General features: G+C 63.5%; 218 protein-coding genes, 3 tRNA genes, 1 pseudogene and 1 riboswitch (1 of these 223 running past the window's edge). Of the genes and pseudogenes, 107 read left to right on the forward strand and 115 right to left on the reverse strand.

From position 1 onward, the window contains the following. Positions 1–188, forward strand: partial view of an Rne/Rng family ribonuclease gene (locus A6B35_RS20200; RefSeq protein ID WP_006200813.1) — the final stretch only. Its footprint begins 2,743 nt before the window's first position; 188 of the gene's 2,931 nt are visible here — the last part of the coding sequence; the start codon falls outside the window, past its left edge; its stop codon occupies positions 186–188. A gap of 91 nt (positions 189–279) precedes the next feature. Here A6B35_RS20200 and A6B35_RS20205 read toward each other — a convergent pair whose 3' ends face one another. After that, a complete protein-coding gene (locus tag A6B35_RS20205; protein ID WP_006200814.1) occupies positions 280–1,209 on the reverse strand; it encodes a glutaminase in 930 nt (309 codons plus the stop codon). 11 nt (positions 1,210–1,220) lie between these two features. Beyond that, positions 1,221–2,369: a pyridoxal phosphate-dependent aminotransferase gene (locus A6B35_RS20210; protein ID WP_040582310.1), complete on the reverse strand. Its 1,149-nt coding sequence runs from the start codon at positions 2,367–2,369 to the stop codon at positions 1,221–1,223. A 151-nt stretch (positions 2,370–2,520) separates the two neighbouring features. Between A6B35_RS20210 and A6B35_RS20215 the strand changes: the two genes are divergently transcribed. From A6B35_RS20215 to aat, 6 genes are all read left to right on the forward strand, one after another. Further along, the gene (locus A6B35_RS20215) at positions 2,521–3,912 is read left to right on the forward strand and encodes a M48 family metalloprotease (protein ID WP_081482088.1); all 1,392 of its coding nucleotides are present in this window, start codon (positions 2,521–2,523) and stop codon (positions 3,910–3,912) included. A gap of 58 nt (positions 3,913–3,970) precedes the next feature. Then, on the forward strand, positions 3,971–4,774 hold the full coding sequence (locus A6B35_RS20220; RefSeq protein ID WP_040582312.1) for a DsbA family protein: 804 nt from the start codon (positions 3,971–3,973) through the stop codon (positions 4,772–4,774). Between the two features lie 135 nt (positions 4,775–4,909). Further along, positions 4,910–5,344, forward strand: coding sequence for a type II 3-dehydroquinate dehydratase (gene aroQ, locus A6B35_RS20225; RefSeq protein ID WP_006200820.1), 435 nt, complete (start codon positions 4,910–4,912; stop codon positions 5,342–5,344). Positions 5,345–5,370: 26 nt separating this feature from the next. Continuing rightward, on the forward strand, positions 5,371–5,829 hold the full coding sequence (accB, locus tag A6B35_RS20230) for an acetyl-CoA carboxylase biotin carboxyl carrier protein (RefSeq protein ID WP_006200822.1): 459 nt from the start codon (positions 5,371–5,373) through the stop codon (positions 5,827–5,829). Between the two features lie 18 nt (positions 5,830–5,847). Continuing rightward, positions 5,848–7,206: an acetyl-CoA carboxylase biotin carboxylase subunit gene (gene accC / locus A6B35_RS20235; RefSeq protein WP_006200823.1), complete on the forward strand. Its 1,359-nt coding sequence runs from the start codon at positions 5,848–5,850 to the stop codon at positions 7,204–7,206. 14 nt (positions 7,207–7,220) lie between these two features. Continuing rightward, on the forward strand, positions 7,221–7,838 hold the full coding sequence (aat, locus tag A6B35_RS20240) for a leucyl/phenylalanyl-tRNA--protein transferase (RefSeq protein ID WP_006200824.1): 618 nt from the start codon (positions 7,221–7,223) through the stop codon (positions 7,836–7,838). A 12-nt stretch (positions 7,839–7,850) separates the two neighbouring features. On the opposite strand, the gene A6B35_RS20245 is transcribed toward aat, so the two are convergent. The 3 genes from A6B35_RS20245 to A6B35_RS20255 all read right to left on the reverse strand — a co-directional run bounded on the left by A6B35_RS20245 (position 7,851) and on the right by A6B35_RS20255 (position 9,402). Next, complete coding sequence (locus A6B35_RS20245) at positions 7,851–8,234, reverse strand: hypothetical protein (protein ID WP_040582314.1); 384 nt, start codon at positions 8,232–8,234, stop codon at positions 7,851–7,853. A gap of 93 nt (positions 8,235–8,327) precedes the next feature. After that, entirely contained in the window at positions 8,328–8,876 is a 549-nt protein-coding gene (locus tag A6B35_RS20250) for a DUF2155 domain-containing protein (RefSeq protein WP_006200826.1), read from the reverse strand. A 127-nt stretch (positions 8,877–9,003) separates the two neighbouring features. Further along, a complete protein-coding gene (locus A6B35_RS20255) occupies positions 9,004–9,402 on the reverse strand; it encodes an NADH:ubiquinone oxidoreductase subunit NDUFA12 (RefSeq protein WP_006200827.1) in 399 nt (132 codons plus the stop codon). Between the two features lie 237 nt (positions 9,403–9,639). Here A6B35_RS20255 and panB point away from each other — a divergent pair, with 237 nt between their 5' ends. Both panB and panC read left to right on the forward strand, forming a co-directional pair. Continuing rightward, the gene (panB, locus tag A6B35_RS20260) at positions 9,640–10,467 is read left to right on the forward strand and encodes a 3-methyl-2-oxobutanoate hydroxymethyltransferase (RefSeq protein ID WP_006200828.1); all 828 of its coding nucleotides are present in this window, start codon (positions 9,640–9,642) and stop codon (positions 10,465–10,467) included. Further along, on the forward strand, positions 10,464–11,315 hold the full coding sequence (panC, locus tag A6B35_RS20265) for a pantoate--beta-alanine ligase (protein ID WP_006200830.1): 852 nt from the start codon (positions 10,464–10,466) through the stop codon (positions 11,313–11,315). Before panB ends, panC begins: the two co-directional genes overlap by 4 nt. A gap of 92 nt (positions 11,316–11,407) precedes the next feature. Here the strand turns inward: panC and A6B35_RS20270 are convergent, their stop codons facing one another. Then, positions 11,408–11,896: a GNAT family N-acetyltransferase gene (locus A6B35_RS20270; protein WP_006200831.1), complete on the reverse strand. Its 489-nt coding sequence runs from the start codon at positions 11,894–11,896 to the stop codon at positions 11,408–11,410. A gap of 4 nt (positions 11,897–11,900) precedes the next feature. Continuing rightward, positions 11,901–13,400 carry an Asp-tRNA(Asn)/Glu-tRNA(Gln) amidotransferase subunit GatB gene (gene gatB, locus A6B35_RS20275; RefSeq protein ID WP_006200832.1) on the reverse strand — a complete coding sequence of 500 codons (1,500 nt, stop codon included), beginning with the start codon at positions 13,398–13,400 and terminating at the stop codon, positions 11,901–11,903. A 285-nt stretch (positions 13,401–13,685) separates the two neighbouring features. Here gatB and A6B35_RS20280 point away from each other — a divergent pair, with 285 nt between their 5' ends. Next, positions 13,686–13,943: a YjhX family toxin gene (locus tag A6B35_RS20280; protein ID WP_006200833.1), complete on the forward strand. Its 258-nt coding sequence runs from the start codon at positions 13,686–13,688 to the stop codon at positions 13,941–13,943. 48 nt (positions 13,944–13,991) lie between these two features. Here the strand turns inward: A6B35_RS20280 and A6B35_RS20285 are convergent, their stop codons facing one another. Both A6B35_RS20285 and A6B35_RS20290 read right to left on the reverse strand, forming a co-directional pair. After that, entirely contained in the window at positions 13,992–14,423 is a 432-nt protein-coding gene (locus A6B35_RS20285; protein WP_006200834.1) for a CBS domain-containing protein, read from the reverse strand. 101 nt (positions 14,424–14,524) lie between these two features. Continuing rightward, on the reverse strand, positions 14,525–15,259 hold the full coding sequence (locus A6B35_RS20290; RefSeq protein ID WP_006200835.1) for a rhomboid family intramembrane serine protease: 735 nt from the start codon (positions 15,257–15,259) through the stop codon (positions 14,525–14,527). 224 nt (positions 15,260–15,483) lie between these two features. Here A6B35_RS20290 and A6B35_RS20295 point away from each other — a divergent pair, with 224 nt between their 5' ends. The 6 genes from A6B35_RS20295 (at position 15,484) to A6B35_RS20320 (ending at position 22,174) form a co-directional block, all read left to right on the forward strand. Continuing rightward, complete coding sequence (locus A6B35_RS20295) at positions 15,484–16,524, forward strand: substrate-binding domain-containing protein (RefSeq protein WP_006200836.1); 1,041 nt, start codon at positions 15,484–15,486, stop codon at positions 16,522–16,524. A 113-nt stretch (positions 16,525–16,637) separates the two neighbouring features. Beyond that, a complete protein-coding gene (locus tag A6B35_RS20300) occupies positions 16,638–17,894 on the forward strand; it encodes an LVIVD repeat-containing protein (RefSeq protein WP_006200837.1) in 1,257 nt (418 codons plus the stop codon). Between the two features lie 109 nt (positions 17,895–18,003). Further along, entirely contained in the window at positions 18,004–19,536 is a 1,533-nt protein-coding gene (locus A6B35_RS20305; protein ID WP_006200838.1) for a sugar ABC transporter ATP-binding protein, read from the forward strand. Further along, complete coding sequence (locus A6B35_RS20310) at positions 19,529–20,542, forward strand: ABC transporter permease (protein ID WP_006200839.1); 1,014 nt, start codon at positions 19,529–19,531, stop codon at positions 20,540–20,542. Before A6B35_RS20305 ends, A6B35_RS20310 begins: the two co-directional genes overlap by 8 nt. Before the next feature lie 250 nt (positions 20,543–20,792). Further along, positions 20,793–21,875, forward strand: coding sequence for a WD40/YVTN/BNR-like repeat-containing protein (locus tag A6B35_RS20315; RefSeq protein WP_006200840.1), 1,083 nt, complete (start codon positions 20,793–20,795; stop codon positions 21,873–21,875). A gap of 5 nt (positions 21,876–21,880) precedes the next feature. Then, a complete protein-coding gene (locus A6B35_RS20320; protein WP_006200841.1) occupies positions 21,881–22,174 on the forward strand; it encodes a MoaD/ThiS family protein in 294 nt (97 codons plus the stop codon). A gap of 76 nt (positions 22,175–22,250) precedes the next feature. Here A6B35_RS20320 and A6B35_RS20325 read toward each other — a convergent pair whose 3' ends face one another. Continuing rightward, positions 22,251–23,282 carry a substrate-binding domain-containing protein gene (locus tag A6B35_RS20325; protein ID WP_425277647.1) on the reverse strand — a complete coding sequence of 344 codons (1,032 nt, stop codon included), beginning with the start codon at positions 23,280–23,282 and terminating at the stop codon, positions 22,251–22,253. 681 nt (positions 23,283–23,963) lie between these two features. On the opposite strand from A6B35_RS20325, the gene A6B35_RS20330 reads away from it, so the two are divergent. The 5 genes from A6B35_RS20330 (at position 23,964) to A6B35_RS20350 (ending at position 27,882) form a co-directional block, all read left to right on the forward strand. Then, positions 23,964–24,602, forward strand: a complete 639-nt coding sequence (locus A6B35_RS20330; protein WP_006200843.1) for a PAS domain-containing protein — start codon at positions 23,964–23,966, stop codon at positions 24,600–24,602. A 128-nt stretch (positions 24,603–24,730) separates the two neighbouring features. After that, entirely contained in the window at positions 24,731–25,348 is a 618-nt protein-coding gene (locus A6B35_RS20335; RefSeq protein ID WP_006200844.1) for a PilZ domain-containing protein, read from the forward strand. Positions 25,349–25,618: 270 nt separating this feature from the next. Further along, a complete protein-coding gene (locus A6B35_RS20340; protein ID WP_006200845.1) occupies positions 25,619–26,224 on the forward strand; it encodes a transglutaminase-like cysteine peptidase in 606 nt (201 codons plus the stop codon). A gap of 346 nt (positions 26,225–26,570) precedes the next feature. After that, the gene (locus tag A6B35_RS20345; RefSeq protein WP_040582287.1) at positions 26,571–27,320 is read left to right on the forward strand and encodes an NYN domain-containing protein; all 750 of its coding nucleotides are present in this window, start codon (positions 26,571–26,573) and stop codon (positions 27,318–27,320) included. A 7-nt stretch (positions 27,321–27,327) separates the two neighbouring features. After that, complete coding sequence (locus A6B35_RS20350; protein ID WP_006200848.1) at positions 27,328–27,882, forward strand: ankyrin repeat domain-containing protein; 555 nt, start codon at positions 27,328–27,330, stop codon at positions 27,880–27,882. A gap of 47 nt (positions 27,883–27,929) precedes the next feature. Here the strand turns inward: A6B35_RS20350 and A6B35_RS20355 are convergent, their stop codons facing one another. After that, the gene (locus A6B35_RS20355) at positions 27,930–28,457 is read right to left on the reverse strand and encodes a gamma carbonic anhydrase family protein (protein ID WP_006200849.1); all 528 of its coding nucleotides are present in this window, start codon (positions 28,455–28,457) and stop codon (positions 27,930–27,932) included. Between the two features lie 84 nt (positions 28,458–28,541). Further along, positions 28,542–28,880: a DUF6949 family protein gene (locus tag A6B35_RS20360; RefSeq protein ID WP_006200850.1), complete on the reverse strand. Its 339-nt coding sequence runs from the start codon at positions 28,878–28,880 to the stop codon at positions 28,542–28,544. A 128-nt stretch (positions 28,881–29,008) separates the two neighbouring features. Here A6B35_RS20360 and A6B35_RS20365 point away from each other — a divergent pair, with 128 nt between their 5' ends. Next, on the forward strand, positions 29,009–29,740 hold the full coding sequence (locus A6B35_RS20365) for a hypothetical protein (RefSeq protein WP_006200851.1): 732 nt from the start codon (positions 29,009–29,011) through the stop codon (positions 29,738–29,740). A gap of 80 nt (positions 29,741–29,820) precedes the next feature. On the opposite strand, the gene A6B35_RS20370 is transcribed toward A6B35_RS20365, so the two are convergent. The 3 genes from A6B35_RS20370 to A6B35_RS20380 all read right to left on the reverse strand — a co-directional run bounded on the left by A6B35_RS20370 (position 29,821) and on the right by A6B35_RS20380 (position 31,860). After that, complete coding sequence (locus tag A6B35_RS20370) at positions 29,821–30,024, reverse strand: DUF3126 family protein (protein ID WP_006200852.1); 204 nt, start codon at positions 30,022–30,024, stop codon at positions 29,821–29,823. Positions 30,025–30,175: 151 nt separating this feature from the next. Beyond that, positions 30,176–31,024, reverse strand: a complete 849-nt coding sequence (gene cysE, locus A6B35_RS20375) for a serine O-acetyltransferase (protein WP_006200853.1) — start codon at positions 31,022–31,024, stop codon at positions 30,176–30,178. Positions 31,025–31,239: 215 nt separating this feature from the next. Continuing rightward, positions 31,240–31,860, reverse strand: a complete 621-nt coding sequence (locus tag A6B35_RS20380; RefSeq protein WP_006200854.1) for a VOC family protein — start codon at positions 31,858–31,860, stop codon at positions 31,240–31,242. Positions 31,861–32,071: 211 nt separating this feature from the next. On the opposite strand from A6B35_RS20380, the gene A6B35_RS20385 reads away from it, so the two are divergent. Beyond that, a complete protein-coding gene (locus tag A6B35_RS20385; protein WP_006200855.1) occupies positions 32,072–32,680 on the forward strand; it encodes an HD domain-containing protein in 609 nt (202 codons plus the stop codon). Positions 32,681–32,686: 6 nt separating this feature from the next. On the opposite strand, the gene A6B35_RS20390 is transcribed toward A6B35_RS20385, so the two are convergent. From A6B35_RS20390 to A6B35_RS20405, 4 genes are all read right to left on the reverse strand, one after another. Next, positions 32,687–33,187 carry a GNAT family N-acetyltransferase gene (locus A6B35_RS20390; RefSeq protein WP_006200856.1) on the reverse strand — a complete coding sequence of 167 codons (501 nt, stop codon included), beginning with the start codon at positions 33,185–33,187 and terminating at the stop codon, positions 32,687–32,689. A gap of 61 nt (positions 33,188–33,248) precedes the next feature. Beyond that, positions 33,249–34,016 carry an alpha/beta fold hydrolase gene (locus A6B35_RS20395; protein WP_006200857.1) on the reverse strand — a complete coding sequence of 256 codons (768 nt, stop codon included), beginning with the start codon at positions 34,014–34,016 and terminating at the stop codon, positions 33,249–33,251. Positions 34,017–34,032: 16 nt separating this feature from the next. Continuing rightward, positions 34,033–34,596, reverse strand: a complete 564-nt coding sequence (locus A6B35_RS20400; protein WP_006200858.1) for a DUF192 domain-containing protein — start codon at positions 34,594–34,596, stop codon at positions 34,033–34,035. Between the two features lie 182 nt (positions 34,597–34,778). After that, the gene (locus A6B35_RS20405) at positions 34,779–35,375 is read right to left on the reverse strand and encodes a cold-shock protein (protein ID WP_006200859.1); all 597 of its coding nucleotides are present in this window, start codon (positions 35,373–35,375) and stop codon (positions 34,779–34,781) included. Between the two features lie 215 nt (positions 35,376–35,590). On the opposite strand from A6B35_RS20405, the gene gloA reads away from it, so the two are divergent. Further along, positions 35,591–36,031, forward strand: a complete 441-nt coding sequence (gloA, locus tag A6B35_RS20410; RefSeq protein ID WP_006200860.1) for a lactoylglutathione lyase — start codon at positions 35,591–35,593, stop codon at positions 36,029–36,031. Positions 36,032–36,189: 158 nt separating this feature from the next. Beyond that, positions 36,190–36,483, forward strand: a complete 294-nt coding sequence (locus A6B35_RS20415; RefSeq protein WP_006200861.1) for a DUF2218 domain-containing protein — start codon at positions 36,190–36,192, stop codon at positions 36,481–36,483. An 8-nt stretch (positions 36,484–36,491) separates the two neighbouring features. Here A6B35_RS20415 and A6B35_RS20420 read toward each other — a convergent pair whose 3' ends face one another. Continuing rightward, on the reverse strand, positions 36,492–37,055 hold the full coding sequence (locus tag A6B35_RS20420) for a DUF1697 domain-containing protein (protein WP_006200862.1): 564 nt from the start codon (positions 37,053–37,055) through the stop codon (positions 36,492–36,494). A gap of 10 nt (positions 37,056–37,065) precedes the next feature. Further along, positions 37,066–38,322: a threonine ammonia-lyase IlvA gene (gene ilvA / locus A6B35_RS20425; RefSeq protein WP_040582318.1), complete on the reverse strand. Its 1,257-nt coding sequence runs from the start codon at positions 38,320–38,322 to the stop codon at positions 37,066–37,068. A 121-nt stretch (positions 38,323–38,443) separates the two neighbouring features. Here ilvA and A6B35_RS20430 point away from each other — a divergent pair, with 121 nt between their 5' ends. The 3 genes from A6B35_RS20430 to A6B35_RS20440 all read left to right on the forward strand — a co-directional run bounded on the left by A6B35_RS20430 (position 38,444) and on the right by A6B35_RS20440 (position 42,299). Then, a complete protein-coding gene (locus A6B35_RS20430; RefSeq protein ID WP_040582300.1) occupies positions 38,444–39,847 on the forward strand; it encodes an aminopeptidase P family N-terminal domain-containing protein in 1,404 nt (467 codons plus the stop codon). A 90-nt stretch (positions 39,848–39,937) separates the two neighbouring features. After that, positions 39,938–41,011 carry an alpha/beta hydrolase gene (locus A6B35_RS20435; protein WP_040582320.1) on the forward strand — a complete coding sequence of 358 codons (1,074 nt, stop codon included), beginning with the start codon at positions 39,938–39,940 and terminating at the stop codon, positions 41,009–41,011. 121 nt (positions 41,012–41,132) lie between these two features. Beyond that, positions 41,133–42,299, forward strand: a complete 1,167-nt coding sequence (locus A6B35_RS20440) for an alpha/beta hydrolase (RefSeq protein WP_006200866.1) — start codon at positions 41,133–41,135, stop codon at positions 42,297–42,299. Between the two features lie 18 nt (positions 42,300–42,317). Here A6B35_RS20440 and ade read toward each other — a convergent pair whose 3' ends face one another. Further along, the gene (ade, locus tag A6B35_RS20445) at positions 42,318–44,129 is read right to left on the reverse strand and encodes an adenine deaminase (protein ID WP_006200867.1); all 1,812 of its coding nucleotides are present in this window, start codon (positions 44,127–44,129) and stop codon (positions 42,318–42,320) included. A gap of 164 nt (positions 44,130–44,293) precedes the next feature. Between ade and A6B35_RS20450 the strand changes: the two genes are divergently transcribed. The 4 genes from A6B35_RS20450 (at position 44,294) to A6B35_RS20465 (ending at position 46,882) form a co-directional block, all read left to right on the forward strand. Next, on the forward strand, positions 44,294–44,506 hold the full coding sequence (locus A6B35_RS20450; RefSeq protein WP_006200868.1) for a hypothetical protein: 213 nt from the start codon (positions 44,294–44,296) through the stop codon (positions 44,504–44,506). 81 nt (positions 44,507–44,587) lie between these two features. Beyond that, positions 44,588–45,439 (forward strand): alpha/beta fold hydrolase, encoded by an 852-nt coding sequence (locus tag A6B35_RS20455; protein ID WP_006200869.1) that lies wholly within the window; start codon positions 44,588–44,590, stop codon positions 45,437–45,439. 115 nt (positions 45,440–45,554) lie between these two features. After that, complete coding sequence (locus A6B35_RS20460) at positions 45,555–46,220, forward strand: outer membrane protein (RefSeq protein ID WP_040582303.1); 666 nt, start codon at positions 45,555–45,557, stop codon at positions 46,218–46,220. A gap of 383 nt (positions 46,221–46,603) precedes the next feature. Next, positions 46,604–46,882, forward strand: coding sequence for a hypothetical protein (locus A6B35_RS20465; RefSeq protein ID WP_006200871.1), 279 nt, complete (start codon positions 46,604–46,606; stop codon positions 46,880–46,882). Positions 46,883–47,003: 121 nt separating this feature from the next. On the opposite strand, the gene A6B35_RS20470 is transcribed toward A6B35_RS20465, so the two are convergent. The 3 genes from A6B35_RS20470 to A6B35_RS20480 all read right to left on the reverse strand — a co-directional run bounded on the left by A6B35_RS20470 (position 47,004) and on the right by A6B35_RS20480 (position 49,449). Then, a tRNA-Leu gene (locus A6B35_RS20470) sits at positions 47,004–47,089 on the reverse strand. Between the two features lie 1,049 nt (positions 47,090–48,138). Beyond that, the gene (locus A6B35_RS20475; protein WP_006200872.1) at positions 48,139–48,606 is read right to left on the reverse strand and encodes a hypothetical protein; all 468 of its coding nucleotides are present in this window, start codon (positions 48,604–48,606) and stop codon (positions 48,139–48,141) included. A 264-nt stretch (positions 48,607–48,870) separates the two neighbouring features. Beyond that, the gene (locus A6B35_RS20480) at positions 48,871–49,449 is read right to left on the reverse strand and encodes an NUDIX domain-containing protein (RefSeq protein ID WP_006200873.1); all 579 of its coding nucleotides are present in this window, start codon (positions 49,447–49,449) and stop codon (positions 48,871–48,873) included. 163 nt (positions 49,450–49,612) lie between these two features. Here A6B35_RS20480 and A6B35_RS20485 point away from each other — a divergent pair, with 163 nt between their 5' ends. The 3 genes from A6B35_RS20485 (at position 49,613) to A6B35_RS20495 (ending at position 51,446) form a co-directional block, all read left to right on the forward strand. Beyond that, positions 49,613–50,716: an NADH:flavin oxidoreductase/NADH oxidase gene (locus A6B35_RS20485; protein ID WP_006200874.1), complete on the forward strand. Its 1,104-nt coding sequence runs from the start codon at positions 49,613–49,615 to the stop codon at positions 50,714–50,716. Between the two features lie 180 nt (positions 50,717–50,896). Then, complete coding sequence (locus A6B35_RS20490; protein ID WP_040582322.1) at positions 50,897–51,175, forward strand: DUF982 domain-containing protein; 279 nt, start codon at positions 50,897–50,899, stop codon at positions 51,173–51,175. Positions 51,176–51,206: 31 nt separating this feature from the next. Continuing rightward, a complete protein-coding gene (locus A6B35_RS20495; RefSeq protein ID WP_006200877.1) occupies positions 51,207–51,446 on the forward strand; it encodes a DUF2188 domain-containing protein in 240 nt (79 codons plus the stop codon). A 74-nt stretch (positions 51,447–51,520) separates the two neighbouring features. Here A6B35_RS20495 and A6B35_RS20500 read toward each other — a convergent pair whose 3' ends face one another. Next, entirely contained in the window at positions 51,521–51,808 is a 288-nt protein-coding gene (locus A6B35_RS20500) for a hypothetical protein (RefSeq protein WP_006200878.1), read from the reverse strand. A 54-nt stretch (positions 51,809–51,862) separates the two neighbouring features. Next, positions 51,863–52,876, reverse strand: coding sequence for an alpha/beta fold hydrolase (locus tag A6B35_RS20505; protein WP_006200879.1), 1,014 nt, complete (start codon positions 52,874–52,876; stop codon positions 51,863–51,865). 153 nt (positions 52,877–53,029) lie between these two features. On the opposite strand from A6B35_RS20505, the gene A6B35_RS20510 reads away from it, so the two are divergent. The 5 genes from A6B35_RS20510 to A6B35_RS20530 all read left to right on the forward strand — a co-directional run bounded on the left by A6B35_RS20510 (position 53,030) and on the right by A6B35_RS20530 (position 56,480). Further along, positions 53,030–53,779 carry a competence/damage-inducible protein A gene (locus A6B35_RS20510; protein ID WP_006200880.1) on the forward strand — a complete coding sequence of 250 codons (750 nt, stop codon included), beginning with the start codon at positions 53,030–53,032 and terminating at the stop codon, positions 53,777–53,779. Positions 53,780–53,869: 90 nt separating this feature from the next. Beyond that, the gene (locus A6B35_RS20515) at positions 53,870–54,703 is read left to right on the forward strand and encodes a universal stress protein (protein WP_006200881.1); all 834 of its coding nucleotides are present in this window, start codon (positions 53,870–53,872) and stop codon (positions 54,701–54,703) included. Between the two features lie 145 nt (positions 54,704–54,848). After that, positions 54,849–55,349 carry a xanthine phosphoribosyltransferase gene (gpt, locus tag A6B35_RS20520; protein WP_006200882.1) on the forward strand — a complete coding sequence of 167 codons (501 nt, stop codon included), beginning with the start codon at positions 54,849–54,851 and terminating at the stop codon, positions 55,347–55,349. Positions 55,350–55,558: 209 nt separating this feature from the next. Further along, positions 55,559–56,047, forward strand: coding sequence for an NUDIX hydrolase (locus A6B35_RS20525; protein ID WP_006200883.1), 489 nt, complete (start codon positions 55,559–55,561; stop codon positions 56,045–56,047). Between the two features lie 121 nt (positions 56,048–56,168). Next, entirely contained in the window at positions 56,169–56,480 is a 312-nt protein-coding gene (locus A6B35_RS20530; RefSeq protein WP_006200884.1) for a PilZ domain-containing protein, read from the forward strand. Between the two features lie 54 nt (positions 56,481–56,534). Here A6B35_RS20530 and A6B35_RS20535 read toward each other — a convergent pair. The 3 genes and pseudogenes from A6B35_RS20535 to A6B35_RS20545 form a co-directional block, all read right to left on the reverse strand. Then, positions 56,535–58,340, reverse strand: a pseudogene (locus A6B35_RS20535) (ABC transporter ATP-binding protein). 421 nt (positions 58,341–58,761) lie between these two features. Then, complete coding sequence (locus A6B35_RS20540) at positions 58,762–60,438, reverse strand: NAD+ synthase (protein ID WP_006200885.1); 1,677 nt, start codon at positions 60,436–60,438, stop codon at positions 58,762–58,764. Between the two features lie 85 nt (positions 60,439–60,523). Continuing rightward, positions 60,524–61,237 carry a DNA-3-methyladenine glycosylase I gene (locus tag A6B35_RS20545; RefSeq protein ID WP_065518244.1) on the reverse strand — a complete coding sequence of 238 codons (714 nt, stop codon included), beginning with the start codon at positions 61,235–61,237 and terminating at the stop codon, positions 60,524–60,526. Positions 61,238–61,327: 90 nt separating this feature from the next. On the opposite strand from A6B35_RS20545, the gene A6B35_RS20550 reads away from it, so the two are divergent. Both A6B35_RS20550 and A6B35_RS20555 read left to right on the forward strand, forming a co-directional pair. Further along, on the forward strand, positions 61,328–61,888 hold the full coding sequence (locus A6B35_RS20550; RefSeq protein ID WP_006202021.1) for a DUF1003 domain-containing protein: 561 nt from the start codon (positions 61,328–61,330) through the stop codon (positions 61,886–61,888). Beyond that, entirely contained in the window at positions 61,888–62,484 is a 597-nt protein-coding gene (locus tag A6B35_RS20555) for a DedA family protein (protein ID WP_006202020.1), read from the forward strand. The genes A6B35_RS20550 and A6B35_RS20555 overlap by 1 nt, the downstream gene beginning before the upstream one ends. A 91-nt stretch (positions 62,485–62,575) precedes the next feature. On the opposite strand, the gene A6B35_RS20560 is transcribed toward A6B35_RS20555, so the two are convergent. Further along, positions 62,576–62,935: a diacylglycerol kinase gene (locus tag A6B35_RS20560; RefSeq protein WP_006202019.1), complete on the reverse strand. Its 360-nt coding sequence runs from the start codon at positions 62,933–62,935 to the stop codon at positions 62,576–62,578. A gap of 79 nt (positions 62,936–63,014) precedes the next feature. Continuing rightward, positions 63,015–63,434 (reverse strand): GFA family protein, encoded by a 420-nt coding sequence (locus tag A6B35_RS20565; protein WP_006202018.1) that lies wholly within the window; start codon positions 63,432–63,434, stop codon positions 63,015–63,017. Positions 63,435–63,777: 343 nt separating this feature from the next. Here A6B35_RS20565 and A6B35_RS20570 point away from each other — a divergent pair, with 343 nt between their 5' ends. From A6B35_RS20570 to A6B35_RS20580, 3 genes are all read left to right on the forward strand, one after another. Next, entirely contained in the window at positions 63,778–64,848 is a 1,071-nt protein-coding gene (locus A6B35_RS20570; protein ID WP_006202017.1) for a GGDEF domain-containing protein, read from the forward strand. Between the two features lie 124 nt (positions 64,849–64,972). Beyond that, positions 64,973–65,350 (forward strand): MbcA/ParS/Xre antitoxin family protein, encoded by a 378-nt coding sequence (locus A6B35_RS20575; protein ID WP_006202016.1) that lies wholly within the window; start codon positions 64,973–64,975, stop codon positions 65,348–65,350. Continuing rightward, entirely contained in the window at positions 65,310–66,080 is a 771-nt protein-coding gene (locus A6B35_RS20580) for an RES family NAD+ phosphorylase (RefSeq protein WP_040582713.1), read from the forward strand. Before A6B35_RS20575 ends, A6B35_RS20580 begins: the two co-directional genes overlap by 41 nt. Here A6B35_RS20580 and A6B35_RS20585 read toward each other — a convergent pair. From A6B35_RS20585 to A6B35_RS20600, 4 genes are all read right to left on the reverse strand, one after another. Next, a complete protein-coding gene (locus A6B35_RS20585) occupies positions 66,077–66,781 on the reverse strand; it encodes a hypothetical protein (protein ID WP_006202014.1) in 705 nt (234 codons plus the stop codon). The genes A6B35_RS20580 and A6B35_RS20585 overlap by 4 nt on opposite strands. Positions 66,782–66,976: 195 nt before the next feature. Beyond that, on the reverse strand, positions 66,977–68,350 hold the full coding sequence (locus A6B35_RS20590; RefSeq protein WP_065518317.1) for a class II 3-deoxy-7-phosphoheptulonate synthase: 1,374 nt from the start codon (positions 68,348–68,350) through the stop codon (positions 66,977–66,979). 148 nt (positions 68,351–68,498) lie between these two features. After that, positions 68,499–71,990, reverse strand: coding sequence for a transcription-repair coupling factor (gene mfd, locus A6B35_RS20595; protein ID WP_006201789.1), 3,492 nt, complete (start codon positions 71,988–71,990; stop codon positions 68,499–68,501). Positions 71,991–72,061: 71 nt separating this feature from the next. Beyond that, on the reverse strand, positions 72,062–72,349 hold the full coding sequence (locus A6B35_RS20600; RefSeq protein ID WP_040582654.1) for an FAD assembly factor SdhE: 288 nt from the start codon (positions 72,347–72,349) through the stop codon (positions 72,062–72,064). Between the two features lie 92 nt (positions 72,350–72,441). Here A6B35_RS20600 and recG point away from each other — a divergent pair, with 92 nt between their 5' ends. Continuing rightward, the gene (gene recG / locus A6B35_RS20605; protein ID WP_006201787.1) at positions 72,442–74,550 is read left to right on the forward strand and encodes an ATP-dependent DNA helicase RecG; all 2,109 of its coding nucleotides are present in this window, start codon (positions 72,442–72,444) and stop codon (positions 74,548–74,550) included. Here recG and A6B35_RS20610 read toward each other — a convergent pair. From A6B35_RS20610 to glmU, 3 genes are all read right to left on the reverse strand, one after another. Further along, positions 74,502–75,260: a DUF502 domain-containing protein gene (locus A6B35_RS20610; RefSeq protein WP_006201786.1), complete on the reverse strand. Its 759-nt coding sequence runs from the start codon at positions 75,258–75,260 to the stop codon at positions 74,502–74,504. The genes recG and A6B35_RS20610 overlap by 49 nt on opposite strands. 82 nt (positions 75,261–75,342) lie before the next feature. Beyond that, complete coding sequence (gene glmS, locus A6B35_RS20615; protein WP_006201785.1) at positions 75,343–77,166, reverse strand: glutamine--fructose-6-phosphate transaminase (isomerizing); 1,824 nt, start codon at positions 77,164–77,166, stop codon at positions 75,343–75,345. Between the two features lie 187 nt (positions 77,167–77,353). Continuing rightward, positions 77,354–78,712, reverse strand: a complete 1,359-nt coding sequence (gene glmU, locus A6B35_RS20620; RefSeq protein ID WP_006201784.1) for a bifunctional UDP-N-acetylglucosamine diphosphorylase/glucosamine-1-phosphate N-acetyltransferase GlmU — start codon at positions 78,710–78,712, stop codon at positions 77,354–77,356. 146 nt (positions 78,713–78,858) lie between these two features. On the opposite strand from glmU, the gene A6B35_RS35670 reads away from it, so the two are divergent. Next, positions 78,859–79,440, forward strand: a complete 582-nt coding sequence (locus A6B35_RS35670; RefSeq protein ID WP_139032200.1) for a hypothetical protein — start codon at positions 78,859–78,861, stop codon at positions 79,438–79,440. A 39-nt stretch (positions 79,441–79,479) separates the two neighbouring features. Here A6B35_RS35670 and A6B35_RS20625 read toward each other — a convergent pair whose 3' ends face one another. After that, positions 79,480–80,226, reverse strand: coding sequence for a cytochrome c biogenesis CcdA family protein (locus A6B35_RS20625; RefSeq protein WP_006201783.1), 747 nt, complete (start codon positions 80,224–80,226; stop codon positions 79,480–79,482). A gap of 184 nt (positions 80,227–80,410) precedes the next feature. Between A6B35_RS20625 and A6B35_RS20630 the strand changes: the two genes are divergently transcribed. The 8 genes from A6B35_RS20630 to rpmG all read left to right on the forward strand — a co-directional run bounded on the left by A6B35_RS20630 (position 80,411) and on the right by rpmG (position 89,539). Beyond that, on the forward strand, positions 80,411–80,788 hold the full coding sequence (locus A6B35_RS20630; RefSeq protein WP_040582653.1) for a COG4315 family predicted lipoprotein: 378 nt from the start codon (positions 80,411–80,413) through the stop codon (positions 80,786–80,788). Positions 80,789–81,155: 367 nt separating this feature from the next. Next, the gene (topA, locus tag A6B35_RS20635) at positions 81,156–83,762 is read left to right on the forward strand and encodes a type I DNA topoisomerase (RefSeq protein ID WP_006201781.1); all 2,607 of its coding nucleotides are present in this window, start codon (positions 81,156–81,158) and stop codon (positions 83,760–83,762) included. Positions 83,763–83,768: 6 nt separating this feature from the next. Then, entirely contained in the window at positions 83,769–86,075 is a 2,307-nt protein-coding gene (gene rnr, locus A6B35_RS20640) for a ribonuclease R (protein ID WP_006201780.1), read from the forward strand. Positions 86,076–86,092: 17 nt separating this feature from the next. Then, the gene (locus A6B35_RS20645; protein ID WP_404279385.1) at positions 86,093–86,527 is read left to right on the forward strand and encodes a DUF983 domain-containing protein; all 435 of its coding nucleotides are present in this window, start codon (positions 86,093–86,095) and stop codon (positions 86,525–86,527) included. A 168-nt stretch (positions 86,528–86,695) separates the two neighbouring features. Then, positions 86,696–87,436 carry an NUDIX hydrolase gene (locus tag A6B35_RS20650; protein ID WP_040582651.1) on the forward strand — a complete coding sequence of 247 codons (741 nt, stop codon included), beginning with the start codon at positions 86,696–86,698 and terminating at the stop codon, positions 87,434–87,436. Positions 87,437–87,452: 16 nt separating this feature from the next. After that, entirely contained in the window at positions 87,453–88,628 is a 1,176-nt protein-coding gene (locus A6B35_RS20655; protein WP_040582647.1) for an MFS transporter, read from the forward strand. A 98-nt stretch (positions 88,629–88,726) separates the two neighbouring features. Further along, positions 88,727–89,185 (forward strand): YqfO family protein, encoded by a 459-nt coding sequence (locus A6B35_RS20660; RefSeq protein WP_006201776.1) that lies wholly within the window; start codon positions 88,727–88,729, stop codon positions 89,183–89,185. Positions 89,186–89,371: 186 nt separating this feature from the next. Beyond that, on the forward strand, positions 89,372–89,539 hold the full coding sequence (rpmG, locus tag A6B35_RS20665; protein WP_006201775.1) for a 50S ribosomal protein L33: 168 nt from the start codon (positions 89,372–89,374) through the stop codon (positions 89,537–89,539). A gap of 521 nt (positions 89,540–90,060) precedes the next feature. On the opposite strand, the gene A6B35_RS20675 is transcribed toward rpmG, so the two are convergent. Then, positions 90,061–91,434, reverse strand: a complete 1,374-nt coding sequence (locus A6B35_RS20675; RefSeq protein ID WP_006201773.1) for a PleD family two-component system response regulator — start codon at positions 91,432–91,434, stop codon at positions 90,061–90,063. 27 nt (positions 91,435–91,461) lie between these two features. Further along, positions 91,462–91,833 carry a response regulator gene (locus tag A6B35_RS20680; protein WP_006201772.1) on the reverse strand — a complete coding sequence of 124 codons (372 nt, stop codon included), beginning with the start codon at positions 91,831–91,833 and terminating at the stop codon, positions 91,462–91,464. Between the two features lie 221 nt (positions 91,834–92,054). Here A6B35_RS20680 and A6B35_RS20685 point away from each other — a divergent pair, with 221 nt between their 5' ends. Together A6B35_RS20685 and A6B35_RS20690 are read left to right on the forward strand one after the other, a co-directional pair. Then, positions 92,055–92,354 (forward strand): DUF3572 domain-containing protein, encoded by a 300-nt coding sequence (locus A6B35_RS20685; RefSeq protein ID WP_040582650.1) that lies wholly within the window; start codon positions 92,055–92,057, stop codon positions 92,352–92,354. Further along, positions 92,351–93,004, forward strand: a complete 654-nt coding sequence (locus A6B35_RS20690; RefSeq protein WP_006201770.1) for a hypothetical protein — start codon at positions 92,351–92,353, stop codon at positions 93,002–93,004. Before A6B35_RS20685 ends, A6B35_RS20690 begins: the two co-directional genes overlap by 4 nt. Positions 93,005–93,015: 11 nt before the next feature. On the opposite strand, the gene A6B35_RS20695 is transcribed toward A6B35_RS20690, so the two are convergent. Together A6B35_RS20695 and A6B35_RS20700 are read right to left on the reverse strand one after the other, a co-directional pair. After that, positions 93,016–94,542, reverse strand: coding sequence for a hypothetical protein (locus tag A6B35_RS20695; RefSeq protein ID WP_006201769.1), 1,527 nt, complete (start codon positions 94,540–94,542; stop codon positions 93,016–93,018). 111 nt (positions 94,543–94,653) lie between these two features. Beyond that, positions 94,654–95,229 carry a GNAT family N-acetyltransferase gene (locus A6B35_RS20700; RefSeq protein ID WP_006201768.1) on the reverse strand — a complete coding sequence of 192 codons (576 nt, stop codon included), beginning with the start codon at positions 95,227–95,229 and terminating at the stop codon, positions 94,654–94,656. 65 nt (positions 95,230–95,294) lie between these two features. On the opposite strand from A6B35_RS20700, the gene A6B35_RS20705 reads away from it, so the two are divergent. After that, a complete protein-coding gene (locus A6B35_RS20705) occupies positions 95,295–96,623 on the forward strand; it encodes a DNA polymerase IV (RefSeq protein ID WP_006201767.1) in 1,329 nt (442 codons plus the stop codon). 8 nt (positions 96,624–96,631) lie between these two features. Here the strand turns inward: A6B35_RS20705 and A6B35_RS20710 are convergent, their stop codons facing one another. Then, positions 96,632–97,135, reverse strand: a complete 504-nt coding sequence (locus tag A6B35_RS20710) for a hypothetical protein (protein WP_006201766.1) — start codon at positions 97,133–97,135, stop codon at positions 96,632–96,634. Positions 97,136–97,337: 202 nt separating this feature from the next. Between A6B35_RS20710 and A6B35_RS20715 the strand changes: the two genes are divergently transcribed. Continuing rightward, positions 97,338–98,219 carry a DMT family transporter gene (locus A6B35_RS20715; RefSeq protein WP_006201765.1) on the forward strand — a complete coding sequence of 294 codons (882 nt, stop codon included), beginning with the start codon at positions 97,338–97,340 and terminating at the stop codon, positions 98,217–98,219. 9 nt (positions 98,220–98,228) lie between these two features. Here A6B35_RS20715 and A6B35_RS20720 read toward each other — a convergent pair whose 3' ends face one another. From A6B35_RS20720 to A6B35_RS20730, 3 genes are all read right to left on the reverse strand, one after another. Next, entirely contained in the window at positions 98,229–99,032 is an 804-nt protein-coding gene (locus A6B35_RS20720) for an ion channel (RefSeq protein ID WP_006201764.1), read from the reverse strand. Between the two features lie 37 nt (positions 99,033–99,069). Continuing rightward, positions 99,070–102,597 carry a DNA polymerase III subunit alpha gene (dnaE, locus tag A6B35_RS20725; protein WP_006201763.1) on the reverse strand — a complete coding sequence of 1,176 codons (3,528 nt, stop codon included), beginning with the start codon at positions 102,595–102,597 and terminating at the stop codon, positions 99,070–99,072. A gap of 100 nt (positions 102,598–102,697) precedes the next feature. Then, entirely contained in the window at positions 102,698–104,710 is a 2,013-nt protein-coding gene (locus A6B35_RS20730) for an acetyl-CoA carboxylase biotin carboxylase subunit (protein WP_006201762.1), read from the reverse strand. Between the two features lie 255 nt (positions 104,711–104,965). Between A6B35_RS20730 and A6B35_RS20735 the strand changes: the two genes are divergently transcribed. The 6 genes from A6B35_RS20735 (at position 104,966) to A6B35_RS20760 (ending at position 109,740) form a co-directional block, all read left to right on the forward strand. Then, positions 104,966–106,093, forward strand: coding sequence for an S-(hydroxymethyl)glutathione dehydrogenase/class III alcohol dehydrogenase (locus tag A6B35_RS20735; protein ID WP_065518245.1), 1,128 nt, complete (start codon positions 104,966–104,968; stop codon positions 106,091–106,093). Positions 106,094–106,155: 62 nt separating this feature from the next. After that, positions 106,156–106,725, forward strand: coding sequence for an S-(hydroxymethyl)glutathione synthase (gene gfa, locus A6B35_RS20740; RefSeq protein ID WP_006201602.1), 570 nt, complete (start codon positions 106,156–106,158; stop codon positions 106,723–106,725). 64 nt (positions 106,726–106,789) lie between these two features. Continuing rightward, positions 106,790–107,257: a YaiI/YqxD family protein gene (locus A6B35_RS20745; protein WP_006201603.1), complete on the forward strand. Its 468-nt coding sequence runs from the start codon at positions 106,790–106,792 to the stop codon at positions 107,255–107,257. A gap of 27 nt (positions 107,258–107,284) precedes the next feature. Then, entirely contained in the window at positions 107,285–107,962 is a 678-nt protein-coding gene (locus A6B35_RS20750; RefSeq protein ID WP_006201604.1) for a DUF1345 domain-containing protein, read from the forward strand. A 106-nt stretch (positions 107,963–108,068) separates the two neighbouring features. Beyond that, positions 108,069–108,947: a cytochrome b/b6 domain-containing protein gene (locus tag A6B35_RS20755; protein ID WP_006201605.1), complete on the forward strand. Its 879-nt coding sequence runs from the start codon at positions 108,069–108,071 to the stop codon at positions 108,945–108,947. 1 nt (position 108,948) lies between these two features. Further along, positions 108,949–109,740, forward strand: a complete 792-nt coding sequence (locus A6B35_RS20760; protein WP_006201606.1) for a molybdopterin-binding protein — start codon at positions 108,949–108,951, stop codon at positions 109,738–109,740. 34 nt (positions 109,741–109,774) lie between these two features. Here the strand turns inward: A6B35_RS20760 and A6B35_RS20765 are convergent, their stop codons facing one another. Further along, complete coding sequence (locus A6B35_RS20765) at positions 109,775–110,824, reverse strand: hypothetical protein (protein WP_050900731.1); 1,050 nt, start codon at positions 110,822–110,824, stop codon at positions 109,775–109,777. A 142-nt stretch (positions 110,825–110,966) separates the two neighbouring features. Beyond that, positions 110,967–111,053, forward strand: a riboswitch (glycine riboswitch). Between the two features lie 148 nt (positions 111,054–111,201). Between A6B35_RS20765 and gcvT the strand changes: the two genes are divergently transcribed. Genes gcvT through gcvP form a run of 3 tightly spaced genes read left to right on the forward strand, consistent with a single transcriptional unit; the run spans position 111,202 to position 115,504 of the window. Then, positions 111,202–112,302 carry a glycine cleavage system aminomethyltransferase GcvT gene (gcvT, locus tag A6B35_RS20770; RefSeq protein WP_006201608.1) on the forward strand — a complete coding sequence of 367 codons (1,101 nt, stop codon included), beginning with the start codon at positions 111,202–111,204 and terminating at the stop codon, positions 112,300–112,302. A 6-nt stretch (positions 112,303–112,308) separates the two neighbouring features. After that, positions 112,309–112,677, forward strand: a complete 369-nt coding sequence (gcvH, locus tag A6B35_RS20775) for a glycine cleavage system protein GcvH (protein WP_006201609.1) — start codon at positions 112,309–112,311, stop codon at positions 112,675–112,677. A gap of 16 nt (positions 112,678–112,693) precedes the next feature. Then, complete coding sequence (gene gcvP, locus A6B35_RS20780) at positions 112,694–115,504, forward strand: aminomethyl-transferring glycine dehydrogenase (RefSeq protein ID WP_081482115.1); 2,811 nt, start codon at positions 112,694–112,696, stop codon at positions 115,502–115,504. Positions 115,505–115,517: 13 nt separating this feature from the next. Here gcvP and A6B35_RS20785 read toward each other — a convergent pair whose 3' ends face one another. The 9 genes from A6B35_RS20785 to cpaB all read right to left on the reverse strand — a co-directional run bounded on the left by A6B35_RS20785 (position 115,518) and on the right by cpaB (position 124,745). Then, positions 115,518–116,687, reverse strand: a complete 1,170-nt coding sequence (locus A6B35_RS20785; protein ID WP_006201611.1) for a GGDEF domain-containing protein — start codon at positions 116,685–116,687, stop codon at positions 115,518–115,520. 170 nt (positions 116,688–116,857) lie between these two features. Further along, positions 116,858–117,328 carry a tetratricopeptide repeat protein gene (locus A6B35_RS20790; RefSeq protein WP_040582570.1) on the reverse strand — a complete coding sequence of 157 codons (471 nt, stop codon included), beginning with the start codon at positions 117,326–117,328 and terminating at the stop codon, positions 116,858–116,860. Between the two features lie 137 nt (positions 117,329–117,465). After that, entirely contained in the window at positions 117,466–118,431 is a 966-nt protein-coding gene (locus A6B35_RS20795) for a type II secretion system F family protein (protein WP_006201613.1), read from the reverse strand. Between the two features lies 1 nt (position 118,432). Continuing rightward, the gene (locus A6B35_RS20800) at positions 118,433–119,398 is read right to left on the reverse strand and encodes a type II secretion system F family protein (protein ID WP_006201614.1); all 966 of its coding nucleotides are present in this window, start codon (positions 119,396–119,398) and stop codon (positions 118,433–118,435) included. 3 nt (positions 119,399–119,401) lie between these two features. Continuing rightward, positions 119,402–120,823, reverse strand: coding sequence for a TadA family conjugal transfer-associated ATPase (locus A6B35_RS20805; RefSeq protein WP_006201615.1), 1,422 nt, complete (start codon positions 120,821–120,823; stop codon positions 119,402–119,404). After that, positions 120,820–122,034, reverse strand: coding sequence for a CpaE/TadZ family protein (locus A6B35_RS20810; protein ID WP_006201616.1), 1,215 nt, complete (start codon positions 122,032–122,034; stop codon positions 120,820–120,822). Before A6B35_RS20810 ends, A6B35_RS20805 begins: the two co-directional genes overlap by 4 nt. 34 nt (positions 122,035–122,068) lie before the next feature. Then, positions 122,069–122,338, reverse strand: coding sequence for a hypothetical protein (locus A6B35_RS20815; protein ID WP_006201617.1), 270 nt, complete (start codon positions 122,336–122,338; stop codon positions 122,069–122,071). A 4-nt stretch (positions 122,339–122,342) separates the two neighbouring features. Then, entirely contained in the window at positions 122,343–123,788 is a 1,446-nt protein-coding gene (locus tag A6B35_RS20820) for a type II and III secretion system protein family protein (RefSeq protein ID WP_006201618.1), read from the reverse strand. A gap of 27 nt (positions 123,789–123,815) precedes the next feature. After that, positions 123,816–124,745, reverse strand: coding sequence for a Flp pilus assembly protein CpaB (gene cpaB, locus A6B35_RS20825; protein WP_244425912.1), 930 nt, complete (start codon positions 124,743–124,745; stop codon positions 123,816–123,818). Between the two features lie 233 nt (positions 124,746–124,978). Here cpaB and parE point away from each other — a divergent pair, with 233 nt between their 5' ends. Both parE and A6B35_RS20835 read left to right on the forward strand, forming a co-directional pair. Beyond that, complete coding sequence (gene parE, locus A6B35_RS20830) at positions 124,979–127,033, forward strand: DNA topoisomerase IV subunit B (RefSeq protein ID WP_006201620.1); 2,055 nt, start codon at positions 124,979–124,981, stop codon at positions 127,031–127,033. Positions 127,034–127,073: 40 nt separating this feature from the next. Continuing rightward, a complete protein-coding gene (locus A6B35_RS20835; RefSeq protein WP_006201621.1) occupies positions 127,074–129,140 on the forward strand; it encodes an FUSC family protein in 2,067 nt (688 codons plus the stop codon). 8 nt (positions 129,141–129,148) lie between these two features. Here the strand turns inward: A6B35_RS20835 and A6B35_RS20840 are convergent, their stop codons facing one another. Continuing rightward, complete coding sequence (locus A6B35_RS20840) at positions 129,149–130,270, reverse strand: DUF2336 domain-containing protein (protein ID WP_006201622.1); 1,122 nt, start codon at positions 130,268–130,270, stop codon at positions 129,149–129,151. A gap of 150 nt (positions 130,271–130,420) precedes the next feature. Between A6B35_RS20840 and A6B35_RS20845 the strand changes: the two genes are divergently transcribed. Both A6B35_RS20845 and A6B35_RS20850 read left to right on the forward strand, forming a co-directional pair. Next, complete coding sequence (locus A6B35_RS20845) at positions 130,421–130,873, forward strand: MaoC family dehydratase (protein WP_006201623.1); 453 nt, start codon at positions 130,421–130,423, stop codon at positions 130,871–130,873. A gap of 3 nt (positions 130,874–130,876) precedes the next feature. Continuing rightward, entirely contained in the window at positions 130,877–131,758 is an 882-nt protein-coding gene (locus A6B35_RS20850) for an HpcH/HpaI aldolase/citrate lyase family protein (protein ID WP_006201624.1), read from the forward strand. Positions 131,759–131,770: 12 nt separating this feature from the next. On the opposite strand, the gene A6B35_RS20855 is transcribed toward A6B35_RS20850, so the two are convergent. The 3 genes from A6B35_RS20855 to A6B35_RS20865 are packed head-to-tail and all read right to left on the reverse strand — an operon-like array spanning position 131,771 to position 133,665. Continuing rightward, positions 131,771–132,445, reverse strand: coding sequence for a methyltransferase family protein (locus tag A6B35_RS20855; RefSeq protein ID WP_006201625.1), 675 nt, complete (start codon positions 132,443–132,445; stop codon positions 131,771–131,773). Between the two features lie 19 nt (positions 132,446–132,464). After that, entirely contained in the window at positions 132,465–133,073 is a 609-nt protein-coding gene (locus A6B35_RS20860) for a flavin reductase family protein (protein WP_006201626.1), read from the reverse strand. Positions 133,074–133,080: 7 nt separating this feature from the next. Next, entirely contained in the window at positions 133,081–133,665 is a 585-nt protein-coding gene (locus tag A6B35_RS20865) for a nitroreductase family protein (protein WP_006201627.1), read from the reverse strand. Here A6B35_RS20865 and A6B35_RS35675 point away from each other — a divergent pair. After that, complete coding sequence (locus A6B35_RS35675) at positions 133,649–133,828, forward strand: hypothetical protein (protein ID WP_139032197.1); 180 nt, start codon at positions 133,649–133,651, stop codon at positions 133,826–133,828. The genes A6B35_RS20865 and A6B35_RS35675 overlap by 17 nt on opposite strands. Further along, positions 133,821–134,786 carry a hypothetical protein gene (locus A6B35_RS20870; RefSeq protein WP_040582573.1) on the forward strand — a complete coding sequence of 322 codons (966 nt, stop codon included), beginning with the start codon at positions 133,821–133,823 and terminating at the stop codon, positions 134,784–134,786. The genes A6B35_RS35675 and A6B35_RS20870 overlap by 8 nt, the downstream gene beginning before the upstream one ends. Before the next feature lie 7 nt (positions 134,787–134,793). Here the strand turns inward: A6B35_RS20870 and A6B35_RS20875 are convergent, their stop codons facing one another. The 5 genes from A6B35_RS20875 to A6B35_RS36265 form a co-directional block, all read right to left on the reverse strand. After that, positions 134,794–135,732 (reverse strand): lysophospholipid acyltransferase family protein, encoded by a 939-nt coding sequence (locus A6B35_RS20875; protein WP_006201630.1) that lies wholly within the window; start codon positions 135,730–135,732, stop codon positions 134,794–134,796. Positions 135,733–135,809: 77 nt separating this feature from the next. Further along, positions 135,810–137,786 (reverse strand): threonine--tRNA ligase, encoded by a 1,977-nt coding sequence (gene thrS / locus A6B35_RS20880; RefSeq protein WP_006201631.1) that lies wholly within the window; start codon positions 137,784–137,786, stop codon positions 135,810–135,812. Between the two features lie 109 nt (positions 137,787–137,895). Continuing rightward, on the reverse strand, positions 137,896–138,714 hold the full coding sequence (gene blaOXA, locus A6B35_RS20885) for a class D beta-lactamase (protein ID WP_006201632.1): 819 nt from the start codon (positions 138,712–138,714) through the stop codon (positions 137,896–137,898). Positions 138,715–138,861: 147 nt separating this feature from the next. Then, positions 138,862–139,230, reverse strand: coding sequence for a membrane protein insertion efficiency factor YidD (gene yidD / locus A6B35_RS20890; RefSeq protein ID WP_006201633.1), 369 nt, complete (start codon positions 139,228–139,230; stop codon positions 138,862–138,864). Positions 139,231–139,347: 117 nt separating this feature from the next. Next, complete coding sequence (locus tag A6B35_RS36265) at positions 139,348–139,503, reverse strand: hypothetical protein (protein WP_100084769.1); 156 nt, start codon at positions 139,501–139,503, stop codon at positions 139,348–139,350. Positions 139,504–139,811: 308 nt separating this feature from the next. Between A6B35_RS36265 and A6B35_RS20900 the strand changes: the two genes are divergently transcribed. Beyond that, positions 139,812–140,723: a LysR substrate-binding domain-containing protein gene (locus A6B35_RS20900; protein WP_006201635.1), complete on the forward strand. Its 912-nt coding sequence runs from the start codon at positions 139,812–139,814 to the stop codon at positions 140,721–140,723. On the opposite strand, the gene A6B35_RS20905 is transcribed toward A6B35_RS20900, so the two are convergent. Beyond that, positions 140,720–141,166 (reverse strand): iron-sulfur cluster assembly scaffold protein, encoded by a 447-nt coding sequence (locus A6B35_RS20905; protein ID WP_006201636.1) that lies wholly within the window; start codon positions 141,164–141,166, stop codon positions 140,720–140,722. The two genes, A6B35_RS20900 and A6B35_RS20905, sit on opposite strands and share 4 nt — an antisense overlap. Positions 141,167–141,405: 239 nt before the next feature. On the opposite strand from A6B35_RS20905, the gene folE reads away from it, so the two are divergent. The 3 genes from folE to A6B35_RS20920 all read left to right on the forward strand — a co-directional run bounded on the left by folE (position 141,406) and on the right by A6B35_RS20920 (position 143,644). After that, positions 141,406–142,041, forward strand: coding sequence for a GTP cyclohydrolase I FolE (folE, locus tag A6B35_RS20910; protein ID WP_006201637.1), 636 nt, complete (start codon positions 141,406–141,408; stop codon positions 142,039–142,041). Positions 142,042–142,128: 87 nt separating this feature from the next. Next, the gene (hisI, locus tag A6B35_RS20915; RefSeq protein WP_006201638.1) at positions 142,129–142,587 is read left to right on the forward strand and encodes a phosphoribosyl-AMP cyclohydrolase; all 459 of its coding nucleotides are present in this window, start codon (positions 142,129–142,131) and stop codon (positions 142,585–142,587) included. An 85-nt stretch (positions 142,588–142,672) separates the two neighbouring features. Next, positions 142,673–143,644: a patatin family protein gene (locus A6B35_RS20920; protein ID WP_006201639.1), complete on the forward strand. Its 972-nt coding sequence runs from the start codon at positions 142,673–142,675 to the stop codon at positions 143,642–143,644. Positions 143,645–143,662: 18 nt separating this feature from the next. Here A6B35_RS20920 and recJ read toward each other — a convergent pair whose 3' ends face one another. The 5 genes from recJ to A6B35_RS20945 all read right to left on the reverse strand — a co-directional run bounded on the left by recJ (position 143,663) and on the right by A6B35_RS20945 (position 149,687). Then, positions 143,663–145,447, reverse strand: coding sequence for a single-stranded-DNA-specific exonuclease RecJ (gene recJ, locus A6B35_RS20925; RefSeq protein ID WP_006201640.1), 1,785 nt, complete (start codon positions 145,445–145,447; stop codon positions 143,663–143,665). Positions 145,448–145,513: 66 nt separating this feature from the next. Further along, positions 145,514–146,497, reverse strand: coding sequence for a class II fructose-bisphosphatase (gene glpX / locus A6B35_RS20930; RefSeq protein WP_006201641.1), 984 nt, complete (start codon positions 146,495–146,497; stop codon positions 145,514–145,516). Positions 146,498–146,641: 144 nt separating this feature from the next. Further along, positions 146,642–147,955, reverse strand: coding sequence for a homoserine dehydrogenase (locus A6B35_RS20935; protein ID WP_006201642.1), 1,314 nt, complete (start codon positions 147,953–147,955; stop codon positions 146,642–146,644). A gap of 46 nt (positions 147,956–148,001) precedes the next feature. Beyond that, positions 148,002–149,219: an LL-diaminopimelate aminotransferase gene (locus tag A6B35_RS20940; RefSeq protein ID WP_006201643.1), complete on the reverse strand. Its 1,218-nt coding sequence runs from the start codon at positions 149,217–149,219 to the stop codon at positions 148,002–148,004. Positions 149,220–149,279: 60 nt separating this feature from the next. Then, positions 149,280–149,687 (reverse strand): hypothetical protein, encoded by a 408-nt coding sequence (locus A6B35_RS20945; RefSeq protein WP_006201644.1) that lies wholly within the window; start codon positions 149,685–149,687, stop codon positions 149,280–149,282. Between the two features lie 97 nt (positions 149,688–149,784). Between A6B35_RS20945 and A6B35_RS20950 the strand changes: the two genes are divergently transcribed. The 3 genes from A6B35_RS20950 (at position 149,785) to A6B35_RS20960 (ending at position 153,337) form a co-directional block, all read left to right on the forward strand. After that, positions 149,785–151,620, forward strand: coding sequence for a PHA/PHB synthase family protein (locus A6B35_RS20950; RefSeq protein ID WP_006201645.1), 1,836 nt, complete (start codon positions 149,785–149,787; stop codon positions 151,618–151,620). Between the two features lie 325 nt (positions 151,621–151,945). Next, entirely contained in the window at positions 151,946–153,085 is a 1,140-nt protein-coding gene (locus tag A6B35_RS20955) for a YcbK family protein (protein WP_006201646.1), read from the forward strand. A 177-nt stretch (positions 153,086–153,262) separates the two neighbouring features. Continuing rightward, positions 153,263–153,337: transfer RNA gene (locus A6B35_RS20960), tRNA-Glu, on the forward strand. Between the two features lie 99 nt (positions 153,338–153,436). On the opposite strand, the gene A6B35_RS35680 is transcribed toward A6B35_RS20960, so the two are convergent. Further along, positions 153,437–153,595 carry a hypothetical protein gene (locus tag A6B35_RS35680; RefSeq protein ID WP_156788623.1) on the reverse strand — a complete coding sequence of 53 codons (159 nt, stop codon included), beginning with the start codon at positions 153,593–153,595 and terminating at the stop codon, positions 153,437–153,439. Positions 153,596–154,460: 865 nt separating this feature from the next. Between A6B35_RS35680 and A6B35_RS37200 the strand changes: the two genes are divergently transcribed. Next, a complete protein-coding gene (locus tag A6B35_RS37200) occupies positions 154,461–154,583 on the forward strand; it encodes a hypothetical protein (protein WP_006201647.1) in 123 nt (40 codons plus the stop codon). 30 nt (positions 154,584–154,613) lie between these two features. Here the strand turns inward: A6B35_RS37200 and A6B35_RS37205 are convergent, their stop codons facing one another. From A6B35_RS37205 to A6B35_RS20980, 4 genes are all read right to left on the reverse strand, one after another. Next, complete coding sequence (locus tag A6B35_RS37205; protein ID WP_006201648.1) at positions 154,614–154,745, reverse strand: hypothetical protein; 132 nt, start codon at positions 154,743–154,745, stop codon at positions 154,614–154,616. A 1,465-nt stretch (positions 154,746–156,210) separates the two neighbouring features. Continuing rightward, positions 156,211–156,456 carry a hypothetical protein gene (locus tag A6B35_RS20970; RefSeq protein ID WP_006201649.1) on the reverse strand — a complete coding sequence of 82 codons (246 nt, stop codon included), beginning with the start codon at positions 156,454–156,456 and terminating at the stop codon, positions 156,211–156,213. A gap of 630 nt (positions 156,457–157,086) precedes the next feature. After that, a complete protein-coding gene (locus A6B35_RS20975) occupies positions 157,087–158,334 on the reverse strand; it encodes an ATP-binding protein (protein WP_006201651.1) in 1,248 nt (415 codons plus the stop codon). Beyond that, positions 158,331–159,056 (reverse strand): response regulator, encoded by a 726-nt coding sequence (locus A6B35_RS20980; protein ID WP_006201652.1) that lies wholly within the window; start codon positions 159,054–159,056, stop codon positions 158,331–158,333. The genes A6B35_RS20975 and A6B35_RS20980 overlap by 4 nt, the downstream gene beginning before the upstream one ends. A 213-nt stretch (positions 159,057–159,269) precedes the next feature. On the opposite strand from A6B35_RS20980, the gene A6B35_RS20985 reads away from it, so the two are divergent. The 5 genes from A6B35_RS20985 to A6B35_RS21005 all read left to right on the forward strand — a co-directional run bounded on the left by A6B35_RS20985 (position 159,270) and on the right by A6B35_RS21005 (position 166,224). Then, positions 159,270–159,965, forward strand: coding sequence for a hypothetical protein (locus A6B35_RS20985; protein WP_006201653.1), 696 nt, complete (start codon positions 159,270–159,272; stop codon positions 159,963–159,965). Between the two features lie 109 nt (positions 159,966–160,074). Beyond that, positions 160,075–160,299: a hypothetical protein gene (locus A6B35_RS20990; RefSeq protein WP_006201654.1), complete on the forward strand. Its 225-nt coding sequence runs from the start codon at positions 160,075–160,077 to the stop codon at positions 160,297–160,299. Then, complete coding sequence (locus A6B35_RS20995) at positions 160,280–161,425, forward strand: efflux RND transporter periplasmic adaptor subunit (RefSeq protein ID WP_083209841.1); 1,146 nt, start codon at positions 160,280–160,282, stop codon at positions 161,423–161,425. The genes A6B35_RS20990 and A6B35_RS20995 overlap by 20 nt, the downstream gene beginning before the upstream one ends. Next, positions 161,422–164,544 (forward strand): efflux RND transporter permease subunit, encoded by a 3,123-nt coding sequence (locus A6B35_RS21000; protein WP_006201680.1) that lies wholly within the window; start codon positions 161,422–161,424, stop codon positions 164,542–164,544. The genes A6B35_RS20995 and A6B35_RS21000 overlap by 4 nt, the downstream gene beginning before the upstream one ends. Positions 164,545–164,673: 129 nt before the next feature. After that, positions 164,674–166,224 carry an efflux transporter outer membrane subunit gene (locus A6B35_RS21005; RefSeq protein ID WP_081482117.1) on the forward strand — a complete coding sequence of 517 codons (1,551 nt, stop codon included), beginning with the start codon at positions 164,674–164,676 and terminating at the stop codon, positions 166,222–166,224. Positions 166,225–166,294: 70 nt separating this feature from the next. Here A6B35_RS21005 and A6B35_RS21010 read toward each other — a convergent pair whose 3' ends face one another. From A6B35_RS21010 to A6B35_RS21025, 4 genes are all read right to left on the reverse strand, one after another. Further along, a complete protein-coding gene (locus tag A6B35_RS21010) occupies positions 166,295–166,498 on the reverse strand; it encodes a DUF6074 family protein (protein ID WP_006201678.1) in 204 nt (67 codons plus the stop codon). 213 nt (positions 166,499–166,711) lie between these two features. Continuing rightward, on the reverse strand, positions 166,712–167,008 hold the full coding sequence (locus A6B35_RS21015; protein ID WP_006201677.1) for a DUF982 domain-containing protein: 297 nt from the start codon (positions 167,006–167,008) through the stop codon (positions 166,712–166,714). Positions 167,009–167,141: 133 nt separating this feature from the next. Beyond that, positions 167,142–167,378, reverse strand: coding sequence for a hypothetical protein (locus A6B35_RS21020; RefSeq protein ID WP_006201676.1), 237 nt, complete (start codon positions 167,376–167,378; stop codon positions 167,142–167,144). Positions 167,379–167,494: 116 nt separating this feature from the next. Further along, positions 167,495–167,887 carry a hypothetical protein gene (locus A6B35_RS21025; RefSeq protein WP_006201675.1) on the reverse strand — a complete coding sequence of 131 codons (393 nt, stop codon included), beginning with the start codon at positions 167,885–167,887 and terminating at the stop codon, positions 167,495–167,497. Positions 167,888–168,108: 221 nt separating this feature from the next. On the opposite strand from A6B35_RS21025, the gene map reads away from it, so the two are divergent. The 9 genes from map to A6B35_RS21070 all read left to right on the forward strand — a co-directional run bounded on the left by map (position 168,109) and on the right by A6B35_RS21070 (position 175,980). Beyond that, entirely contained in the window at positions 168,109–168,936 is an 828-nt protein-coding gene (gene map, locus A6B35_RS21030; protein ID WP_006201674.1) for a type I methionyl aminopeptidase, read from the forward strand. Positions 168,937–169,011: 75 nt separating this feature from the next. Further along, complete coding sequence (locus tag A6B35_RS21035) at positions 169,012–169,782, forward strand: TIGR01458 family HAD-type hydrolase (protein ID WP_006201673.1); 771 nt, start codon at positions 169,012–169,014, stop codon at positions 169,780–169,782. A 124-nt stretch (positions 169,783–169,906) separates the two neighbouring features. After that, on the forward strand, positions 169,907–170,659 hold the full coding sequence (radC, locus tag A6B35_RS21040; RefSeq protein WP_065518248.1) for a RadC family protein: 753 nt from the start codon (positions 169,907–169,909) through the stop codon (positions 170,657–170,659). A gap of 143 nt (positions 170,660–170,802) precedes the next feature. Continuing rightward, positions 170,803–171,687, forward strand: coding sequence for a cytochrome c oxidase subunit II (coxB, locus tag A6B35_RS21045; protein ID WP_065518249.1), 885 nt, complete (start codon positions 170,803–170,805; stop codon positions 171,685–171,687). Between the two features lie 20 nt (positions 171,688–171,707). Then, the gene (ctaD, locus tag A6B35_RS21050; RefSeq protein WP_006203496.1) at positions 171,708–173,477 is read left to right on the forward strand and encodes a cytochrome c oxidase subunit I; all 1,770 of its coding nucleotides are present in this window, start codon (positions 171,708–171,710) and stop codon (positions 173,475–173,477) included. Next, complete coding sequence (locus A6B35_RS21055) at positions 173,474–174,178, forward strand: cytochrome c oxidase subunit 3 (RefSeq protein ID WP_006203495.1); 705 nt, start codon at positions 173,474–173,476, stop codon at positions 174,176–174,178. Before ctaD ends, A6B35_RS21055 begins: the two co-directional genes overlap by 4 nt. 12 nt (positions 174,179–174,190) lie before the next feature. Beyond that, the gene (locus tag A6B35_RS21060) at positions 174,191–174,913 is read left to right on the forward strand and encodes a heme-copper oxidase subunit III family protein (RefSeq protein ID WP_006203494.1); all 723 of its coding nucleotides are present in this window, start codon (positions 174,191–174,193) and stop codon (positions 174,911–174,913) included. Positions 174,914–174,922: 9 nt separating this feature from the next. Continuing rightward, complete coding sequence (locus A6B35_RS21065; protein WP_006203493.1) at positions 174,923–175,327, forward strand: cytochrome C oxidase subunit IV family protein; 405 nt, start codon at positions 174,923–174,925, stop codon at positions 175,325–175,327. A 179-nt stretch (positions 175,328–175,506) separates the two neighbouring features. Beyond that, positions 175,507–175,980 (forward strand): aminoacyl-tRNA deacylase, encoded by a 474-nt coding sequence (locus A6B35_RS21070; RefSeq protein WP_006203492.1) that lies wholly within the window; start codon positions 175,507–175,509, stop codon positions 175,978–175,980. A gap of 57 nt (positions 175,981–176,037) precedes the next feature. On the opposite strand, the gene A6B35_RS21075 is transcribed toward A6B35_RS21070, so the two are convergent. The 5 genes from A6B35_RS21075 to tig all read right to left on the reverse strand — a co-directional run bounded on the left by A6B35_RS21075 (position 176,038) and on the right by tig (position 180,900). Then, positions 176,038–176,856: a DUF2189 domain-containing protein gene (locus A6B35_RS21075; protein ID WP_006203491.1), complete on the reverse strand. Its 819-nt coding sequence runs from the start codon at positions 176,854–176,856 to the stop codon at positions 176,038–176,040. A 353-nt stretch (positions 176,857–177,209) separates the two neighbouring features. Continuing rightward, entirely contained in the window at positions 177,210–178,145 is a 936-nt protein-coding gene (locus tag A6B35_RS21080) for a heme o synthase (RefSeq protein WP_006203489.1), read from the reverse strand. A 21-nt stretch (positions 178,146–178,166) separates the two neighbouring features. Beyond that, positions 178,167–178,547, reverse strand: coding sequence for a c-type cytochrome (locus A6B35_RS21085; protein WP_006203488.1), 381 nt, complete (start codon positions 178,545–178,547; stop codon positions 178,167–178,169). Between the two features lie 181 nt (positions 178,548–178,728). After that, a complete protein-coding gene (locus tag A6B35_RS21090) occupies positions 178,729–179,247 on the reverse strand; it encodes a hypothetical protein (RefSeq protein WP_006203487.1) in 519 nt (172 codons plus the stop codon). A 174-nt stretch (positions 179,248–179,421) separates the two neighbouring features. Next, positions 179,422–180,900 carry a trigger factor gene (gene tig, locus A6B35_RS21095; RefSeq protein WP_006203486.1) on the reverse strand — a complete coding sequence of 493 codons (1,479 nt, stop codon included), beginning with the start codon at positions 180,898–180,900 and terminating at the stop codon, positions 179,422–179,424. A 332-nt stretch (positions 180,901–181,232) separates the two neighbouring features. Here tig and A6B35_RS21100 point away from each other — a divergent pair. Beyond that, positions 181,233–181,317: transfer RNA gene (locus A6B35_RS21100), tRNA-Leu, on the forward strand. 175 nt (positions 181,318–181,492) lie between these two features. Here A6B35_RS21100 and A6B35_RS21105 read toward each other — a convergent pair. Together A6B35_RS21105 and A6B35_RS21110 are read right to left on the reverse strand one after the other, a co-directional pair. Further along, positions 181,493–182,077: a GDYXXLXY domain-containing protein gene (locus A6B35_RS21105; protein ID WP_040583112.1), complete on the reverse strand. Its 585-nt coding sequence runs from the start codon at positions 182,075–182,077 to the stop codon at positions 181,493–181,495. Continuing rightward, positions 182,074–183,192, reverse strand: coding sequence for a DUF2157 domain-containing protein (locus A6B35_RS21110; protein WP_006203484.1), 1,119 nt, complete (start codon positions 183,190–183,192; stop codon positions 182,074–182,076). The genes A6B35_RS21105 and A6B35_RS21110 overlap by 4 nt, the downstream gene beginning before the upstream one ends. Before the next feature lie 235 nt (positions 183,193–183,427). Between A6B35_RS21110 and A6B35_RS21115 the strand changes: the two genes are divergently transcribed. The 4 genes from A6B35_RS21115 (at position 183,428) to A6B35_RS21130 (ending at position 186,065) form a co-directional block, all read left to right on the forward strand. Beyond that, the gene (locus A6B35_RS21115) at positions 183,428–183,568 is read left to right on the forward strand and encodes a DUF1127 domain-containing protein (protein ID WP_006203483.1); all 141 of its coding nucleotides are present in this window, start codon (positions 183,428–183,430) and stop codon (positions 183,566–183,568) included. 50 nt (positions 183,569–183,618) lie between these two features. After that, the gene (locus A6B35_RS21120) at positions 183,619–183,759 is read left to right on the forward strand and encodes a DUF1127 domain-containing protein (RefSeq protein ID WP_006203482.1); all 141 of its coding nucleotides are present in this window, start codon (positions 183,619–183,621) and stop codon (positions 183,757–183,759) included. Positions 183,760–184,174: 415 nt separating this feature from the next. After that, on the forward strand, positions 184,175–185,584 hold the full coding sequence (gene trmFO / locus A6B35_RS21125) for a methylenetetrahydrofolate--tRNA-(uracil(54)-C(5))-methyltransferase (FADH(2)-oxidizing) TrmFO (protein ID WP_006203481.1): 1,410 nt from the start codon (positions 184,175–184,177) through the stop codon (positions 185,582–185,584). A 4-nt stretch (positions 185,585–185,588) separates the two neighbouring features. Continuing rightward, on the forward strand, positions 185,589–186,065 hold the full coding sequence (locus A6B35_RS21130; protein WP_006203480.1) for a T6SS immunity protein Tdi1 domain-containing protein: 477 nt from the start codon (positions 185,589–185,591) through the stop codon (positions 186,063–186,065). A gap of 10 nt (positions 186,066–186,075) precedes the next feature. Here the strand turns inward: A6B35_RS21130 and A6B35_RS21135 are convergent, their stop codons facing one another. The 6 genes from A6B35_RS21135 to yajC form a co-directional block, all read right to left on the reverse strand. Then, a complete protein-coding gene (locus A6B35_RS21135; RefSeq protein ID WP_006203479.1) occupies positions 186,076–187,026 on the reverse strand; it encodes a sterol desaturase family protein in 951 nt (316 codons plus the stop codon). Beyond that, on the reverse strand, positions 187,026–187,460 hold the full coding sequence (locus A6B35_RS21140; RefSeq protein ID WP_006203478.1) for a hypothetical protein: 435 nt from the start codon (positions 187,458–187,460) through the stop codon (positions 187,026–187,028). The genes A6B35_RS21135 and A6B35_RS21140 overlap by 1 nt, the downstream gene beginning before the upstream one ends. 80 nt (positions 187,461–187,540) lie before the next feature. After that, positions 187,541–188,356, reverse strand: coding sequence for a phytoene/squalene synthase family protein (locus A6B35_RS21145; RefSeq protein ID WP_006203477.1), 816 nt, complete (start codon positions 188,354–188,356; stop codon positions 187,541–187,543). Positions 188,357–188,382: 26 nt separating this feature from the next. Further along, positions 188,383–188,772, reverse strand: a complete 390-nt coding sequence (locus A6B35_RS21150; protein WP_006203476.1) for an Mth938-like domain-containing protein — start codon at positions 188,770–188,772, stop codon at positions 188,383–188,385. Positions 188,773–188,783: 11 nt separating this feature from the next. Further along, the gene (gene secDF, locus A6B35_RS21155; protein ID WP_006203475.1) at positions 188,784–191,336 is read right to left on the reverse strand and encodes a protein translocase subunit SecDF; all 2,553 of its coding nucleotides are present in this window, start codon (positions 191,334–191,336) and stop codon (positions 188,784–188,786) included. Positions 191,337–191,387: 51 nt separating this feature from the next. Beyond that, complete coding sequence (gene yajC / locus A6B35_RS21160; RefSeq protein ID WP_040583126.1) at positions 191,388–191,726, reverse strand: preprotein translocase subunit YajC; 339 nt, start codon at positions 191,724–191,726, stop codon at positions 191,388–191,390. 275 nt (positions 191,727–192,001) lie between these two features. Here yajC and A6B35_RS21165 point away from each other — a divergent pair, with 275 nt between their 5' ends. Further along, the gene (locus tag A6B35_RS21165) at positions 192,002–192,877 is read left to right on the forward strand and encodes an ATP-binding protein (RefSeq protein ID WP_006203473.1); all 876 of its coding nucleotides are present in this window, start codon (positions 192,002–192,004) and stop codon (positions 192,875–192,877) included. Positions 192,878–193,011: 134 nt separating this feature from the next. After that, positions 193,012–193,842: an isocitrate lyase/PEP mutase family protein gene (locus A6B35_RS21170; RefSeq protein ID WP_006203472.1), complete on the forward strand. Its 831-nt coding sequence runs from the start codon at positions 193,012–193,014 to the stop codon at positions 193,840–193,842. Between the two features lie 144 nt (positions 193,843–193,986). Here A6B35_RS21170 and A6B35_RS21175 read toward each other — a convergent pair whose 3' ends face one another. The 13 genes from A6B35_RS21175 to A6B35_RS21235 form a co-directional block, all read right to left on the reverse strand. Further along, complete coding sequence (locus A6B35_RS21175) at positions 193,987–195,507, reverse strand: peptidoglycan DD-metalloendopeptidase family protein (RefSeq protein ID WP_006203471.1); 1,521 nt, start codon at positions 195,505–195,507, stop codon at positions 193,987–193,989. Positions 195,508–195,624: 117 nt separating this feature from the next. Beyond that, on the reverse strand, positions 195,625–196,278 hold the full coding sequence (locus tag A6B35_RS21180) for a protein-L-isoaspartate(D-aspartate) O-methyltransferase (protein ID WP_006203470.1): 654 nt from the start codon (positions 196,276–196,278) through the stop codon (positions 195,625–195,627). Next, the gene (gene surE / locus A6B35_RS21185; protein ID WP_006203469.1) at positions 196,275–197,033 is read right to left on the reverse strand and encodes a 5'/3'-nucleotidase SurE; all 759 of its coding nucleotides are present in this window, start codon (positions 197,031–197,033) and stop codon (positions 196,275–196,277) included. Before surE ends, A6B35_RS21180 begins: the two co-directional genes overlap by 4 nt. Further along, the gene (serS, locus tag A6B35_RS21190; RefSeq protein WP_006203468.1) at positions 197,033–198,337 is read right to left on the reverse strand and encodes a serine--tRNA ligase; all 1,305 of its coding nucleotides are present in this window, start codon (positions 198,335–198,337) and stop codon (positions 197,033–197,035) included. Before serS ends, surE begins: the two co-directional genes overlap by 1 nt. Before the next feature lie 98 nt (positions 198,338–198,435). Further along, a complete protein-coding gene (gene tatC / locus A6B35_RS21195; RefSeq protein ID WP_006203467.1) occupies positions 198,436–199,311 on the reverse strand; it encodes a twin-arginine translocase subunit TatC in 876 nt (291 codons plus the stop codon). Beyond that, positions 199,308–199,988, reverse strand: a complete 681-nt coding sequence (tatB, locus tag A6B35_RS21200; RefSeq protein WP_006203466.1) for a Sec-independent protein translocase protein TatB — start codon at positions 199,986–199,988, stop codon at positions 199,308–199,310. Before tatB ends, tatC begins: the two co-directional genes overlap by 4 nt. An 85-nt stretch (positions 199,989–200,073) precedes the next feature. Beyond that, positions 200,074–200,295, reverse strand: coding sequence for a twin-arginine translocase TatA/TatE family subunit (locus A6B35_RS21205; protein WP_006203465.1), 222 nt, complete (start codon positions 200,293–200,295; stop codon positions 200,074–200,076). Between the two features lie 179 nt (positions 200,296–200,474). Further along, complete coding sequence (gene scpB, locus A6B35_RS21210; RefSeq protein ID WP_006203463.1) at positions 200,475–201,230, reverse strand: SMC-Scp complex subunit ScpB; 756 nt, start codon at positions 201,228–201,230, stop codon at positions 200,475–200,477. Beyond that, the gene (locus tag A6B35_RS21215) at positions 201,227–202,027 is read right to left on the reverse strand and encodes a segregation and condensation protein A (RefSeq protein ID WP_050900753.1); all 801 of its coding nucleotides are present in this window, start codon (positions 202,025–202,027) and stop codon (positions 201,227–201,229) included. The genes scpB and A6B35_RS21215 overlap by 4 nt, the downstream gene beginning before the upstream one ends. A 63-nt stretch (positions 202,028–202,090) precedes the next feature. Beyond that, on the reverse strand, positions 202,091–203,110 hold the full coding sequence (gene nagZ / locus A6B35_RS21220; RefSeq protein ID WP_006203461.1) for a beta-N-acetylhexosaminidase: 1,020 nt from the start codon (positions 203,108–203,110) through the stop codon (positions 202,091–202,093). Positions 203,111–203,244: 134 nt separating this feature from the next. Then, positions 203,245–206,766, reverse strand: coding sequence for an SPOR domain-containing protein (locus tag A6B35_RS21225; RefSeq protein WP_006203460.1), 3,522 nt, complete (start codon positions 206,764–206,766; stop codon positions 203,245–203,247). 103 nt (positions 206,767–206,869) lie between these two features. Next, entirely contained in the window at positions 206,870–208,627 is a 1,758-nt protein-coding gene (gene argS, locus A6B35_RS21230) for an arginine--tRNA ligase (protein ID WP_006203459.1), read from the reverse strand. Positions 208,628–208,689: 62 nt separating this feature from the next. Beyond that, the gene (locus tag A6B35_RS21235) at positions 208,690–209,904 is read right to left on the reverse strand and encodes a deoxyguanosinetriphosphate triphosphohydrolase (RefSeq protein ID WP_006203458.1); all 1,215 of its coding nucleotides are present in this window, start codon (positions 209,902–209,904) and stop codon (positions 208,690–208,692) included. 76 nt (positions 209,905–209,980) lie between these two features. On the opposite strand from A6B35_RS21235, the gene erpA reads away from it, so the two are divergent. From erpA to A6B35_RS21255, 4 genes are all read left to right on the forward strand, one after another. Continuing rightward, positions 209,981–210,328: an iron-sulfur cluster insertion protein ErpA gene (erpA, locus tag A6B35_RS21240; protein WP_040583106.1), complete on the forward strand. Its 348-nt coding sequence runs from the start codon at positions 209,981–209,983 to the stop codon at positions 210,326–210,328. A gap of 11 nt (positions 210,329–210,339) precedes the next feature. Continuing rightward, the gene (locus A6B35_RS21245; RefSeq protein ID WP_006203456.1) at positions 210,340–210,729 is read left to right on the forward strand and encodes a VOC family protein; all 390 of its coding nucleotides are present in this window, start codon (positions 210,340–210,342) and stop codon (positions 210,727–210,729) included. A 7-nt stretch (positions 210,730–210,736) separates the two neighbouring features. Continuing rightward, positions 210,737–211,531 carry an exodeoxyribonuclease III gene (gene xth, locus A6B35_RS21250; protein ID WP_006203455.1) on the forward strand — a complete coding sequence of 265 codons (795 nt, stop codon included), beginning with the start codon at positions 210,737–210,739 and terminating at the stop codon, positions 211,529–211,531. A 97-nt stretch (positions 211,532–211,628) separates the two neighbouring features. Further along, positions 211,629–211,946, forward strand: a complete 318-nt coding sequence (locus A6B35_RS21255) for a hypothetical protein (protein ID WP_006203454.1) — start codon at positions 211,629–211,631, stop codon at positions 211,944–211,946. A 46-nt stretch (positions 211,947–211,992) separates the two neighbouring features. Here A6B35_RS21255 and A6B35_RS21260 read toward each other — a convergent pair whose 3' ends face one another. The 7 genes from A6B35_RS21260 to A6B35_RS21290 form a co-directional block, all read right to left on the reverse strand. Continuing rightward, complete coding sequence (locus A6B35_RS21260) at positions 211,993–212,817, reverse strand: tetratricopeptide repeat protein (RefSeq protein ID WP_040583104.1); 825 nt, start codon at positions 212,815–212,817, stop codon at positions 211,993–211,995. Next, positions 212,804–214,528 carry a dihydroxy-acid dehydratase gene (gene ilvD / locus A6B35_RS21265; protein ID WP_006203452.1) on the reverse strand — a complete coding sequence of 575 codons (1,725 nt, stop codon included), beginning with the start codon at positions 214,526–214,528 and terminating at the stop codon, positions 212,804–212,806. Before ilvD ends, A6B35_RS21260 begins: the two co-directional genes overlap by 14 nt. A 290-nt stretch (positions 214,529–214,818) precedes the next feature. Continuing rightward, positions 214,819–216,060, reverse strand: coding sequence for an OmpP1/FadL family transporter (locus A6B35_RS21270; protein ID WP_006203451.1), 1,242 nt, complete (start codon positions 216,058–216,060; stop codon positions 214,819–214,821). 361 nt (positions 216,061–216,421) lie between these two features. After that, positions 216,422–219,205: a valine--tRNA ligase gene (locus A6B35_RS21275; RefSeq protein WP_006203450.1), complete on the reverse strand. Its 2,784-nt coding sequence runs from the start codon at positions 219,203–219,205 to the stop codon at positions 216,422–216,424. A gap of 278 nt (positions 219,206–219,483) precedes the next feature. Continuing rightward, on the reverse strand, positions 219,484–220,332 hold the full coding sequence (locus tag A6B35_RS21280; protein ID WP_040583102.1) for a PopZ family protein: 849 nt from the start codon (positions 220,330–220,332) through the stop codon (positions 219,484–219,486). Positions 220,333–220,580: 248 nt separating this feature from the next. Further along, positions 220,581–221,966, reverse strand: a complete 1,386-nt coding sequence (locus A6B35_RS21285) for a TolC family outer membrane protein (RefSeq protein ID WP_006203448.1) — start codon at positions 221,964–221,966, stop codon at positions 220,581–220,583. A 183-nt stretch (positions 221,967–222,149) separates the two neighbouring features. Continuing rightward, positions 222,150–222,821 carry a protein-L-isoaspartate O-methyltransferase family protein gene (locus tag A6B35_RS21290; RefSeq protein ID WP_006203447.1) on the reverse strand — a complete coding sequence of 224 codons (672 nt, stop codon included), beginning with the start codon at positions 222,819–222,821 and terminating at the stop codon, positions 222,150–222,152. Between the last annotated feature and the right edge of the window lie 78 nt (positions 222,822–222,899).

Here is a 222,899-nt window from a genome sequence, read left to right on the forward strand (position 1 = left end):
CTGCGCCCGTGCCGGCCGCCCCGGCTGCCGAGGAGGAAGCGCCTGCCAGTGCACGCCCGACCCGCCGCAAGCCCGTCGCAATCGATGCTCCGGTCGTGCCCGTGGTCTCGTCGACCGTCGTCGAAGAGGCCAAGGTCGAGGAAAAGCCGAAGCGCGCCGGCTGGTGGCAGCGGAAAGGCTTTTTCTAAGCTTTTCAGCCGTTTGGGTTGATTTTCTGAACCAAGAAAACCCCGCGCCGTCGCCAGGACGGCGCGGGGTTTCTCCTATCTGGATGGTCTACTAAGGCGCGAAGATCGACCAGTTCATGATCTTCGCCAGCCTCTCCAGCGCGATCGAGCCCAGCTTGGAATTGCCATTGGCGTTGAGGCCCGGCGACCAGACGGCGAGCGAGGCGACGCCCGGCACGATCCCCAATATGCCGCCGCCCACGCCGCTCTTGCCCGGAATGCCGACACGGAAGGCAAAGTCTCCGGATCCGTCATAGTGGCCGCAGGTCAGCATCATCGCGCCGATGCGGCGCGCCCGCTCGGCCGACACCACCGAATGGCCGGTCGCCGGGTTCTTGCCGCCATTGGCGAGGAAGCGGCCCGCCATCGCCAGCTGCCGGCAGCTCATGGCGATGGCGCAATGGTGGAAATAGACGCCCAGCGCCAGTTCCGGCGCGTGGTGAAGATTACCGAAGGATTTCATGTAGTTGGCCAGAGCGAAGTTGCGAAAGCCGGTGGCGCGCTCGGAGGCCGCGACCTCGCGGTCGATGATGATGGTCTCATCATCGGCGAGGAACTGGATGAAGCGCAGGATCTCGCCGATCGCCTCGCGCGGCTGGTGGCCGGCGAGCAGGATGTCGGAGACGACGATGGCGCCGGCATTGATGAACGGATTGCGCGGAATCCCGTTCTCGTGCTCGAGCTGGACGATCGAGTTGAACGGATTGCCCGACGGCTCGCGCCCGACGCGCTGCCACAGCGCGTCACCGACATTGCCGAGCGCCAGCGTCAGCGTGAACACCTTGGAAATGCTCTGGATGGAAAATGGCTCATCGGCATCGCCCGCCACCAGCACGCGGCCATCATTGGTGACGGCCGCGATGCCGAACTTCTTCGGGTCGACCTTGCCGAGCTGCGGGATATAGCTGGCGACATCACCGCGATCCGTGCGCTCCGCCATCTCAGTGGCGACTTCCCCAAGCGCCTGTTCGAGTTCCGGCATGGATGTCCCCGCTATTTCAGCCAGCGCTCGATGCGCGCCATCGCCTCGACCATATCGTCATGGCTGCCGGCATAGGAAAAGCGCATGGTCCGGTGCCCGGCGAGCGGATCGAAGTCGCGGCCGGGCGTTGCCGCCACATGCGCCTCGGCCAGCATTTTGCGCGCAAAGGCCATGCTGTCATTGGTATGCCTGGTGACATCGCAGAACGCGTAGAAGGCGCCGTCCATGGGTGCCGCCAGCGGAAACCCGAGTTCCGGCAGGCGCTTCATAAGAAGCTCCCGGTTCCAGGCATAGCGCGCTTTCACCGCCTCCAGCTCCTGCGTCGCCTTGAATGCCTCGATGGCCGCGATCTGCGACAGTTCCGGCGGCGAGATGTAGAGGCTCTGGGCGATGCGTTCGACCGGCCGCACCAGCTCTTCCGGCAGCACCATCCAGCCGATGCGCCAGCCGGTCATGCAATAGTATTTCGAAAACGAGTTTATGACCGTCACGCCCGAGCCGTAGGCCAGCGCCGTCGTGTCGGGTGCCGCATAGGCCAGCCGGTGATAGATCTCGTCGGAAATCACAGCAATGCCAAGCTCTTCGGCCGTTCTCACCAGCGCCGCCAGCTCGTCGGCGGGAATGACCGCACCGGTCGGATTGGCCGGGCTGGCGAAGAGCACGCCCTTCAGCGGTTTTTCGGCATGCGCCGTCTTCAGGTGCTCGGCATGCAGATAGGCGTCGCTGCCGAGCTCGATCTCGACGATTTCGATGCCGAGCGCGGCCATGATGTTGCGGTAGGCCGGATAGCCGGGTGCGGCGATGGCGACGCGGTCGCCGGGATCGAACATCGCCAGAAAGGCGAGGTTGAAGGCGGCCGAGGATCCGGTGGTTACGGCGATGCGGCCGGGCGGGATATCGATCCCGTAGTGGTCGCCATAATGCCCGGCGATCGCCTTGCGCAGGTCGGCAAGGCCCAGCGCATCGGTGTAGCCGATGCGGCCGAGCTTCAGCGCGTTCGCCGCAGCTTCTCTGACCCCCACAGGCGCCGGGTCGGACGGCTGCCCGACCGCCATCGACACCACCGGCACGCCCGTTGCCTTCAGCCGGTTGGCCTCGGCCAGAATGTCCATGGCATGGAACGGCTCGACCTCGCCGCGGCGCGAAAGGGAAACGACCATCTTCAAATCCATCACACCGGGATCGATCCCGGCCAAAGCTGCAGGCCCTTTTGGCCGCACAAATGCCCGATTGATGTGGGGATCACAAGCGCAGGAAGTTTTCGGTGCCGACTTTTCATCCTTCGCCCGCTCGTCTACCAGTGGACCTGTCATGTTGAGCCGACCCAGATCGATGTTTTCCGCGCGCGGCTTCGCGACGCTTTTGCTTGCCGCCGCCGTCGCGGTCTCCGGCTCTGTCAGCGCCTTGGCGCAAAACGTGCCGGTGGTGCGCGACGCCGAGATCGAGGCGCTGGTGCGCGACTACGCGCGGCCTATCTTCAAGGCGGCGGGTCTCGCCAATGACGGCGTCAACATCGTTCTGGTCAACGATCAGAGTTTCAACGCCTTCGTCACCGGGCGCCGGCTGTTCATAAATACCGGCGCGCTGATGATGGCCGAAACGCCCAACGAGGTCATCGGCGTCATCGCCCATGAGGCCGGCCATATCGCCGGCGGCCACCAGCAGAAATTGCGCGAGCAGCTCGAGCGCGCCAAGACGATGGCGATCATCGCCACCCTGCTTGGCGCCGGCGCCATCGTTGCCGGCGCCACCACAAACAGCCGCGGCCTCGCCGGCGCCGGCATGGGTGTTGCCGCCGGCGGCGGCGAGATGGCGCAGCGCAGCATCCTTGCCTATCAGCGCACCGAAGAGACGACCGCCGACCGCTCGGCGATCACCTATCTCAACGCCACCGGCCAGTCCGGCATGGGCATGCTGAAGACCTTCGGCCGCTTCCAGAGTGCGCTGTCCCTGTCCGGCGCGCAGGTCGACCCCTACCGGATCAGCCATCCGATGCCGCGGGAGCGCATTGCCAATCTCGAAGTGCTGGTCAAGCAGAGCCCCTATGTCGACAAGGTCGATCCGCCGGCGCTGCAGCAGCGGCACGACATGATGCGCGTCAAGATCGCCGCCTATATGGGCGGTCAGGCCCCCGCGACGCGGCTGATGCGCAAGAATCCGGGCAGCCTTGCCTCGCGCTATGGCGAGGCGCAGCTGGCCTATCTCTACGGCAATCTGGGCGCGAGCCTCGCCAAGACCAACGCGCTGATCAAGGAACAGCCGAAAAACCCCTATTTCCAGGAACTGCGCGGCGACATCCTGATGAAGGCCAACAAGCCGAAGGATGCAGCGGACGCCTACGCCAAGGCGGTCAGCCTCGATCCGGCGCGGTCCGGGCTGCTGCCGGTCGCCTATGGCCAGGCGCTGATGGCGGTCGGCACACCCGAATCGCTGAAGAAAGCGGTGGTGCAGATCAACAATGGCCTCGGGCGCGACAAGGAAAACGCCGAAGGGTATCGCTATCTGGCCCAGGCCTATGGCGAGCTCGGCGAGATTCCGGCGGCCGAACTCGCGACCGCCGAAGGCCGTTTCTATTCCGGCGACTACAAGAATGCGAAAATCTTTGCCATGCGCGCGCAGCAGAAATTGAAGCGCGGCGAGCCGGGCTGGCTTCGCGCTCAGGATATCATAAACTACGCGCCATCAGGCAAAATCAAGAAATGAACCTTCCGGCGGCATACTGCGACAAAAGCGGACGGAACAGGCAAGAGGACAAGGGATGATGAACAAGGCAATTCTGCTCGGCACGACGGGAGTGGCGGCCGCTCTTGCCATGCTGGCTTTCGGCTTCGTCGCCGGCAGCCCGCAGGCGGCCAAGGCCGATACAGCGCAGGTCGTGCAGGTAGCGTCCTCGGACACCAAGATCGACCGGGCCGAGGTCGAGGGCATCATCCGCGACTATCTCTTGAAGAACCCTGAGGTTCTGCTCGAAGTGCAGGACGCGCTCGAAGCCAAGCAAAAGGAAGAACAGCGGATCGCCGCGCTCGGCGTCATCAAGAACGCCAAGGAAGAGATCTTCAACTCCGCCTTCGACGGCGTCGTCGGCAATCCGAACGGCAAGATCACGATCGTCGAGTTCTACGATTACAATTGCGGCTTCTGCAAACGCGCCATCGACGACATGCAGGCGCTGACGAAAGCCGAACCGGACCTGCGCTTCGTGCTCAAGGAATTCCCGATCCTGGGTCCGGATTCGCAGAAGGCGAGCGTCGTCTCGATGGCCTTCCACCTGATGAAGCCGGAGAAGTACGGCGAATTCCACAACGCCCTGCTCGGCGGCCCGGGTCGCGCCACCGAGGCCACGGCCATCAAGGTTGCCCTGTCGCTCGGCGCCGACGAAGCGGCGCTGCGCGAGAAGATGAAGGACCCAAGCATCCACGAGGCGATTTCCAAGACCTACGATCTCGCCACCAAGCTGGCGATCACCGGCACGCCTTCGTATGTGGTCGGCAACGAGGTTGTGTTCGGGGCACTCGGGCAGGACGTTCTGGCCGAAAAGATCGAGGCAGCCAAAGCCGCGCTCTGATCTAAGGCGGCAGGCGGTTTCCCGCCTGCTGTGGACAGCAAAAGAACGCACTTGCGCTCTTTTCGCAGGCGTCTATGCCCATTATAGAGGGCCCAGCGCGCCGGCTGGGGCCGGCGCCGGGAAAGGTCGGCATTCTTGAAAACGGTTTTCGTTCTGAACGGTCCCAATCTCAACGCGCTCGGCAAGCGCGAGCCGGGGATCTATGGCGGAAAGACGCTTGCCGCCATCGCCGACGACTGCAAGCAGGCCGGTGCAGCACTTGGTCTCGAAATCGATTTCCGTCAGTCGAACCATGAGGGCGACCTCGTCGACTGGATCCAGGAAGCCGGCGACAAGGCAGCCGGCATTGTCATCAATCCGGGCGCCTACAGCCACACCTCGATTGCCATCCACGATGCCATCCGTTCCGTCGCGCCGTTGCCGGTCGCCGAAGTGCATCTTTCCAACATCCACGCGCGGGAACCGTTCCGCCACGTCTCCATGGTCTCGCCGGTCGCCGTCGGCATGATCTGCGGATTCGGGCCGCTCGGCTACACGCTCGCGCTGCAGGCGCTGGCGGCACGCCTGTGACCGGCCAACAAACAGAAGGCTCGAAAATGTCGATAAAGAAGACCGGTGTTGACCAGCAGCTGATCCGCGACCTGGCGGGCATACTGAACGACACCAACCTCACCGAGATCGAGGTCGAGCTGGGCGATCTGAAGGTGCGCGTGTCGCGGCAGGCGCCCGCCGTGCATGCGATTGCCGCACCCCAGCCCAGCTATGTCTCCGCGGCAGCACAGCCGGCGGCCGCCGCAGCACCGGCCGCGGCCGACGTCTCCAAGAACGCGGTCCCATCGCCCATGGTCGGCACCGCCTATTTGGCGCCCTCGCCAGACGCCAAGCCGTTCATCGAGATCGGCCAGAAGGTCAAGGAAGGCCAGACGCTTTTGATCATCGAAGCGATGAAGACGATGAACCAGATCCCTTCGCCCCGCGCCGGCACGGTGACGGCCATCCTGTTCGAAGATTCCCAGCCGGTCGAATACGGCATGCCGCTCGTCGTGATCGAGTAGAGCCGGGAACAGCCAAAAATGTTCCAGAAGATCCTCATCGCCAATCGCGGCGAAATCGCCCTCCGGGTGCTGCGCGCCTGCAAGGAGCTCGGCATCCAGACGGTGGTGGTGCATTCGACCGCCGACGCCGACGCCATGCATGTCAGGCTCGCCGACGAGAGCGTCTGCATCGGCCCGCCGCCGTCGCGCGACAGCTATCTCAACATTCACCAGATCGTCGCCGCCTGCGAGATCACCGGCGCCGATGCGGTGCATCCGGGCTATGGCTTCCTGTCGGAAAACGCCAAGTTCGCCGACATCCTCGCCGCGCACAACATCACCTTCATCGGCCCGTCGGGCGATCATATCCGCATCATGGGCGACAAGATCGAAGCCAAGCGCACCGCCAAACGCCTGGGCATTCCGGTCGTGCCCGGCTCGGACGGCGCGGTCACAGAAGAGAAGGAAGCCAAGCGCATTGCCGCCGAGATCGGCTATCCCGTGATCATCAAGGCCTCGGCCGGCGGCGGCGGGCGCGGCATGAAGGTGGCGCGCACGGAGGAGGATCTCGAGGTTGCACTGCAGACGGCGCGCTCGGAAGCCGGTGCTGCCTTCGGCGACGACGCGGTCTACATCGAGAAATACCTGGAAAAGCCGCGCCATATCGAATTGCAGGTGTTCGGCGACGGCGCCGGCCGCGGCGTGCATTTCGGCGAGCGCGACTGTTCCTTGCAGCGCCGCCACCAGAAGGTCTGGGAAGAAGCCAATTCGCCGGCGCTCAATGCCGAAGAGCGCGCACGCATCGGCGGCATCTGCGCCAGCGCCGTCGCCGATCTCGGCTATTCCGGCGCCGGCACCATCGAATTCCTCTATGAGAACGGCGAATTCTACTTCATCGAGATGAACACCCGCCTGCAGGTCGAGCACCCGGTGACCGAGGCGATCACCGGCATCGACCTGGTGCATGAGCAGATCCGCGTCGCCTCCGGAGGCGGGCTTTCGGTGCGTCAGGAGGACATCAAGTTCAACGGCCACGCCATCGAATGCCGCATCAACGCCGAGGACCCGCGCACCTTCACCCCCTCGCCCGGCACGATCACTCATTTCCACACGCCGGGTGGCCTCGGCATCCGTGTCGATTCCGGAGTCTACTCCGGCTACAAGATCCCGCCCTATTACGACAGCCTGATCGGCAAGCTGATCGTGCACGGCCGCAACCGCGTCGAATGCATGATGCGGTTGCGCCGCGCGCTCGACGAATTCGTCGTCGACGGCATCAAGACGACGCTGCCGCTGTTCCGCGATCTGGTCGGCAATGCCGATATCGCCAATGGCGACTACGACATCCACTGGCTGGAGAAATACCTGGCCAAGGGTGATGAGGTCGCGAACTCGTAAGCTATAATGCCGGGATGACCCGCCCCTACGCGCCCGGCTACCGCATCCCGACCGACCTTCTGCTGAAGGCCTATGCGTCCGGCGTATTTCCGATGGCCGAAAGCGCCAGCGACCCCGAAGTGTTCTGGGTGCGACCGGAGACGCGCGGCATCATTCCGCTCGACGGCTTCCACACGCCGAAGAGCCTGAAGAAGACGATCCGCAAGCACCCGTTCGACATCCGCTTCGACTTCGATTTCGAGGCGACGATCGACGGCTGCGCCGAAAAGCGGGAGGAACGCCGCTCGACCTGGATCAACGCACCCATCCGTGAAGCCTATGTCGAGTTGCATCGGCTGGGCCATTGCCATTCGGTCGAGGCATGGCGCGAGGAGCGGCTGGTCGGCGGCCTCTACGGCGTCTCGCTGGGTCGCGTGTTCTTCGGCGAAAGCATGTTCGCCAGGGAGACGGACGCGTCCAAGACCTGTCTTTTCTTTCTCGTCGAGCGGTTGAAGGCGCGCGGCTTCGCGCTGCTCGACACGCAATTCACCACCGAACACCTCAAGCGCTTCGGCGCGGTCGACGTGCCGCGCGGCAAGTACGAAAAGATGCTGGCCGACGCGCTGAAGGGCGAGGCGATCTTTTTTCCGTAACGGGCTGTTTCGTCAGCCTTTCGCAGGTTCCATCGGAGTCTGCGAATGGAACATCATCTTCCAGCCGTTGGTGCGGTGGACGTAGCCGGTGCTGACCAGCGCGGCATAGGGCTCGCCGTTCTCCCGAGTCGCGTGGGCCTCATAGGTCAGCATGACGATGTCGCTGCCCGGCTCGACCATGCCCTTCACGTCGATGTCGAGATCGCGCCAGCGGTTTGGCTTGCTGGCGGTTTTGGCGAGATCGGCGTTGCTGATCGCCTGCGCCATCTCAGGAAAGGCCACGAGGCATTCGGCATCGGCATTGGCGGCATAGTAGTCCGCATCGCCGGTCCAAAACCCCTTTTCAAGGTCGAGCAATTCCTTCTTGCTGGCCGTCATCTGCTTGGTTGCTGACATCGCAAGATCCTCCATGCGCAATGTTTCGCGGTCGCTCTTTGCCAACGTATGGCAGGCCAAGCGGTTCCTCCCGGATCAATTGGTATTGGGGGATCAGTTGGTGCTGTCGGCGTCCGGCTCGGTCGTGGCTGGAGCGGCGGCGGCCTTGGGCTTGGACGTATCGACCTGTGGTGCACCGCTCTTGGCCGCGTCGGGTGGCGGTACGTCCGACTTCTGCTTGCAGGCCTTCAGCCAGACGTCATAGACGGCGTGCTCCACGGCGTTCAGGCCGGGGCTTTCGGCGAACATCCAGCCGGTGAAGATGCGGCGGATCTTGCGGTCGAGCGTGATCTCGTCGACCTCGACGAAGGAATCGGTCTTCGGCTCTTCGGTCTCCGGCCGCGAATAGCAAATGCGCGGCGTCACCTGCAGAGCGCCGAACTGCACCGTCTCGTCGATATAGACGTCGAAGGTGATGATGCGGCCGGTGATCTTGTCGATGCCGGCGAATTCGGCGACCGGATTGGTGATGCGCTCGGCCACGGCCGGCGCTGCAGGCGCTGCCGGCGCTGCCGGCGTCTGCGCCGAGGCAAACGTCGTCGTGCAGGCGACAAGGGCGGCTGCCGTCAGTCCGGCCATCGAAATTCGGCTGAAGATGCTCATGCAGGGATACCGGTGGTTGCGCCCGGGTGATTCTTTCAATCGCCAAGGCTAGTCGCCGTTTTCAGATCAGCAAGCAGCTAAACGTCAATTGTGGCGACAAAGGACCGATCGGCGCGGTGATGGCCGATTACGAACCGGGCGTCCAGGCGTCGTAGTCGCCGGTCACTTGCGGGCGATGCTGGTTGGTCAGCACCGAACCCTTCGGCCTGTAGGCCGCGGCACTGCCGGTGAGATTCGGCTGATGCGGCTTCTGCCACTCGCGCGGCCGGTACTCCTCGCTCGGCGGCGCGGTATCGACGCGGTGATGGATCCAGCCGTGCCAGCCCGGCGGGATGGCCGAAGCCTCAGAATAGTCGCGGTAAATGACCCAGCGGCGGGTGCGGCCTTCCGAATCGACACCGCCCTCGTAGTAGACGTTGCCGGCCTCGTCCTGCCCGACCTGCTTGCCGTGACGCCAGGTGTGGAAGCGGGTTCCCAGTGTCTGGCTGTTCCACCAGGTGAAAAACTGCAGAAGGAAAGTTTTCATCCAGATCCTCGCGGCGGCAGCGGCGGCGCCTGTTTCCTGCTTATGGCGTCAGGCCTTCGCGAAGGCAAGGGTTTTGCCGCGCGGGCGACGCAAATGGTCCGTGCGCTAAATCGATGCAGCAGCGCGGTTGGCGGAAGCCGGCTTGCCAAGCACTGCTTGTCTTTCTAAAGCTCGGCTCGCCCGGCAATGGGCGCCCGGCCCTGTGCCGGCTGAGGGAGGTGAGGATTGGCCCCAGAAATGTCCGCCGATGTCCGGATCGGCCCTGACGACGTTCGCCGCCGAAAGGGCGGCGTGCCGATCGTCTGCCTGACGGCCTATACCTACCCCGTCGCCCGCCTGCTCGACGACCATGTCGACCTGCTCCTGGTCGGCGACAGCGTCGCCATGGTGCTGCATGGCCACAAGACGACGCTCGGCGCCTCACTGGAAATGATGATCGCTCATGGACAAGCCGTGATGCGCGGCTCGGCCAAAGCCTGCGTGGTCGTCGACATGCCGGCCGGCAGCTATGAGACCTCCACCGCGCAGGCCTTGGCCTCGGCACGGCAGGTCGTCGACGAGACCGGCTGCCAGGCGGTCAAGCTGGAGGGTGGTGTCGACATCGCCGAACAGATCGCGGCAATTGTCGCGGCCGGCATTCCTGTCATGGGCCACATCGGCCTGCAGCCGCAATCGGTGGAAAAGGATGGCGGCTACAAGATCAAGGGTCGGACCGAGGAGAATGTGGCGGCCCTGTTTCGCGACGCCGAGGCGGTGGAAAAAGCCGGCGCGTTCTCTGTCGTCATAGAAGGCACGGTCGAGACCGTCGCCGCCGACCTCACGCGGCGCCTCGCCATTCCGACAATCGGCATCGGCGCCAGCGCCGACTGCGACGGCCAGATCCTGGTCATCGACGACATGGTCGGGATGACCGTCGACCGCGTGCCGAAATTCGTCAAGGAATATGCCGCACTGCGCGGCGTGATCTCCGATGCGGCGGCACGCTATGCCGCCGAGGTGCGCAGCCGCGCATTTCCCGGCCCCGACCACGTTTTTCCAGCTACGCCAAGCAGGGACAAGGCATGAGCCGACCAATCGTCGTGGACAGCGTCGCCGCCTTGCGCGCGCAAATCCGCGCCTGGCGGCAGGACGGCCTGCGCATCGCCATGGTTCCGACCATGGGCGCGCTGCATGACGGCCATATCTCGCTGGTCAGGATCGCGCTCGAAAAGGCCGATCGCTGCCTCGTCTCGATCTTCGTCAACCCGACCCAGTTCGCCCCCACCGAAGACCTCGACAAATACCCGCGCCAGTTGGCCCGCGATCTCGAGCGGCTGGCGGAAGCCGGTGCGCATCTGGCATTTACGCCGACTGTGTCCGAAATCTATCCGGCCGGCTTCGCCACAAAAATCTCGGTCGGCGGCCCTTCCTCCGGTCTCGAATCGGACTTCAGGCCGACCTTCTTCGACGGCGTCGCCACGGTCGTGGCCAAGCTCTTCCTGCAAGCCCTGCCCGACTATGCGATCTTCGGCGAAAAGGACTACCAGCAGCTTTGCGTGGTCAGGCAGCTTTGCCGCGACCTTGACCTGCCGGTCGAAATCATCGGCGCGCCGACGGTGCGCGACGCGCACGGTCTCGCCATGTCGTCGCGCAACGCCTATCTCGGCGAAGCCGAACTCAAGGTAGCGCGAAAACTCAACGCGATCCTGCGCCGGACAGCGAGTGCGCTGACGGGCAGCGCCGATGAAGCCGGCGCGACCGATGCGGCCGCCCGCGCCCTTGTCGAAGCGGGCTTCCAGCGGGTCGACTATGTCGCCGCGCGCGAAAGCCAGACGCTCGCTCCCTGGCGGCGCGGCCGCGATGGCCGCCTGCTCGCCGCCGCCTGGCTCGGCAAGACCAGGCTGATCGACAATGTGGAGATTCCCGCCGCGTAGTCCCGGAGCCGTCGCAACCAGCGCTTGCGGCCGTCCGTGCACCGTCGCGAAGCGCCTTGTTCCTCGCTCGGCACGTGCAGGCCGCAAGCGGCCTATCCGATCGTCTTCTCGAAGATCAATGCCGGCAAGCCCGACCGGCCGCCGCAATCGGCAGTCTTGCCGGTCGGCAAGAAACCATTCGAGCGGTAGAAGGCGATAGCCACCGTGTTAGCTTCCTCCACCTCGAGGCGCAGCGTATGCGCTTCGGGAAAGCTGGCCTCGACCTCTTCCAGCAATGCCCGGCCGATCCCCTGCCGCTGGCAGGATGGATGCACGTAGAGCTGGTTCAACAGGACAATCTTCGGGTCGGTGGTGGCCGCGGCAAAGGCCATGCCGCCGAGACGCTTGCCGTCATCGGCCAAAAGGAATTCGGAATTCGGCCGCGTCAGCCGCGCCTTCAGCGAAGCGATCGAATGCCAATCGTCGGTGATTTCGGCGACCCGCTCGACGCCATAGATGGCGTCGTAGGTCGCGTGCCAGGTTTCGACCAGCAACGCTCGCACCGCGGCAAGATCGCGCTCGCTGGCGGTGCGGACGAACATTGCCCTACTCGATGCCGAGTTTGGCCTTGACGAGGTCGTTGACTGCCTGCGGATTGGCCTTGCCGCCGGTCGCCTTCATCACCTGGCCGACGAACCAGCCGGCCATGGTCGGCTTGGCGCGCGCCTGCTCGACCTTGTCCGGATTGGCGGCGATGACGTCGTCGACCGCCTTCTCGATGGCGCCGGTGTCGGTGACCTGCTTCATGCCGCGGCTTTCGACCAGCTGACGCGGATCGCCGCCCTCGTTCCAGACGATCTCGAACAGGTCCTTGGCGATCTTGCCGGAGATGGTGCCTTCCTTGATGAGATCGATGACGGCGCCCAGCTGATCGGGAGAAACCGGAGCATTTTCAATATCTTTGCCGGCCCTGTTGAGGGCGCCGAGCAGGTCGTTGATGACCCAGTTGGCAGCGAGTTTGCCGTCGCGCCCCGAGGCCACCTGCTCGAAATAGTCGGCGATCGGCTTTTCCGACACCAGGATCGAGGCGTCATAGGTCGACAGGCCCAGTGAGGCGATCAGCCGCGCCTTCTTGTCGTCGGGCAGTTCCGGCAGGTCTTTCGCCAGGGCGTCGACATAGGCCTGGTCGAACTCCAGCGGCAGCAGGTCGGGATCCGGGAAATAGCGATAGTCATGCGCTTCTTCCTTGGAGCGCATCGAGCGCGTCTCGCCCTTGTTGGGGTCGAACAGCCGCGTTTCCTGGTCGATCTTGCCGCCATCCTCCAGAATGGCGATCTGCCGGCGCGCCTCGTAGTCGATGGCCTGGCCGATGAAGCGGATCGAGTTGACGTTCTTGATCTCGCAGCGCGTGCCGAATTCGCCGCCGGGCTTGCGCACCGAGACATTGACGTCGGCGCGCATCGAACCCTCGTCCATGTTGCCGTCGCAGGTGCCGAGATAGCGCACGATGGTGCGCAGCTTGGTGACATAGGCCTTGGCCTCGTCGGCCGAGCGCATGTCGGGCTTGGAGACGATCTCCATCAGCGCCACGCCCGACCGGTTGAGGTCGACATAGGACATGGTCGGATGCTGGTCGTGCATCGACTTGCCGGCGTCCTGCTCCAGATGCAGGCGCTCGATGCCGACCTCGATGTCCTCGAACTCGCCCTGCCGGTCCGGACCGACCGAGACGATCACCTTGCCCTCACCGACGATCGGCTGCTTGAACTGCGAGATCTGGTAGCCCTGCGGCAGGTCCGGATAGAAGTAATTCTTCCGGTCGAAGACCGATTTGTGATTGATCTCGGCCTTCAGCCCAAGCCCGGTACGGATCGCCTGCTTGACGCATTCCTCGTTGATGACCGGCAGCATGCCCGGCATCGCCGCATCGACCAGGCTGACATTGGCATTGGGCGCCGCGCCGAACGCCGTCGAGGCGCCGGAAAACAGCTTTGCCTCCGAGGTCACCTGCGCGTGGACCTCGAGGCCGATGATGATCTCCCAATCGCCGGTAGCGCCGGGGATCAGGCGTTTGGCGTCGGGCGTGCGGGTGTCGATGATGCTCATGGGGCCTGCGCTTCTAGCTTACGAAACTTGCGATTTTCGCGAATTTGGGTGTCAGCCTTCGCTAGTGCAAACCACCAAAAGAGACAAGCGCAAAGCCTGCAGGCTGGCCTTTTCGGCCGCTTTCGCCTATAGGCCACTCATCCCAATGGAGAGTGGATGTCCACTTACGCTCAGTCCCGGTAAGGCCCTGACCTCGTAGCGAGGCAGGGCGACAAAACCTGAAACCCCCGTGCCGCGACATGCTCGCGGCGGCGGCATTTTTCGTTTTCCCGGGAATTTCTCCAGATGGACATTTCGCGCATTGAACAGCGCATCCTGCACCTGCTTGCGCAGGGCGGGCGCATCGAAATCGAAAAGAACGAGAAGAAGCGGATCGCCTCCGTCAAATGCCTGACCCGCGACGGTTGGCATTATCCGGGCGTCGGTCTCGACCTGTTTCGAAAACTGAAACGGAAGAAGGCGGTTTCCTCGTCGGGCGGCGGTCCCTACCGCATCACTCGGCGTGGGCTCGAACTCGTCCGCGCCGAACTCGACAACAGATAGCATGGAGCTCCGCCGGTCGGCTTCCGGCCGGCGGTTTCCCATCACCGCTCAGGCGGTGGCGATATAGGCCCTGATTTCCTCGGCCTCGCGCTCAACATCCTCGATGCGCCGCTTGACCACGTCGCCGATCGACACGATGCCGTAGAGCAGGCCGTCTCTTTCCACCGGCAGATGACGGAAGCGGCCCTTGGTCATGATTTCCATAACCTCGTTGACGGTGTGGTTCTCGTTGCAGATCTTCACCTTGGGCGTCATCGCCGAGCGCACCGGGATTTCAAGTGCTGCCGCTCCTTCCCTGGCGATCACCCGTACGATGTCGCGTTCGGAAAGAATGCCGACGATCTTGTGGTCGCCATTGGTGATGACCAGCGCGCCAATCCTGTGTTCGGTCAGGATACGAATAGCTTCGCTCAGCTTTTCGTTCGGCCCGAGCGTCAACACGTCATGGCCTTTCTTCTCGAGAATTGCCTTAACAGTCATGGCGTCCTCCTCAGCTTTTGCTTGCCGGTTCCTGCCCTGACCGGCATTCACGTTCCGGTGAACATCGTGCGCCGTGATTGGTTGCATTTCAAGTGCGGCGGTCATTGCTCGTCTGTATGGACGTCCTGCTGGCGCCGATCGAAAAGGCGCACGCCGAAGAAGCCGGCGACAAAGCCGCCAATATGGGCTTCCCAGGCGATCTGGCTGTCAACGCCGGGTGCAAAGCCGATAAGGCCGGTGACGAGATTGATCACCATCCAGACGCCGAGAAAGGTCATGACGCCGCGCGAGCGCAGCACCTCCGCGATCGGCAGCGGCGCACCGGCAAAGGCGGCCTTGCCCGAAGTGCGGTCGATGCGGAACCCAAAGCGCGCCGCCGCCCCCATCATGCCTGAAATGGCGCCCGAAGCGCCGACCAGCGGCGCCTGGCCGAGCGGATGCACGGCCCAGAACAGCACCACCGCCGCCAGTCCGGTCGCGGCGAAGAACAGCGCGAACCAGAACGTGCCGAACCGGTTCGCCAGCGGCGAGCCGAAAGCCGCGAGCCACACCATGTTGATGGCCAGATGGGCGAAGCCGCCATGCAGGAAGGCATAGGTGAAGGGGCTGGTGAACGCGTAGACATCGAGATCGAACTGGCTCGGCACGAAGGCCGTCCGCACCAGCAGGGCAAAATCCTGGTCGTCGTTGAGCCCGTAGACGCGGATCAGGTGGACGGCGACGCAGATGCCGATCACCGCCAGCACCACCGGCGGCAGGTTGAACACCGGCTCGCGGCGCGGCTCCGACGTTTCATCCGTCGGTTCGGTCTCGGAGGGGCTTGCCGGTTCGCTCATTCGCATTGGTCCAGGGATTCGTCCCGCGAGCTTTAGAGCAAGGCTGCTTCGGTTGAAACAGCTCTGTTCCCGGGATGGCCCCCGCAAAGCCTCGCTTTCTCTTGCTAAGAAATCGAAAGGAAACGAAGCGGAAATGCTCCGGCCTTCGCGAAACTCGCAACCGGCGTTCTCGGAAGGGGCAGGCCCGCTTCCTACAATGCGGCCGATTTCAAAAGGGTCTCCACATGATCAAGCATATCCTCTCGCTGGCTCTCGCCGCCGGCGTCGCTACTCTCGCCACCGCCGCCTCGGCAGGAGGTATAGCGGGCGCGCCAGCCCCCTTCGACAAGGGTGGCGTCAAGATCGCCGTGATCAGCTTCCTCGGCTCCGGTGATTGGCTCCAGGCTTTCGAGGCCGGCGTGAAGCGCCAGGCCGATGCGCTCGGCATCGAGGCCAACATCTCGCAGGCGCGCAACGACATCAACACCGAAAGGCAACTGATCCAGCAGGCGATCAATCTCGGCGTGCAGGGCATCATCATCAACAACGGCCAGCCGGAAGCCATCAAGGATGTCGCCCAGGCGGCGCTTGACGCCGGCATTCCGGTCGTCGCATACGACACCAACCTCGACAATCCCAAGATCCTGCAGGTCGAGCAGTCCGACGCCGACATGGCGCGCCTCGTGCTTGACCAGGCGGTCAAGGAGCAGGGCGAGAAATTCGACGGCGGCATTGTCTATGTCGCCGGCTTCGCGCCGCTCGACCGCCGCTATGCCGTCTGGAAGGATCTCGGCAAGAAACATCCCGGCATCAAGGATATCGCCACCTGGGGCGTGGTCAACGACACGGTCGCCGCTTCGGTCGCCGACCAGACCAAGGCCGTGCTCACCGCCAACCCGACGCTTTCGGTGGTCTTTGCCCCATGGGACGAATTCGCCCGCGGCGTGAAGCTTGCCATCGACGAGCTTGGCGTCGCCGACAAGGTCAAGATCTACGGCGTCGACATCTCGACCTCGGACATCCAGGCCATCCTCGAGCCGAACAGCCCGTGGGTGGCGACAGCCGCGACCAACCCGGCCGTGGTTGGCGAAGCCTCTGTGCGCGCGCTGGCCCAGTTGATCGCCGGCCAGGATCCCGGCCATTCGGTGCTGATCCAGCCGACGCTGGTCACCAAGAAGGACCTCGTCGACAACAACATCAAGACGATCGAGGATCTGCAGGCGAAGTTCCCGGCCTTCAAGGACAGCAACGCGGCAAAGGCGCCCTGGATCCCGGCGACGAACTGAACAGCCAACCCCTCGCCGGCCGCCGCCATCCTGAATCGACCGAGGGTCGGCCTCTAAAAATTCCGTCGTCCGGTCGCCCCGGACGACGGAATGCAAGCGTTCGAAAGACAGTGATGAGTTCCCTCCCCGCTCCCGACTACGCCCGCAACATGCGCCTGATCGGTCATTCCGACCAGGGCGGACGGCCGGACGGACTGCAGGTGATGGTGCAGCGGGGTTTCGCCTATGTCGCGCATCCCTGGTCGCAAGGTTTTTCCGTCATCGATGTGCGCGATCCCAGGAACCCGGGCGCAACTGTGTTCGTGCCCGCACCGCCCAATACCTGGACGATCCACCTGCAGACGCACGAGGATCTGCTGCTGGTCGTCCACGCGCGCGATCTCTTCGCCGATGCCGCCTTCGCCTTCGACGAAAAGGTCTACTACACCCGGTCGATCGGCCAGACGCTCGGCACCACCTCCGGCGCCGGAGCGGCACGCAACTGGTCGGCCGGCATGGCCATCTACGATATCTCCAAACCGGCTGAACCCCGCCAGATCGGCTTCTTTCCGGTCGACGGCGTCGGCATCCATCGTATCTGGTATGTTGGCGGACGCTACGCCTATGTCTCCGCCCTGCTCGACGGCTACAGCGACTACATCTTCCTGACCGTCGACCTTCAGGATCCGACACGACCGGTCGAGGCCGGACGCTGGTGGATCCCGGGCATGCATCTGGCCGGCGGCGAGATGCCGGACTGGCCCGACGGTCGCCGCTACGCGCTGCATCACGCGCTGGTCGAAGGCGACACCGCCTATGCCTGCTGGCGCGATGGCGGGTTGACCGTGCTTGACGTCGCCGATCGCGCCGACCCGAAGCTGATCGCTCACAGGAACTGGTCGCCGCCCTATGGCGGCGGCACGCATTCGGCGCTGCCGCTGCCGAAGCGCGACCTGCTCATCGTCGCCGACGAGGCCGTGCTCGACCACGAGGAAGACGGGCGCAAACTGACCTGGATCTTCGATGTGCGCGATCCGGCGAACCCGGTTTCGATCTCCACATTGCCGACACCCGACGAGGCAGACTACACCGCCAAGGGCGGGCATTTCGGCCCGCACAATCTGCATGAGAACCGGCCCGGCAGCTTCGTGTCCGACACGCTGATCTTCGCGACCTACCAGAACGCCGGCGTGCGCGTGTTCGACATCTCCGATCCCTACCGGCCGAAGGAAACCGGCGCGCTGGTTCCGCCGGCGCCACGGCGCATGGTCGACAAGCGTCCGAACCGGCCGCGTGTGATCCAGTCGACCGACGTGTTCGTCGACGCAAGCGGCATCGTCTATTCGCCAGACTATAACGCCGGGTTGGCGATCATGGAGTATGGGGGATGACGGAAGCGATCCCGCCCCTTCCGCTTGCTTCGCCTTCCCGACAGGGGCAGAGGGAGGCAGGCAGAACCTCTTCCTCAACTTGCATCCAACCCAACTGAAGCCCAGCCCCTTGCCCCTTGCCATTTCCGCCATCGCCGTCTCTGTCACCGGCATCGAAAAATCCTTCGGGCCGACGCGTGCGCTCGCCGGCGCCGATCTTGCCGTGGCCGCCGGCGAGGTCGTGGCACTGATGGGCGCCAACGGCGCCGGCAAATCGACGCTCGTGAAAATCCTCTCGGGAACGCACGCGCCCGATGCCGGGACGATCACGCTGAACGGCAAGACCGGCACCCTCGCCTCACCGAGCGCCGCCAAGGCTGCCGGCATCGCGACCGTGCATCAGGCAACCGATCAGGCCGGCGCCGCCGGATTGACGGTCGCCGAGAATCTGCTGCTCGACGAACTTTGCCGCCCGAGCGGGCGCTTCCTCGTCTCGGCCAGGTCGATCCGCCGGCGGGCACGTGAGATCGCGGCGCTGATCGATCTCGATTTGCCGCTCGACCTCGACTTCGTCGATCTGCGCCCGGCGGAGCGGCAATTGATCGCCATCGCCCGTGCGGTCGCAGCGAAGGCTTCTGTCCTGATTCTCGACGAGCCGACATCGAGCCTTTCAACCACGGAAGCAGACCGGCTGTTCGCCATCATTCGGCGGTTGCGCGCCGCCGGCATGGCAATCCTCTACATCTCGCATCGGCTTGGCGACCTTGCCGCGATCGCCGATCGCGCCGTGGTGATGCGCGGCGGCCGTATCGTCGGTGCGTTTGCGAAGCCGATCGATTTCCCGGCCGCGGTCGCTGCGATGATCGGCCGGACGTTGGAAGCCGCGGCCCATGACGGCAAGATATCGACCGCGCCGATTGTCGCCTCCATCAGAGGCGCGAGACTGGTTCCCGGCGCGAAGCCCTTCGACCTCGAACTTCGCTCGGGCGAAGTGGTCGCGATCACCGGCACCCTCGGCTCGGGCAAGACCCGGCTGCTGCGCGCGCTTTTTGGCCTGGAAACGCTGGCCGAAGGCGACTTCGTGCTCGACGGACAGCCCTGGCTCTCGAGCGGGCCGGCGCGGTCGATCAAGAACGGCGTCTTCATGGTCGCCGAGGATCGCTGGCAATCCTCGCTGTTGCCGCCCGAAGTCCCCGGCGCTTCCATCGCCGGCACGATCGCTCTACCACATCTGAAGCGCTGGTTTCCGAGCGGCCTGCTCAGAGCGGCGCGTGAGCGCAAGGTCGGCTCCGAAGCAATCTCGCGGCTCGGCATCAAGGCGCGCGGACCGGACGACACACTCGACGAACTTTCCGGCGGCAACCAGCAAAAGGTCGTGCTTGCCCGCTGGCAGGCGGCTCCCTGCCGGCTGCTGCTGCTCGACGAACCGTTCCAGGGCGTCGATGTCGGCGCGCGCGCCGACCTGATCGCCGCCATCCGCGGCAGCCAGAGCGGTTCCGCCACGCTGATCGCAACCAGCGATACCGAGGAAGCGCTGGAGGTTGCCGACCGCATCCTCGTCATGCGCAATCATTCACTTTACGAGGCCGGAGACGGCCATGGCTCGCTCACCGACCAGGTCGACAAGGTCGAGAGCGAAAGGCCGGAGACCTTCGATGACTGATCTGACGACGGCGCAGGCCGCTCCACGCATATCGCTTTTTCGCGAAACGCGTCGATACGCCCTGTTCGTGCTGCTGGCACTGATGGTGGTCGGCTTCTGGTACGCGCAGCCGGCCTTCATCCGGTCGGCCAATCTGTTCTCGATCCTGCAAGCCGTTTCCGTGGTGGCGATCCTCGGCGTTGGCGTCTCGATCACCATGGCGGCCGACGGCTTCGATCTTTCGGTCGGCAGCGTCGCCGCCTCGTCGGTGATGGCAGCGAGCTATGCCATGGTCGTCTGGCAACTGGATGCACCCGAGACGATGGCGCTGGTGCTGCTGATGGGCGCCCTGATCGGTCTCGTCAACGGATTGCTGATCGTTCGCCTCGGTGTTCCCGACCTCCTTGCCACGCTGGCAACCATGTTCCTGCTTGCAGGCCTGCAACTCATCCCCACGGGCGGCCGCTCGATCACCGCCGGCATGGTGCTGCCCGACGGCTCGTCGGTCCCCGGCGCCTACGATCCGGCTTTCCTGATCCTTGGCCGCTCGCGGCTCTTCGACACCATCCCTCTATCCGTCGTGGTCATGGCGGCCGTTGCCCTTCTCGCCTGGTTCCTGATGGAACGCACCCGCTGGGGCCGCGTCTTCTATGCGATCGGCGGCAATGAGACGGCCGCGCATCTTTCAGGCGCGCCGACCAAGGCGTACCGGCTGTGGGCCTATGTCATCTCGGCCACGCTTGCGTCGCTGGGCGGCCTGATCGTCGCCTCGCGCGTCGGCCGCGGCGACGTCTCGGCCGGCAATTCGCTCTTGCTTGACGCGGTGGCGGCGTCGCTGATCGGCTACGCCGTGCTCGACAAGCGCCGCCCGCACGTGCTCGGCACGGTGGTCGGCGCGATCTTCGTCGGCGTGCTGCTCAACGGCCTCACCATGCTGAACGCGCCCTACTACACGCAGGACTTCGTCAAAGGCGTGGTGCTGGTTGGCGCGCTGGCGCTGACTTTCGGCCTTGGAAAGAAGCGGTAGCTCGGAACTGAACCCGCCGGCGACACCATCGCGGATTTCATTCGACGATTGCATCTGCCCCTCGGAACCCATGAACTCAGAGGTGATGGCGACAGCACAGATCGTGTTGTCCCCTGTGGCAGAGCCAGGGAGGCGGCATATCTTCTCATCCTGGCCTCGACGGGTTTAGACTTAAAAAAAATTCCTGACCCTGTCGGCCAGGCCCACGCTCGGCCGTCCTTGATGAAAGGCATGCAATCGGGAGGAGAAAATGCCGGAAAAAGTCCTGGTCCTCGTCGGCACGAAAAAAGGCGCCTTCATCGCCGAGAGCGATGGCAAGCGCGGGTCGTGGAAGCTGCGCGGTCCGTTCTGCGAGCACTGGCCGATGAACCATGTCGTAGGCGACGCCGCGACCGGCGCGATCTACGGCGCCGGCGGCAACGAATGGTTCGGTCCGGCGGTCTGGAAGTCGAACGACCTTGGCGAGACCTGGACGCATTCCAGCGACGGCTTGGCCTATGAGGCTGGCGAAGAACCGATCAAGGCGGTTTGGAGCCTCGCCAGGCGCAACGGCAGCCTCTATGCCGGCGTGCAGCCCGCCGGCCTGTTTCGCTCCGACGACGACGGCGCCACCTGGAGCCACATCGAGGGCTTGCAGAACCACCCCAGCCGCAAGGACTGGAACCCGGGCGGCGCCGGCCTCATCCTCCATTCCATCGTCACGCACCCCAGAGACGAGGAGCAGATCTGGGTGGGCATTTCGTCCGCAGGCGTGTTCTACACCTGGGACGGCGGCAAGACCTGGGAACCGCGTAACCGCGGCACCCGCGCAGACTTCCTGCCCGAAGGACAAAACTATCCGGAGTTCGGCCAGTGCGTGCACTGCCTGGTGATGGCGCCCGGCAGGCCCGATCGGCTCTACCAGCAGAACCATTGCGGCATGTACCGCTCCGACGACGGCGGCAAGAACTGGCAGAGCATCGAGAAGGGCCTTCCCTCGACCTTCGGTTTTCCTGCGGCCACGCATCCGCGCGACGCCGACACGCTTTTCCTCCTGCCGCTCAACGGCGACAGTGCCGGCCGCTACGTGCCGGACGCGAAGGCGGCTGTCTGGAAGACGAAGGATGCGGGCGCCACCTGGTTGGACGAGCGCAAGGGCCTGCCGCAGGAAGACTGCTATGCCGGCGTATTGCGGCAGGCCATGGCGACCGACAGCCTGGAGCCGGCCGGCGTCTATTTCGGCACCAGCGGCGGCTCGCTCTTCGCCAGTGCCAACGAAGGCGAAAACTGGTCGGAGATCGCTCGGCATCTGCCAACGATCCTGTCCGTCGAGGCAATGGTGGTGAGCGGGTAAGGCAAATGCCGAACGACACCGCCAGCAGCCTGTCCCTCGTTGTCGCCCGGCTCCCGGGCGTGCTCATCGACCTGTTTCCCGGCGCGCCGCGCCGGGTCGAACTGCCGGCCTCGACTGTGAAGGAAATGATCGACGGGCTGGACGCGCTCTGGCCCGGCATGCGCGACCGCATGTGCGACTCCCGCCCTGCGATCCGCCGCCATATGAACGTCTTCGTCGATGGCGAGAAGGCAACCCTGAAAACCAGGCTCGCGCCCGGCACCGAGGTTTTTATCCTGACGGCGATCAGCGGAGGCTAGGCCAGGGAAGAAAAGTAGCCCGAGCCTTCCGACGATATCCCCTCCCTCGCCGCAAGCGAGGGAGGGGAGAAAAAGGTCAGTTGGACGGGATCCAGCTTGCTGTCGCCGCATCGCTCTGGCCGAAAGCGGGAAGCTTGGCGTCGAGCTCCTCGATCGTCTTGATGCCGTTCTTGCGCAAGTCCTCCTGCGTCAGCAGGACCGGTTTGACGACGATATTGTGGCCCGGATCCTCTCCCGCGATCAGCTTGGCCGCCGCCCGGACCGAAACCGCGCCGACGACGGCCGGATTGGTGGCCGCGGTGGCGACCCATGGACTTCCCTCGGCGGTGATCTCGGTAATGTCGGCCGTCGACACATCGGCCGAATAGATCTTCACCTTGCCTGAGATACCGAGCTCGTCGGTGGCAAGCTTCACGCCGCGCGCGAACTCGTCATAGGGAGCAAAGACGACGCTGATGTCGGGATTGGCCTGGAACGCGGCCTTGGTCTGATCGGCCGTCGATATCGCCGTTGTGTCGTTGACCGTCCCCCAGCGTGCCTTCTCGACGATGCCGGGATTGGCCTTCCTGGTCTCGTCCCAGATTTCATCGCGGCGGTCGAGCGGCGCGAAGCCTGCGACGTAGACATAGCCTGCCTGGAACGACGTGCCGTTGTCCTTGATCGCCTGGCCGAGCGCTGCCTTGGCAAGCTCATGATCGGACTGCTCGACCTGCGGGATTTTCGGATTGTCGAGATTGACGTCGAAAGCGACGACCTTGATGCCGGCGTCGAGCGCCTTCTGCGCAACGTCCTTCAAGGCTTCAGGCTGGCCGTGATCGATGATGATCGCCTGGACGCCCAGATTGATCGCCTGTTCGATCTGGTCGCGCTGCGCGGCCGCATCCTGCCGGCCGGAAAAGATCTGGAGGTCGATGTCGAGCGCTTTCGCCTGTTTCGTCGCGCCGGCCTGATAGGCCTGAAAGAAATCGCCGGCGGAGATGAAGGTGACGAGCGCCACTTTCACGCCGCCCTTGTCGAAAGGCGCCGGAGCGCCGGCGATCCCGGCAGCGTGAACCGCCGCGACCGGAATTGCTGAGGCGAGCAGGCTGGCGGCGAATAGTCTGAGAATGGAAGTCTTCATACGGGTTCCCCAAGGAATTGCGTCCGCAAGGCACGTCTCCGGACCGCGGGATCGCCGCCGTCGCGCCTCGATGAGCGAATGCGCAAAGGTACAGCGGCGACAGAACCGCCCGGAACGCAGATTTTTCTCTTTCGAAGCGCTGGATTGGCAAATGTTGCTGTCGCCTGCCACCAACGCCCGGGGATTGGCGAGCTAGTGCATGTCGCCCAAAAGTGCGCAGCGGTTTTGGGATAACGACATGCAGCCTAACGCGCGTCGGATGAGGCCGTTCAGGCGCGACGCGCTTTTTGGCGCGATCGATCATCGGGACTGTTTCCCGCACCGCGGCCAGCGAAAAGTTCCCGACCGCGAATCGCTGTGGCGCGAATCAAAAAAGAAGCCGTTCAAGGTCCCCCCTTGAACGGCTGGTCGAGTCCCCTGCTCCCCTGAACTCTTGACTGAAGTGCTGCCGATCGTTGCGAAACGACCGTTTTTGGAGTGGTTTTGGTGTGCCATAGCCGCCGCCGGACAGCAACGTAAACCACTTGTTAACCTTAACGTCCCCGACCCGTGAACAAGTGTTAACGATGCTGGCACGCATCCTGCAACGCAACGCATGTAGTCATCGGAGGGCGCCCTGTCTGTTCGCCGATGGGACATGAAAAGACAGATTGCGCGGAAGAGCACAAAATGAACCAGAACGGATCGATCACGCTGTTCCATTATTGGAACCGGCTGCGTGATGGGCGCTCCGCCCCGAAGCGTTCGGAAGTGGAGCCCGCCGATATCAAATCGCTGCTTGCCGACACGTTCATCCTCGAAAGGGATACGCGCGGCGAAGCGGTGTTCCGACTTGCCGGCACCAGGCTTTGCGCCGGATATGGCCGCGAACTCAAGGGGTTCTCCTTCCCTTCCTTGTGGCGCGAGAAGGACCAGCGGCTCGTCGCGCGGCTGGTTCACGGCGTCTTCGACCAGAAGTCGGTGGTGCTCATCACCTATGAGGGTTTCAGCCGCAACGGCCGTTCCAACAAATTCGAACTGCTTGCCCTGCCGCTCGACGGCGGCGTCGAGAATCCGCGCTGCCTGGGCGTCATCAGCGCCGCCGAAAGGCCGTTCTGGCTAGGTGCCGATCCGATCACCGATGCGCTGATCGATTCGATCCGCGTCGTCGATCCGGACAAGGAGCCGATGTTCCTGAAGAACCGGCCGGCGATCAGCGTTCCCTCGCTTGTCCCCTCCGAATACGACCCGCCCGAAACGATTTCGACGCTCGGTCGCGCGCGCCGCATCCGCCATCTCGTGGTGTTCGACGGTGGGCGTGGGGAATAGTTCAAATCTGAAGCCTTATCTTAAGGCTGATGGCGGACTTTTCTTCTTTGTTAACCTGCATGGCTGTACTTTTCCGGGTGAAATTCCTCGCATCGACGCGCGGGAATGCCAACGGGGTGTAGGCAGTCATGAGGTCAGCGGCGGTCGACTACGCGCCGTCCCGCGCCGAAAGGCGTAACTTTCAGCGCGTCCGGGTCAAGATCTATGGGCGCTTCATGCTGGAAGATCGCACCGAGCACCCGTGCCAGGTGATCGACATGTCGCCTGGCAATGTCGCGTTGCGCACCGAGCGCATCGGCATGCCCGGCGAAAAAGTCATCGCCTATATCGACCACATCGGCCGCATCGAAGGCGTCGTCACCCGCACCTCGCAGGACGGCTTCGCCATGACCGTCATTGCCTCGGAGCGCAAGAAGGACAAGCTCGCCGCGCAGCTGACCTGGCTCGCCAACAAGCATGAGCTCGACCTGCCGGAAGACCGCCGCCACGAGCGCGTCGCGCCGCGCAATCCGATGAGCGTGCTCCAGCTTACCGACGGACGCCAGTACCAGTGCCGCATCATCGACCTGTCGCTGTCGGGCGCGGCGATCGAGATCGACGTCAAGCCGGCGATCGGCATCCAGGTCATGCTTGGCACGATGCGCGGCCAGGTGGTGCGTCACTTCGAGGACGGCGTCGCCGTCGAATTCGCCGTCATCCAGCGCCCGGAAACCCTGGACTCCGAATTCAACGCGCCGCGCTCCTGACGAGCGGCAATCCGCCAGACGATTGAACCGGCCCATTGCGGCCGGTTTTTTTGTTGTTCTCACCGACGCCCGCGACCAAAATGACCCACGCTGAGACACGGGTTGCACACCGGCAAAAACTGGCTCCGGACAAGGCCCAAGCAATTTTAGATCAAACTAATTCAAATTTTATGTTTATTCTATTGGCGTTTTACTCAATGTCTACTTCGGGTTTTTGCGTCAAATAAATCCACCTGTGACAAGGTCTCCTCAAACGGGGAGACTAAAACAATGAAGAAGACGAGGGGCGGGCTGTTGCTCATGGCAATGGCGATGCAGCTTTCTGCTTTGGCTACAGCCTATGCAGGGCCGGTTTTCATGCACACGGGCGGCCGCACCACCCAGCCGGTCGGCCACTACGAATTCTGCCAGAAGCTTCCAGGAGAATGCACCGAAAGGACGCCGAAGCAGGCACCGATCGAACTGACCCGCAAGCTCTGGGCGAAGATCGTCAGCATCAACAATTCGGTCAACACCAGGATCACGCCGCGCACCGACATGGAAATGTGGGGCAAGGAAGAGGTCTGGTCCTATCCCGACAGCGGTTTTGGCGACTGCGAGGACTATGCGCTGGAAAAGCGCCGCGAGCTGATGAACATCGGCGTTCCGGCCGGCGACCTCCTGATGACGGTGGCGCGCCAGCCGAACGGCGACGGCCATGCCGTGCTCACCGTGCGCACCAGCCTCGGCGAGTTCATCCTCGACAATCTGCAGCTCAAGGTGCTGGCCTGGACCGACACCGACTATACCTACCTGAAGCGCCAATCGACGGAGAATTCGGGCGTTTGGGTGACGATCAACGATGGCCGCGAGGACGCGGTCGCCAGCGTCCGCTGAGGACGCCAATGCATGTCGCCCAAAAGTGCGCAGCGGTTTTGGGATAACGACATGCACAAAGCAGAGGTTAAGCGCATCGCACGAATGCGACGCGCTTAGGGAGAAAACCCGGTCGAGTCCCCACCCTCCCCGTCCCCAACGACCGGGTTTTAGGAGCCGGCCCCGTCCCCGGGCCGGCTCCGCCATTTCTGGGGTAAGCTGTTGAAATTCTGACCGAAGATACGGTTTCAATAGCTCAGATTTCTGTTTGCGGCCCGCCTCTGCTACAACAGCAAGTCCCGGGGCCGGCTATGGTTTCTCCGGCTAGTTCGAAATCCGAGAGTGCGCCAGTCGCGGGAATTCCTGCATGCCGACCGAACCCCGATCACCGCGCTTGGCGGTCCTTATCGACGCTGATAACGCTTCCGCCAAGATTGTCGACGGCCTGTTCGACGAGATCGCCAAGATCGGCGAGGCCAGCGTCCGTCGCATCTATGGTGACTTCGCAAATGCCCGGTCGAAGGGATGGGCTGACGTTTTATCGAAGCACGCGATCATTCCTCAGCAGCAGTTTGCTTACACCACCGGGAAGAACGCTTCCGATATCACACTCGTGATCGACGCGATGGACCTGCTTCACAGTGGTCGCTTCGACGGCTTCTGTCTGGTCTCTTCCGACAGTGACTTCACCCGGCTTGCCGCACGCATACGCGAACAAGGTGTTGATGTGTTCGGGTTTGGGGAGCAGAAAACCCCGGAGAGTTTCCGGCAGGCATGTCGCCGTTTCGTCTATACCGAAAACCTTCTCCGCGGCACTGAGGATAGTCAGGATGCTGCGCCGGCCAGAAGGCCACTTGAGGTGCCGAGCGCCGCGACGCCCATACTGCGGAAGGTCATCGGCCAGATGGAAAGCGAAGATGGCTGGGTGCTTCTAGGCACCTTCGGCAAGCAGCTTTTAAACCTCTTCTCCGACTTCGACCCTCGCACCTACGGCTTCAGCAAACTTAGCGACCTGGTGAGGAATACAGCCGCATTCGAGATTGAAAATCCCAAAGGTGGGGCCATGCGAATACGGATCAAAGCTGCAGCGAAAAAAGGGAAAAGCAAATCCGAGTGACGCCGCCATGCTGGAAATCCCGGAAGACCGATGCGAGCGCCACAGGCTGTTCAAGGCCATCGACGATGCGTTCAAGGCCGGTGACTTCGACGCCCTTGGCAAAGCCCTCGGCGGCTCGCCGCGCTGGTACGACGAGCCGATGCCGTTCGAGCTCGGTCTCGGCCATCCGCTGGAATATGCGATCTACTGGAGTCCCATCGCCTTCATCTCGACCTTGCTAGATGCGGACTCGAATCCGAACTACGAGGACCATGGCGGATTTCCTTCGATCATTGCGGCGCTCTCCACCAAACGGACGGACAAGCTCGACATCATCCGCATCCTGATCGACCACGGCGCGGATCCTGATATGCGAGGCGTCAACGACTGGACACCGCTCCACTATGCGGTGGCCATTCGCGACGCCGAAGCGATCCGCCTGCTCCTGGCGGCGGGCGCCGACCCGTCGCTCAAAACCCGCATCGACGACTATACGACAGCCCTGGCGGAAGCCGATGCGGCCGGCTTCGAAGCCGGCGCTTCATTGCTGCGTGATGCGATGCGCAGGCGCGGTTCCGATTGATGCTCGATGGTGGTGCGCAACCATAGTGGAAGAGCCGAAGACCTACCTCAGGCCTTCTTCAGCCCTGCCTTGAACCGCTTGCCGTTGGCGACATAGTGTGCGGCCGAGCCGCGCAACCTGGCGATCGCTGCTTCGTCCAGTTCCCTCACCACCTTCGCGGGCGAGCCGACGATCAGCGAATTGTCGGGGAACTCCTTGCCTTCTGTCACCAGGGCGCCGGCGCCGACCAGCGAATTCCTGCCGATCCTCGCGCCATTGAGCACGATCGCACCCATGCCGATCAGGCTGTTGTCGCCGATCGTGCAGCCATGCAGCAGCGCGCGGTGGCCGATCGTGCAGCCCTCGCCGATGGTCAGCGGAAAGCCGGGATCGGTGTGCATGACCGTATGTTCCTGCACATTGGTCTCGGCGCCGATGACGATCGGCTCATTGTCGCCCCGGATGACGACACCGAACCAGAAGCCGGCATAGCGGCCGACCTTGATGTCGCCGATCAGCGTCGCGTCCGGCGCGATCCAGTTGCTGTCTGCGTCCTCGAAGCTGGGTGTTTTCCCGTCGATCGCATAGGCCGGCATCTCGTCTCCGAATCGTCTCGAGCCACGTAGTCGTTCGAGACTAGAGCAATTCCAGGAAAAGTGCCTAGCGGGCCAGCCATCCTATCAAAAGCTGAACTGCTCCAAGGGCGTGTTCGCCCACGACGCAGTTGCGATCAGAACAACGCCCAGCGCCAGCGCCCAGGCGACGGCCGTGCAGCCGCAGGAGATCAGCGCCAAGGTCGAGATGCGGCCTTGCCTGCGGGCATCCAGGGCATCGTTGACGAGCATGAACGGCCCGGCGCAAGCCGTCGCGGCCAGCGAGCGCACGATACGCGTCGGCGAGACATAGGGTTCGGCAAAGGCAAGCCGGCGACCCGACATCAGCTCCATCGCCGATCCGGCCAGGCCGCATGCGGTCAGGCCGACCGCAAAAGCAAACAGAACGAGCTCGACAGGGCCCATCTTTACCTCCCGTTTACCATGAAACCGCACAGTCGGTTTCGAAATGGGCGCTGCAAGAGCCATGCCGCGCCATGTGTGCCGCCCCAGGACACCTGCGGGAGTTGCGGGCGACGACATCGGGGATTGCGATGAAGCAGGCAGCGGCCGCGAACGGTCCGGAATTCGACATCGTCGATTCCACGCTGATGAAGCGGGTGTTCTATATCTTCGCGGCGCTGGCGCTGTTGTCGGTGCTGATCAGCCTGGGCGGCAAATGGCTTGGCCGCTCGATCGCCATGGCCGGCTACACCGACGACACGACGATCCATGAGGTGGTGATCGGCAACAATGTCATCGCCGTGCCGGCAAACATGATCCGGTTCGAGCAGGCGCGGCGCGACGGCATCGCCTCGCGGCTCGACCTCTATCTGCGTTATCCCGAGATGGACGGCTACAGCGCCGCCGCCCGCGACGACTTCAATCACACCGGATCGAGCAGGGACATCGTCTTCCTGTCGTTCGAGCAACAGATGATGTCGCGCGACATGAGCGGCCGCTTCACCCCGATCTACAGCGCCTTGATCGCCCAGCCGGGCACAGCGGGACCGGGCGGCACGACGCTTTATCGCTTCACCGAAAAATCAGGCTACCTCAACGAGCTGCTTGCGGTCGCCAAGCGCCCAGGCAAGGACCCGTTCGTCGCGCGTTGCCTGAGCGGACCGACTGCCGAGGAATCGCTGGCGCCCTGCGAGCGCGACATCCATGTCGGCGACGGCCTCAGCCTCACCTATCGATTTCCGCGGGAGTTTCTCGGCGACTGGCAGGCGCTTGATGCCGCGATTGCCGCCCAGACCGCGCATGCGCTGAAGACAGGGCGCTAAAGCCCTTCGTTGCCTGTTCATAAATGCAAACGGCTGGCCGGGCCGCATCGCTGCAGCACCGGCCAGCCGCGAATTCAGGCTCAAGCCAGATCGATGTCGAGGATCGCCATCGAGAAATTGTAGTCGCCGTCATCCTCGTCCTTGAAGACGATGCCGAGGAATTCGTCGCCGACATAGACCTCGGCCGAATCCTCCTTGCGCGGACGTGCCTTCACCTCGAGCTTGGGATTCTGGAAGACGCGCTTGAAATAGGCGTCCAGTTTTCTGATTTCGTCCGGCTTCAAAAGTCTTCTCCGAAATGTCGGGCTTGTTCGTTGGAACGCGCTTCTGACACGCAGACGATGGCGATGTAAAGGCAAGCCGTAGGGATATGACGCGGGAACTGAGCGGCCGAAGCAGGCACCCGGAATCCGGCTGCCCGCTCGGACGCGAAAATCAGATGTCGAAGCTGACGACGTGGTCCATCGTCTGCGACGGCAGAAGCTGGTCCATCTGCCGCGAAGGCTGGTCGCAACCCGTTTCTCCCACGACCCGCGCGGGCACGCCGGCAACCGTCTTGTTGTGCGGCACCGGCGACAGCACCACCGAGCCCGCCGCGATCTTCGAGCAATGGCCGACTTCGATGTTGCCGAGGATCTTGGCGCCGGCACCGATGAGCACGCCACGGCGGATCTTCGGGTGACGGTCGCCGCCGGCCTTGCCGGTGCCGCCGAGCGTCACGCCGTGCAGGATCGACACGTCGTCCTCGATCACCGCGGTCTCGCCGACGACGAGGCCGGTGGCATGATCGATGAAGATGCCCTTGCCGATGCGGGCGGCCGGATTGATGTCGGTCTGGAACACCGAGGACGAGCGGCTCTGCAGATAGAGCGCGAAATCCCTGCGGCCCTGGTTCCACAGCCAGTGCGCCAGCCTATGGGTCTGGATGGCATGAAAACCCTTGAAATAGAGCACCGGCATGATGAAGCGGTCGCAGGCCGGATCGCGATCATAATAGGCCTGGATGTCGACGCGCACCGTCGTCGGCCAGTCCTTGTCGTCGGCCAGCATCGACTTGAAGGTCTGGCGAATGAGGTCCGAGCCGACGTCCTGATGGTCGAGGCGCTCGGCCAACCGGTGGATGACCGCTTCCTCCAGGCTTTCCTGATTGAGGATGGTGGAATAGAGGAACGCCGCCAGCAGCGGATCGCGGTTGACCGCTTCCATCGCCTCATCGCGGATCGAGCGCCAGATCGGATCGACCGGCTGCACCACACTGGGACGGGCAATCGTAATGCTGTTCATCGACGGTCTCCGGCCTGCCGGCTATTCTCCGGCCGCACATATAAGCCAGATCGTAGCAGGATTGAACTCAATTTTCCTTAGTGCTCTGTCAAATGGATTTGGTTCATGGAAAATCAAGCAGCCATGGAAAACGAACCCTTGCGACCGACACACGCGCGTCGGAGCAGGTCCCTAGTGTCAATGCTGCCGCATGACGATGACGTCATGGCCGCGGCTCACGTCGGCAGCGGCGTCCCGGCCTGTTCGGCGACCATGTATTCGGCGTACCAGTCGGGCCAGTTCTCATCGCGTTGACCGCCTGTCCGCTTCTCGTGTTCGCCGTGTGCCGCTGCCGCACGCCGAAGCGCGGCCGCCAGATCGGCCGATGAGGTGACCGTGGTGTCGTGAGCGTCCACGCGCCCAGGCAATCGCTGGGTGACCTCCTGCAGCAGCCAGCCATTGCCGTCCGGATCGCTGAACGTGGCGAAGGAGGAGTAGCTGCGTCCCTCAGGATGCCTGCCGCTGATCGCCGGCTGCCCAGGACCTGCACGGTGGAACACCTCGCTTGCCTCGACCCCTCTTGCCACGAGTTCGGCGCGCGCAGCATCGATATCGGATACGATGAGATAGAGCACCTTTGCCGAGCCTGGCGCGGCTGTCGTGAGGCCGTTGCCGAAATGGATCGAGCACGGTGACCCCGGAGGCGTGAACTGCACCACCCGAAATACATCGCCGACGACAAAGTCGGCGTCGAGCCGCCAACGCAAGCCGCTGTAAAAACGCTTGGCACGATCGACATCCGAAACAGGGATGACGACGGCCTCGAGCTTCATGTCGAGCGTCCGGGTACTGGTCATGTCAAGCTCCTTGGTTCGAGTGCCTTGAGAGTGGCAACACATTCCTTAGGGCCCTGCCCGCGCAAGGCAGCTTCTCGCCGTGATGTGCTTTAGTCAATCGGATCATCGGGTAGTTCCAGGCGCGCCAGATGCCGGAGAAAACTCGGTCCATCCATAGCAATTGCCTTTGACTCCAGGACGCTGAGATCGATTAACTGGGTGGATGACGAAAATGGAAACCCAACCCTTGATCGACAAGCCGCTGAAAGGCGAGCTCTCAGCACTCTATCGGGCGGAAGGCCGTCACTACCACAACCTCGCCCATATCGAGGCGATGCTGGCGTTGGCCGGGGACTATCGCGCATCACTGAGCGACCCCGAAGCCGTCGAAACGGCGATCTGGTTCCACGACGCCATCTACGACAGCCGGGCCAAGGACAACGAGGCCAGGAGCGCAGCGCTTGCCCGAGAAAAACTCGCCGGTCGCACCGATCCGGAACGTCTTGGCCGCATAGCGGCGATGATCGTCGCCACCGCCACGCACGAACTGCCCAGCCTTCAAAGGCTTGGCGACGAGCACTTCATCGGCGACGCAGCGCTGTTCCTCGACATGGACCTTTCGATCCTCGGTGCCGCACCCGAGGTGTTCGACGCCTATGAACAGGCGGTCCGCCGCGAATATGGCTGGGTCGAGGAAGCGATGTGGCGGGCCGGTCGCGCTGCAGTCCTGAAGACGTTGCTCGCCCGCCCGCATATCTATCACACCGAGGAATTCCGGCAGCGGTGCGAACCGCAAGCCCGGCGCAACATGGCGCGATCGATCGCGGCGCTCGAACCCTAAGGATTCCTAATCCGGAAATGTCTCCATGCGCTGCAAAAAGGGCCTGAACCCTGCACGCGTGTAGACCGACTGCGCGCCGGGGTGGTCGAAGGTGTCGGTGTGCAGCCACAGCCTCCTGGGCCGATGCGACCAGACGGCGCGAAGCGATCGGTCAAGCAGGAACGGACCGAGCTTGCGGCCCTGAAATCTGGGGATGAGCCCGAAATGGGTCAGCTCGACGTCCGCCTGGCCGACGCTGTTGAATTCGCACAGACCGGCGGCCTCGCCATCGACACGCAGGACATGGATATGCGTCGATGCAAGCGCGAGTAGCCGCTCGAGCTCGCCTGAACCCATGCGCAGCCGCTGGTCCCACTGCACGGGCTCGCCGACTGCGCGGTAGAGGCGTTCATAGCCGGCGATATCGAGCGTTTCGTGCGCGACCATCGCACCCGGCGCGGGAGCCGCAAAGGCGTCGCCGGACGGCGGCGCGATCATCTCCATATAGGTGACGAGAAGGTCGACCATGGCAATTCTGGCCCGAGGCTGAAGGGTACGGCACCCGGATGACATCGGGGCCGCCGCTGCTTCAAAGGGGGTTTTCGGCGTAAAACTCCAGCACGCGCTGTTTGAAGCTCTTGTCGCCGACCGCCAGCATATGGTCGCGGCCCTCGATGTGAAAAGCCCTGGCGTTCGGCATCAGCGCCGCCAGTTCGTCCGGTGAACCGCCAATGTCGTCCTTCGTTCCAACGGCGACCAGGGTCGGCTGGGCAATGCGCGCCATGTCGTCCTCGCTGAGCAATTCGCGTGACGTGGCGATGCAGGCGGCCAGTGCCCGGCGGTCGCTGCGCGTCTGGTCGGCGAAGGCGCGGAACGAGCGGCCACGCGGATGGCTCGTGGCATCGGGATCGTCCGCAAGCAGCGCTGCGGCGATCGGATCCCAGTCGCCGACGCCGTCGACCATTCCGATGCCGAGCCCCCCGAACACCAGCGTCGCCACCTTGTCCGGATCGGACAATGCCAGGAATGCAGAGATACGCGCGCCCATCGAATAGCCCATGACATGCGCGCGCTCGATGCCGAGATGGTCGAGCAGCGCTGCCCCGTCCGAGGCCATTTTTGCGGGCGTATAATCAGCCTCGTTGTAGCTCTTCGACGACGAACCGTGGCCGCGATTGTCGAAAGCGATGGCGCGGTAGCCGGCATCGTTCAGCGTCTTGAACCAGCCGGGCGACACCCAGTTGACATAGTGGCTGGAGGCAAAGCCGTGGATCATCAGCACCGGATCGCCATGGCCCGACGCCGGCTGGCGATCGAGGAACGCAAGATCGAGGCCGTCATGGGAAAGAAACTGCATCGGCAATCCGAAATGCTCAGTTGGAATCGATGTTGGGCGCGTCGCCCTTGTCCGCCGGCGGCATCGCGGACCCGGGTTCGGTGCCGATTGCCGGATGGCGCAACAGGTCGCCATACGCGATGCCGTCTTTGGCGGCCGTGCCCGCCTTGAGTTCGAGCACGAAGCGCACCGGCAGGCCGGACGAGATGACCGCCTCGGATTCCGGTTCTCCTCGCTTGATCGAGCGGACCTTGCCGTCCTGGCCGACAAAGATCAGGTCGAGCGGCATCGGTGTGTTCTTCATCCAGAAGGTCAGCGGCCCGGAACTCTCGAACACGAACAGCATGCCGTGGTCGTCGGCCATGTCCTTGCGGAACATCAGGCCGGCCTCGCGCTCGTCGGACGAATCGGCGATTTCAATGGAAAAGGAGCGCTCGCCCGACTTCGTCTCCGCGACCAGCGGCGTCGGATCGACGGGCAGGATCATTGCCTGGCCGTCCGCCGCAGTCGGCTGCTGCGAATAGAAATAGGCACTCGCTGCCGCGGCGAAAGCCAAGGCGGCGCACATCGCGCCCGCTGTCAGCCAGTTCCTGGGAGCCATACATTTTCCTCGGCCGGAATTCGTCCCGGGCCATAATCCAGAACTTCGGTTCGGAAAAGGTGATGGTCAAGTAAAAGATAGACCCCCATCCCGATTCAACCGGGATGGATCAGGCTCCAAGGTGTGTTGAGATTCAGGTCAGGCCAAGCAGCCATTGCAGGCCGGCTGAATATCAACACGCCTCAGTGCGAGACCGGCAAAGTGCCCACATCCGGGTGGATTTCGGCGGCCATAAGGCCCTTGTCGCCGCGGCCGAAGCGGACCAGAACGACCTGACCGGGCCTGAGCTCGGTGATGCCGTAGCGGCGCAACGTCTCCATATGGACGAAAATGTCCTCGGTACCTTCGCCGCGGGTCAGGAAGCCGAATCCCTTGGTGCGGTTGAACCACTTCACCAGCGCCCGTTCGAGGCCGCTTTCGGGCGTCACTGTGATGTGGGTGCGCTGCTCCTGCATCTCCGCAGGATGGACCGCCGTGCTGGCATCCATGGACAGCACCCGGAAGGCCTGCAGGCCGCGCTCGCCCTGCTTGACGAGGCAGACGACGCGCGCGCCTTCCAGAGCGGTCTGGAACCCGTCCTTTCGAAGGCATGTCACATGGAGGAGGATGTCGCCGGATACACCATCGTCCGGAAGAATGAACCCGTAGCCCTTGGCCACGTCGAACCACTTGATGGCACCGGCGATTTCGACGAGATCGGCGGTGTCGCCACCGCTGTCTCGCGTCAAGGCGTCGTCAAGGCTTCCGTCCCGCCCCGTGAAAGAGGCCTTTTCCCCCATAAGAACGCCCCCTTTTTTCAAGAACACCACAACTGATTCTTGACATCAGATTAACACCGGGGATTCCGGTCTGTGCAAGGCCTGACGTGCCTTTTTTCACGGTTCAATACAGGAAAACCGGATTTGTCGTTTGCCGGCGGGTCCGGATGGGGCAATTGCCCTTTGGCCGGGTGGCCCCTATGTTGCGCCGCACCCCAACATATCGAGGAAATCACATGCGCTATCTGCACACCATGGTTCGCGTCGCCGATGTCGATGCATCGCTCGATTTCTACTGCAACAAGCTCGGCATGAAGGAAGTGCGCCGCCATGAAAATGAGCAGGGGCGTTTCACGCTGATCTTCCTTGCCGCGTCCGAGGACGAGCAGAGCGGCATCGCAGACAAGGCGCCGCTGCTCGAACTGACCTACAATTGGGACCCGGAAGAATACAAGGGCGGCCGCAATTTCGGCCACCTCGCCTATGAGGTCGACGACATCTATGCCACATGCCAGCATCTGATGGACAATGGCGTCACCATCAACCGGCCGCCGCGCGACGGCAACATGGCCTTCGTCAAGTCGCCGGACGGCATCTCGTTCGAACTGCTGCAGAAGGGCCCGGCCAAGCCCAAGGCCGAGCCCTGGGCTTCGATGCCGAACACCGGAAGCTGGTAACCGATCAAATTATCTTGAGCGGATGTCGCCAGGCGGAGACACCCGGCGGCCTTTGCCGTTTTGCATGACGGCACCTATGTACCCGGCTGTCGCGCCAGCTTCGCAAGGCTGGCGCGACATCAAGCAACGGGCGCCTGCCCTCCAGGAGAAGTCATTTCATGCCGACCAGCCGCGCCGATGTCGCCACCGAACATGCCAGCCGTTACCTGCAGCAGCTTTGCAAGCATTGGGCGCACAAATTCCCGGTCGAGTTCGACCCAACCCACGGCACCATCGACCTCTCCATGGGCCGCACCGTCATGGACGCCGATGCAACCGCCCTCCACATCGCGGTGACATCGGATGAGGCCGGTTCGCTCGAGCGCCTGGAAGCGGTCGTCGCCGACCACATCAAGCGCTTCGCCTTCCGCGAGGAACTGACCTTCGACTGGAAACTGGCTCCGGCGGCCTAGACTGGCGGTCAGCCGGTGCTGCCCGCCCCGCCGGCCAGTTCCAGCAGCGCCAGCACCGAGCGCCAGTTGCGCGCGGTGCCAGGCACTTTCAGCACACGTGGGATCAGTCCGGCAAACACCGATTTGCCGAGCCCGTCCGGTGCATGCAGGTAAAGCACGTCGCCCTTGATCTCGAAGCTTTCCGGGCCGGTGCATTTGTCGGCGAGCCGTGCGATCTCCTCGGCCGTCGGCTCGCGCTCCAGCACATAGGCATGGAGCTTGGTCAGGTCGCCGGCGACCTGCGGATAGGGATTTCCCTTCACCAGCCGCTCGAACCAGCCGAGATCGCGCACCATGATGCGCGAGTAGAAGCCCCATTTCTTCTCGAAACCTGCTTCCAGCTGTTTGGTCAGGCTGGCCGCGTCGCCCTTCTTCGCCCGGAAGACGGCGTTGCCGCTCTGCACATAGGTGGCGACACCGGAAAAGCCAAGTTCCTCGAAGAAGGCTCGCAACTCCGCCATCTTGACGATGCGGTTGCCGCCGACATTGATGCCGGAAAACAGCGCGACGAAAACCGTCCCTTTTTCGCTCATTCTGGCCCGCTCATATGATGAACCCGGCAAGCGTCTCGTTGTCGGTGATGTCCTGATACTGGACGCCCTCGGCGTCGAAATTGGCCTTCAGCAGATCGAAATTGCGCCGGTCCTTGGTTTCGATGCCGATCAGCACCGAACCGAAATTGCGTGCCGATTTCTTCAGATATTCGAAGCGGGCGATGTCGTCGTCAGGCCCAAGCATTTCGAGGAAGTCGCGCAGCGCGCCAGGCCGCTGCGGGAAGCGGATGATGAAGTATTTCTTCAGTCCCTCGAAGCGCAGCGCCCGCTCTTTGACGTCGGGCAGCCGCTCGAAATCGAAATTGCCGCCCGAAACCACCGCGACGATGGTCTTGCCCCTGATCTCCTTCCGCGAAAAATCCTTCAGCGCGTCGATCGCCAGCGCGCCGGCCGGCTCCAGCACCACGCCTTCGACATTGAGCATCTCGATCATGGTCGCGCAGAGCCGGTTTTCCGGGATCAGCCGCACGGCATCGGCGGCAAACTCCTTGAGATGACGCAGCGGTTCGCGGCCGATCTCGGCGACCGCGGCACCGTCGACGAAATTGTCGACCTTGGCGAGCTTGATCCGCTTTCCGGTGGACAGGCTCTCGCACAGGCTCGGCGCTCCGGCTGGCTCGCAGAACACGAAGCGCGTGTCGCGGTTCTGGTCGGCGAAGTAATGCGTGACGCCAGCGGCCAGGCCGCCGCCGCCGACCGGCAACATGATGATGTCGGGCATGCGCGCGCCGGGCATCTGGTCGGCAATCTCATAGGCGACGGTCGCCTGCCCCTCGATGATGTCCTTGTGATCGAAGGGCGGCACCATATGCGCGCCGGCACTTTCGGTGAATTCGAAGGCAGCGCGGTAGCAGTCGTCGAAGAAGTCGCCGACCAGCCTGATCTCGACGAAATCGCCGCCGAACAGCCGCGTCTTGTCGATCTTCTGCTGCGGTGTCGTCACCGGCATGAACACGACACCCTTCTTGCCGAAATGGCGGCAGACGAAAGCAAAGCCCTGCGCATGATTGCCGGCCGAGGCACAGACGAAAAGCTCGGCATCATTGCCGGCGGCGAGCGTCTTGCGGAAGAAGGTGAAGGCGCCGCGGATCTTGTAGGAGCGCACCGGGGTCAGGTCCTCGCGCTTCAAGAGCACCCGCGCCCCGGTCTTCTTCGACAGATAGTCGTTTTCCTGCAGCGGCGTTTCCGGAAAGATCTGGCGGATCGCAGTGGCGGCGGCGGCGACGCGGGAGGAGAAACTGTTCATGGCGCCGTCACCTCTGGATCGAATGGTTCGAACGCGAAGCCTATTGCACAAATCGCTGTTTGCGGCCACCGATGCCGTGCGGCCGCCTTGACGCGCCAGCAGAAATCCATTGGAGCCATCCATGTCCGTTTCGGCCGTCGCTTTGAAGACCATGTCATTGCCGGAATTCGGCGAGCCGACGCTGATGCCGCTCGTCCCACGAACCACCCACGAGGCACGCATCGAAGCACTGGCGGCGCGCGGCTCAAGGGCAGGCTTCGATGCCTTCGTCGTCTATGGCGACCGCGAGCATGCCGCCAATGTCGCCTATCTCTCAGGCTACGATCCCCGTTTCGAGGAGACGCTGCTGGTCATCCTTCCCGGCAGGGCGCCGAAGCTGCTGGTCGGCAATGAGGGCTGGGGCTACGCCGAGATCTGCGACGGGCCCTATGAACGTGTCCTCTACCAGACCTTCTCGCTGCCGGCGCAGCCGCGCGACCGCTCCGACGCGCTGCCCGACATCCTTGCCGGTTGCGGCCTGAAAGCCGGCCAGAAGATCGGCGCCATCGGCTGGAAACCATTCGGCGCCGGCGATGCCGGCTTCGGCGAGGCGACGCTCGATCTGCCCTCCTTCATCGCCGACACGCTGCGCGAGCTTGCCGGCGACAAGGGCGCCGTGTTGAACGCGGCGGATCTGCTGATGAACCCGGCGGACGGCCTGCGGGCGATCAACGAGGCCGACCAGCTGGCCGCCTTCGAATTCGCCGCGACCTTTTCCTCGCAAGGCCTGCGCAACGTCCTCAGGGGCATCGAACCCGGCATGAGCGAATTGCAGGCGGCGCGGCTGATGGGCATCAACGGCCTGCCCCTGTGCTGCCATCCGATGCTGTCAGCCGGCAAGCGGGCGCCCTATGGCCTGCCGAGCCCCCACCTCGACGTCATCAAGCGCGGCGACCCGATCACCATGGCCTATGGCATCCAGGGCTCGCTCAATGCCCGTGCCGGCTTTCTGGCCGAAAGCGCGGCCGATCTGCCTCATGCCATCCGCGACTATGTCGAAAGACTGGTCGCGCCGTATTTTTCCGCCGTCGTCGACTGGTACGAGACGGTCGGCATCGGCGTTCCCGGCGGCGCCTTGTGGAAGGCGGTGCATGACCGCATCGGCGATCCGTTCTTCGGCGTTACGCTCAATCCAGGTCATCTCGTCCATATCGACGAATGGATGCATTCGCCGGTGTTTTCGGGTTCCGAGGTCAAGCTGCAATCGGGCATGGCGCTGCAGGTCGACATCATCCCGGCAACCGGGACGGACTATTTCACCACCAACATCGAGGACGGCATCGCACTGGCCGACGAGGCGCTGCGTGAGGAGATCGCCGCGCGATACCCGGAAGCCTGGCGCCGCATCGAGGCGCGCCGCGCCTTCATGGTGGATGTGCTCGGCATCCGGCTGAAGCCCGAGATACTGCCCTTCTCCAACATTCCGGCGTTCCTGCCGCCGTATTGGCTTTCGCGCAACACTGCGATGGCCGTCGCCCGGCGCTGACAACATTTCGGCTGGACACGACTTACTTCTGCCGCACTTCGCCTGTCCGGGAGGTGTCGCGGAGGTTGGGCCGGAGTGGAATTTCAAAAAGTGCGTTTGAAGACGATTTGCATCTTTGCCCTTGCCTTGCTGATTGCTGGCTGTGGCGGCCGCAAGACCGAGGAAATTCTCGGCAGCGCCGTCGTGGCCACGCCGGTGACGGAAATCGCCGGCAACCACTCGATCTTCATCGCCACCACCCGCAAGAAGTCCGACGACCCCAACAAGGTGTTCGACGGCGAGCGTTCGGCGACGCTGAACTATGCCCGCGTCAACGTCACCGTTCCGGGAATCCACGAGACCGGCCAGATCGAGCGGCGCTCGCGCGGCAAGTCGAACGACCCGGCCAAATATTTCATGGCCTCCGAGGTTGTCGGCTACGACACCCAGCCGAAATTCTCCAGCGCGCTGAGCGCCGACATCGCAGCGCGCGGCGGCCGCGTCATGGTTTTCGTCCATGGCTACAACACCGGCTTCGACGACGCCGTCTACCGGCTGACCCAGATCGTCCACGATTCCGGCTATCCGGGCACGCCGGTGCTGTTTTCCTGGGCGTCGGGCGCCAAGACCACCGACTATGTCTACGACAAGGAAAGCGCCAGTGCGGCCCGCGACCAGCTGGAAGTGACGCTGCGGATGCTGGCGCAGACCGGCGCCCGGCGCATCGATATCGTCGCCCATTCGCTCGGAACCTGGGTCACCATGGAGACATTGCGGCAGCTCGCCATCACCGGCGATCGCGATCTCGGCGGCAAGCTGGGCGACGTGGTGCTGGCCTCGCCCGATATCGACGTCGATGTGTTCAAGAGCCAGATGCGCCGCTACGGCAAGCCGGACAAGCCGTTCATCCTGCTGCTCTCCGACGACGACCGGGCGCTGAGGCTGTCCGGCCTGATCGCCGGTGCGCGGCCGCGCGTCGGCGACTACAAGGACGCTGCCGATCTCGCCACCTACGGCGTGACGGTCGTCGATCTCTCCAGCGTCAAGGGATCGGACAGGTTCAACCACACCAAATTCGCCGACAATCCCGAACTGGTGAAGATGATCGGGCAGCGGCTGCGCGCCGATGACGGCTTCGCCAGCGACCAGGAAGTGACCGACCGCATCAACCTGCTCGGGCAATGAGGTGGCCCCCAGTCTTCGGCTGCCGCCCCTCAGCTCACTTTGAACTGGACCGGGCTGCCTTGTACCTTTATCGAATGAGCGCAGACGCCGTGAGCATGGCGTCACCAGCGGGAGCCTGCGTGTGACCGTGCGTTCGAAGAGCTTCCTATTCGTGGCATTCGCGCTCGCTCTTGCAGGCTGCGCTGGCCGCAACACGCATGATCTGCTCAACAAGACGACGGTTTCGGTACCCGCCTCCGACATTGCGGCCACCCATGAGATCTTTGTCGCGACGACCCGCCAGCAGGCGACCAAGGACCCGCGCCAGGTGTTCGGCGGCGATCGCTCGCTGACCACCGGCTACGCCCGTGTCGACGTGACGGTTCCCAAGGTGCATCAGGTCAGCGCCATCGAGCGCGCCAAGGGTTCGGCCGACAGCAACCCGGCCAAGCAATTCACCGCCACCGATGTCGTCCACTACGGGGACGCGTCGCAATTCGCCAAGGCGGTCGGCGCCAACATCGCCGTAAGTGGCGACCGCGCCCTCGTGTTCGTGCACGGCTTCAACAATGGTTTCGACGATGGCGTCTATCGGCTGACGCAGATCGCGCACGACACCAAATATCCGGGTACGCCGGTTCTTTTCTCATGGGCGTCGAGCGCCAAGACCACCGGTTACATCTACGACAAGGACAGTTCGACCGCCGCGCGCGACGACCTCGAGGCGACGCTGCGCATGCTTGCAAAGACGCGGGTCAAGAGCATCGACATCATCGCCCATTCGATGGGAACCTGGCTGACGATGGAGGCGCTGCGCCAGCTTGCCATCACCGGCGACCGCGACCTCGACGGCAAGCTCGGCTACGTCGTCCTGGCTTCGCCCGATATCGACGTCGACGTCTTCAAGAAGCAGATGATCCGCTACGGCAAGCCCGACAAGCCGTTCGCCATTTTGCTGTCGGGAGACGACCGCGCGTTGAAACTGTCTTCCATCATCTCGGGCGACAAGCCACGCGTCGGCGATTACGGCAATGCGGCCGACCTTGCCAGCTACGGCGTGGTCGTGGCGGATCTGACCAAAACCAAGGGCGGCGATCGCCTGAACCACGCCAAATTCGCCGACAACCCGATGCTGGTGCAACTGCTGGGCGACCGGCTGCGCACACCGGCCGCCTTGCGATCGAATGAACCCAATTCGGCAGAGTTCGACAATATCGGCCAAGGCATTGGCAAGGCTGTCGGCTCCATGGCCGAGATCGTCATCACCACGCCCTTCAAGGTGCTGACCATCGCCACCGGCGGACAGTAAAGGCGCGCCGCCTGGTTCTCAGATAAAAAGGTCGACCTTCTGGAAAGTCGTCACGTCGATCAGGCCGACATCGGAAATCCTGAGTTCGGGAATGACGACCAGCGCCAGCAGCGAGTGCTGCATATAGGCGTTGTTCAGCGAACAGCCCATCTTGCGCATCGCCTCGGTGAGCTTCTCCGCCTTGGCCGCGACGCTTTCCGCCCGCTCGTCCGACATCAGCCCGGCGATCGGCATTTCGACCAGCGCCAGTTCCTTGCCCTTGGAGAACAGCACCACGCCGCCGCCGACCTCGCCCAGCCGGTTGACGGCAAGTGCCATATCTTCCTTGTTGGTGCCGACGCAAATGATGTGGTGGGCATCGTGCGCCACGCTGGAGGCCATGGCGCAGTCGGCCATATAGCCGAAACCGGAGACGAAGGCGTTGGTGACGCCGCCCGTACCCCGGTGGCGCTCGACCAGCGCGATCTGGCAGACATCGTTGCGCCGGTCCATGGCGACCAGTCCGTCCTCGACCGGCAGATCGGCCTCCAGCGCCCGCGTCGGCGCCTGGTTCTCGATGACGCCGATGACCCGCACCCGCACCTCGTTGGCGCCCTTGGGAGCTGCGATGTCGAAATCCCGCGCCTTGAGCTTCTTGCCGAGCTTGACCGTGTTCTTCGCCGTCTTCGGATAGTCGTAGGCCGGGATATCGATATCGAGCTTGCCGCCCTTGGCCAGCCGAACGCCGCGGCCATAGACCTCGTCGATGGTCATCGCGGCAAGATCCGAGACGATCAGCAAATCGGCGAGCCGTCCCGGTGCGATCGAGCCGATCTCGCGCTCCAGTTTGAAATGCTGGGCTGTGTTGAGCGTCGCCATCTGGATTGCTGTCACCGGCTTCAACCCTTGCTGGATGGCGTGCCGCACCACGCGGTCCATATGGCCTTCCTGGACCAGCGTGCCGGAATGGCTGTCGTCGGTGCACAGGATGAAATTGCGCGGATCGATCCCGCTCTCGGTCACCGCCTTGATCTGCGAGGCGACGTCATACCAGGCCGAGCCCAGCCGCAGCATCGCCTTCATGCCCTGGCGCACGCGAGCGATGGCGTCCTCGGCGCGCGTGCCCTCATGGTCGTCCTCCGGGCCGCCGGCGACATAGCCATGGAACGGCAGGCCGAGGTCGCGCGAGGCATAGTGCCCACCGACCGTCTTGCCCGCCTTCACCGTCGCCGCGATCTCGCCCGACATGATGGGATCGTTGGCGGCGACGCCGGGAAAATTCATCACCTCGCCGAGCCCGATGATGTTTTCCCATGTCATGGCTTCAGCGACATCGGCGACCGTCAGTTCGGCGCCGGCATGCTCCAACCCCGGCGCCGAGGGCACGCAGGACGGCATCTGCACATGCACGTTGATCGGCATGGCGACGGCCTCGTCATGCATCAGACGGACGCCGGGAAGGCCGAGCACATTGGCGATCTCATGCGGATCGATGAACATCGAGGTGGTGCCGTGCGGGATCACGGCGCGGCAGAATTCGGTCACCGTCACCATGCCGCTCTCGACATGCATATGCGCGTCGCAAAGACCGGGCACCAGATAGCGCCCGCCGGCGTCGACCACCTTGGTGCCCTGCCCGATGGCGTGGCCGGCGTTCGGCCCGCAATAGGCGAAGCGGCCGCCGGCAATGGCGATATCTGTGCCGGCGATGATCTCGCCGGAATGGACATTCACCCAGCGCCCGTTGCGGATGACGAGATCGGCCGGCTTGCGCCCCATCGCGACATCGACCAGATGCGTCGCCATCTCGGTCCAGGGCTTTGGTTTCGTGGTGTTCGCGCTGCTCGCCATTGGGGACTCCTGTTTGCCCACTGTGCCAATCCAGCGGGGTTTTGACCAGTTGGCAAAGCCAGATTGTGCTTGATGCAGAACCGTTTCATGATCGGCTCCTCCGGCAAGCCGAAATGCTCTGAATTGGGCTCACCATCTGGCGACTGTCTCGATTGGCGTGGACCATGGCACAGACGATCCGATTTGCGGTTTGCGTGCTGTCGGCATGCCTGGCCGGCCTGGCCTTTTTCACCCTGCATTCGTTCTGGATGTGGCTGGCGCCGATCCTTATCTTCGTCGCCGGCTCCATGCTGGCCGAACATGCCTTCAACCGGCTCGCATCGCCTCTGGAGAAACAGCGCGACCTGGAGGATCGGACGCGCAACCCGCCGATATGAGCCGTCGCTCGTGGCCAGGGCCGTTGACTAATCTGACTAAAACGCAATGCTGACCGCGAACCGGAACCGTAAGAGGGAACCATGACCCGTTTCTGGAAAGCGTTCGCCGTCCTCCTCCTGCTCACAGCGTCAACCGCTTTTGCCCTTGCCGAGGAACGTTGGCAGACCTTGCCGGAGCCGGCGGCCATGCCCAAACCTGATCAGAGCGGGTATGCGCCGGTCAATGGCATCCAAATGTACTACGCCGTTTTCGGTGCGGGCGACCCGGTGCTGCTGATCCATGGCGGCCTCGGCCACGCCGACATCTGGGCCAGCCAGGTGGCGACACTTTCCAAAACCCACAAGGTGATCGTCGCCGACAGCCGTGGCCACGGCCGCTCGACCCGTACCGAACAGCCTTATGGCTATGATTTGATGGCGTCGGACTATCTGGCGCTGCTCGACTATCTGAAGATCGACAAGACCGCGCTTGTCGGCTGGAGCGATGGCGGCATTATCGGTATCGACATCGCGCTGCATCATCCGGAACGGCTGACGAGGCTGTTTGCGCAAGCCGCCAACGTCACCACCGATGGCGTCGATCCGGGCGTCATGACCAACAAGACCTTTGCCGCCTACATCGACCGCTCCGGCCGCGACTACAAGAAGATGTCCAAGACCCCGGACCAGTATGACGCCTTCGTGGCGCAGATCAGCCACATGTGGGAAACGGAACCGGCATGGACCAAGGAACAGCTCGGCAAGATAACCACGCCGACGGCGATCGTCGCCGGCGATCACGACGAGGCTATAAAGCGCGAACACACCGAATACATGGCCTCCGCCATTCCGGGCGCCAAGCTCATCATCCTGCCCAACGCCAGTCATTTCGCCATGCTGCAGGCGCCGGACGAATACAGCCAGGCGGCGCTGGATTTCATCGACGCCAAATAGGGCACGCTTGCGCCGACAGGCGGATTCGATTGTTGAGCAAGGGGATTCCGTTTTGCGGCGAATAGGGTTACCCTGCAACCTAGGGATTTTCTGAACCGCCATTTCGGAGAACTCGATGCGTCGTTTGACGCTTGCCAGTGCCGGCTTTCTTGCCCTCATGTGCGGGTCGGCTTTCGCCGCGGACCTGGGCGCCGAATTGCCGATGACAGCGCCAGGCTTCGACTGGACGGGCCACTATGCCGGTCTGCAGGCCGGCTATGGCTGGGGCAGCTCCGACATATCTGGAACGGAAGGCGAGCCATTTACCGCCTCGCCCGACCTCAGCGGCGGCTTCATTGGCGGCCATGTCGCCGGCCTCTGGCAGTTCGACCAGGCCGTGGTCGGCGCCGTGGCCGAACTCAACTACGCCTCCATTGACGGTTCGACTGAACTCGGCCCTGGAAACACATTCGGCACCGATATCAAGTGGCTCGGATCGGTGAACGCCAAGGCTGGCTACGCCATGGACCGCTTCCTGTTCTACGGTGTCGGCGGCATCGCCTTCGCCGGCATCGAAACGTCGCAGAACGCAGGCACGTCATTCGCCACGACGCGCACGAGTGTCGGCTGGACCGTTGGCGCCGGCGTCGACTACGCGCTGACCGACCAATTCGTCGTCGGCGCCCAGTATCGCTACTACGATTTCCGCTCCGAGCACTTTGACGCGCCGGACGCCTTTGTCGATCGCGACCAGAAGGTGAAACTGAACACGGTCGGCATCAACTTGAGCTACAAGTTCTGAGCATCCACCATCGCGAAAGGTCTGACCTTGTGTCAGCTCGTCCTCGTCGCAGGGCGCGGGTAACGGCCAATCTGATTGAGTGCTGCCTGAGCTGCGAAGGACAACAGCAGCGGCCCGACAGCCCGTTGGGGTGAGATGGACTGGCTGCCGGGCCTGACCGGCTTGGGGGGCAAGCCGGCTGGGCCAAGCCTAATATTAGCAACTGCGCAACAAAACCCCGACGTGGCGTTTTCCCCTTGTTATGCGCGACTAACCGCCAGGAATTGGTGCGGACGACGGGAATCGAACCGTACGATCAGAGATCGAGGGATCTTAAAGTCCTTTGAGGCTTTGCCCGTGGCTGGTAGATTGCCGGAGCGGCATGGAGAGGAAGGGGAAAGCTTATGATCAGTCGCAGCTTGTTCTGTCGCGCGGTCGCCATTTGCGGCATGCTCGCGATCTTTTCGGTGGCCGGCAACAGCCTGGACGGCTTTTTGGCGTTCCGCCTCGTCAGTCCGGCGGAAGCAAAGAAGGTCGTGATCCAGAGAACGACCATCTACATCACGACCCTGCCCAAAGGATGCGTGAAGACCACGTACAGCGGTGGCATCGTGGTCTGGAAATGCGGGACAAAGTATTACCAGCCCTATAAGAACCGCTACGTGCTGGTTTATATCAAGTAACGCGCTGCCCCTCGGGAGAGGCCGTGAAAAGCCTTTTTCGCCAAGCGGCCGGCGAGACCTGCGCGCCGGCTGCCGTTCGGCTGCATTGCTCATTGGTAGGAGCCGCGGCATCCGGGAATAGTGGTGCGGACGACGGGAATCGAACCCGTACGATCAGAGATCGAGGGATTTTAAGTCCCTTGCGTCTACCAATTCCGCCACGTCCGCAGGCCGCGATATCAAGCACTTAAGCGAACCACAGATCCAGCCAGGAGAGCCCAATTGGCACCCGAAGGCCGGATTACTATTCTGCGCCCGTTCTCATCGCAGCTTCGATCGCCGCCGCCGCGCCTTCGTCCAACTTCTTGAAAAGGTGGGCGTAGACCGACAGCGTGACCACGGGTGACGCATGCCCTAGCCGGCGGCTAATTGCAACCACGTCGAGGCGATCAGCGCGCAAGCATAGGTGTGTCTGGGGTCGCGGACCGGACCTTGGGAAACTCGACCACAGGCGCGCCCTCCTCCGCGGCGAAGACCGGAGGCGGCGGTATCGTAAGTTCCTTCGGCGCCTTCAGTTGACGGCAGAGAACTCGCCGCTGCGGACGTTCCAACCCATATCTTGCCCGCATCGTCGGCCACTCAACTTTCAAGTTGCCAGATTTTGTCGCCGTTCGATTCCCGCACGCTCAATACGGTGGATGACACCACCAGAAAGCCTCGGCTTCCTCTTTGGGCGTCATCGGACGGATCTCCCACGAATCCGTTCTCGCGATATAGCGTTTCCAAATGGGCCTGCCTTCAACGCTGACGCCTTCGTGCCAGTCGGTAAACCCCATCAGAGGCAATAGCACTTCTCGGATCGATCGAAGCCGCAGTGCTGCCGTTCGCATGGGAAGGTCTCCCTCCGCTGGTTGCAGTACTATACCGCCGTAGCGTTGCCGGCCGATTTCCAGCGGCCCGGCGGCCAGGGCGGGGGGCTCGGGGCTTGACCGCCGGGCCTAACAGGCAAACGGGGTAGTTGCCGGCTGGCAAATTATAGGCCGTTCATTGGAATATTCAATTTTGCTAAAATGCTTCGGAACTAGAATTAGGCGTCATGCCTTGCGTTCCGCGAGTATGTGCATGCGTGTGAAGTTCGTCTCGCCCTTGATGCCGACGCTCGTCGAGAAACCACCCGAGGGCGAAGGTTGGCTGAGGTCAAGTTCGACGGGTATCGCTCCCGCACCGTCAGGGCTTTTGCGTCATGTTGTCGGCCGCGATGAGCCGACGCAGCGGCTTCAACCGCGCCGCTTGGGGCGAGAGGCCCTTGGAGGGAAGGTGAGCGCACTGGTCTGCCAGTAAAACTTCCATTCGCCCGTCCGGAGCTTTGAATAGATTTTGCAGACGCGTCCCTTCCAATGAAAATCCAGGCCTGTCTCTTTGTTGCGCCAAAGGGTATCGATGTCGACCACCGCGAATGCTGCGTCCCCCGTTGGGGCCACTTCGATCTTGACCGTTTTCCGACGATTGTGGATCAAATCATGTGCAGCAAATAGGCCGTTATAGCCCCTGCGCCACTCTTCTACATCGAAACGCCCCACTACGAAGACCCAGTCAATTGGGTCATGCGCATCAGCGTTTGGGGCAAATGGCCAGGCCATGTCAGGGTGGATCATCGCCAAGAAGGGCTCGATGTTTTTTTCGTCCCAACCCTTGGTTTCCGCATCAACCAAATTTTGAATGATCTCCCGCACCTCGGCTGACATGTGGACGCCTGTTAGGAATTTCCAAGTTTGAGCTTATAGCGGTCCGTCCGAGTCAAGGACAAGGCCGGTACGTTCCCGGAGCATGCCTCGGCCGATGCTCGAAGCCGCACCAGTGCGACGCCTGCTTCGGTTTTGCAAAACTATTAATGCTAAGTGCGGCTGGTATGGTTGCGACAGGCTGTGCGGGAGCCTCGGCATCCGAGAACCGAGCTGCCTCAAGCGCTCGATGTCCCGCGCACGCGGGCGTTGAAACAGGCAGTCGTTTCAGGCCGGAATTGGGTGTAATTTCAGGTGCTGGATGAGGATGATCGTCTTGGCGTCGACGATGCGGCCGTCGGCAATTCCGGCCAGCGCCTCATCAAGGGTCATTTCCAGGACTTCGATGTCCTCGCCTTCCTCCGGTGCGCCGCCGCCGGCCGAAATGCGGTCGGCGGGCGTGTAGCGGGCGATGAAGAACCAGAGCCGTTCGGTCACGCTGCCGGGGCTCATATAGGGAGCAAACAGCCGCTCGACGTTTTTCAGACGATAGCCGAGTTCCTCCTCGGCTTCCTTGCGGATACAGGTTTCCGGGTCGTTTTCGTCGAGCAGGCCTGCGCAGGCCTCGATCAGCGGCTCGCGGTGGCCGGTGACATAGGCCGGATAACGGAACTGCCGCACAAGCAGCACCGTCGAGCGCTCGGGATCGAACGGCAGGATCACCGCGCCGTCGCCGCGATCGTAGGTCTGGCGGATCTGGGTCTCCCACTGCCCGTCACGGCGACGATAGTCGAGCACGGTCTTCTTCAGGACCGCCCAGTCATCGGAAAGCACTTCCTCCGAACGGATGCGAATGCGATCTTCCATAATGAACTCCGATGAACCCCTGCTCGCGTTCGAGGCGTAGCCGCGAACCGCTTTTCATGCAATCGGGCCAGCCATTGGTCCAGGGCGGTCATTCACTGCCCCGTGTCTGGCGCCGGCCGCATCGCCTGACTAAATAGCGGACTACGCCCTCCAGGAGCTTTCGATGACCACATCGCTTTTCCAGCCGATCACGCTTGGCGGCCTCAGCTTTCCGAACCGCATCGCGGTGGCGCCGATGTGCCAGTATTCCGCCGAGGACGGCTCGGCCAGCGACTGGCACCTCCACCACTGGATGAATCTGGCCATGTCCGGCGCTGGCATGGTCACCGTCGAGATGACTGACGTCGAACGGCGCGGCCGCATCACGCATGGCTGCCTCGGGCTTTATTCCGACGACAACGAGGCCGCGGCCAGGCGCACGCTCGATGCGGCCAGGCGCGTCGCCCCGCCCGGCACGAAATTCGGCAGCCAGCTCGCCCATGCCGGCCGCAAGGCCTCCAACAGGAGGCCGTGGGAAGGCGGCGGACCGCTCGCGGCCGACCAGGATCCCTGGCCGGTCGTCTCCGCCTCGGCTATCGCCTACGACACAGGCTGGCAGGTGCCTCAAGCCCTGGAGGACGGAGAGGTCCTGCAACTCATCGAGCGCTTCGCCGAGGCGGCAAGGCGGGCCGAACGGGCCGGCTTCGATTTCATCGAACTGCACGCCGCGCACGGCTATCTGATCTTCCAGTTCCTGTCGCCGCTGTCCAACCAGCGCACCGACCGTTGGGGCGGCTCGCTGGAAAACCGCATGCGCTTTGTCGTCGAGATCACCAAGGCGGTGCGGAAGGCCGTGCCCGGGCTGATGCTCGGCGCGCGGCTGTCGGTGAAGGAATGGGTCGATGGCGGCTTCGATGTCGAGGACGCGATCGAAGTGGCCAAGGCGCTGAAGGCTGAGGGCATCGCCTATCTCTGCTGTTCGAGCGGCGGCAATTCGCCATTGCAGCAGCTGCCGTCAGGCCCCGGCTATCAGGTGCATCTGGCGGAAGCCGTGCGCAAGGGAGCCGACATTCCGACGCGCGCCGTCGGCCTGATCGACGATCCGCAGCAGGCCGAGATGATCATCGCCGACGGCCGCGCCGATATGGTGGCGCTGGCCCGCGCCTTCTTGGCAGATCCGCGCTGGGGCTGGCGTGCGGCGGCCACCTTCGGCGAGGAAATCCACCCGGCGCCGCAGCTTGCCCGCTCGGTAACGACGATGCGGCACTGGATTAAGGCGGCGGGTTGATCGACTCCGTCGACAACAGGTTGATCGACTCCGTCGACAACGGGTTGATCGACTCCGTCGACAACGGGTTGATCGACTTCGTCGACAACTTTGATCGCGTCGGATTGCGGCTACTGAGACGTTTGGGCGCACGCTGGCAGACACGATTGCAACCAAATTGGCTGCTTTGCGTTGGCGGCCATGATGGACAGCAAACCTTTTGAAACGCCGGTGGTGGTCGAACTCGGCCATGTCGGCAAATATCGCCAGATCCGCAGCACGCGGGAAGCCGCGGAGTGCCTGATGACGGTGTGGCCGCTCAACCGCGGCCCACGGCATCGTGATGCGCTCGACACTTGCCTCAAAGTGCTGGAGGGATATCGCTCGACCGCCGATGCGCGGCGGGCATTGATCGAAGCCGCCAAGGAATCGGAAGTACTGGTTCCCGACGACAGGCTGCTCGACAGCAAGCTGCATTGAACTACGGGGGCATTTTCAACCGGAGGACTTCATGGCGAAGCTGACTTACAAGATCGTCGAGCATGATGGCGGCTGGGCCTACAAGGTCGGCTCGACCTTCTCGGAAACGTTCCCCAGCCATCAGGATGCGCTGCGCGCCGCCGAGATCGCTTCGGCCGAGCAGCAGATTGCCGGCACCACGGACGGCATCCAGTACGAGGACGCCGACGGCAATTGGCATGACGAACTGGCCGATGGCCGGGATCGGCCGCAAACCGAAGTTTCCGATTAGCCCGGTGTTGGTGACTGCGGCGGCTGCGGATGCCCCCCGAGAGCATCCTGCCAGCCACTCGCAAGAGCGGTTGATTACTTGCCGCAGTAATGATCGTTGACGTTCAGCCCGGCATTGGCGTCGGGTCCAGCCGTGTTGGAGGCGCAGGGGCCGACCGGACCGGAATTGCCCAGCGTGTTCAGGCCTGATGCATCGCCACCCGCCGCTATGCTGCCGGTGGTGTTTCGATCGACAGACCTCGTGTCCTCATTGCCGAATAGCCAATTGTGATGACTGCCGGACGTTGACTCGGCTGACTGGGCCAGTGCCGATGTGGCGAGGCCGATGGTCAAGGCCGAGGCAGCAAGAATTTTCATGATCATTGATGTTGACTCCGTGTCTCTGCCGCAAAGGTGCGGCGCGGGTACAACCGGTAGTCAGCCCAAAGGTTCAGTGAAATTGTTGTGAGCCTGTGTTGATGTTCGGCCCGTGAACGCCCGCTCGGCAATGCGCTTGATGAAAGCGATAACGCGTTCTGGCTCGACGAATTGCGGCATATGTCCAAGCCCGTCGACAGCCTCGAAATCGAGCCCTTTGATCCTGTCCGGCATCGGCTCGCCATGGACAGCGATGCCAATGACGCGGTCGGCCGTGCCGAACAGGATGCCGGCCGGCATGGCGATCTCGCCATAGCGCTGCTCGATGCGGCCGAGGTCCTGTTCCACCGCCACGACATCGGTCGAAGTCGCATGATAGTGGGTGGGCCGCAGTCCGAGCCAGCCGCCGCCCACGATCATGTAGTCGCCGGCAACTGGCTGCGGCGCGAAGATGAATTTCATCGTCGGCTCCGCGTATTTCAAGCTTACCGGTATCGCCACCGTATAGGCCATGATCCAGCGCAACAGGCGTGAAGGAACATAGAGCAGGTCAAATTTTTGGCGCGCCCTGGTTTCCGGATGCGTCAACGGCGCGAGCAAGGCGATGCCCGAAATCGTCTCGGGATGTTCCACCGCCAAGGTCAGCACGATAGCGCCGCCAAGCGAATGGCCGACGACCAAAGGACGTTCCAGCCCAAGCGCCTCGATGAAGCGCCGCACCAGTTGCGCCTGCTCCGGCAGCCGGCCAGTCGCTCCGCTGGCCCGTAGCGAATGGCCCGAGCCCGGGCGGTCGAGCGCGATCAGATGGTAGCCGGGGCCGAAACGGTCGAACAGCGTATGCCGGAAATGGTGAAGCTGCGCGCCAAGCCCATGCAGGAACACGATCGGCCTGCCCTCGCCGGTCTCGACGTAGTGGATGCGGTTGCCGTCGATTTCGATGAACTTGCCGTTCGCCGGCACCAGCCTTTCGGCCTTCGCGGCGATCCACCATGTCGCCAGAACCAGGCCGGCGACCACGATCACCACCAGCAGCAGCAGGCCGCCGAACAGCCACGACAAAACAGACAGAAGCATTTTTCACCCGAAGCGAACGCCCCGCACCATACCTGCCGCCGGTGCCACCGCAAGGCCATCGACGCGCGATCCGTGGCGCATTGCCGCCGGCCGCCCGCCGCGCTATCTCAGGCGACCCAGTCTTCCCAAGGCGACATCTTGCCGGAGCCTCTCATGCCTGAAATCGTCACCGCCGCCATGCTTGTCATCGGCGACGAGATCCTGTCCGGCCGCACCAAGGACAGGAACATCGGCCACCTCGCCGACATCATGACGGCGATCGGCATCGACCTGAAGGAAGTGCGCATCGTTCCCGACGAGGAGGACGAGATCGTCGCCGCGGTGAATGCCGTGCGTGCCCGCTACACCTACGTCTTCACCACCGGCGGCATCGGCCCGACGCATGACGACATAACGGCGGATTCGATCTCCAAGGCCTTCGGCGTGCCGTGCGAATACGACGCCAAGGCCTATGCCATGCTCGAAGCGAGCTACGCCGCGCGCGGCATCGAATACACCGAAGCACGCAAGCGCATGGCGCGCATGCCGCGCGGCGCCGACCATATCGACAATCCCGTCTCGATCGCGCCCGGCTTTCGCATCGGCAACGTCCATGTCATGGCCGGTGTGCCGTCGATCTTCCAGGCCATGCTCGACAATGTCGTGCCGACGCTGAAGGCGGGCACCAAAATGCTCTCGGCGACCGTGCATTGCCCGTTCGGCGAAGGCTTGGTCGGCGGGCCGCTGGGCGACATCCAGAAAGCCCATCCGGATACGATCATCGGCTCCTATCCGAAATATGGCGACGGCAAATTCTGGACCGAGCTCGTCGTCCGCGCCCGCAGCGAAGAAGCGTTGGAGGCGGCGCGCAAGGATGTCGAAGCCATGGTGGCCGGCACCGCCGCCAGCGCAACTGATCCGTGATCCCCGGGCCGTGAGCGGCCCGGAACCAAGCATGGCGTTCTGACGTTTCCCCGGGGCGCACCCAGCGCCAGCAGATTTTGAGGGATTCCCATGCGCTTCAGGACCATCGTCGCGATATTGCAGAACGAACAGGATGCCGAGCGCGTGCTCGACTGCGCCATCCCGCTCGCTGAGCGCTTCCAGAGCCACCTCGTCGGCATCCATGCCGAGGCGCTTCCCGTCCCCTACACCTCCGCGACGGGCTTTCCCGACACAGAGTTCCTGCAGGTCTCCGCCGAAATGAACAAGGAGCGGGCCGAGAAATTGCAGGCGCTCTTCCTCAAGCGCATCGAGGAGTCCGGCCTGTCATTCGAATGGCGCAGCCTCGAGAGTTTTTCCGGCGACAGCGCGTTGACCGGCATCTCCAACGTCCGCGCCGCCGATCTGGTCATAGCCGCGCAGCGCGACACCGGCGGCGACCCGAGCGCCGATGTCGACACGCTGGTCTACGACGCCGGGCGGCCAGTGCTCGTCGTGCCGCATGCCGGCCCTCTTGTCACCACCTTCAAGCACGTGCTGCTGGCCTGGAACGGCAGCAAGGAGGCAGCCCGCGCGGCCTTCGACGCCCTGCCCTTCATCATAGAGGCCGAGAAGACGGACATACTGGTCATCGATCCGCCGGAGACGCTGGACGAGAGCCCGGACGCCGCCGGCGCCGAAATCGCCGCCGCACTTTCCAGGCATGGCGCGACCGTCAGCGTCTCGGTGCAGCAGTCGGGCGGCATCTCTGTCGATGACCTCATCCAGATCAGGATCACTGAGACCGGCGCCGACCTTTTGGTGCTCGGCGCCTACAGCCACTCCTGGCTGCGCCAGCTTCTGTTCGGCGGCGTGACGCGCACGGTGCTGCGCTCAGTGCAGGTTGCGGCCTTCCTCTCAAGGTAATGCATGTCGCCCAAAAGTGTGCGAAGCGCTTCAAGTCCACAGGCATCGCTTGCCGCCACCTTGCCAAGACCAGCGCTTTCCGGCTAATTCCGCCCGCATTCCATCGTGACTGCGCGCGGCCAGCGCGCCTGCGGAGTGCGCGACCATGTCTCTTCCCGAAAAAGCCTTCCCGGTCTCCTGGGACCAGTTCCACCGCGACGCCCGCGCGCTTGCCTGGCGGCTTGCCGGCGCCAATAAGGGACAATGGAAGGCGATCGTCTGCATCACGCGCGGCGGTCTGGTTCCGGCCGCCATCATCTCGCGCGAACTCGGTATCCGGGTCATCGAGACAGTCTGCGTCGCCTCCTATCATGACTACACCTCGCAGGGGCAGTTGCAGGTGCTGAAGGAGATCACGCCGGCGCTGCTCGCCGACGACGGCGCCGGCGTGCTGATCATCGACGACCTCACTGACACCGGCAAGACGGCGGGCATCGTGCGCGCGATGATGCCGAAGGCGCATTTCGCCACAGTCTACGCCAAGCCGAAAGGCCGCCCGCTGGTCGACACCTTCGTCACCGAGGTCAGCCAGGACACCTGGATCTATTTTCCGTGGGACATGGGTTTTACCTATCAGAAGCCGATCGCCGACGACCACGCCGGCTGATTCGCCAGAAAGCCATTTTTCTGTCTAGCCTGCCTCGGCGAGCAGCCTTTGCTTCACAAGGAGGATTGCCGGGCACGATATTTCGTGGAATCGGCCCGCCTTGGTGGAATTTAACCAATCCGAGTGAAGTTTTTTACTTTTAATGCCCAAGATACGCCGTAAGATTCATCAGGCGGCATATGATTCTGGAGGCTGGGGCAGCTTCTCCGATGTTGACGAGGCCAACGACGCACAATCACCTGGTCGAAAGAGTCCGGCGACTCTTCGGCACCGTGCCGTGCCGCCTGCAGGTTGCCGCCCTGCCCTGGCGAGAGGCCGAGAATGGCGTCGAAATCATGCTGATCACCAGCCGCGACACCGGCCGCTGGGTGCTGCCCAAGGGCTGGCCAGAGGCCAGGGAGCCGCTTTGCGAGGCGGCGGCGCGTGAGGCCGGCGAGGAAGCCGGATTGCGCGGCACGGTCTCGCATTTCGAGGCCGGTCGCTATTTCTACGCCAAGGCGCTGGCTTCCGGCGAGGAAGTGCCGTGCGAGGTGCTGGTCTTTCCGCTGCAGGTCGACCGCGTCGCCGAGCGCTGGAAGGAAAAGCGCGCGCGGACCCGCAAATGGGTAAGCTCGGCAGAGGCCGTGCGCATGATCAACGAGCCGGACCTCTGCCAGATCATCGCCCATTTCTGCGCCGATCCGCACGGATACGCCTGATCTGGAGCTGACCGGCCGAGGGGCGCCAGCCCGGCCAGACGTCGCCGGGTGCCGGCGACGAATGCTTTGCTATTGCGGCTGTTGCGTCTAGAGTCGATTCGACTGCTCTGGCGTTTTACCGATGACGAACACTGCACGACCACTCGAAGAGAATTCCGGCGAGCACAAGCGCGAGCATCGCCAGCGTGTGCTCAAGGGCGGCACGATCATCACCGGCATCCAGAATTCCGAGGTCAGTTGCACCCTGCGCAATCAGCATGCTGGCGGCGCCGAGTTGAAGGTTGCTCCCGACTCGCGGGTTCCCGATAATTTCCTGCTCTATGTGCCGGTCGATGGAATTGCCTATCGCGCGGAAGTCCGCTGGCGCCGCACTGACCGCGTCGGCGTCCGCTTCACCGGCACCGCCCCGAAGCCGAAGCTGCATTACGGCTGACGCCATTCCATCGAACGCACCCGGACCATTTCGATCTGGGTGCTTTTTGCGCGATCAGACCACCAATCCCTTGGTCAGCTCGAGCGCCTGACGCTCGAACAGCCGGCGGTAGATGCCGCCGTTCAGCCGGATCAGCTCGTCATGCGAGCCCTCTTCGGTGATGCGGCCGCGATCGAACACCAGCAGCCTGTCCAGCGCCCGCACCGTCGACAGCCGGTGCGCGATGACCAGCGTCGTGCGGCCGACCATCAGCCGCTCCATCGCCTGCTGGATGAGCACCTCCGATTCCGAGTCGAGGCTCGACGTCGCCTCGTCGAGGATCAGGATGCGCGCATCGGCAAGGAACGCACGCGCGATCGCCACCCGCTGGCGCTCGCCGCCCGACAGCTTCACGCCGCGCTCGCCGACCAGCGTGCCGTAGCCCTTCGGCAAATTGGCGATGAAGTCGTGCGCGCTGGCCAGCTTCGCGGCATGCTCGATCTCCGCCTGGCTGGCGTTCGGGCGGGCATAGGCGATGTTTTCCGCCAGCGACCGGTGGAACAGGATCGGCTCCTGCTGGACGATGGCGATCTGCCCGCGCAGCGACGCCTGCGCAACCTCGGAAATATCCTAGCCGTCGATCAGGATCCTTCCGGCGCTGACGTCATAGAGGCGCTGGATCAGCTTGACGAAGGTCGTCTTGCCCGAGCCGGAATGGCCGACCAGGCCGACGCGTTCGCCGGGTGCGATTTCCACCGAGAAGTCGCGATAGAGCGGCAGCCGGTGGTTGCCATAGTGGAAGGTGACCTTGTCGAAGGTGATGCCGCCGTCGCCGATGTAGATTGGCCCGGCGCCGGGCCTGTCCTCGATGCCGAGCGGTTCGGACTGGAAGTCGACCAGTTCCTCCATGTCGTTGATCGAGCGCTGCAGATTGCGGATATGCGTGCCGATGTCGCGCAGATAACCCTGCAGCACGAAGAACGAGGTCAGCACGAAGGCGACATCGCCGGCGCTGGCCTCACCCCACGCCCACAGCATCAGCGCCAGCCCGATCACCGCCGTCCTGAGCAGCAGAAGCATCGTGCCTTGCGTCGTGCCGTTGACGGTGCCGCGCACCCAGGTGCGGCGCGTGCGCGCGCGCCACTTGGCGACCACCCTCGCCAGCCGCGTTTCCTCGCGCGCCTCGGCGCCAAATCCCTTGACCACGGCATTGCAGCTCACCGCGTCGGCCAGCGAGCCGCCGAGGCGCGTGTCCCATGTGTTGGCGAGCCTTGCCGCCGGCGCGACATAGCCGAGCGACAGCATCGCCGTGACCGCGATGAACAGCACCGATCCGGCGGCGACCACCGCGCCCATCAGCGGCCAGAACCAGCCGAGCAGCAGCGTCGAGCCGACGAGCATGACGACCGACGGCAGCAACGCAATCAGGATCGTGTCGTTGAGCAGGTCGAGCGCCCACATGCCGCGCGTGACCTTGCGCACCGTCGATCCGGCAAAGCTGTTGGCGTGCCAGTCGGTGGAAAAGCGCTGGACGCGGTGGAAGGCGTCGGCGGCGATATCCGCCATCATCTTCAGCGTCAGCTCGACGATGGCCATGAAGGCGGCGTTGCGCAGCACGACGCCGGCCAGCGCCAGCGCCACCAGCATCGAAAAGGCCGCGATCGCGGCATTCCAGGCGACCTCGTCCGCCGCGGCGCTGCTGGCAACCGCGTCGACCAGCCGTCCCGAATAGAGCGGCGTCAGCACGTCGGCCAGCGTCGACAAAAGGAAGGCGCCCATGATCAGCGAAAGCCGCCACGGCTGGCGCCGCCAATGGATGAGCGTGAAGCCGAGAACGCTGCGGAAGGCGTCGGCGCGCAGGTCGAGTCGAAAACGAGCCATGATGTCATCCGGGCGCAAACGAGCCCGGTCCCGGTAAGGTCAAAATTGAAAAAACCGCGCTGGCGCCATTGGCGCCCGGAAAATGCGGAGGTTCGGCTTATTTGGCGGCTCGCCCGTACAAGGGGCGGCGACCTGCAGCGGCAAATGCCTGTTCTCGGATCAGCTCTCGTCGCGAAGGCGAACCCTCGCGGCATGCTGACCAGGACCTAGGCTTCGCGGCCTCGCATAGCGATGTCAAATCGTGGCATTCGGTTCCTCCTGAAGGGGAAGCGCGGAGGAGTTCTTATAGAGATGCCGCAGCGCATCGCCAAGGCAGGCCGTGACCGAAAACGCAACTGGTCCAAGCAGTGCGACGATTTTGCAACAACCGGGCGGTTGCGCGCCGCTGCTGTTCGGGCTGCACCCAAGCCGGGACGGTGATCTATCCGCGATCCCTGAATCTGTTGGTGATCGGATAGCGGCGGTCGCGGCCAAAGTTCTTCCGGGTGATCTTCACGCCAGGTGCTGCCTGCCGGCGCTTGTACTCGGCAATGTAGAGCAGGTGCTCGATCCGCGTCACTGTCGCCCGGTCATGGCCGCGCGCGACGATCTCGTCGACGCCCATCTCGTGCTCGACCAGGCATTCCAGAATGTCGTCCAGCACCGGATAGGGCGGCAGCGAATCCTGGTCGGTCTGGTTCTCGCGCAGTTCCGCCGACGGCGCCTTGTCGATGATGTTCTTCGGGATCACCTCGCCGGAAGGTCCGAGCGCGCCCGGCGGCACATGGCTGTTGCGCCAGCGCGACAGCGCATAGACCTGCATCTTGTAGAGGTCCTTGATCGGATTGAAGCCGCCATTCATGTCGCCATAAAGCGTGGCGTAGCCGACCGACATCTCGCTTTTGTTGCCGGTCGTGACCACCATCGAGCCGAACTTGTTGGAGATCGCCATCAGGATCGTGCCGCGGGCGCGGCTCTGCAAATTCTCCTCGGTAATGCCTTCCTTGGTGCCTTCGAACATCTGCGTCAGCGCGTGCAGAAAACCTTCGACCGGCTCGAAGATCGGCACGATGTCATAGCGGCAGCCGAGCGCGCGGGCACAGTCCTCGGCGTCCTTCAGCGAATCCTTCGAGGTGTAGCGATAGGGCATCATCACCGCGCGCAGCCGTTCCTCGCCGAGCGCATCGACGGCAAGTGCCGCACAGATCGCCGAATCGATGCCGCCGGAAAGACCGAGCACGACGTTCTTGAAGCCGTTCTTGTTGACGTAGTCGCGCAGGCCGAGCATGCAGGCGCGGTAATCCGCTTCCTCCCGCTCGGGGATCTTCGACATCGGCCCTTCGGAGCAGATCCAGCCGTCCGAAGTCCTCTTCCAGGTGCTGACGTCGACCGCCTCCTCGAACTGGCTCATCTGGAAGGCAAGCCGCTTGTCCGCGCCGATGGCGAAGGATGCGCCGTCGAAGATCAGCTCGTCCTGGCCGCCAAGCTGGTTGGCATAGATCATAGGCAGGCCGCATTCGATGACCTGGCGTATGACGACCTGGTGCCGGACGTCCATCTTGGCGCGATAGTAGGGCGAGCCGTTCGGCACCAGCAGGATTTCCGCCCCGCTCTCAGCCAGCGTCTCGCAGACGGCGACCTCGCCCCAGATGTCCTCGCAAATCGGGATTCCGATGCGCACGCCGCGGAAATTCACCGGTCCCTGCAGTTCCGGACCAGCCTGGAAGACGCGCTTCTCGTCGAACTCGCCGTAGTTGGGCAAATCGAGCTTGTAGCGTTCGGCCAGGATCTTGCCGCCGTCGGCGACGATGACCGAATTGTGGGTGCCGCTCTTGCGCTTCAGCGGCGTGCCGATGATGACGCCCGGCCCGCCATCGGCGGTGTCCTTGGCGAACTCTTCCGCCGCCCGTTCGCAGGACCTCAGGAACGCCGGCTTCAGCACCAGATCCTCCGGCGGATAACCGGCGAGGAACAGCTCCGTGAAGAGCACGATGTCGGCGCCTTGGCGGGCGGCGTCCGCCCTCGCCTCGCGCGCCTTCGCAAGATTGCCAGCGACGTCGCCGACAGTCGGGTTGAGCTGGGCAACGGCGATGCGCAGTATATCGGGCTTCTTGGTCATGACTGTGGGTTTAGCGTGGCGGAATTCGCCCCGCAATGGCGTTTGCTTGTACCAATGTACTCGTGTGACGGGTATCGATCAGGAGCTACTCGCCCATATATTCGCGCAGTGCGTCCGGTGAATGGTTCTCGCCGATCGACATCGCCAAGATGCGCGAAATGTGCCGGCGCGGCAGGCCGGTTTGCGCGGCCCACGTATTGATCTGCGCCTGGATCTTGTCGAGGTCTCGCTTCGAGGTCGGGCTTTCGGCGATGTCGAGCCCGGCGTCGCGAAGTGCGGCCGCCATGTCGGCCGAGACGATGAAGGCATCCCATTCCAGCCAACGCAGGAAGTACTGGCCGGTATTGCCGCCGAGCCGGCTGCCATGCTTGCCGAGATAGGCCATCAGCCCGACCTGATCGTCGGCCGGCCAGGCGGCGAGGAACTTGCCGAAGCCGCCATGTTCCTTCGACACCCGCTCGACGAATGCGGCGTTGTCGCGCACGGATTTGATCTTCTGCGGATTGCGCACGATGCGTTTGTCGGACGCCAGCTCGTGCCAGAAATCGTCGGGCTGGAACAACAGCCGCTTCGGCTCGAAGCCGAGGAACGCTTCCTCGAAACCAGGCCATTTCTGCTCGATGACGCGCCAGACGAAGCCGGCGGCAAAGACGCGCTCGGCCATGGTCGACAGGATGCGATCGTCTGTGATCTTCGCCACGGCAGCATTGTCGGGCATGGGCCCAAGCAACGACGCCAAAGGTGCCTCGCCGCCTTTGCGTTTTACCGCACGGGCGCGGATTTTCTGGAAATCGGCCATTTGGTCCCTCACAGGTCGCGTCAATCTACCACTTCCCGTTCGAACCGGCAGCCTCTACGTCTATCGCACACGCTGACGGAGACGAAACACATGAACAAGACCGTCGAAGATCTGGCAAACCGCTGGCTGAAGCGAAGGCCGGATGCCTTGAGCAAACTTGAAAGCCGGGTCCTGCAAGCGACGCTCGAACGCACCACCATATCGAAGGACACAAACAAGGCCGTCGCCTTCCATCAGACGCTCGGCGATCGCGTCGCCGACACCATCGCCCGCATCGGCGGCTCGTGGTCCTTCATACTCAGCTTCATCGCCTTTCTGATCCTGTGGACCGCAGGCAATGTCTGGCTGCTGACGCGCGATGCCTTCGACCCCTACCCGTTCATCTTCCTCAACCTGGTGCTGTCCATGGTCGCGGCGCTGCAGGCGCCGGTCATCATGATGTCGCAGAACCGCCAGACCGAGCGCGACCGTATAGACGCCGCCCACGACTACGAGGTCAATCTCAAGGCCGAAATCGAGATCATGGCGCTGCACGAGAAATTGGACGAGCTGCGCCACAGCGAGATCATCGGCTTGCGCGACGAGATCCTGCGCCTGGCCGAACAGGTCAAACGGATCGACGAGAAACTGTCGGCGCGGCAAGCCTCCTGATGACAGAGGCGATTCATCATCTCATCGAGCAGTATGGGCTGATCGCGGTTTTCCTGGGCTGCGTCGCGGAAGGCGAAAGTGCCGCCATCCTCGGCGGCTTCTTCGCCCATCAGCACGTTTTTGTGTTGTGGCAGGCCTTCCTGGCGGCCGCCTTCGGCGCTTTCGTCGGCGACACCTTCTTCTTCATCCTCGGCCGCAGCTTTTCCGATCATCCCTATGTCCTCAAGCTGAAGGCGAGGCCGGGGTTCAGCCACGCCTTCCGTCTCGTCTCCTCGCACCCCAACATCTTCGTGCTGTCGAACCGCTACATCTACGGCATGCGCCTGGTCGGCGGCATCGCCGCCGGTTTCGCCAGCATCACTGCAACGCGTTTCGTCATCCTCAACGCCGTCTCGTCGCTGGTCTGGGCGGCATTGTTCGGCACTGTCGGCTATGTCTTCGGGCTTGGCGCCGAGCGCATCGTCGGCCAGGCACTGCATCGCCACGAGCGGTTGCTGATCGCGTTGGCTATCGGCCTTGCCGTGGCCGGTCTTGCCTGGTTCCTTGCCCACCATGTTGCAGGCAAGGAACGCGCCAAGGATGCCGGGGAAACGTGAACGTCAGTCGGGGTCCAGCGCGCAGTCGCCGCGGTCGAGGATCAGCGGAATGATCAGGTCCTCTTCATCGGCCAGATGCCTTGTGAGTATCCTAGATCGGTAGCCCCGTGATGCGCTCGATGATGGCGATGCCCCAGACGCCGGCGACGATCACCACCGAAATCAGCACCGCCAGCGAGCCGCAATCCTTGGCGAGCTGGATGTCGACGTTGAATTCGCGGCTGAAGGCGTCGCACGCCGCCTCGATGCCGGTGTTGAGCACTTCGACCATGATCAGCAGCAGCACAGCGCCGATCAGCAGCGCGTAGCCACGCCACGACGTCGACACGAACCAGCCGAGCGGCAAGGCAAGCACCAGCAGCATCAGCTCCTGCTGGAAGGCCTTCTCGCTGGCGGCCAGCTTTCGAAAGGCCCGCACTGAATTGTAGAAAGCATCGATCAGCCGCTGCATGCCCAACGTCCCTTTCCGAGTCACCGGCAGGGGATATCGCAACCGCTGGATCAAGGGAATAAGGCAGACCCCGCAAAAATCATTCGTCCGCGACCCTGAGCGTCGGCGTCGATTTCTCGAATTGCGGCAGTCCGTCGTCGATCGAGTAGTAGTCGCCCTTGTCGCCGACGAAGATGTGACTCTCACCTTGAAGCCCGGTCGGCGCATCGAACAATCCGGCCATGACCGAAACATAGGCATCCTGGTGAGGCTTCCAGAACAGCACCGAGCCGCAGGTCTTGCAGAAGCCGCGCCTGGCAAACGACGACGCTTCGTACCAGCTGATGTTCTCGGCACCCGCGATTGTGATGTTGTCATCGGGGACGTTGGTTGCGGCGTAGTAGTGGCCACTCTGCTTGCGGCACTGCGAACAATGGCAGTAGATCACGCCGCGCAAGGCCCCCCGCGTCCTGAAGCGCACCGCCCCGCACAGGCATGATCCGCTGTGATCGTCGCTCATCTCGGCCTCCGTTTGATTTCGCTGCCAGAGTCAGTTTCGCCGGCAGGATTCCAGTTTTGCGGCGGCCAGGCACAGACAAAAGCGACACCGCAAGGACGCGTTCTGAAATCCTCGCCGCCTGGCCACCAAAAGGCCCCTTGCATCCTGAGGTAGAAGAAAATGCGTTGCAATGCAGCGCATTAAGGAAACTTTAGCGCGCTCGCATCTATTGTTCCTGCAAGCGGAGGTCGTGATTTGGGGACGCATCTCTTCGCATGTCTGGAATTTCGGTCGCACTCCCCGCATCGGCGACGTCCGGCACTCGCAGGTCCGCGGTGGCTCTTAGGGGTAGAGTGAACAGAACATGCAGCCGGCAGCCGCCCCGACCGACAGGAACACCGACATTGCAAGCACCGTGGTGGCAACCATGCGCCAGCTTGGCGTGCTGGGCCTGCCGCGCAACTACGAGATCTTCTACGAGGCGCTGAGCGGCAGCAACCATGAACTCAGCCTCGCTGTGGTGTCGCTGAGCAACCGGCCGACGCAGGAAGATCTTGATCGCATCGGGCGCACCTTCTTTGCCCAGCATCACGGCCCAGGCATCGTCGAGCATGCCCGGGACGTCATCGCCAAGGAACTCGAGGACATCGCCTCGTTGCTCAGAAGCGAACGCACCCATATCGAAAAATACGGCAGGATCCTCGACGAGACATCGAGCGGACTGAGCAACCGCAGCCTGCTGTCGCAGGATCTGCTGCAGAAGATCGTCGGCGCCATGTCGGCCGCCACCAATTCGACGATCGACCATGGCAGGCAGGTAGCGAGCACACTCAGCGACAAGACCGCCGAACTCGAGAGCGTCAAGTCGAAGCTCGAGGAATACAAGCGCCTCGCCGACACCGATCCCCTGACCCATATCTGGAACCGCCGCGCCTTCGACAAGGAAATCACCAAGATCTACAACAGCAACAAGGGCATCCTGTTCAACGCCCTGATCCTTGCCGATATCGACCGCTTCAAGGACATCAACGACCGTTACGGCCACCCGGTCGGCGACAGGATCATCCAGATCATCGCCGAGATCCTCCAGACCAGCATCCGCGGCGACATGTTCGTTGCCCGCACCGGCGGCGAGGAATTCGCGCTGATCGTCGAAGGCGCCAGCGAGGACACCACCTACGAGATCGCCGAGCGCATCCGCATGCTGATCGAGCAGACGCCGTTCACCAGCAGCCAGACCGGCACCAATTATGGCACCGTGACGGTGTCGATGGGCATCTGCATGGCATCCGAGGCTGAAAGCCCCGAGGATCTCTATACCAAAGCCGACCGGGCGCTCTATCGCTCGAAAGTAGGCGGGCGCAACCGCGTGACCCGCCATTCGGCGATGGCCGGCCGCGCCGGCAAAAGCTGGCTGCTCTACAAGAAGGACTGAGCCGTCACGGGCGGCCCTCCTGCGATGGGCGAATGCCCGCCAGAGTTCAGAAAAAAGTGTTGCCGCCATCTTTCCATATGAATTTTCGTGACCTATATTTTCCATGGAAATGGAAGATAGGCCCATGACACAGCCTCAAATCGCTGCTGGCGCAGCCGAGAACGCGGTCCTGACCAAGGCGACGCTGCGCGCCGCTGAACTGCTCGACGTCACCGCCAGGATACTGGCATCGATCATCGGCGTCTCGGAAGCCACGGTTTCGCGCATGCGCAAACAGGAATTCCTGCTGGAGCGCGGCACCAAGCCATTCGAGCTTGCGGTGCTGTTCGTCCGATTGTTCCGTTCGCTCGACGCCATTGTCGGCGGTGACGAGACGATCGCCCGGGCATGGCTGAAGAATGCCAACACAGCCTTCGACGGCGCGCCGGTCGAGAAAATCCAGACAATATCAGGGCTCGTCGATGTCATCGCCTACCTGGACTCCCGCCGCGCTCTCGTCTGAGGCCGTTCCGCTCGACGGCAAGTACTGGCGCATGGTCGAGGCGCAGCATCGCGTCTCGACCTTGAAGGTCGTCGATACGCTCGACGAACAGGCCCTGCTCGAGGACCTGATCGAGGAGACCAAGCCGCAGATCCCCTTGGAATGCCGGCATCTTCACTATCTGCTGGCAACGCCTTTCCGCTATGGATCGATCTATCCGCACGGCTCACGCTTCCGCCGCGCCGGCAGGACCCTGGGCGTCTATTATGCCGCCGAGACGATGCTGACGGCGGTCGCCGAAATGGCCTTCTACCGTCTGCTGTTCTTCGCGGAATCCCCTGTTACGCCATGGCCGCGCGACGCCGCCGACTACACCGCCTTCGCCGCCGCCATCAAATGTGCCAACGCCATCGACCTGACACGATCGCCGCTCGATCGCGACCAGGCCGCATGGACGCATCCGACCGACTACAGCGCTTGCCAGTCCATTGCCGATGTCGCGCGCGCGGCCGGGCTGCAGGCGATCCGATATCGCTCGGCGCGCGACTCCAAAGGCGCCAACATCGCGCTTTTGACCTGCAAGGGTTTTGCCAAGCCAAAGCCGCTGGAGCCGCAGACCTGGCGCATCCGCCTCGGCGCCTTCGGCGTGCAGGCGATCTGCGAATTCCCGGAAAAGCGGATCGAGTTCTCCAGGACTGCTTTTTCCGACCCGAGGCTTGCCGGCCTGCGCTGGGAACGTGGAAGGCGCTAAGCCAGTATGTTGACGGCGCGTGCCGCCACCAGCGCGATGGTCAGCAGCGAGATCATCGCCTCCGCCATCATCAACAGCTTGGCGCGCTGGGACAGCGGCAAAGTGTCGGTCGGCGAGAACGCCGTCGCATTGGTGAATGCCAGGAACACATAGTCGACGAAGCCGGGCAGCCAGCCACGGATTTCACGATCGGGCAGCGTCATTTGTGGGAAGAGGAAGTCGGCCTGCGCGCGCTTGACCAGCCCGCAGGTCGGCGGCCCGCCCCGGTCGGTGCTCCAAAACCAAAGCGCAAAGACGATGACGTTGGTGACCCAGATGTTCAGTGCATCGACGAGAAGCGTCGTTCCGGGGCCGGCATGGCCTGCCAGCAGCGCGCGCACCAGGAAGGCCAGCGCACCGCAATTCATGATGCTGATGACGCCGGTCATCACCAGCGCCATCCGACGGATGAACACTCGAAACCGGCCGATCGTGTACCAGTGATCGTGCTCGACAGCTCTCTGTGTTGCCATTTGCGTCCAGGCTGTCGCGATCGAGAGAGGCATGAGGAGCGCTGCCTCGATCGCGGGAGCCAGCCACCGCGGCCCGAACGACAGATCGTTGATGACGAGAAGCTGCAGGCAAATGATGACGAGGACCGCGGCGCGCGCCGACCAGAAATCAAGCCCGCGGTGGTGGATGATGGCATGCTCGTGACGCATGGTGCTGGCGATCGCATCGAGAGGGCACTAAGTCGGCTGTGCGTTCCACCTCAATCTTGGTTTTGCGATGGTCGTGTGAGAACACATTTTCGTAAGCGCTGATGTGATCGCGGCCCGTCATGCGTCTCCGCGAAACGAAAAAAGCGCCGGATTTCTCCAGCGCTTTTGTTCAATCCATTCTGGCTGCAGATAGGCTCAGCCGTTGGCGGCCTGCTTGTGCTGGACCGGATGGCTCTTCTTCAAGAGGTCCGAGACCAGGAAGGCCAGCTCGATCGCCTGGTCGGCGTTGAGGCGCGGGTCGCAATGCGTGTGGTAGCGATCCTGCAATTCCTCGGCGGTGATGGCGCGGGCGCCACCGGTGCATTCGGTGACGTTCTTTCCGGTCATCTCGACATGGATGCCGCCCGGGTGCGTACCCTCGGCGCGGTGCACCTCGAAGAAGGTCTGCACTTCCTTGAGAATGCGGTCGAACGGTCGCGTCTTGTAGCCGGCGGCCTCGATCGTGTTGCCGTGCATCGGGTCGGACGACCACACCACGCTGCGGCCTTCCTTCTGCACCGCCCGTACCAGCTTCGGCAGGTGGTCGGCAACCTTGTCCGAGCCGAAGCGCGCGATCAGCGTCAGCCGGCCCGGCTCGTTCTCCGGATTGAGCAGGTCGATCAGTTCCAGCAATCCGTCCGGCGTCAACGACGGGCCGCATTTGAGGCCGAGCGGGTTCTTGATGCCGCGGCAGTACTCGACATGCGCATGGTCGGGCTGGCGGGTGCGGTCACCGATCCAGATCATGTGGCCCGACGTGGCGTACCAGTCGCCCGAGGTCGAATCGACGCGGGTCAGCGCCTCCTCATAGCCGAGCAGCAGCGCCTCGTGGCTGGTGTAGAAATCCGTCTCGCGCAGCGCGAAATTGGTTTCGGAGGTGATGCCGACCGCGCGCATGAAATCCATCGTCTCGGTGATGCGATTGGCGAGCGACTCGTACTTTTCGCCTTGCGGGCTGTCGGACACGAAGCCGAGCATCCAGCTATGCACGTTCTCCAGGCTGGCATAGCCGCCCTGCGCGAAGGCGCGCAAAAGGTTGAGCGTTGCCGCCGACTGGCGGTACGCCATCTCCTGGCGAGCGGGATCGGGAATGCGCGACTTGGCGTCGAACTCGATGCCGTTGATGATGTCGCCGCGGTAGCTCGGCAGCGTCACCTCGCCCTTGGTCTCGTTGTCGGACGAGCGCGGCTTGGCGAACTGGCCGGCGACGCGGCCGACCTTCACCACCGGCTGCGCGCCGGCGAAGGTCAGCACCACCGACATCTGCAGGAAGACGCGGAAAAAGTCGCGGATATTGTCCGCGCCATGCTCGGCAAAACTCTCGGCGCAGTCGCCGCCCTGGAGAAGGAATGCGTCACCGGCTGCGACAGCTGCAAGCTGCTTCTTCAGCTTGCGCGCCTCACCGGCAAAAACCAGCGGCGGAAAGGTGGCGAGCTGGGCTTCCGTGTTCTTCAGCGCGGCAAGGTCCGGATAAGCAGGAACCTGCTTGATCGGCTTTGCCCTCCACGAATTCGGCGACCATTTCGTCATCGTTGCACCCAAACGCTCTTTCCAGCGAGCATCCTCGCCCGCCATTCCGCCCCTATATGGGGTGGCGGCTCCATACACGAAGCCGATTTCCTATTCTAGACTGGAATTTCAGCGCTGGCGAATGCACCAGACGCCGCGAGCAGCCTCGCTACGCAGCCACCAGCCGTGCCAGCTGCGTCATCACCATTGCCGATCCGGCCAGCCGCTTTTCGGCACTCGGCCAGTCGCGGCTGAAGACGACGCTGTGGTCGGGCCGGATCTTGGCCAGCGAGCCCTGCTCGCCGATGAACTTGACCAGCCCGACCGGGTTGGGGAACTCGCGCTTGCGGAAGTGGATGACGACGCCCTTGGGGCCCGCATCGAGCTTCTCGACATTGGCCTTGCGGCAGAGCGCCTTGATGAAGACGATCTTCAGGAGATGCTTCACCTCTTCCGGCAGCGGTCCGAAGCGGTCGATCAGTTCGGCGCCGAATGCGTCGATCTCTTCGGTGTTTTCGAGGTCGCCGAGGCGGCGATAGAGCGCCAGCCTGAGCTGCAGGTCCGGCACATAGCCCTCCGGGATCATCACCGCCGTGCCGACGGCGATCTGCGGCGACCAGCCGCCATCCTGCACCTCGCCGGAGTCCTTCACCTCGGCCACCGCCTCTTCCAGCATCTGCTGGTAGAGCTCGAAGCCGACCTCCTTGATGTGACCGGACTGCTCTTCGCCGAGCAGATTGCCGGCGCCCCGGATGTCGAGATCGTGGCTGGCGAGCTGGAAGCCGGCGCCCAGCGTATCCAGCGACTGCAGCACCTTCAGCCGGCGCTCGGCGGTGTCGGTCAGCTTGCGGTTGGCCGGCAGCGTGAACAGCGCGTATGCGCGCACCTTGGAGCGGCCGACGCGGCCGCGCAGCTGGTAGAGCTGCGACAGGCCGAACATGTCGGCGCGATGGATGATCAGCGTGTTCGCGGTCGGGATGTCCAGACCGGACTCGACGATGGTGGTCGACAGGAGCACGTCGTACTGACCATCGTAGAAGGCATTCATGATGTCGTCGAGCTCACCGGGCGGCATCTGGCCATGGGCCACCGCCACTTTCAGCTCCGGCACGGATTCTTTGAGAAAATCATGGATTTCGGCGAGATCGCTGATGCGCGGCACGACATAGAAGGAGTGTCCGCCCCGGTAGCGCTCGCGCAGCAGAGTCTCGCGGATGACCAGCGAATCGAAAGGCGAGATGAAGGTGCGCACCGCCATGCGGTCGACCGGCGGCGTGGCGATCAGCGACAGTTCGCGCACGCCGGTCAAGGCTAGCTGCAAGGTGCGCGGGATCGGCGTCGCCGACAGCGTCAGGACGTGCACATCGGTCTTGAGATCCTTCAGCCGTTCCTTGTGCTTGACGCCGAAGTGCTGCTCCTCGTCGATGATCAAAAGGCCGAGATTCTTGAACGAGATCGCGGATCCGAGCAGCGCATGCGTGCCGACGACGATGTCGACCGTGCCTTCGGCAATGCCCTTCTTGGTTTCGGCCAGGTCCTTGGCACCGACCAGCCGCGAGGCCTGGGCGACGCGGATCGGCAGGCCGGAGAAACGCTGCGAAAAAGTCTTGAAATGCTGACGCGACAACAGCGTCGTCGGCACCACCACGGCGACCTGAAAACCCTCCATCGCCGCGATGAAGGCGGCGCGAAGCGCCACTTCCGTCTTGCCGAAGCCGACATCGCCGCAGATCAGCCGATCCATCGGTTTGCCGGCGCCGAGATCGTCCATGACGGAATCGATCGCCGTCTGCTGGTCGTCGGTCTCTTCGTAAGGAAAGCGCGCGGAGAACTCGCCATAGAGGCCATCCGCCGGCACCAGCGCCGGCGCCGAGCGCATCTGCCGCTCGGCGGCGATGCGGATCAACTGCCCGGCCATGTCGAGCAGCCGCCGCTTCAGCCGCGCCTTGCGCGACTGCCAGGCGCCGCCGCCAAGCTTGTCCAGCGTCGCTTCGGCCGAATCCGAGCCATAGCGCGACAGAAGCTCGATGTTCTCCACTGGCAGGAACAGCCGGTCGTCGCCGGCATAGTGGATTTCCAGGCAGTCATGCGGCGCGCCGACCGCCTCGATGGTGCGCAGGCCGATGAAGCGGCCAATGCCGTGATCGGTATGGACGACGATGTCGCCAGCCGACAAGGACGAAGCCTCGGCGATGAAGTCGGAAGCACGCTTCTTGCGCTTCGAGCGCCGGATGAGGCGATCGCCGAGAATGTCCTGCTCGGCTACGACGACCAGTTTTTCCGTCTCGAAGCCGGATTCCAGCGGCAGCACGGCAAGTGCCGCCTGGCCCGGCTCGAGCTTGTCCGCTTCGGCAAGCGTCGCCACCGGCACGAGATTGCCGAGATGATGTTCGGCCAGAATCTGGCCGAGCCGGTCGAGCGAGCCTTCGGTCCAGCCGGCTATGACGACGCGGCGGCGTGCGGCGCGCTCGTCGGCGATATGCTTCACGACAACGTCGAAGACGTTGATGTTGGGGTCGGCGCGTTCTTCGACGAAGGCGCGGCCATGGCGCGAGCCGGCGTGGAAGACCTTTTTCGCGCCTGCATCCGGCGCGTCGAAGGCGGTGAAGTCGATGGCTTCGCGCGGACCCAGCGACGCGACGAGGTTTTCCGGCGAAAGATAGAGCAGGTCCGGCGCCACCGGCTTGTAGGGCACGGCGTCCTTCAGCGCTCCATCGGCCTGTTTGCGGCGCGCCTCGTAATGGTCGAGGATCAGCGTATGCCGTTCGGCCAGCGCCTCATGCGCCAGATGGTCGAAGACGACGGGGATGTCCGGCAGATAGTCGAACACCGTCTCCAGCCGCTCATAGAACAACGGCAGCCAATGTTCCATGCCGGCGAAACGTCGCCCTTCGCTGACCGCCGCATAAAGCCCGTCATCGCGCTGCGGCGCGCCAAAGGCCTCGATATAGGCGCGGCGGAAACGGCTGATGGTCTCGGGCGTCAGCGCCACTTCGCTCATCGCCTGCAGCGCCATCGACTTGCGCTGGCCGGTGGTGCGCTGCGTGGCGGCGTCGAAGACCCTGATCGATTCCAGCGTATCGCCGAAGAAATCGAGCCGCAGCGCTTCCGTCCAACCGGGCGCGAAAAGGTCGAGAATGCCGCCGCGCACCGCGAACTCGCCGACGCCGCGCACCGTCGGCACCCGCTCGAAACCCGATGTCTCCAGTCGCGACACCAGCGCATTCATATCGATCTGGTTGCCGGGCTTGGCGTGAAAAGTCTGCGCCTCGACCAGATCGGCCGGCGGAATGCGCTGCAAGAGCGCATTGGCCGTGGTGAGGATGACAGCGCGGTGCGGTTTTCTGGCCAGCGCTATCATTGCCGTCAGCGCGTCGAGCCGCTTGGCGGCGGCATCGGAACCCGGCGAGACGCGGTCGTAAGGCAAACAATCCCAGGCCGGAAGTTCCAGCACCGGCAGGCCGGGCGCGGCAAAAGCCAGCGCCTCGATGATTGCCGGCAGGCGCTGGCCGTCGCGCGCCACGAACAGCACCGGTCTGTCGGGTGCGATTTCATGCGCCGTCTGCACCAGCGCGAAGGCCTCGTACCCGTCGGCGACGCCGTCGACGATGAATTGGCCGGCGCGGCCTTTCGGCAGGCCGATTGTGGGAATGAGGCTCATGAAATCACGGTCTTGTTTGTCGCAATTCCGGATGGAAAACCGCTTCGCACTTTTCCTGGAATTGCTTGTGTTCAGAATGTCATGGTCCGGCGCGACGCCAGGATCTTTTGCAGGACGGCGCAATCGATGTCAGGCGGAACCGCGCGCTCGCCGGTGATCAAAGGCAGGAATTCGGTATCGGGAATATCGAGGAGCCTCTCATATTGGTCGATCTCGTCGCCGGTCAAGGCGCCGATCTCGGCATCGGCGAAGCTGCCGAGGATGAGGTCCATTTCCCGCATGCCGCGATGCCAGGAGCGGAACAGAAGCTTGCGGCGGCGGGCATCGAGCCCCTCGCTTGATCGTTTCGTTCCGGTCATCGTGCCGCATCCCTGTCTGAAGCGGCGCATATAGCGTGGATAGAGGGCGGTGTCAGCCTTGCGCAATGACCGTCGCGACATAAGCTGACATCATGCGTCCTTCCCTCCTCGATCCGCTGTTCGTCCCGATCACCTCGCTTGCCGGCGTTGGGCCGAAAGTCGGCACACTGATCGAGAAGGTGGTCACTGCCGATCTCGGCGACCGCGCCGCCCGCGCCGGCGACCTCTTGTTCGTCTTGCCCCACACGGTGATCGACCGCCGCAACCGGCCGGGCATTGCGCTCGCACCGGAAGGCGCCATCGTCACGCTCGAAGTGCGCATCGACCGCCACCAGCCGCCGCCGCGCGGCAACAGGTCGGTGCCCTACCGGGTCTATGCCCATGACGAGACCGGCGAAATCGGCCTGACTTTCTTCCATGCCCATGCCGCCTATCTCGAAAAGGCCATGCCCGTGGGCGAGCATGTCGTCGTCTCTGGCCGCATGGAATGGTTCAACGGCCGCCCGACCATGGTCCACCCCGATCATATCGCGCTCGCCAGTGACCCCGAAGCCCTGCCCCTGGTCGAGCCGGTCTATCCGCTGACCGCCGGCCTGTCGGGAAAGGTGCTGCGCCGCGCGATCGGCCAGGCGCTCGGCCGGCTGCCGGACCTGCCGGAATGGCAGGACGACGCCTTCATGCGCCGCCAGACCTTTCCGACCTTCGGCGATGCGCTCACCCGCATCCACAACCCGGCCGACCCGATCGATGTCGCCATCGAGGGGGCGGCATGGCGGCGGCTTGCCTATGATGAACTGCTGGCCGGCCAGGTATCGCTGGCGCTGGTGCGGGCAAAGGTGCGCCGCCTGTCCGGCCGGCCGCTGATTGGCGACGGCCGCATCGTCGAAAAACTGCGTGCGGCCCTGCCCTATTCACTGACTGGCAGCCAGGAATTCGCGCTCGCCGAAATCAACGCCGATCTCGCCGACCCGGAACGCATGCTGCGCCTGCTGCAAGGCGATGTCGGCTCCGGCAAGACGGTGGTCGCGCTGCTCGCCATGGCGCGGGCCGTCGAGGCAGGCGGCCAGGCGGCGCTGATGGCGCCGACCGAAATTCTCGCGCGGCAGCACCTGGCGACGATCACGCCTCTGGCGGAAAAGGCCGGCTTGCGCATCGCCATTCTCACCGGCCGCGAAAAGGGCCGCGAGCGCACCGACACGCTCGCCGGTCTTGCAAACGGAGAAATCGACATCGTTGTCGGCACCCACGCGCTGTTCCAGGAAACAGTGACATTCCATGACCTCGTCTTCGCCGTGGTCGACGAGCAGCACCGCTTCGGCGTCCATCAGCGGCTTGCCATCACCGCCAAGGGCGATGCGCCCGACATGCTGGTGATGACGGCGACGCCGATCCCGCGCACTTTGGTGCTGACCGCCTTCGGCGACATGGATGTCTCGAAGCTGACCGAAAAGCCAGTCGGCCGCCAGCCGATCCGCACCGTCACCCTGCCGCTCGAGCGTCTGGACGAACTGGTCGGCCGCATGCTCGATGCCGTCGCCGACGGCCAGAAAATCTACTGGATCTGTCCGCTGGTCGAGGAATCCGAAGAGATCAAGCTGATGTCGGCCGAGGATCGTTTCGCTTCGCTGAAGCCGCTGTTCGGCGACCGGATCGGGCTGGTGCACGGACGTATGAAGGGCACAGAGAAGGACGAGGCGATGCGCGCCTTCAAGCAGGGCGAGACCCGCATCCTGATCGCCACCACGGTTATCGAGGTCGGCGTCGACGTCCCCGACGCGACCATCATGGTGATCGAACACGCCGAGCGCTTCGGCCTTGCGCAACTGCACCAGCTGCGCGGCCGGGTCGGGCGCGGCGACAAGCCGTCCTCCTGCGTGCTGCTCTACAAGGACCCGCTCGGCGAGACGGCAAAGCGCCGGCTGTCGGTGATGCGCGAGACCGAGGACGGGTTCCGCATCGCAGAGGAGGATCTGAAGCTGCGCGGCGAAGGCGAGTTGTTGGGCACCCGCCAGTCCGGCACGCCGGGCTTCCAGGTGGCGCGCATCGAGGCGCATGCCGATCTGCTCGAAGCCGCACGCGACGACGCAAGGCTGGTCCTGTCGCGCGATCCGGAATTGCAGTCCGAGCGCGGTTCGGCGCTTCGGCTATTGCTCTATCTGTTCGGCCGCGACGAGGCCGTGCGCTTGCTGCGCGCCGGCTGAGGCCCGGCGCCGAGCGGCGGATTGGCAAGCGGGCCATCGATCCGCTCGCCATTGACGGTCACGATCTTGGCCTTCACCTCAGGCGCCACCAGCCCGGCCGAGACGATCAGCTTGGCGCCGTCCTCGATCGTCATGTCGAGCAGCACAATGTCGGATTTCAGCACATACATCAGGAAGCCGGTGGTCGGGTTCGGCGTGCAGGGCATGAACACCGCGATCAGCGGATCGCCTTCCTGGTCGAGCTTCTGGTTGATCTCGGTTTCCTTCTCGCTGGCGACGAACACCAGCGACCAGACCCCCTTGCGCGGATATTCGACCAGCCCGACCTGGTGGAACATGTCGCCCTTGTTCGACAGCACCGTTTGGAAAATCTGCTTCAGCGAACCGTAGATGCCGCGCACCAGGGGCATGCGACCGAGCAAGCGCTCGCCGAAGTTGACGATGGCGCGGCCGACGATGTTGGCCGTCATGAAACCGATCAGCGTGATCAGGATCAAGGCAACGATCAGGCCAAAACCCGGAACCGGGACCGGCAGATAGGTGTCGGGGCTGTAGCGTGCCGGAATATAGGGTTTCACCCAGGAATCGACCCAGCCGATGAACGACCAGGCGATATAGGCGGTGATGGCCAGAGGTGCGCAGACGATGAAGCCGGTCAGGAAGTAATTCCGCAGCCGGGTCATGCCTGAGGTCTTGGGAGCGTCGGACATGGGTTCACCGCAGCGCGCTGATTGCAACGCGACATTAGTGAACCGCAAGGCGGTTTGGAATTGCGAAGTTTTTAAACGCTGCCTATTCCACCGTCACCGACTTTGCCAGGTTGCGCGGCTGGTCGACGTCCGTGCCCATGAACACGGCGGTGAAGTAGGCGAGCATCTGGATCGGCAGCGCGTAGATGATCGGCGAGATGATTTCCGGCACGTTGGGCAGGATGATCGTCTCCATCGTCTTGACGCTCGCCTGCGCCGCGCCCTTGCTGTCGGTGATCAGGATGATCTTGCCGCCGCGCGCCGCCACTTCCTGCATGTTCGACACGGTCTTTTCGAAGATGCGGTCATGCGGCGCGATGACGATCACCGGCATGTTCTCGTCGATCAGCGCGATCGGCCCATGCTTCAGCTCGCCGGCGGCATAGCCCTCGGCGTGGATATAGGAGATTTCCTTGAGCTTCAGCGCGCCTTCCATGGCCAGCGGAAAATTGGTGTCGCGGCCGAGATAGAGCACGTCCTTGTAGCGCGAGAGTTCGCGCGCGATTCGTTCGATCTGCCCGTCGAGCTTCAGCACCTGATTGGCGTAGCGCGGCGCTTCCGACAACTCGCGCACCAGCGTCTTTTCCTGCTCAGGCGAAATCGTTCCGCGCGCGACGCCGGCGCGCACCGCAAGCGAGGCCAGCACCGATAGCTGGCAAGTGAATGCCTTCGTCGAGGCGACGCCGATCTCCGGGCCGGCCAGCGTCGGCAGCACCACGTCGGACTCGCGCGCCATGGTCGATTCGCGCACATTGACGACAGCGCCGATCTTCATGCCGGCCTTGCGGCAGTAGCGCAGCGACGCCAGCGTGTCGGCGGTCTCGCCGGACTGCGAGATGAAGAAAGCAGCGTCGTTCGCCGACAGCGGCATTTCGCGGTAGCGGAATTCCGAGGCGACATCGATGTCGACCGGCAGCCGCGCATAGCGCTCGAACCAGTATTTGCTGATCAGCCCGGCGAGATAGGCGGTGCCGCAGGCCGAGATCGCCAGCCGGCCGATCTTGGCGAAATCGAAGGGCAGCTCGAGCGGCTTCGAGACGCCGGAGACGAAATCCACATAATGCGCCAGCGTGTGCGAGATCACTTCGGGCTGCTCATGGATTTCCTTTTCCATGAAGTGCCGGCGGTTGCCCTTGTCGACCATGAAGCTGGTCGACAGCGACTGCTGGCGCTTGCGGTCGACCTTGTTGCCGTCCATGTCGAAAATGGCGACATCGTTTCGGCGCACGACAGCCCAGTCGCCGTCTTCCAGATAGGTGATCGAATTGGTGAAGGGCGCCAGCGCGATGGCGTCGGAGCCCAAAAACATCTCGCCGTCGCCATGGCCGACGGCCAAGGGCGGACCGTTGCGGGCGCCGACGATGAGGTCCTCGTCACCCCTGAACATGATCGCCAGCGCGAAGGCGCCTTCCAGCCGCTTCAGCGCCTGGTGCGCGGCCTCGACCGGCTTCAGCCCCTTGGCCAGTTCGCGCGCCACCAGGTGCGCGACGACCTCGGTGTCGGTCTGCGACGAGAAAGAATAGCCGTCGCGGATCAGTTCGTCGCGCAATTCGGCGAAATTCTCGATGATGCCGTTGTGGACGATGGCGACGCCGTCGGAAAAATGCGGATGCGCGTTGGTTTCGTTCGGCACGCCATGCGTCGCCCAGCGCGTGTGGCCGATGCCGATCGTACCGTCGAGCGGCTCGTTCTTCAGCAGGCGTTCGAGATTGACCAGCTTGCCTTCGGCGCGCCTGCGGCCAAGCTCGCCATGTTCGATGGTGGCGACGCCGGCCGAATCATAGCCGCGGTACTCGAGCCGCTTCAGCGCATCGACGATGAGCGGCGCGACTTGGCTTTGGCCGACAATTCCGACGATACCGCACATGGCGCTTGCCCCCGATTCCTTGCAGAAACCCAGCGCTATCTAGGGATTGCCGGCCTGCCGTAAAAGTCACTTTGCGTTTCGCTCCGTGTCAGCGGAACGGTCCTGCTCGCAATGCACCATGCCAGACCGCTCTTGCAATCCGGTTACTGCAATCGTTCGGTTTTTCAGGCGTTTGGCCTGCCAATATTCACTTTTTCTTCGCCGCCGCCGCCGAAGCAAAACGATCGCGCAATTCCTTGCCCTTGCCTGGTATCGTTTTCTGGCGGGCGCGGCCGAAGGCCAGCGCGTCATCCGGCACGCTTTCGGTGATCACGCTGCCGGAGGCGATGTAGCCGCCCTTGCCGATCGTGACCGGCGCCACCAGCGAGGAGTTCGAGCCGATGAAGGCGCCCTCGCCTATGTCGGTGAAGAACTTGGAGTAGCCATCATAGTTGCAGGTGATGGTGCCGGCGCCGATATTGGCGCCTGCTCCAACCCTCGCATCGCCGATATAGGTCAGATGGTTGACCTTGGCGCCTTCCTCGATGACAGCCTGCTTGACCTCGCAGAAATTGCCGACCTTGGCCTTCTGCTTGAGATCGGCACCCGGCCGTAGCCGCGCGAACGGCCCGACATCGCAGTTCGAGGCGACGGTGGCGCCCTCGATATGGCTGAAGGCATGGATCTTGGCGCCGGTGGCGATCTTCACGCCCGGGCCGAACCAGACATTGGGTTCAACGACAGTGTCGGCGCCGATCTCGGTGTCGTGCGAGAAGAATACGGTGTCGGGTGCGATCAGCGTCACGCCGGAAAGCATGGCTTCGCGCCGCCGGCGCCGCTGCCAGATGCCCTCGGCTTCGGCAAGTTCGGCGCGGTTGTTGATGCCGAGCGCGTTCTCGAAACTGGCCTCGGTGGCGATCACTTCGAGCCCTTGGCCGCTGGCGATCTCGACGATATCGGTCAGGTAATACTCGCCCTTGGCGTTCTTGTTGCCGACCCGGTCGAGCAGCTTCAGCGCCTGGCTGCCGGCCACCGCCATCAGCCCGCCATTGCAGAAGGTGATCTTTTTCTCCTCGTCGGAGCAGTCCTTCTCCTCGCGGATTGCGACCAGTCTGCCGCCCTTTTCGATCAGACGGCCATAGCCGGTCGGGTTGGCCGTGCGGAAACCGATCACAACGACGCCAGCACCTTCGGCCAGTTTCAACCTTGCCACGGTGAGCGCGTCCGGATCAATCAACGGCGTGTCGCCGAACATGACGAGGACATCGTCGTAACCCCTTGATATCGCGTCGCGCGCAGCCAACACGGCATGCGCGGTGCCCAAGCGCTTTTCCTGCACAAAAGTCTCTGCCTTCAGCGCAAACTTGGTCGCCGCCTTGCGCATCTCGTCCGCGCCATGGCCGATCACCAGCGCCTGGTCGCCGGCGCCGGCAGCCTCGGCCGCCTTCACCACATGGGCAACCATCGGCAGGCCGGCGATCTGGTGCAGCACCTTCGGCAGCGCACTCTTCATGCGCGTGCCTTCGCCGGCAGCGAGGATGACGGACAGGCAGGATCTCTGGCTCATGGAAGGGCAACCGTATGAAAGGGATCAGGAATCGAAACTATCTAGCATTGGCGCCATGCTGCACCAATGCGGTTAAATTCCGGTGGCGTCACCGACGATCCGTCGATACTTTTCTGGAGGGTTCTCCCTCATCAAATGAGGACTAAATGGCCATTTTCGCATGTCTAGGTTGGGGCTCGCTTATTTGGAACCTGGATGGGCTGCCCATCCAACGGCACTGGTTTGAAGATGGACCATTGATCAGGGTCGAGTTTGTCCGCCAATCAAGAAATGGACGGGTTACGCTCGTATTGGACGAAAATGCGACACCAATTCGCTCCATGTGGGCGATCATGAATGCGTCTAGCCTAGTTGAGGCCAGAGAGTTTCTTCGCGTTCGAGAGGGCATTGGCGAGAAAAAAGCGCAAACCGATATAGCTGACTGGTCAACCGGAGATGCTGACCCCGCCGAAATTCTAGGCCTTTCAGATTGGGCCGCCAGTCATAAAATACAAAGCGTTGTGTGGACCAATCTTCCAGGCACCTTTGCAGTTAACGGCGGGATTTCAGTAGAAAACCAGGTTGTTGCTTATTTTAGGGGCCTAACGGGTCCAGCGCGCGAGGCGGCAGAAAAGTACATCCGCTATGCCCCACGGCAGACTGATACAGTCTATCGTCGACGGATCGAAGCCGAACTCGGCTGGACACCTATCGACTATCCAGGTCTTGAGATGGGTGAGAAGCAATAGCGAACCCCACAATCTTGTGAGTTGGCTAGCGAGCACGGCCTACCCCAATTGCCCCAGGGCCGGGAAGTTCTCCAGCAGCCAGTACGACGCGCTCTGCACGCCGCCGGTCAGGAAAAACACTCCCGCGACGACCAGCAGCGCCCCAATCGCCTTTTCGACGCGGCCGAGATGGACGCGGAATTTGCCGAGGAAGCGCATGAAGGCGCCGGAAAACAGGGCTGCGATCAGGAACGGGATGCCCAGTCCGAGCGAATAGGCAGCGAGCAGCAGCGCGCCCTCACCGACCGTCTCGCGGCCACCGGCCAGCGTCAGGATCGGTCCCAGCACCGGACCGATGCAGGGTGTCCAGCCGAAAGCGAAGGCCAATCCCATGACATAGGCGGCGATCAGGCTGGCCGGTTTGCCTTGCGACTGGAACCGCGCCTCGCGCGACAGAAGCGGGATGCGCAATATGCCGAGGAAATTCAGCCCCATCAGGATGATCAGCACGCCGGCCGCCATCGCCAGCTGCTCCTGCCAGACGCGCAGCCAATGACCGATGGTCGACGCGCCGGCGCCCAGCGCGACGAACACGGTGGAGAAGCCGAGCACGAAGGCGATCGAGGACGCAATCAGCGCGCCACGCGCGCCTGCCTTTGCCGTGGCGCCGGCATCGCCGCGAAAGTCGTCGACCGACACGCCGGCCATGTAGCAGAGATAGGGCGGCACCAGCGGCAGCACGCAAGGCGACAGGAACGAGATCGCCCCCGCCCCGACCGCGCTGACATAGCCGATGTCCAATGCCATTCCCAAGCTCCAACAATGCTGGCGCGCATATAGCGACGCACCGCCTTGTCCACCAATCACCATTTTGTGGCAAGCCGCCGGCCCTGGAGCGACAGACAAGGGAAGAAAAGAACGGCTGGACGCGTTGATGGAAAAAGAGGCCGCGATTTCCCGCGCGCTTCTCCGGATACCCAGGGAGATTTCCATGAAAACGATCACAGCCGGGTTGGCCGCGCTTTTGCTCAGCACCGCCGCATCCTTCGCTGCCGAGGCGTGGAAGGAAGCCGATGTCGGTGGCACCAAGATCTACACCGATGCCAACGGCATGACGCTTTATACCTACGACAAGGACGAGAAGGGCAAGACCAACTGCTACGACAAATGCGCCACCAACTGGCCGCCGCTGAAGGCCGAGGCCGACGCGAAAGCCGACGGTGAATGGACAGTCGTCGACCGCACCGACGGCACCAAGATGTGGGCCTATGAGGGCAAGCCGGTCTACACCTTCATCAAGGACAAGAAAGCCGGCGACATGACCGGTGACGGCGTCGGCGAAGTCTGGCACGTCGTCAAGGCCGACTGACGTTCCCAATGCAGCGTCCTGCCTGCTGGCGGACTGCGTGCTGCCGCTAGCGGGACGTCGACTGGTCGCCGGGCACCTCCATGCGCCTGGCGGCCGGTTTCATTATGCAGGCTATTGCGCCACCCGGCCGTTTTTGCATGGTCGCCGGCGACGTATCTCTGAGTCGTTTCGGGTCGCTCGAACCATGAACGGCCTTCCCCGAAATTCTGTGATGTTCCCCATACACTCTAAGAGTGTATTGCTGCGGACGTCCCCGCAATTTGGCCACTTCCCCTTGACCGATTGCAAAAGCGCGGCCATGTGAGCGACGAAAAGAACGCGTCGCGCAGCGGAATTCTTCTGCCGCCCACAGCTGATATGAGACCTCATGGACGTCGTCGTCGTCGAATCGCCGGCCAAGGCAAAGACAATCAACAAATACCTCGGCAAGAACTACAAGGTTCTGGCCTCGTTCGGCCATGTCCGCGATCTGCCGGCCAAGGATGGCTCTGTGCGCCCCGACGAGGACTTTGCGATGTCCTGGGCCGTCGACACCGCGTCCGGCAAGCGGCTGGCCGACATCGCCAAGGCGGTCAAGGACGCCGACGGCCTCATCCTCGCCACCGACCCGGACCGCGAGGGCGAAGCGATCTCCTGGCATGTGCTGGAAGTGCTGAAGCAGAAGCGCGCGCTGAAGGACAAGCCGGTCAGCCGCGTCGTCTTCAACGCCATCACCAAGTCCTCGGTGCTGGAAGCCATGGCCAATCCGCGCCAGATCGACGCGCCGCTGGTCGATGCCTATCTCGCCCGCCGGGCGCTGGACTATCTCGTCGGCTTCACGCTGTCGCCGGTGCTGTGGCGCAAGTTGCCCGGCGCCCGCTCGGCCGGCCGCGTCCAGTCGGTGGCGCTGCGCCTGGTCTGCGACCGCGAATCCGAGATCGAGCGCTTCATCCGCGAGGAATACTGGCAGATCGCCGCCATTCTCGGCACGCCGCGCAACGAGAATTTCGAAGCACGGCTGACCGCCTTCGAGCGCAAGAAGCTGCAAAAACTCGACATCGCCAACAAGGCGCAGGCCGACGACATCAAGGCGATGCTCGAAGGCGCCGCTTTCAAGGCGCTTTCGGTCGAAGCCAAGCCGACCAAGCGCAATCCCGGCCCGCCCTTCACCACCTCGACCCTGCAGCAGGCGGCCTCGTCGGGCCTCGGCTTTTCCGCCAGCCGCACCATGCAGGTGGCGCAGCGCCTCTATGAAGGCATGGACATCGGCGGCGAGACCGCCGGCCTGATCACCTATATGCGAACCGACGGCGTGCAGATGGCGCCGGAGGCGATCGACGCCGCGCGCGACGCGATCACCAAGGAGTTCGGTGCGAAATACCTGCCGGAAAAGCCGCGTTTCTACACGACCAAGGCCAAGAACGCCCAGGAAGCGCACGAGGCGATCCGCCCGACCGATTTCATGCGCACGCCGGCTTCGGTCAGGCAGTATCTCGATGCCGACCAGGCGCGGCTCTACGAGCTGATCTGGAAGCGCGCCATCTCCAGCCAGATGCAGCCGGCCGAGATCGAGCGCACCACGGTCGAGATCGAGGCGGTCAACGGCGCCCGCACCGCCGAGCTTCGCGCCGTCGGTTCGGTCGTTCGCTTCGACGGTTTCATCGCCGCCTACACCGACCAGAAGGACGAGGACGCGGAGGACGAGGAAAGCCGCCGCCTGCCCGAGATCCGCGCCGGCGAACAGCTTGCGCGCCAGGCGATCAACGCCACCCAGCATACCACCGAGCCGCCGCCGCGCTATTCCGAGGCCTCGCTGATCAAGAAGCTGGAAGAGCTCGGCATTGGCCGCCCGTCCACCTACACGGCGATCCTGAAGACACTCGAGGACCGCGACTATGTCGAGATCGACAAGCGCAAGCTGGTGCCGCAGGCCAAGGGCCGGCTGTTGTCGGCCTTCCTCGAAAGCTTCTTCGAGCGCTATGTCGAATATGATTTCACCGCCTCGCTGGAGGAAAAGCTCGACGAGATCTCCGACGGCAAGCTCGCCTGGAAGGACGTGCTGCGCGACTTCTGGAAGGATTTTTCCGGCGCCGTCGCCGACATCAAGGAACTGCGCGTCACCGACGTGCTCGATGCGCTGAACGAAGAGCTGGCGCCGCTGGTGTTCCCGGCGCGGGAAGACGGCTCGAACCCCCGCATCTGCCCGAAATGTGGCACCGGCAATCTGTCGCTCAAGCTCGGCAAATTCGGCGCCTTCGTCGGCTGCTCGAACTATCCGGAATGCTCGTTCACCCGCCAGCTCGGCGACGCCGCCAACCCCAATGGCGAGAACGGCAATGGCGACGACGGCACCAAGATGCTGGGCAAGGACCCCTACACAGCCGAGGAAATCACGCTGCGCAGCGGCCGCTTCGGCCCCTACATCCAGCGCGGCGACGGCAAGGAAGCCAAGCGCTCCAGCCTGCCCAAGGGCTGGACGGCCGAAACGATCGACCACGAGAAGGCGCTCGCCCTCTTGGCGCTGCCGCGCGACGTCGGCAAGCATCCGGAGAGCGGCAAGATGATTTCGGCCGGGCTGGGCCGCTACGGACCGTTCGTGCTGCATGACGGCACCTACGCCAACCTCGAAAGTATCGAGGACGTGTTCTCGATCGGCCTCAACCGCGCCGTGTCGGTGATCGCCGAGAAACAGCTGAAGGGCAAGAACGGCCGCAATGGCGGCACCCCCGCCGCGCTGAAGGAGCTTGGCGATCACCCCGATGGCGGCGGCAAGATCGTCGTGCGCGACGGCAAATACGGGCCCTACGTCAACTTCGGCAAGGTCAATGCGACGCTGCCCAAGGGCAAGGACCCTCAGGCGGTGACCATCGAGGATGCACTGGCCCTGATTGCCGAGAAGGAAGCCAAGGGCGGCGACGGCAAGAAGCCGTTCCGCAAGGCGGCGGGGGCGAAGCCCGCGGCCGCCAAAAAGCCGGCGGCGAAGAAAAAGGGATAGCAGGCCGTGGCGCGCAGGATCTCCGGACGAAGCCACGGCGATCCGCGCACCGCCGATACCCGCGCCAAGGTGAAGGACGACTACCGCCCCTCGCGCGACGAGATCCTGCGCTACATCGCCGAAAACCCGGACCGCGCGGGAAAACGCGACATCGCCAAGGCGTTCGCGCTGCGCGGCGAGGACCGCATCTGGCTGAAGGACATGCTGCGCGACCTGCAGGACGAAGGTATCCTGACCAAGGAGCGCAAGCGGCTCGCCCGCGTCGGCGCCCTGCCACATGTCGCGGTGCTCGACATCTTCGGCCGCGACGGCGACGGCGTGCTCCTGGCGCACCCGGCCGAGACCGTCGGCAGCGGCGAGCCGCCCGTCGTCTCGATCCGCGTGTCGCGCGGCGGCAACGGCCCGGCGCCCGGCATAGGCGACCGCGTGCTGGCCAAGACCTTCCCCACAGACGATGCGACAGGCCCTGCCTATACCGGCCGGGTGATGAAGATCTTCGAGAAGCGCACGGATGCCGTGCTCGGCGTCTTTCGTGTGCTGAAGGACGGCACATTCCGGATCGAGCCGGTGGAACGGCGCCAACCCGAACTGGTCGTCGACAAGGAATTCCAGAACGGCGCCAAGAACGGCGACCTGGTCGAGGTCGAACCGGCACGGGCCTCCCGCTACGGACTGCCGCGCGCGAAAGTGCTGACGGTGCTGGGCTCGCTGACCAGCGAGAAGGCGGTTTCGATGATTGCCATCCACGCGCACGATATTCCGCATATCTTTCCGGCTGACGTCATCGCCGAATCCGAGGCCGTGAAGCCGGCGACGCTTGATCAGCGCGAGGACTGGCGCGACCTGGCGCTGGTCACCATCGACCCGGCCGACGCCAAGGACCATGACGATGCGGTGTTCGCCACGCCCGACACCGACGAAAAGAACCCTGGCGGCGTGGTCGTCACCGTGGCGATCGCCGATGTCGCGGCCTACGTCCGCTATGGCACCGCGCTCGACCGCGAGGCGCTGAAGCGCGGCAATTCGGTCTATTTCCCCGACCGCGTCGTGCCGATGCTGCCCGAACGCATCTCCAACGACCTTTGCTCGCTCCGCGAGGGCCAGGATCGTCCTGCGCTTGCGGTGCGCATGACCTTTTCCGCCGACGGCCGCAAAGTCAGGCATTCCTTCCACCGTGTCATGATGAAGTCGGCGGCGAAACTCGCCTACCCGCAGGCGCAGGCGGCCATCGACGGCATGCCTGACGACAAGACCGGCCCGATCCTCGACACGGTGCTGAAGCCGCTATGGGACGCTTATGCCATCCTCAAGCGCGGTCGCGATTCGCGCCAGCCGTTGGAACTCGACCTGCCGGAGCGCAAGATCCTGCTGAAGGAGGACGGCACCGTCGACCGCGTCGTCGTGCCGGAGCGGCTCGACGCTCACAAGCTCATCGAAGAGTTCATGATCCAGGCCAATGTCGCGGCCGCCGAAACGCTGGAAGCCAAGCGCCAGGCGCTGGTCTACCGCATCCACGATGCACCTTCGCTGGCCAAGCAGGAATCGCTGCGCGAATTCCTGCAGACGCTCGGCCTGTCGCTGGCGCGCGGCGCCCAGATGCGCCCGGCCCAGTTCAACGGCATCCTCGAGCGTGTCAGCGGCGCCGATAATGAGGGTCTCGTCAACGAAGTGGTGCTGCGCTCGCAGAGCCAGGCCGAATATTCGCCGAAGAATATCGGCCATTTCGGCCTCAACCTGAAACGCTACGCGCATTTCACCTCGCCGATCCGCCGCTATGCCGACCTGATCGTGCATCGCGGGCTGATTGCCGCACTCGACCTCGGCGCGGGCGGCCTGACGCAGAATGAGGCAGACCGGCTGGAAGATGTTTCCGTGCTGATCTCCGGCACCGAGCGCCGCGCCATGGCGGCCGAACGCGACACGGTCGACCGGCTGGTCGCCGCCTATCTCGCCGAGCGCATCGACGACCGCTTCGACGCGCGCATCTCCGGCGTCACCAAATCGGGACTATTTGTCCAATTGCCGCAGTACGGCGCGGATGGCTTTATCCCGGTGTCAAGTCTGGACGGCGATTACTATATCTACGACGAGACCGCTCGATCGCTGTTCGGAGAGCGCACCGGCAAGGGTTATCAGCTTGCCGACCGCGTCGAGGTTCGCCTGGTCGAGGTGGCGCCGATGGCCGGCGCGATGCGTTTCGAGATGCTGACCGACCCGAAGCCGCTGCCCGGTTCCAAACGGTCGTTCCACAAGGCCAAGGGCCGCGCCCGCGCGTCGCAATCGCGTCCGGGCACGCGCGGCAGGAGACGATGATGGTAAGACAGTTGCAGATGGAAGACCAGGTTTTCGGCGGCGAACTTCATTCGGGCCGGGTCGCACGACCGCTGTGGACGGCGATGAAGCGCGGCCTGCTCGGCCGCTGCCCGCATTGCGGCGAAGGCAAGCTGTTTCGCGGCTTCACCAAGTCCGTCGACAAATGCGACCATTGCGGCGAGGAACTGCATCACCATCGCGCCGACGACCTGCCAGCCTATCTGGTGATCGTCATTGTTGGCCACATCGTGCTCGGTGCCTTCATGGGCGTCGAGGCTACTTCCACCCTCTCCACCTGGCAGCACATCGCCATCTGGGTGCCGCTGACCATCCTGCTCGCGGTGGTGCTCTTACAGCCGGTCAAAGGCGCCGTCATCGGCCTGCAATGGGCGCTCTATATGCACGGCTTCGGCGGCGAAAAGGATGTCATCGAGTCTCACCCCGAGGCTTGAAGTCGCGGCTGGTGCAATCGGCGATGGCTGAACGCCACTTTCGCACAAGACAAGTTTCCGCTAAAGCGCGTCGCGTATGAACGGGTTCACGCGACACGCTTCAGATCTTTTTTCCATGCAGGTCGTTGGTCCCCGAACCTTCTGGACGACATGCATCAGGTCGAGCGTATGGACGGGATGACCAAGGCCGGCATCGACAAGGTTGCGCGGAGCGTTGCACCGCCACGGGCTCGGGCGCTGCGTCCGCGCGACGCCGCGACGCTGATTCTGCTCGACCGCAAAGGCGATGACATCCTGGTGCTGATGGGCCGGCGCCATGCCGGTCATGCCTTCATGCCCGGGAAATTCGTCTTTCCCGGCGGCCGTACCGATCCAGCCGATAGCCGCATTCCCGTCGCAGCAGGGCTCCACTCGGAGGTGCAAGCCAATTTGACCGCCGGCCTTGGCCGCACGAGCGTAGCGCGCGCCCGCGCCATTGCGCTGTCGGCGATACGCGAGACCTACGAGGAAGCCGGTCTGCTCATCGGCCGCAAAGGCGCCTTCGCGACGACCAGGCGTGATTGGCAGGGCTTTGCCGAACACGGTGTGATGCCATCGCTGGAGCCGCTGCGTTTCATCGCGCGGGCGATCACACCGCCAAACCGGGTACGCCGTTTCGACACCCGCTTCTTCAGCGCCTGGCGTGGCGACGTGGCGGTTGAGCTTCCGGGCGGCGGTCCGACCAATGAACTGGAGGAGCTGGTCTGGCTGCCGCTGGCCAAAGCCAGGGAGGCAGACATTCCCGACATTACCCGCATGATCCTGGAGGAGCTGGAAAGGCGCCTCGCCGACGATCCGCTGCTGCGTCCGGGCGGCTCGGTGCCACTCTACCGGCTTGTCCGCAATCGCTTCATCCGCGAAATTCTATAGGTAATTCAGGCATCACATGACGGTCGATACCCAACAACAGGGCGACGAACGCGTACACTGGCTGCCGATGGTCGCTGCGATCTCCTCGATCAGCGTCGTCGGCATCGCCATCGGCCTCGGCATGCCGCTGCTCAGCGTCATCCTGGAGACGCGCGGCCACTCGGCCTCGATGATCGGTCTCAACACGGCCGTCGCCGGCCTGGCCTCGATCGCCGGCGCGCCGCTCGCCACGCCGCTTGCCATGCGCTTCGGTGTCGCCTGGACCATGCTGGCCATGATTGCCGCCGGCGCGCTCGCCTTCGTCGGCTTCCATTTCGCGCCGGCCTTCTGGATGTGGTTCCCGCTGCGCGTCGTGCTGCATATCGCGCTGACAGTGCTGTTCATCCTGTCGGAATTCTGGATCAGCACCTCGGCACCGCCGCACCGGCGCGGCCTGGTGCTGGGCATCTATGCCACCGTGCTGTCGCTCGGATTCGCCGCCGGGCCGTGGCTGTTTTCTCATCTCGGCAGCTCCGGCTTCCGGCCCTTCGGCGTCATCATCGGGTTGGTGACACTGGCCGCAATACCGGTGCTGGCGGCACGCAACGAGAGCCCGACGATCGTTGCCGACAGCGAGACCAGCCACTTCCTGCGCTACATCTGGCTGGTGCCGACCGCCACCTTCGCGGTGCTGGTGTTCGGCGCCGTCGAGACCGGCGGCTTCGCCCTGTTCCCTATCTATGGCAGCCGCATCGGCTACTCCGAGGCCGACGCCGCCCTGCTGCTGACCATGATCGGCCTCGGCAACGTGCTTTTGCAGATCCCGATCGGCATGATCAGCGACCGCGTCTCGGACCGCCGCCATCTGCTCCTGGCTTGCGCCACCGTCGGCCTCGCCGGCACCGTCTTCATGCCGCACTTCGCCGCGAATTGGCACCTGATGGCAGCGCTTCTGTTCGTCTGGGGTGGCGTGGTCGCCGCGCTCTATACGATCGGCCTTGCCCATCTCGGCTCGCAACTCTCCGGCCATGAGTTGGCCTCCGCCAACGCCGCCTTCGTGCTTTGCTATGGTGTCGGCATGGTGCTCGGGCCGCAGGCGATCGGTATCGGTATGGACATCTTCGGCCCCTCCGGCTTCGGCTGGTCGCTCGGTGTTTTCTTCGCCGCCTATATCGCTTTGGTCGGCATCAGGCTCGTCCGGAAAATCCTGTAGGGCGGCTCGATCAGGCGCCTCGGTGCACGAGGCTGCTGACATCACCGTGTCAGCAGCACCCCTGCTATATCGGCGTTCCACAAGCAGGGAGATATCAGATGATCGACAGTGGATTTGAAACCAGATCGGTGCGGATGGAGTTGCTGCTGCTTGTCAGCTTCCAGGCACCGCCCGCCGATGTCGACCGCATCATGGAAGCGGTGGTGGCGATCAACCCGCTCGGCATGGGCAATTATGACAGCAACGCCTTCCAGTCGGCTGGCGGCGTCGAGCGCTACCGCCCGCTCGAAGGTGCTGCCGCCGGCGCCGAGACGATCTTGCGTGAGCGGCCAGGCACGGTCGAGGTGTCGTTCGAACTGCCCGACGACCAGACGCTCGCCGCCCGAATCGTTGAGGCGATCTACCAGGCGCATTCCTATCAGGAGCCGGTGATCCGCATCCAGCCGCTGCTCGCCAGCCGCTCGAAAGGTCTCGACGACCGCGCCAACCCCAATCGCTGGTGGAACACCACGGGCGACTGGAAGAAGGCCGCTTCACCGGTCAGGGAGGACGCCTGAAGCTGCCGACGTCGCTGCCGTCGGCACGCTCCTTGCCTGCGGCAACGGGCATTGGGCGCGGCAGAGGCCCGGCCGGGCTTGACTTTCCGGGCACGTTCTTTATGTGTCGCGCCAAGTTTCCCGCGTCCGGGTGTTTTCCCCGTGCTCCAGCGGCCAAAACTCCACGAACATTAACGGACGAACATCATGGCCAAAGCCGCAAACATCAAGATCAAGCTTCTGTCGACCGCCGACACCGGTTTCTTCTACGTGACCAGCAAGAACAGCCGTACCAAGACCGACAAGCTGTCGTTCCGCAAGTACGATCCGGTCGCCAAGAAGCACGTCGAATTCAAGGAAACCAAGATCAAGTAATCGGTTTCCTCCGAGCATGCCGAAGCGCCGCCCACCGGGCGGCGTTTTTCGTTTGGTGGACTGATCGCCAGCCCGCGCCGAAAACGCAGATCTTCCGCTGCTCGGCGCGGAATCCTGATGTCGTTTTTTGGGAGAAAGGGGGCCGGTCGGCGTTTGGCAGCGGTACGAGGAGGCCACTATGTGCCAGCGCCGGCCGGCCGACCCCACGGACCCAGGAGATGCGGCGGACCTGAGCATCATGGGGTATTTTTCGGATCGAACCGGCAAATCCACCCTCGTGCCGGTCGTCTTGGTCTATGGCTTCACATTTGCGCAAGACCTTATAAAAATCAACAGTTTCTTAACCAAGCCTCGCGAATCGCTTGGATTAAGGTAAATTCCTAACCTTGTTGGCTTGACCGGGAAATCGGGCGCCGGCGCCTGAGCATGATCCCCCAAAAGTGGTATCCGGCTTCGGAAAAGATCATGCTCGAACAAAAAAGATAGAGCCCCATCCCGGCTCCATCGGGAGGGAACAGGCTCTATGCGGCCTTGGCGACGACGCGGTTGCGGCCACCGCTCTTGGCCTCGTAAAGCGCAAGGTCAGCGCGTTTCATCAGCGCCGCGACCGTATCCGTCCCCTTCAGCACAGACGATACGCCGACGCTTACGGTGACCTCGATCGTCTTGCCCTCATGGCCGATGGCAAAGGGCATCTGGGCGATCTCGGCACGGATGCGTTCGGCGACCTTTTCGGCCACAGCGCCGTCAGTATCGGGCATGACCACGACGAACTCCTCGCCGCCGAAGCGGCAGGCAAGGTCGATGCCGCGCACGTTCTTGCGCAACCGCCGCGCGAATTCGCGCAGCACGTCATCGCCGCCATCGTGGCCGTGCAGATCGTTGATGGCCTTGAAGCGATCGAGGTCGCTGATCATCACCGATAGCGGCCGCCGCCGCGCCACGGCACGGTCGAACAGCGTTTGCAGATGGCTGTCGAGGTAACGGCGGTTGTGCAGCCCGGTCAGCCCGTCGGTCACCGCCATCTCGATGGTCTGGGTCACACTGGCGCGGAGTTGGTCGTTGTAGCGCTTGCGGCGCACCTGCGTGCGCAGCCGCGCGGTCAGCTCCTGCTGGTCGATCGGCCGCATCAGGAAATCGTTGATGCCGAGTTCGAGGCCGCGGATGATGCGCCCCTCCTCGCCCTCGTCGGCCAGAAGGATGATCGGCAGGAAGCGCGTGCGATCGAGCGAGCGCAGCTGCGAGCACAACCGCAGCGGATCGAAATCGGCGAACGCCGTCGAGATCAGCACGCATTCATAGGCTGTCTCGGCTGCCTGGAAGAAACCGGCATGCGGATCGCTGGCGATGTCGAGATCGGCCCTGCCGCGCAGCATCTTCTGGATACGCTCATAGGACGATTTGCGCTCGTCGATCAAAAGAACCTTCGGCGTGGTGTCGGCCGCGGTGAAGTTGCGGCTCAAAAGCTCCTCGATGCCGATGTTGCGGGTTGTCGAGGCGCGCAGCCGCAACTCGTCGGTCAGCGACTTCAGCCTGACCAGGCTCTTGACGCGCGTCATCAGCTGCAGGTCGTTGACCGGCTTGGTCAGGAAATCGTCGGCGCCGGCCTCCAGCCCGCGCACCCGGTCCGAAACCTGGTCGAGCGCGGTGATCATGACGACTGGGATGTGCGCGGTCGCCGGATCGCTTTTCAGCCGCTTGCAGACCTCGAAGCCGTCCATGTCGGGCATCATCACGTCGAGCAGCACGACATCGACCTTGCCGTTCTCGCAGGTCTCGATGGCGTCCGGCCCGTTGGACGCAGTCAGCACCTCGAAATATTCGGCAAGCAGCCGAACCTCGAGCAGCCTCACATTGGCAGGGACGTCGTCGACGACGAGGATCCGCGCGGTCATGTCACAAGGCTCCGGCTTGGCTGGACATCAGGCATCGCCCAGATAGGATTTGATGGTCTCGATGAAGCGCGGCACCGAGATCGGCTTGGAAATATAGGCCTCGCAGCCGCCCTGGCGGATGCGTTCCTCGTCGCCTTTCATGGCGAAGGCGGTGACGGCAATGACCGGAATCGAGTGGAGGTCGTCATCCTCCTTCAGCCATTTGGTCACTTCCAGCCCCGAAACCTCCGGCAGCTGGATGTCCATCAGGATCAGGTCCGGCCGGTGGCGGCGCGCCAGATCCAGCGCTTCCAGGCCATTGCGCGTGCGAACCGTCTCGTAACCGCTGGCTTCGATGAGGTCCCGAAAGAGCTTCATATTGAGCTCGTTGTCCTCGACGATCATGACCTTCTTAGGCATCGATTTCCCGTCCCGACGGCCTCCTGCGTGAAGACCATCGTTATGCGTCCTTGCCGGATCGCACCCAACCCTTCGCCACTCTACGCCAATTTGATTGACGAAACGGAAACCGGCCGCCGCAAAAGCTGTCCGGATTCCAACGCGGAGACGGTGATGGCTTGCCGCAAGCGACGCTTGCCATTACTGCGGAAAGAGACTCATTCCGCAACCAGAAGGTAATGATGGCAAACGCAGCGTCAATGCGCGAGGAAGCGGAGACCATTGCCGTCAAGGCATTGGGCTTCGTCGCGGCCGATCCGGAGCTTCTGCCGCGCTTCCTGGCGATCACCGGCATCGAGGCGCAGTCGATCCGGCGCGCGGCAGGCGAGCCGGGTTTCCTGGCCGGCGTGCTGCAGTTCATCCTGGCCCACGAACCGACCTTGCTTCGCTTCGCCGAGGAGACCGGAACCCCGCCAGCTGCCGTCGGCAAGGCCCTGCGGGCGCTGCCGCTCGGCGACGACGATCATGAGCGCTCGATATGAGCGACGATCCCGAGACAGCACGGCAGATCGAAGAGCTTGCCGCGGACGACCGGCCGCTGCTGGTGCTCGACGTCGACGATGTCGTGCTGGAGTTCATCCGGCCCTTCCCGCATTTTCTCAAATCGCGCGGCTTCGGCCTGACGCTGGCCTCCTTCCGCCTCACCGGCAACATCGCAGAGACCGCCAGCGGCCGCCTGATCGAACAGGAAGAGGTGACGGTGCTTCTGGGTGAATTCTTCGACGCCCAGGCCGACTGGCAAAGCATCACCGACGGCGCGGCGGAAGCCCTAGGCACGCTCGGCGGCCGCGCCGAGATCGTCCTGCTGACCGCCATGCCGCACAGGCACCGTGCCGTGCGCCGCTCCCATCTCGACGCGCTCGGGCTGCCCTACCCGCTTCTGACCACCGAAATGGCCAAGGGACCTGCGGTGGCCAAATTGCGCGGCAAGAAAGGCCGGCCGGTGGTTTTCGTCGACGACCAGCCGTCCAATCTGGCGTCGGTGAAAAGTTCGGTTGCCGACGCGCATCTATTCCATCTGATGGCCGACAACTCGCTGCGCGCCTTCCTGCCGCCGACGCCGGACGGCGTCATCGTCGTCGACAATTGGCACGACGCCGCGCCGAAGATCGCGGCGGCGCTCGGGCTTTAGCTCCCGAACATTCAGGGTTTCAGCTTCGCTCCTGCTCCGCCGCTGTTGCCCTCGCCAGGACTCGCATCCTGATCGGTGCTGTCATCCGTGACCGGATCGGCCTGCTTCAGCATGGCGCCGTTGACGGTGACCGAACCATCCGGCTTGGCGTTGATGGCCCATTCGATGCGGCCGTCCGGCAGCGTCTTGCCAAATCCCTTGATGGCCAATGCGATCGGAAAATACTGCGCCGCCTCGGGCTCGGTCTTGGCCGCCTCCTGCAGGCTCGCCACGATCTTGTCATAGCCCGCAACATCGATTGTCACATTTGCATCGGGCTTCTTGCCGGGGAAGGTCATCTCGCCTTCCAGGGCTACCTCGATATTGCCGTTCTTCACCGTGCTATGCCCGATGACGAACTTGGGCGTCTTGGCCAGGAAATCGGCGGAAATCTGATCGCCGAAATCAGCCGGCAGCGGCGGATTCTTGTTGAGATCAAAGGTTTCGATGGCTTTCTTCGTCATGCTGTCGAGATCAATGTTGGCGCCACCGAAGTTCAGATCGATATCGGTGGGCAGCAATGCCACGCTCCAGCTGGGCAGGAGTTGCGCGGGTATCGTCAGCCCCGATGCCTTGATCGCATAGTTGATCTTTCCGTCCTGGGCGATGCCGTCCATTCCGAACGCCGTGCTTAGCTGCGCGGCGCCGAAATTACCGACCGGACTTTCGACCGCGAAATCCTTGAACCCATAGGTTCCGTCGAGCCTCTCCCACAAGGGCAGAGCCGCCAGAAGAAGCGATTTGAGCTGAGCCTGGTTTGCCTTCAGCGCAGCCTCGTCTTCATTGGCCACGGCGAATGCCAGCAGATCGAGCAGCGGCTTTGTCCGCACCCCCTTGCCGTTTGCATCCACCGACAGTTCCGGCGACTTCACGGTGACCGGAAATTTCATCCCACTCTCAGGATCGTCGAACTTGATCGCTTCCACGAAGCTCGACATCTTCTGCGTCATTGTCACGTCGACGCCGCCATTTGCGGACTTGGTCGCGGCAAAGTTTGCCGTGCTGGCGCCGGCGCTGACGTCCATGTGCTGCTTGGCATCTTTGGACGTCATCGTCATGCCGGCCATTGTGCTGGCGCCGCTGGTGAACGCGGCCAGATCAGGATTGTAGACGCCGTTGCCTTTGCCGTCCTTGATCGTGAACTGCGTGCTTTGCAAACCTTCCGGCCCGTTGACCTCGAAGGACCCGGTCTGCGAGAACTCCATCGAGACATCCCAGGATCCGTCACTGCGCGGCTTCACCATCATCGCGTAGGGCGCAAAGTCCAGCTTCACGAGCTTCTGTTCCGGCAATGCGTTGACCAGCGCCTTGAAATCAAACGTGATCCTGTAAGCGTCGCCTTCAATCGAGACCTTGAGCACGCCTTTCTCGATCGCCTGTTTGCCGACATAGCGGGACAGATCTTCGGAAAGCTGCTTCGCGCCCTGGCTGTCGACGGTCTGGGCGAAGGCAGGCGCGCCGAGCGCGAGAACGAAAACAAATGGCAAAATACGCTTCACGTCGCTTCTCCCTTTGGCCTTTGCAGGCAAAAATCACTGCTTGCTTCTGTTAGGGAAATACCATCACAGCCGCAAGACGAAGACCAGTACACGAGGCCGTCGCTTTCCTAGCTATAGCACCAACCGCATCAGCGGGCGGCCCGGCTTGCGTTCGACAAGTCGCTCGAAGCCGGCCTTCTCGAACACCCGCGACGAGCCGACGAAGAGACCGATCGAACGCGAATCGCGCGACAGATCGATCGGGCAGGCCTCGACCAGCCGCGCGCCGTTTTCCCGGGCAAACGCGATGCCGCCTTCGACAAGGCGATGGCTGATCCCCCTGCCGCGCGCCTTGACGCGGATGAAGAAGCACGAGATCGCCCAGACGCCCGGGTCGGCGGCGTCGGCCGGATCGACGGGAGCGGAGCCCCTGCCCTGATTGTTCCATTCGGGCACGTCGCCGCGCGGGCCGATCTGCATCCAGCCGACCGCTTTGCCGTCCTCGAAGGCCAGCAGCCCGGGCGGCGGCCCGGCTTCGATCCGCGCCCTGATATGGTCCTTGTTGCGCTCCCGGTCACTCGCGCGGCGCACCGCCGGCGCCAACCGGAAATGCGTGCACCAGCAGCCGTAACAGGCGCCCTGTTTGCCGAAGAGATCCTCGAAATCCGCCCACAGTTCGGGCGCCAGCGGCGCGATGGTCATGCTCATGACTTCTCCCCAGGCCAAGCTTGTTGCCGGCCCTGCGCTGTCGTACCATTGCGTTTGTTCTCTTTATGTTCGCAGCAATGGCAGCCCCTGTCAACAATCCCGATCACGGTTTTTGCCGCGACTGCCTGACCTTTCAGCGCGGCGAGACGCGCCGCTGCGAGCGCTGCGGCAGTCCACGGCTTGCCCGCCATCCCGAGCTTTACCGGCTGCACCTTGCCCATATCGATTGCGATGCGTTCTACGCGGCCATCGAAAAGCGCGACAACCCGGCGCTGAAGGACCGGCCGGTGATCGTCGGCGGCGGCAAGCGCGGCGTCGTCTCCACCGCCTGCTACATCGCCCGCATCCACGGCGTGCGCTCGGCGATGCCGATGTTCAAGGCACTCGAGGCCTGCCCGGAAGCGGTCGTCATCCCGCCCGACATGGAAAAATATGTCCGCGTCGGCCGCGAGGTGCGTGCGCTGATGCAGGCGCTGACGCCACTGGTCGAACCGCTCTCCATCGACGAGGCGTTTCTCGACCTTTCCGGCACCGAGCGCCTGCATGGCATGCCGCCTGCCGTCGTTTTGGCGCGCTTCGCGCTGACGGTGGAAAAGGAACTCGGCATCACGGTTTCGGCAGGCCTCTCCTATTGCAAGTTCCTCGCCAAGGTGGCGTCCGATTTCCGCAAGCCGCGCGGCCTGTCGGTGATCGGCGAGGCCGAGGCGCTCGGCTTCCTGGCCGAACAGCCGGTGACGCTGATCTGGGGTGTCGGCAAAGCCTTCGCCGCAAGCCTGGAGTGTGACGGCATCCGCACCATCGGCCAGCTGCAGCGCATGGAGCGTGGCGACCTGATGCGCCGCTACGGCGTGATGGGCGACCGGCTCTACCACCTGTCGCGCGGCGAGGACGACCGCCGCGTCCATCCCGACAGCGACGCCAAGAGCGTGTCGGCGGAAACCACCTTCGACACCGACATTTCAGCCATGGCCGAGCTTGTCCCGGTGCTGAGGGCGCTGTCGGAAAAAGTCTCGGCGCGGCTGAAGAAGTCGGGCATCGCCGGCCGTACCGTGGTGCTGAAGCTGAAAACGCAGGATTTCAAGCTCCGCACCCGCAACCGCCAGCTCGGCGATCCCACCCGGCTGGCCGACCGCATCTTCCAGACCGGGCTCGACCTGCTGCGTCGGCAAGCGGACGGGACGAAGTACCGGTTGCTCGGCATCGGCGTCAGCGATCTCTCGGACGACGAAAAGGCCGATCCGCCCGATCTGGTCGACATCCAGTCGCGCAAGCGCGCGCTTGCAGAAGGCGCCATTGACACGCTGCGCGGCAAGTTCGGCAAGAAGGCCGTGGAAACCGGCTACACCTTCGGCAAGGGCCGCAGTGCCAACCCGCCCGAACCGATCGAGGACTGACTCGCCGGTCAGGTGCGGCTGAGATCGATCCGGCTGGTCACCACGGTCTTGCCGGTCTTGGGATCGACGTCGGTCACCGTCAGCCGCATGCCGTTGCCGCCGGTTTTCTCGACCGTCAGCCGCGCCTTGCGGTCGCCATTGACCTCCTTCGCCCAGCGGATGCCGAGATTGATCGCATTGCCGGACCGTTTGCCGGCGAGCTGCGCCGGCCCGGTGCGGGACCCGACATAGACGCCCGTGTAGCCTGCGCCGCTCGATTTCAGATCGGCGCTGATGGCACGCGTCACCACGACAAGGCCGCGGCATTTGCCGTCGAGCGACAGCGAGGTCGCGGTCGCGCCGGAGCTGAAGGTGCAGGAAACATTCACGGTCGGCGCCTCGGTTGTCACCTTGACGGTCCCTTTGCCGGCGAAGCTGCCCTGGAACGAACGCAGGAAGTCGGCATCGTCGGCACGGGCGTCTGCCGCGGCCATCAGGCTGCCGGCAAGGACAAGGCATGCAAGTGATTTCATCGAACTCTCCCCCGAGAAGTTTATCGGAAACGCGGGTGCGACCAGGCGAGCTGGCAATACGCAGACTCAAGGAACGCCTGCCAAGACGGCAGGTTCCGCCTTCAACATGACTGTTTTTTAACGCCCGGATTCCTACGGCTGGCCCAGTCGAATGCAGTTGCTAGCGGTTGCGATGGAAGGCGGAGCTTGCGACATAGCGCGCATGGCACCCGCTCCCTCGATCCCCAAGGCCGCGTTCTGGATGGCGCTGTCGATCGCGTCGTTCCTGGCGATGTCGGTCGCCGGCCGCGCCACGACCGCCGAGCTCAACGTCTTTCAGGTGGTTGAGCTGCGCTCGGTGATCGGCTTCTTCATCCTGCTGCCGCTGGTGATGACGAATGGCGGCTTTGCCGCGATGCGCACCGGGCGGCCGCTGGCCCATCTTGCCCGCAACGTGGTCCACTATGCCGGCCAGGCCGCGTGGCTCTATGCGCTGACGCTGATCCCGCTGGCTGTCCTGATTTCGATCGAATTCACCACGCCGATCTGGACAGCGATCCTGGCCGTCAGCTTCCTGGGCGAAAAACTGTCGCGGCCAAGGCTCGCGGCAATCGTGCTGGGGCTGGTCGGCGTGGTGATCATCGTTCGCCCGGGCGTCGGTTCCGTCGACCCCGGACATCTTGTCGTGCTGGGCGCGGCGGTCTGCTTCGGCATCTCGGTGGTCATGGTCAAGTCGCTGACGCGCACGGACAGCGTCGTGCGCATCATCTTCTGGATGCTGATCATCCAGTCGGTGCTCGGCCTCATCCCGGCGCTCTATGTGTGGCGCAACCCGCCGGTCGAGCTCTGGCCATGGATCCTGCTCGTCGCCTTCACCGGCATGTCGTCGCATTTCTGCATGGCCCGCGCGCTTGCCCATGCCGATGCCACCGTCATCTCGCCGATGGATTTCCTGCGCGTGCCGCTGTCGGCGCTGATCGGCTGGCTGCTCTACCAAGAGCAGATCGACGCCTTCACCGCCGGCGGCGCCTTGCTGATCCTGTTGGGCAATCTGCTCAATCTGCAGCGCAAGGCGCCGCAACCGGCCGAGGTCGCCACCTCGTAGCCACCTGGGTTAGTTCCCCTCGTCCGGTATGTTCAGCACATGGCCGCAGGCCTTGCAGTGGACGGCATCCGGCTCGTGCCGCTGCAGTCCGCATTGTGGGCAGGGAAAGAACACCTTGGTTGGGCGGAAGATCGCCTGTGCCAGCTTCACGAACAGCGATATGCCGATGATCATGGTGGCGATCGCCGTCAGCTTGCCGGCTATCCCCGGCAGCACGATGTCGCCGAAGCCGGTCGTCGTCACCGTCGCGACGGTGAAATAGAGCGCGTCGATATAGCCTTCGAGACCTGCCTGCGTGCGGAAGAAGAAGGTGTAGACGAAGCCGGTAACGACGAAGAGAAAGGTCAAAAGGTTGATCACTGCCTGGCTTGCCTCGCGCCACGGCTTCAGCCCACGCATCTCGAAATGCCGCCAGAGCGAGCCGCTGCGCGACAGAGACCACAGCCTCAGGATGCGCAGGAAGGCGAGATTGGCAAAGGCCGTGGGCATCAGCAGCGTCAGAAGAATGAAGCCATCGACCCAGGAGGTCGGCTGCCTGATCAGCCGCAGCATGTCGTTGGAGGCAAGCAGCCGGGCGATCATGTCGGCCGCGACAAGGGCTGCCACCGAATAGTCGAGCCAGAGGAACGACGGTTTGTCCTGCAGGACCGGCGTGGCGATGAAAAAGGCGATAATGGCAAGATCGATGATCACCGCCACCAGTTGGAACCGGAACGCCGCCGGTGTCCGCCCGTGATAGAGCCTGCGCAGAACATCGCGAAGCCGCGCCAAGGCAGAAATGTCCCGCGATCCATCCGCCGTCATGGCGGACATGGCCGAAATCGGCAGGGCGCGCGACCAGCGGGAGCGATCACACCAACTCCACTTCCACCACGCCCTGCACCGCGCGCATGGCCGAGGCGATTTGTGGCGAGACGCGATAGCCGCCCGGCAGAGCGATCTCAACCTCGCCCTGCGCCTCTCCCTTGAGGACAATGATGCTGACCTGGCTGTCGCCACGCTGTTTGAGCTGCGATTGAATGATCGACGCTGGCCCGTCGTCCCGGACAAAGACGCGCAGCGCCTTCTGGATGCGGCTGGCCTCATCTTCCAGCGATTGCACCGAGTTGATGCGCAGGTTGACGCCTTCCGGCCTGTCTTCGGCCGAAACGGTGATCACCACCGAACGGCCGGGCTCCAGGAGGTCGCGATACTGCGCCAGCCCTTCGGAGAACAACACCGCCTCGTACTGGCCGGACGTGTCGGAAAACTGCACGACGCCCATCTTGTTGCCGGTGCGCGTCTTGCGCTCCTGCTTGGTGGTGACGGTGCCGGCGAGCCGGCCGGCAGCGGCACCGCGTTTGACGGCGGCCGAGAACTCGCCCCAGTTCTGCACCCGCATCTTCTGCAGCGCCGCCTTGTATTCATCGAGCGGATGGGCCGAGAGATAGAAACCGACAACCTGGAATTCGCGGTGCAGCCGGTCGGCGGCCAGCCATGGCTCGGTCGCCGGCAGGTTGAGTGCCTGCGACTGCGCGCCGAGCGAAGCGCCGAAAATGTCGGCCTGGCCGGAAACCGCATTCTGCTGCGCCAGCGACGCCAGCCCCATCATCCGCTCTACGCCGGCCATCATCGCGGCACGGTCGTGGCCGAAGCAATCGAGCGCGCCGGCGGTGATCAGGCTTTCGAAAACGCGCTTGCCGACGATCTTCGGATCGACCCGTTCGCAGAAATCGGCAAGGTTCTTGAACGGCTTTTCGCCGCGCATGGCGACGATGTGCTCGACCGCCGCATCGCCGACACCTTTCAGTGCCGCCAGCGAATAGAAGATCCTGTTCTCGCCGACCTCGAAGTCGCGGAAACTGCTCATCACCGACGGCGCCAGCACCTGGATGCCGAGGCGCAGCGCATCCTGGCGGAAATCCGCGAGCTTGTCGGTGTTGCCCATGTCGAGCGTCATCGACGCTGCCAGGAACTCGACCGGGTAATGCGCTTTCAGATAGGCAGTCTGATAGGACACCACGGCATAGGCCGCGGCGTGCGACTTGTTGAAACCATAGTCGGCGAACTTTGCCAGCAGGTCGAAAATGAAGTCGGCCTGCGGCTTGCCGACGCCGCGCTCTACGGCGCCCGAGACGAACCGCTCGCGCTGCTTGTCCATCTCGGCGCGGATCTTCTTGCCCATGGCGCGGCGCAAAAGGTCGGCTTCGCCGAGCGAATAGCCGGACAGTTCCTGCGCGATCTGCATGACCTGTTCCTGGTAGACGATGACGCCTTGCGTCTCCTTCACCAGATGGTCGATCTTGGGATGGATCGAGGCCATCTCCTCCTCGCCATGCTTTCTGGCATTGTAGGTCGGGATGTTCTCCATCGGGCCCGGACGGTAGAGCGCGACCAGCGCGATGATGTCCTCGATGCAGTCGGGTCGCATGCCGATCAGCGCCTTGCGCATGCCGGCACTTTCCACCTGGAACACGCCGACCACTTCGCCGCGCGACAGCATGGCATAGGTGTCGGGATCGTCGAGCGGAATGCGGGCGAGATCGATCTCGATGCCGCGGCGGCGGATCAGCTTGACCGCCGTCTCCAGCACCGTCAGCGTCTTCAGGCCGAGGAAGTCGAACTTCACCAGCCCGGCCTGCTCGACATATTTCATGTTGAACTGGGTGACCGGCATGTCCGAGCGCGGATCGCGGTACATCGGCACCAGTTCAGACAAGGGTCTATCGCCGATGACGATGCCGGCGGCATGCGTCGAGGCGTGGCGGTAGAGCCCTTCCAGCTTCTGTGCGGTGTCGAGCAGCGTCTGGACGATCGGCTCCTTCTCCGCCTCCTCGGCAAAGCGCGGCTCGTTGGCGATGGCATCGGCGAGCTTGACCGGATTGGCCGGGTTCTGCGGCACCATCTTGGAAAGCTTGTCGACCTGGCCGTAAGGCATCTGCAGCACGCGGCCGACGTCGCGCAGCACGGCGCGCGCCTGCAGCGTACCGAAGGTGATGATCTGGCCGACCTGGTCGCGGCCATATTTCTGCTGGACGTAGCGTATCACCTCCTCGCGCCGGTCCTGGCAGAAGTCGATGTCGAAGTCGGGCATCGAGACGCGATCCGGGTTGAGGAAGCGCTCGAAAAGCAGCGAGAAGCGCAGCGGGTCGATGTCGGTGATGGTCGTCGAATAGGCTACCAGCGAGCCTGCACCCGAACCGCGGCCCGGCCCGACCGGAATGCCTTGCGACTTCGCCCATTTGATGAAGTCGGCGACGATCAGGAAATAGCCGGGGAACTTCATCTTCTCGATGATGCCGAGTTCGAAATCCAGCCGTTCGCGATATTGTTCGTCAGTATAGCCGGCGGTGGGTCCATGCGCGGCCAGCCGCGCATCGAGCCCTTCATGGGCCTGGCGGCGCAGTTCGTCGGCTTCTGCTTTCAGCGCCGTTTCATTGTCGGCGCCATCGCCACCGGTAAAGCGCGGCAGGATCGGGTTGCGGTTCTTCGGGTAGTAGGAGCAGCGCAACGCGATCTCGACGGTGTTGTCGATCGCTTCCGGCAGGTCCGAAAACAACCTGGCCATATCGGCCTGGCTGCGCAGGAAATTGTCAGGCGACAGCCGGCGGCGGTTGTCGGCCGCGACCACGGAGCCCTCGGCAATGGCGATCAGCGCGTCATGCGCCTCGTAGTCGTCGCGGGCGGAGAAGAACGCCTCATTGGTGGCGACCAGCGGCAGGTCGTGGCTGTAGGCAAGATCGACCGTCGACTTCTCGATTGTCCGGTCATAGCCGGAAACCCGATCCAGCTCGACATAGAGCCGGTCGCCGAACAGCGCTTTGAGGGTCAGCAGCCGTACCTCGGCGAGATCGCGGCGATCTTCCTTCAAAGCATTGCCGATCGGACCGCGTGGCCCGCCGGTCAGGCAGATCAGGCCATCGCATTGCCCCTGCAGCATGTCGCTCGTCAGGTGCACAGGCTCGCCGGGCGGCGTGTGGAGATAAACCCGGCTGACGAGCCGGACCAGATTAGCATAGCCGGCCTCGGTCGCGGCAATCAGCACCACGGCGCGCATCTCCGGTCCCTGCCGCCGGCGGTCGCGCTGGCCGTCGCTGTTCTCACCGGAAAAGGCAAGATCGATCTGGCAACCGATGATCGGTTGGATGCCGTCCTTGACCGCCTTTTGCGCGAACTCCAGCGCCCCGAACAAATTGTTGGTGTCGGTGACGGCGATCGCCGGACATTCGTCCTTGACCGCGTGGCCGACGATCTTGCCGATCTGCAAGGCGCCTTCAAGCAGCGAATAAGCCGAGTGCACGCGCAGATGGATGAAGGGCCGCGCCGGCGCCTCCGGACGCGCGGCTGCAATCGCGGCTTCGCGCTTCAGGGGATCGCGTGGAAGTTTTTCGTCGGCCATGGTGTCCGTGCCGCCTAAGGAGACTCAATCGCCTAGATGTATTGTCCGGAAGCGGACGATGCGAGTCCAGCAGTGGCGTGTTAACAGCTAAGCGGCTTCGTCATGCGAATTCCATGATCACCGCATCGACGGCGAGACTGTCGCCGGGCCTGGCGTTGAGCTTCGACACGGTGAGATCGCGCTCGGCGCGCAGCACATTTTCCATCTTCATCGCCTCGACCACGGCCAGCGTCTCGCCGGCCTTGACCTCCTGCCCCTCAGCGACGGCGATCGACACGACAAGGCCGGGCATCGGGCAAAGCAGCATCCTGGAGGTATCCGGCGGCACTTTTTCCGGCATCAGCCTTTCAAGCTCTGCGATGCGCGGCAGCATGGCTTGAGCCGTCACCGACATGCCCTTCCAGGCGATGCGCAGACCATTCGGCACCGGCCTGATCTGTGCCGCAATCCTGCGGCCGTCCACCGTACCGCGCCAGATCAGATCGCCGGGCCGCCAGTCGGAGGCAACGGTCAGCGCCTTGCCGCCGTCGATCGACAGGTCGAGTTCCATCGGGATCGAGATCATGCCCTCGATGATGGCGGCCGAAAGATAGTCGGCGCCGATCTTGACCACCCAGTCCCGCTTCAGGATGCCGGAATGCGGTGCCAGCCGCCCGCCCAGCCGGTCGAGCCGGTCGCGGCGCAGCAATTCGACGGCGGTCGCGATCGACGCCAGGACCGCCTTCTCGTCCTTGTCCGGCACGATCGGTGCAAAGCCATCGGGATATTCTTCGGCGATGAAGCCGGTCGACAACCGCCCTTCCCGCCAGCGCGGATGCTGCATGAGTGCGGCCAGGAACGGAATGTTGTGCTCGATGCCGTCGACGACAAAGCTGTCCAGCGCCTCCGACATGGCGTCGATGGCCTTGAGCCGCGTTGGCGCCCAGGTGCAGAGCTTTGCCACCATCGGGTCATAGAACATCGAAATCTCCGATCCTTCGGTGACGCCGGTGTCGTTGCGAATGACGATATCGCCGAACGTTCCCTCCTCCGGCGGCCGGTATCGCGTCAGCCGACCGATCGACGGCAGGAAATTTCGGTACGGGTCCTCGGCATAGAGCCGGCTTTCCACCGCCCAGCCGTTCAGCTTCACGTCGCCCTGCCTGATCGCGAGCGTCTCGCCGGCCGCCACGCGGATCATCTGTTCGACCAGATCGATGCCGGTGACAAGCTCGGTCACCGGGTGCTCGACCTGCAATCTTGTATTCATTTCAAGGAAATAGAAGTTCTTGTCCTTGTCGACGATGAACTCGACCGTGCCGGCACTCTGGTAGTCGACCGCCTTGGCCAGAGCCACCGACTGCTCGCCCATGGCTTTCCTGGTCTTGGCGTCGAGAAACGGCGACGGCGCCTCCTCGGCCACCTTCTGGTTGCGGCGCTGAATCGAGCATTCGCGCTCGCCGAGATAGAGCGCGTTGCCATGCCCGTCGGCCAGCACCTGGATTTCGATATGGCGAGGATCCACCACGAATTTTTCGATGAAGACGCGGTCGTCGCCGAACGAGCTTTTCGCCTCGGAACGTGCCCGGTCGAAGCCGTCGCGCACTTCCGATTGGTTCCAGGCGATGCGCATGCCCTTGCCGCCACCACCGGCCGAGGCCTTGATCATCACCGGATAACCGATCTCGCCGGCGATCTGTTCGGCATGATCGGCATTTTCGATGACGCCGAGCCAGCCAGGCACGGTCGACACCTTGGCGGCATTGGCGAACTTCTTCGATTCGATCTTGTCGCCCATCGCCTTGATGGCTTTCGGCTTCGGCCCGATGAAGACGATGCCTTCCTTCTCCAGCGCCTCGCAGAAAGACGCACGCTCCGACAGGAAGCCGTAGCCGGGATGGACAGCCTGTGCGCCGGTTTCTTTGCAGGCGGCGATGATCTTTTCGGCCACCAGATAGCTCTGCGCGGCCGGCGCAGGCCCGATATGCACCGCTTCGTCGGCCATCTCGACATGCACGGCATCGCGATCGGCATCGGAATAGACGGCGACCGTGGCGATGCCCATCTTGCGCGCCGTCTTGATGACACGGCAGGCGATCTCGCCGCGATTGGCGATCAGGATCTTCTTGAACATACTGAATTCATGTCCTCCGGAGGAACCAGTTCTATGGACTCTCCAGCCATGTCTCAAGTGCCCCGGCGGTCCGCGCTGGGCCTTATGGCCGGTGCGTCGAAAAACGTCGCAAGGGAAGTTGGCCACTATCGCCGAAGCCTATAAGGTGGTGTGGGGTCGCTGCGGAGGGCTGGCGGGCATTTCACCTCGCCGGGCAGGCTCAACAAGTCGGCCACCACCTGAAATTCTGTCGATTGCCTTGGGAGGAACTGCCTGATGAAAACCCGCGCCGCTGTCGCTGTCGCCGCCGGAAAGCCGCTGGAGATCATGGAGGTCGACCTCGACGGCCCGCGCGATGGCGAAGTGCTGGTAGAGATCAAGGCGACCGGCATCTGCCACACCGATGAGTTCACGCTGTCAGGCGCCGATCCCGAGGGTCTCTTCCCGGCGATTCTCGGCCATGAAGGTGCCGGCGTCGTTGTCGATGTCGGCAAGGGCGTCACTTCGGTCAAGAAGGGCGACCATGTCATCCCGCTCTATACGCCGGAATGCCGGCAGTGCCCGTCTTGTCTCTCGCGCAAGACCAATCTGTGCACCGCCATCCGCGCCACGCAGGGTCAAGGCCTGATGCCGGACGGCTCGTCGCGCTTCTCGATCGGCAAGGACAAGCTGTTCCACTATATGGGCTGCTCGACCTTCTCCAACTTCACCGTGCTGCCCGAGATCGCGCTGGCCAAGGTCAATCCCGACGCTCCCTTCGACAAGATCTGCTACATCGGCTGCGGCGTCACCACCGGCATCGGCGCGGTGATCAACACCGCCAAGGTCGAGCAAGGCGCCACGGCGGTCGTCTTCGGCCTCGGCGGCATCGGCCTCAACGTCATCCAGGGCCTGAAACTAGCCGGCGCCGACATGATCATCGGCGTCGACCTGAACAACGACAAGAAGCCCTGGGGCGAGAAGTTCGGCATGACGCATTTCGTCAATCCGAAGGAGATCGACGGCGACATCGTCCCGCACCTGGTCAACATGACCAAGCGTGGCGCTGACCAGATCGGCGGCGCCGACTACACCTTCGACTGCACCGGCAGCACCAAGGTGATGCGGCAGGCGCTGGAAGCCTCGCATCGCGGCTGGGGCAAGTCGGTCGTCATCGGCGTCGCCGGCGCCGGGCAGGAGATCTCGACCAGGCCGTTCCAGCTGGTCACCGGGCGCACCTGGATGGGCACCGCCTTCGGCGGCGCGCGCGGCCGCACCGACGTGCCGAAGATCGTCGACTGGTACATGGACGGCAAGATCCAGATCGACCCGATGATCACCCACACGCTGAAGCTCGAAGACATCAACAAGGGCTTTGACCTCATGCATGAGGGCAAGTCGATCAGGAGTGTGGTGATTTACTAAGGAAAGCCGCCGACCGAAGGGCCAACGACTGAAGTTGCACAGGTTCAACAAGGGAGGAATAAATGCCGGAAAAACTGCATCCGAAAATCGACAATGGCCTGCCCAGGGAAAGCGCGAGCTTTGCCGGCGGCACGCTGGTCTGCGCCTGCACCAGCAAGCCGGTGAAGGTAAAGGTGAAGGGCCAGATCGCCCATAACCACGCCTGCGGCTGCACCAAGTGCTGGAAGCCTGATGGCGCGATCTTCTCGGTCGTGGCCGTGGCTGGCACCGGCGACGTCACCGTCGTCGAGAATGGCGACAAGCTGAAAGTGGTCGATCCGAGCGCGCTGATCCAGCGTCACGCCTGCACCGGCTGCGGCGTCCACATGCACGGTCCGGTCGAACGCGATCATCCGTTCAAGGGGCTGAGCTTCATCCATCCCGAACGCTTCGAGGAGGACGGCTGGTCGCCGCCGGGCTTCACCGCCTTCGTCTCATCGATCATCGAATCCGGTGTCGATCCAAGCCGCATGGACGGCATCCGCGCCCAGTTGAAGTCAATCGGCCTCGAGCCCTATGACTGCCTCAACCCCGGCCTGATGGACTACATCGCCACCTGGACCGCGAAGAAGTCGGGCGCGCTGCCGGCCTGACAATTGTTCGATTTCAGGCATGGGGCCGGGCAAGTCTCGGCCCCATGCTCGTTTTGGAGAGACAATGCCCGCACCCGCCATCTATGTCGACGCCGACGCCTGCCCGGTGAAAGCCGAGGTCGAAAAGGTCGCCGAGCGCCATGGCGTCGTCACCACCTTCGTTTCCAATGGCGGCTTGCGCCCGTCGCGCGATCCGATGGTCCGCAATGTCGTCGTCTCCAAGGGCGCAGACGCAGCCGACGACTGGATCGTCGACAATGCCAGGCCCAACGATGTCGTGGTAACCGCCGACATCCCGCTCGCCGCCCGCGCGGTGGCGCTCGGCGCCCATGTGCTCGGCCCGACCGGACGCCCGTTCACCCCCGAGACGATCGGCATGGCGGTGGCGATGCGCGATTTGAAGCAGCATCTGCGCGAGACCGGCGAAAGCAAGGGCTACAATGCCGGCTTCATGCCGCAGGACCGCTCGCGTTTCCTCGGCGAGCTCGACCGCATCTTGCGGCGGGCGCTCAAATCCGCCACACCGGATTGACTTCAGGCGCCCTTCAGAGGCCCGGCCATGGTTGACGACACATCCGCCAAGTTGCCGATGCCCCGGCATAAGCAGTTCGCCGTGTCCGCTGTCATCGGCGTCGTCGCACTCGTCGTTGCACTGCTGCTCGATGCGCCGCTCCCCTATTCGATCGGCGCCAACGCGTTCTTTGCCGCTTACGTCGTTCTCGTGCTCGCCCTGATGCCACGGCTTACCGGCCCCTATCTCAGCAAGAACGCGCGCGCCACGGACCTGCCAGTGCTGGTGATCTTTGCCGTCACGCTGTTCGTCGTCGGTATCGCCATCGGTTCGCTTTTTCAGCTCATCAACCAGAAGGACAGCGCGCACCCGTTGGAGCTCGTCTTCGCAATGATGTCCATTCCGCTGGGCTGGTTTGCCATCCATGCCATGGCGGCCCTTCACTACGCGCATGTCTACTGGATGGATGGCGACGAGATCGACGCCACGACCAAGAAGAAGATACCGGTCGGCGGCCTCGAGTTCCCCGGCGGCAAACGGCCGGAAGGCTGGGATTTCCTCTATTTCGCGACGGTCATCGGCATGACGGCGCAGACCGCCGACACCGGCATCACGACCTCGCATATGCGCCGGGTCGTGCTTGTCCATTCGATCCTGGCGTTCTTCTTCAACACGGTCATCGTCGCCGCCGCGGTCAACCTGGCGGTCAGCCTCGGCAGCCCGTAATAAAAACGTGATCGTGTGAAACATCGCTTGGGTCGGCGACGTATTGAGAGGAGAACGAACAGCAGAGAGGCCGCGACGGGACGCGCGGCCGGGAGTACAAAAGACGATGGAAACCGTTGCCAGGAGCCAACCAACCGCCGGAGCGGATGCCGCGCCGAAGGATGCGACGCTGATCTACCGGCAGTCGCGCTGGACGCGGCTGACGCACTGGCTGTGGGCGATCTCGCTGTTCTTCATGCTGCTTTCCGGCCTGCAGATCTTCAACGCCCGCCCCCAGCTCTACATCGGCAAGGAATCCGGGTTCGACTACAACAACACCGTCTTCGCCATTGGCGCCGAAAACACCGCCACCGGCACGCGCGGCTATACGGAGATCTTCGGCAAACGTTTCGACACCACGGGCGTGCTTGGCTGGTCAGGACCGGCCGGCCAGGAAACAGCGCGCGGCTTCCCGTCCTGGGCCACGATCCCGTCCTACTACGACCTCGGCACCGCCCGCGTGGTGCATTTCTTCTTCGCCTGGATTTTGAGCACCACCCTTGTCGTCTGGCTCGTCGCCAGCGTGATCAACGGCCATCTGCGCCGCGATCTCGCCCCGCGCATCGATGACCTGAAGCGGTTGCCGCGCGACATCGTCAACCACGCCAAACTGAAATTCCACCACACCCGCGAATACAACACTTTGCAGAAGACGGCCTATGGCGGCGTGCTGTTCGTGCTGCTGCCGCTGATGATCATCACCGGCCTTGCCATGTCGCCGAGCATGAATTCGGTGCTGCCTTTCCTCAACGACCTGCTCGGCGGCCGGCAGACGGCGCGCACCATCCATTTCGTGGTCATGGTGCTGCTGGTCGGCTTCTTCATCATCCATATGCTGATGATCCTCGCCGCCGGCCCGATCAACGAATTGCGCTCGATCATCACCGGCTGGTACCGCACCGATCCGCCGGCGCATAGCGACAACACGCCCGAGAGGAGCGCCTGACATGGCGAAGTTCGAGATCAGTCGCCGAAAATTCCTGACCTCCGCCAGCCTCGGCGTTTCCGGCATCATGCTGTCGGGTTGCGATGCTTTCGACAGTGGGCTCGGCGTCGGCGACGGCTTGCGCAGTTTTCTCGAAGGCGCCAACGGCCTGACATATCGCGCGCAACGCTGGCTCGCAGGCCGCGACGCGCTGGCCCAGGAATTCACCGAGGCCGACATCCGCCAGCCGCAGCGGCCGAACGGCGTCACCGCGCCCGACGACGACACCTACAAGGGCCTGCTCGCCAACAATTTCGCCGACTGGCGGCTGGAAGTCTCAGGCCTCGTCGAAAAGCCGCTGTCGCTGACCCGCGAGCAGCTTCAGAACATGCCGAGCCGCACCCAGATCACCCGCCACGACTGCGTCGAAGGCTGGAGCTGCATCGCCAAATGGACCGGCACGCCGCTGTCGCTGGTGCTCGACCAGGCCGTGGTCAAGCCGCAGGCGCGTTACGTCATGTTCCATTGCCTGGACACGATCGACCGCAGTCTCGCCGGCGATATCAAATATTACGGCACCATCGACCTGATCGATGCCCGCCATCCGCAGACGATCCTGGCCTATGGTCTGAACGGCAAGCCGCTGCCGGTCGAGAACGGTGCGCCGCTGCGCGTCCGCGTCGAACGACAGCTCGGCTACAAGATGCCGAAATACCTCTACAGGATCGAGCTGGTCGACAGCTTCGCCGCGATCGGCGGCGGCCGCGGTGGCTATTGGGAGGACAATGGCTACGACTGGTACGCCGGGATTTGAAGCCGTCGACCGTTTCCGATCAATGATTTGACGTCTAAGCCACTTTGTCGAGCAGCGGCTTCAGCGCCGGGTGGATTTCCGGCGAGGCGTGCTTGATCAGCGTCAACAGCGCGCGCTCGTTGTCGCGTAGCGGCCGGTCCCCGCCGATTCGCTCGGCCAGCCATTTCGCTTCGCCGGCGTCGATCGTCTCGGCGCGGCGGGCGAGTGCCTCGGACGCCCGGTTCCTTGCTTCCCACTCGGTCTCGATATCATCCGGCGCGCGATAGGCTTCCATGATGGCGGCAAGACCGCCTGACACCATGCGGGCGAAGAAGCCGCCGATTTCGGCATCCGCCTGTTCGAAGAAGCTATCGCGGCGCAGCGCCACCTCGCGCGTCGGCGCCTCGTAACCGGCCGAGCACATGACAAAATTGGCGATCGCCTTGACGAACAGATCGTTCCAGGTCGGGTCGTTGCTGGCCGCCGCGGTCCGCTCGTTGATCTTGAACAGCACCTCGGCCTCGGCGCGGGTGATGGCGATGTTGCCGTCGCCGCCATAGGCATAAAGGATGCGGCGCAACAGATCGACCTCGGCCTTGGCGATAAGGCCGGGGACCAGATCACCGCCGAGCATCAGCGGACCCTTGCCGTCGATCACCGCATGGCTGACCTGTTCCAGCGCGTAGGCGCAAAGCTTGCTCGGCGACGATTTCGCCGTCTCCAGCACATGCACCAGCAATTCGAGCTCGGTGCGGCTGTCGACCATGCCGTCGCGCGAGATCGTCTGGACCAGCCAGTCGGCATTGTCCTCGGAAATGTAGCCCGCCGGCTTTTCCTGGTGGACGATGTAGTCGGTGATCGCCTCGACGAAGAATTCAGGCCATTCCTGGCACTTGTCGCGAGCCGTCGCGTCGAGCGCGAACAGCGCCTCGGCCTCGCCGCGGCTCACCACGCCGTCGCCGAACACCTCGCGGCGCAGCATCGTTACATCCTCGGCCGTGATGCGGTTCTTCGAGGTCAGTCCCGCCACCGGTGCGCTCATGATCAGCTTCGCCCATTTTCTTGTCCCCGTCCGCGCCGGCAGCCGCCGGTCGCAAGCCACCATGTCGACCAGCATATCAGCAGTGTCTTGAGAATCCGGCAAACGGCGTGGTTAGCGAAGACTTGTCAGGAACATGTCGCTGGCAGGTGACAAGGTGTCGTTCACGGGCTATGGATGACGAGTCGAGGGCTCACGGTTTGAGTCCTACCTGTTTGCGGGAGAGAGCAGCGAGAGCTGCCGCCGAAGGGGAAATCGCCCGAAATCTCTCAGGCAAAAGAACCGTAGACGGGAAAGACACTCTGGAAAGTCGGGGCTTGCCCCCGCGCCGAAGGTGTAAGCGCTGCCGACAGAGTTACGGGGCGCGAGTCTCTCAGGCTTCAGACAGAGGGGCACGGACTGGTCGCCATCAGCGGCCGATTGCGTGCGACTCTGGAGAAGACATGACGGGCGAAGACACCAAACACCTCCCTCTCGAGGATCTGCACACGGCCGCAGGCGCGCGCTTTGGCGCGTTCGCCGGCTGGTCGATGCCGCTCACCTATCCGGCCGGCGTCATGAAGGAGCATCTCCACACCCGCGAGCATGCCGGACTGTTCGACATCTCGCACATGAAGCTGTTCGAGGTCAGCGGTTCCGCTGCCGCGGCACTTCTCAACCGCGCCTGCCCGCTGGATGCCGGTGCGCTTGAGATCTCCCAGTCCAAATACACCTTCTTCCTCAATGAGGCCGCCGGCATCATCGACGACCTGATCGTCACCCGCCTCGGCGACGAGCGCTTCATGGTCGTCGCCAATGCCGGCAACGCCGTCACCGACGAAAAACACCTGCGCGCGCTGGCCGAGGATTTCGACGCAAAGGTGGACGCGCTCGACCGCGTCTTCCTGGCCATCCAGGGTCCAGAAGCCTGGGCAGCCCTTGCCCGCGCCGGCATCGAGACCGGTTCGCTCCTGTTCATGCACGGCATCGAGCCCAGGCAGAACTGGTTCATGAGCCGCTCCGGCTATACTGGCGAAGACGGCTTCGAGATCGGCCTGCCCGAAGCGGACGCGCGGAATCTGGTCGCGAAGCTGCTCGAAGACGAGCGCGTGCTGTGGATCGGCCTTGCCGCCCGCGACAGCCTGCGGCTGGAGGCCGGGCTCTGCCTGCACGGCCAGGACATCACGCCGGAGATCGATCCGGCCAGCGCCGGGCTGATGTGGGCAATCCCCAAGGATGTTCGCGCCGCGGGCCATTTCATCGGCGCCGACGCGCTGCGCGCAATCGTTGAGCGCGGCGCGGCGCAAAAACGCGTCGGCCTGAAGCCGGAAGGCCGCCAGCCGGTGCGCGCGGGAGCGGCCCTGTTCGACGCCGACGGCAATCCGGCCGGCCACGTCACCTCGGGCGGCTTCGGCCCCTCCGCCGGCCATCCGGTCGCCATCGGCTATATCCACACTGCGCTGGCCAAGCCCGGCACAAGACTTTTCGCCGACGTGCGCGGGACGAAAATCCCGATCGAAATCAATTCGCTCCCCTTCACACCTCATCGCTACCGCAAAGGATAAGTCCCGATGGCAAAGACCTATTTCACCGAAGACCACGAATGGCTCCGCGTCGAAGGCGGCATCGCCACGGTCGGCATCACCGACTACGCGCAGGAGCAGCTCGGCGATCTCGTCTTCGTCGAACTGCCCGAAATCGGCAAGAAACTGAGCAAGGGCGATACGGCGGTCGTGGTCGAATCCGTCAAGGCGGCCTCGGACGTCTACGCGCCCGTCGATGGCGAAATCACCGACGCCAACGCTTCGTTGTCATCGGACCCGTCGCTGGTCAACTCGGCCGCAACCGGCGACGGCTGGCTGTGGAAGATGAGGCTCGCCAATGAAGGTCAGCTCGAGGGCCTTCTGGATGAGGCGGGCTACAAGGCCCATATCGGCTGACAGCAGGATCATGACAATGAGCGCAGCACCCTACCCCTTCTCCGCCCGCCATATTGGCCCCGGTCTCAATGATGTCCGAGCCATGCTGGCCACGATCGGCGTTCCCTCAGTCGAGACGCTGATCAGCCAGGCCGTGCCGAGATCGATCCGCCTCGACTTGCCGCTGACCCTGCCCGCGCCGGCCAGCGAAGCTGAAGCGCTGGCCGAACTGTCGGCGACCATGGCAAAGAACACGGTGCTGAAGAGCTTCATCGGCGCCGGCTATCACGGCGTCCACGTGCCGCCGGTCATCCAGCGCAATTTGTTCGAGAATCCGGCCTGGTACACGGCCTACACACCCTACCAGGCCGAGATCAGCCAGGGCCGGCTGGAAATGCTGTTCAACTTCCAGACCCTCGTCGCCGAACTGACCGGCCTGCCGGTGGCGTCGGCCTCGCTGCTCGATGAGGCAACCGCCGTCGCCGAGGCCGTCGGCATTGCGCTGCGCCATCATCGCGACAAGCGCACCAAGGTGGCGCTCGCCGGCACGCCGCATCCGCAGACGCTGGACGTCGTGCGCACCCGTGCCGAGCCGCTTGGCACCGAAGTCGACGGCGAGACCATCGACGACAATACCGCTGCCCTGCTCGTCTCCTGGCCGGATACTTTCGGCGTCTATGGCGACCACAAGGCAGCGATCGAAAAAGCCCGCGCCCTTGGTGCGCTGGTCATCTTCATCGCCGATCCGCTCGGCCTGACGCTCACCGACGCGCCGGCCAAGCTTGGCGCCGATATCGCCGTCGGCCCGATGCAGCGTTTTGGCGTCCCGATGGGCTTTGGCGGCCCGCACGCCGCCTACTGCGCCGTCTCAGACAAATTGACCCGGCTGATGCCCGGCCGCCTCGTTGGCCAGTCGACCGACAGCAAAGGCCGCCCCGGCTACCGGCTCGCCTTGCAGACGCGCGAGCAGCATATCCGCCGCGACAAGGCGACCTCCAACATCTGCACGGCGCAGGCGCTGCTCGCCAATATGGCGACGGCCTATGCCATCTGGCACGGCCCCGCCGGCCTGCAGGCGATTGCTGAACGCGTCCATACGCTCGCCAGCCGCCTGGCTGCCGGCCTAGAGGCATCAGGCGTTTCGGTGCTTGGCGCCAGCCGCTTCGATACCGTTACAGTTGCAGTGAAAGGCAAGGCCAGGGCGATTGCCGCCGCCGCCGAAAAAACCGGTCGGCTGCTGCGCCCCATCGATGCCGACCATGTCGGCATCAGCTTCGACGAGACCTCGACCGAGGCCGATCTGGAAGCGATTGCCGCGCTGTTCGGCGCCAAGGCCGGCGCGGCCGATGCCGGCACCCTGCCCGGAAAGCCGCGCGGCAAGGAGTTTCTCAGCCAGCCGGTCTTCCACGACAACCACTCTGAAACCGAGATGATGCGCTTCCTGCGCCGGTTGGCCGACAAGGACCTGGCGCTCGACCGCGCCATGATCCCGCTGGGATCCTGCACCATGAAGCTCAATGCCGCGGCCGAGATGATGCCGGTGAGTTGGCCGAGCGTCGCCAATCTGCATCCGTTCGCACCTAGCAGCCATTCGGCCGGCTACCGTGCCATGGTCGGCGAGTTGGAGGGCTGGCTGTCGGAGATCACCGGTTTCGACGCGGTCAGCATGCAGCCCAATGCCGGCAGCCAGGGCGAATATGCTGGGCTGCTTGCCATCCGCGCCTATCACCGCTCGCGCGGAGAGGGCCATCGCACCGTCTGCCTGATCCCGTCCTCCGCGCATGGCACCAATCCGGCCAGTGCGGCAATGGCGGGCATGAGCGTCGTCGTGGTGCGCTGCTCGGAGGACGGCAATATCGACATGGACGATATGCGGGCCAAGGCCAATGAGCATTCCAAGAATCTCGCGGCGCTGATGTTCACCTATCCCTCGACGCATGGCGTCTACGAGGAAGGCGCGCGCCACCTCTGCGCCCTCATTCACGAGCATGGCGCCCAGGTCTATTTCGACGGCGCCAATCTCAACGCCCTGGTCGGCCTCGCCCGCCCTGGCGACATCGGCGCCGATGTCTGCCACATGAACCTGCACAAGACCTTCTGCATCCCGCATGGCGGCGGCGGTCCGGGCGTCGGCCCGATCGGCGTCAAGGCCCACCTCAAGCCCTATCTGCCCGGTCATGTCACCGAGGGCTCGGCGCATGCCGTGGCGGCCGCACCGTTCGGCAGCGCTTCGATCCTGCCGATCACCTGGATGTACATCCGCATGATGGGCGCTTCCGGCCTGAAGCAGGCGACGGAAACCGCCATCATCTCGGCCAACTACGTGGCGACGCGGCTCGCACCGCACTTCCCGCTCCTCTACAAGGGCAGGCACGATCGCATCGCTCATGAATGCATCCTCGACACCCGCGTGCTCAAGGAGAGCGCCGGTATCAGCGTCGACGATATCGCCAAGCGGCTGATCGACTATGGCTTCCATGCGCCGACCATGTCGTTCCCGGTTGCCGGCACGCTGATGGTCGAGCCGACCGAATCCGAGCCGAAGCGCGAGCTCGACCGCTTCTGCGAGGCGATGATCGCGATTGCTGGTGAGGCAGCCAAGGTGGCGAAGGGCGAATGGCCGCTTGCGGACAATCCGCTGGTCAATGCACCGCACACCGCGGCCGAGACGCTCGCCGCCGAATGGTCGCATCCCTATTCGCGCCTGGAGGCGGCCTATCCGGCGGGCGATGCCGACAGCGCGGCAAAATACTGGCCGCCGGTATCGCGCATCGACAATGTCGCCGGCGACCGCAACCTCGTCTGCTCCTGCCCGCCGTTGTCGGAATATCTGGGCGCCGCCGAGTAATTCGGGCGACGGGTCAGGCCGAACGCAAAGCCGGCGCGTCGGCCTTGCTCGCCCTGTCCAGGACAAGCACGCGGTTTCGCCCGGCGTTCTTGGCCGCGTAGAGCGCTCTGTCGGCCTCGGCCAGCACGTCCTCGAGGCTGCGGCCGCCGACCTCGCCAAAGCCGATGCCGCCACTGACCGTACTGCGCAAGGGGCCGCGCGGGGTCGGCACGACCTCGGCGCCGAAGGCGACGCCGATCTTGCTCGCAAAGTCGTAGGCCTTTTCTTCCGTCATGCGCGACATGACCAGCGCGAACTCCTCGCCGCCCAGCCGAAAGGCGTCGACGCCGGTCCGGCCATACTTGCGGATGACCGCGGCGAAGCGGCACAGGACCTTGTCGCCGACCGGATGGCCGAACACGTCGTTCGTCCGCTTGAAATGATCGAGGTCGAACATGACGATCGCCATGAACGGACCGAAGGCGCGCTCGCCATAGAGCGACGTCAGGGCGCGCCGGTTCATCAGTCCGGTCAGCGGGTCGGTCAACGTCTCGGCCTTCAATTCGATTTGCGCCTGCAAATGGTGCAGCGAGAGCGTCAATGCGCCGAGACCGGTCATGCACGCGACCGCCACGACGGAATTCAATCGTTCGGCCCAGTTGTCGGGCGCCACGCCGAGCACCCATTGTCCCTTGACGGCCAGCGTCACGGCGCAAAGTCCGAAGGACAGTGCACAGGTGCCGCTGAGGAACGAAACGACCAGCAGAATCCGGCGATCATGACCGCCCTGGATCCAGAACAGCACCCCGGTCACCGTCAGCAGCGCCGTCACGGCAACGTAGGTGAGGATGAAGCCGACGCCATCGAGGCCGAAATAGGTGACAGCCGCGCAGACGGCCATCACCGCAACGGTCGGCAGCACGACGCTTCGATAGTGGCGAACGCCGAGATACTGCATGGCCGACAGGCAGATGATCAGAAAGCCCAGGCTGAGCAGCGCAAGCACGGCCTGGCACAGCCAGGGGCCTGGATCTCTGCCGTACTGCCAGAACAGCACCACATGCGCCACAAGGACGAGCATGCCGCAGGCCACCGTCAGCACGAACCGCGCCATCGGCGTGGTGAACCAGATTGCAAGCAGGGTTATGCTGAGACACGTACCCGACAGAGCCGCCGCGAGCAGGAGCGAACTGAAATCCAACATATGTGCGCGGCAGCCTTTGCGATCCTTGGTTGCAATGCATCATAAGCCAGGGGCGGCCCGCAGGTACCATTTTTGGTCAGGTATCCCGCCCAACCTGCGGACAGGGTTTACAAAGAACTGATGTCCTGCCCCGGCGACCGCTGCACGCTACGGATGCGAGACGAAACGGATCAACTCTTGGCCAGCAGCGCCAAATTGGCGTCGACCACCGTCTGGTCGGCCATGTGGGCCTTGGCCTCCAGAAGCAGCAGCCTCGCCTTCTTTTTGTTGCCGCGCAGCAGCTGCGAATAGCCCATATTGTTGACGATCTGCGGCTTGCGACCGGCAACCTTCAACAGCTGGTCGTAGGCGCGGTCCGCGAAGTCGAAACGGCCGAGTTCATCATAGGAAGCGGCCAGCCCCATCCATGCCTCGGCATTGTCGGCCTTCAGCTCGACGGCCTTGCGGAAGTGCTTTTCGGCGAGGCCGTAATTCGCCTCGCGGAACTGCGCCTTGCCCTGGTCCAGGTCGGACGCGCTGACGTCCTTTGCCGTTGGCTGGATGGCGGTGGTCTTGGTCGTGTCGACGTTGCTCGACGTGCAACCGGATATCATCAAGACGGCAGCCATTGCGGCCATTGCCGTGAGAATTCTGTGACGCATTGCCCCTGCCCCAATCGCCCGATTTGCCGGGTCGTTCTTCAGGAAGCACCGTACAAGAAGGCGATTAACCTTCGGTGCCGAAACGCGCCTAAAATTTGGTTTCGAGCAAGGATCGCATTTGTCGCAAAAACGAAATCCTAATTCGCCGTCATTTTGACGATGATCGGAATGATGGCGATCATCAGCACCACCGGCAGGATGCAGACCGTCACCGGGACCGACATCTTGGCCGGCAAGGCATGCGCCTTCTCCTCGGCGAGCGACATGCGCTTGTGGCGCATTTCGTCGGAAAACACGCGTAGCGCCCCCGACAGGCTGGTGCCAAGCTCCTTGGACTGCTGCAGGAGCGTGGCGAAGGAACGCACCTCGTCCAGACTGAGGCGATCGGCGAGCGCCTTCAGCGCGTCGTCGAGGCTGCGGCCGGCCCTCAGCTCCAGCGACACCATCTGCAGATTATGGCTCAGCGACGGATAGGTCTTGGCAAGTTCTTTCGAAACCCGTTCGATGCCGGCCTCCATGCTCATGCCGGCATCGGAGCAGACGATCATCAGGTCCATGAAGTCGGGAAAGCCGTTGCGGTACTCGCGCATCTTTTCGCGCACCTTCTGGCTCAGCACCAGGCCCGGCAGGAAATAGCCGGCCGCTCCCGACAGGATGACGAAGCTCCAGCGGCTGGTCATGGTCGCATCGGCGCTGGCCATCCACTGGTTGATCAGAAACGCACCGATGGCAGCGCCGACAAAGGCGGCAAAGCGGACAAGGAAGAACGTGCCCACCGCGCGCGGCTCCATGTAGCCGGCCTGGATCAGTTTCATGCGCAGCCGCGCGACGTTTTCCGGATCGCTCTTGGCGTAGAATTCCTGCGCTCGCTTGACCGCCTTCTCGCGCACCACGCTGGGGTTCTTCCTGGGCGCCGTCACTTCGGTCCGCTCGACCGCCTGGCCGTCCTCCACCTTCAGCCGGCGCTTGACGTCGTTGCGGTCGCCTTGCGCGGCGACCAGCGGCCACGCCACCGCGCCGCCGCCCAGCACAAGCAACAGCAGCGCCACCGGTATCAGCGAGGTCGGCGCAAGTGAGGCGAGGAATTCGATGACGTTTTGCATGTCAGAATTTGAAGTTCGACATCTTGAACATGATGAGGTTGCCAAGCATCAGCCAGGAGATCGAGCCGCCAAGCAGATACCAGGTCTTCGCCTCACCCCACACATCTTGATAGAACTGCGGCATCAGCACCATGATGGCGGCGAACAGCAGCGCCGGCACCGCCGTCAGGATGTAGGCCGACATGCGACCTTCGGTCGAAATGGCGCGCACCTTGCGGCGCAGCTTGCCGCGGTCGCGGATCGTCATCGACAGCCCATCCAGGATCTCGCGCAGATTGCCGCCCGAACTGGTCTGGATCGACACGGCGGTGACGAACAGCGGCAGGTCCTCGTGGCCGACGCGGTCGAACAGCGCGTTCAGCGCCGAAACCAGGTCCGAGCCATAGGTCACCTCGTCGGCAATGACGCCGAATTCGGTGCCGATCGGGTCCGGCATTTCGCGCGACACCATGGCGATGGCCACCGGCACGGGATGGCCAGCCTTCAGGCCGCGCGTGATCAGCTCCAGCGCCTCTGGCAACTGCATGCCGAACCGCTTCAGCCGGCGATTGCGCTGGGAGCGCATCACCATCACCGGCATCACCGGCAGCAGCACGACGAAAAGCAGCAGGCCCATCAGCAGCGGCAGGCCATACCAGATAGCAACCAGCGCCAGCGCAAATGCCACGCCGGACGTGATCGTCAGGAATTTGGGCAACGGCATGACCATGCCGGACTGGGTGCGCAGCGCACGGAACTGGTCGAGCGAAAACCGCGATGCTCCGGCCTCGAGACCGCGCTCCTTGCGCAGCTGGATCAGCACCTGCTCCTGGCTGATCTTGTTCTCCTGCAGCTTCATGCGCCGATTTATCGCCGTACGCTTGTCGCTGCGGCCGGCATAGAGCAGATAGCAGGCCTCAGCGATCATGATGCCGGTGAGCGCGGCCGCGGCATAGACGACGTAGATCGCGCTGAAGCCCTCGAACACCTGCTACTCCTGCGGCCGGCCGGGCTCGAAATAGCGTCCGGGGAACTCGATGCCCATGGCGCGCAGATCCTCGAGAAAGCGCGGACGGATGCCGGTCGCCTCGTAGTGACCGAGGATCTTGCCGTCGGCCTCCATGCCGGTGCGCACGAAGCGGAAGATCTCCTGCATCTGGATGACATCACCTTCCATGCCGGTCACCTCGGCAACGCTGGTCACCTTGCGCTTGCCGTCGGACAGGCGCGTCAGCTGGACGATGATGTCGATGGCGCTGGCGATCTGGCTGCGAATCGACTGCACCGTCATCGGCATGCCGGTCATGCCCAGCATCTGCTCCAGGCGCGAGATGGCGTCACGCGGCGTGTTGGCGTGGATGGTCGCCATCGAGCCTTCATGGCCGGTGTTCATCGCTTGCAACATGTCGAACGCTTCCTCGCCGCGGCACTCGCCGAGGATGACGCGGTCGGGGCGCATGCGCAGCGCGTTCTTGACCAGGTCGCGCTGTTTCAGTTCGCCATGGCCTTCGATGTTGGCCGGGCGTGTTTCCATGCGCGCGACATGCGGCTGCTGCAGCTGAAGCTCGGCCGCGTCCTCGATGGTGATCAGCCGCTCGTCTTCGGGGATGAAGGCCGACAGCGCATTCAGCATGGTCGTCTTGCCGGTGCCGGTGCCGCCCGAGATGATGGTAGTCTTGCGGGCGTGCACCGCCGCCGCCAGCACTTCGGCCATGTTCTGGGTGATGGCGCCGAACTCGACCAGTCTGTGCAGGCCAAGCTTGTTCTTCGAGAACTTTCTGATCGACACCAGCGGTCCGTCGACGCCAACAGGCCGGATGGCTGCGTTGAAGCGCGAGCCGTCGAGCATGCGCGCATCGACCATGGGCTGAGATTCATCGACGCGGCGGCCGACGGCTGCGACGATTTTGTTAATGATTCGAAGCAGATGCGCCTCATCTTTGAATGGGATGTGCACCTGCTGCAGCTTGCCGCGTTTTTCGACGAAGCAGTTCTGGTGGCCGTTGATCAGGATATCGTTGATCTCGGGATCCTTCAGCAGCGGCTCCAGCGGACCGAGGCCGACCATCTCGTCGACGATGTCGTCGACCAACGCCTCAAGCTCGACAGTGTTGATCGCCATCCGCTCCTGGCGGGCCTTTTCGGAGACGAATTCATGCACCTGGCGGCGCATCTCGTCCTTTGGCAGCCGCTCCAGCGCGACCAGGTTGATCTCCTCGAGCAACATCCGGTGGATACGAACGCGCGCGTCGCCCACTTTGTTGCCACTCTTGGCCGGTGTGGCCTCCGGCTTTGGCGCGACAGGCTTGCGGGTCGTCGGAATGACCACGGCGTGCTGGGTGACCGGCGCGGTCTCGGGCGCCCTCAGCGGGCGCGCGTCGCGGTTCTGCAGGGTGGAAAAGCGGCTGGTCATCCGACCTTCCTCTTGAGCAATCCCTTGCCGAGACCGAACAGCGAGCGCGATTTCTCGGGCGCCGCGACCGCTTCTTCCGGCAGGATGATCTTCTTCAGATCGTTGACGACATTGGCGTTCGGGTCGATCTCGTGCAGCGGCACGCCGCGATCGACCGCCTCGCGCACCAGCCGATAATTGTTCGAGATGCCGCCGACGAAATGCTCGCCGAGGATTTCCTGCACATCCGCATGCTTGATGCCGTTGTCGAACATCTTCTGCTCGAAGCGGTTGACGATGACGTTCGGCTTCACTTCCTTGCCGGCCGTCTCGTAGACCGCCTGGATGAGCCTCTGTGTGTGACGCAGGCACGGCACCGTCATTTCGGCGACGATGTAGAGCTTGTTGGAGCCGAGCAGCACCGTTTCCGTCCATGGAAACCAGGTGCGCGGCATGTCGATCACGACATTGTCGAAATAGGCCGAGACGAGGTCCAGCATGCGCACCACGACATCGGTCTTGAAGGAGCGCATTTCAGACGGGCGTGTCGGCGCCGCCAGCACGCAGAGCCCGCTCGCATGCTTGGACAGCATCACATCGAGCAGTTGCCGGTCTAGGCGCTCTGGCTGGTTCTCGATCTCGGTAATGTCGAAACGCGGTTCGAGGTCGAGATATTCGGCGCAGGCGCCTTGCTGGAAATTCAGGTCGACCACGCAGGTCGAGGCGCCCCGCGTCACCGAATGATGAAGCTGGAAGGCGGTCTGCAACGCCAGTGTCGTGGTGCCGACGCCGCCCGCGGCCGGCATGAAAGTATAGATCTGCGACTCGGTGTTCTCCTCCCGCCCCGGGCCTTGCAGCGCGCGGATGACGGAGCGCACCAGGTCAGCGGTGGTGATCGGCTTGACCAGGAAGTCGGCGACCTTGAGCTGCACCAGGATGCGCACAGCCGCGGCGTTGAACTCCTGCGTGACGACGACAACCGGAACGCGGCCCTCGAGCCGGCGCATGATGCGCTGCAGCGACTCGATCTCCTCGAGCTTGGCCGCATCCATGTCGACGATAAGAGCGCCGAACTCGACTTCCTGAACCTCGCCGCGAAGCTCGGTGACATTCTTGTCGACCGTCGAAAGCTCAATGACTTCCGACGCGGCGAACGCCGTGCGCGTATCCTGCAGGAACGTCCTGTCAGTGGATACGAGCAGTATCTTCTTGGTCTTGATGCCGCTTGCCATGTCGTCAGCCCGTCAGGTCAATAACAAATCAAAATCAATTGGTTGTGGACGTCGGTGCCGTCGTCGCGCTGGCTGCCGGGTCGGCGCCGCCGCTCGCGGGAGTGTCGCGCTTGGCCGGCACCAGAAGCCTGGTGTTCTGGACGCCGTGTTTCCACGGATCGACCATCTGCATGACGGTATTGGATGCCTGCGCGTTGCCGGCGGCCAGCGTCACGCCTTCGCTGCGCACATAGTCGTCGCTGGTGCAGCCGCCGGAGAGGCCGGCAAGCGACAGGGCAAGCAACAATCCTGGGGCCAGACGCATGGCTTCAATCCTTCGGCAGGTCGAGGAAATGGCCGGCCGTGGTGGCTGCGGCAGGCTGCGCGACGCGGCCGTCGGCCATTGCCAGGGCGCGGTTCGGGTCGGAGGCCTTCACTTCCTCGGTGTTGTTCAGGAAGTAATCGGCGTTGCTGGCCGGCTGCGTACCGTCGGTCGGCTCGACGAGCTTCTTCGACGGATCGACCGGTTTGACCAGGTAGGGCGTGACGATGATCACCAGATCGGTCTCGCGCCGCTGATAGGACTTCGACGAGAACAGCGGCCCAAGCACCGGCAGCTTGCCGAGGCCAGGAAGGCGCGAGGTGGTGATGTCGTTCTGCGACTGCAGCAGGCCGGCGATCATGAAGCTCTGGCCGTTCTTAAGATCGACCGACGTCCTGGCCCGGCGCACGATGAAGCCCGGCACCGAGATATCGCCGATATTGTAGGACGCCGAGGCATCGATCGAGGACACTTCCGGCGCGATGTCGAGGGCCACCAGCCCGTCCTTCAGCACGGTCGGCGTGAAATCCAGGCTGACCCCGTATTTCTTGTAGCTGACGCTGATCTTGCCGTCTTCTTCGGAAACCGGGATCGGGAACTCGCCGCCGGCGAGGAAACTCGCGGTCTGGCCCGAACGGGCGATCAGGTTCGGCTCGGCCAGCCGGCGGGCGAGACCGCGCTGTTCCAGCGCCTTGATGGCGATGTCGATCGACACGCCGTTCGACAACAGCCGACCGATGATTTCGCCGGTCCCCGCCGCCGGTAGCTCGCCCGGCTCAATGCTGACCTCGCGCCCGCCGATACCGTAGGCGAAGTTGGCGCTGTATTTGGCGCCGAGGTCCTGACCGGCCTGCCGGTTGATCTCGACGAAGCGGACATTGAGCTGGACCTGCTGCGACGAGGAGATGTTGACCGAGTTGATCACTTCCTCATTGCCGGAAAAGCGGGTGGCGATCTTGTTTGCCTTCTCGGCGGCAACCGCGTCATCGGCCTCGCCCGACAGCACCACGCGGCCGTTTGCCGAACCGACCTTGATGTTGGCGTCCGGCACGCTGGCGCGAATGGTGTTCGCCAACTGGTCGGTGTCCAAAGTCACCTCGATGTCGATGGTGCCGACCAGATGCTTGTTCTCGTCGAACAGTGCGATGCCGGTGGTGCCGAGATTGTTGCCCAGCACGTAGAAGGACTTGTCGGTCAGCGGATTGACGTTGGCGATCTCCGGATCGCCGATGACGATCTGGTAGAAGGCCGCGCTTGTCATGATCGTCTTCGGCTTGCCCTTGGCCACCTTGATCGAGGTGTTCTTGGTCGCCGAGACATAGACGACGTCGTTGTTGGCCATGGCCGGCCCACCGAGGCCAAGCACTCCGGAAGCGGCCAGCGAGGCCGCCGCGACGAGCGCGCGTGCGAGGTGCAGCCCCTTCGTCAAGCGATAGATGTTCAGCCCAAGCATTGTCTGTCCCCGTCCGGTCCCCACCGGTTATTGTTTCAGGTCCTTCGAAGGAACCTTGTATTCCTCGGCCTGCGTGCCGCGCGTTACGATGATCGTCTTGAACTTCGGCTTCTCCGGCTCCTTGGTGGCAGCATTGAACAGCGACCCTGCGGCTGCCTGGACGTTGGCTGCGACCGACCCGCCGAAGGACGATATGGTGGTCAGGCTATCCTTGCCAGCGCCGTCTTCGCTGGCCGAGCGAAGCGACAGCGACAAGGTGCCGACGGTGCGGGCCAGCGCCACTTTCTGCGCCCCGTCGGTCGTCACCTCGAGGGTCACGGAATTGGCGACCTGCGGGGCGGTCTGCCGCTCGTCGGCGCCCTGGCCGACGCTCAGCACCTTGGCATCGGACACCACGATTTCGGATGTGATGGTCGAACCGGCGGCACCCTGCGCGTTCTTGGCCACTTCCTGGATTTCGCCGGCATCGCGCGTCAGCACCACGTCGACCCGGTCGCCAGGTGTCACGAAGCCGCCGACACCGGCGATCTCGTCGGTGCGGATGGTCACCGCCCGCATCCCGGGCGACAGCATGTTGGACAGCGTCGCGCGGCCGTTCGGCCCGGACAGCTTGGTGAGCAGCACCGGCTCGTTGATCTCGATCGGCGACAACACCACGCGGCTGCCTTCGTCAAGCAGCGATCCGATGGTGGTGAAGGCGCCTTGCGGCAGGGAATCCTGCGGCCACGGGATTTCGCTGAGCTGAGCCCGCTCGAGCTGCATGCCGTAGCGCAACGGGGCGTTCGCCACCACGATGGTCTTGAACTCGACCTTGGGTGCAGCCGGCGCCACGATCGACGCCGTTTTTTCCTCGGAATCGGCCTTCGCCTGGCTCTTGACCCAGAAATCCGCAGCGAAAATCGAGATCGCGCCGAAAACGGCGGCGATGCCGATCATGGTAATGGCCTTGCCCCTCACGCTAAACCCCTGACGCCCGTGGTCTTTTGTTCGTTGACGCTTACGCTAGGCGTCATTGTTAAAGAATCAGGAACGCCACAATGCGCGCGCCGACCTATTTCCGACGGCTTGGTTATCGAATGGTTTTGGAATAAGAGACACTTTGATCCCTGAACGGAACAGGAACCTCGTTCGCCCGCCAAAAGCGTGGCAGTATCTCGGGATGATTCGCAGCACCGGAATTTATGGCGAGCATGGACGACAATAACGATCTTTTCGGCACCCTCGACAAGCAGTCGCCACCGGCTCGCGCACCGGCGCGGCCTGCCGATCCGCTGGTGCAGGCGGCGAAACGTCCGGCCGCCTCGCGCGACGGCAGCGAGAGCTACAGCGCCGCCGACATTGAGGTGCTGGAAGGGCTGGAGCCGGTGCGGCGCCGGCCGGGCATGTATATTGGCGGCACCGACGACAAGGCGATGCACCATCTGTTTGCCGAAGTCATCGACAATTCGATGGACGAGGCGGTTGCCGGCCACGCGACCTTCATCGATGTCGAGCTCTCCGCCGACGGCTATCTCTCGGTTACCGACAATGGCCGCGGCATTCCGGTCGACCCGCACCCCAAATTCAAGAAGCCGGCGCTCGAAGTCATCATGACGACGCTGCATTCGGGCGGCAAGTTCGACTCCAAGGTCTATGAAACTTCCGGCGGCCTGCATGGAGTCGGCGTCTCCGTGGTCAATGCGCTGTCCGATCATCTCGAAGTCGAGGTCGCGCGCGGACGGCAGCTCTACCGGCAGAAATTCTCGCGCGGCATTCCGGTGACCGGCCTGGAGCAGCTCGGCGAGGTGCACAACCGGCGCGGCACGAAAATCCGTTTCCATCCCGACGAGCAGATCTTCGGCAAGGGTGCGGCGTTCGAACCGGCGCGGCTTTACCGCATGACGCGCTCGAAGGCGTATCTGTTCGGCGGCGTCGAGATCCGCTGGAGTTGCGATCCCTCGCTGATCAAGGAAAAGGACCAGACGCCGGCCAAGGCCGAGTTCCATTTCCCCGGTGGCCTCAAGGACTACCTCAAGGCATCGCTCGGCGACGAATTCCAGGTCACGCGCGAAATCTTTGCCGGCAAGAGCGACAAGCAGGGCGGCCATGGCTCGCTCGAATGGGCGGTGACCTGGTTCGGCGGCGACGGCTTCATCAACTCCTACTGCAACACCATTCCGACCGGAGAAGGCGGCACGCACGAGGCGGGCTTCCGCAACGTGCTGACCCGCGGGCTTCGCGCCTATGCCGATCTCATCGGCAACAAGCGCGCGTCGATCGTCACCTCGGAAGACGTGATGATCTCGGCGGCGGGCATGCTGTCGGTGTTCATCCGCGAACCCGAATTCGTCGGCCAGACCAAGGACAGGCTGGCGACGATCGAGGCGGTCCGCATCGTCGAGACCGCCATCCGCGACCCGTTCGACCATTGGCTCGCCGACAATCCGCAGGAAGCCTCAAAACTGCTCGAATGGGTGATCGCACGCGCCGACGAGCGGGTACGCCGCCGCCAGGAAAAGGAAGTGTCGCGCAAGAGCGCGGTGCGCAAGCTGCGCCTGCCCGGCAAGCTCGCCGACTGCACGCAGAATGCCGCCGCCGGCGCCGAACTCTTCATCGTCGAAGGCGACTCGGCCGGCGGCTCGGCCAAGCAGGCGCGCGACCGCGCCAGCCAGGCGGTTCTGCCGTTGCGCGGCAAGATCCTCAACGTCGCCAGCGCCGGCAACGACAAGCTTGCCGCCAACCAGCAGATCTCCGACCTGGTCCAGGCGCTGGGCTGCGGCACGCGGTCGAAGTATCGCGACGAGGATTTGCGCTACGACCGCGTCATCATCATGACCGACGCCGACGTCGACGGCGCCCACATCGCGTCGCTGCTGATCACCTTCTTTTACCAGGAAATGCCGAACCTGGTCCGCGGCGGCCATCTCTATCTGGCGGTGCCGCCGCTCTATTCCATCCGGCAGGGCGGCAAGGTCGCCTATGCCCGCGACGACGCGCACAAGGACGAACTTCTGCGCACCGAATTCACCGGGCGCGCCAAGATCGAGATCGGCCGCTTCAAGGGGCTGGGCGAGATGATGGCAGCGCAGCTCAAGGAGACCACCATGGACCCGAGGAAGCGTACGCTGCTCAGGGTCGATGTAAACGAAGTCGATTCAGCCACCAAAGACAGGGTCGATGAGCTGATGGGCACCAAGCCCGAGGCACGCTTCCGCTTCATCCAGGAACGCGCCGAATTCGCCGAGACGGACGTTCTGGATATCTGAGCGTCTGCCGTTCTAGCTTGCCGTTCTAGGAGACGAGCATGTGATCTGGACGCGGCTGAACGATTACTTCGGTACGACATTCGCGGACCTGACACGACCGACCCGCTCGGACTGGATTTTCGCCCTGCGCACCGTTTCGGCCGGGTTGATCGCGCTTCTCGCTGCCTACGCTCTCAAGCTCGACCATCCGCAATGGGCGATGATGACTGTGTTCATCGTCGCCCAGCCGGTCGCCGGCATGGTGTTGGCGAAAGGCTTTTACCGGCTGCTCGGCACGCTGGCCGGCGGCCTGGCGGCGATCGGCATCACCTCGGTATTCGGCAGCAATCCCTGGCTGCTGGTCACAGCGCTTGCGGTGTGGATCGGCCTCTGCACGCTGGTCTCGTCACTGCTGCGCAATCCGGAAGCCTATGGTGCGGCCCTTGCCGGCTATACCGCCATGATCATCGGGCTCCCGGCCTTTGGACAGCCGCACCTCGTCGTCGATCTGGCCGTCGCCCGCTGTGCCGAAATCGTGCTCGGCATTGTCTGCGCCGGCGTGACCAGCCGGCTGATCCTGCCGAAACTGGCGGCCGACGCCATCATCTCCAGGCTGAAGCGCAGCATTCTCGATCTTGCCACCTATGCCGGAGGCGCCTTTTCCGGCGGCGATCCTGCGATCCTTGCCGGGCTGCAACGCAAGCTGATCGCTGACGCCCAGATGCTCGCCGAAATGCGCACCTACGCCAGGCTCGAAGCGCCGAGCTTCGCCACTCGCGCCCACCCGGTCAGGCGTACGATCGGACAGCTTCTGTGGGCGCTCTCTGCGGCACGCGCACTGCACTCCCATGCCGCGCCCAAGAACGCCGCGCTGATTCCGGTGCGCAGCGAATTGCAGGCACTTATCGGCGAGCTGGCAGCGAAGCCGGGCGCGCTGGACAACACCGTCCCGTGGGTCGCACGGCTCGATGCTATCGCCGGCAAAGCGCGGCAAATGCCGGACGTTCCTGCCAATCCCGATGGCGACAGGGTCGGCACAATCACCCGCCTCACCATCGCCGCCGACTTCGCCGAGGCGTTGAAGCAGGTGCTGCGCGGCCTGGACGCGCTCCGCTCGCCCGTTTCCCGCCCCTCGCGCGACCGGCGGCAGCCGGCGTTGGTCGTGCACCGCGACTATCAAGCGGCATGGCGCAACGCCGTGCGCGCCGCTCTTGCCACGCTGCTGGTGGCGGCCTTCTGGCTGACGACGAAATGGTCGGAAGCGGCGGGCACGGTCATTCTCGTCGCCGTCGTCTCCAGCCTGTTCGCCGCCCGCCCGGATCCCGTCGACTCGGCCTGGGGGTTCTTCAAGGGCACGCTGCTGGCCCTGCCCTTTGCATTTCTCGTCGGCCAGATCGCCCTTCCTGCCCTGCCCGGCTTCGGCTGGTTCGTCGTCTTCGTCGTGCCGATCATGGTGCCGGCAGCGCTTGGCATGGCCAATCCGCGCCATGTCGGCGTGGCGACCGCCTTCGCCATCAACTTCTTCGCCTTCCTTAGCCCGCATCAGGCCATGACCTACGACCCCGGCCCGTTCTTTGCCGGCTCGGTGTCGATCCTGGTCGGCATCCTGCTGGCGGTCGGTGTCTTCATCGTCGTGCTGCCCGCCGACCCCTGGGTCACGGTCAACCACATCCTGCACGCCATGCGGGAGGACCTGGCGCGCCTTTGCCTGCATGAGCGCGTGCCGAGGCGGTCGGCCTTCGAAAGCCTTGCCTACGACCGGGTCAACCAGCTGATGCCGCAGTTGCAGCGCACCGGCAGGCAAGGCGATGCCGTTCTGGGCGGCAGCATCGCCGCCGTCACCGTCGGACTGGAGATCCTGCGGCTGCGTGGCGCCCAGCAAAGTGCGGCGATCCCGCCCGAGACCGTGCTCTCGATCACCAATTTCCTGCGCGGGCTGGCACGCGAGCTGCTGTTTCGCAGACCAGGCGAGCCGCAAACGGCAACCGTCGCCGTCGCCAGGCAATATGCGGCAGGCATTGCTGAGCGCAGTGACGCGGCCGAGATGCTGCAGGTCGCGGCCTCGCTGCGCATCATTGCAGCGGCGATCGAGGACTTTCCGGATTTCTTTGCGAAGGGTCGGGTCTAGGGTCCAGCCTATGCCGCTGCGATCGCCAGTGCGTGGCCGCGTGCGTTCTCGCGCAGTGCCTCGAGATGGATCGACTTCACCAGCCCGGCGAGATCGCCTTCGGCGGACTGGCCGCCGAGTTCCTTCAGCATCAGCCAGCTGACTTCCTGCACGCCGGCGACGCGCTTGCCGTTGGCAACCTCGCGCCAGACCTTCAGCGCGCGCAGGATGATGCCATGGGTGGCGGCGGCGAGGCCGGCGTTGCGGAACAGCGCCTGCAGCGCCACGTCGTGCCCGCCGGCGAGCAGCGCCCTCACCCGTTGCTCGGACTGCTGGGCAAGAGCCACCAGCGCCGAGCCGAAGAAGTCGACCTTGCCATGCGCGATGGTGCGGATGATGAAGCTTGCGGTGAGGTCGCCGCGCAGCCGCAGATGCTCGATCAACGCGGCGTGCTCCTCGGCGCGCGTGCGTTCGATCAAGGTCACGGAAGCCTTGACGCAGGCATCGCGCATGACGCGATCGGCCCGGGCAGCGCCCATCAGCGCCACCACCAGCGGCGACGTCTTGAGCGTCTCGCCGAGCTTGACCAGCAGCATATGGCGGCAGTCGGCGGGTAGCCGCGCATCCGATATCAGCGCTTCGCGCACCAGTGCGAGGTGGCCGTGCCGCTCCGCCATGCGGCGAAAGCTGAGCGAGGCGATGTCGGCGCCGCTGTTGGTGAGCAGCACGGCGCAGGCCTCCGGCTCGCCGATCTCGGCGATGGCCGCTGCCAGCGACATGGACACGACAGGCCGGTCGGCGATCAGTTTCTGCGTCGCTTTCTGGCCGCCGGCAACCCGGTCGATCAGGTCCGCGTCGGTAAGCAGCGGCGAGCGCGCCAGCACCATGGCGGCCACTTCCGGCTGGTCGGAAGCGAGCGCACTGATGATCTGCAGCGGCGCGTGGTGGCTCATCGACAGCGCTTCGGCAATCGCCAGCCGCACCTTCGACGAGGCATCGTCGAGCAGCAGCGTCAGCGCCGCCTCGGCGGCACAGCGATCCTCGAACGGCAGGTCGGAATTGATGTAGGCGCGTGCCAACGCACTGGCAGCGGCGGCGCGCTCGGAGACCCGCGCCGTGTCAATCCATTTCAGAAAGTGCGAAACTACCATGCCGCCTGCTTACGCCCCTTGCCAGAACGCGCCTGGCCCCGATGGAAACGTAGGCCTGAAATGGTTTACGAAGCGTTCACCATGTTCCTTAACCGGCTTGATGGAGCCGCGGCCAACGCCTATCAAGCAACGGGAACGAGGAGATCGACCATGGCCGGGCTTTATCTGGAAGAGTTCGTCGTCGGCCATGTCTTCCGGCACACGCTGCGCAAGACAGTCACCGAAAGCGACAACATGCTGTTTTCGGTGATGACGCTGAACCCGCAGCCGCTGCATATCGATTTCGACTTCGCCGCCAAGAGCGAATGGGGCAGACCGCTGGTCAATTCGCTGTTCACGCTGGGGCTGATGATCGGCATCTCGGTCAACGACATCACCGTCGGCACCACCGTCGCCAATCTCGGCATGAAGGAAACCGTGTTTCCGCATCCGGTCTTCCATGGCGACACCATTCGCGTCGAGACCACGGTGGTTTCAGTGCGCGAGTCCAAATCCAAGCCGGATCGCGGCATCGTCGAGTTCGAGCACCGCGCCTATAACCAGGACGATGTGCTCGTCGCCAAATGCACGAGGCAGGCGATGATGATGAAAAAGGCGGCTTGAGCGATGCGTTCGCTGCTCTTCATTCCAGGCGATTCCGAAAAGAAACTGGAAAAGGGTTTTGGCGCCGGCGCCGACGTGGTCATCGTCGACCTTGAAGATTCCGTCGCGGCTGCGAACAAGGCGTCGGCACGCGCGATTGCGAAGAGCTTCATCGCCAGCCAAGGGCAACAGACGAGGCCTGCCATCTATGTGCGGGTCAACGATCTATCGACCGGCCTGACCGACGATGATCTCGCGGCCCTGGTCCCGGCGAAACCGGACGGCATCATGCTGCCGAAGTCGAACAGCGGCCAGGATGTGCAGCAGCTTTCGGCCAAACTCAGGGTGCACGAGGCCGAGAACGGCTTGCCGGATGGCGGGATCAAAATCCTGCCGATCATCACCGAGACGGCCGCCGGCGTGTTGGCGGCCGCGACCTATGCCGGAGCGAGCGCGCGGCTTGCCGGCCTGACCTGGGGCGCGGAAGATCTGTCGGCAGCCATTGGCGCCCACGCCGCGCGCGATGAGCGGGGCCGCTACACCGATGTCTTTCGCCTTGCCCGCACCATGACCATCCTTGCTGCCGGCAACGCCGAGGTCGCGGCGATCGATACGGTTTTTCCAAACTTCCGCGACATGAGCGCCTTCGAAGCCGAATGCATCGAGGCCGAGCGCGACGGATTCACCGGCAAGATGGCGATCCACCCGGCGCAAGTGCCGGTTATCAACGCAGCCTTCACACCGTCGGCCGAAGCCGTGAAACACTCCCAGGCGATCGTCGAGGCCTTCGCGGCAGCCGGAAATCCCGGCGTGGTCGGCATCGACGGCAAGATGGTGGACAGGCCACATCTGCGGCTGGCCGAGCGGCTTCTGGCGCGCGCCAAGGCGGCAGGGATTTCCGCGTAAAGCTCAGGCCTGCTACCAAACCAGCGGGATCAGCCTGTAGCGGACAGTCGCCGCATAGTCGTCATAGCCGCGCAGGCCGGTCCGCAGCGTTTTTTCTTCGATGAAGGTGCGGATGGCGAGCAGTACGATGAAGACGAGCACCGATGCCAGCCCCCACCAGGAGCCAAGCAGGAGCGCTGTGCCGGCGAAGAAGAGAATGGCGCCGGCATACATTGGATGGCGGACGTAGCCGTATGGGCCGGTGGTGATGACGTGCTGTCCGCGTTCTTCCTGGATCTTCACCACGGGCGCCGCGAAGCTGTTCTCCAGCATCGTGCGGTAGCAGATCCAGATCCCGACCAGCACGACCAGCGCGCCGATCACCTGTGCCAAGACAGCAACCCTCGACCAGCCGAAGCGGACGTCGAACCCCATCAGGGCCAGCCAACCGAAGATGGCGAGCAGCAGTATGGACAGCAGGACCTTGTCGGCCGCCGGCTGGTTCTTCTGGATGGGCGGGCCCAGCCGCTCATTCATCAGGCCCGGATTGCGCCGCGCCAGGGACACGCCCAAGGTGAGGCTGAGTCCCACCATCACCACCAGATACGCCCAAGCTCCAGGCCAGTGCAGCGTGCCGGCCGACAGGAACAGCAAAGCGCCCATGCCGCCGAACCACACGAATGTCTGCAGGATCAACTTCGAGATCATGAGATGCCTCCTGCCCTCGCTAATCCTTCCCCCAGCGCGGCCGCCGCATCGAAAATATGTCGCTGATGCTTGAATAGTCCATGTAGCCGAGGCGGCCGACATTGCCCGCCCTGACGATGTCGAATCTGCCGTCCTTGAGGTAGGCATCGTCGATATGCACGCCGACGACTTCGCCGGCGACGACGACGGCGCTGGTCTGCGTGCCGTCGAGCGCCTTTGGCCGCAGGATTTCCGTCACCCGGCATTCCAGCGCCGCCGGTGCCGCCGCCACACGCGGCGGCGCGACGAGGCGCGACGGTGCCATGGCGAGATCGGCATAGTCGAACTCGCTGACGCCGCGCGGTGCATCGACAGCGGTGCGGTTCATCTTCTCCGCCAGTTCGCGGCTGACCAGATTGGCGACGAACTCGCCGGTCTCTTCGGCAAAGCTCGCGCTGTCCTTCTCGCCTTCGGACGAAAACCAGACGATGAACGGTCTTGTCGAAAAGGCGTTGAAGAAGGAATAGGGCGCGAGGTTGATCTTGCCCTGCCTGTTCAAGGTCGAAATCCAGCCGATCGGGCGTGGCGCCACGATCGCCTTGGACGGATCGTGCGGCAGCCCGTGCCCTTTCGCCGGCTCGTAGAACATTTTCTCCCTAACCGGCCCACGGCCCCTGATAGTCGGCATAGAGCTTTGCCGGATCCGGCCGCGGCCGCTCCGGCGCCGGTCCCTGGTAGGAGCCGATATGGACGAAGCCGACGACGCGCTCCTGCGGCGCCAGTCCGAGGATCGCCCTGCCCTCCGGCACGTCGGAATACCAGTTGCTGATCATGTTAGTGCCATAGCCCAGCGCGTTGGCCGCGATCATCAGGTTCATCGCCGCCATGCCGCCGGACAGGAACATTTCCCATTGCGGGATCTTGGGGTTCTCCCGAGGGATCGATACCACGCCGATCACCAGCGGCGCGCGCGAAAAGCGCGCCAGTTCCTGGTTGCGGCGACCTTCCGGCAGCGGCCCTTCGCGCTCTTCGGCGAGTGCCGCCAGCTGCTTGCCGATTTCGACGCGCGCCTCGCCGCGATAGAGGATGAAGCGCCATGGTTCGAGCCGGCCGTGGTCGGGCACGCGTGCGGCGGCGGCGATCATCGTCGCGATCTCGGCATCGCCGGGCGCCGGCTCCTTCAGCTCGGGAATCGGCGCGGAATTTCGGGTCAGCAGAAAGTCGATGATCGGCGACGCCATGGGCGCAAGTCTCCTGAACTGTGAGCTGAAGCGCGCCATCGGGAATTCGGGCGGCTCGGGCATTGGCGCGGCGCGCCGGAAGGAAGAGCCTCCGGCAGAGCGGATCAGACTCTTAAGCCTTGAAATTGCCACCGCCTTGGGCTTCAACGCAAGGCATGTTTGAGGGGAACTTGCGTCTTTTCCTGGTCTGGCTCGCCGCCGCGCTGTTCATGGCGCCGGTTTCGCTTGCTTCCGCGCAGACCAGGGATGGCATCAGCGACCTCAAACTTCCCGGAATCGCAAACTATTCGTCACCCAGGAACGAGACGTCGCTGGCGCTGGGAAGCGGCGGCGCAATCACGCTGTCGGCGCAGCTGACCGACAAAGGCACCGACATCACGCGCGGTATCGTCTGGCGCGTCTTCAAGCCTGAAGCCGCGAGCGACGGCAAGCTGCCTATGGTGGCTTCCGCCCATGGCGGCACCGCCGTGTTCCAGCTCGAGCCCGGCAGCTATCTGGTGCACGCTTCCTACGGACGCGCCGGCGCCACCAAGCGCATCACCGTCGGCAAGGAGGCCAGGCGCGAAAGCCTGGTGCTCGATGCCGGCGGCCTCAAGCTCGACGCTGTCCTGTCGGGCGGGGCGCACATACCGCCGAAAAAACTGCGCTTCTCGATCTATGAAGGCCGTACCGAAGCCAATGGCGAGCACGCGCTGATCATCCCCGATGTCGAACCGAACAGCGTCGTGCGGCTGAATGCCGGCACCTACCACGTCGTCTCGAACTATGGCTCGGTCAATGCCGTGATCCGCTCCGACATCCGCGTCGAGGCTGGCAAGCTGACCGAAGCTACCGTCGAGCACCGGGCGGCCGAGATGACCATGAAGCTGGTGCGCGAAACCGGCGGCGAGGCGATCGCCGACACGTCCTGGTCGCTGCTCAACGAATCCGGCGATCCGATCAAGGAAACCGTCGGCGCCTTCGCCTCGATGGTGCTGGCCGAAGGCGACTACACCATCATCGCCAAGAACCGCGACCGCATCTACCAGAAGGATTTTACCGTCGTTGCCGGTCAGAACCAGGAGATCGAGGTTCTCGCCACCGAGGCCTCGGCCATCGATCCCGAGGAAGGCGCTGACTGACCGGCGATCAGGCTGCCTTGCGCATCCGGCGCGGTAGGAAGTGGACGCGGCCGCGCGGCGCGGCCGGCGCCATGTCGAAGACGCCGCGATAGAGACGCTCGAGCAAGGCCTTGCGATCGCGCAACGGTTCCAGTTCGCTCCAGCTCAGAACGTCGCCGACGCGCACGTCGATCGACCTGCCCGACAGCCGCGCGAATTCGTGGATGAGCAGAGAAATGCGCAGCGTCAGCGAAGCCTTGCCGACGAATTTCGCCACCCGCCCATCGCGCTCGGCCATGTTCATCGGACCACTGACCAGGTGGAACAGCCGCCCGTTCTGGCCGGAGAAATGCATCGGAATGACCGATGCCCTGGCGTCCTGGACGAGACGGGCCGGAAACATCTTCCACGGCAGGTCGCGCGCCCGGCCAAAGCCCTTCGGCGCGGTGGCGACGCCGCCGGCCGGGAAGACGACGATGGTGACGCCCTCTTTCAGTAGCCGCACCGCCTCATGGCGCACCGCCATGTTGTTCCTGAGCGCATCCTTGGTCTCGGAAAAATCGATCGGCAGCGAATAGGGTTCCATTTCGCGGATCTTGAGCAGGTCCTTGTGGATCATGACGCGAAACGGCCGCCCGAGTTGCTCGGCCAGCGACAGCACGGCGATGCCGTCGCCGATGCCGAACGGATGGTTGGCGACGATCACCAGCGGTGTGTCGGGCGGCTTTGCCGGCGGCCATTGATCGGCGCTCCGCACCTTGACGTCGATCAGTTCCAGCATGCGGCTGAACACGCGCTCGCCGCTCGGCGCCACCTGACGGCGCCAGAAATCATAGAGCGCGGCAAAGCGGTCGCGCCCCGACAGGCCTTCGATCGAATGGATGAACCAGCGCGTCAGCGCCGGCTGATGCGGACTGGCGTAGGAAAGCTCGGGAAACGGTCTTTCCCGCAGTTTCAGCTTGAGCATTGATGGCTCGTTACAGGCTTGGCGTGACAGGCATGTGAAAATGGCGGTGGATCGCTCCACCGCCATTTCGTCGTAGATCAGGCAGCGCGCTTGCGCCTGCGATCCGGCGTTATCGCTTCTTCGCTCAATTGTGCGATCGCCTGGACGAGTCCAAGCGATTCCTGGTCGCGTGAGCCGAGCCGGCGGATGTTGACCGTCTCTTCCTCCGCCTCGCGCTTGCCGCAGACGAGGATGACCGGAACCTTGGCCAGCGAATGCTCGCGCACCTTGTAGTTGATCTTCTCGTTGCGCAGATCGGCTTCCGCCAGCAGCCCGGCCGCCTTCAACTGGCCTACGACCTTCATCGCATAGTCGTCGGCATCGGAGGTGATCGTCGCCACCACCACCTGCAGCGGCGCGAACCACAGCGGGAAATGGCCGGAATAGTTCTCGATCAGGATGCCGAGGAAACGCTCCATTGAACCGCATATGGCGCGGTGCACCATCACCGGCTGCTTCTTTTCCGAATCCGAGCCGATGTAGAAGGCGCCAAAGCGTTCCGGCAGGTTGAAGTCGACCTGCGTGGTGCCGCACTGCCATTCGCGGCCGATGGCGTCCTTCAGCACATACTCGAATTTCGGACCATAGAAGGCGCCCTCGCCCGGATTGATCGAGGTCTTGATGCGGTTGCCCGAACGCGTCCGGATCGTCTCCAGAACGCCGCTCATGATTGCCTCGGCATGATCCCAGGCCTCGTCAGTGCCGACACGCTTGTCCGGCCGCGTCGACAGCTTGACGCTGATCTCGTCGAAGCCGAAATCGGCATAGGTCGACAGGATCAGATCGTTGATGCGCAGGCATTCGGAGGCAAGCTGTTCCTCAGTGCAGAAGATATGCGCGTCGTCCTGCGTGAAGCCGCGCACGCGCATCAGCCCATGCAGCGCGCCGGATGGCTCGTAGCGGTGCACATTGCCGAATTCCGCAAGCTTAACGGGCAGGTCGCGATAAGATTTCAACCCATGCTTGAATATCTGCACATGGCCGGGGCAGTTCATCGGCTTCAGCGCGAACACCCGGTCGTCGTCGGTGTCGTCGCCGGCGACCGTCACCTTGAACATGGCGTCGCGATACCAGCCCCAGTGGCCTGACGTCTCCCACAGGCTCTTGTCGAGAACCTGCGGTGCGTTGACCTCCTGATAGCCCTGTTCGTCGAGGCGGCGGCGCATGTAGTTGACCAGGTTCTGGAACATCTTCCAGCCCTTGGCGTGCCAGAAGACGACGCCGGGGCCCTCCTCCTGGAAATGGAACAGGTCCATTTCACGGCCGAGCTTCCTGTGGTCGCGCTTTTCGGCTTCCTCCAACATCGTCTGGTAGGCGTCGAGCTGCGCCTGGTCCGCCCAGGCCGTGCCGTAGATGCGCGTCAGCATCGGGTTGTTAGAGTCGCCGCGCCAATAGGCGCCGGCCACCTTCATCAGCTTGAAGGCATTGCCGATCTGCCCGGTCGAAGCCATGTGCGGGCCTCGGCAAAGGTCGAACCAGTCGCCCTGCGCATAGATCTTGAGATCCTGGTCCTCAGGGATGGCGTCGATCAGTTCCAGCTTGTAGCGCTCGCCCTTGTCGGCAAACACCTTCTTGGCCTTCTCGCGCGGCCAGACTTCCTTGGTGAACGGCTTGTTGCGCTGGATGATCTCGCGCATCTTCTTCTCGATCACCGGGAAATCGTCGGGCGTGAAGGGCTCGTTGCGGGCGAAGTCGTAATAGAACCCGTTCTCGATCACCGGCCCGATGGTCACCTGCGTTCCCGGCCACAGTTCCTGCACGGCCTCGGCCAGCACGTGTGCTGCGTCGTGGCGGATGAGTTCGAGCGCGCGCGGGTCCTCGCGGGTGATGATCTCGACCTTGCCGGACTTGCCGAGCGGATCGGACAGATCGCGCACGACGCCGTCGATGGCGTAGGCGACGGCCTTCTTGGCCAGCGACTTCGAGATCGATTCGGCCAGGCCGGCACCGGTCATCGCCGCTTCATAGTCGCGGACGGAGCCATCGGGAAATGTCAGGGAAACGGAATTCAGCATAGTTATCTCCTATCCAGTCCCGCAAACGAGCGCGGGTGGTGAAATGCCGGATGCGTCCGGCGGCAGTCTTTTATGGGCAGATTCCGGCGCCGTAAAGCGCTCGTTCCGCCTATTTGATCAAGCCAGGCAGGTCTTTCAAGAACCCCGCCCGTGTCTTGGGACCCTTGGGCGTGTCGGTTGGCTTCTCGTCAACCACCAGCCGGGCAAACACGATCCGCCGGCCATCCTTCTCTGCCCAGCCGACAAACCAGCCAAGCGATCGTTTATCCGTGCCGGCATTGCCTAGCCTCGTGCTGCCGGTCTTGCCCTGTACCGCCCAGCCACCGGCCTGGAAGCTCGGAAGGATCGCCCTGGTCATCGCATGAGCCCTGGCCGACACCGGCATTTTGCCGGCAAGTATCCGGCGCAGGAAGGCCGTCTGCTCTACCGGCGATATTTCGAGCGAGGAGTTCACCCAGGAATGGGTCAGGCTATCATTCTTGCCGGCGCTGCCGGAGACGTCCATGTTGCCGTAGCCGAATTTCGATACATAGCCGGCAAATCGTTCGCTGCCGAGCCTGCTTGTGATTTCGCGGGAATACCAGAGAACGGAATCGCGCTCCCAGATCGTCGGATCGACGGTCTTCCGGTCTCGCTTCACCGCATTGAACTCAGGTCTGTAGTCCCAGCTCGGCGTATGCTCGTCGTTCAGAATGCCAGCGTCGTAGCCGATCAGCGCCAGCGGCACCTTGAAGGTCGACGCCGGGCTGAAGCGTTGATCGCAGACGCCGTCTCGATAGAGCGTCTCGCCGCTTACCGCATCCTCGATCAGCGTGCATTCGACATCGCCAAGCGGCGCCGACTGCGCCCGCATCGGGAACCCAAGCAGCCAGGCCAGCAGGAAGAGAACGATGGCAAAAACGAACGGAAGGCGGTCTATCTGGCGCATGTAAAATCTCTCTCCTGACGGGTGGGCAGGAGAGGACTTAGCGAGGCGCCTTGTCTCGATTTTGTCTCAAATTCGCAGTCTTTGTGCAGGCTTGCGTTAACCCTACCAGATCGTAAAGACCGCCGGAGCCGAGACCGGTGGGTGCAGTCAGACCTCGCCGCGCTTCTTGCCGATCCGCCAGTACCGCCACGGCATGAACCAGACATAGCATCCGGCCAGCGTCTCCGGCACCCGGTCGATGCCATGCGTGCCAAACGGGCCGCAGCGCAGCACCCGGAAAAGCCCCATCCAGCCGCCGGCCCACAGGCCGTGGCGGGCGATCGCCTCATGCGCGTATTCGGAACAGGTCGGCAGATGGCGGCAGGTATTGCCGACGAAACCGGACAGCGTCAGCTGGTAGAAGCGGACAAGCGACGTTCCGAGGATGCGGCCAGGCGTCTTGCGCCAGGGGCCTGGCCAATTGCGCCCGCGCCGGGCCGGTGTTGCTGCATGCGCATGCCTATGGTGGTCGCGCACCGCATTCTCCGTATCGCGTTTCGCCCCGGGATAAATGTGGACTTCGAGCAGAGAACGCAATCCCCGTTGATGCTGGCCCTTGGTGATGCCGCCTGTCGATGCTGGCCGTCCTGCCTTTCACCGGTGAAATGTGCGCCGATCTGCCGGAGATACCCAGCGCGTGGGGCTGGTTGGTCCCTGTTCGCGGCGTCCGGCCTGGGGCCGCTTCTCGCCATACCATTGAAACGTCGCGATCCGCATGACGTCGCCAAAAATCTCCAGGAACTGGATCATGGCCGTATCTCCTTTGGCATCGATTAGACTGCCGCTGGCCTTCGTCTTCAAACGAGTATAATTTCCACATCGGATAACTTTAGATTATGCGTATTGAAGTGTGCCCGGCTGCATGACAACGATGCAACTATATGAAATCATTATGCGATATGGCTTTTGCCGCGGCGGCTTCAAGCTTGCTGTGTTGAGCGGGCCGTAGGGCTATTTCGCGTCGTTTGTGTGCTTGATGTAAACTCGGAAAAAGGAGCTAGACTCGTGCCTATCGTCAAACTGAACGAAAAGTTCGTCGACTGGCTGAAGGCTCCAGAATGAAACGCGGACGCCTGCCCTTGACGGCGCTACGGAGCTTCGAGGCGGCCGGACGACAGTTGAGCTTCAGCCGGGCGGCCGAGGAGCTGTTCGTCTCACAGGCAGCGATCAGCCGGCAGATCCGCGAGCTCGAGCATTTCCTTCGCCAGCCGCTGTTTTTCCGCCACCACCGCCGCGTTGAGCTGACCGAGGCAGGCCGCCGCCTGCTCGATCAATTGGTCAGAAGTTTCGACGACATCGACAGGCTGCTCTCGGACCTGGCCGCTCCCGCCCAATCCGTGGTTCGCGTCAGCGTGGAACCGTCCCTTGCAGCCGTATGGCTGGTACCACGACTCAATCGATTTCGTGAATTGCGACCCGATATCGACGTTTCCGTCGAAGTCGATCCACGGCCCATCGAGTTCCGCAGCGACCAGGCCGAACTCGCTCTGCGCTTCAGCGCACACAACACCTCATGGCCGCGCAGCGAAGCCGAGCGGCTTGCCTTGACCGTCGACTCGCCGGTCCTGTCGCCGGGGCTGCTTGCCTCGGGTCCGCCGCTGGATAAGCCCATCGACCTCGGCCGCTACACGCTGCTACATGAGGAAAATCGCCAGGGCTGGGCGCGCTGGTTCGAAGCGGCCGGCGTGCCCGCCGACGCCGCGCCCGCGCGCGGCCCTATGTTTGCGGATACCTCGCTTTCGAAGCAGGCGGCGCTGCTCGGCCATGGCGTGGCGTTGGGCGATCTCATGCTGGTCAGGGACGAACTGGCATCCGGCGCGCTGATCAAGCCCTTCGACATCGACGTCGCGTCAGGCGCCTACTGGCTGGTGGCAAGAAGCTTGAAGGGTCTACCGGAGCCGGCCAAGGCTTTTGCGGACTGGATCCGCGCAGAATTTGCCGAAAGCCGGCGTTCTCTGCAAGAAATCTAAGCTGCTTCTTCGGCGCGCTTCTTCTCGATCTGGCCGATCGCATCGACGACCGCGTCGAAGGTGAGCATGGTCGAGGCATGGCGCGCCTTGTAGTCGCGCACCGGTTCCAGATAGCGCAGGTCGGCGAAGCGGCCTTCCGGCGGCGCGCCGTTTTCCTTCAGCATCTTCAGCATGGTCTCGCGCACTGCGCGCAACTCGTCCGCGCTGGCGCCGATGACATGCTCAGCCATGATCGAGGACGACGCCTGGCCGAGCGCGCAGGCCTTAACATCATGCGCGAAATCGGTGACGACGCCGTCATCCATCTTGAGATCGACGGTCACGGTCGATCCGCATAATTTGGAATGCGCGCGTGCTGTCGCGTCCGGATGGTCGAGCCGGCCGATCCGCGCGATATTTCCGGCAAAACCCAGAATTTTCGCATTGTAGACGTCGTCGATCATATTTTTCCAATCTGTCGCCGCCCAGCGAACAGCGATTGCCGCTGATGCGTCTTTCATTCGCTCGGCACGACCATATATAATGCTGACAGTCGAGCATCGACAAGGCAGCCGAAGGCCACGTCTTTGCTCAAATCAATTCACGCCGCTTGAGGGCTGGAAACCGCGAGTTTCTTACACCCGAAAGGTCGTGGTCCGTTCAACTCGTCCCTCCTGTGAGAGGGACTACGGGAGACGCCTTTATGGATGCCGTCATCAAGAAACTCATGCCCTCTTCGACTTACATGGAAAAGCCGGTCACCGACCGGCCGAGCGAGGCCGAGGTCGAGGCCGCGGTGCGCACGCTGCTGCGCTGGACCGGCGACAATCCGGAGCGGGAGGGCCTGATCGACACGCCGAAGCGTGTCACCAAGGCATTCCTCGAAATGTTCAACGGCTACGACATGTGCCCGGCCGAGGAGCTTGGCCGGACCTTCGAGGAAGTCGCCGGCTATGACGATCTCGTCATCGTCAGGGACATAAATTTTCATTCGCATTGCGAGCACCACATGGTGCCGATCATCGGCAAGGCGCATGTCGGCTACCTGCCGGACGGCAAGGTCGTTGGCCTGTCCAAGATCGCGCGCGTTGTCGACATCTTCGCCCATCGCCTGCAGACGCAGGAAGCGATGACCGCGCAGATCGCCAGCGTTATCCAGGACGTGCTCAATCCGCGCGGCGTCGCCGTAATGATCGAGGCCGAGCACATGTGCATGGCCATGCGCGGCATCCGCAAGCAGGGCTCGACCACGCTGACCTCGACCTTCACCGGCGTCTTCAAGGACACACCCGAAGAACAGGTCCGCTTTGTCACCATGGTGCGCGGCGGCGGGGTCTGATCGGCCCTCGCCGGCCGCTAGACCATGATCCCAAAAAGTGGGAACCGGTTTTTGGACAAGATCATGGTCAAACAAGAAGATCCGGCGATGTCGGCACTGGAATTCCCGAAAGCTCCGTCAGACAAGAAAGCGCTGGAGGAAGGCACTGTCCTTTCGCCGCGCTTCGACGCCAGTGGCCTTGTCACTGTCGTCGTCACCGATGCTGCCGACGGCATGCTGTTGATGGTCGCGCATATGAATGCCGAAGCGCTGGCGCTGACGCTGGAAACCGGCATCGCCCATTACTGGTCGCGTTCGCGCAACGCGCTGTGGAAAAAGGGCGAGACCTCCGGCAATCTCCAGACCGTCGTCGAGATGCGCACCGATTGCGACCAGGATGCATTGTGGCTGCGCGTGAAAGTGTTGGGCCACGACGCAACTTGTCACACCGGCCGGCGTTCCTGCTTTTATCGGACGGTGGGGTTGAACGACGGCAAGGTGACGCTTGTCGACGACGGCAGCAAACCGCTGTTCGATACGGAACAAGCGTATCGGAAGCCTTTGTGAACCATTCAATATTCACAAACCACTCATATTCACTATTCTCGAACATCCTTGCTGTAGAAGGGATGTGGGACAAGGGGAGATTGTGATGCTCGAATGGGCGTCATTGCGTAGCAGACCAGACGTTCGAGAGGCCAACGGCCCCTCCTCGTCGGGCGGCGCATCCGATACGAAGCCTGGCAAGAAAACAGGCATTTCATTGGCGCTCGGCGGTGGCTGCGCGCGCGGCTGGGCTCATATCGGCGTGCTGCGTGCGCTCGACGAGGCCGGCATCGAAGTGTCGATGATCGCCGGCACTTCGATCGGCGCCCTGGTCGGCGGCTGCTACCTTGCCGGCAAACTGGACGATCTCGAAGAATTCGCCAGGAGCCTGACCAAGCGGCGCCTCTTCGGCCTTCTCGATCTCAATCTGCGCGGCAGCGGGCTGTTCGGCGGCATGAAGCTGGACGCCAGGCTGCGCGAGCACATGGCCGGCATCCGCTTCGAAGACCTGTCCAAGCCTTTCGTTTGCGTCACCTCGGAAATCCGCACCGGCCATGAGATCTGGCTGTCGAGCGGCTCGCTGATCACCGCCATGCGCGCTTCCTACGCGCTGCCCGGCGTGTTCGAGCCGGTAATCTGCAACGGCCGCGTCCTGGTCGACGGCGCGCTGGTCAATCCGGTGCCGGTCTCGGTCTGCCGCGCCTACGAGCAGCCGCTGGTTGTCGCGGTCAACCTTCACTACGACCTGTTCGGCCGCGCCGCCGTCATCAAGCACAGCGCCGGTGAACTGGTCATCGAGAAGGACGCGCCAAGAGCCGGCCACATCGACGCCGAGCGCCAGTCGCACCAAACGCGGCTCGGCATCACCGGCGTCATGGTCGAAGCCTTCAACATCATCCAGGATCGCATTTCGCGCGCGAGGCTGGCGGGCGACCCGCCCGACATGTCGCTGCAACCCAAACTCAGCCATATCGGCCTGACCGAGTTCCATCGCGCCGACGAAGCGATCCGCCTCGGCTATCAGGCAACGATGGCGCAGATCGGCGAACTCGCCCGGCTGCAGACGGTTCTCGCCTAACCCACGATCAAACAGATTTCAGGCAATCGCCGCGTCGGTGATGCGGAACTGCACCGTGCGATTGCCGTTCCAGTAATTGCCCGACAGCGAACCGGCGACATGCACCGTCTTGCCCCGGTTCTTGAACAGGAATTCGCCAAGCGCCGTATCGACGGCGCGAAACGCGATCGCCTGGATGCGACCGCCGCTTTGCGACTGCAGCTCGGCGCGGATGTGGTTGGTTCCGACCGGCCGCGCATCCGCCAGCTTGTGGCGCGGCAGAGCGAAGACCGGCGCGACATGGCCGGCGCCGAATGGCCCGGCCTTTTCCAGGGCATCGAGCAGGCTGAGCGTCGCGCCCTCGGCGGCCAGCGCACCGTCGATGGCCAGGCTCTCCTCGTCCTGCAGCCGGAACACTTCGGCCGCCGCCCGCTCCTCGAAGAAGGCCCTCAACGCCCCGAGTTTTGCCCGCTCGACCGTGATGCCGGCCGCCATGCCGTGGCCGCCGCCCTTGACGATCAGCCCGGCATCTGCCGCCTCGCGCACCAGCCGTCCGAGATCGAAGCCGGACACCGAGCGTCCCGAGCCGGTGCCGACGCCATTGGCGTTGAAGGCAATGGCAAAGGCCGGCCGCCGTGCGTGGTCCTTGAGCCGCGAGGCGAGCAGGCCGACGATACCCGGATGCCAGGTGGTGCTGGCGGTGACGACGACGGCCGGGCCATTGCCGCCGGCAAGCTCGGCATCGGCTTCGGCGCGCGCCTGCGCAAGCATCTCCAGTTCCATCTGCTGGCGTTCCTGATTGAGCCGGTCGAGCGTCTCGGCAATCGTGTTGGCCTCGACCGGATCGTCGGTGGCGAGCAGCCGGCTGCCGAGGGCGGCGTCGCCGATGCGCCCGCCGGCATTGATGCGCGGCCCGATCAGATAGGCAAGATGAAAGGTGCTGATCGGCTCGCCGATGCGCGACACCCGCGCAAGGGCGGCCAGCCCCTCGTTCTTCTGTTGGCGCGCCACCTGCAGCCCCTTGACCACGAAGGCGCGGTTGACGCCGGTCAGCGGCACCACATCGCAAACGGTGGCCAGCGCCACCAGGTCGAGCAGCGAAAGCAGATCCGGTGACGTGGCATCCGGCAAGCGGCCGCGCAGGATCCTGGCCGTCTGCACCAGGGTGAGAAAAACGACGCCGGCCGCGCAAAGATGGCCCTGCCCGGAAAGATCGTCCTCGCGATTGGGATTGACCACCGCATCGGCTGCCGGCAGCGGACCGCCGACCTGATGGTGGTCGAGCACCACGACATCGGCGCCGGCCTCTCTCGCCGCGTCGATGGAGACGGCACTGTTGGTGCCGCAATCGACAGTGACGATCAGGGTCGCTCCGCGCGAGATGAGGTCGCGCATGGCCTCCGGATTGGGGCCGTAACCTTCGAAGATGCGGTCGGGTATGTAGATTTCGGACGGCACCGAGAAATGCCCGAGAAAGCGCTTGAGCAGCGCCGACGACGCGGCTCCGTCGACATCGTAGTCGCCGAAGATCGCCACCTTTTCCTTGGCGATTATGGCCCCGGCGATGCGGGCCGCGGCCTTCCCCATGTCGGTCAGCGATGCCGGATCCGGCAACAGATCGCGGATCGTCGGATCGAGGAAGCGCTCGGTCTGCTCGGCGGTCACGCCGCGCCCGGCAAGCACCCGCGCGACGATATCCGGCACGCCGTAGCCTTGCGCTATGGCAAGTGCGGTCATGTCCTGCCGCTCGGTCAGCCGGTGTTCCCAGGAGACACCGGTGGCCGACTGCCTTACGTCGAGGAAAAGCCTCTTCTCGCCCGTCATATGACGTGCCGCCCGCCTATTGCCATCTGTCACGACATCAATAGGCGACGGCTAAGCAGGAAGGAATCAAAACTTTTCCAGATCCTGATGGCGTGCCTTGATCTCGCGCACGGTGCGCGACGACGAGCGCAGCACGATGGTGTGCGTGGTGATGTAGGTGGGCCCGAACTTGACGCCGTCCAGCATGTTGCCGTCGGTGACGCCGGTTGCCGCAAACAGCACGTCGCCGCGCGCCATGTCCTGGGCGCGGTAGATCCGCTTTGGGTCGGCGATGCCCATCTTGGCCGCGCGCGCCACCTTTTCCGGCGTGTCGAGGATCAGCCGGCCCTGCATCTGGCCGCCGGTGCAGCGCAACGCGGCCGCCGCCAGCACACCTTCCGGTGCGCCGCCGGTGCCGAGATAGATGTCGATGCCGGTCTCTTCCGGATCGGTGGTGTGGATGACCCCGGCGACATCGCCGTCGCCGATCAGCCGGATCGCCGCGCCCGTCGCCCGCACCGCCTCGATCAGTCTGCCGTGGCGCGGCCGGTCGAGGATGCAGGCGGTGATCTCGGACACCGCAACACCCTTGGCCCTGGCGAGGCTCGCGATGTTTTCGGCCGGCGAGGCGTCGATGCCGATGACGCCTTCGGCATAGCCCGGGCCGATGGCGATCTTGTCCATATAGACGTCGGGCGCGAACAATAGGCTGCCCTTTTCCGCAATCGCGATGACGGCAAGCGCGTTGGGCAGGTTCTTGGCGCAGATCGTCGTGCCTTCCAGCGGATCGAGCGCGATATCGACCGCCGGTCCTTTGCCGGTGCCGACTTCCTCGCCGATATAGAGCATCGGCGCCTCGTCGCGCTCGCCCTCGCCGATCACCACTGTGCCCTTGATGGCGAGCCGGTTGAGCTCCTCACGCATGGCGTCGACCGCGACCTGGTCGGCGGCCTTCTCGTCGCCGCGTCCGCGCAGCCTGGCGGCGGCGACAGCGGCCCGTTCGGTGACGCGCACCAGTTCCATGGTGAGTATCCGGTCGAGACCGGCGACAATGTTCTGGGCCATATTCATCGATGGGAAATCCTCATTGGCATGCCGCCTCCGCCAAGGGGCCCGCTTCTTGTGTCAAAGCTCCATGACAACGGCAAGACTTGCCACGTCAATTTTTCGATATCGTAGCAATATCAATCGATTAAAGGCGAAATATGATTGAATTTATCCGGCGCGTTCGATGCGGATGACCTGCGGCTTGTCGGTCAGATGGCCGTCCTTGGTGATGCCGTCGACGGCCTTGCGCACCGCCGCTTCTGTCGTCTCATGAGTGACCAGGATGACGGTCTTCTGCGCGTCCGTTTCCGGGCCGGAGGCGTGCTGGACAATCGATTCCAGCGAGATATCATTGTCGGCCATGCGCTTGGCGATCGCGGCAAAGACGCCGATGCGGTCATGCACCGTCAGCCGGATGAAATAGCCGCCGGCATGACTGCGCATCTGCGCTTTCTTGTAGGGCTTCAATTCCTTGGCCGGGCGGCCGAAGACCGGACCGTGCTGGAAGCCCGGCCGGCTCTTGGCGATGTCGGCAATATCGCCGATGACGGCCGACGCCGTGGCGTTGCCGCCGGCGCCGGGGCCGGAGAGCAGGAGTTCGCCCAGAATGTCGGTCTCGATTGCCACCGCATTGGTGACGCCATGCACCTGCGCGATGACCGAGGCGGTCGGCACCATGGTCGGATGCACGCGCTGCTCGATGCCGCTGTCGGTGCGCTGTGCGACGCCCAACAGCTTGATGCGGTAGCCGAGGTCTCCGGCGGCGCGGATGTCGGCCTGGCTGATGTTGGAGATGCCTTCCATGTAGATGTCGTTGGCGGCGATTTTCGTACCGAAGGCAAGGCTGGTCAGTATCGACAGCTTGTGCGCCGTGTCATGGCCTTCGATGTCGAAGGTCGGATCGGCCTCGGCATAGCCGAGGCGCTGCGCATCCTTCAGGCAGGCGTCGAAGGAAATGCCCTCGGCCTCCATGCGGGTCAGGATGTAGTTGCAGGTGCCGTTGAGGATGCCGAAGACGCGGGTGACGGAATTGCCGGCCATCGCCTCGCGCATCGTCTTGATGACCGGGATGCCGCCGGCCACCGCCGCCTCGTAGTTGAGCAGCACACCCTTCTTCTCGGCGATCTCGGCAAGCTGCACGCCGTGCTTGGCCAGCAGCGCCTTGTTGGCGGTCACCACATGGCGGCCGGCCCCCAGTGCCGCCTTCACGGACGCGAGCGCGGGCCCCTCGTCGCCGCCGATCAGTTCGACGAAGACATCGATATCGGCCTTCTCAGCCATCTTCACGGCGTCGTCGAACCAAGTCGCCGAACCAAGGTCGACACCGCGGTCGCGTTTCGGATCGCGGGCGGAGACAGCAGTAACGACGATGTCGCGGCCGCACTGGCGGGTCAGTTCCGCTGCCTTGTCGCCGAGCACGCGCGCCACCGAGGCGCCGACGGTGCCGAGACCGGCAATTCCAACACGCAACGCTTCAGCCATGTCCGGCGACGCCCCTCAAAATTCGTTTCGATGATGTCAGGCAAACTCAGCGGTGCGCGGAGAGCGGCACCACATTGTTGGGCTGCTTGGCGCTGGACGCCAGGAAGCGCTTGATGTTGCGGGCAGCCTGCCGGATCCGGTGCTCGTTCTCGACCAGCGCGATGCGCACATGATCGTCGCCATGCTCGCCGAAGCCGACGCCCGGCGCCACCGCCACGTCGGCGTGCTCGATGAGCAGCTTCGAGAATTCGAGCGAGCCGAGATGGCGGAACGGTTCCGGGATCGGCGCCCAGGCGAACATCGAGGCCGCCGGCGCCGGGATGGTCCAGCCGGCGCGGGTGAAGGCGTCCACCATCACGTCGCGGCGCTTGTGGTAGACCTCGCGCACTTCGGCGATATCGGCGCCGTCGCCGTTCAGCGCATGCGCCGCAGCCACCTGGATCGGCGTGAAGGCGCCGTAGTCGAGATAGGATTTGACGCGCGTCAGCGCGGAGATCAGCCGCTCGTTGCCGACGGCGAAGCCCATGCGCCAGCCGGGCATGGAAAACGTCTTCGACATCGAGGTGAACTCGACGCAGACATCGATGGCGCCCGGAACCTGCAGCACCGAAGGCGGCGGGTTGCCGTCGAAATAGATCTCCGAATAGGCAAGGTCGGACAAGATGATGATGTCGTTCTTCTTGGCGAAGGCGACCACGTCCTTGTAGAAGTCGAGCGAGGCGACCAGCGCCGTCGGGTTCGACGGATAGTTGAGGATCAGCGCCAGCGGCTTCGGGATCGAATGGCGGATGCCTCGCTCGACCGCCGGAATGAAGCCGTCGTCGGGCTCGACCTGCAGCGAGCGGATGACGCCGCCCGACATGATGAAGCCGAAGGCATGGATCGGATAGGTCGGGTTCGGGCAAAGGACCACGTCGCCGGGCGCGGTGATCGCCTGCGCCATGTTGGCGAAGCCTTCCTTGGAGCCCAGCGTCGCCACCACCTGCGTGTCCGCGTTGAGCTTCACCCCGAAGCGGCGCTGATAGTAGGCGGCCTGGGCGCGGCGCAGCCCCGGAATGCCGCGCGACGACGAATAGCGATGCGTGCGCGGATCGCGCACCACTTCGCACAATTTGTCGACGATGGCCTTCGGCGTCGGCAGGTCCGGATTGCCCATGCCAAGGTCGATGATGTCGGCGCCGCGCGAGCGGGCGCTGGCCTTCAGCCGATTGACCTGCTCGAAAACATAAGGCGGAAGCCGGCGGACCTTGTGAAATTCTTCCATGTCAGTTCCAGACATTTAAACGTGTTTGGCAAAGAGACGCTTTCGGCGCGCGATATAGCCCTAATTGCAGGTAGGGTCGAGGGCGGGATCGCATTTGGTCTCGATCTGCTTCAGCGTATCGTCGCCATGGGTCTTCGCCAGCGAGTTCAGCGCCGCCGGATTGCTCCCACCGGTGCCGCCGCTCTTGCCGAGCTGCGCCTGCTGGTCGCCCTTCAATTGGGCAAGCTTGGCCTTGGTCTCCTCAGGCGTGAGCTGCTTGGCGGCCACCTGCGGCGGGATGTTGAGGTTCGGATAGGAGCCGGTGTCCTTCGGGCCGTCGGTGGTTGCGACCGGCGTCGTGTTGCCGGTGTTGCTGCTGGCACAGCCGCCGCCCGCAAGCAGGGTGCCCCCCAGCAAGGCCATCGCGGCAGCGATGCGGCAAATACCAACAGCGCTCGAAAAAACGGTCTCGCCGACATTAATCGTCATATTGTTTTCCTGGCAGCCGGGTTAGAGCGTGTTGGACCCGGCCGAATGTCCCATGATACTATGTCAAGAAAACGCTCCGGGAGGAACCCCGAGAACCATGTCCAAGACACCCGATTCGGGCAAAGCGGAAGATGGCGGACCTTCGACCGTCGAGCAATATCTGGTAAAGGACCCGGAACGCTTCGCGCTGAACATGGCGCGCATGGTCGAGCAGGCCGGCAAGGCCGCCTCCGCCTGGGCCGAGCCGCGCGAGAAGGGCGAGGTGCGCGATCACGTAGCCGAACCCGTGGTCGACATGGTCAAGACTTTCTCCAAGCTCAGCGAATACTGGCTTGCCGACCCGCAGCGTGCGCTGGAGGCGCAGACGCGGCTGTTCGCCGGCTACATGACCGTCTGGGCAAATGCCATCCAGCGCGTCAGCCCCAACGCCGAAGCACCTGACGACGCGGTCAAGCCGGAGCGCGGCGACAAGCGCTTCCAGGATCCCGAATGGGGCCGCAACGCCTTCTTCGATTTCCTCAAGCAGGCCTATCTCGTCACCTCGCGCTGGGCTGCCGACCTTGTCGAGCATGCCGAGGGGCTGGACGAGCACACCCGCCATAAGGCCAGTTTCTACGTCAAGCAGGTGTCCAATGCGATTTCGCCGTCGAACTTCATCCTGACCAATCCGGAGCTGTTTCGCGAAACGGTCGCCTCCAACGGCGAGAACCTGGTGCGCGGCATGAAGATGCTGGCCGAGGACATCGCCGCCGGCAAGGGCGACCTGAAGCTCAGGCAGGCCGACTATTCGCCCTTCGAGATCGGCAAGAACGTAGCCACAACGCCCGGCAAGGTGGTCGGCCGCAGCGATGTCGCCGAGATCATCCAGTACGATCCGGCGACCGAGACCGTGCTCAAGCGTCCCCTGCTGATCTGCCCGCCCTGGATCAACAAGTACTACATCCTCGATCTCAACCCGCAGAAATCCTTCATCCGCTGGGCGGTCGAGCAGGGCCACACGGTCTTCGTCATCTCATGGATCAATCCGGACGAGCGCCACGGCACCAAGAGCTGGGAGGCCTATATCCGCGAGGGCCTGCAATACGGCCTCGACATGGTCGAGAAGGCCACTGGCGAAAGGGACGTCAACGCCATCGGCTACTGCGTCGGCGGCACGCTGCTGGCGGCGGCATTGGCGCTGCTGGCGCAAGAGGGCGACGACCGCATCAAATCGGCCACCTTCTTCACCACTCAGGTCGATTTCACCTATGCCGGCGACTTGAAAGTCTTCGTTGACGAAGACCAGGTCGCGGCCGTCGAGAAGTCGATGAACGAGAAGGGCTACCTCGACGGCACCAAGATGGCGACAGCCTTCAACATGCTGCGCTCGGGCGACTTGATCTGGCCCTATGTCGTCAACAACTACATGCGCGGCAAGGATCCCCTGCCCTTCGACCTGCTCTACTGGAACGCCGATTCCACCCGCATGGCCGCCGCCAACCATTCCTTCTATCTGCGCAACTGCTACCTCGAGAACAATCTCTCGAAAGGCACGATGGAACTTGCCGGCCGCACTGTGTCGCTCGCCGACATCACCATTCCGGTCTACAACCTCGCCTCCAAGGAAGACCACATTGCACCGGCGCTTTCGGTGTTCCTCGGGTCGAAGTATTTCGGCGGCCCGGTCGAGTATGTGATGGCCGGCTCCGGCCACATCGCCGGCGTCGTCAACCCGCCGGCTTCGATGAAGTACCAGTACTGGACCGGCGGCAAGCCGGTGGGCGACTTTGGTCAGTGGTTCGCTTCGGCGATGGAGCATCCCGGCTCCTGGTGGACGCACTGGCAGCGCTGGATCGAGACCCAGGACAACACCCGCGTTGCAGCCCGCAAACCGGGCAAGCGTATGAAAACTTTGGGCGATGCGCCGGGCACCTATGTCAAGGTGCGTGTGTAACAGACTGTAATGTCTGGTGAGTTGACGATTTGGCAAAACAGGCCGAAATGGTGTCGTCAACCATCCGGCGGCCTCAATTCGCCTTCTACAAACGAATAAATCCGAGGCTTGCAGATTTGACACAGGTCCCGTTTCCGGTTGGGGAACAAGGGGGCATTGCGATGGAGCGCGAGGCGCCGAGTCGACGATGACCGGCCGGATACCGAGGGGGAATTTTGTTTTGAGATCAGCAGGTTGGCGTCTCACACGGGGGGAAAGCCGCAGCATTGCGGCAGCGCTTTTCTCCGTGCTTCTGGCGTCCTGCACCTCCGCCGGCGACCCGACAATGTCCGTCGGCATGCCGGGCTACAACGCCACCTCGGCCGACATCAATGCGGCCTCCAGCGCGACAACGGCAACCGCGGCCGATTCGTCAATGCAGGCGACGTCAGCCTCTTCGGAGCCATCAACCGTGATGAGCGAGGGCGACAAACCCTTGCCTGAAAAGGTCGCCTTTGTGCCGGTGACCAAGCCCGGCGCAGCCTTCCCCATCAACGTGCCTGCCGGTTCCGACACCATTGCCGGCAATACGCCGCAGCCGCTGGTGCAGCCGGCGCAGACAGCCGCCGAGACCGACGCCGTCGCGCAGAAGGTCGCCGCTGCCGATGCCTCCACGACGGCACCGAAAGCCGACGCCAAGGTCGCCGCCCCTGCGGTGGACAACGCCGTCTATGTGACGGCCGGCGAGACGGCGCCGCAGCAGATCAACGCACCGAAGAAGGGTTTCCTCGCCTCGCTGTTCAGCACCACGCCGGCCTCGGCGGCACCTGCGCCGCTGATCAACGCGCGCTCCGGCGACCAGCCTGTGCAGGCCAAGGCCGCGGCGCCCGCGAAGCCGATCGTCACGCTGGCTTCGGCCACTCCGGCCGAAAAGCCGGTGCAGCTCGCCTCGATCGGCGACGATAGTAACCACATCACCGGTGCCGACGCCTTGCCCGGCGTGCGCCAGACGGCGCTGTTCGAGATCAAGCGCAAATCCGGCCTCGACGACGAAAGCGACGTCGATCTGAACGAGGACGAGGGCGGCGCCTACCAGGTGGCCTCTGCCGCCGGCCTTGCCCGCCTTGCGCCCAACGGCCTGCTGAAGCAGAACGAGAGCGTCGACGTCGCCTGCCTGAAACCCTCGTTGGTGCGCGTGCTGAAGACGATCGAAGGCCATTACGGCCGCAAGATGGTCGTCACCTCGGGCTATCGCGACCCGGCTCGCAACCGCCGCGCCAACGGCGCCAAGAACTCGCTGCACATGTATTGCGCCGCCGCCGACATCCAGGTTCCCGGCGTCTCCAAATGGGATCTGGCAAACTACATCCGCACCATGCCGGGTCGTGGCGGCGTCGGCACCTACTGCCACACCGAATCCGTCCATGTCGACGTCGGCCCCGAGCGCGACTGGAACTGGCGCTGCCGCAGGCGCAGCGCCGGCTGATTTTCGCCGCCCACCGCAAACTCTGCCGGACACGTTTCCGAAGACCGGGCAATGCTGCGAAGCCGCGGCCCGACAGCCAAAAACGCTGTTTTTGCCACTGTTGAAAAAAGTTGTCGCAGGCGGCTGCAGACGGGTTGCCGGTTGCGAACAACGCAATTATAAGCCGCTCATCTGAGCGCGCCCATCGTCTAGCGGTCAGGACACCGCCCTTTCACGGCGGTAACAGGGGTTCGATTCCCCTTGGGCGTACCAGATCTTTCAAGCACTCAGATGAATATTCTTCTCGCCTGTCGTTTGAGCAATTTCCTTTCCCCATTAAGCCAGCACGCGCTCGCTACGGGTGCTAGGCGGTCAGGACTTCTTATCGCCGTTCGGATTTGGCACCGGCGCCTCTCGCACGTCTCGCGGTGGCGGGTCGACATGTTCAGGCTCTGGCGACGCTTCCTTGTCGGGAGGTGTCCCTTTCTTCGGGTTGGGCTTCGGTGGCGGATCTTTGATCTTGTTTTGCATGTCCAGTTTCCTCCAATTCTGAAACCGGATCGCCGCACTTCCGTTCCCGTCGGCGCCCTTCTTCTGGTTTGCGATACAGGTCGCGAAGCTGTTCCAAGGGCGGGCATGGCCTGGTGACCGTCGTCGGCGTCTACTTCGCCGCCATCACCGCTCTAATGTTCGTCGGCGCCGTCTGGCTACAAGCAGCGCGGCATGGTCGACTTCCGCGATCACGCCATACGTCCTGGCGGCCCATGTGCTAGCTTGCCCAGGCGGCGGACTTGATTGCCCGCCTGGCCGGCGCCTTTACCCCAAAGCCCCCCGCCCAACGGGCGCCGGCCATCTTCCATGATCCGCGTCGGTTTCGGCTAGCTGCGGCTCTTTCGGATAGATGAAATGAGATCGTCGACACGGTCTGCCGGATCGGCTCGGGGCTTCCTGCCCTGCGATCGAGCCTTCCGCCTTTTGTCGTAGATGCGCCTCAGTCGGTCGCAGGCCGCCTTGGCGCGCTGCCAGGTCCTACCGATAAGGAAGTGCTCCCTCCAAATACCCGACGGTTCGGGGCGATAGCGGAAACTCGCTTTGTGATCTTCCATGGTCCGCAACGGCAACGACACACAGTGGGTTCGACCCAACATAGCAACGTGGTTAACACTGCAGCGGGTGTCGGGCCTTTCGCCGACGATACCAGAACCCAGTACCCGCCCCGCCATCGCGATCATGTGCTGGGGCTACCGGCGAGACATGGTTCGTCTCCTATGTGAAACCTTTCTAATGCTGGCCGGTTAACCCGGAGCAGGAGAGAGTGTTCATGCCAAGACGAGATCACACGGCTCGGCCGCCCAGGAAGCCACGCACGCGCCCGCTAAAAGGCGAGGAGGCGGAAGTGAGCCACATTGTCGAAACGCATGACGTCTCGCCGGACCAGGCAAGAGAGCTTGTGCGTCGACACGGCAACGATTGGCGAAAGATCGACGAGGCCGCCAAATCCTATAAAGACGAAAAGTGAGTTGGCCCTGCCGCGAAGCGCAAGGCCTGATCAGCCCGCCGAGCCGCCATCACGATGGTCGATCGCCGAGAAAATGGTCACCCCTGAAACGACGATTTGAGCGGTCATCTCGGTGAGCTTCTCGCGCTTCACGAGCGTGGGCTTTTCGTAGGCTTTTTTCATTTGCTGGTTCCGAAATCCGCTGGCTGACGTGTCGGGCCGAGACACTGAACGCTGCAGCTTCAGTTGCGTTCCGTTGCAGAGCGGCTTCGTCTCACTCTGCCCGAAAATCCTGCAAGGCGCGGCAAAACCGGCGCCTTGGCTAACTTCCAGTCCCAGAGGCAGAACGCTACCGCTTAGCGGGAACTCTTCTCTTCAAGGATGGCTGAGCAATCGATCTCATCGTGAAACGGTGCATGAGGATCGAGCACCAGCCATGACGCATGAGACCGAAGTTCCCTCAGGCGGGCGTTCTTTTCGAGACGAGCGTGGCGTTCCGCCTCTGCATGGAACGCTAGAGTAGGCTTTTCACGAAGAGAGCTCATACGCAGCCCCACTTAACGTCATCGCCTATGAACGCTAACGCGCTGAGTTGCGTTCCCTTTTTATTATCCTGGGATGTCGCAGGGGATGCAGGACAATGCGAAACGCAGTCACCGGGCTCGGCTTAGTGATAGTTCTGCTTGCGGGGGCAATTGGCGCGATGCTCGCCATCCCCGACAGGCGTTCTTTGTCACGAAGAGAAGGGCCTTACGGGGAAGTTCACGACACCAAGCTATGCGGTGAGCGGCTGTCCGCGCTTTATCGGCGTACCAAAATAGAGCGGAAAACCTCGCCGCTCCATTTGCGGAGCGGCGAGGCCCCCAACCGCCCCAAATGCCGGTCCCAACACCGGCGTTTTTAACACTGCAATTGTGGTGCCAGCGGCAAATGACCCATTCCAGGACAGTCCGCTGTTCCACCGACCGACCTACTGCCCGCTCAGCGGTCCTCCGGCCTGCTCCGCTGGTGCTTCTTCGGGTGACGACGTAGCCGACATGCGAGACCTGACAGCTGCCGCGGGCAAGCGTGGCACGGTTCTTGCTCCAACAGCTTCAGGCACGCCGGGCGCGAAGACCTGTTCCACATCGATACCGGCGTGTGAGGTTGGGACAATGATGTCGCGTAAGCTTCTGTTCGCCCTTCCCGCAGTGTTCTTGGCCACCGCCTTGGGGGTAGCCCTCTGGTCGTCCGTCACCTCATGGGGATTTCTGGCTGCGACCCAATCCGGTTCGGTCTTTTGTTCAAGCGGTCCACCACCCGGGACCGTATCGGCGTCGGCGTCGCGGACTGTGCCACCATGCCCGCCGGGCGTCACAAGGTCATAAGGGAGCGCATCGATGGCCGCGAGACTGTGGATAGCCCAGACAAGAACTGGAGATGAACTGCCCTCTGCAACGGCGTATTGCAGAGATTGTGTCATGGAGTGGTGGGCTTTGACCACTCGGTTGGCATCGGCCATTCGCGAATTCGTTGCACCGCGCTACCGGCCAGAACTTCACTATATGCGCGGCCCCGGTCCGGCCTGCGCGCGCCGCGTGAGCACGCGCTGAAGGCCGGTCTTCATCCTTGCAAGCGCCACGTCTTGGCCAGTAGCAGTCCCTCCAGCCTACTCCGCTGGTGCTTCTTCCGGTGGCGGCGTCAGGACTGTGATGTCCATTCTGGCGATCGTCGATGCCGCCCGACCTTGCGCACCAGGATCCGTGTCGCCGGTTTCGGCAACCATCGCCTTGGCGCGATGTCCGACGCTGTCGGCGCTGTTGCCCGGCGCAAATCCTTCACCTGTTTCCGGCTTTCCCGCTTTCAGTTGATTTTCCGGTACATGCCGATGTTGACTTGCAATCGCGGAAACCATTGAGACCTCCTCTGGTGACGGTTCAATGATATCCGTGCTGGCTGTTGCGAGACTGACCTTGCAAAGGGCCCGCCAGGGCAAACGGCGGCGGATGGCGCAGCAACACAAACCCACCCACTGCAGCCCTAAGTGCGGAAGTTGAGCGGGATGGCCTGTCGCGGCTGACCTGAGCGCAATACGACGACAATGACGAGGGCGACCAATGTCAGCGAGCGCGTCTCCTTGCCCGGAAACGCGCTGTTAACGTCGTTCGCGGGTGACAGGATGTCGGCCTCGGATCAAGAGCGTAAAGTTCTGCTTGCTGTCAGCCACGGAGGCGGAAATGAATTTGCTTCGCATAGCGCTCTTGTGCACGGCCATCGGCCTGGTAGGACCAGCGGCCGTTCGCGCTGAAGATCAGCCTGCTGCGGCGACTAACGAAATAGCGCCAGAGGTGCCGCCAGTTCATTGCGAGGGGCAAAATTGCCTGCCGCCGGCCGAGGACACTGTCGAGGCATGCAAGGGACAAGATTGCACGCCGGCTCCAGTGATTGACCAGACGCCGGCTCCGGAGATTGAACAGGTCAAGTGACGCCGGGACCCTCACATCTGCGGAAGTAAGCGGTTTCGAGTTGCCTAGCGTCCATTCCGCTAGGAAACCGCAGCAAAGACCACCTTCTGCGCAAGCCCGCCACCCGTCCGGTTCTCCAGCGTAATGCTCCCGCCGTAGCGCTCGATGATCTCCTTGGCGATGGCGAGGCCGAGGCCGGCGCCGGGAACGGACTGGCGGCGGCCGGGATCGACGCGAAAGAAAGGCTCGAACGCCTTGGCGAGCAACTCCGGCGGGATGCCGGGGCCGCTGTCGGCAATCGTCAGCACCGCCTGATCGCCGGCGGCGGCCAGCGAGACGCTGCAACCCTTGCCGTGCGTGGCGGCGTTGACGATCAGATTGCGCAAGGCGCGGCGAAGGCCGAGCGAACCTGCCCTGATCGAGACCTTGTCCAAGTGATCGGTCGATACCGCATGTCCGAGCGACCGCACCTCGGCGGCGATTTCGCGGACCAGCTTCGCCAGCTCCACCGGCTCGACCGCATCCTGGTTCACCTCCTCGCGCACCAGCCGGATGGCGCTGTCGGCGATGCGGTCGAGCTCGTCGAGATCGTGAAGCCACTTGTCGCGATCGTCGTCGAGGAATTCGGCCCGCAGCCGCATCCGCGTCATCGGTGTTCTGAGGTCGTGCCCGGCGGCGGCGACCAGCCGCATGCGGCTTTCCATCGCCGTTTTCAGCCTGGCGGAAAGCTGGTTGAGCGCATGCGCGGTCGCCCTGACCTCGGCCGACCCTTCCTCAGGCACCGCCGCTAAAACGCCGTCCGAGCCGATCTTGCCGACGGCGGTCTCGAGCATCTCCAGCGGCCGCACCAGCACGGCGGTGAAATAGACCGACACGGCCGTGGCGCCGAGGACGATCAGCGTGATCCAGCCCGAGAGCACGAACCAGGCATCTCGCGGCGGTCCGAAATCGGGGACATCGACGATCATCCAGCGATTGTCGGGCAGCGCGACCGAAGCGACCATGCCGGGTCTGCCGACATTGCGGCTGACGACGGCCGAAACATCAAGGCCCAATTCGTGCATGATGTGGTTGAGCACACGGGTATGCCTTTGGTCCTCGTCGCCATCGGCGGGCTGATCGCTGAGATTGACCGGCGCGTCGCCGGCGCCCGGCACGTGGCCAGGGACCAGTTGCACCATCAACTGGATCTGTCGAGCCACCGGCCCCATGCTCAACTCGGGTGACGGCCCGCCAAGCACCTTGATGGCGACGATCGTTGCCAGGCCGACAACGCCGACGATCGAGACGACCAGCAGGATGATCAGGCGCCGGCGCAGCGATTTCATGCCTCGGCCTCCGCTGTCTCGACGCGGGCAGTGAGCTGGTAGCCGCCATTGCGCACCGTCTTGAACAGAGGCCCCTCGCCGGTGTCGCCGAACTTGCGCCGCAGCCTGCTCATCAGCACGTCGACGGAACGGTCGAGCGGATCGCGCTCGCGGCCTTGTGTCAGGTCGAGAAGCTGGTCGCGCGACAAGAGCCGTCCGGGACGGTCGAGGAAGACCTGCAGCAGGTCGAACTCGGCGCCGGTGAGGTCGATTGTTGCGCCCTCGGCATCCGTCACCTTGCGCGTGTCCGGTTCCAGCCTGTAGCCGGCGAATTGGTAGACGCGCACGCGCGGCGGGGCGGCCTCTTCCGGCGCCGAGCGCCGCAGCACGGCGCGAATGCGGGCGGTGAGTTCGCGCGGATTGAACGGCTTGCCGAGATAGTCGTCGGCGCCAAGCTCCAGCCCGATGATGCGGTCGACGTCTTCCTTCAGCGCCGTCAGCAGGATCACCGGAATATGCGGCTTGCGGTCGCGCAGCGAGCGACAGATATCGAGCCCGGAGCCGTCGGGCAGCATGACGTCAAGCACGATCAGGTCGAACTGGCCTGTGCCGAGCTTCTGCTCGCATTCGCGCCGGTCGGCCGCCACCGAGACGCGAAAGCCCTGGCCGTCGAGATAACGCCCGAGAAGAGTCCTGATCTCGCGGTCGTCGTCGACGACAAGGATATGGGGTTGCGTCTGCATTCTTCGTCCGGTTGCCTGTTCGCTTTCGATTATAGGGAGAGCCGCAGGCGAACGGCATGGAAAATTGCAACCGAATGTTTCCGGCCGGCGAACAGAAACATTCGGAAACAAATCTCCCTTTTGTGGAAACCTTCGGCAACGCGCCGAAGCAAAGCGGCAAAAGACGCCTCCTATCCTCCAGCCATCCGAAGCATGTGGGAAAGGAAAAACAACATGCGAAGCAGACTTTTTGCCCTCGGCCTCTTCTCGGTCGCCGCCATTCATCCTGCGCTGGCGCAGCAAGCCGACCCTGGTGCCCCCTCCGGCGACGAACCGCCAGTGGTGGCCATGCAGGACAGCCCGGACCAGGGCCCGATGCAACCCGGTCCGCATGGACCGATGCGACACCGGCCGGAAGGTTTTGGCCCGCAGCGCTTCGGCGCACAGCGCATGGGACCGCCGCCGGAATTCATGCTGGCAGCCCGGCTTTCCGCGCTCGAGACCAAGGTTGGCATTCGGACGGAGCAGCTCGACGCCTGGCGCGACTACACCAGCGCGCTGCAGGAGACGCTGACGCCACCGTTGCCCGATCATGGCCCGGGCGGCTCCGGTGGACGCGGCCCCGACGCCGGAAAGCCCGGCCCCGATGGCAGCGCCGCTCAGGCACCGCGCGACCCGTTCGCCCGTCAGGAAAGCCTCGTCGACGACATCACCAAACGAGCGGTTTCGGCCGGCAAGCTGAAGGATGCGATCGCAGCACTCCGCGCCAAGTTGACGCCGGAACAGCTCGAAATCCTCGCTTCGGCGGAACGGCCGCATGGACCACCCCCCGGTCCCTGGGGCGGCCCGCCGGACGACGCAGCCGGTCCCGGAGGTCTCCCTGGCCATGGCAGACAGCTCCCGCCGCCTCGCGATGGCGAGCAACTCTGACTGGCTGCGCCGGCCGGCCCGCTGACCCACCCGTTCTCGGGCCGGCCGGTTTCTTCTCCCAAAATGGCGGCCGGTTTGCCGGCCGCCATTGAGCAACGAAAGCACGACAATGTGGGAAGCGCTGATGATGCTGCGGCTGATCGCGTCGATGCGACCGGCGTCCCTGCCGATCGGTTCGGTCCTGCCGATCGATCATGTCGGTCGCGCCATGCCGCCGGCCCTGCCGGCCGACACGCTAAGGGGCGCGGTCCGGTTGAGCTTTGCCGCCTACCGCCTGTCGCTTCCGATTTCCGCACGTTTGAGCACCGAAGATCATGACCAGAAAATTGCGTAAGAGCCATCTTCTCCTTGTAGCCGTGCTGGTCGCAGCCGGCGTTGTCGCGGTGCTCAACGCGTATGGCCACGGCACGGCCGAACCGGCTGCGCAAACGGCCGCGCCCGTTCAGGCTGCCACGCTGACTGTTTCCGTCGAGACGGTCCGTTCCGTTGCCATCAAATCTTCCGTCAGTGCCACCGGCACGGTCGCTGCCTGGCAGGAAGCAACGATCGGCGCGGAAGAGAGCGGCTTGCGCCTGACCGACGTGCTGGTTGCCGAGGGCGACCACGTCAAGGCGGGCAATGTCGTCGCGCGCCTCGACGCCTCACTGCTCAAGGCTCAGCTCGCCGAGCAGAAGGCCGCGGTCACGCAGGCCCAAGCGACTCTGGAGTCAGCGATCTCCGCCGCTGCCCGTTCCAACAAGCTGCTCGCCAGCAACGCGGTCAGCGCAGAGACGGCGGAAGAAAAAGCGACTGCCGTCAAGACCGGCCAGGCGCAAGTCGAACAGGCCGAGGCCGCTGCAGAGAGATTGCAGGCCGAACTCGACCGGACGACCATCCGCGCCCCCTTCGACGGCATCGTATCCAGCAAGCCCGCTGTCGCCGGCTCGATCGTCCAGGCCGGCACCGAGTTGATGAAGATCATCCGCGACGGCAGGCTGGAGGTCGGCGTCCTCGTCCCCGAAAAGGACCTGGCGGCGATCTCGGTTGGCCAGACGGCAAGCATCACCGACGCTTCCGGCCGCGCCTTTGCCGGCAGCGTTTCCTCCATTGCCGAGACGGTCAATTCGACCACGCGGCTTGCCACCGTTTATGTCGGCCTCGGCGAAGGCTCCGGCCTGAAGCCCGGCATGTTTGCCCGCGTGTCGATAGCCACCGCTGCCTCGCAGCAGCTCAGCGTCGCCGAGGCGGCCCTCGTCTGGCATGACGGCCAGCCGGCGGTTTTCGTCGTCGATGGCGCAGGCAAGGTCAGCGCGCGCTCCGTCGCAACCGGCGCACGCCAGAACGGCCGCGTCGCCATCGAGAGCGGCCTGTCGGCAGGCGACAGCGTCGTCGTCGCCGGCGCCGGCTTCCTCAGCGACGGCAATCTGGTTCGCATCGCCTCTGCCGAGGCCTCCGCGCCCTCGACGGAGACAGCCCAATGAACGCCATTTCCTCCTGGTCGATCCGCAACCCGGTTCCGACCATCGTATTGTTCCTTTCTCTGACGATTGCCGGCCTCTACGGCTTCATGCAGTTGCGCACCAACAACATGCCCGACATCGACTTGCCGACGGTCACCGTGACGGTTGCGCAGCCTGGTGCCGCGCCGAGCGAGATGGAGGTGCAGGTCGCGCGCGTGGTCGAAAATGCCGTGGCGACGCTCGAAGGCGTCGACGACGTCTCGACCTCGATCAGCGAGGGATCTTCCGTCACCACGGTGGAGTTCACCCTCGGCACCGATCCCGAGACCGCCACCAACGACGTCCGCAACGCGGTGTCCGGCGTGCAATCCAGCCTGCCGGCCGCCGCCCAGGCGCCGGTGGTGGCCAAGGTCAACGCGACGGGCAATTCGGTGCTGACCTATGTCGTCGAGGCGCCCACAATGTCGCCCGATGCGCTGAGCTGGTACATCGACAACGATGTGGCCAAGGCCATGCTCGGTGTCGACGGCGTCTCCAAGATCACCCGTTCGGGCGGCGTCGACCGGGTGATCCGTGTCGAGCTCGATCCCGACCGCCTGGCGGCACTCGGCATCAGCGCCGGCGACGTCAGCCAGACGCTCGCATCCAACAACGTCAACCAGCCGGGCGGCCGCACCGCCATCGGCGGCCAGGAACAGTCGGTGCGCACGCTGGCCAGCGCAACGAGCGTCGACGCCCTGGCCGACACCCGCATCGCACTCTCAGGCGCCGGCGACGTCAAGCTCTCAGATCTGGGCACCGTGGTCGACAGCTGGGAAAAGCCGCGCCAGGCCGCCTATCTCGACGGCCGGGAGGTCGTTGCCTTCAATGTCTACAGGTCGGTCGGCTCCAGCGAGATCGACGTGGTCAAGGCCGCGCGCGCTGCTGTCGCCGAAATCGGTGCCAGGACCACCGCTGCAAAATTCACCGAGGTCACGTCCTCGTCCGGTTTCGTGCAGGAAAGCTACGATGCCGCGCTCGAGGCGCTGTGGATGGGCGCCCTGCTTGCGGTCGGCGTCGTCTGGCTGTTCCTGCGCGACATCAGGGCGACCCTGGTGTCGGCGGTCGCCATGCCGCTGTCGCTGATCCCGACCTTTGCCGTCATGGCGGCCTTCGACATCTCGCTCAACAACATCACCTTGCTCGCTCTGTCGCTGGTGGTCGGCATCCTCGTTGATGACGCCATCGTCGAGATCGAGAACATCGTGCGCCATATGCGCCAGACCGGCAGCAGCGCCTACCAGGCGGCGATCGAGGCCGCCGACGAGATCGGCCTCGCCGTTGTGGCGACCACCGCGACCATCGTCGCCGTGTTCTTGCCGGTGGCCTTCATGCCCGGCATTCCCGGGAAATTCTTCTTCTCCTTCGCCGTCGCCGTCTGCGTCTCGGTGCTGTTCTCGCTGCTGGTGGCGCGCATGCTCACCCCGCTGATGGGCGCCTATCTGGTGCGCGCCGGCGGCCATAGCCAGGAGGATACGCCGACATGGGTGCCAGCCTATCTCTGGCTGCTGCGCAAGGCGCTCAACCACCGCTGGATCACGCTCATCGCCGGCATTGCCTTCTTCGCGGGCTCGATGGCGCTGGCGACCAAGCTGCCGACCGAGTTCATGGCGGCGGCGGACCGCGGCCGCTCGATGATCTCCGTCGAACTGCAGCCGGGCTCGACGATCGAGCAGACCACGGCCGTCGTGCAAGGCATCACCAGGCGCCTCAAGGAGGAGCCGGCGGTCGACAGCATCTTTGCCACGATCGGTACGGCGGCTGCCTCGGGCGGCGGCCCGAATCCAGCTTCGACGGCGGCCGAGGTGCGCACCGCCAACGTCACCGTCAATCTGAAGCCGCGCACTGAGCGCACGCTCAGCCAGCAGGAATTCGAGGCCGAAGCGTCGCCGAAGCTCAACGATATTGCGGGCGCGCGCATCCAGTTCGGCGCCGACGGTTTTTCGGGCGCCAAGGTCTCGATCACCCTGGTTGGCGACGACGGCGCAGCACTTGAGAAAGCAAGCGACGCGCTGATCGACCAGATGAAGTCGATGCCGGGCCTGACCAACCCGACCTCGACCGCCGCCACGAACAAGCCGGAACTGATCGTGCGCCCCGACAGCGCCAGGGCGGCAGAGCTCGGCGTCACGCCGACCGAGATCGCCGCGACGGTGAAGATCGCCACCATCGGCGACACCGACACCAGCCTGGCGAAATTCAATCTCGGCGATCGCCAGGTGTCGATCGTCGTCACACTGCCCGACGGCGCCATCGACGATCCGGCGAAGCTCGCCATGCTGCCGCTGACCGGCAGCAAGGGCACCGTGCCGCTGGGCGCAGTCGCCGATATCGGCTTCAACGCCGGGCCGAACAGCATCACGCGGGTCGACCGCAGCCGCAGCGCCACCATCGAGGCGGACCTTTCCAACCTGACCCTCGGCGAGGCGACCACGGCCATCCGTGCCTTGCCGGTCATGCAAAACCTGCCGGCCGGCGTACACGAGCTGGCGCGCGGCGACGCCGCCCGCATGCAGGAGCTGTTCACGGGCTTTGCCACCGCGATCGCCGCCGGCATCCTGCTGATGTACCTGACGCTGGTTCTTCTGTTCCGCAGCTTCGTGCAGCCGGTGACCATCCTGGTCGCGCTGCCGCTCTCGGTGGGCGGCGCGCTCGGCCTGCTGCTGATCACTGGCAAGGCGCTTGGCATGTCACCGCTGATCGGCCTGCTGATGCTGATGGGCATCGCGGCCAAGAACTCGATCCTGCTCGTCGAATATGCGCTGGTGGCAGAGAAGGAGCGCGGCCTGAGCCGCTTCGAGGCATTGCTCGACGCCGCCCGCAAGCGCGCGCGCCCGATCGTCATGACGTCGATCGCCATGGGCGCCGGCATGCTGCCGATTGCGCTCGGCATCGGCGCCGACGCCGAGACCCGCGCGCCGATGGCGATCGCCGTGATCGGCGGGCTGCTCTCCTCGACCGTGCTCAGCCTCGTCTATGTGCCTGTGGTCTACACCTTCATGGACGACATCCAGCGCTTCCTCGCCCGCCATCTCGGCAAGCTGCTGGTGGAGCGATCCGACGCCGACCAGCAGGTAGCGGACGCCAACACCGCAGGCTGACTGGACATCAATCAAGGCAGCCCGCCCAATCATGGCTTCGTTGTCGCCCGACAGCGGCCTCACGAATGCCCCGGCCGTATCGACGGATACCAGGCAGGGGCCATGACCAATCCAAGTTGAGGGTAAGATATGACGCGTAAGGACTCCAAGAGCCGGACGACCGGCCGAAGCTCGGCACCGGCCAGCCGGTCGACCTGGAGGCAGGTGAGCGCCGTGGCGCTGGCAGCGACCACACTAGCCGGCTGCGTCGTCGGCCCGGACTATCAGAAACCCTTTCTGGCGATGCCAGCGGCTTGGAGCAGCCAGAAGAAGACCGCACCCGTCAAACCGGCGCAATTGTCGAAATGGTGGCAGCGGCTGCGTGACCCCGAGCTTGACGCGCTTGTCGATGAAGCCGTCGTCGGCAATCTCGACGTCGCCACCGCCAAGGCCAGGATTCGCGAGGCCCGTGCCAGCTACCGCCAGAGCGCCGCGACATTGTTCCCGTCCGCCGACAGCTCCGGATCCGCCACGCGCAACAAGACGGCGGCGACCACTTCGGGCGGAACCGCCAGCGATGCGTATAGCCAGTTCCAGTCCGGCTTCGATGCCAGCTGGGAACTGGACCTGTTCGGCGCCAACCGCAGGAGCGTCGAGGCCGCCCGTTACGGGCTGGATGCCGCCCAAGAGGAACTGCGCTCAACGCTGCTGACCCTGGTCGGCGATGTCGCCTCCAATTACACCCAGGCGCGTGGCTATCAGGCGCGTGTCCAACTCGCCCGCCGCGCGGCCGCGTCGCAGAAGCAGACGGCGGAGCTCACCCGCACCATGGCCGAAGCTGGCACGGCGACGGCGGCCGATGTCGCCAAGGCGAAGGGACAGGCGAGCAGCACCGAGGCCGACGTCCCGACACTGGAGGCGAGCTATGCCGAAGCGGTACACCGCCTTTCGGTGCTCACCGGCCGGCCGCCGGCCGCGCTGACCGAGCGATTGAAGCGCAGCGCGCCGATACCAACGCCGCGCCTGCCGATCCCGACCGGCGTTCCCGCCGACATCCTGCTCTCGCGGCCGGACGTGCGCATGGCGGAGCGGCAATATGCCGAGTACACCGCCAGGATCGGCCAGGCCGAGGCGGCGCGCTATCCGAGCGTCAGCCTGACCGGCGACATCGACACCTCCGCCTTCAAGCTCGGCGATCTCGGCAAGAACTCCACCATCGGCTGGTCCTTCGGGCCGACGCTCAGCATGCCGCTGTTCAACGCCGGCAAGTTGCAAGCCGCTGTCGAAATCGCCAAGGCCGAGCGCGACCAATATTTCATCGCTTACAAAGCCTCCGTCCTGACGGCGCTCGAGGATGTCGAAAACGCCAGCGTTTCGCTGACGCAGGAGCGCATCAGGAACGGCAAGTTGGCTTCTTCCGCGAAGTCCTACGGCGACGCGGCGAGTCTCGAGCGGACGCTCTACAAATCCGGCGAAACCAGTCTCCTTGATGTGCTGGACGCCGAGCGCTCGCTCTATTCGGCCGAGGACGCTCTTCTGCAAAGCCGTGTCCTGATCGCCACCGACTATATCGCGCTGAACAAGGCGCTTGGCGGCGGCTGGGACGGCGCCATCGACAGTTCAAGGCCGGAAATCGTTGACGCCAAGACCGGACCGCGGCTGGCATCACAGCCTCGGAAGAACAAGGACATCCAGGGATAGCCGATCGACTCTCGCAGTCAGCGCAGCTGGGCAATTCAGATTGGCGATGACCCCGTAGGTGGACAGTAGCCTAAGCCACCTCACCTGTCAGAACATGCATCTCTTTTTGAACGGCAGCGAAAAATCGGCGGACCTCGTTGCTGGCGGAAGCGGGATCGCCGCCGGACCCGATCGCGAGGTCGAGGAGTTCACGCGCCGTAGCCTTCCAGAAGGATGTGGCCGTGTCGCCATGCAAATTGCCGAGCTTGGCGGCAACCTCGCGAACCAGGACCATCTGCCGGTCTATTGGAAAGGCTCGCACGTTTGCTGACGACATCTTCTGGACCACGACACTGACGCAACGAATCACACGCTGCTCTACGGTCACAGGCCTAGCTGCGAGGTTGGAAACAGAACCTTAACGGCGAGGTCCATCGTTCAATTTGCGAAGGTTCGCGAAGCCGAGACAATCGCAACCGACGGACGACTGGAGCGCCAATTGCCCGGCCTAGATCCTCAGTCCCCTCGCCTCGCCGCCGCGCTTGCCGGGAACCATCATGTCCTTGGCCAGCAGACCGCTGACGCGGCAGAACGTCATGAACGCCCGGCAGGCGTCCTCGGTCTTGACCACGTCCACCGTGGCGCCGAAGCAGGCGTTGAAGGCGGCCTCATGGATCTTGCCCTGCCGACGCGCCGGCCAATTCTGCAGGAAATCGAGCGCCTGTTCGACGCTGTAGATTTCCTCGACCGGCAAGCCGGGCGCGGGCGCAATGCGCACCGGCACCTCGAACTGCAATCTGTCCATTCCATCTCTCCCGAACCGGCATCACCGCGCGGCAACGCCGGTCGTCGTGAAAGGTTGCTCTGGCCGGCTTCTGGCGCAGGAATGTGTCGTCAGTGCGGTCGATAGCCGCAAGAAGCCCGGCCGAACCGCGGGCTCATTGGTTTGCCGGGTCGGTTTCGGCGTCATAGGCCATGCGAACAACGACCGTCAGGACATAGAATGTCGGCACCGCAAAGATCGCCGCGAAGACCAGCGCCGCCGTTCCTGTCATGCCAAGCGTTTCGGCGATCGCCCAATAGACGGTGCCAATGCAGATCAGCGCCTGCACCGAGAGAAACGAGGCGGCCGAAACGGCACGCGAGAGGGTTTTGAAGGTTTTGATACGTTGCATCTGGAGGCTCCGGAAATGACGCGCCCCGCGGCCAGTGCACGGCCAGGGCCGCCGCACGGGTCACGACGCGAAAAGGATATGGATGGGGTCCGAAAAGCGCGGTCCGCGACCGCCAGTTATACTGAAGGCGGCGCGCGCGGCTGGTTGGCTCGCTTGCGCTGCGCGGGCACGAACGCCGATACGAGCACTGCCCAGGCCGAAGAGAGTTGATCGAGCGGAAGGAACCCGGCCTCCAGCCGAAGGGTGTTCGCGTCACCGCCAACGAACTTGGCCGGCAGTGGCCGGGCGGCCCGGATTTCGGCCGCCTTCATCTTGCCGCTGACGCGCAGCAGCGCCACCGCGTCGCCCTGCCGGGCCACGCTGATGCCGGCGCCGCTCGACGCAACCTTCGTGGAAGCCGTCGCGTCCGACTGGGCCAGGCACACCAACGACAGCAACAGCAGCGCCATCAGGCCCGAGCAGGCGGCCCTGATCGGCGACAGAAATGATGTTGCGCGCTTGGACGCCATCAGGGCACGGGTCTCCGAATGTTGCCTCCGCCCTAACCCACAGGGCCGCAAAAGGAAAGCGCAGCAGCCGGACAGTCTGGGGTCCATAAGGGCAAGAATATCGCCAGGCTACGCCTGCCGCCGGCAGTTCCTCCTTGAACCTTGCGGCTTCCAATGCCAAATCTGGGGAGATTTTCGCGCCGGCTCATTTTTGCAGCCACCCAATCGACAGACGGACAAGAATGGTCACCTATCTCGACGCCGCCACGGCACCGCTCAGAAACACCGGCCAGATTCGCCTCTATGGCGAAGACGGTTTTGCCGGCATGCGCAGGGCCTGCGACCTCACCGCGCGCTGCCTCGACGAGCTGGTGCCGATGGTCGAGCCGGGCGTCACCACGGAGACAATCGACCGCTTCGTCTTCGAATTTGGCATGGACCACGGCGCGTTGCCGGCGACGCTCAACTATCGCGGCTACACCAAATCGTCCTGCACCTCGATCAACCACGTCGTCTGCCATGGCATCCCCGACAACAAGCCGTTGAAGGACGGCGACATCGTCAACATCGACGTCACCTATATCCTCGACGGCTGGCATGGCGATTCTTCGCGCATGTATCCGGTCGGCACCATCAAGCGCGCGGCCGAACGGCTGCTCGAGGTCACCCATGAATGCCTGATGCGAGGCATAGCGGCGATCAGGCCGGGCGCCCGCACCGGCGCCATCGGCGCCGCCATCCAGACCTATGCCGAGGCCGAGCGCTGCTCGGTGGTGCGCGATTTCTGCGGCCATGGCGTCGGCCAGTTGTTCCACGACGCGCCGAACATCCTGCACTATGGCAGCGCCAACGAAGGCGTAGAAATGCGGCCGGGCATGATCTTCACCGTCGAGCCGATGATCAATCTCGGCCGCCCGCACGTAAAAGTGCTGTCGGACGGCTGGACTGCCGTGACACGCGACCGCTCGCTATCGGCTCAGTACGAGCACACGATCGGCGTCACCGAGACCGGTTGCGAGATCTTCACGTTGTCGCCGAAAAAACTCGACCGCCCCGGCCTGCTGGGCTGATAAATATCGCCCAAAAGCTTTGACTGACATCCGCCCGGCTTTGACGCAGGGCGAACTTCTCGCCATGCTGAGGCGATGACCCGAGGCGTGCTGCTCGATCTCGCAGGCGTCATCTATGATGGCGAGACCGCCATACCAGGCGGGGTGGATGCCGTTGCGCGTTTGCGCCAGGCCGGCCTGGCCGTGCGCTTCGTAAGCAATACGACACGTTCGTCGAAACAGACGGTCCTCCAACATCTGGAAGCGCTGGGACTGACCGTCACCAAAGCGGATGTTTTCACGCCGGCGCACGCGGCGCGCGAATGGCTTCTTCGCAATGGCCGTGCGCCATATCTGTTGGTTCATCCGGGCCTTGAGCCGGACTTTTTCGAATTGCCGGTTCGCGACAAGCGCGCCGTCGTCGTCGGCGATGCCGGAGAGGCCTTCACTTATACGGTCCTGAATGATGCGTTCCGCGAGTTGAATGCGGGGGCCGAACTGCTGGCCCTCGCCACCAACCGCGCGTTTCGGGATGCCGACGGTGCGCTCAGCCTCGATGCAGGGCCGTTCGTCACGGCATTGGAATATGCCTCCCTGAAACGCGCAACCGTTCTCGGCAAGCCGTCGCCGACATTCTTTCTGTCGGCTCTGGCAAGCATGAACTGTCCGCCGGATCAGGCGATCATGGTCGGCGACGATGCCGAAGCCGATATAGCTGGCGCCCTGCGCGCCGGAATTTCGAGCGCATTGCTGGTGCGGACGGGCAAATACCAGCAAGGCGACGAAAGACGCTTTGACCCGCGTCCGACCGCAACCTTCGCCGATCTCGCGGCGGCAGCCGACTGGATCATTGCGCGCCGAGACTGACTGCGCGGACCGAGGCTCAAGCTCATCGGCATCTGGCGGCTCTTTTGAAAACCATCGCGAGCCGGTTTCCCCTTTTAGGATCATGGTCTACTGTCTGTTCCGGTCAGGTGGACATGGGCGTTCGATGGGGAAAAGCGGCGACGACGAGCGGGGGTTCTTCTCCGAGCGGTGGAGCGAACCGCCGGCCAAGGCCGCGGCGGTGGAAAAGCCGCACTATCACGGCCATCGCGACCGCCTGCGTGAACGGTTCACGGCGGCTGGGCCCGACGCCCTGCCCGACTACGAGCTTCTCGAACTCCTGCTCTTTCGCCTGATCCCACGCGTCGACACCAAGCCGATCGCCAAGGCGCTGCTTTCGCGCTTCGGCACGTTCGCCGAGGTGCTTGGCGCGCCGGTGGCGCTGCTTCAGGAGGTGAAGGGCATTGGCCCATCGGTGGCAGTCGATCTGAAGGTGATTACTGCCGCCGCGCAGCGCATGGCGCGCAGCGAAATCCGCGGCCGCGAGGTCCTGTCCAACTGGACACAGCTTCTCGACTATTGCCGATCAGCCATGGCCTTCGAGAACCGCGAGCAGTTCCGCATCCTCTTCCTCGACAAGAAGAACGTGCTGATCGCCGACGAGGTGCAGCAGATCGGCACCGTCGACCACACGCCGGTCTATCCGCGCGAGGTGGTCAAGCGGGCGCTGGAACTCTCGGCCAGCGCCGTCATCCTGGTGCATAACCATCCCTCCGGCGACCCGACACCATCGCGCGCCGACATCGAGATGACCAAGCTGATCATCGACACCGCCAAACCGCTCGGCATCGCCGTCCACGACCACATCATCATCGGCAGGAAGGGCAACGCCTCGATGAAGGGGTTGCTGCTGATTTGATCCCGAGAGATTGGCAGCGGCAAAGTCGACATTTTCGCCTCATCCACAACCGGCTCTAGAATTTCGATTGCAAATCAAGCTATGATGCCCGTGGCATTTCCCCGGACGGCTTCGCGCCCCTGGAATGCCGGGAGGAACGGGACATGGCCGTAGCGCTTGTACTCGTTTTAGTCGTTGTGGGCTCAGTCTTGTTCCACTTGCTGAGCCCATGGTGGTGGACGCCGATTGCCTCGAACTGGGACTATATCGACCACACCATCATCATAACCTTCTGGATAACCGGCGTCGTCTTCGCCGCCGTCGTTCTATTCATGGCCTATTGCGTGTTCCGTTTCCGTCACCGGGAAGGCAACCGCGCGGCTTACGAACCCGAGAACAAGCGGCTCGAATCGTGGCTGACGATCGTCACCGCGGTCGGGGTGACGGCCCTGCTGGTCCCCGGCCTGTTCGTCTGGAGCCGTTTCGTCAACGTTCCGAGCGACGCGACCGAGGTCGAAGTCGTCGGCCAGCAATGGCAGTGGAGCTTCCGCCTGCCCGGCAAGGACGGCAAGCTCGGCACATCCGACACCAGCAACGTCAGCGCTGAAAATCCGCTCGGCGTCATCGCCGCCGATCCCAATGGCCAGGATGATGTCGTGGTCGAGGCGGCCGATCTGCACCTGCCGGTCGGCAAGCCTGTCAAGATGCTGTTGCGCTCGATCGATGTGCTGCATGATTTCTACGTACCGGAATTCCGCGCCAAGATGGACATGATCCCCGGCTCGGTCACCTATTTCTGGTTCACCCCGACCAGGACCGGCACCTTCCAGGTCCTGTGCGCCGAGCTTTGCGGCCAAGGGCATCCTTTGATGAATGGCGTGGTCATGGTCGATACGCAGGAAGATTATGTCGCCTGGCTCGGCGAGCAGCAGACTTTCGCGCAATTGTCGGCGCCCCAGCAGACAGGATCGGCAGACCCGGCGGCGGCAGGAACCCTCGCGCCCGGTTCGAAGATTTCGGCAAAGCTCGAAACGGTCGAGGCCCGCTGAAAGGACACGGAGGTGTTCCTATGGTCGATATCACGCCTGCAGATGCAGTCCCGCCTGCCGAAGTCGGGGAAATGGAGCTTTACCACCCGCACAGCTGGTGGACGAAGTACGTTTTCTCGCAGGACGCCAAGGTCATCGCCATCCAGTATTCGGCGACGGCGACGGCAATCGGCATGGTGGCGCTGGTGCTGTCGTGGCTGATGCGGCTGCAGCTTGGCTTCCCCGGCACCTTCGACTTCATCACCCCGGAAGCCTATTACCAGTTCATCACCATGCACGGCATGATCATGGTGATCTACCTGCTCACGGCTCTCTTTCTGGGCGGCTTCGGCAATTACCTGATCCCGCTGATGGTCGGCGCTCGCGACATGGTTTTTCCCTATGTCAACATGCTGAGCTATTGGATTTACCTGCTCGCCGTTCTGGTTTTGGTATCGAGTTTCTTTGCGCCGGGCGGACCCACGGGTGCCGGCTGGACGCTCTACCCGCCGCAAGCCATCATGACCGGCACGCCAGGCGGCCAGGACTGGGGCATCATCCTGATGCTGGTCTCGCTGATCCTGTTCATCATCGGCTTCACCATGGGCGGCCTGAACTATGTCGTGACGGTGCTGCAGGCCCGCACGCGCGGCATGACGCTGATGCGCCTGCCACTGACGGTCTGGGGCATCTTCACCGCCACCGTCATGGCGCTGCTCGCCTTCCCGGCGCTGTTCGTCGCCTGTGTGATGATGTTGTTCGACCGTGCGCTCGGCACCTCCTTCTTCATGCCGGCGATCGTCGAGATGGGCGAACAGCTGCAGCATAGCGGCGGCAGCCCGATCCTGTTCCAGCATCTGTTCTGGTTCTTCGGCCACCCCGAGGTCTACATCGTCGCACTGCCGGCCTTCGGCATCGTCTCCGACCTGATCAGTACACATGCGCGCAAGAACATCTTCGGCTACCGGATGATGGTCTGGGCGATCGTCGGCATCGGCGCGCTGAGTTTCGTGGTCTGGGCGCACCACATGTATGTCAGCGGCATGCATCCCTATTTCGGGTTCTTCTTCGCCACCACGACATTGATCATCGCCGTGCCGACCGCCATCAAGGTCTACAATTGGGTGCTGACGCTGTGGCGCGGCGACATCCATCTCACCATACCGATGCTCTTTGCCCTGGCCTTCATCGTCACCTTCGTCAATGGCGGGTTGACCGGCCTGTTTCTCGGCAACGTCGTCGTCGACGTTCCATTGTCGGACACGATGTTTGTCGTTGCTCATTTCCATATGGTCATGGGCGTCGCCCCGATCCTCGTGATTTTCGGCGCGATCTACCACTGGTACCCGAAGGTCACCGGTCGGATGCTGAACGAGGCGCTCGGCCAGTTCCATTTCTGGGTCACGTTCCTCGGCGCTTATCTGATTTTCTTCCCCATGCACTATCTTGGCCTGGTGGGCCTGCCACGGCGCTACGCCGAACTGACCGACATGACGATAATGACGGAATCGGCCCACCACCTGAACTCGTTCATCAGCATCATGGCCTTTATCGTCGGCTTTGCTCAGCTGGTGTTCCTGTTCAACCTGATCTGGAGCATCCGCCATGGCCGCGAGGCCGGCGGCAATCCCTGGCGGGCAACGACGCTGGAATGGCAGACGTCCGAAACACCGCCAGTCCACGGCAATTTCGGCAAGGAGCTGCCGATCGTTTATCGCTGGGCCTATGACTACAGCGTGCCGGGCGCCAAGGAGGATTTCATTCCGCAGAACGTGCCGGGCTCCTTCGGCACCTCCAAGGAGCCGGCATGAGCGTCATCCTGGTCTTCCTGCTCGTGGTCGTCGGCTTTGTCGGATGGTGGCTTTCCCATCAAAGGCTGATGTCGAAGCCATGGCTGGAGCAAGGCATGGCCGGGGATTTTGTCGCCCTCGACCGCTCGGCGCTGCCGACGGCCAAGATCGGCCTCGGTGTCTTCCTCGCCGTTGTCGGCTGTCTGTTTGCGCTGTTCACCAGCGCCTACTTCATGCGCATGGCGCTGTCGGATTGGCAGGCGCTGCCGCTGCCGCGCCTCCTCTGGCTCAACACCGGCGTGCTGGTGCTCAGCAGCGTCGCGCTGCAATGCGCCTCGGTCGCGGCCCGCAGAGGTCAACTGGAGACGGTCAAGCTCGGCCTCGTCACGGCCGGGATCACGGCGCTCGCCTTCCTGGTCGGGCAGCTCGTGGCATGGCGGGAACTGAGCACCGAGGGCTATCTGCTGAGCTCCAATCCGGCCAACAGCTTTTTCTACCTGATAACCGGCATGCATGGCCTGCATATACTGGGAGGGCTGGTCGGTCTCGGTAGAACGACCGCGGGCGCCTGGAACGGAGCCCGGCCGGAGCGGCTGCGCCTCGGCATCGAACTGTGCGCCATGTACTGGCATTTCCTGCTTTTCGTCTGGCTCGCCATCTTCGCGCTGCTGGCCGGCTGGGCCGCCACGTTCATCGACATTTGCCGACAATTGCTGACCTAAGGGATCAAGCGGATGTCCGAGACGACACTGACGCATAGCAGCCAAACGGAGCCCCGGCCTGCGGGCTGGCAAGGCATTGCCGCCGACTGGTCCTCGGATCAGCGGGCGTTCAAGAACGTGTCCTGGGGCAAGGCCATGATGTGGATCTTCCTGCTCAGCGACACCTTCATCTTCGGCTGCTTCCTGCTCTCCTACATGACCGCGCGCATGTCGACACGCGTGCCGTGGCCCAACCCGAGCGAGGTCTTTGCGCTGCACATAGGCGGCTCGAATGTTCCGCTGATCCTGATCGCCATCATGACCTTCGTACTGATCTCGAGCAGCGGGACGATGGCTATGGCGGTCAATTTCGGTTATCGCCGCGACCGCCGCAAAACCGCAATCCTGATGCTTCTGACCGCGTTGTTGGGCGCGACCTTTGTCGGCATGCAAGCCTTCGAATGGACCAAGCTGATCACCGAAGGGGTCCGGCCCTGGGGCAATCCATGGGGCGCAGCGCAGTTCGGCTCGACCTTCTTCATGATCACCGGCTTCCACGGCACGCATGTGACGATCGGGGTTATCTTCCTGATCATCGTGGCGCGCAAGGTCTGGCGCGGAGACTATGACACCGGACGGCCCGGCTTTTTCACCAGCCGCAAGGGTCACTACGAGAGCGTCGAGATCATGGGGCTCTACTGGCACTTCGTCGATCTGGTCTGGGTGTTCATTTTCGCTTTCTTCTATCTGTGGTGAGAGGAAAATATGGCTGAAGCAACCGCAAACGGCCTCGGACAACACCACCTGAACGCGGGGCATGCGCATGACGCAGCCACTGCCGGCGTTGCCCCTGCCGAGGTCCATCAGGAACACCCGATCAAGCTCTATCTGGTGGTTTGGGCATGGCTGTTCGTCCTCAGCGCCTGCTCCTACATGGTCGATTATTTTGGCCTTCACGGTTATCTCAGGTGGTCGCTGATCCTGATCTTCATGATGCTCAAGGCAGGGCTGATCGTCGCCGTCTTCATGCATATGGCCTGGGAACGGCTGGCGTTGACCTACGCGATCATCCTGCCGCCGATACTGGTGCTGGTGTTCGTGGCCATGATGGTCCTCGAAGCCGACTACACGCTTCTCACCCGGGTGACATTTTTCGGGGCCGGGCCCTGAGATCTAGAGCCGGGTGAGATCCAGCAGCCGCGACTTCAGTTGTGCGCGGATGCTGCTTGCCGTTCGGCTGCCTTGAAACAACCGGCGGCTGGTCCATTTTCCAGATATCGGAAGCGATATCGGGAGAATGATTGCTCTCGTTCTCCGTGCGTCGCGAACTCCGGCAAGGGAGGCCCAAGATGACGATCGCCAACAGACTGAAGGACTATATCGACGGCAAGGGAATTTCCTACGACACCGTCGCGCATCATCGCACATCCACGACCAGGCAGTCCGCCATAGCTGCGCATGTACCGGGCAGCATCATGGCCAAATCGGTGGTCGTTCACCACGAACTTGGCTATGCGCTGGCCGTGGTTCCAAGCACCCACAGGATCGAACTCGGCGCGTTGCAGGACGTCATGGACAGGCGTCTTGGGCTCGCCTCCGAAGACGAGGTGGTTTCGCTTTTCGCCGATTGCGACATCGGCGCCGTGCCGCCGATCGGCGCGGCCTACGATGTGCCCGTCATCGTCGATGAGAGCCTTGGTACCGCCGACGATGTCTATTTCGAGGGCGGCGACCACAGGACGCTGGTGCATGTAAGCGGCAAGGATTTCCGAGACCTGACCGTGGACGCACGCCAAGCCCGCTTCAGCCACCCGGCTTACTGAAAGCTACGCCGCCCGCCAGCACTGGCCTTCTCGCCCGCGCTGGCTGGCGGAATGTCTTCAATCGGCAGGCCTGGCAGGCGGCGACGAATCCACCACCTTGCGATAGACATGCCAGGTGGCATGGCCGAGGACCGGCAACACGACGGCCAGCCCGGCGAACACCGGCAGCGAGCCGATGATCAGCGCGACGGCGACAATCAGCCCCCACACAGCCATGACGATCGGGTTGGCCAGCACCACGCGCACCGAGGTGTGGATGGCTTCGTAGGCGCCGACGTCGCGGTCGAGCAGCAGCGGGAAAGCAACCACCGTTGTACACAACACCACCACGGCAAAAGCGAAGCCGATGGCGTGTCCCAGGATAATCAGCGTCCAGCCGCGTCCGGTGGCGAATACTTCGTTGATGAAGCTGGATATCGATTCAGGCGGGGCCGGACCGAAGAGCTGTTGGTAGAACAGCTGCGCGGTCAAAAGCCAGGCGATGAAGATCGAAAACAGCATGATCCCGACCGCCGCGATGGCCGGCAGCGCCGGAGAATTCCTGACCTCGAAGGCGTGTCTCCACGAAGTATCGAGCCCGGCTTCCCGCCGGCGGCTGATCTCATAGAGGCCGATTGCAGCGAACGGGCCGATGAGCGCAAAGCCGGACACAAGCGGAAACAGCAGCGGCAACGCATTGGCGCCCGATGTCCAGGCGGCAAGCACGACGCCCACCAGCGGATAGATCAGGCAGAGAAAAACGATGTGCGACGGTTTGATCATGAAATCATCGACGCCACGCCTGAGCGCATCAAAAAGGTCGGAAACACCGATTTTTCGAATTTTGGTATGTTCCAGCGTTTCGCTGGCGCCTGCTATCACGTGAAAACTTGTCATGCCCGTTTCCTCCAGACCAGGTCCGGTAAGGCCGCGGTTTCACGGTGCATCGTTCAGCGTGACTGGCCACGCGAACCGCGACCTGCACCGCAAACAACATACTCTCCTGCAGGGGATTTGTCGCCCTTTGTTGAAGATGGCTGGGGCGGCCACGCTAGCTCTGGAGGCTCTTCTTCGATATTCTATGCCGGTGAACGGTGAAGGTCATGTCATGGACACAAGGACTGTTCTCATACTGGGCCTCGGCATCGTGATTCTGTTGCTGCTGGGATTCTGCGCTCTGCCGATGTGATGAGAGCCCGGATGCAAGATCTTCGTGCAGCAAGTGCCGACCAGCAATACCGCTCGTGCCGTCAGCCGCCGGCTGAAACAAGCGCGCGCGTTGCGATCGTGTCGGCAAGCAGCATCGCGAAGATCGCAAAGAGATAGAGGATCGAATAGGCAAATAGCGTCTTGGCGGGCCTCATCTCCTGGCCGGGAGCCGCCAGAACCTTCCACGCCTGCCAGATGAAGCCGGCGCCCAATGCGGCCGAAGCGATCCCGAAATAGACGCTGGCGAAACCGAAGGGCCACGGCAGCACGCCGATCGGCGCCAAAACGAGCGAATAGGCGAAAATCTGTTTTCGCGTCGACGCCTCGCCGGCGACATTCGGCATCATGGGTATGCCCGCGGCGGCGTAGTCGCCGAACTTGAACAGCGCGAGCGCCCAGAAATGCGGCGGCGTCCAGAGGAAGATGATCAGGAACAGGATGAGGCTTTCGACGCCGACGGCGCCGGTGGCCGCCGCCCAACCGATGACAGGAGGAAGAGCGCCCGCGGCCCCGCCTATGACGATGTTCTGCGGCGTCGAGCGTTTCAGCCACATCGTATAGATCACGACATAGAAGAAGATGGTGAAGGCCAGCAGCGACGCGGCAAGCCATCCCACCAGCACGCCGAGCGTCATGACCGACAGCGCCGAAAGCACCAGGCCGAAGCCGAGCGCCTCGCCTGGCGTGATACGGCCGGACGGCACCGGCCGCTTTGCGGTGCGCGACATCAGCGCGTCGATATCCGCGTCGTACCACATGTTGAGCGCCCCGGCCGCGCCGGCTCCAACCGCGATGGCGCCGATGGCGATCACCGCGATGACCGGGTTCATCACGATCGGCGCCACCATCAGGCCGACGAAAGCGGTGAAAACGGCAAGCGCCATGACGCGCGGTTTCAAAAGCGCGAAGAAATCCCCGGCCGTCGCTTCCGAGAGGCGGGTGCCGGTATCCTCGAGGTGGCTTTCCCGGGTCGACATGTTGGCCGGTGAAGATCAGGCTTACGGGGAGAACTGCTTCAGATAGGCGATGACGTTGGCGACGTCCTCGTCCTTCTTGAGACCTGGAAACACCATCTTGGTGCCTTTCACCATGGCCTTGGGATCGTGGAGGTAGCTCGCCAGCGTCGGTTCGTCCCATTTGACGCCGGATGTGCCGGCCGCGACCATGGCTTCGGAATATTTGAAATCCGGATGCGTGCCGGCCGTTCGGCCGATGACCCCATGCAGCGATGGACCGATCTTGTTCTTGTCCTCGTCCGCGACGTGGCAGGCCTTGCACTTCGTGAAGACCTTCTCGCCCGCGGCGGCGTCCTGTGCCTGCGATTGGCTTGCGAAGAAGGTTGCGACGAAAACGACGGCTAAAAACGCGACTGCGCGCATGGCATTTCCTCCCTGATCGTCAACACACCTCGGACGATCTGCGCGTGCCAGTTCGCCGGCAGGCGCCCCTTGCACCACAGAGCGGAATATCCGCTCCTCCCTTGTGGAATTGCGGGATCTGCATACCACAGAATCTGGGTGGCAGGTAGAGAACTCAATCAATGGTTGGGGATACGCGGCATCAAGGCGGATCGGTGTTGCAGGTCCCGGCAATCTGGTCGACCGCCTCGCCAAGCCCGGCAAGGTCGAAGTCGGCCTCGCCCCTCCCCGCCAGCAGGCCGAACCGCCAGGACAGTAGGAGCCGGTTTGCCGAAACCAGCCGCTTGACGCCGTCGGCGCCGTCCCTGACCAACTGCCTGCCGCGCGTGCCGACGGACCAGCTTTCATCGAACTTGCCGCCGTCGTCGAGCGTGATCGACATGGTGATCTTGCGGCTGGCCGAGACGGCATCGTTGAGCTGTAGCCATTCGCTCCAGCGCGGCTCGCCGTTCGCCCGGCAGGCAATGGTCAGGATCGGGCTGTAGCTAAGCGCGCCGCCGCCGGTGATGAGCTTGTTGCTGGCATAGAGCGAGGCGGTCACCAAGCCGTCGCTGCCGGTGTCGAAACGCCAGTTGTCGAGACCGGCCTCGGCCGTGCCGCACAGCGAAGCAAGAACGAGCGCTGCAGCCACCACGCCGCCCATTTCGACGAACAGCCTCAACGATGCCTCCAACACCCGCGGGTTTGCAACACAAGCGCAGATAGTGATGAAGGTTTCGCATCGCCAGCCGCCTGGCATCATTCAAGGACGCCCCTGTTGCACCATAGCCACAGGGCGCGGCAACGAAAAAGGCCGCCCGAAGGCGGCCTTTCACGATTTGACTGACGTGCCGAATTACTCGGCGTCCTTGGCCGCCTTTTTCTTCGGCGCTGCCTTCTTCTTGGGTTCTTCCGCGTCGTCGGCCGTCTCAGGCTTCTCGGCCTTCTTTGCAGCGGCCTTCTTCGCAGGCTTGGCCTTGGTGGCCGTCTCGGCCTCCTCGTCGTCGGCCATCAGCTCTTCCTTGCTGACCTTGACGTCGGTGACCGAAATCTGACCGAGCAGGTGGTCGACGACCTTCTCCTCGAACATCGGCGCGCGCAGCGTGTTCAGCGCTTCCGGGTTGCTGCGGTAGAATTCGAAGGCTTCCTGCTGCTGGTTCGCCGGATAGCGGCGCACCTGCTCGAACAGGCCGCGCTGCAATTCTTCGTCCGAAACGGTGACACCGGCCTTCTCGCCGATCTCGGCCAGGACCAGGCCGAGGCGCACCCGGCGCTCGGCAAGCCGCATATATTCGGCGCGCGCCTCTTCTTCCGTCGTCTCTTCGTCGGCGAAGGTGCGGCCAGCGGCTTCGAGATCGCGGTTGACCTGGCCCCAGATGTTGTTGAACTCGGCCTCGACCAGCTTCGAGGGCGCCTCGAACGAATAGGAAGCATCGAGCTGGTCGAGCAACTGGCGCTTGACCTTCTGGCGCGTCATCGAACCGAACTGGTTCTCGATCTGGCCGCGCACCACTTCGCGCAGGCGCTCCAGCGATTCCAGGCCGAGGTTCTTGGCCGTCTCGTCATTGATCTCCAGCGCGCCGGGCTGGGCCACTTCCTTGACGGTAACGTCGAAGGTGGCTTCCTTGCCGGCCAGATGCGCCGCCTGGTAATTCTCGGGGAAGGTCACGGTGACCTGCTTCTCCTCGCCGGCCTTGGCGCCGATCAACTGGTCCTCGAAGCCCGGGATGAATTCCTTGGAGCCGAGCACCAGCGGCTGGTCGTTGCCGGCGCCGCCAGCGAAGGCCTCGCCGCCGATCTTGCCGACATAGTCGATGCTGACGCGGTCGCCCTCGGCGGCCTTGCCGGTCTTCGGCTCGTAGCTGCGCGCCGATTCGGCGATGCGCTTGACCTGGTCGTCGATCTCGGTGTCCGGAACGTCGAACACTTGGCGCGTCACCTTGATGTCGGAGAAATCCTTGATCTCGATCGCCGGGATGATCTCGTAGTTGAGGCGGAACTCGAAGTCGGCGCCGCCGGCCAGGATCTTCTCGGCCTCTTTCTCGTCCTCGGTCATGATCACTTCGGGCTGCATGGCGGCCTTTTCGCCGCGCCCGGTGATGATCGAACGGGTCGAATCATTGAGGATCTCGTTGACCACTTCGGCCATGAACGACTTGCCGTAGACCTTGCGCAGGTGCTGCACCGGCACCTTGCCGGGACGGAAGCCGTTGATGCGAACCTTGTTGCGGGCGTCCGACAGCCGCGCCATCAACTTGGCTTCCATGTCACCGGCCGGCACGGTGATCTTGATCTCGCGCTTGAGACCGGAGTTGAGCGTTTCGGTGACCTGCATCGTAAAACCTTTGTTTTCACCAATGAGACTGCCACGGCCTCTGCCGTTCACAGCCTGCCGGTATAATCCTGCCGGAAATGGCTTTTGGTACGGAACCTGGCGACTTGACCGTAGTCAAATCCTCCCAAACTGCGCTCCAAAATGTGAATAAGTCTTTGTTTTTCCTACTTCTTATCACATTCTGCAGAAGCGGATCGTCGCATCCCGTCACATTCGACACGCCTTTTGTCACAGGCGAGGCTAATTTTCAACTCTCTTCGCGTTTCCGTGTTCGACCGGCATTTTGGCTCCGACATTGACAGAATGATGACTACATGGGATTGCCGGGCGACGCGGATGTGGCGGAATTGGTAGACGCCCTGGATTTAGGTTCCAGTGCCGAAAGGCGTGGGGGTTCGAGTCCCTTCATCCGCACCAAAAACAGAGCATTGGCTCGCCAAATGCCCCCCTACGACTAAGGCGACGCGCAAAACAGTGTCGACATTGATGTCGTGCCGGCGCCGTCAGTTCAATTGTCATACTTCACTCGAGTTCCAGACGAACGGTCACGGAGACTGGCGAAGAGCGACGAGCATGCGGCGACGGGCCGTGTCTAATAAAGTGGTTCCTCGAACAACGTCTTGTCGCCGTCCATCAGCGCCTTGATCTGCGGAGTGCCGTTGGCAGCGATCGCGACCCGGACGGCGAACGGCCGCACCCGCATGTCGTTCTGGATTGCCATGCCCTCGCCTTCCGGCAGATAGAAGCGCTCTATGCCGTAGTCCGGCGCGATCGAGCCTCCCTCTTCGCGCAAACTCCAACCCTCGCCAACATGTCCGACAATATCGGCTTCATCGGAGGCGGCAGGCGTCGGCGCCTGGGCAAACCAGGCCGCTGTCGGCTGCCAATACCCGTCGGCGCCCTTTTTCAGCCTGACCACGATCGAGGTGTCGTCGCTCGAGAGTTTGTCGGCGGGGATGTTGGCGATCAGTTTCACCGGAATACGCGATATATCGTAGCCAAGGCGAATATAGTCGCCGCGCAAGAGGTCGCGCGGATCGATCGGCTCGACCTTCAAGAGCACTTCCTTGCCGTCGCGCAGGATCGCTGCCCTGCCGGCGATGATCCAGCTCAAAAAGCCGATCTGGACGAGCGCCAGCACCAGCGCCGAGATGATTAGTCTTTTCCCGGTCATCACGCTGCCATTCCTTCGGCGCGCGGCGCCTTCATGCGTTTCTCGATGCGGATAATGACAAACGCCAGGATGCCGAGAAGCACGGCAGCGGCCAGGAAGAAGCCAGCGGTGTCGAGCATCGACTGCAGCATCACCACATAGATGATGGCGAGTTCGAAGGCGAAGCCGGCATAGGCAACCCAGCGTAGGCCCCGGCTCTCGCGGCCACCCAGCATGATCGCCGCGACGATACCGGCCAGTGCAACCGCCGAGGCAATGGCGAAGCCGCTGTTGTAGCTGGCGTCGCCGGCGAGCTCCATCTGGAGCATCGCCAGTCCTGTGAGGAAGCCGATCAAGGCGTGCAAGGGCAACCGGCCGCCGAGTTGGACAATCCGGTCGACGGGCTCGGCGGCAAAGACCGCCACTGCAAAGAGCAGCGCCGAGACGATCGCCAACGGGATGGCGACCTGCAGCGTGTCATAGTCAATCACGAACAGCACGAGATAGCAGAGGACCGACAGGATGATCAGGTGCCGCGCCGCCTGACTGCGGGTCCAGAACGAAATGGCGAACAGCACGATGGCCATGACGACGAAGAAATGCGGAAATTCCGTACGCTTGAAATAGTCGAATCCTTTGACGAACAGCCAGGCATCGGCGATGCCGACGGAAGCGACGGTCAGCGGGTTCGAGCGCAATGCCACCGCCGCCAGCGCCGTGCCGGCACCCCAGGTGATCAGCGCCGACGCCTCGTCGCCGGTCAGATGGTACATCTGGCCGATCAGCGCGATCGACCCGCCGAACGCCGCCGCCGCGATGATCCAGAATGCCTCACCGATCGCCGCGTGATCGCGGGTCTTCAGCAGCGCACCACCGACATATCCGGCAAGGATGATGGCGAAGAGTGCGGCGACCCGCGCCAGCCGCGGAATGGCCTCCCAATTGGCGGCGACGAAGATCAGGATGGCAGCGCCAAACAGCAGTGCCGCCATCATCGCCAGGATCGAACCGAAGCTCAGAGATCTGCGTTCATTGGCCTCGATGTCGCGCCTCAGCGCGTCGGCCGTCGGCCCGTCGATCAGGCCAGCCTCGAGCCATCGCGCAATGTCCGATCTGGCCCGTGATGCATAGCTCGCCATGTCTTCTCCCCCGGTTTGGTCTTTTTTTCAGCCGAACCGGCCAAGCCGTTGCCGCTACGGCATTTTCCGATTCGGGTTTGTTTGTGTTCAAGAGGTGAACGCGCGTTAATGGTGCATTGCACAATTTGCATTGCTGCCATGCAGCGATAGCGCTTTTAAATCGATATGACCCCACCTATCTTCACGGCATACAGAAAGACGGAATGATCCGAAAGAAAGACGAAACGAGACTACCATGAACCTGATCCGCAACTATCGCAACTGGCGCCGCTACCGGAACACCGTGTCCGAGCTGAGCCGCCTGTCGAACCGTGAACTGAACGACCTCGGCATCGGCCGCAGCGACATCCACTACGTCGCCCGCAAAGCGGTCTAATCCGCTTCGGACCGCAAATGGTCCGAACCAGTTTTGAAAAGAGAACGACAATGAACCTGATCCGCAACTACCGTAACTGGCGCGTCTACCGCGACACCGTTAACGAGCTGGGTCGCCTTTCGAACCGCCAGCTCCACGATCTCGGCATCGTCCGCGACGAGATCAAGACCGTCGCCCGCAAGGCGATCTAAATACAAGAATTTCGCCAGGGTCGACCTCCTCCCCGACCCTGACGGATACGGCCAACCTTCACCTCCTCCCGAGGGTTGACCAGCAAAACGGCGCCCGCCGCACCTCCTCCCGCGGCGGGCGTTGTTTCCGAAGCGAACGCAGTTCGTCTTCCAAGGGTTTCGCCCCTTTTCACGAAGCGAAAGAGATTTCGTCTTCAGGCGAAAAGAGATTTCGTCAAAGCCGACCTCCTCCCCGGCGATGACGAATACGGTCGATCTTCACCTCCTCCCGAGGATCGACCACCAAAACGACACCCGCCGGACCTCCTCCCCCGGCGGGTGTTGTGTTTTCGGCGCCAGGTTTTCCGACCCGGCGGTCCTCACGCTCCCAGCCGGCCAATTGCAATCGCAGCTGCAAGCGATTATTCCGGCGCTCATGAGCAAAAACCCCATTCACATCGTCGGCGGCGGTCTCGCCGGCTCCGAAGCGGCATGGCAGGCGGCCGAAGCCGGTGTTCCCGTCGTGCTGCATGAAATGCGTCCGGTTCGCGGCACCGATGCGCACAAGACCGACGGGCTGGCCGAGCTGGTCTGCTCCAATTCCTTCCGCTCCGACGACGCCGAAAGCAACGCTGTCGGCCTGCTGCATGCCGAAATGCGGCTCGCCGGGTCGCTGATCATGAGCGCCGGCGACGCAAACCAGGTGCCGGCGGGTGGCGCTTTAGCCGTCGATCGCGACGGATTTTCCGAGGCCGTGACCAGGAAGCTCGAGGCGCACCCGCTGATCACCATCCAGCGCGAGGAAGTGCAAGGCCTGCCGCCGGCGGACTGGGACCAGGCGATCATCGCCACCGGCCCGTTGACCGCGCCTTCGCTCGCCCAGTCGATTGCCGAGGCGACCGGAGCCGACGCCCTGGCTTTCTTCGATGCCATCGCGCCGATCGTGCATTTCGACACGATAGACATGAACATTTGCTGGTTCCAGTCGCGCTACGACAAGATCGGCCCCGGCGGCACCGGCAAGGACTACATCAACTGCCCGATGGACAAGGAGCAGTATCTGGCCTTCGTGCAAGCGCTGGTCGAAGGCCAGAAAACCGAATTCAAACAATGGGAAGGCACACCCTATTTCGACGGCTGCCTGCCGATTGAGGTGATGGCCGAGCGCGGCGTCGAGACGCTGCGCTACGGCCCGATGAAGCCGATGGGGCTGACCAATGCGCACAATCCGACCGTAAAAGCCTATGCCGTGGTGCAGCTTCGGCAGGACAATGCGCTGGGCACGCTCTACAACATGGTCGGTTTCCAGACCAAGCTGAAGCATGCCGAGCAGGTGCGCGTGTTTCGCACCATTCCCGGCCTGGAAAACGCCGACTTCGCCCGGTTGGGCGGCCTGCACCGCAACACCTACATCAATTCGCCGACCCTGCTCGATCAATCGCTGCAACTGAAGTCGCGGCCCGGCCTGCGCTTCGCCGGCCAGATCACCGGCTGCGAAGGCTATGTCGAGAGCGCCGCGATCGGTCTGCTGGCAGGACGCTTCGCCGCCGCCGAAAGGCTCGGCCATCAGCCATCGCTGCCGCCGCTGACCACCGCCTTCGGCGCACTGCTCAACCACATCACCGGCGGCCACATCGTTTCCGACGACGAGCCAGGAAAACGCTCCTTCCAGCCGATGAACGTCAATTTCGGATTGTTTCCGCCGGTGGAAGCGCCGAAAGCCGAGGGCAAACGCCTGCGCGGCAAGGACAAGACGGTCGCCAAGCGGCGGGCCGTGACGTCGCGCGCACTGGCAGACTGCAGGGAATGGCTGGGCTTGCCCGCGCGGGCGGAGGCCGCAGAGTAGCCTAATGGCTGACGTCACCTGGCAAGAGATAGCTTTCCAACTTGAACCAGATGTCGCGCAGGCGACGGCGAAAGCGTGGTCGTGGCTTTTGCCTGAACCTTGGAATCCGATTGTTTGCTCTATGGTGGGAGGCGTGTTTGTCGAGCGGCCCACCAATGAGGTTCATTGGCTCGACACAGGAACGGGCTTGGTCGAGCAGGTAGCTCGCAATCGGACGGACTTCGACGAGATGATCAGGAGTGCTCCTGATCTCGTTGACGAGTGGTTCCTTCCGCCGCTGGTCGAACGTCTTCGAGCCGCAGGGAAGAAGCCGAAGGTGGGAGAATGCTACGGCTTCACTATATTGCCCGAGGGCAAATTCGACATCGAGAACATGTTCGTAGTTTCAGTCAGCGAGCAATTTATCGCCATAGCTGACGTTCATCGTCAGTTGAGCGGATTGCCTGACGGCTCAATGGTACAGCTCACGATCACCGATTAGGCGCAGACCACTACTCCGCCGGCTCGGCACCCGCCGCCGGCAAGCCCGGCTTTCCCGCCTCGCCGGGGTTCCGCCTCACATACGCTGCCTTCAACGTCTTCGACGTGTCGCGCGAGCCATCATGGCTCCAGCCCGGCGGCATGATCAGGTAATTGAAGCGTTCACGCAGTGTCAGCCCCGGCGCGAAGGCATCCGCGAACATGCCGATCCACTCGTGAAAAGCCACTTTCAGCGGATTGAAGGTGCCGATGTTCTTGACGATGCCGTAGCGCGGCCGGTCTTCTTCCAGTTCCTCGACGAAGGTGCCGAACATGCGATCCCAGACGATCAGCGTGCCGGCAAAGTTGGCGTCGAGATAGCGCGGATTGGTGGCGTGATGGACGCGGTGGTGCGAAGGCGTGTTGAAGATGAATTCGAACCAGCCCCACATCTTGCCGATGGCTTCGGTGTGGATCCAGAACTGCCAGACGAGGTTGAAGCCGAAGGTGAAGGCGATCACCGCCGGATGGAAGCCGAGCAGCACCAGCGGCGCCTGCAGCACGAACATGAAGGTGAACAGCCCGGTCCAGCTCTGCCTGAGCGCCGTCGACAGATTGTAGTGCTGGCTGGAATGGTGGTTGACGTGCTCGGCCCACACCCAGCGCACCCGGTGCGCGATGCGGTGGTAGACATAGTAGCGCAGATCATCGAGCAGGAAGGCCGCCAGGAACACCCAGACCGAGAGGCCGAGATCGAAGAACCGGAACTGCCAGAGCCACAGCAGCGCCCAGTAGGAGACGACGCCGAGCAGTAGCCCGGCAACCACATTGCCTGTCCCCATCATCAGGCTGGTCAACGTATCGCGCGTCTCGAACGATCCCTTGGCGCGGCCGGTGCGCACCAGCCACAATTCGATCAGGATCGCACCGACGAAGAACGGGATGGCAAGCTGCGTGACCTGCGGGAAATTGTAGTCGTCCATCACGCGGCCTCCCTGGCCAGCCTCGGATTATCAAGCCCAAGCGCCACTGCGACGGTCTTGGCATCAGTTCTGTCGGCGAAGACGAAGCGGCCGCCCTTCCAGGTGAAGTCTGCGAGTTTGAGAAGGATGGCGCCCCGATCGTCGACATCCAGGGCAACAATGTCGCTGGCCGAGACGATGCGGGTCAAAAAGCAGTCGCCAATGCTGTGGACGATGCCGGTGCGCCCATTCCCAAGATCGAGAAACGCCGTCCTGGCGTCCGCCGTCAGCCGAACCGTCGCCACCAATTCGTCGGGAAAATCCTCCGCGAAACGGCGCAATGCCTGATCCGCATCAGCGAGCGTCGCGGTCTTGGTGCCGCCGGTGAAATGCACGGCCGCGACCGACAGCGCAATGCCGAAGACGACAAGTGCGACCAGCACAGGCAGGCTCATGAAGCGATCTCCTCCAGGCCGGCGGATGTTTTCGCACTCGGCTTCGACCGGCGGGAGTCCTACCATGATTGACGTTTACGTCAAAGGGGCGGCCAGCCTTTCGAGGCGCGGCGGAGCAGCAGCCAATGCCGGCGCAAGGCTGACAGCCGCGCGACGCCGTCGAGCGGTGAATGGCTTTCCATCCTGTCGAGATAGGCGCGTGTCAGGGCAAGCGGCAGGAAGGCCGGGCGCAGCGACGCAGGCAAGGCCTGAGCGCCCTGTTCGAAAGCCGCCAGATGCTCGCGCGCCAGCGCGATCATCGCTGCCACGACGCGTTGCGCGCCGGGACCGCCGTCGCCTTTGACGAACTCTTCCGGCGAGGAGCCCGCCGCCGCAAGCACATCCATCGGCACGAAGCACTGCCCACGCTTGCGATGCAATGGCAACAGCAGCAAAAGACCGGTCATCGCCTGCGCACAGCCGCCCCGGCCCGCGAGTTCTGCAAAACGCGGCGCTTCGAGGGGATCGAGCACCATCGCCGCAAGCTGGATCAGCGCAGCCGCCGTCTCGCCGCAATAGCCTTCGAGGTCGGTACGCGACGGCATCGGATCGTCGTAGAGATCGAAAATGCGCGCTTCGAGCATGTTGTCGAAGGCGGGCTTCGGCAGGCGGTGGACGGAAATCGCCGCCTTCAGCGCATCGGCGAGCGGGTTGCCGGTGACTTCGCCCTCGGCGGCGATTACATCGCGCCACCATTGCAGCCGCACTTCGCCCGGAAGCGGCTCGTGGATGCGGTCGCGGACACCAGCGATCTCGGCATTGAAAGCATAGAGCGAAAACAGCGCGTCGCGCCTGTCCGCCGGCGCGTAGAGCGCACTGACATAGCGGTCGTGGTCGGCGGCACGCACCGCGTCCATGACGATTTTGGCGGTATCGGACACGGTCAGTCGACGGCGATGAGCGCTGCGGCGACGGCGCGCTCCTCGGCCAGCAGGACATTGTAGGTCCGCACGGCTGCTCCGGTCGACATCGGGTCCGCCGAAATGCCAGCCTCTTTCAACGCTGCACGCAGCGCCGCCGGCAATGGCCTCAGATCCTTGCCGGTGCCGACCAGCAGGATCTCGACCTTGCCGGCCTCGGCCAAGAGCTTGTCGAAATCAGCCGCCGTCAGCGCCAGCGGATCGGCCGGCTCCCAGCCATGGATGCCGGACGGCAGGCACAGCAGCGAGCCGCGATGCGACATATCGGCGAAGCGGAAGCCGCCATTGCCGTAGGCCTCGATCGGCGCCCGGCCAGGGAAATGCGCCTCGCGGATGACGATGCCTTTGGCCACTGGCGTGGCCGTCAGGTCGCCACGGCTTTGCCGCCGTTCACCGGCTTCTCCTCGTCGGCGGTCGAGGCCTGCGGCCGCAACTTGAACAGGATCAGCAGCGGCGCGGCGATGAAGATCGACGAATAGGTGCCGAAGACCACGCCGAACAGCATCGCCAGCGTGAACGAGCGGATCACCTCGCCGCCGAACAACACCAGCGCCAGTAGCGCCAGGATCGTTGTCACCGCGGTCAGCGTCGTTCTCGACAGCGTCTCGTTGATGGCGTTGTTCAACAAATGCGGCAACGGCATCTTCTTGTATTTTCGAAGATCCTCGCGGACACGGTCATAAACGACGATCGTATCGTTCAACGAATAGCCGATGATGGTCAGGATCGCCGCCAGCGACGACTGGTTGAACTCGAGACCGGTGATGACGAAGAAGCCAAGTGTCATGACGATATCGTGCACGGTGGCAATGATGGCGCCGACCGCGAACTGCCATTCGAAGCGGAACCAGACATAGACCAGGATGCCGAACAGCGCGACAAGCATGGCGATGGTGCCTTGCTTGGCGAGTTCGCCGGAGACAGTCGGCCCCACCACTTCGACGCGGCGGAAATCATACTGGTCCTGCAATTCGCCGCGCACCTTGTCGATAACCGTCTGTTCGGCGTTCTCGCCGCCGTCCTGCGTGCCGACGCGTATAAGCACGTCGGTCGGCTCGCCGAACTGCTGCACCTGCACCTCGCCGATGTTCAGTTCCGTCAGCCTGCTCCGGATATCGGCAAGATCGGCGTTTCCATTCTTGGCCTGCACCTCGATCAGCGAGCCGCCCTTGAAGTCGATGCCGTAATTGATGTCGACGGTCATGAACAGGACGACAGACAGGATCGACAGCACAGTCGACAGCGCGAACGTCCAGCGGCGGATGCCCATGAACGGTATTTTCGTGCCGGGCGGAACGAAGGTCACCGGTGCCCGCGGCAATTCCTTCGGGCGGGCGCGGCGAAGCCAGATGGACACCAGCAGCCGGGTGAAGGTGAAGGCGGTGAAGACGGTGGTCAGAATGCCGATGGCGAAGGTGATGGCAAACCCCTTCACCGGTCCGGTGCCGATCCAGAACAGCACCACAGTCGCGATCAGCGCCGTGACGTTCGAATCGACGATGGTCGCCAGAGCCTTGGTGAAACCGGTGTCGATCGCCTGTATCACCGAGCGGCCGCTTCGTCGCTCCTCGCGAATGCGCTCATAGATGAGAACGTTGGAATCGACCGCCATGCCGATGGTCAGCACGATGCCGGCGATGCCAGGCAAGGTCAGTGTGGCGCCCAGCAACGACAACAGCGCGATGATCATAGCCACATGCACCGCCAGTGCGACGTTGGCGAGGAAGCCGAGGAAGCCATAGGCGACGAACATGAAAGCCACGACCAGGATCGAACCGATGATACCGGCAACCTTGCCGGCATGGATGGAATCCTGACCGAGGCCCGGACCGACGGTGCGCTCTTCGATCACGGTCAGTGTCGCCGGCAGCGCGCCGGCGCGCAGCAGCACTGCCAGATCGTTGGCGCTTTGGGCCGTGAAATTGCCGGAAATCTGTCCGGAACCGCCCAGAATCGGCTCACGGATCACTGGCGCCGAGATCACCTGATTGTCGAGGACAATGGCAAACGGCTTGCCTACATTCTGGGATGTCGCCTGGCCAAAGCGTGACGCGCCCTTGGAATCGAAGGTGAACGAAACCACAGGCTCGTTGGTCTGGGAGTTGAACGTCGCTTGCGCATCGGCCAGGTTTTCACCTGAGACGATGACGCGGTTCTCGATCAGATACGGGACCGGCGGATCGTCCTGCGAATAGAGCACCGTGGAGCCAGCCGGCGGACGGCCGTTGAGCGCATCCTGCACCGGCATCGACTGGTCGACCAACTGGAAGGTCAGCTTGGCGGTCTGGCCGAGGATTTCCTTCAGCCGCTGCGGATCCTGCAGGCCCGGCACCTGGACCAGGATGCGGTCGTCGCCTTGCCGCTGGACGATCGGCTCCGTCGTACCGAGTTCGTTGACGCGGCGCTCGACGACCTCGATCGACTGCGTCAGCGCCGTCGACGTGCGGTATTTGATACCGGCGTCGGTGACCGAGAATTTGAGCAGCCCGGGCTCGGAGTCATCCAGCGTCATTTCCTGGACGGAGCCGCCGGTGAACAGACCCGCCGCCACCGGAGTGGTCAATGGCTTCAGCGCCGTCTTGGCGGCATCGACCTGAGCGGGATCGGAGATGCGGACCTGCACGGTGCGGCCCGATCCGGACAGGCCGGTATAGCCGACCTTGGCGTCGCGCAGCAGCGTCCTGATCTCGTCGCGCGTCGTCTGCAGCCTGTCCTTGATCAGATCGTTCGGATCCATCCTGAGCAGGATGTGCGAGCCGCCCTGCAGATCGAGGCCGAGCGTCATCTGCCGCTTCGGCACCCAGTCGGGCAGCTTGGCCAACGTGCTGGCAGGGAACAGATTGGGCGCGGCGAGGACCACTGTGGCGGCCACGGCCAGCCAGATCAGGATCATCTTCAGGCGCGAGAAATAGAGCATGTCTGTCGTCCGTTCAGGCGTACAAGCGGCAGCGTTCCGCCTGGAATTGGATTACTTCTTGGCGTTCTGGTTCGCCACCGGCTCGCCCTTGACGCGCACGTCGGCGATCGTCGAACGCAATGCGGTCACCTTGGTGCCACCGCCGAGGTCGATCTCGAGCTCGTTATCGTCGATCACCTTGGTCACCTTGCCGACGAAGCCGCCGCCGGTCACGACCGTATCGCCGCGACGCACCGCCGCTAGCATTTCCTGGCGCTTCTTCAGCTGCGTGCGCTGCGGCCGGATGATTAGAAAATACATGATCACGAAAATCAGGACAAACGGCAAAATGCTGATGAACATGTCTGGCGAGGCGCCGACGCCCTGGGCGTATGCCGGTGTAACGAACATCAAGAACTCCTGAATGGTGAAAAACCGCCACAAGGCGGGCCCGCGAAATTTGGCCGGAATATAGTCGGTAAAGTTCCCAATGCAACTGCGCTAGCGGGCAAATCCGCCGCTTTTCCGGCCGTTGGCACCGTGTTAGAGCATGGTCGCCGAAAGCCGGACGCGACTTCTGGAAAAGATCACGCTCCGACAGAAGGTTGGAACCGGTTCTTATCCCGCCGCGAAAGAGTGGATTTTGCGCTCTGCGTGCCCGTGAAGCCAGAACAAAAAGACCAGACATGACCGACAGCACCATTGACGCCCTGAACCGGAAGCTCGACCGCCTGATCGAGGCGGTCGCCCGCCTCGCCCCGCCGCCGGTGCCGCAGACGGATATTGCCGCCGCAGATTGCTTCGTCTGGCAAGCCGATCCCGGCTATCTGGAGCCGGTGCGCAAGGTCAATCGCGTCGACATCGGCCTGATCCGGGGCGTCGATCGCGTGCGCGACATCCTTGTCGACAACACCGAGCGCTTCGCCGCCGGCTTTGCCGCCAACAACGTGCTGCTTTGGGGGGCGCGCGGCATGGGCAAGTCCTCGCTGGTCAAGGCGGTGCATGCCGAGATCAACGCCAAAGCCAAGTCCGACCTGCCGCTGAAGCTCATCGAGATCCACCGCGAAGACATCGACACGCTGCCCAAGCTGATGGGCCTGCTGAAGGCGGCGCCCTTCCGCGTCATCCTGTTTTGCGACGACCTGTCGTTCGACCATGACGACACGTCCTACAAGTCGCTGAAGGCGGCGCTCGAAGGCGGCGTCGAGGGCCGCCCGACCAATGTCATCTTCTACGCCACGTCCAATCGGCGGCATCTGTTGCCGCGCGACATGATCGACAATGAGCGTTCCACCGCCATCAACCCGTCCGAAGCGGTCGAGGAAAAGGTCTCGCTCTCCGACCGTTTCGGCCTCTGGCTCGGCTTCCACAAATGTTCGCAGGACGAGTATCTCGATATGATCGACGGCTATGTCCGCCATCATGGGCTGGAGATCGATCCGGAGACGTTGCGCGCCGAAGCACTGGAATGGGCAACGACGCGAGGCAGCCGCTCGGGCCGCGTCGCCTGGCAATTCACCCAGGACCTGGCCGGCCGGCTCGGCAAGCCGCTCAAGGACTAGCAACGGTTATCCGAGACCAAGGCATACGGCCAGGCCATCGCAAGCGCCTGAGTGCTGAGGGTAATGTTCTTTATTCGTTCCAGAACTTGTGCCATTTTCCATCAGGCTCCGACGACTCGAAAGGCTGAAGGGAAATGCAATTGGAAAGCAAGGGCGCAGCGTTTCGCAGGCTTCATGAGCAACCGGGCGCGTTCGTCATTCCCAATCTTTGGGACGTCGGCACGGCACGGATTCTGGCAGCCATGGGTTTTCGTGCCCTCGCCACCACTAGCGCCGGCATGGCGTTCTCTCTCGGCGTCGCCGAGGGACAGGTGTCGCTGGAGGACACTCTAAACCATTGCCGGGCCATCGCGGCCGCAACACCGCTCCCCGTCTCGGCCGATCTCGAGAAAGGCTTCGGCGACAGTCCGCAAAGTGCCGCCGAGACAATCCAGGCCGCAGCCGGCATCGGCCTGGCCGGATGTTCCCTCGAAGACCATACTGGCAGACGCGGCGACCCGATCTACGACTTTGCACTCGCTGTCGAACGGATCGCGGCGGCCGCGCAGGCGTGCCGCGCGCTGCCGGATGATTTCGTCCTGACGGCGCGCTGCGAGAACTTCCTGTGGGGGCGGCCCGATCTGGATGACACCATTCGCAGATTGCAGGCCTTCGAGAAGGCCGGAGCCGATGTGCTCAATGCACCCGGCTTGCACGACCTCGGCATGATCCGCACCGTCTGCGACGCCGTGACGAAACCGGTCAATGTCGTGATGGGCATGCCTGGCACGACGTTTGGCGTGGCCGAACTGGCGGACGCCGGTGTCAAGCGCATCAGTGTCGGCTCGGCGCTGGCGCGGCTCGCTTTCGGCAGCTTCGTGCGCGCCGCGCGCGAGATGAGATCGGCAGGCACCTTCCGGTTTTCCGAACAAGCCATGGGCTTCGCCGAACTGGAGGGCTTCTTCACCGGATCGACGAAGGCTTGAGAGTCGCCGAGTATCTGTCGCGAAACTGCGTTTTGCCCAACGCGGCTCCGATGCCGTGTGCCGCTGAAAAAGCCCGCCCCTTGCGGAGCGGGCTGAGCCGGCAAGCCGGACTGGAGGTCAGACGGCCCGCAATCGTTTATTGTTCTATTCCAGATAGCCCGACGGATCGACCGGGGCCGAGTTCTTGCGCACTTCGAAGTGCAGCTTCGGCGAGTCGGTGGTGCCGCTCATGCCGGATAGCGCGATCTCCTGGCCGCGCTTGACCTTCTGGCCGCGCTGCACCTCGATCGAGCTGGCGTGGCCGTAGACGGTGACCAGCCCATTTTCGTGGCGCACCAGGACAGTGTTGCCGAACTCCTTGAGGCCGTCGCCGGCATAGATGACGACGCCGTTCTCGGCCGCCTTGACTGGCGTGCCCTCGGGAACCGCGATGTCGACGCCGTCCTTGCCGGAACCGAAGCCGGAGATCACGCGGCCGCGCACCGGCCAGCGCATCTTGCCGATGCCCGTCGCATTCGGCGCCACCGCGTCGTCATCCTCGGCCTGCTGGATGACCTTGGCATCTTTCTTCGGCGGCGTGTAGGACGCCAGCGTTTCGGTCGGCTTGGCCGCCGGCTGCGTGGTCGCGGTCGTCACCGGGTCGACCTTGACCGGCTTGGCGGCGGCGACTGTCACTGTCCCGCCGGCCGGAACCTTCAGCGTCTGGCCGATCTTGAGCAGGCCGTCCTGCATGCCGTTCGCCTGCTTGAGCGCGGTCACGCTGACGCCGGTCTTCCTGGCAATGGCGGACAGCGAGTCGCCTTGCTGGACCGTGTAGGTGCCGCCGGCGCCTGCCGGCTTGGCCGCGACCGCCTGCATTGCAGGCTTGGCGTTCTTCGGATCGCTCGCGGCGGCCGATGCGTCGACCTGCGCGGCGGACTTGCCGTCCTTGAGCTTCGGCTGCTGTGGCAGCACGGCGAGTTTCTCCGGCGCGGTAGCCGGCGGCTTGGGGCTGTTCGCCGGCTTCGTGTCGGCAACTTTCGACTGCGTCGCTTTGCTTGAATAGGCATAGGCCGGGATGACCAGCTTCTGGCCCGTCTTCAATCCCTTGGTCGCGCTCAGCCCGTTGACCTTCATGATCACATCGGCCGGCACCTTATAGCGGTGCGCCAGGCCGGAAATCGTCTCGCCGTCCCTGACCACAATCTCGGTTGCGTGCGGCGTAGCGGCCGCCGTCGCCATTTTCGGCTCGTCGGGCTGCGCGTCCTTGAACGGCTTTGCCGCCGGGGCGACAGTGCCGGTGGTCGTCCTGTCGACATGCGTGGCGGGAGGCGCCAGCACCGGGGCCGAAGCGGTGCGCACCGGATTTGCGGCGGCCGGGGCGGTCTGCGAGACCGGCGGCAGCTGCTGCACCGAGACCGGTTCCAGGCTGGAGCGGCTGACCGACTGGGTGTGGCTGCCATCGACCGGTGCGGGAGATGCCGCGACATCGCCCGGATAAGGCTGGGCGGCGTCCTGTTTGTCGATGATGGCGCGCTGGTTGTTGGTCGAGGAGGTGAAGACGTCGTCGACACCGTTGAATCGCGCCACCTGGGAACTGCATCCCGCGGCGGCGCCTGCAATCATGAGGACGGCGCAGCCACGCGCCAGATTGCGTCCGTTTGCCTTCAAAACACTGAATTGCATCGCACTAACCCGCACAGACCCGGTACAAACTAGGCATGATTAAAGCGCGTTAATGTTACTGGCCGGTTAACCCCTTAGAATCTGGCGAAAATTTTCTTAAAATATTCGAGTGCGCTGCTAGATCACAGCAGCGACGCTGCGCAGGATCGGCTGCAGCCGCACGATGCCGATGTCCTCGCGCTCGAAACGGCTGCCGACCTTGGTCAGCTTGGCCACCACCTGCTCACCCTCTTCCGGGCCGATCGGCGCGATGACGATGCCGCCGCTCGACAGTTGGTCGAGCAGGAAGCGTGGCAGGCTGTCAAAGGCCGCCCAGGCGACGATGCGATCGAACGGTCCCTCATTGGCCAATCCATTGGAACCGTCCGCCTGCCGGGCAACGACATTGCCGATGGCGAGCGCCTCGAAGCGCTGCCTGGCCTGCTCGGTCAGCGTTTTGTAGCGGTCGATGGTGACGATGCGCGCTGCCAGCCGCGACATCACCGCTGCCGTGTAGCCCGATCCGGTGCCGATCTCGAGCACCCGGTTGCCCGGCTCGATGGCCAAAGCCGCAATCACCGCGGCCTGCAGGTCAGCGCCCTCGATCGCCTCACCGCACTCGATCGGCAGCATGCCGTCCGACCAGGCGAAGGAATGAAACTGTCCGGAGAGGAAGCCGCGCCGCGGCGTCGCCTCGAAAGCCGCGATCAATGCCTTCGGCACCGCGCCCCGGCCGCGCAAGCGCAGCAGGAAGGCGGCAAAACCTTCGCGGTCGTCGAGTGGCAGGGTCATGAAAGTGCCTTGGTCAGTTGGTCGCGGATTTCGTGGGCGGTGAGATCGAGCTGCAGCGGCGTCACCGACACCAGCCGGTTGCGCATGGCGTGGAGATCCGTGCCCTTCTTGCCTTCGACCGGCTCGCGGCCGAAGCGCAGCCAGTAATAAGGCAGGCCGCGCCCGTCGCGTCGCTCATCGACCCACAGGCTGTGCACAAGCTTGCCTTGCGAGGTCACGACGGTGCCGGCGACTTCTTCGGGAAGGCAATTCGGAAAATTGACGTTGAGCAGCACGCCATCCGGCAGCGGCATGGCGACAAGCTTGTTGAGGAGCGCCGGCGCCAGCGCCTCGGTGGTCTCGTAGGGAACGACGCGATCCTCGCCGACATAGGAGTAGGCCTGGCTGAGCGCGATCGAGCGGATGCCGAGCAGCGCGCCTTCCATGGCCCCGGCGACGGTGCCGGAATAGGTGACGTCGTCGGCAATGTTGGCGCCCGAATTGACGCCGGACAGGATCAGGTCCGGCGCTCCCGGCAGAATCTTCTTCACGCCCATGATGACGCAATCGGTCGGCGTGCCGCGCACGGCAAAGTGCTTTTCGCCAATCTTGCGCAGCCGCAGCGGCTCCGAGATCGACAGCGAATGCGCGTAGCCGGACTGGTCCTGCTCCGGCGCCACCACCCAGACATCGTCCGACAGCGTGCGGGCAATGCGCTCGAGCGACGCCAGGCCCTCGGCATGGATACCGTCATCATTGGTAAGCAGGATGCGCATTATTTCGATTCGATCTTTGCCAGACCGCCCATGTAAGGCCGAAGCGCTTCAGGAATGGTTACGCTGCCATCCTCATTCTGGTAGTTCTCGATGACAGCAATAAGAGCGCGGCCGACGGCGGTGCCCGAGCCGTTTAGCGTGTGGACAAAGCGGTTGCCCTTGCCGTCCCTGTCCTTGTAGCGGGCGTCCATGCGCCGCGCCTGGAAATCGCCGCAGACCGAGCAGGACGAGATTTCGCGATAGGCGTTCTGGCCGGGCAGCCAGACCTCGATGTCGTAAGTCTTGCGCGCGCCAAAACCCATGTCGCCGGTGCACAGCGTCATGGTGCGGAACGCCAGGCCGAGCCGCTTCAGCACCTCCTCGGCGCACGCGGTCATCCGCTCGTGCTCGGCCAGCGAGGATTCCTGGTCGGTGATCGACACCAGCTCGACCTTGTAGAACTGGTGCTGCCGCAGCATGCCGCGCGTATCACGCCCAGCCGAGCCTGCTTCTGAACGGAAGCACGGCGTCAGCGCCGTATAGCGCAGCGGCAGCTTTTCATGCGCGGTTATGTCCTCGCGTACGAGGTTGGTGAGCGGGACTTCGGCGGTGGGGATCAAGCCCAGCTTGCCGTCTCCGTGCGGCGTGAAGAACAGGTCATCCTCAAATTTCGGCAGCTGCCCGGTGCCATACAGAACCTCATCGCGCACCATCAGCGGCGGGATCACTTCCTCATAGCCGTGCTCGGTCGTGTGCAGGTCGAGCATGAACTGGCCAAGCGCGCGCTCCATCCGCGCCAGCCCGCTCTTCAGCACCGTGAAGCGCGAACCCGACAGCTTTGCCGCGCGCTCGAAATCCATCATGCCTAGCGCTTCGCCGATTTCGAAATGCTCCTTCACCCAGTTCGGCCGCGTCGGCACAGTGCCGACGGTACGCGTGACGACATTGTCGTGCTCGTCCTTGCCGACCGGTACGTCGTCGAGCGGCACATTGGGCAGCACCGCCAGCGCATCGTTCAGCGCCTTGTCGAGTTCGCGTTCGCGCGCCTCGCCGTTCTGGATGAAGGCCTTGATCTCGCCGACTTCCGCTTTCAGCTTTTCGGCAAGGGCAGCGTCGCCCGAACGCATGGCATTGCCAATCTCTTTCGAGGCGGCATTGCGGCGTTCCTGCCTGGTCTGCAGTTCTGTCAGATGCTCGCGCCGCGCCTCGTCCCTGGCGATCAGGTCATCGACGGTGGATTGCGCGTCATCACCCGACCACGAGCGCTTCACCAGCGCCTCGACAAGGGTCTTCGGGTTGTCGCGAATCCATTTGATGTCAAGCATGGTTTGTTTCGTCCCTGGCTAAGGCCAGAGGGCGTAAACCGCATCCCTTGACGATGCAAGACGGGCGAAACACGCCCGTCACCTTTTTCGGCTTCTGCCTAGCTTGGAGCCTGCGTCGAGGACGCGTCCGCCGCCTTCTCCGCCGCTTCCGCCGCGGCGTCCTGTTTCTCGCGCGCCAGGCGGTCCCGTTCCTTGCTCCGCTCGATCAGCCGCGCCGACCAGATGGCGACCTCGTAGAGCAGGATGGTCGGAATGGCGAGGCCGATCTGGCTCATCGGATCCGGCGGCGTCAGCACGGCCGCCACCACGAAGGCGATGACGATCGCCCATCTGCGCTTCTCGACCAACGCCTTGGACGACAGCATGCCGACGCGCGTCATCAGGCTGGTCACCACCGGCAGCTGGAACACCAGGCCGAAGGAAAAAATCAGCGTCATGATCAGGCTGAGATATTCCGACACTTTCGGCAGCAGCGATATCTGCACCTGGTCGTTGGTGCCGGCCTGCTGCATGGCGAGGAAGAACCACATCACCATCGGCGTGAAGAAGAAGTAGACCAGCGACGCACCCATCAGGAACAGGATCGGCGAGGCGATCAGGAACGGCAGGAAGGCGTTGCGCTCGTTCTTGTAGAGGCCGGGCGCGATGAATTTGTAGATCTGCGTGGCGATCAGTGGAAAGGCGATGACCATGCCGCCAAACATGGCGAGCTTGACCTGGGTGAAGAAGAATTCCTGCGGCGCCGTGTAGATCAGCTCGACCTTGTGCGGGTCGAGCCCCGCCCACTGCGTCGCCCATTTGAACGGGACGACCAGAAGGTTGAACAGCCGCTTGGCGAAGAAGAAGCAAACGAGGAAGGCGATGAAGAAGCCGCCGATCGACCAGATCAGCCGCCGGCGCAACTCGATCAGATGCTCCATCAGCGGAGCCGACGACTTTTCGATCTCGTCCTTTTCCGTATCCGAAACGCTCACTTGGCGGCTCCCGCCGTCTTCTTGGCCGCCGGCTTTTTCGCCGGCGCAGGCTTCGGCTCAGCCTTTGCCGCCGCCTTGGCGGCTGCAGGCTTGGCAACTTTTGCAAGCGCTGGCTTAGCCGGTGCTGCCTTGGCCGCCGCAGCCTTGGCTTGCTTCGATGCCGCCGGCTTCTTCACCGGTGCCTTCTGCGGCGCTGGCGTTGCAGCCACTGCCGATGTCACCACCGCATCGTCGGTCATCGCCGGAAAGATCGGAGCGGCCGGCACCGTTTCCGGTCCGTTGACACCGGGCATCACCGTGGCGCCGTTCTTCAGCGGCTCGGCCGCCTGCGGCGTCTCCGCCGCCGGCGCTGCGGGATCGACGGCCGGCTTCGGCTTCATTGCCGCGTCGACGCCGGCGCGGACATCGGCTGCCGCCTGCTCGAACGGGTTGAGCTGCTTGCGGATCTCGGCCGCCGGATTGAGGCCCCGAAGGGTATCGACCGACTTTTTGACGTCGTCTAGTTCGGCTTCCTTCAGCGCCTCGTTGAACTGCTTCTGGAAGTCGGCGGCCATGGCGCGCAGCTTTGCCGTCGTGCGGCCGAAGGTGCGCAGCATATTGGGCAAATCCTTCGGCCCGACGACCACGATCATGACGATCGCGATCACCAGCATCTCGGTCCAGCCGACTTCAAACATGGCAATCTGTTCCGACTAATGCATGTCGCTCAAAAGTGCGACGCGGTTTTGGGACAACGACATGCACAAAGCAACAACCTTGGGCTCAGCTCTTGCTGGCTTTTTCCTTCGCCGCCGAAACGGTTTCGTCGGCCCGGTGCTCGACGGTGCGCTTGTCGTCGGCAACTTCGTCGTCGGCCATGCCCTTCTTGAAGCTCTTGATGCCCTTGGCCATGTCGCCCATCAGCTCGGGAATCTTGCCGCGGCCGAACACCAGCAGCACGATCACCAGCACGATCAGCCAGTGCCAAATCGAAAATGAACCCATTGCAAATCTCTCTCGAACGTTTTCCCTGGCGATGATCTATGCGCATTCGCGTTGGGATTCAAACAGAACCGCGACAAAGTTTATGAAGGCGCGCCGGATGTCACGCATTTTCGGCGGTGCGGCCCGCTACCAATCGGCGCATCTACAGGCGGAACGCGACTTTTGACAGCGGCTTGCAGTCAATCTTCCGTGACGCGCGGCGTCAGCAGGCCGAGTTCCTCGAGGTCGATGTCGGTCAGCGGATCCTCGTCCTCGGTCAGCGCATCCGGGTCCGCCGGCGGCAGCGGCACCGAGAAATTCGACGGCATACGGGTGGAAAGCAGCCCGGCGCCCTTCAGTTCCTCCATGCCGGGCAGATCGCGGATCTCCTCCAGCGCGAAATGGTCGAGGAAGCTCTCGGTGGTGCCGTAGGTCACGGGACGGCCGGGCGTCTTGCGCCGGCCACGCATCCGCACCCACTCCGTCTCCATCAGCGTGTCCAGCGTGCCCTTTGACGTTTCGACGCCTCTGATGTCCTCGATCTCGGCGCGCGTCACCGGCTGGTGGTAGGCGATGATCGCCAGCACTTCGAGCGCCGCGCGCGAAAGCTTCCTCTGCTGAACGGTATCGCGGCTCATCAGGAAGGCGAGGTCGCCAGCAGTGCGGAAGGCCCAGGCATCACCGACGCGCACCAGATTGACGCCGCGCTTGGCGTAGATTTGCTGCAGATCCTCCATCGCCGCGGCAATGCTGATGCCGTCCGGCAGGCGCGCGGCCAGTTGTTTTTCGCTGACCGGCTCGGCGCTGGCGAAGATGATCGCCTCGGCCATGCGCACAGCTTCCGACAGGAGCAGCCGCTCGGCCGGGTTCTCGACCATCCCCTGCTCGACGGCGCCTTCCTCGGTCTCGTCGTCGACCTTGAACGGAATGACCGAAGCGTTGGCGCGTTCGCTCATGCTACCACCTCGACTGCCTTGATGCCTTGCGCGCGACCGCGCAGATAGAGCGGCGCGAACACCTGGTCCTGCCGCATCTCCATCTTGCCTTCACGCACCAGTTCGAGCGTCGCGGCAAACGAACTGGCGACCGCCGTGCGCCGATCTTCCGGGGCGGACAGATACTCGATCAGGAAGGAGTCCAGCGAGGTCCAGTCAGGCAACGTCCCGACCAGCCTGATCAGGATGTCGCGCGCGTCCTTGAGGGACCACACGCCGCGCCTGGCGATCGTCACATTGTTGATCGCCTGCTTCTGGCGCTGCTGCGCATAGGCGGTCAAGAGATCGTAGAGCGAGGCCGAATAGGCGTTGCGCTTCTCGATGATCACCATTTCCGGCATGCCGCGCGCAAACACGTCGCGGCCGAGCCGGTTGCGGTTGACCAGCCTCGCCGAGGCGTCGCGCATGGCTTCCAGCCGCTTCAGGCGGAACTGTAGCACCGCCGCCAGTTCCTCGCCGCTTTCGCCTTCCTCGCCCGGTTGCTTGGGGATCAGAAGCTTCGACTTCAGGAAGGCAAGCCATGCCGCCATCACCAGATAGTCGGCGGCAAGCTCCAGCCGCAGCGCTCTCACCTTCTCGACGAAGGCCAGATATTGCTCGGCCAGCGCCAGGATCGAGATGCGCGCCAGGTCGACCTTCTGGTTGCGCGCCAGGTGCAGAAGCAGATCGAGCGGGCCTTCGAAACCGGCGACGTCGACGACCAGCGACGGATCGCCAGTCAGCCGGGAATCGTCGTTCTCGGCCCACAGACGGTCCATCGGTGCGGCCTTCGCGGCCTTGCTGTCCAATGTTTCCGCCACTGCCTTTGTCTCTTCCTCTGCTTAGGCCACCGCATCGAAATAGGTGGCAAACTCGGCGCGTATCGCGGTTTCTTCAGCCGCGTCGCGGTCCTTTATATAGGTCAGTGCGCGCTCCGCGCGCGCAAGCGACTTGCCTTGAAGCCCCGTCGTCCGTGATGCAATGCCGGACATCTCTTCGAAAACACCATTGCAGTGAAGGACGAGATCGCAGCCCGCCGCAAGGATCGCGGCCGCCTTTGTCGGGAAATCCCCAGAAAGTGCCTTCATCGAGGTGTCGTCGCTCATCAACAGCCCGTCGAAGCCGATGTCGCCGCGGATAATGTCGTTGACGACCTTGCCCGAGGTCGTCGCCGGATTGCTCGCATCGATGGCGCTGTAGACGACATGCGCCGTCATCGCCATCGGCAGATGGTTGAGCGCCTTGAACGGGGCGAAATCATGCCGCCGCAACTCGTCCATGGGCGTATCGACGGTCGGCAGTTCGAAATGCGTGTCGGCAAAGGCCCGCCCGTGCCCGGGAATGTGCTTCATCACCGGCAGCACACCGCCCGACATCAGGCCTTCGGCGGCCGCGCGGCCAAGCTCGATGACGGCGCCTGGCTCCTTGCCATAGGCGCGCGCGCCGATAACGTCGCTGGCGCCCTCGATCGGCACGTCGAGCACCGGCAGGCAGTCGGCGGTGATGCCGAGGCGCAGCAGATCGAAAGCATGCAGCCGCGCCATCAGCCAGGCTGCGCGCGTGCCCGCGTCACGGTCGTTCCGCCACAGTGCGCCAAGCGCGCCGCCGGCCGGATAGTTCGGCGCCAGCGGCGGCCGCAGGCGCTGCACCCGGCCGCCTTCCTGGTCGATGAACACCGGCGCGTCCGGACGCCCGATGCAGTCGCGCATCGAGGCGACCAGATCGCGGATCTGTTCGGGCTCGCCGATGTTGCGGGCAAACAGGATGAAACCCCAGGGCCGCTCGCCGCGGTAGAAGCGGATTTCGTCTGGGGTCAGCGATTTCCCGGCACAGCCGAGGATCATGGATTTTGATTCGGTCATGACAACAAGCTTAGAGCTTCATGCGGACAAAGGGAATCATCCCGGATCGCCCGCCTCGGAATGCCCGGGAGCTTCCACATGAAAAAACCGGCGCGGCCATTCGGCCGCGCCGGTTTTCGTGTGGTTTCAACTGATCAGCGCGACACGAAGCAGTTGCCGCCGGCCGCCTTGTAGCTGGTGCACAGATTGATCGCGTCGTTGCGCGACTGCGCCGGAACGCGAACCCGGTAGAAGGTTCCCTTGCCGGCGATCTCGGCCTTGACGATGTTGGCGGTGCGGCCGGAAAGCACGCTGCCATAGCGGCGCTGCAGGTCCTGATAGGTCGACTGGGCGCTCTCGACCGTCGGCTGCGAAGCGATCTGCATCGACCACGAACCACCGCCTGTCGCTGCTGCGGTCGGCGATATGGAGGCGACCTGGTCGGGCTTGACCTCGCCGACCACGTCGACCGGCTGATCGGACGGGCGCTGCGGCGGCACTGGAACCGTGGCCGACGTATTCGCCGATTGCGTGCTGGCGGACGGGGCCTTGGCTTCGGCCTTCGGCGTGGGGGCTGCCGCCGGCTCGAGCGGCCTGGCGGTCTCGGCCTGATCGGTAGCAACCTGATCGGTCGGCTGATCGCTTGCCTGATCGGTCGCTGGCGCCACGGTGCCGGTCTGCTCCGCGTCGGACTGCGCCGCCGGAGCGACAAGTTGCGGTGCTGGATCGGTCGGCTCGGCTGCGGCAACCTGCGGCGCCGGATCCTCACGCGGAACCAGCGAACCGTCGGGCTTGACCATCATGGTCCTGACCTTGCGCGGCGCAACGGCGGCGACTTCCGGGTTGGTCCCCTTGTCGGCCTCCTGAAGAACCTGCGCGATGCGGTCCTCGGATTTCGGCGCCGGCGCGGCATCGGCATTCCCGGAAGTATCCACGCCTGGCATCGCGGCCGCGGGGGCATTACCCGCTGCATCCGTGCCGGGAGCGGCATCGGTATCGTCGGGTGAAAGATCGACGACGCGGCTTTCCGGCTCCTTGGTTTTCACGTCCACCGGCTCTTCGGTGTTGGTGACCAGCTTCTCCTGCACAGGTTCAGCCGGCTTGGTGCCCTTGGCCACCGCGTCATAGACCTTGTTGTCCTGGTTCGGCACCACGGCGCCACCCGGGTTTTCAGGCTTGACCTTGATCGGCGCGTTGTCGGCCTTGACGATCACGGGCGCTTCGCTGCCGCCCTTGCCGCCGAGCGACAAGGCAAATGCGCCGAGGCCACCGGCGATCGCCACCGCGCCGACGATCGCGGCCACCATCAGGCCGCGGCTGCGCGGCTTTGCAGCCTCGCGCTCAGCCAGACCGGGCACCGACATCGCCTCGTCCAGTTCAGGATCGTAGTCGAGCTCGTCGATGGCGAAATCGTCAGCCTGCGAAACCGGCTTGCTGCCGGGCAGATTGTCCATGTCGAAGCTGCTCGCTGCAGCAGCGTGGGAAGCGGCCGCCGTCGCGGCAAGCACTTCGGCCGGCTTCGCCGCATAGGCGGGTGCTTCGTCGCGGTCATAGCCCGGCTTGAACCCGGCACTGTAGGTGTCGTCTTCATAGGTCGTGCTGCGCGCCGGCGTCGCGGCCACCTCGGGGGCGTTCATCTCGGTCAGCAGACCGGCGAATTCGGCTTCGAGGTCGTCATAGGCGGACGCAGCCGGCTGATCTTCCTCGAAATTGAGCTCGGGAATATCGAGGTCGTCGGCCAGCGCGACGACGCGCTCCGGCACATCGACCGTCTCGACATCGGGCATCTCGTCATGGCGAGGCTGTTCGTGCCGCACCGGCTCGGGCTCGACTTGGGCGGCGACCTCTTCGACCGGCTCCTGCTGGTACGCGGGCGCCGCGGAAGCCGGCGCTGAAGCAACCGGCGGCGCCGAGGCCATAGGCTGGGCCGAGAACGAGGCCTGCACAGGGGGCGCGGCGACCGGTGTCACCCGGCTCCACGAACGGGCCGGCTCTGGCGGCGTTGAGCGCATCCAGTCCGCCGAATGGGCAAAGCCTTCCCCGACAGCGGTGCGTCCCGCTTCATCGTGACCAAGGTCCGATACATCGTGACCACTGTCCGATCCGTCGTGGCCAAGGTCGGACTGGTCGTGACCAGGGTCCGACTCGTCGTGACCACGGTCCGATACATCGTGACCAAGGTCCGATTCCTGGCCAAGGTTGATACCCTTGGCAAAGGCGGCATCGAACGCCTCGTCGTCGAACGCGACGTCGGCAGCTGTCACAGTCTCAGCCCTGAAATCCTCACCATCGAGCTCGCCGGCGAGATCAATGTCGAGATCGGCGTCGGCAGCCTGGGCCGCCTCATGATGCTGCTGCGTCTCAGCAGGCTCATGTTCGTCAAGATCCCAATCGAGTTCTTCGATGGGATCGGCCTGCTGGGCAGCGGCCGTTTCCGCCACGACAGCCGGCTGTTGAACCGGCTCGGGCTCCTTCGCGGCGACGGGAACCGGCCGCGCGGTCATGGCGCCAAGCAGCGCGTTCAGTTCGTCTTCCAGGCTCCGATCGTCTGCGGCAACCGGTTTTGCCGGCTCGGCCGCAACCGCAGCGGGCACCGTCGGCTCCGCGGCGGCGCTTTCGGCAACCTGCTCTTCGGCCGCCTCGGCCGGCCCCTCGTCGATGCCGAGGTCGAAATCGTCGTCAAACGCGCCCTGCGCGGCAACCTCGCGAGCATCAATCTCGGGCACATCATCATTGTCGGCTTCGGCGACATAAGCCGCCTCGACAGGTGCTTCGACAGCCTCGACAGGCGCTTCGACAGCCAGAGGCTCATCGATTTCGGTCGGTTCTTCGGCACGGACATCGAAATCCATATCGACGTCGGCCATATCCATTTCGACATCGGCCATCGCCTCGTCGAAATGGTCGGAAAACTCCGCTTCGGGAATCTGACGGTCGGCTTCCTCGGCAATCTGGACCGGCGCCGGATATTCGACAGCGGCGGCAGTTGCGTGATGATGATCTTCTGCCGGCACTTCATCGTCGAGCGGCGCGTGATCGTCGAGCGTCAGCTCGTCCTCAAGCGACAGGGATACGGCATTGTCCAAATCGTCGTCGAATGCGGCTTCGACCGCCGGCGCGACCTGCTCCGCGGCGGCGTGCTCTGCTTCATGTTCAGCCGTGTCGGCCGTGGGATGATCGTCGAGCTGGAATTCCTGATCGAGCGAAGCGGCAAGCTCGGCGTCCATCGGCATGTCGTCGTCGAGCGGCGACACGTCTTCCAGCGAGCTGGCAACCGCCTGATCGAAATCATCACCGAAGGCAGCCTCGACCTGCGGCGCAGCAACCTCGGCGACGGGCGCAAAGTGATCCGCAGGGTCGTCGAACACGAAATCCTGTTCGAGCGATGCAGCAAGCTCGTCGTTCATCCTGGCGGCAACAGATTCGAAAGCCGGCTCCTGGCGCTGCGCGGCGCCCTCATCGGCGCTGAATTCGCCCATCAGCTCCTTCTCGAGGTCGATATCGAAATCGCCCTCTTCGGCAAGCTGGTCGGCCGGAGCAGCCTTCGGCGCGGCAGGCGCCTGCGGCTTTACCGGCTGGCGCGGGTCGAAACCCATGATCCGGGTCAATTCCGCGAACGGATCATCGTCAGCGATGTCGTTATGGTCGGCTGTTCTCAGCTGGGTTCTGTCTGCCATTATTGTTCCCGAACTCGCACACATTCGGACGCCATGGACGTCGCGCAGGGTTGGCCCATACCAGCGCAATGTGGGCAAAAGGTGACAGGTTTTTTAGTCAAACCTAACGCATTTCCGTGGGCGCATCAGCCCCAATAAGCGTTAGGCCGGACGTCAAAACGTCCGATACAGCCTGCACCAGCCCTAGTCTGGCATACGTCAATTGTCGGTCGTTAACCTTAACAAAACGTAAGTCGGGATTGTCGGTCCCCCGGTTCCAATGTCCATGGAAGCTGGACGCCAGATCGTAGAGGTAGAATGCCAGCCTGTGCGGCTCCAGCGCAAGGGCCGCGGATTCGATTAGCCGGGGATATTCAGCCAGCTTCCGGATCAGGCCGATTTCGCCCTCGTCGGTCAGCGACGCCACTGCCGCGGCCAGCCGGTTGCGGTCGAAATTGGCCTCGCCCAGCTGCTCGCTCGCCTGCCGGAAGACCGAATGACAGCGCGCCGAGGCGTACTGCACGTAGAACACTGGATTGTCCTTGGACTGCTCGGTGACCTTGGCGAAATCAAAATCGAGCGGTGCATCGTTCTTGCGGTAGAGCATCATGAAGCGGATCGGGTCGCGGCCGACCTCCTCCACCACTTCGCGCAGCGTAACGAAATCGCCCGACCGTTTCGACATGCGCACTGGTTCGCCGTCGCGGAACAGCTTCACCAGTTGGCAGAGCAGCACGGTGAGCTTGACCTCGTCGCCGGCAACCGCACGCGCCAGCGCTTCGAGCCGCTTGACGTAGCCGCCATGGTCGGCGCCCAGCACATAGATCAGGTCGACGAAGCCGCGGTCGACCTTGTCCTTGAGATACGCGACGTCGGCGGCGAAATAGGTAAACGAGCCGTCCGACTTGACCAGCGCCCGGTCCATGTCGTCGCCGACCGCGGTCGAGCGGAACAGCGTCTGCTCGCGGTCTTCCCAATCGTCCGGCTTCTCGCCCTTGGGCGGCGGCAGTTTGCCTTTGTAGATATGCCCCTTCAGCGTCAGGTCGCTGATCGCCGCGCGGATCTTCCTGGCATTGTCGGCATGCAGCGTGCGCTCGGAGAAGAACACGTCGTGATGCACGTTGAGCAGCGCCAGGTCGCCACGGATCATCGCCATCATGGCGTCGATCGTGCGGTCCTTGACGATGGCCAGCGCCTCGTCCTCCGGCATCTGCAGCAGCTTGCCGCCGAATTCCTTGACCAGCGCCCGGCCGACCGGAACGAGATAGTCGCCGGGGTAGAGACCCGGTGGTATCTCGCCGATCGCCTCGCCAAGCGCCTCGCGGTAGCGCAGCATCACCGAACGGCCGAGCACGTCGATCTGCGAGCCGGCATCGTTGATGACATATTCCTTGGTCACGTCGTAGCCGGCGAAGGCCATCAGATTGGCCAGCGTATCGCCGACAACGGCGCCTCGGCAGTGGCCGACATGCATCGGGCCGGTCGGGTTGGCCGAGACATACTCGACATTGGCCTTCCTGTTGCCGCCGATGGTCGAGCGGCCATAGTTGCGGCCCTCGCCGAGCAAGGCCGTGAGATGCGCCTGCCAGAAGCCGTCCTTGAGCCTGAGATTGACGAAGCCGGGACCGGCGACGTCGGCGGCCGAGATGTCGGCATCGGTGCGCAACGCCTCGGCCAGTCTTTCGGCCAGCGCGCGCGGGTTCTGCCCGGTGGGCTTGGCCAGCACCATCGCCGCATTGGTCGCGAGATCGCCATGGCTGGCGTCGCGCGGCGGCTCGACAGCGATGCGCGACAGGTCGGGCGATGCGCCGTCCTTGTCTTTCAAATCAAGCGCTTCGACAGCTTTGATGATTCGCGCGGTGAAATCGGCGAAGATATTCATGGGTATGGCTCTGGCGGCTTTGCGGGGTGACCGGCTCGTTGGCCGGCAAAATCGCGCCCGCCCTAGCTTAAATCCGGCGTATGGTCAAACAAACGGCGGTGTTCCTTCAAGGCATAGGTGTCGGTCATGCCCGCCAGGAAATCGGCGACGCTGCGCGCCTTGATGCGGTCCTGCGCCCTATCGAGCCCTTCGCGCCAGCCATCGGGCATGGCGCGCGGGTCGGCGAAATAGACGTCGAACAGGTCCCTGACGATCTGTTCGGCGTCGCCACGCACGCGCATCACCTCGCTGTGGCGGTAGAGGTGCTTGTAGAGGAAGGCCTTCAGTCCCTTCTCGGTCGCCGCCATATCGGCCGAGAAGGTCACCATCGTCTCTCCCGCCGCCCGCACCGCATCGGCGGTTTCAGGCTTGAGGCGCTTGAGGTTGGCGGTGGTGGAGGCAATCACGTCCTCGACCATCATGGTGATCTGCCGGCGCATCAGTTCGTGTCCGGTGCGCACGTCATCGAGCGCCGGATAGCGTGCTCGCACGCTTTTCAGGATCGAGCCCGGCAAAGTGACGTCTTCCAGCATGTCCAGCGTCAGGAAGCCCGATCTCAGCCCATCGTCGATGTCATGGGTGTTGTAGGCAATGTCGTCGGCGATCGCCGCGCATTGCGCCTCGATGCCGGCGAAACGGTCGAGTTCCAGGTCATGCAACTCCGAATAGTCGCGGATCGCTTGCGGCACCGGGCCTTTCAGCCCCTTTCCGTTCGCATCCGTAAGCGGTCCATTGTGCTTGACCAGCCCTTCCAGCGTTTCCCAGGTAAGGTTCAGCCCGTCGAATTCGGCATAGCGCCGCTCCAGCCGCGTCACCACGCGCAGCGACTGCGCATTGTGGTCGAAGCCGCCCCAGGCGGCCATCTTCTCGTTCAGCGCTTCCTCGCCGGTATGGCCGAAGGGCGTGTGGCCGAAATCGTGCACCAGCGCCACCGCCTCGGCGAGATCCTCGTCGCCGCGCAGCGCCCGCGCCAGAGCGCGTGCGATCTGCGCCACCTCGATCGAATGCGTCAGCCTTGTGCGATAGTGATCGCCTTCATGGGCGACGAATACCTGCGTCTTGTGCTTCAGCCGGCGAAAGGCCGTCGAATGGATGATGCGGTCGCGGTCGCGCTGGAACGGCGTGCGGGTCGGGCTCTCCACCTCGTCGAACAGCCGCCCGCGCGACTTGGCCGGATCGCTGGCATAGGCCGCGCGCGGCCGATAGCCGAACCCAATGTCGCCAAGCTCATTTGTCATGGCTGATGCCGCCGCAGTTGACTTGCCCCTTCCCGCTTCATACCTATCATGTGAAACCGAAAGCAAGGTGACGCCTATGGGCGCTGATGCCAAGACTGCCATGAAAGTCGAGATGACCGAGTCCGCCGCCAAGCGGATCGTGAAAATCGTCTCTGGCGAAGCCGGCAAGACGGCGCTGCGCGTTTCCGTCGAAGGCGGCGGCTGCTCGGGATTCTCCTACAAGTTCGATCTGGTCGGCACGCGCAACGACGACGACGTCGCCATCGAGAAGGACGGCGCCACCGTGCTAATCGACGACCTGTCGCTGGTCTATATGGGCGGCTCGGTGATCGATTTCGTCGACGACCTGATGGGCCAGTCGTTCCAGATCAGGAACCCGAACGCGGTCGCCTCCTGCGGCTGCGGCACCAGCTTCTCAGTCTAGCGACAATCGCGATGCCTGCCATCGGCGCGGTCCGTCAGGTCGCGCTCTCGGCCGGGCGCGATCTCGACACCACGCTCGCCTTCTGGCGCGACGTGCTCGGCATGCGCGTTCACGCCCGCTACGATCCACCCGGCATCGCCTTCATCATGGCCGGCGACGTGCGGCTGTTTTTCACCGACGGCGTGCCGGCGGGGATCGTCTATCTCGACATAGCGGACCTCGAAGCCTTTCACGCCGAGGCAAAAGCATCAGGCATTCCTTTCACCGCGCCGCCGTCACTTGTCCATCGCGACACGGAGGGCCAGTTCGGGCCGGCAGGGGAAAGCGAATGGATGGCCTTTCTAAAGGATCCGGCAGGCAATACGATCGGCCTCGTCGAACGTCTTCCGCCGGATTCCTGAGGCTGCCATGAAAATCGTCACCTGGAACATCAACGGCGTTCGCGCCCGCATCGGCAACCTCACCCATTGGCTCACGGAAAGCGCGCCCGACATCGTCTGCCTGCAGGAGATCAAGACGGTCGACGAACAGTTCCCGCGCGCCGAGATCGAGGCGCTGGGCTACAATGTCGAGACCCATGGCCAGAAGGGTTTTAACGGCGTCGCCATCCTGTCGAAGCTGCGTTTCGACGAGGTCATCAGAGGCCTGCCGGGCGACGATGCGGACGAGCAGGCGCGTTTCATCGAAGGTGTGTTCTCGACTGACCAGGGCGCCTTGCGCGTTGCCTCGCTCTATCTGCCGAACGGCAACCCGGTCGATGACGAGAAGAAGTTTCCCTACAAGCTGTCCTGGATGGCGCGGCTGGAACGCTGGGCCGAGCAGCGGCTTTTGCTGGAAGAGGCGCTGGTGCTGGCCGGAGACTACAACGTCATCCCTGAGCCGATCGACGCAAAATTCCCGGAAAACTGGCTGGGCGACGCACTGTTCCAGCCCGAGACCCGGCAGGCCTTCCGTCGGCTGAAGAACCTCGGCTTCACCGAAGCGGTGCGCACCGTCACCGACAATGCTGATGTCTACACCTTCTGGGATTATCAGGCCGGCGCCTGGCAGAAGAACAACGGCATCCGGATCGACCATCTGCTCCTGTCGCCCGAAGCCGCCAATCGCTTTTCCTCGGCCTCGATCGAAAAACACGTCCGCGCCTGGGAAAAGCCATCCGACCATGTGCCGGTGGCGATCGACCTGGCGCTGCAGCCGGCCTGAGCGGCCCGGCCGGGCGCCCGCCAGCACAGCCCGAGCGGACCTCATATCGCCACAAATCGCGCGTTTGATGCGAAATCATCATGGTGGCCGGGGTTCCATGACCATCCGATCCGATCTCTGCCCGATCGCCTGCCGGCTCGTGCTGGCAAGTGCCACGCTTGCGATGGCGACAGCCACGCCGGTGCTCGCCGCGCAGGAATGCCTTGCCAACGGCAAATCATTCCAGGTTGGTCAGGTCGCCTGCCTGACACTGGGTGACGAGAGCCACCTCGCCCGCTGCGAGATGGTGCTCAACAACACCTCGTGGACCAAGATCCACGATGATTGCCCGGCAACCAAGCCGCCGCCGGTGCACCCGACGTCGATCTCGACACCGGCGCCAGGCCGGGTGCCGGCGGAGCCGACACAGAACTGATTTCCAGCGAGTGAGAAGTGGACGTCCTGGACCAGCGGCAGCCCGCTTACTGGTTGCCGCCGCCCTTGGTGAGGATGTCGTCGGCCAGCGAGATGGCCGTGCGGCGGTCGGCCTCGCCGGCAGCGGCAAACGCCTCTTCCTGCATGTTGCGGATCCAGGGCTGGTCGGCCGGTGCCGCGCGTTCAAGCGCGGCCGTCATCATCGCCAGCCCACGCACGATCTTGCCGCTCTGGAACAGAAGGTTGCCGAGCGTCGCCTGGGCGCCGGCATGGCCTTTTTCGGCGGCGAGCTGGAACCAGCGTCCGGCCTGCTTGACGCTTGCCTTGACGCCGCCCTCGCCTTTCAGGAACATCTGGCCCATCTCGAACTGGGCGTTCGGATTGCGGTAATTGGCGGCCGCGCGCATGTAATATTCCTGCGCCGCCACTTCGTTTTCCTCGACCGGGCTGCCGGGAATGCCTTTTCGCAAATAGTCGCCCAATGCCACCAAGGCGTCCGACACGTAGCTTTCCTCGGGCGAGCCCGGCTCGACATCCTGGTCGACGATCTCTGAGAAGAACTTGAAGGCCGCATAGTCGTCGCGCGTCACGCCGTCGCCCTCGGCATACATGCGTGCGAGCTTCCAGGTGGCGCCAATCTGGCCGTTCTCGGCGGCATATTTATAGGCCTCGACCGCCTGCTCCTTGTGGCCGCTCTTGTAGGCGGAGAAGCCGAACTGGAACACCGCCCATGGGCTGGATTGCGGCTTCACGCCGGTCTTGTCGTCGAACACCTTGTCGTCGAAGGCCATGGCCTGGCCCACGGCGCCAAAGGTCGCTACCGCGACCAGTGCCGAAAAGACAGACGACCTCAACACCTCAGATATCCGCATAGCAATGTGTTTCTTTCGCACCGCCGGGATGGGTGACCGCGCCGTCGCGAGCCGACCCAACCGTCTGCGCATACTTCCAGATCGCGCCCGACTGATAGTCGGTCGTGCGCGCCTTCCAACTCTTCGCCCTCGTCTCCAGTTCCGCATCGGACAGATCGACCTCGATCGTGCCGTTGACCGCATCGATCGAGATCACGTCGCCGTCCTTCAGCAACCCGATCGGTCCGCCCACGGCCGCTTCCGGCCCGACATGGCCGATGCAGAAGCCACGCGTCGCGCCCGAAAAGCGTCCGTCGGTGATCAGGGCCACCTTGCCGCCCATGCCCTGGCCGTAGAGAGCCGCCGTCGTCGACAGCATCTCGCGCATGCCCGGACCGCCGCGCGGCCCCTCGTAGCGGATGACGAGAACCTCGCCTTCCTTGTAGTTGCGCTGCGTGACCGCTTCGAAGCACTCCTCTTCCGAATCGAAGCAACGCGCCGGACCCGAGAATTTCAGTTCCGACATGCCCGCGACCTTCACGATCGCGCCTTCGGGGGCAAGGTTGCCCTTCAAGCCCACAACACCGCCCGTCTGGGTGATTGGCCGGTTGGCGGGACGGACCACATCCTGGCTGTCATTCCAGGCAACATGCTGCATATTTTCGGCCAAAGTGCGGCCAGTCACCGTCAGGCAATCGCCATGCAGATAGCCGTGGTCGAGCAGCGTCTTCATCAAGAGCGGAATGCCGCCGGCCTCGAACATGTCCTTGGCGACATATTTGCCGCCCGGCTTGAGGTCGGCGATGTAAGGCGTCTTCTCGAAGATCGCGGCGACGTCGAAGAGGTCGAACTTGATCCCGGCCTCATGCGCGATCGCCGGCAGGTGTAGCGCCGCATTGGTCGAACCGCCGGTGGCAGACACCACCGTCGCCGCGTTCTCCAGCGCCTTCAGCGTGACGATGTCGCGCGGCCGGATGTTTTTGGCGATCAGCTCCACGATCTTTTCGCCGGAGGCGAAATTGAAGCGATCGCGCATCTCGTAGGGCGCCGGCGCGCCGCAGGAATAGGGCAGCGCCAGCCCGATCGCCTCGGCGACGGTGGCCATGGTGTTGGCGGTGAACTGCGCGCCGCAGGAGCCGGCCGAAGGACAGGCAGCCTGTTCGATCTCGAGCAGTTCGGCGTCGCTGATTGAGCCGACCGAATGCTGGCCGACGGCCTCGAACACGTCCTGCACGGTGATCTGCCGGCCGCGGTAGCTGCCGGGCAGGATCGAGCCGCCATAGATGAAGATAGACGGCACGTTGAGCCGCACCATGGCCATCATCATGCCGGGCAGCGACTTGTCGCAGCCTGCCAGCCCAACCAGTGCATCATAGCAATGGCCGCGCATGGTGAGTTCGACGGAGTCGGCGATGACCTCGCGCGACACCAGCGACGATTTCATGCCCTGGTGGCCCATGGCGATGCCGTCGGTGACAGTGATGGTGCAGAATTCGCGCGGCGTGCCGTTGCCTGCCGCCACGCCCTTCTTGACCACCTGCGCCTGGCGCATCAGCGAGATGTTGCAGGGCGCCGCCTCGTTCCAGCAAGACGCGACGCCGACCAGAGGCTGCGCGATCTCGGCCGCCGACAGTCCCATCGCATAGAGATAGGAACGATGCGGCGCACGCTCCGGACCGACGGTCACGTGGCGACTGGGAAGCTTGGCCTTGGAGATTACCTTGGCGTCCATACTCGTCCTTGCCGCGGGCGGTGCGGCCTGCCCCATCGCCGAGCCTTTTGGCGCGTGTCCCGAGACATATTCGAGGTGCGCCGGGTTTATGGCGGGAAATAGGCAATGCCTCCGACCGGAACTGTAGCGTGGGGGTTGTTCATAAAGTGTTGCTAAAACGTCACAATCGCGGAAGACCAAGGGGGTGCGGCCTTCATGCAACGCAGAGCCCCGCCGCTATGGGCGGACGGCGTCAATCCACGCGAAAAAGGCCGGGCGCTGCCCGGCCTTTTATTTGAATTTTCAGAGGCTTAGAACTTGACCTTAAGGCCGCCAGAAATCGCCGTGACAAGGTCGTTACCGAAATCGTAGCTGTTGTCCAAACCAGCAACGTAGCCGTTCTCACCGGCCAAGGTACCGGAATGCCCACTGGTCATGACGCCGATCGCGCCAGCCACTCGAAATTCGATGCTCGGCTTCGGCGTGTAGGCGACGCCGCCGCCAATCGTCCAGGTATCGCTCTGCGAACCATAGCCATGCGAGGTCCCGCGATCCCAGGTAAGCTGACCGGCGGCGCTCCATTGATCGTTGAACTTGTGGCCGACGCCGCCCGAAACCGTCCAACCGTCTCGATACATCAGGTCTAGCGAGGTAACCTGTTGCGAACCAGATGCGGCGTCACCAGTAAAACAGAGCGCCGAAGGAACACCTACAGGACAGATCGGAACACTTTGCAGAACGCTCCAGTTAACCCATTTGATCGCGCCGAAAGCGAGCCAGCCTGGCGCGATGCCAGACTGCAACTTCAATTCCACCACATCCGGCATGTACTGCGTTGAGCCGTAGATCGGAAGAACGACCCCGCCGACGTTCGTCAAATCGAGCGTACCTGAGAGGTTGTCGAGCTTGACCTTCGAATTGTAGACGAGGCTAGCACGCAATGCGATGTCGGGGATTTCGTAGGCGATACCGGCGCGCCAGCCCCAGCCGGTGGTCGACAGATCGACGCGGCCCGTGCCGCCGAAATCGGGCACCAATGGTGACACCAAGCTTTCCTTGAAGCCGTAGACCTTCTGATAGAAAACACCGCCGATAAAGCGGAGCTGACCTTTGCCCGCATCCATTTTGTAGGAGCAGGTCGCCGCGTAGTTATCGCTTTTGATGTCGGTTTCCATATTGGAAAACGCACCGTTCCAGATGCCGGGCGCTGTATGCGCACCCCAAGGTTGCGAATAGTCGACCATGCAGTCGACCCCCTGAACGATCTGGGCCTTGGCGCCGATGCGCGGCACCCAATAATTCTCGGCTCCGTCGGCCGTGGTGCCGAAGCCGAGGTCGGCCCCCCCTGGACCGCGCGCATTCTTGTACTTGCGGTCGGGCATCACATAGGTTGCTTCGGCTTCTGAAGCGAACGGAGCCGGATCAAACAAAAGATCGATGTCGTAGCCGCCGCGCTCCAAGCCACCCGCATGTGCCGGGTGCATCGCCGCCCCCATCAAAGCCATCGAAAAGCACCCTGCCCCCAGCAGTGCTTTGAGACGCAAATAATTCATAAATTCCTCCCCGAAAATACTGGTGCACCAAGCTAGAACCAATTCGGGTTAACGGCGCAACAACGAATTCGCAGGGCGTACATGTACACCCTTGCCAAACGCATTTTCGACAAAGTGATGGACGTTACGGCACGGGCTTAAAATGGCCTCATCGACGCAAATCGGTCGAAAAAATTTGGAAAATCGGCCCCAAAAGACCCAAAAACAGCTGGTTTTGCGGGTATTTGGCCCCATTGTTACATTATGGCAACAATGGGGCTAAAACATTCCGTTTACGTCAACATTAACGTAGCGGAATGTTTGTTTTTAAGGCAGCGGAACGGCCGGCCAAGGCCGTTCCGGCAGGTCACGAATCTGCCGCTCAGCCGGCATCGCGGACGCGAGCGAGGGCCACCGAAAGCTTCTCCTGCGCCTCGCGATATTCTGTGAGCTTTTCACGCTCCGCTTCCACGATCTCGGCCGGCGCACTGGCAACGAATCTGTCGTTGGACAGCTTCTTGTGCAGGCGGGCGATCTCCTCGGTCACCTTGGCCAGTTCCTTCTGCAGCCGCGCCGCCTCGGCGGTCAGGTCGATCAGGTTGCCAAGCGGCAGGCAGATCGTCGCCTCGTTGAGCACGATCTGCGCCGAGCCCTTGGGGGCGGCATCTTGCAGCGAAATGTCACCGACCCGTGCCAGCCGCTGGATGGCGGAGGCATGGCGGTCGAGCCTCTGGTGCGTTTCCTCGCTGGCGCCGACCACCACCAGCGGCGCGACCGCTGCCGGCGGCACATTCATCTCCGAACGCACAGAGCGGATGCCCGAGACGAGATCGACCAGCCAGTTGATGTCGGCGGCGGCCGCCGCATCCTCGAAGTCCGGCGACGGCCAGGCGGCGTGGCAAAGCAACGAAGCGCGTTCCTTGCCCTCGCCCGCGGTCTCGGCCCACAGTTCCTCGGTCATGAACGGCATCATCGGATGCAGGAGCTTGTAGATCTCGTCGAGCACGAAGGCGACGCAGGCCCGGCTCTCGGCCTTGGCGGCCTCGTCCGTGCCCATGAACACCGGCTTCAGCAGTTCCAGGTACCAGTCGCAGAACAGGTTCCAGACGAAACGATAGGCAGCGCCCGCCGCCTCGTTGAAGCGGTATGAGGCGATGCCGTCGGTGACCTCACGCGCGGCACGCGTCAGCTCGGTCAGGATCCAGCGGTTGACCGCCAGCTTGGCGTCGTTCAGCCAGAATTCGTCATTGCGCGCGACCTCGTTCATCTCGGCAAAGCGGGTCGCGTTCCACAGCTTGGTGCCGAAGTTGCGGTAGCCGGCAATGCGGGCCGGATCGAGCTTCACGTCGCGGCCTTGCGCCGCCATCACCGTCAAGGTGAAGCGCAGCGCATCGGCGCCATACTCGTCGATGAGGTCAAGCGGATCGATGACGTTGCCTTTCGACTTCGACATCTTCTGCCCGTTCTTGTCGCGCACCAGCGCATGCACATAGACGGTGTGGAACGGCTCCTCGTCCATGAAATGCAGGCCCATCATCATCATCCGGGCGACCCAGAAGAAGATGATGTCGAAGCCGGTGACCAGTACATCGGTCTGGTAGTAGGTTTTGAGCTCCGGCGTCTGATCGGGCCAGCCGAGCGTCGAGAACGGCCACAGCGCCGAGGAAAACCAGGTGTCGAGCACATCCTCGTCGCGGGTCAGGATCTCGCCAGGCTTGAAGTTCTCGAGCTTGTCCTCGACCCAGGCCTTCCACGGCCCTTCCAGCGCCAGATAATATTCGATGGCCGCGGCGAGCGCTTCCTCCTCGGTCTTCTCGACGAAGACGCGCCCGTCCGGCCCGTACCAGGCTGGGATCTGATGGCCCCACCACAGCTGGCGCGAAATGCACCAGGGCTGGATGTTCTCCATCCAGTCGAAATAGGTCTTCTCCCAGTTCTTGGGCACGAAATTGGTCCGCCCCTCGCGCACCGAAGCGATCGCCGGCTTGGCCAGTTCGGCAGCGTTTGTATACCACTGCTCGGTCAGGAACGGCTCGATCGGCACGCCGCCGCGGTCGCCATGCGGCACGGTGTGGCGGTGCGGCTCGATCTTGTCGAGGAAGCCGCCGGCCTCCATCAGTTCGACGACCTTCTTGCGCGCGACGAAACGGTCAAGGCCGTCGAGTTCGTCCCAGACGGCCTGGCGCTCCGGCGTCACGTCGAGGCCAGCGAGGAAATCCTCATTGTCCTTGAGCGTAACAGCCGCGTCGGCGGTCAGGATGTTGATCGCCGGCAGCTTATGGCGCTTGCCGACCTCGAAGTCGTTGAAATCATGCGCCGGCGTGATCTTGACCGCGCCCGAACCCTTTTCCGGATCGGAATACTCGTCCGCCACCACAGGGATTTTTCTCCCCACGATCGGCAGCACGACGTTCTTGCCGACCAGATGCCGGAAGCGCTCGTCGTCCGGATGTACTGCCACCGCCGTGTCGCCAAGCATGGTCTCCGGGCGTGTCGTCGCCACGGTGATGAAGGTCTTCGGGTTTTCCGGATCGAAGGCCACGCCCTCGATCGGATAGCGGAAATGCCAGAGGTTGCCGTTGACCTCCTGCTGCTCGACTTCGAGGTCGGAAATCGCCGTAAGCAGCTTCGGATCCCAATTCACAAGGCGCTTGTCCTTGTAGATCAGCCCTTCCTTGTAGAGCGTCACGAACACTTCGAGCACCGCCTTGGACAGGCCCTCGTCCATGGTGAAGCGCTCTCGCGACCAGTCGGCAGAGGCGCCGAGCCGCTTCAGCTGGTTGAAGATCGCGCCACCGGATTCGGCCTTCCACTCCCAAACCTTCTCGATGAAGTCCTCGCGCGAAAGATCGCGGCGGTGGATCTGCTTTTCCATCAGCTGGCGCTCGACCACCATCTGCGTGGCGATGCCGGCATGGTCCATGCCGGGCTGCCACAGCACGTTCTTGCCGCGCATGCGCTCGAAGCGCACCAATATGTCCTGCAGCGTGTTGTTGAGCGCGTGGCCCATATGCAGCGAGCCGGTGACGTTCGGCGGCGGGATGACGATGGTGAACGCCTCCGCCCCCTCCTCCGCGCCTGCGCCGGCGCGAAAGGCGTCGGCCTCTTCCCAGATTTTGGCGATCTTCGGCTCGACGGTTTTGGCGTCGTAGGTTTTTTCAAGCATGGAAAGAGGTCCGGGCTGTCGGGATTTGCTGGGTCCGGTGTAAATCGGAAGGCAGTTGGCAAGTCAACCGCGGGCAACTGACAGACGGCGACGACCAATAGATAGTGGCGGAGCAACTCAAGGCAACTCGCGAAGACGATCTGACTGCGTCCCGCAATCGTCAGCATCGTCGTCGGCGCGGCTTTTCGATGCCATCGTCTCAATCGATCGATCGCTGAGAAGCCTCAAAAAAACACCGCCCGAGGGCGGCGCCTTGATCCGGGGATCGGCCTATAACGCTATTGCGCGCCGCGCGCTACGCGCTCGATTTCCTCGCGCACCAGCCGCTCGACCAGCGTCGGCAGGTTGTTGTCCAGCCAGTCCTGCAGCATCGGCCGCAGCATGTCCTCGGCCATCTCGTCGAAGGTCTTCTTGCTGCGGCTGGCAAAGGCATCGGAAAGTTCGCCGAAGGCGGCGGCAACCTGCCGGCCCGCATGTTCGGAAAGGATCGCCGGACGGGCGGCAACGGCATCGGGCTGGCGGGCCATGCCGCCACTGGAACCGGCAGGTTCGAAAAAAGGTTCATCTGCGAGTTCGTCTTCGGCGATCTCGACCTCCGGTGCGGCATCAAACGTCCGCGCCTCGACCTTGTCCGGTCTGGCCGTACCCGCAACCTTCGCCGTTTCGCCCACGGCCGCAATTTCGCGCCGCCAGTCGGCTACGATGGCATCGCTGGTTTCGGCGGCAGGCGCCGGCTCGTCCGAACCCGGCTCGCCGGCGATGCTGGCGCTCACTTCGGCAAGCGTCGTGGGCGCCTTTGGCGTGACCGGCGGAGCCACCTCCGGGCGCACCTTCGTTTCCATGCGGGCCGTTTCCATGCGGGCTATGACCGGCTCTGCCGCCAGCTGCGCCTGCACCTCAGCCAGCGAAACCGGCTTCCTGGTCTCTGCTTCGGCGCGCAGCTCGGCTCGGAACGCATCCACTTCCGGCGCCGGCGGCGCCGCTGGCGCAGGCTGGAGATCCTGTCGCAACTCGCCGGCATCACCGGGCTGCTTGCGGCCGGTGTCGCTGTCTTCGATGATCCTTCTGATGGAAGCCAGTATTTCTTCCATGGAAGGTTCGCGCTGAGCGCTGCTTGCCGTTGCCATCGTCACATCCGCCGCCTTTGTGACCTATTCTCGATTTCCGTTCCGGCAAGGCCGGATTCGAATCATGGCCACAGGGTAGCCGACGGATCGTCATCCGAGAATCCCCAATCTGGGGAGATGTTGGATTTCAACAGATTAGCTCAAGCGCCCAACTGGAAGGACCGCGAGTCGAGCAGGGGCTCAACAATGAAAAAGCGCCGCGCATCCATGGACACGCGGCGCTCCTTTAAATCCAGGCTGTGGTGGCGTCAGCGGCCGTCCGGGGTACGCAGGCCGATCCACTTGTCCTTGACGGCGTTGTAATGTTCTTCCGGCTTGTACTTCACCACATTCAGCGCAAGCCGCTCGACCGACAGGCGGCCGATTGCGGAAAGAATGGCGTAGCTCGCCACCACCACGTCGTGCTCGGAGCTGGCAAGGTTGATCTTGGCGCTGATCACCGCGTTCTGCGCGTTCAGCACGTCGAGCGTGGTGCGCTGGCCAACGTTACGCTCCTCGATGACGCCGTTCAGCGCCAGTTGCGCGGCGGCGATCACCTCCCTGTTGGCGGCGACGCTCTGCTGCGCGGCGATGTATTGCGTCCATGCCGAGGTCACGGCCTGGCGCACCTGGTCGCGGTTGACATCGACTTCGATGCGGGCCTGACCGAGCGATTCCTTCGATTGGCGAACCAGCGCGGACGTACGACCGCCCGAGTAGATCGGTATGGTGAGCGTCGCGCCGATGCTGGCCGAATTGGTGGTACCGTCCTGTAGGGAGCCGCCGGGAGAGGTGTTGCGATAGGCGCTGGAAACGCCGGCATTAGCGGAAAGCTGCGGCAGCAGCGCGCCTTCCTGCGACTTGACCGAAAACGCCGCCGCATCGACCAGATGCTGGGTGGCGAGGATGGCCGGATGCTCGGCGGACGCAATCGTGATCGCCGCCTCAAGGCTCGACGGCAAAAGCCTCGCCAGTGGCGAGGCCGCCTTGAGCTTGCCCGGTTCGTCGCCGACGATCTGGTGGTAGGTCGCGGCACTGGCCAGCGCCTGCGCGCGGGCAGCACTCAACTGCGCCACCGCCGAAGAACGCGAGGCATCGGCCTGGGCGACATCGGTGCGCGTGCCCTCGCCGACCTCGAAGCGCGAGCGCGCCGCGCGCGCCTGCTCGGTCAGGAACTGCAGGTTCTGCTCGGTCAGCACCGCCACCTGGCGGTCGCGGATCACATCCATATAGGCGCTTGCCGCATTGAACAGGGTGTTCTCTTCGGTGTTGCGCAGGCTTTCGACCGAAGCGCGAACCTGCGCCTCGGCGGCCGCGACATTGTTCCTTGTCTGGAAACCGTCAAACAGTGTCTGATTGATCTGCACGCCGAAATTGCCGGTGGTCAGGCGGGCGCTGCTGTTCGTACCGTTGATATGACTGCTGGAGTAGTCAATATCACCCGAACCGACGACTGTCGGGCGCCAGCCTGACTTGGCGATGGCCACGCCCTCGTCGGTGACGCGGACGCCGGCACGGCTGGAGTTCAGTTGCGAATTGTTCTGGTAGGCCTTGGCAAGCGCGCCGGTGATGGTTTCGGCGGAGGCAGCCAGCGGCGTAAGCGCGGTCGCGGAAACCAGGATGGCGGCTAAAACACTCTTGCGTACGGACGGCACGTGATATCCCTCATTCGTTTTGCATGGGAACTGCGCCACACCAGCCTCTCTTTCCGATCAACTGGCGCCGCGTTTTTATCGTTCCCCCGCTGACTGCCCCCAAAATACCCGGTTATGCAAATCAGCAACGATTGTTCAAATGCAAGCGATCATGACATCGCCTTCGCTGCAAGGCAAAACCGCTCAGAATTCAAACGCATGAATACGTTCAAATCCGGGTAGTGGCTTAATTGCCGCATTAAAGGCCCGTCTTCCGGTTACACCCCCCCCGGTTTTGAAAAATAACCGGGCTACACCCGAATTGCCCTGTCCCTCGACTGCGACAAGACGCCCGCCCTCGGAAAGCTGGTCAAACAGCGAGGCCGGCACGTCCTCGACACTGCCGCCGACGAAGATCACGTCGTACGGTGCTTTGGCGGCATGACCTTGCGCCAACGGCGCGGTGACCACCGCCACATTGTCGCAGCCCAGCGCCGACAGCGTCGACCCGGCGGCTTCCGCCAGCGCCGGATCGCTTTCCAGCGCAACCACGGAGCGTGCGAGCCGCGATAGCAGGGCCGACGAATAGCCGGTGCCGCAGCCGACATCGAGCACCGACTCGCTGGCGCCGATCTCGGCCAGCTGCAGCAGCTTGGCGAGTGGTGAAGGCTCCATCAGGTAGCGCGCGCCGCCACTGGCACCGTCGGAAATGCGGATGTCTGCGTCGACATAGGCGAGATCGCGCTGGTCCGCGCCGACAAAGGCCTCGCGCGGCACGGCAAGCATGGCATCGAGCAGCGGCGCGCTGGTCACGTCCGTGGTGCGGACCTGGCCGTCGACCATCTTCACGCGTCGTTCGGAAAAATCAGCGCCCATGTTCCAACCAATCCGCCCAAACCAATGCGCCCAAAACCAATGCGCTTGCCGCGCCAGGACCGCGGCTCATTCGATCGG

Source organism: Mesorhizobium amorphae CCNWGS0123 (assembly GCF_001686985.1).
GTDB classification, from domain to species: Bacteria; Pseudomonadota; Alphaproteobacteria; order Rhizobiales; family Rhizobiaceae; genus Mesorhizobium; species Mesorhizobium amorphae.

What these genes read in the sequence shown, in the direction of transcription:
- A6B35_RS20205 (WP_006200814.1), bottom strand. Translation starts at nt 1,209, where the DNA reads ATGCCGGAACTCGAACAGGCGCTTGGGGAAGTCGCCACTGAGATGGCG.
- A6B35_RS20210 (WP_040582310.1), bottom strand. Translation starts at nt 2,369, where the DNA reads ATGGTCGTTTCCCTTTCGCGCCGCGGCGAGGTCGAGCCGTTCCATGCC.
- A6B35_RS20215 (WP_081482088.1), top strand. Translation starts at nt 2,521, where the DNA reads ATGTTGAGCCGACCCAGATCGATGTTTTCCGCGCGCGGCTTCGCGACG.
- A6B35_RS20220 (WP_040582312.1), top strand. Translation starts at nt 3,971, where the DNA reads ATGAACAAGGCAATTCTGCTCGGCACGACGGGAGTGGCGGCCGCTCTT.
- accB (WP_006200822.1), top strand. Translation starts at nt 5,371, where the DNA reads ATGTCGATAAAGAAGACCGGTGTTGACCAGCAGCTGATCCGCGACCTG.
- accC (WP_006200823.1), top strand. Translation starts at nt 5,848, where the DNA reads ATGTTCCAGAAGATCCTCATCGCCAATCGCGGCGAAATCGCCCTCCGG.
- aat (WP_006200824.1), top strand. Translation starts at nt 7,221, where the DNA reads ATGACCCGCCCCTACGCGCCCGGCTACCGCATCCCGACCGACCTTCTG.
- A6B35_RS20245 (WP_040582314.1), bottom strand. Translation starts at nt 8,234, where the DNA reads ATGTCAGCAACCAAGCAGATGACGGCCAGCAAGAAGGAATTGCTCGAC.
- A6B35_RS20250 (WP_006200826.1), bottom strand. Translation starts at nt 8,876, where the DNA reads ATGAGCATCTTCAGCCGAATTTCGATGGCCGGACTGACGGCAGCCGCC.
- A6B35_RS20255 (WP_006200827.1), bottom strand. Translation starts at nt 9,402, where the DNA reads ATGAAAACTTTCCTTCTGCAGTTTTTCACCTGGTGGAACAGCCAGACA.
- panB (WP_006200828.1), top strand. Translation starts at nt 9,640, where the DNA reads ATGTCCGCCGATGTCCGGATCGGCCCTGACGACGTTCGCCGCCGAAAG.
- panC (WP_006200830.1), top strand. Translation starts at nt 10,464, where the DNA reads ATGAGCCGACCAATCGTCGTGGACAGCGTCGCCGCCTTGCGCGCGCAA.
- A6B35_RS20270 (WP_006200831.1), bottom strand. Translation starts at nt 11,896, where the DNA reads ATGTTCGTCCGCACCGCCAGCGAGCGCGATCTTGCCGCGGTGCGAGCG.
- gatB (WP_006200832.1), bottom strand. Translation starts at nt 13,400, where the DNA reads ATGAGCATCATCGACACCCGCACGCCCGACGCCAAACGCCTGATCCCC.
- A6B35_RS20280 (WP_006200833.1), top strand. Translation starts at nt 13,686, where the DNA reads ATGGACATTTCGCGCATTGAACAGCGCATCCTGCACCTGCTTGCGCAG.
- A6B35_RS20285 (WP_006200834.1), bottom strand. Translation starts at nt 14,423, where the DNA reads ATGACTGTTAAGGCAATTCTCGAGAAGAAAGGCCATGACGTGTTGACG.
- A6B35_RS20290 (WP_006200835.1), bottom strand. Translation starts at nt 15,259, where the DNA reads ATGAGCGAACCGGCAAGCCCCTCCGAGACCGAACCGACGGATGAAACG.
- A6B35_RS20295 (WP_006200836.1), top strand. Translation starts at nt 15,484, where the DNA reads ATGATCAAGCATATCCTCTCGCTGGCTCTCGCCGCCGGCGTCGCTACT.
- A6B35_RS20300 (WP_006200837.1), top strand. Translation starts at nt 16,638, where the DNA reads ATGAGTTCCCTCCCCGCTCCCGACTACGCCCGCAACATGCGCCTGATC.
- A6B35_RS20310 (WP_006200839.1), top strand. Translation starts at nt 19,529, where the DNA reads ATGACTGATCTGACGACGGCGCAGGCCGCTCCACGCATATCGCTTTTT.
- A6B35_RS20315 (WP_006200840.1), top strand. Translation starts at nt 20,793, where the DNA reads ATGCCGGAAAAAGTCCTGGTCCTCGTCGGCACGAAAAAAGGCGCCTTC.
- A6B35_RS20320 (WP_006200841.1), top strand. Translation starts at nt 21,881, where the DNA reads ATGCCGAACGACACCGCCAGCAGCCTGTCCCTCGTTGTCGCCCGGCTC.
- A6B35_RS20330 (WP_006200843.1), top strand. Translation starts at nt 23,964, where the DNA reads ATGAACCAGAACGGATCGATCACGCTGTTCCATTATTGGAACCGGCTG.
- A6B35_RS20335 (WP_006200844.1), top strand. Translation starts at nt 24,731, where the DNA reads ATGAGGTCAGCGGCGGTCGACTACGCGCCGTCCCGCGCCGAAAGGCGT.
- A6B35_RS20340 (WP_006200845.1), top strand. Translation starts at nt 25,619, where the DNA reads ATGAAGAAGACGAGGGGCGGGCTGTTGCTCATGGCAATGGCGATGCAG.
- A6B35_RS20345 (WP_040582287.1), top strand. Translation starts at nt 26,571, where the DNA reads ATGCCGACCGAACCCCGATCACCGCGCTTGGCGGTCCTTATCGACGCT.
- A6B35_RS20350 (WP_006200848.1), top strand. Translation starts at nt 27,328, where the DNA reads ATGCTGGAAATCCCGGAAGACCGATGCGAGCGCCACAGGCTGTTCAAG.
- A6B35_RS20355 (WP_006200849.1), bottom strand. Translation starts at nt 28,457, where the DNA reads ATGCCGGCCTATGCGATCGACGGGAAAACACCCAGCTTCGAGGACGCA.
- A6B35_RS20360 (WP_006200850.1), bottom strand. Translation starts at nt 28,880, where the DNA reads ATGGGCCCTGTCGAGCTCGTTCTGTTTGCTTTTGCGGTCGGCCTGACC.
- A6B35_RS20365 (WP_006200851.1), top strand. Translation starts at nt 29,009, where the DNA reads ATGAAGCAGGCAGCGGCCGCGAACGGTCCGGAATTCGACATCGTCGAT.
- cysE (WP_006200853.1), bottom strand. Translation starts at nt 31,024, where the DNA reads ATGAACAGCATTACGATTGCCCGTCCCAGTGTGGTGCAGCCGGTCGAT.
- A6B35_RS20380 (WP_006200854.1), bottom strand. Translation starts at nt 31,860, where the DNA reads ATGACCAGTACCCGGACGCTCGACATGAAGCTCGAGGCCGTCGTCATC.
- A6B35_RS20385 (WP_006200855.1), top strand. Translation starts at nt 32,072, where the DNA reads ATGGAAACCCAACCCTTGATCGACAAGCCGCTGAAAGGCGAGCTCTCA.
- A6B35_RS20390 (WP_006200856.1), bottom strand. Translation starts at nt 33,187, where the DNA reads ATGGTCGACCTTCTCGTCACCTATATGGAGATGATCGCGCCGCCGTCC.
- A6B35_RS20395 (WP_006200857.1), bottom strand. Translation starts at nt 34,016, where the DNA reads ATGCAGTTTCTTTCCCATGACGGCCTCGATCTTGCGTTCCTCGATCGC.
- A6B35_RS20400 (WP_006200858.1), bottom strand. Translation starts at nt 34,596, where the DNA reads ATGGCTCCCAGGAACTGGCTGACAGCGGGCGCGATGTGCGCCGCCTTG.
- A6B35_RS20405 (WP_006200859.1), bottom strand. Translation starts at nt 35,375, where the DNA reads ATGGGGGAAAAGGCCTCTTTCACGGGGCGGGACGGAAGCCTTGACGAC.
- gloA (WP_006200860.1), top strand. Translation starts at nt 35,591, where the DNA reads ATGCGCTATCTGCACACCATGGTTCGCGTCGCCGATGTCGATGCATCG.
- A6B35_RS20415 (WP_006200861.1), top strand. Translation starts at nt 36,190, where the DNA reads ATGCCGACCAGCCGCGCCGATGTCGCCACCGAACATGCCAGCCGTTAC.
- A6B35_RS20420 (WP_006200862.1), bottom strand. Translation starts at nt 37,055, where the DNA reads ATGAGCGAAAAAGGGACGGTTTTCGTCGCGCTGTTTTCCGGCATCAAT.
- ilvA (WP_040582318.1), bottom strand. Translation starts at nt 38,322, where the DNA reads ATGAACAGTTTCTCCTCCCGCGTCGCCGCCGCCGCCACTGCGATCCGC.
- A6B35_RS20430 (WP_040582300.1), top strand. Translation starts at nt 38,444, where the DNA reads ATGTCCGTTTCGGCCGTCGCTTTGAAGACCATGTCATTGCCGGAATTC.
- ade (WP_006200867.1), bottom strand. Translation starts at nt 44,129, where the DNA reads ATGGCGAGCAGCGCGAACACCACGAAACCAAAGCCCTGGACCGAGATG.
- A6B35_RS20450 (WP_006200868.1), top strand. Translation starts at nt 44,294, where the DNA reads ATGGCACAGACGATCCGATTTGCGGTTTGCGTGCTGTCGGCATGCCTG.
- A6B35_RS20455 (WP_006200869.1), top strand. Translation starts at nt 44,588, where the DNA reads ATGACCCGTTTCTGGAAAGCGTTCGCCGTCCTCCTCCTGCTCACAGCG.
- A6B35_RS20460 (WP_040582303.1), top strand. Translation starts at nt 45,555, where the DNA reads ATGCGTCGTTTGACGCTTGCCAGTGCCGGCTTTCTTGCCCTCATGTGC.
- A6B35_RS20465 (WP_006200871.1), top strand. Translation starts at nt 46,604, where the DNA reads ATGATCAGTCGCAGCTTGTTCTGTCGCGCGGTCGCCATTTGCGGCATG.
- A6B35_RS20475 (WP_006200872.1), bottom strand. Translation starts at nt 48,606, where the DNA reads ATGTCAGCCGAGGTGCGGGAGATCATTCAAAATTTGGTTGATGCGGAA.
- A6B35_RS20480 (WP_006200873.1), bottom strand. Translation starts at nt 49,449, where the DNA reads ATGGAAGATCGCATTCGCATCCGTTCGGAGGAAGTGCTTTCCGATGAC.
- A6B35_RS20485 (WP_006200874.1), top strand. Translation starts at nt 49,613, where the DNA reads ATGACCACATCGCTTTTCCAGCCGATCACGCTTGGCGGCCTCAGCTTT.
- A6B35_RS20490 (WP_040582322.1), top strand. Translation starts at nt 50,897, where the DNA reads ATGATGGACAGCAAACCTTTTGAAACGCCGGTGGTGGTCGAACTCGGC.
- A6B35_RS20495 (WP_006200877.1), top strand. Translation starts at nt 51,207, where the DNA reads ATGGCGAAGCTGACTTACAAGATCGTCGAGCATGATGGCGGCTGGGCC.
- A6B35_RS20500 (WP_006200878.1), bottom strand. Translation starts at nt 51,808, where the DNA reads ATGATCATGAAAATTCTTGCTGCCTCGGCCTTGACCATCGGCCTCGCC.
- A6B35_RS20505 (WP_006200879.1), bottom strand. Translation starts at nt 52,876, where the DNA reads ATGCTTCTGTCTGTTTTGTCGTGGCTGTTCGGCGGCCTGCTGCTGCTG.
- A6B35_RS20510 (WP_006200880.1), top strand. Translation starts at nt 53,030, where the DNA reads ATGCCTGAAATCGTCACCGCCGCCATGCTTGTCATCGGCGACGAGATC.
- A6B35_RS20515 (WP_006200881.1), top strand. Translation starts at nt 53,870, where the DNA reads ATGCGCTTCAGGACCATCGTCGCGATATTGCAGAACGAACAGGATGCC.
- gpt (WP_006200882.1), top strand. Translation starts at nt 54,849, where the DNA reads ATGTCTCTTCCCGAAAAAGCCTTCCCGGTCTCCTGGGACCAGTTCCAC.
- A6B35_RS20525 (WP_006200883.1), top strand. Translation starts at nt 55,559, where the DNA reads ATGTTGACGAGGCCAACGACGCACAATCACCTGGTCGAAAGAGTCCGG.
- A6B35_RS20530 (WP_006200884.1), top strand. Translation starts at nt 56,169, where the DNA reads ATGACGAACACTGCACGACCACTCGAAGAGAATTCCGGCGAGCACAAG.
- A6B35_RS20540 (WP_006200885.1), bottom strand. Translation starts at nt 60,438, where the DNA reads ATGACCAAGAAGCCCGATATACTGCGCATCGCCGTTGCCCAGCTCAAC.
- A6B35_RS20545 (WP_065518244.1), bottom strand. Translation starts at nt 61,237, where the DNA reads ATGGCCGATTTCCAGAAAATCCGCGCCCGTGCGGTAAAACGCAAAGGC.
- A6B35_RS20550 (WP_006202021.1), top strand. Translation starts at nt 61,328, where the DNA reads ATGAACAAGACCGTCGAAGATCTGGCAAACCGCTGGCTGAAGCGAAGG.
- A6B35_RS20555 (WP_006202020.1), top strand. Translation starts at nt 61,888, where the DNA reads ATGACAGAGGCGATTCATCATCTCATCGAGCAGTATGGGCTGATCGCG.
- A6B35_RS20560 (WP_006202019.1), bottom strand. Translation starts at nt 62,935, where the DNA reads ATGCAGCGGCTGATCGATGCTTTCTACAATTCAGTGCGGGCCTTTCGA.
- A6B35_RS20565 (WP_006202018.1), bottom strand. Translation starts at nt 63,434, where the DNA reads ATGAGCGACGATCACAGCGGATCATGCCTGTGCGGGGCGGTGCGCTTC.
- A6B35_RS20570 (WP_006202017.1), top strand. Translation starts at nt 63,778, where the DNA reads ATGCAGCCGGCAGCCGCCCCGACCGACAGGAACACCGACATTGCAAGC.
- A6B35_RS20575 (WP_006202016.1), top strand. Translation starts at nt 64,973, where the DNA reads ATGACACAGCCTCAAATCGCTGCTGGCGCAGCCGAGAACGCGGTCCTG.
- A6B35_RS20580 (WP_040582713.1), top strand. Translation starts at nt 65,310, where the DNA reads ATGTCATCGCCTACCTGGACTCCCGCCGCGCTCTCGTCTGAGGCCGTT.
- A6B35_RS20585 (WP_006202014.1), bottom strand. Translation starts at nt 66,781, where the DNA reads ATGCGTCACGAGCATGCCATCATCCACCACCGCGGGCTTGATTTCTGG.
- A6B35_RS20590 (WP_065518317.1), bottom strand. Translation starts at nt 68,350, where the DNA reads ATGACGAAATGGTCGCCGAATTCGTGGAGGGCAAAGCCGATCAAGCAG.
- mfd (WP_006201789.1), bottom strand. Translation starts at nt 71,990, where the DNA reads ATGAGCCTCATTCCCACAATCGGCCTGCCGAAAGGCCGCGCCGGCCAA.
- A6B35_RS20600 (WP_040582654.1), bottom strand. Translation starts at nt 72,349, where the DNA reads ATGACCGGAACGAAACGATCAAGCGAGGGGCTCGATGCCCGCCGCCGC.
- recG (WP_006201787.1), top strand. Translation starts at nt 72,442, where the DNA reads ATGCGTCCTTCCCTCCTCGATCCGCTGTTCGTCCCGATCACCTCGCTT.
- A6B35_RS20610 (WP_006201786.1), bottom strand. Translation starts at nt 75,260, where the DNA reads ATGTCCGACGCTCCCAAGACCTCAGGCATGACCCGGCTGCGGAATTAC.
- glmS (WP_006201785.1), bottom strand. Translation starts at nt 77,166, where the DNA reads ATGTGCGGTATCGTCGGAATTGTCGGCCAAAGCCAAGTCGCGCCGCTC.
- glmU (WP_006201784.1), bottom strand. Translation starts at nt 78,712, where the DNA reads ATGAGCCAGAGATCCTGCCTGTCCGTCATCCTCGCTGCCGGCGAAGGC.
- A6B35_RS35670 (WP_139032200.1), top strand. Translation starts at nt 78,859, where the DNA reads ATGGCCATTTTCGCATGTCTAGGTTGGGGCTCGCTTATTTGGAACCTG.
- A6B35_RS20625 (WP_006201783.1), bottom strand. Translation starts at nt 80,226, where the DNA reads ATGGCATTGGACATCGGCTATGTCAGCGCGGTCGGGGCGGGGGCGATC.
- A6B35_RS20630 (WP_040582653.1), top strand. Translation starts at nt 80,411, where the DNA reads ATGAAAACGATCACAGCCGGGTTGGCCGCGCTTTTGCTCAGCACCGCC.
- topA (WP_006201781.1), top strand. Translation starts at nt 81,156, where the DNA reads ATGGACGTCGTCGTCGTCGAATCGCCGGCCAAGGCAAAGACAATCAAC.
- A6B35_RS20645 (WP_404279385.1), top strand. Translation starts at nt 86,093, where the DNA reads ATGGAAGACCAGGTTTTCGGCGGCGAACTTCATTCGGGCCGGGTCGCA.
- A6B35_RS20650 (WP_040582651.1), top strand. Translation starts at nt 86,696, where the DNA reads ATGGACGGGATGACCAAGGCCGGCATCGACAAGGTTGCGCGGAGCGTT.
- A6B35_RS20655 (WP_040582647.1), top strand. Translation starts at nt 87,453, where the DNA reads ATGACGGTCGATACCCAACAACAGGGCGACGAACGCGTACACTGGCTG.
- A6B35_RS20660 (WP_006201776.1), top strand. Translation starts at nt 88,727, where the DNA reads ATGATCGACAGTGGATTTGAAACCAGATCGGTGCGGATGGAGTTGCTG.
- rpmG (WP_006201775.1), top strand. Translation starts at nt 89,372, where the DNA reads ATGGCCAAAGCCGCAAACATCAAGATCAAGCTTCTGTCGACCGCCGAC.
- A6B35_RS20675 (WP_006201773.1), bottom strand. Translation starts at nt 91,434, where the DNA reads ATGACCGCGCGGATCCTCGTCGTCGACGACGTCCCTGCCAATGTGAGG.
- A6B35_RS20680 (WP_006201772.1), bottom strand. Translation starts at nt 91,833, where the DNA reads ATGCCTAAGAAGGTCATGATCGTCGAGGACAACGAGCTCAATATGAAG.
- A6B35_RS20685 (WP_040582650.1), top strand. Translation starts at nt 92,055, where the DNA reads ATGGCAAACGCAGCGTCAATGCGCGAGGAAGCGGAGACCATTGCCGTC.
- A6B35_RS20690 (WP_006201770.1), top strand. Translation starts at nt 92,351, where the DNA reads ATGAGCGACGATCCCGAGACAGCACGGCAGATCGAAGAGCTTGCCGCG.
- A6B35_RS20700 (WP_006201768.1), bottom strand. Translation starts at nt 95,229, where the DNA reads ATGAGCATGACCATCGCGCCGCTGGCGCCCGAACTGTGGGCGGATTTC.
- A6B35_RS20705 (WP_006201767.1), top strand. Translation starts at nt 95,295, where the DNA reads ATGTTCGCAGCAATGGCAGCCCCTGTCAACAATCCCGATCACGGTTTT.
- A6B35_RS20710 (WP_006201766.1), bottom strand. Translation starts at nt 97,135, where the DNA reads ATGAAATCACTTGCATGCCTTGTCCTTGCCGGCAGCCTGATGGCCGCG.
- A6B35_RS20715 (WP_006201765.1), top strand. Translation starts at nt 97,338, where the DNA reads ATGGCACCCGCTCCCTCGATCCCCAAGGCCGCGTTCTGGATGGCGCTG.
- A6B35_RS20720 (WP_006201764.1), bottom strand. Translation starts at nt 99,032, where the DNA reads ATGTCCGCCATGACGGCGGATGGATCGCGGGACATTTCTGCCTTGGCG.
- dnaE (WP_006201763.1), bottom strand. Translation starts at nt 102,597, where the DNA reads ATGGCCGACGAAAAACTTCCACGCGATCCCCTGAAGCGCGAAGCCGCG.
- A6B35_RS20730 (WP_006201762.1), bottom strand. Translation starts at nt 104,710, where the DNA reads ATGTTCAAGAAGATCCTGATCGCCAATCGCGGCGAGATCGCCTGCCGT.
- A6B35_RS20735 (WP_065518245.1), top strand. Translation starts at nt 104,966, where the DNA reads ATGAAAACCCGCGCCGCTGTCGCTGTCGCCGCCGGAAAGCCGCTGGAG.
- gfa (WP_006201602.1), top strand. Translation starts at nt 106,156, where the DNA reads ATGCCGGAAAAACTGCATCCGAAAATCGACAATGGCCTGCCCAGGGAA.
- A6B35_RS20745 (WP_006201603.1), top strand. Translation starts at nt 106,790, where the DNA reads ATGCCCGCACCCGCCATCTATGTCGACGCCGACGCCTGCCCGGTGAAA.
- A6B35_RS20750 (WP_006201604.1), top strand. Translation starts at nt 107,285, where the DNA reads ATGGTTGACGACACATCCGCCAAGTTGCCGATGCCCCGGCATAAGCAG.
- A6B35_RS20755 (WP_006201605.1), top strand. Translation starts at nt 108,069, where the DNA reads ATGGAAACCGTTGCCAGGAGCCAACCAACCGCCGGAGCGGATGCCGCG.
- A6B35_RS20760 (WP_006201606.1), top strand. Translation starts at nt 108,949, where the DNA reads ATGGCGAAGTTCGAGATCAGTCGCCGAAAATTCCTGACCTCCGCCAGC.
- A6B35_RS20765 (WP_050900731.1), bottom strand. Translation starts at nt 110,824, where the DNA reads ATGGTGGCTTGCGACCGGCGGCTGCCGGCGCGGACGGGGACAAGAAAA.
- gcvT (WP_006201608.1), top strand. Translation starts at nt 111,202, where the DNA reads ATGACGGGCGAAGACACCAAACACCTCCCTCTCGAGGATCTGCACACG.
- gcvH (WP_006201609.1), top strand. Translation starts at nt 112,309, where the DNA reads ATGGCAAAGACCTATTTCACCGAAGACCACGAATGGCTCCGCGTCGAA.
- gcvP (WP_081482115.1), top strand. Translation starts at nt 112,694, where the DNA reads ATGAGCGCAGCACCCTACCCCTTCTCCGCCCGCCATATTGGCCCCGGT.
- A6B35_RS20785 (WP_006201611.1), bottom strand. Translation starts at nt 116,687, where the DNA reads ATGTTGGATTTCAGTTCGCTCCTGCTCGCGGCGGCTCTGTCGGGTACG.
- A6B35_RS20790 (WP_040582570.1), bottom strand. Translation starts at nt 117,328, where the DNA reads ATGCGTCACAGAATTCTCACGGCAATGGCCGCAATGGCTGCCGTCTTG.
- A6B35_RS20795 (WP_006201613.1), bottom strand. Translation starts at nt 118,431, where the DNA reads ATGCAAAACGTCATCGAATTCCTCGCCTCACTTGCGCCGACCTCGCTG.
- A6B35_RS20805 (WP_006201615.1), bottom strand. Translation starts at nt 120,823, where the DNA reads ATGACCAGCCGCTTTTCCACCCTGCAGAACCGCGACGCGCGCCCGCTG.
- A6B35_RS20810 (WP_006201616.1), bottom strand. Translation starts at nt 122,034, where the DNA reads ATGGCAAGCGGCATCAAGACCAAGAAGATACTGCTCGTATCCACTGAC.
- A6B35_RS20815 (WP_006201617.1), bottom strand. Translation starts at nt 122,338, where the DNA reads ATGCGTCTGGCCCCAGGATTGTTGCTTGCCCTGTCGCTTGCCGGCCTC.
- A6B35_RS20820 (WP_006201618.1), bottom strand. Translation starts at nt 123,788, where the DNA reads ATGCTTGGGCTGAACATCTATCGCTTGACGAAGGGGCTGCACCTCGCA.
- parE (WP_006201620.1), top strand. Translation starts at nt 124,979, where the DNA reads ATGGACGACAATAACGATCTTTTCGGCACCCTCGACAAGCAGTCGCCA.
- A6B35_RS20840 (WP_006201622.1), bottom strand. Translation starts at nt 130,270, where the DNA reads ATGGTAGTTTCGCACTTTCTGAAATGGATTGACACGGCGCGGGTCTCC.
- A6B35_RS20845 (WP_006201623.1), top strand. Translation starts at nt 130,421, where the DNA reads ATGGCCGGGCTTTATCTGGAAGAGTTCGTCGTCGGCCATGTCTTCCGG.
- A6B35_RS20850 (WP_006201624.1), top strand. Translation starts at nt 130,877, where the DNA reads ATGCGTTCGCTGCTCTTCATTCCAGGCGATTCCGAAAAGAAACTGGAA.
- A6B35_RS20855 (WP_006201625.1), bottom strand. Translation starts at nt 132,445, where the DNA reads ATGATCTCGAAGTTGATCCTGCAGACATTCGTGTGGTTCGGCGGCATG.
- A6B35_RS20860 (WP_006201626.1), bottom strand. Translation starts at nt 133,073, where the DNA reads ATGTTCTACGAGCCGGCGAAAGGGCACGGGCTGCCGCACGATCCGTCC.
- A6B35_RS35675 (WP_139032197.1), top strand. Translation starts at nt 133,649, where the DNA reads ATGATCGGCGACGCCATGGGCGCAAGTCTCCTGAACTGTGAGCTGAAG.
- A6B35_RS20865 (WP_006201627.1), bottom strand. Translation starts at nt 133,665, where the DNA reads ATGGCGTCGCCGATCATCGACTTTCTGCTGACCCGAAATTCCGCGCCG.
- A6B35_RS20870 (WP_040582573.1), top strand. Translation starts at nt 133,821, where the DNA reads ATGTTTGAGGGGAACTTGCGTCTTTTCCTGGTCTGGCTCGCCGCCGCG.
- A6B35_RS20875 (WP_006201630.1), bottom strand. Translation starts at nt 135,732, where the DNA reads ATGCTCAAGCTGAAACTGCGGGAAAGACCGTTTCCCGAGCTTTCCTAC.
- thrS (WP_006201631.1), bottom strand. Translation starts at nt 137,786, where the DNA reads ATGCTGAATTCCGTTTCCCTGACATTTCCCGATGGCTCCGTCCGCGAC.
- blaOXA (WP_006201632.1), bottom strand. Translation starts at nt 138,714, where the DNA reads ATGCGCCAGATAGACCGCCTTCCGTTCGTTTTTGCCATCGTTCTCTTC.
- A6B35_RS36265 (WP_100084769.1), bottom strand. Translation starts at nt 139,503, where the DNA reads ATGATCCAGTTCCTGGAGATTTTTGGCGACGTCATGCGGATCGCGACG.
- A6B35_RS20900 (WP_006201635.1), top strand. Translation starts at nt 139,812, where the DNA reads ATGAAACGCGGACGCCTGCCCTTGACGGCGCTACGGAGCTTCGAGGCG.
- A6B35_RS20905 (WP_006201636.1), bottom strand. Translation starts at nt 141,166, where the DNA reads ATGATCGACGACGTCTACAATGCGAAAATTCTGGGTTTTGCCGGAAAT.
- folE (WP_006201637.1), top strand. Translation starts at nt 141,406, where the DNA reads ATGGATGCCGTCATCAAGAAACTCATGCCCTCTTCGACTTACATGGAA.
- hisI (WP_006201638.1), top strand. Translation starts at nt 142,129, where the DNA reads ATGTCGGCACTGGAATTCCCGAAAGCTCCGTCAGACAAGAAAGCGCTG.
- A6B35_RS20920 (WP_006201639.1), top strand. Translation starts at nt 142,673, where the DNA reads ATGCTCGAATGGGCGTCATTGCGTAGCAGACCAGACGTTCGAGAGGCC.
- recJ (WP_006201640.1), bottom strand. Translation starts at nt 145,447, where the DNA reads ATGACGGGCGAGAAGAGGCTTTTCCTCGACGTAAGGCAGTCGGCCACC.
- glpX (WP_006201641.1), bottom strand. Translation starts at nt 146,497, where the DNA reads ATGAATATGGCCCAGAACATTGTCGCCGGTCTCGACCGGATACTCACC.
- A6B35_RS20935 (WP_006201642.1), bottom strand. Translation starts at nt 147,955, where the DNA reads ATGGCTGAAGCGTTGCGTGTTGGAATTGCCGGTCTCGGCACCGTCGGC.
- A6B35_RS20940 (WP_006201643.1), bottom strand. Translation starts at nt 149,219, where the DNA reads ATGGAAGAATTTCACAAGGTCCGCCGGCTTCCGCCTTATGTTTTCGAG.
- A6B35_RS20945 (WP_006201644.1), bottom strand. Translation starts at nt 149,687, where the DNA reads ATGACGATTAATGTCGGCGAGACCGTTTTTTCGAGCGCTGTTGGTATT.
- A6B35_RS20950 (WP_006201645.1), top strand. Translation starts at nt 149,785, where the DNA reads ATGTCCAAGACACCCGATTCGGGCAAAGCGGAAGATGGCGGACCTTCG.
- A6B35_RS20955 (WP_006201646.1), top strand. Translation starts at nt 151,946, where the DNA reads ATGTCCGTCGGCATGCCGGGCTACAACGCCACCTCGGCCGACATCAAT.
- A6B35_RS35680 (WP_156788623.1), bottom strand. Translation starts at nt 153,595, where the DNA reads ATGCAAAACAAGATCAAAGATCCGCCACCGAAGCCCAACCCGAAGAAA.
- A6B35_RS37205 (WP_006201648.1), bottom strand. Translation starts at nt 154,745, where the DNA reads ATGAAAAAAGCCTACGAAAAGCCCACGCTCGTGAAGCGCGAGAAGCTC.
- A6B35_RS20970 (WP_006201649.1), bottom strand. Translation starts at nt 156,456, where the DNA reads ATGGTTTCCGCGATTGCAAGTCAACATCGGCATGTACCGGAAAATCAA.
- A6B35_RS20975 (WP_006201651.1), bottom strand. Translation starts at nt 158,334, where the DNA reads ATGAAATCGCTGCGCCGGCGCCTGATCATCCTGCTGGTCGTCTCGATC.
- A6B35_RS20980 (WP_006201652.1), bottom strand. Translation starts at nt 159,056, where the DNA reads ATGCAGACGCAACCCCATATCCTTGTCGTCGACGACGACCGCGAGATC.
- A6B35_RS20985 (WP_006201653.1), top strand. Translation starts at nt 159,270, where the DNA reads ATGCGAAGCAGACTTTTTGCCCTCGGCCTCTTCTCGGTCGCCGCCATT.
- A6B35_RS20990 (WP_006201654.1), top strand. Translation starts at nt 160,075, where the DNA reads ATGTGGGAAGCGCTGATGATGCTGCGGCTGATCGCGTCGATGCGACCG.
- A6B35_RS20995 (WP_083209841.1), top strand. Translation starts at nt 160,280, where the DNA reads ATGACCAGAAAATTGCGTAAGAGCCATCTTCTCCTTGTAGCCGTGCTG.
- A6B35_RS21000 (WP_006201680.1), top strand. Translation starts at nt 161,422, where the DNA reads ATGAACGCCATTTCCTCCTGGTCGATCCGCAACCCGGTTCCGACCATC.
- A6B35_RS21005 (WP_081482117.1), top strand. Translation starts at nt 164,674, where the DNA reads ATGACGCGTAAGGACTCCAAGAGCCGGACGACCGGCCGAAGCTCGGCA.
- A6B35_RS21010 (WP_006201678.1), bottom strand. Translation starts at nt 166,498, where the DNA reads ATGGTCCTGGTTCGCGAGGTTGCCGCCAAGCTCGGCAATTTGCATGGC.
- A6B35_RS21015 (WP_006201677.1), bottom strand. Translation starts at nt 167,008, where the DNA reads ATGGACAGATTGCAGTTCGAGGTGCCGGTGCGCATTGCGCCCGCGCCC.
- A6B35_RS21020 (WP_006201676.1), bottom strand. Translation starts at nt 167,378, where the DNA reads ATGCAACGTATCAAAACCTTCAAAACCCTCTCGCGTGCCGTTTCGGCC.
- A6B35_RS21025 (WP_006201675.1), bottom strand. Translation starts at nt 167,887, where the DNA reads ATGGCGTCCAAGCGCGCAACATCATTTCTGTCGCCGATCAGGGCCGCC.
- map (WP_006201674.1), top strand. Translation starts at nt 168,109, where the DNA reads ATGGTCACCTATCTCGACGCCGCCACGGCACCGCTCAGAAACACCGGC.
- A6B35_RS21035 (WP_006201673.1), top strand. Translation starts at nt 169,012, where the DNA reads ATGACCCGAGGCGTGCTGCTCGATCTCGCAGGCGTCATCTATGATGGC.
- radC (WP_065518248.1), top strand. Translation starts at nt 169,907, where the DNA reads ATGGGGAAAAGCGGCGACGACGAGCGGGGGTTCTTCTCCGAGCGGTGG.
- coxB (WP_065518249.1), top strand. Translation starts at nt 170,803, where the DNA reads ATGGCCGTAGCGCTTGTACTCGTTTTAGTCGTTGTGGGCTCAGTCTTG.
- ctaD (WP_006203496.1), top strand. Translation starts at nt 171,708, where the DNA reads ATGGTCGATATCACGCCTGCAGATGCAGTCCCGCCTGCCGAAGTCGGG.
- A6B35_RS21055 (WP_006203495.1), top strand. Translation starts at nt 173,474, where the DNA reads ATGAGCGTCATCCTGGTCTTCCTGCTCGTGGTCGTCGGCTTTGTCGGA.
- A6B35_RS21060 (WP_006203494.1), top strand. Translation starts at nt 174,191, where the DNA reads ATGTCCGAGACGACACTGACGCATAGCAGCCAAACGGAGCCCCGGCCT.
- A6B35_RS21065 (WP_006203493.1), top strand. Translation starts at nt 174,923, where the DNA reads ATGGCTGAAGCAACCGCAAACGGCCTCGGACAACACCACCTGAACGCG.
- A6B35_RS21070 (WP_006203492.1), top strand. Translation starts at nt 175,507, where the DNA reads ATGACGATCGCCAACAGACTGAAGGACTATATCGACGGCAAGGGAATT.
- A6B35_RS21075 (WP_006203491.1), bottom strand. Translation starts at nt 176,856, where the DNA reads ATGACAAGTTTTCACGTGATAGCAGGCGCCAGCGAAACGCTGGAACAT.
- A6B35_RS21080 (WP_006203489.1), bottom strand. Translation starts at nt 178,145, where the DNA reads ATGTCGACCCGGGAAAGCCACCTCGAGGATACCGGCACCCGCCTCTCG.
- A6B35_RS21085 (WP_006203488.1), bottom strand. Translation starts at nt 178,547, where the DNA reads ATGCGCGCAGTCGCGTTTTTAGCCGTCGTTTTCGTCGCAACCTTCTTC.
- tig (WP_006203486.1), bottom strand. Translation starts at nt 180,900, where the DNA reads ATGCAGGTCACCGAAACGCTCAACTCCGGTCTCAAGCGCGAGATCAAG.
- A6B35_RS21110 (WP_006203484.1), bottom strand. Translation starts at nt 183,192, where the DNA reads ATGGCGAGCTATGCATCACGGGCCAGATCGGACATTGCGCGATGGCTC.
- A6B35_RS21115 (WP_006203483.1), top strand. Translation starts at nt 183,428, where the DNA reads ATGAACCTGATCCGCAACTATCGCAACTGGCGCCGCTACCGGAACACC.
- A6B35_RS21120 (WP_006203482.1), top strand. Translation starts at nt 183,619, where the DNA reads ATGAACCTGATCCGCAACTACCGTAACTGGCGCGTCTACCGCGACACC.
- trmFO (WP_006203481.1), top strand. Translation starts at nt 184,175, where the DNA reads ATGAGCAAAAACCCCATTCACATCGTCGGCGGCGGTCTCGCCGGCTCC.
- A6B35_RS21130 (WP_006203480.1), top strand. Translation starts at nt 185,589, where the DNA reads ATGGCTGACGTCACCTGGCAAGAGATAGCTTTCCAACTTGAACCAGAT.
- A6B35_RS21135 (WP_006203479.1), bottom strand. Translation starts at nt 187,026, where the DNA reads ATGGACGACTACAATTTCCCGCAGGTCACGCAGCTTGCCATCCCGTTC.
- A6B35_RS21140 (WP_006203478.1), bottom strand. Translation starts at nt 187,460, where the DNA reads ATGAGCCTGCCTGTGCTGGTCGCACTTGTCGTCTTCGGCATTGCGCTG.
- A6B35_RS21145 (WP_006203477.1), bottom strand. Translation starts at nt 188,356, where the DNA reads ATGGACGCGGTGCGTGCCGCCGACCACGACCGCTATGTCAGTGCGCTC.
- secDF (WP_006203475.1), bottom strand. Translation starts at nt 191,336, where the DNA reads ATGCTCTATTTCTCGCGCCTGAAGATGATCCTGATCTGGCTGGCCGTG.
- yajC (WP_040583126.1), bottom strand. Translation starts at nt 191,726, where the DNA reads ATGTTCGTTACACCGGCATACGCCCAGGGCGTCGGCGCCTCGCCAGAC.
- A6B35_RS21165 (WP_006203473.1), top strand. Translation starts at nt 192,002, where the DNA reads ATGACCGACAGCACCATTGACGCCCTGAACCGGAAGCTCGACCGCCTG.
- A6B35_RS21170 (WP_006203472.1), top strand. Translation starts at nt 193,012, where the DNA reads ATGCAATTGGAAAGCAAGGGCGCAGCGTTTCGCAGGCTTCATGAGCAA.
- A6B35_RS21175 (WP_006203471.1), bottom strand. Translation starts at nt 195,507, where the DNA reads ATGCAATTCAGTGTTTTGAAGGCAAACGGACGCAATCTGGCGCGTGGC.
- A6B35_RS21180 (WP_006203470.1), bottom strand. Translation starts at nt 196,278, where the DNA reads ATGACCCTGCCACTCGACGACCGCGAAGGTTTTGCCGCCTTCCTGCTG.
- surE (WP_006203469.1), bottom strand. Translation starts at nt 197,033, where the DNA reads ATGCGCATCCTGCTTACCAATGATGACGGTATCCATGCCGAGGGCCTG.
- serS (WP_006203468.1), bottom strand. Translation starts at nt 198,337, where the DNA reads ATGCTTGACATCAAATGGATTCGCGACAACCCGAAGACCCTTGTCGAG.
- tatB (WP_006203466.1), bottom strand. Translation starts at nt 199,988, where the DNA reads ATGTTTGAAGTCGGCTGGACCGAGATGCTGGTGATCGCGATCGTCATG.
- A6B35_RS21205 (WP_006203465.1), bottom strand. Translation starts at nt 200,295, where the DNA reads ATGGGTTCATTTTCGATTTGGCACTGGCTGATCGTGCTGGTGATCGTG.
- scpB (WP_006203463.1), bottom strand. Translation starts at nt 201,230, where the DNA reads ATGAGCGAACGCGCCAACGCTTCGGTCATTCCGTTCAAGGTCGACGAC.
- A6B35_RS21215 (WP_050900753.1), bottom strand. Translation starts at nt 202,027, where the DNA reads ATGGACCGTCTGTGGGCCGAGAACGACGATTCCCGGCTGACTGGCGAT.
- nagZ (WP_006203461.1), bottom strand. Translation starts at nt 203,110, where the DNA reads ATGACCGAATCAAAATCCATGATCCTCGGCTGTGCCGGGAAATCGCTG.
- A6B35_RS21225 (WP_006203460.1), bottom strand. Translation starts at nt 206,766, where the DNA reads ATGGCAGACAGAACCCAGCTGAGAACAGCCGACCATAACGACATCGCT.
- argS (WP_006203459.1), bottom strand. Translation starts at nt 208,627, where the DNA reads ATGAATATCTTCGCCGATTTCACCGCGCGAATCATCAAAGCTGTCGAA.
- A6B35_RS21235 (WP_006203458.1), bottom strand. Translation starts at nt 209,904, where the DNA reads ATGACAAATGAGCTTGGCGACATTGGGTTCGGCTATCGGCCGCGCGCG.
- erpA (WP_040583106.1), top strand. Translation starts at nt 209,981, where the DNA reads ATGGGCGCTGATGCCAAGACTGCCATGAAAGTCGAGATGACCGAGTCC.
- A6B35_RS21245 (WP_006203456.1), top strand. Translation starts at nt 210,340, where the DNA reads ATGCCTGCCATCGGCGCGGTCCGTCAGGTCGCGCTCTCGGCCGGGCGC.
- xth (WP_006203455.1), top strand. Translation starts at nt 210,737, where the DNA reads ATGAAAATCGTCACCTGGAACATCAACGGCGTTCGCGCCCGCATCGGC.
- A6B35_RS21255 (WP_006203454.1), top strand. Translation starts at nt 211,629, where the DNA reads ATGACCATCCGATCCGATCTCTGCCCGATCGCCTGCCGGCTCGTGCTG.
- A6B35_RS21260 (WP_040583104.1), bottom strand. Translation starts at nt 212,817, where the DNA reads ATGCGGATATCTGAGGTGTTGAGGTCGTCTGTCTTTTCGGCACTGGTC.
- ilvD (WP_006203452.1), bottom strand. Translation starts at nt 214,528, where the DNA reads ATGGACGCCAAGGTAATCTCCAAGGCCAAGCTTCCCAGTCGCCACGTG.
- A6B35_RS21270 (WP_006203451.1), bottom strand. Translation starts at nt 216,060, where the DNA reads ATGAATTATTTGCGTCTCAAAGCACTGCTGGGGGCAGGGTGCTTTTCG.
- A6B35_RS21275 (WP_006203450.1), bottom strand. Translation starts at nt 219,205, where the DNA reads ATGCTTGAAAAAACCTACGACGCCAAAACCGTCGAGCCGAAGATCGCC.
- A6B35_RS21280 (WP_040583102.1), bottom strand. Translation starts at nt 220,332, where the DNA reads ATGGCAACGGCAAGCAGCGCTCAGCGCGAACCTTCCATGGAAGAAATA.
- A6B35_RS21290 (WP_006203447.1), bottom strand. Translation starts at nt 222,821, where the DNA reads ATGGGCGCTGATTTTTCCGAACGACGCGTGAAGATGGTCGACGGCCAG.